179 protein-coding genes, 2 pseudogenes, 1 CRISPR repeat array and 1 riboswitch (1 of these 183 only partly in view) are annotated in these 200,942 nt (G+C 70.2%); of the genes and pseudogenes, 71 read left to right on the top strand and 110 right to left on the bottom strand.

Annotation, left to right across the window (positions count from 1 at the left end):
• Window positions 1–114: 114 nt before the first annotated feature.
• Window positions 115–4,172: direct repeats of the CRISPR family, unit length 28 nt; unit sequence GTGCTCCCCGCTCACGCGGGGATGATCC.
• Between the two features lie 575 nt (window positions 4,173–4,747).
• Both ABEA30_RS03110 and ABEA30_RS03105 read right to left on the bottom strand, forming a co-directional pair.
• A complete protein-coding gene (locus tag ABEA30_RS03110; RefSeq protein WP_345578817.1) occupies window positions 4,748–5,596 on the bottom strand; it encodes an alpha/beta hydrolase in 849 nt (282 codons plus the stop codon).
• A 110-nt stretch (window positions 5,597–5,706) separates the two neighbouring features.
• On the bottom strand, window positions 5,707–5,949 hold the full coding sequence (locus ABEA30_RS03105) for a DUF3073 domain-containing protein (protein ID WP_345578814.1): 243 nt from the start codon (window positions 5,947–5,949) through the stop codon (window positions 5,707–5,709).
• A gap of 196 nt (window positions 5,950–6,145) precedes the next feature.
• Between ABEA30_RS03105 and ABEA30_RS03100 the strand changes: the two genes are divergently transcribed.
• Entirely contained in the window at window positions 6,146–8,356 is a 2,211-nt protein-coding gene (locus ABEA30_RS03100; RefSeq protein ID WP_345578811.1) for an NADP-dependent isocitrate dehydrogenase, read from the top strand.
• 229 nt (window positions 8,357–8,585) lie between these two features.
• Window positions 8,586–10,205, top strand: a complete 1,620-nt coding sequence (locus ABEA30_RS03095) for an endo-1,4-beta-xylanase (protein ID WP_345578808.1) — start codon at window positions 8,586–8,588, stop codon at window positions 10,203–10,205.
• A 74-nt stretch (window positions 10,206–10,279) separates the two neighbouring features.
• Here ABEA30_RS03095 and ABEA30_RS03090 read toward each other — a convergent pair whose 3' ends face one another.
• Complete coding sequence (locus ABEA30_RS03090) at window positions 10,280–10,975, bottom strand: YceI family protein (protein WP_345578805.1); 696 nt, start codon at window positions 10,973–10,975, stop codon at window positions 10,280–10,282.
• 144 nt (window positions 10,976–11,119) lie between these two features.
• Here ABEA30_RS03090 and ABEA30_RS03085 point away from each other — a divergent pair, with 144 nt between their 5' ends.
• The 4 genes from ABEA30_RS03085 to ABEA30_RS03070 are packed head-to-tail and all read left to right on the top strand — an operon-like array spanning window position 11,120 to window position 18,757.
• On the top strand, window positions 11,120–14,470 hold the full coding sequence (locus tag ABEA30_RS03085) for an FtsX-like permease family protein (protein WP_345578802.1): 3,351 nt from the start codon (window positions 11,120–11,122) through the stop codon (window positions 14,468–14,470).
• A complete protein-coding gene (locus ABEA30_RS03080; protein WP_345578799.1) occupies window positions 14,467–17,157 on the top strand; it encodes an ABC transporter permease in 2,691 nt (896 codons plus the stop codon). The genes ABEA30_RS03085 and ABEA30_RS03080 overlap by 4 nt, the downstream gene beginning before the upstream one ends.
• The gene (locus ABEA30_RS03075) at window positions 17,154–18,080 is read left to right on the top strand and encodes an ABC transporter ATP-binding protein (protein WP_345578797.1); all 927 of its coding nucleotides are present in this window, start codon (window positions 17,154–17,156) and stop codon (window positions 18,078–18,080) included. The genes ABEA30_RS03080 and ABEA30_RS03075 overlap by 4 nt, the downstream gene beginning before the upstream one ends.
• Entirely contained in the window at window positions 18,077–18,757 is a 681-nt protein-coding gene (locus ABEA30_RS03070; protein WP_345578795.1) for an ABC transporter ATP-binding protein, read from the top strand. The genes ABEA30_RS03075 and ABEA30_RS03070 overlap by 4 nt, the downstream gene beginning before the upstream one ends.
• On the opposite strand, the gene ABEA30_RS03065 is transcribed toward ABEA30_RS03070, so the two are convergent.
• From ABEA30_RS03065 to modA, 7 genes are all read right to left on the bottom strand, one after another.
• On the bottom strand, window positions 18,750–19,703 hold the full coding sequence (locus ABEA30_RS03065; RefSeq protein WP_345578793.1) for an AEC family transporter: 954 nt from the start codon (window positions 19,701–19,703) through the stop codon (window positions 18,750–18,752). The genes ABEA30_RS03070 and ABEA30_RS03065 overlap by 8 nt on opposite strands.
• Before the next feature lie 67 nt (window positions 19,704–19,770).
• The gene (locus ABEA30_RS03060; RefSeq protein WP_345578790.1) at window positions 19,771–20,703 is read right to left on the bottom strand and encodes a hypothetical protein; all 933 of its coding nucleotides are present in this window, start codon (window positions 20,701–20,703) and stop codon (window positions 19,771–19,773) included.
• Window positions 20,696–21,739 carry a phosphoribosylformylglycinamidine cyclo-ligase gene (gene purM, locus ABEA30_RS03055; protein WP_345578838.1) on the bottom strand — a complete coding sequence of 348 codons (1,044 nt, stop codon included), beginning with the start codon at window positions 21,737–21,739 and terminating at the stop codon, window positions 20,696–20,698. The genes ABEA30_RS03060 and purM overlap by 8 nt, the downstream gene beginning before the upstream one ends.
• Window positions 21,733–23,181, bottom strand: coding sequence for an amidophosphoribosyltransferase (purF, locus tag ABEA30_RS03050; RefSeq protein ID WP_345578787.1), 1,449 nt, complete (start codon window positions 23,179–23,181; stop codon window positions 21,733–21,735). Before purF ends, purM begins: the two co-directional genes overlap by 7 nt.
• A gap of 44 nt (window positions 23,182–23,225) precedes the next feature.
• Window positions 23,226–24,278 carry a sulfate/molybdate ABC transporter ATP-binding protein gene (locus ABEA30_RS03045; protein WP_345578784.1) on the bottom strand — a complete coding sequence of 351 codons (1,053 nt, stop codon included), beginning with the start codon at window positions 24,276–24,278 and terminating at the stop codon, window positions 23,226–23,228.
• Window positions 24,271–25,044, bottom strand: a complete 774-nt coding sequence (locus ABEA30_RS03040) for an ABC transporter permease (protein WP_345578781.1) — start codon at window positions 25,042–25,044, stop codon at window positions 24,271–24,273. Before ABEA30_RS03040 ends, ABEA30_RS03045 begins: the two co-directional genes overlap by 8 nt.
• Window positions 25,041–25,745, bottom strand: coding sequence for a molybdate ABC transporter substrate-binding protein (gene modA / locus ABEA30_RS03035; RefSeq protein WP_345578778.1), 705 nt, complete (start codon window positions 25,743–25,745; stop codon window positions 25,041–25,043). The genes ABEA30_RS03040 and modA overlap by 4 nt, the downstream gene beginning before the upstream one ends.
• A 64-nt stretch (window positions 25,746–25,809) precedes the next feature.
• Here modA and ABEA30_RS03030 point away from each other — a divergent pair, with 64 nt between their 5' ends.
• On the top strand, window positions 25,810–26,328 hold the full coding sequence (locus tag ABEA30_RS03030) for a MogA/MoaB family molybdenum cofactor biosynthesis protein (RefSeq protein WP_345578775.1): 519 nt from the start codon (window positions 25,810–25,812) through the stop codon (window positions 26,326–26,328).
• Here the strand turns inward: ABEA30_RS03030 and ABEA30_RS03025 are convergent.
• The gene (locus tag ABEA30_RS03025) at window positions 26,325–26,972 is read right to left on the bottom strand and encodes a TetR/AcrR family transcriptional regulator (protein ID WP_345578772.1); all 648 of its coding nucleotides are present in this window, start codon (window positions 26,970–26,972) and stop codon (window positions 26,325–26,327) included. The genes ABEA30_RS03030 and ABEA30_RS03025 overlap by 4 nt on opposite strands.
• A gap of 56 nt (window positions 26,973–27,028) precedes the next feature.
• Between ABEA30_RS03025 and ABEA30_RS03020 the strand changes: the two genes are divergently transcribed.
• A complete protein-coding gene (locus ABEA30_RS03020) occupies window positions 27,029–27,643 on the top strand; it encodes a DUF4386 domain-containing protein (protein ID WP_345578769.1) in 615 nt (204 codons plus the stop codon).
• On the opposite strand, the gene moaC is transcribed toward ABEA30_RS03020, so the two are convergent.
• Entirely contained in the window at window positions 27,620–28,096 is a 477-nt protein-coding gene (gene moaC / locus ABEA30_RS03015) for a cyclic pyranopterin monophosphate synthase MoaC (protein WP_425584598.1), read from the bottom strand. The two genes, ABEA30_RS03020 and moaC, sit on opposite strands and share 24 nt — an antisense overlap.
• Window positions 28,097–28,187: 91 nt before the next feature.
• Here moaC and ABEA30_RS03010 point away from each other — a divergent pair, with 91 nt between their 5' ends.
• The 3 genes from ABEA30_RS03010 to ABEA30_RS03000 all read left to right on the top strand — a co-directional run bounded on the left by ABEA30_RS03010 (window position 28,188) and on the right by ABEA30_RS03000 (window position 30,155).
• On the top strand, window positions 28,188–29,381 hold the full coding sequence (locus ABEA30_RS03010; protein ID WP_345578763.1) for an HNH endonuclease signature motif containing protein: 1,194 nt from the start codon (window positions 28,188–28,190) through the stop codon (window positions 29,379–29,381).
• A 10-nt stretch (window positions 29,382–29,391) separates the two neighbouring features.
• Window positions 29,392–29,910: a DUF488 domain-containing protein gene (locus tag ABEA30_RS03005; RefSeq protein WP_345578760.1), complete on the top strand. Its 519-nt coding sequence runs from the start codon at window positions 29,392–29,394 to the stop codon at window positions 29,908–29,910.
• Window positions 29,911–29,981: 71 nt separating this feature from the next.
• A complete protein-coding gene (locus ABEA30_RS03000; RefSeq protein ID WP_345578757.1) occupies window positions 29,982–30,155 on the top strand; it encodes a Txe/YoeB family addiction module toxin in 174 nt (57 codons plus the stop codon).
• Window positions 30,156–30,255: 100 nt separating this feature from the next.
• Here the strand turns inward: ABEA30_RS03000 and ABEA30_RS02995 are convergent, their stop codons facing one another.
• A complete protein-coding gene (locus tag ABEA30_RS02995; protein WP_345578754.1) occupies window positions 30,256–30,879 on the bottom strand; it encodes a hypothetical protein in 624 nt (207 codons plus the stop codon).
• A 217-nt stretch (window positions 30,880–31,096) separates the two neighbouring features.
• Here ABEA30_RS02995 and ABEA30_RS02990 point away from each other — a divergent pair, with 217 nt between their 5' ends.
• Together ABEA30_RS02990 and ABEA30_RS02985 are read left to right on the top strand one after the other, a co-directional pair.
• Entirely contained in the window at window positions 31,097–31,300 is a 204-nt protein-coding gene (locus tag ABEA30_RS02990; RefSeq protein ID WP_227735400.1) for a CopG family transcriptional regulator, read from the top strand.
• Entirely contained in the window at window positions 31,297–31,659 is a 363-nt protein-coding gene (locus tag ABEA30_RS02985) for a type II toxin-antitoxin system death-on-curing family toxin (protein WP_345578749.1), read from the top strand. Before ABEA30_RS02990 ends, ABEA30_RS02985 begins: the two co-directional genes overlap by 4 nt.
• 196 nt (window positions 31,660–31,855) lie before the next feature.
• On the opposite strand, the gene ABEA30_RS15905 is transcribed toward ABEA30_RS02985, so the two are convergent.
• Window positions 31,856–32,032 carry an ATP-binding protein gene (locus ABEA30_RS15905; RefSeq protein WP_386085994.1) on the bottom strand — a complete coding sequence of 59 codons (177 nt, stop codon included), beginning with the start codon at window positions 32,030–32,032 and terminating at the stop codon, window positions 31,856–31,858.
• A 103-nt stretch (window positions 32,033–32,135) separates the two neighbouring features.
• Between ABEA30_RS15905 and ABEA30_RS02975 the strand changes: the two genes are divergently transcribed.
• Window positions 32,136–32,582: a restriction endonuclease gene (locus ABEA30_RS02975; protein ID WP_345578746.1), complete on the top strand. Its 447-nt coding sequence runs from the start codon at window positions 32,136–32,138 to the stop codon at window positions 32,580–32,582.
• A 129-nt stretch (window positions 32,583–32,711) separates the two neighbouring features.
• Here ABEA30_RS02975 and ABEA30_RS02970 read toward each other — a convergent pair whose 3' ends face one another.
• Genes ABEA30_RS02970 through moaA form a run of 12 tightly spaced genes read right to left on the bottom strand, consistent with a single transcriptional unit; the run spans window position 32,712 to window position 46,392 of the window.
• Window positions 32,712–33,914: a molybdopterin molybdotransferase MoeA gene (locus tag ABEA30_RS02970; RefSeq protein ID WP_345578743.1), complete on the bottom strand. Its 1,203-nt coding sequence runs from the start codon at window positions 33,912–33,914 to the stop codon at window positions 32,712–32,714.
• The gene (locus tag ABEA30_RS02965; protein ID WP_345578740.1) at window positions 33,914–34,657 is read right to left on the bottom strand and encodes a HesA/MoeB/ThiF family protein; all 744 of its coding nucleotides are present in this window, start codon (window positions 34,655–34,657) and stop codon (window positions 33,914–33,916) included. The genes ABEA30_RS02970 and ABEA30_RS02965 overlap by 1 nt, the downstream gene beginning before the upstream one ends.
• Window positions 34,654–35,070, bottom strand: coding sequence for a molybdenum cofactor biosynthesis protein MoaE (locus tag ABEA30_RS02960; protein WP_345578737.1), 417 nt, complete (start codon window positions 35,068–35,070; stop codon window positions 34,654–34,656). Before ABEA30_RS02960 ends, ABEA30_RS02965 begins: the two co-directional genes overlap by 4 nt.
• A gap of 10 nt (window positions 35,071–35,080) precedes the next feature.
• A complete protein-coding gene (locus ABEA30_RS02955) occupies window positions 35,081–36,472 on the bottom strand; it encodes an MFS transporter (protein ID WP_345578734.1) in 1,392 nt (463 codons plus the stop codon).
• Window positions 36,469–37,812 (bottom strand): MFS transporter, encoded by a 1,344-nt coding sequence (locus ABEA30_RS02950; protein WP_345578731.1) that lies wholly within the window; start codon window positions 37,810–37,812, stop codon window positions 36,469–36,471. The genes ABEA30_RS02955 and ABEA30_RS02950 overlap by 4 nt, the downstream gene beginning before the upstream one ends.
• 10 nt (window positions 37,813–37,822) lie before the next feature.
• On the bottom strand, window positions 37,823–38,581 hold the full coding sequence (gene narI, locus ABEA30_RS02945) for a respiratory nitrate reductase subunit gamma (protein ID WP_345578728.1): 759 nt from the start codon (window positions 38,579–38,581) through the stop codon (window positions 37,823–37,825).
• Window positions 38,578–39,189 carry a nitrate reductase molybdenum cofactor assembly chaperone gene (gene narJ / locus ABEA30_RS02940; RefSeq protein WP_345578725.1) on the bottom strand — a complete coding sequence of 204 codons (612 nt, stop codon included), beginning with the start codon at window positions 39,187–39,189 and terminating at the stop codon, window positions 38,578–38,580. Before narJ ends, narI begins: the two co-directional genes overlap by 4 nt.
• Entirely contained in the window at window positions 39,190–40,770 is a 1,581-nt protein-coding gene (gene narH / locus ABEA30_RS02935; RefSeq protein ID WP_345578722.1) for a nitrate reductase subunit beta, read from the bottom strand. It lies immediately after the preceding gene.
• Window positions 40,770–44,483, bottom strand: coding sequence for a nitrate reductase subunit alpha (locus tag ABEA30_RS02930; RefSeq protein WP_345578719.1), 3,714 nt, complete (start codon window positions 44,481–44,483; stop codon window positions 40,770–40,772). Before ABEA30_RS02930 ends, narH begins: the two co-directional genes overlap by 1 nt.
• A gap of 55 nt (window positions 44,484–44,538) precedes the next feature.
• Window positions 44,539–45,129, bottom strand: a complete 591-nt coding sequence (gene mobA, locus ABEA30_RS02925; RefSeq protein WP_345578716.1) for a molybdenum cofactor guanylyltransferase — start codon at window positions 45,127–45,129, stop codon at window positions 44,539–44,541.
• 3 nt (window positions 45,130–45,132) lie between these two features.
• Complete coding sequence (locus ABEA30_RS02920) at window positions 45,133–45,372, bottom strand: MoaD/ThiS family protein (RefSeq protein WP_345578713.1); 240 nt, start codon at window positions 45,370–45,372, stop codon at window positions 45,133–45,135.
• A gap of 21 nt (window positions 45,373–45,393) precedes the next feature.
• Window positions 45,394–46,392 carry a GTP 3',8-cyclase MoaA gene (moaA, locus tag ABEA30_RS02915; protein ID WP_345578711.1) on the bottom strand — a complete coding sequence of 333 codons (999 nt, stop codon included), beginning with the start codon at window positions 46,390–46,392 and terminating at the stop codon, window positions 45,394–45,396.
• Window positions 46,393–46,465: 73 nt separating this feature from the next.
• On the opposite strand from moaA, the gene ABEA30_RS02910 reads away from it, so the two are divergent.
• Window positions 46,466–47,071, top strand: a complete 606-nt coding sequence (locus ABEA30_RS02910) for a helix-turn-helix transcriptional regulator (RefSeq protein WP_345578709.1) — start codon at window positions 46,466–46,468, stop codon at window positions 47,069–47,071.
• Here ABEA30_RS02910 and ABEA30_RS02905 read toward each other — a convergent pair.
• The 4 genes from ABEA30_RS02905 to ABEA30_RS02890 form a co-directional block, all read right to left on the bottom strand.
• Window positions 47,052–47,465 carry a DoxX family protein gene (locus ABEA30_RS02905; RefSeq protein ID WP_345578706.1) on the bottom strand — a complete coding sequence of 138 codons (414 nt, stop codon included), beginning with the start codon at window positions 47,463–47,465 and terminating at the stop codon, window positions 47,052–47,054. The genes ABEA30_RS02910 and ABEA30_RS02905 overlap by 20 nt on opposite strands.
• 59 nt (window positions 47,466–47,524) lie before the next feature.
• Entirely contained in the window at window positions 47,525–48,412 is an 888-nt protein-coding gene (locus ABEA30_RS02900) for a sugar ABC transporter permease (RefSeq protein WP_345578704.1), read from the bottom strand.
• Window positions 48,412–49,983 carry an ABC transporter permease subunit gene (locus ABEA30_RS02895; RefSeq protein WP_345578701.1) on the bottom strand — a complete coding sequence of 524 codons (1,572 nt, stop codon included), beginning with the start codon at window positions 49,981–49,983 and terminating at the stop codon, window positions 48,412–48,414. Before ABEA30_RS02895 ends, ABEA30_RS02900 begins: the two co-directional genes overlap by 1 nt.
• Window positions 49,984–50,105: 122 nt before the next feature.
• Window positions 50,106–51,404, bottom strand: a complete 1,299-nt coding sequence (locus ABEA30_RS02890; RefSeq protein WP_345578698.1) for a sugar ABC transporter substrate-binding protein — start codon at window positions 51,402–51,404, stop codon at window positions 50,106–50,108.
• Between the two features lie 299 nt (window positions 51,405–51,703).
• Between ABEA30_RS02890 and ABEA30_RS02885 the strand changes: the two genes are divergently transcribed.
• Both ABEA30_RS02885 and ABEA30_RS02880 read left to right on the top strand, forming a co-directional pair.
• On the top strand, window positions 51,704–52,705 hold the full coding sequence (locus ABEA30_RS02885; protein WP_345578695.1) for a LacI family DNA-binding transcriptional regulator: 1,002 nt from the start codon (window positions 51,704–51,706) through the stop codon (window positions 52,703–52,705).
• Entirely contained in the window at window positions 52,695–54,320 is a 1,626-nt protein-coding gene (locus ABEA30_RS02880) for a glycoside hydrolase family 13 protein (protein WP_345578692.1), read from the top strand. Before ABEA30_RS02885 ends, ABEA30_RS02880 begins: the two co-directional genes overlap by 11 nt.
• A 13-nt stretch (window positions 54,321–54,333) precedes the next feature.
• Here ABEA30_RS02880 and ABEA30_RS02875 read toward each other — a convergent pair whose 3' ends face one another.
• Window positions 54,334–55,989, bottom strand: coding sequence for a phosphoenolpyruvate--protein phosphotransferase (locus ABEA30_RS02875; protein WP_345578689.1), 1,656 nt, complete (start codon window positions 55,987–55,989; stop codon window positions 54,334–54,336).
• A gap of 113 nt (window positions 55,990–56,102) precedes the next feature.
• Between ABEA30_RS02875 and ABEA30_RS02870 the strand changes: the two genes are divergently transcribed.
• Window positions 56,103–56,357 carry an HPr family phosphocarrier protein gene (locus tag ABEA30_RS02870; RefSeq protein WP_345578686.1) on the top strand — a complete coding sequence of 85 codons (255 nt, stop codon included), beginning with the start codon at window positions 56,103–56,105 and terminating at the stop codon, window positions 56,355–56,357.
• Here the strand turns inward: ABEA30_RS02870 and ABEA30_RS02865 are convergent, their stop codons facing one another.
• Together ABEA30_RS02865 and ABEA30_RS02860 are read right to left on the bottom strand one after the other, a co-directional pair.
• Entirely contained in the window at window positions 56,358–57,011 is a 654-nt protein-coding gene (locus ABEA30_RS02865) for a response regulator transcription factor (protein ID WP_345578683.1), read from the bottom strand.
• Window positions 57,008–58,948, bottom strand: coding sequence for a sensor histidine kinase (locus ABEA30_RS02860; RefSeq protein WP_345578680.1), 1,941 nt, complete (start codon window positions 58,946–58,948; stop codon window positions 57,008–57,010). The genes ABEA30_RS02865 and ABEA30_RS02860 overlap by 4 nt, the downstream gene beginning before the upstream one ends.
• A 476-nt stretch (window positions 58,949–59,424) precedes the next feature.
• Here ABEA30_RS02860 and ABEA30_RS02855 point away from each other — a divergent pair, with 476 nt between their 5' ends.
• Window positions 59,425–60,315, top strand: coding sequence for an NAD(P)H-dependent flavin oxidoreductase (locus ABEA30_RS02855; RefSeq protein ID WP_345578677.1), 891 nt, complete (start codon window positions 59,425–59,427; stop codon window positions 60,313–60,315).
• Here ABEA30_RS02855 and ABEA30_RS02850 read toward each other — a convergent pair.
• Complete coding sequence (locus tag ABEA30_RS02850; protein ID WP_345578675.1) at window positions 60,306–61,787, bottom strand: aspartate ammonia-lyase; 1,482 nt, start codon at window positions 61,785–61,787, stop codon at window positions 60,306–60,308. The two genes, ABEA30_RS02855 and ABEA30_RS02850, sit on opposite strands and share 10 nt — an antisense overlap.
• A 60-nt stretch (window positions 61,788–61,847) precedes the next feature.
• Here ABEA30_RS02850 and ABEA30_RS02845 point away from each other — a divergent pair, with 60 nt between their 5' ends.
• Window positions 61,848–62,252, top strand: coding sequence for an NUDIX domain-containing protein (locus tag ABEA30_RS02845; protein ID WP_345578672.1), 405 nt, complete (start codon window positions 61,848–61,850; stop codon window positions 62,250–62,252).
• Here ABEA30_RS02845 and ABEA30_RS02840 read toward each other — a convergent pair.
• Complete coding sequence (locus ABEA30_RS02840; RefSeq protein ID WP_345578669.1) at window positions 62,231–63,580, bottom strand: dipeptidase; 1,350 nt, start codon at window positions 63,578–63,580, stop codon at window positions 62,231–62,233. The two genes, ABEA30_RS02845 and ABEA30_RS02840, sit on opposite strands and share 22 nt — an antisense overlap.
• Before the next feature lie 47 nt (window positions 63,581–63,627).
• Here ABEA30_RS02840 and ABEA30_RS02835 point away from each other — a divergent pair, with 47 nt between their 5' ends.
• Together ABEA30_RS02835 and ABEA30_RS02830 are read left to right on the top strand one after the other, a co-directional pair.
• Window positions 63,628–64,209, top strand: a complete 582-nt coding sequence (locus tag ABEA30_RS02835; RefSeq protein WP_345578666.1) for an ArsR family transcriptional regulator — start codon at window positions 63,628–63,630, stop codon at window positions 64,207–64,209.
• Window positions 64,210–64,226: 17 nt separating this feature from the next.
• The gene (locus ABEA30_RS02830; protein ID WP_345578663.1) at window positions 64,227–64,709 is read left to right on the top strand and encodes a hypothetical protein; all 483 of its coding nucleotides are present in this window, start codon (window positions 64,227–64,229) and stop codon (window positions 64,707–64,709) included.
• On the opposite strand, the gene purL is transcribed toward ABEA30_RS02830, so the two are convergent.
• Window positions 64,645–66,900 (bottom strand): phosphoribosylformylglycinamidine synthase subunit PurL, encoded by a 2,256-nt coding sequence (gene purL, locus ABEA30_RS02825; protein WP_345578660.1) that lies wholly within the window; start codon window positions 66,898–66,900, stop codon window positions 64,645–64,647. The two genes, ABEA30_RS02830 and purL, sit on opposite strands and share 65 nt — an antisense overlap.
• 72 nt (window positions 66,901–66,972) lie before the next feature.
• On the opposite strand from purL, the gene ABEA30_RS02820 reads away from it, so the two are divergent.
• Complete coding sequence (locus tag ABEA30_RS02820; protein WP_345578657.1) at window positions 66,973–69,591, top strand: S8 family serine peptidase; 2,619 nt, start codon at window positions 66,973–66,975, stop codon at window positions 69,589–69,591.
• Here the strand turns inward: ABEA30_RS02820 and pepN are convergent, their stop codons facing one another.
• Entirely contained in the window at window positions 69,592–72,081 is a 2,490-nt protein-coding gene (gene pepN, locus ABEA30_RS02815) for an aminopeptidase N (RefSeq protein WP_345578654.1), read from the bottom strand.
• A gap of 325 nt (window positions 72,082–72,406) precedes the next feature.
• Window positions 72,407–73,159: an IclR family transcriptional regulator gene (locus ABEA30_RS02810; protein WP_345578651.1), complete on the bottom strand. Its 753-nt coding sequence runs from the start codon at window positions 73,157–73,159 to the stop codon at window positions 72,407–72,409.
• 314 nt (window positions 73,160–73,473) lie between these two features.
• Here ABEA30_RS02810 and ABEA30_RS02805 point away from each other — a divergent pair, with 314 nt between their 5' ends.
• The 8 genes and pseudogenes from ABEA30_RS02805 to ABEA30_RS02775 all read left to right on the top strand — a co-directional run bounded on the left by ABEA30_RS02805 (window position 73,474) and on the right by ABEA30_RS02775 (window position 79,506).
• Entirely contained in the window at window positions 73,474–73,623 is a 150-nt protein-coding gene (locus ABEA30_RS02805; protein ID WP_345578648.1) for a hypothetical protein, read from the top strand.
• A 180-nt stretch (window positions 73,624–73,803) separates the two neighbouring features.
• Entirely contained in the window at window positions 73,804–74,592 is a 789-nt protein-coding gene (locus ABEA30_RS02800; protein WP_345578645.1) for a hydroxypyruvate isomerase family protein, read from the top strand.
• 35 nt (window positions 74,593–74,627) lie between these two features.
• Window positions 74,628–75,509 (top strand): 2-hydroxy-3-oxopropionate reductase, encoded by an 882-nt coding sequence (locus ABEA30_RS02795; protein WP_345578642.1) that lies wholly within the window; start codon window positions 74,628–74,630, stop codon window positions 75,507–75,509.
• Between the two features lie 57 nt (window positions 75,510–75,566).
• Entirely contained in the window at window positions 75,567–77,288 is a 1,722-nt protein-coding gene (locus ABEA30_RS02790) for a glyoxylate carboligase (RefSeq protein ID WP_345578639.1), read from the top strand.
• A pseudogene (locus ABEA30_RS02785) lies at window positions 77,230–77,898 on the top strand (glycerate kinase); the annotation flags it as partial. The gene ABEA30_RS02790 and the pseudogene ABEA30_RS02785, both read left to right, overlap by 59 nt.
• Window positions 77,899–77,968: 70 nt before the next feature.
• Window positions 77,969–78,265: a glycerate kinase gene (locus ABEA30_RS15900; RefSeq protein ID WP_425584597.1), complete on the top strand. Its 297-nt coding sequence runs from the start codon at window positions 77,969–77,971 to the stop codon at window positions 78,263–78,265.
• Between the two features lie 48 nt (window positions 78,266–78,313).
• The gene (locus ABEA30_RS02780; RefSeq protein ID WP_345578633.1) at window positions 78,314–78,895 is read left to right on the top strand and encodes an amidohydrolase family protein; all 582 of its coding nucleotides are present in this window, start codon (window positions 78,314–78,316) and stop codon (window positions 78,893–78,895) included.
• Complete coding sequence (locus tag ABEA30_RS02775; RefSeq protein ID WP_345578630.1) at window positions 78,781–79,506, top strand: amidohydrolase family protein; 726 nt, start codon at window positions 78,781–78,783, stop codon at window positions 79,504–79,506. Before ABEA30_RS02780 ends, ABEA30_RS02775 begins: the two co-directional genes overlap by 115 nt.
• Before the next feature lie 60 nt (window positions 79,507–79,566).
• Here the strand turns inward: ABEA30_RS02775 and purQ are convergent, their stop codons facing one another.
• From purQ to ABEA30_RS02760, 3 genes are all read right to left on the bottom strand, one after another.
• Window positions 79,567–80,241: a phosphoribosylformylglycinamidine synthase subunit PurQ gene (purQ, locus tag ABEA30_RS02770; protein WP_345578627.1), complete on the bottom strand. Its 675-nt coding sequence runs from the start codon at window positions 80,239–80,241 to the stop codon at window positions 79,567–79,569.
• A complete protein-coding gene (purS, locus tag ABEA30_RS02765) occupies window positions 80,241–80,480 on the bottom strand; it encodes a phosphoribosylformylglycinamidine synthase subunit PurS (protein WP_345578624.1) in 240 nt (79 codons plus the stop codon). Before purS ends, purQ begins: the two co-directional genes overlap by 1 nt.
• 81 nt (window positions 80,481–80,561) lie before the next feature.
• A complete protein-coding gene (locus tag ABEA30_RS02760) occupies window positions 80,562–81,062 on the bottom strand; it encodes a hypothetical protein (RefSeq protein WP_345578621.1) in 501 nt (166 codons plus the stop codon).
• A gap of 85 nt (window positions 81,063–81,147) precedes the next feature.
• Between ABEA30_RS02760 and ABEA30_RS02755 the strand changes: the two genes are divergently transcribed.
• Entirely contained in the window at window positions 81,148–82,320 is a 1,173-nt protein-coding gene (locus ABEA30_RS02755) for a pyridoxal phosphate-dependent aminotransferase (protein WP_345578618.1), read from the top strand.
• A gap of 8 nt (window positions 82,321–82,328) precedes the next feature.
• Here ABEA30_RS02755 and ABEA30_RS02750 read toward each other — a convergent pair whose 3' ends face one another.
• Window positions 82,329–82,946 (bottom strand): DNA-3-methyladenine glycosylase, encoded by a 618-nt coding sequence (locus ABEA30_RS02750; RefSeq protein WP_345578615.1) that lies wholly within the window; start codon window positions 82,944–82,946, stop codon window positions 82,329–82,331.
• A gap of 62 nt (window positions 82,947–83,008) precedes the next feature.
• Between ABEA30_RS02750 and ABEA30_RS02745 the strand changes: the two genes are divergently transcribed.
• Window positions 83,009–83,524, top strand: coding sequence for a glutamine amidotransferase (locus ABEA30_RS02745; protein WP_345578612.1), 516 nt, complete (start codon window positions 83,009–83,011; stop codon window positions 83,522–83,524).
• On the opposite strand, the gene ABEA30_RS02740 is transcribed toward ABEA30_RS02745, so the two are convergent.
• The 15 genes and pseudogenes from ABEA30_RS02740 to ABEA30_RS02670 form a co-directional block, all read right to left on the bottom strand.
• Complete coding sequence (locus ABEA30_RS02740; RefSeq protein ID WP_345578609.1) at window positions 83,515–84,366, bottom strand: aminotransferase class IV; 852 nt, start codon at window positions 84,364–84,366, stop codon at window positions 83,515–83,517. The two genes, ABEA30_RS02745 and ABEA30_RS02740, sit on opposite strands and share 10 nt — an antisense overlap.
• A gap of 27 nt (window positions 84,367–84,393) precedes the next feature.
• Window positions 84,394–85,491: a PLP-dependent cysteine synthase family protein gene (locus ABEA30_RS02735; RefSeq protein ID WP_345578606.1), complete on the bottom strand. Its 1,098-nt coding sequence runs from the start codon at window positions 85,489–85,491 to the stop codon at window positions 84,394–84,396.
• 20 nt (window positions 85,492–85,511) lie between these two features.
• A pseudogene (locus ABEA30_RS02730) lies at window positions 85,512–86,354 on the bottom strand (phosphoribosylaminoimidazolesuccinocarboxamide synthase); the annotation flags it as partial.
• Window positions 86,355–86,371: 17 nt separating this feature from the next.
• The gene (locus ABEA30_RS02725) at window positions 86,372–87,088 is read right to left on the bottom strand and encodes an NAD(P)/FAD-dependent oxidoreductase (protein ID WP_345578603.1); all 717 of its coding nucleotides are present in this window, start codon (window positions 87,086–87,088) and stop codon (window positions 86,372–86,374) included.
• Complete coding sequence (locus ABEA30_RS02720) at window positions 86,992–87,264, bottom strand: FAD-binding protein (protein WP_345578600.1); 273 nt, start codon at window positions 87,262–87,264, stop codon at window positions 86,992–86,994. The genes ABEA30_RS02725 and ABEA30_RS02720 overlap by 97 nt, the downstream gene beginning before the upstream one ends.
• A 71-nt stretch (window positions 87,265–87,335) precedes the next feature.
• On the bottom strand, window positions 87,336–88,064 hold the full coding sequence (locus ABEA30_RS02715; protein WP_345578598.1) for a sirohydrochlorin chelatase: 729 nt from the start codon (window positions 88,062–88,064) through the stop codon (window positions 87,336–87,338).
• The gene (locus tag ABEA30_RS02710) at window positions 88,064–89,359 is read right to left on the bottom strand and encodes a sulfate adenylyltransferase subunit 1 (protein ID WP_345578595.1); all 1,296 of its coding nucleotides are present in this window, start codon (window positions 89,357–89,359) and stop codon (window positions 88,064–88,066) included. The genes ABEA30_RS02715 and ABEA30_RS02710 overlap by 1 nt, the downstream gene beginning before the upstream one ends.
• Window positions 89,359–90,258: a sulfate adenylyltransferase subunit CysD gene (gene cysD, locus ABEA30_RS02705; RefSeq protein WP_345578592.1), complete on the bottom strand. Its 900-nt coding sequence runs from the start codon at window positions 90,256–90,258 to the stop codon at window positions 89,359–89,361. The genes ABEA30_RS02710 and cysD overlap by 1 nt, the downstream gene beginning before the upstream one ends.
• Window positions 90,255–90,971, bottom strand: a complete 717-nt coding sequence (locus ABEA30_RS02700; protein ID WP_345578589.1) for a phosphoadenylyl-sulfate reductase — start codon at window positions 90,969–90,971, stop codon at window positions 90,255–90,257. Before ABEA30_RS02700 ends, cysD begins: the two co-directional genes overlap by 4 nt.
• Window positions 90,968–92,635: a nitrite/sulfite reductase gene (locus ABEA30_RS02695; RefSeq protein WP_345578586.1), complete on the bottom strand. Its 1,668-nt coding sequence runs from the start codon at window positions 92,633–92,635 to the stop codon at window positions 90,968–90,970. The genes ABEA30_RS02700 and ABEA30_RS02695 overlap by 4 nt, the downstream gene beginning before the upstream one ends.
• A 93-nt stretch (window positions 92,636–92,728) precedes the next feature.
• A complete protein-coding gene (locus ABEA30_RS02690) occupies window positions 92,729–93,130 on the bottom strand; it encodes a hypothetical protein (RefSeq protein WP_345578583.1) in 402 nt (133 codons plus the stop codon).
• A gap of 44 nt (window positions 93,131–93,174) precedes the next feature.
• Window positions 93,175–94,605, bottom strand: coding sequence for an adenylosuccinate lyase (gene purB / locus ABEA30_RS02685; protein ID WP_345578580.1), 1,431 nt, complete (start codon window positions 94,603–94,605; stop codon window positions 93,175–93,177).
• Window positions 94,606–94,635: 30 nt separating this feature from the next.
• Window positions 94,636–95,490: a MaoC family dehydratase gene (locus tag ABEA30_RS02680; protein ID WP_345578835.1), complete on the bottom strand. Its 855-nt coding sequence runs from the start codon at window positions 95,488–95,490 to the stop codon at window positions 94,636–94,638.
• A gap of 1 nt (window position 95,491) precedes the next feature.
• The gene (locus tag ABEA30_RS02675; RefSeq protein WP_345578577.1) at window positions 95,492–96,877 is read right to left on the bottom strand and encodes a 3-oxoacyl-ACP reductase; all 1,386 of its coding nucleotides are present in this window, start codon (window positions 96,875–96,877) and stop codon (window positions 95,492–95,494) included.
• 1 nt (window position 96,878) lies between these two features.
• Complete coding sequence (locus ABEA30_RS02670; RefSeq protein ID WP_345578574.1) at window positions 96,879–98,120, bottom strand: acetyl-CoA C-acetyltransferase; 1,242 nt, start codon at window positions 98,118–98,120, stop codon at window positions 96,879–96,881.
• Window positions 98,121–98,207: 87 nt separating this feature from the next.
• On the opposite strand from ABEA30_RS02670, the gene ABEA30_RS02665 reads away from it, so the two are divergent.
• The gene (locus ABEA30_RS02665; protein WP_345578571.1) at window positions 98,208–98,852 is read left to right on the top strand and encodes a TetR/AcrR family transcriptional regulator; all 645 of its coding nucleotides are present in this window, start codon (window positions 98,208–98,210) and stop codon (window positions 98,850–98,852) included.
• Window positions 98,849–100,813 carry an acyl-CoA dehydrogenase family protein gene (locus tag ABEA30_RS02660; protein WP_345578568.1) on the top strand — a complete coding sequence of 655 codons (1,965 nt, stop codon included), beginning with the start codon at window positions 98,849–98,851 and terminating at the stop codon, window positions 100,811–100,813. The genes ABEA30_RS02665 and ABEA30_RS02660 overlap by 4 nt, the downstream gene beginning before the upstream one ends.
• On the opposite strand, the gene ABEA30_RS02655 is transcribed toward ABEA30_RS02660, so the two are convergent.
• The 6 genes from ABEA30_RS02655 to ABEA30_RS02630 form a co-directional block, all read right to left on the bottom strand.
• Window positions 100,806–101,921 (bottom strand): DUF3048 domain-containing protein, encoded by a 1,116-nt coding sequence (locus tag ABEA30_RS02655; protein ID WP_345578565.1) that lies wholly within the window; start codon window positions 101,919–101,921, stop codon window positions 100,806–100,808. The two genes, ABEA30_RS02660 and ABEA30_RS02655, sit on opposite strands and share 8 nt — an antisense overlap.
• A 62-nt stretch (window positions 101,922–101,983) precedes the next feature.
• Window positions 101,984–103,210 (bottom strand): phosphoribosylamine--glycine ligase, encoded by a 1,227-nt coding sequence (purD, locus tag ABEA30_RS02650; RefSeq protein ID WP_345578562.1) that lies wholly within the window; start codon window positions 103,208–103,210, stop codon window positions 101,984–101,986.
• A gap of 20 nt (window positions 103,211–103,230) precedes the next feature.
• Window positions 103,231–103,461 (bottom strand): hypothetical protein, encoded by a 231-nt coding sequence (locus tag ABEA30_RS02645; RefSeq protein WP_345578559.1) that lies wholly within the window; start codon window positions 103,459–103,461, stop codon window positions 103,231–103,233.
• Window positions 103,462–103,504: 43 nt separating this feature from the next.
• Window positions 103,505–104,323: a sigma-70 family RNA polymerase sigma factor gene (locus ABEA30_RS02640; protein ID WP_345578556.1), complete on the bottom strand. Its 819-nt coding sequence runs from the start codon at window positions 104,321–104,323 to the stop codon at window positions 103,505–103,507.
• A gap of 70 nt (window positions 104,324–104,393) precedes the next feature.
• Window positions 104,394–104,633 (bottom strand): hypothetical protein, encoded by a 240-nt coding sequence (locus ABEA30_RS02635; protein WP_345578553.1) that lies wholly within the window; start codon window positions 104,631–104,633, stop codon window positions 104,394–104,396.
• Between the two features lies 1 nt (window position 104,634).
• Entirely contained in the window at window positions 104,635–105,918 is a 1,284-nt protein-coding gene (locus ABEA30_RS02630) for an adenylosuccinate synthase (protein ID WP_345578550.1), read from the bottom strand.
• Window positions 105,919–106,123: 205 nt separating this feature from the next.
• On the opposite strand from ABEA30_RS02630, the gene dhaK reads away from it, so the two are divergent.
• Genes dhaK through dhaM form a run of 3 tightly spaced genes read left to right on the top strand, consistent with a single transcriptional unit; the run spans window position 106,124 to window position 108,467 of the window.
• A complete protein-coding gene (gene dhaK / locus ABEA30_RS02625) occupies window positions 106,124–107,119 on the top strand; it encodes a dihydroxyacetone kinase subunit DhaK (protein ID WP_345578547.1) in 996 nt (331 codons plus the stop codon).
• Window positions 107,116–107,751 (top strand): dihydroxyacetone kinase subunit DhaL, encoded by a 636-nt coding sequence (gene dhaL / locus ABEA30_RS02620; protein WP_345578544.1) that lies wholly within the window; start codon window positions 107,116–107,118, stop codon window positions 107,749–107,751. Before dhaK ends, dhaL begins: the two co-directional genes overlap by 4 nt.
• Window positions 107,751–108,467 carry a dihydroxyacetone kinase phosphoryl donor subunit DhaM gene (gene dhaM, locus ABEA30_RS02615; RefSeq protein ID WP_345578541.1) on the top strand — a complete coding sequence of 239 codons (717 nt, stop codon included), beginning with the start codon at window positions 107,751–107,753 and terminating at the stop codon, window positions 108,465–108,467. Before dhaL ends, dhaM begins: the two co-directional genes overlap by 1 nt.
• On the opposite strand, the gene ABEA30_RS02610 is transcribed toward dhaM, so the two are convergent.
• Both ABEA30_RS02610 and ABEA30_RS02605 read right to left on the bottom strand, forming a co-directional pair.
• The gene (locus ABEA30_RS02610) at window positions 108,454–108,888 is read right to left on the bottom strand and encodes a DUF3151 domain-containing protein (protein ID WP_345578538.1); all 435 of its coding nucleotides are present in this window, start codon (window positions 108,886–108,888) and stop codon (window positions 108,454–108,456) included. The two genes, dhaM and ABEA30_RS02610, sit on opposite strands and share 14 nt — an antisense overlap.
• A 22-nt stretch (window positions 108,889–108,910) precedes the next feature.
• Window positions 108,911–112,240, bottom strand: a complete 3,330-nt coding sequence (locus tag ABEA30_RS02605) for a DUF499 domain-containing protein (RefSeq protein WP_345578535.1) — start codon at window positions 112,238–112,240, stop codon at window positions 108,911–108,913.
• A gap of 136 nt (window positions 112,241–112,376) precedes the next feature.
• On the opposite strand from ABEA30_RS02605, the gene ABEA30_RS02600 reads away from it, so the two are divergent.
• Window positions 112,377–113,474, top strand: a complete 1,098-nt coding sequence (locus ABEA30_RS02600; protein ID WP_345578532.1) for a Fic family protein — start codon at window positions 112,377–112,379, stop codon at window positions 113,472–113,474.
• 2 nt (window positions 113,475–113,476) lie between these two features.
• On the opposite strand, the gene ABEA30_RS02595 is transcribed toward ABEA30_RS02600, so the two are convergent.
• Complete coding sequence (locus ABEA30_RS02595) at window positions 113,477–116,266, bottom strand: DUF1156 domain-containing protein (protein ID WP_345578530.1); 2,790 nt, start codon at window positions 116,264–116,266, stop codon at window positions 113,477–113,479.
• A gap of 305 nt (window positions 116,267–116,571) precedes the next feature.
• On the opposite strand from ABEA30_RS02595, the gene ABEA30_RS02590 reads away from it, so the two are divergent.
• Both ABEA30_RS02590 and ABEA30_RS02585 read left to right on the top strand, forming a co-directional pair.
• On the top strand, window positions 116,572–118,908 hold the full coding sequence (locus ABEA30_RS02590) for a hypothetical protein (protein WP_345578527.1): 2,337 nt from the start codon (window positions 116,572–116,574) through the stop codon (window positions 118,906–118,908).
• A 50-nt stretch (window positions 118,909–118,958) separates the two neighbouring features.
• Window positions 118,959–120,149, top strand: coding sequence for an HNH endonuclease signature motif containing protein (locus ABEA30_RS02585; protein ID WP_345578524.1), 1,191 nt, complete (start codon window positions 118,959–118,961; stop codon window positions 120,147–120,149).
• Here the strand turns inward: ABEA30_RS02585 and ABEA30_RS02580 are convergent.
• The 3 genes from ABEA30_RS02580 to ABEA30_RS02570 form a co-directional block, all read right to left on the bottom strand.
• Window positions 120,133–123,528: a helicase-related protein gene (locus ABEA30_RS02580; protein WP_345578521.1), complete on the bottom strand. Its 3,396-nt coding sequence runs from the start codon at window positions 123,526–123,528 to the stop codon at window positions 120,133–120,135. The two genes, ABEA30_RS02585 and ABEA30_RS02580, sit on opposite strands and share 17 nt — an antisense overlap.
• 48 nt (window positions 123,529–123,576) lie before the next feature.
• The gene (locus ABEA30_RS02575; RefSeq protein ID WP_345578517.1) at window positions 123,577–123,792 is read right to left on the bottom strand and encodes a hypothetical protein; all 216 of its coding nucleotides are present in this window, start codon (window positions 123,790–123,792) and stop codon (window positions 123,577–123,579) included.
• 102 nt (window positions 123,793–123,894) lie between these two features.
• Window positions 123,895–124,338 carry a VOC family protein gene (locus tag ABEA30_RS02570; RefSeq protein WP_345578514.1) on the bottom strand — a complete coding sequence of 148 codons (444 nt, stop codon included), beginning with the start codon at window positions 124,336–124,338 and terminating at the stop codon, window positions 123,895–123,897.
• A 147-nt stretch (window positions 124,339–124,485) separates the two neighbouring features.
• On the opposite strand from ABEA30_RS02570, the gene typA reads away from it, so the two are divergent.
• Window positions 124,486–126,348 carry a translational GTPase TypA gene (gene typA, locus ABEA30_RS02565; RefSeq protein WP_345578511.1) on the top strand — a complete coding sequence of 621 codons (1,863 nt, stop codon included), beginning with the start codon at window positions 124,486–124,488 and terminating at the stop codon, window positions 126,346–126,348.
• A 148-nt stretch (window positions 126,349–126,496) separates the two neighbouring features.
• Here the strand turns inward: typA and ABEA30_RS02560 are convergent, their stop codons facing one another.
• Window positions 126,497–127,069: an HD domain-containing protein gene (locus ABEA30_RS02560; RefSeq protein WP_345578508.1), complete on the bottom strand. Its 573-nt coding sequence runs from the start codon at window positions 127,067–127,069 to the stop codon at window positions 126,497–126,499.
• Entirely contained in the window at window positions 127,063–127,488 is a 426-nt protein-coding gene (locus ABEA30_RS02555; RefSeq protein ID WP_345578505.1) for a hypothetical protein, read from the bottom strand. Before ABEA30_RS02555 ends, ABEA30_RS02560 begins: the two co-directional genes overlap by 7 nt.
• 98 nt (window positions 127,489–127,586) lie before the next feature.
• Here ABEA30_RS02555 and ABEA30_RS02550 point away from each other — a divergent pair, with 98 nt between their 5' ends.
• Window positions 127,587–128,405 carry a GDSL-type esterase/lipase family protein gene (locus ABEA30_RS02550; protein WP_345578502.1) on the top strand — a complete coding sequence of 273 codons (819 nt, stop codon included), beginning with the start codon at window positions 127,587–127,589 and terminating at the stop codon, window positions 128,403–128,405.
• Between the two features lie 25 nt (window positions 128,406–128,430).
• On the top strand, window positions 128,431–129,060 hold the full coding sequence (locus ABEA30_RS02545) for a SatD family protein (protein WP_345578499.1): 630 nt from the start codon (window positions 128,431–128,433) through the stop codon (window positions 129,058–129,060).
• Between the two features lie 5 nt (window positions 129,061–129,065).
• On the opposite strand, the gene ppk2 is transcribed toward ABEA30_RS02545, so the two are convergent.
• From ppk2 to ABEA30_RS02530, 3 genes are all read right to left on the bottom strand, one after another.
• The gene (gene ppk2, locus ABEA30_RS02540) at window positions 129,066–129,980 is read right to left on the bottom strand and encodes a polyphosphate kinase 2 (protein WP_345578496.1); all 915 of its coding nucleotides are present in this window, start codon (window positions 129,978–129,980) and stop codon (window positions 129,066–129,068) included.
• A 79-nt stretch (window positions 129,981–130,059) separates the two neighbouring features.
• The gene (ygfZ, locus tag ABEA30_RS02535) at window positions 130,060–130,995 is read right to left on the bottom strand and encodes a CAF17-like 4Fe-4S cluster assembly/insertion protein YgfZ (protein ID WP_345578832.1); all 936 of its coding nucleotides are present in this window, start codon (window positions 130,993–130,995) and stop codon (window positions 130,060–130,062) included.
• Window positions 130,992–131,546: a heme-binding beta-barrel domain-containing protein gene (locus ABEA30_RS02530; protein WP_345578493.1), complete on the bottom strand. Its 555-nt coding sequence runs from the start codon at window positions 131,544–131,546 to the stop codon at window positions 130,992–130,994. Before ABEA30_RS02530 ends, ygfZ begins: the two co-directional genes overlap by 4 nt.
• 35 nt (window positions 131,547–131,581) lie before the next feature.
• Between ABEA30_RS02530 and dtd the strand changes: the two genes are divergently transcribed.
• Complete coding sequence (gene dtd / locus ABEA30_RS02525; RefSeq protein ID WP_345578490.1) at window positions 131,582–132,019, top strand: D-aminoacyl-tRNA deacylase; 438 nt, start codon at window positions 131,582–131,584, stop codon at window positions 132,017–132,019.
• Between the two features lie 7 nt (window positions 132,020–132,026).
• Here dtd and ABEA30_RS02520 read toward each other — a convergent pair whose 3' ends face one another.
• Window positions 132,027–132,779 carry an NADase-type glycan-binding domain-containing protein gene (locus tag ABEA30_RS02520; RefSeq protein WP_345578487.1) on the bottom strand — a complete coding sequence of 251 codons (753 nt, stop codon included), beginning with the start codon at window positions 132,777–132,779 and terminating at the stop codon, window positions 132,027–132,029.
• A gap of 107 nt (window positions 132,780–132,886) precedes the next feature.
• Here ABEA30_RS02520 and ABEA30_RS02515 point away from each other — a divergent pair, with 107 nt between their 5' ends.
• The 8 genes from ABEA30_RS02515 (at window position 132,887) to pstB (ending at window position 141,720) form a co-directional block, all read left to right on the top strand.
• Window positions 132,887–133,540, top strand: a complete 654-nt coding sequence (locus ABEA30_RS02515; protein WP_345578484.1) for a response regulator transcription factor — start codon at window positions 132,887–132,889, stop codon at window positions 133,538–133,540.
• Entirely contained in the window at window positions 133,530–134,399 is an 870-nt protein-coding gene (gene mshD, locus ABEA30_RS02510; protein WP_345578481.1) for a mycothiol synthase, read from the top strand. Before ABEA30_RS02515 ends, mshD begins: the two co-directional genes overlap by 11 nt.
• Window positions 134,396–136,498: an RNA degradosome polyphosphate kinase gene (locus ABEA30_RS02505; protein ID WP_345578478.1), complete on the top strand. Its 2,103-nt coding sequence runs from the start codon at window positions 134,396–134,398 to the stop codon at window positions 136,496–136,498. Before mshD ends, ABEA30_RS02505 begins: the two co-directional genes overlap by 4 nt.
• Window positions 136,495–137,367, top strand: coding sequence for an NUDIX hydrolase (locus tag ABEA30_RS02500; protein WP_345578475.1), 873 nt, complete (start codon window positions 136,495–136,497; stop codon window positions 137,365–137,367). Before ABEA30_RS02505 ends, ABEA30_RS02500 begins: the two co-directional genes overlap by 4 nt.
• Before the next feature lie 219 nt (window positions 137,368–137,586).
• Window positions 137,587–138,726, top strand: coding sequence for a phosphate ABC transporter substrate-binding protein PstS (gene pstS / locus ABEA30_RS02495; protein ID WP_345578472.1), 1,140 nt, complete (start codon window positions 137,587–137,589; stop codon window positions 138,724–138,726).
• Window positions 138,727–138,844: 118 nt separating this feature from the next.
• Entirely contained in the window at window positions 138,845–139,834 is a 990-nt protein-coding gene (gene pstC / locus ABEA30_RS02490) for a phosphate ABC transporter permease subunit PstC (RefSeq protein ID WP_345578469.1), read from the top strand.
• Window positions 139,834–140,922, top strand: coding sequence for a phosphate ABC transporter permease PstA (gene pstA / locus ABEA30_RS02485; RefSeq protein ID WP_345578466.1), 1,089 nt, complete (start codon window positions 139,834–139,836; stop codon window positions 140,920–140,922). Before pstC ends, pstA begins: the two co-directional genes overlap by 1 nt.
• An 18-nt stretch (window positions 140,923–140,940) precedes the next feature.
• Window positions 140,941–141,720 carry a phosphate ABC transporter ATP-binding protein PstB gene (gene pstB / locus ABEA30_RS02480; protein ID WP_345578463.1) on the top strand — a complete coding sequence of 260 codons (780 nt, stop codon included), beginning with the start codon at window positions 140,941–140,943 and terminating at the stop codon, window positions 141,718–141,720.
• Here the strand turns inward: pstB and ABEA30_RS02475 are convergent.
• Together ABEA30_RS02475 and ABEA30_RS02470 are read right to left on the bottom strand one after the other, a co-directional pair.
• A complete protein-coding gene (locus ABEA30_RS02475) occupies window positions 141,696–142,973 on the bottom strand; it encodes an MFS transporter (protein WP_345578460.1) in 1,278 nt (425 codons plus the stop codon). The two genes, pstB and ABEA30_RS02475, sit on opposite strands and share 25 nt — an antisense overlap.
• A gap of 4 nt (window positions 142,974–142,977) precedes the next feature.
• Complete coding sequence (locus ABEA30_RS02470) at window positions 142,978–143,904, bottom strand: sucrase ferredoxin (protein ID WP_345578457.1); 927 nt, start codon at window positions 143,902–143,904, stop codon at window positions 142,978–142,980.
• A gap of 86 nt (window positions 143,905–143,990) precedes the next feature.
• Here ABEA30_RS02470 and ABEA30_RS02465 point away from each other — a divergent pair, with 86 nt between their 5' ends.
• Entirely contained in the window at window positions 143,991–145,892 is a 1,902-nt protein-coding gene (locus ABEA30_RS02465; RefSeq protein WP_345578454.1) for a heavy metal translocating P-type ATPase, read from the top strand.
• Here the strand turns inward: ABEA30_RS02465 and ABEA30_RS02460 are convergent.
• Both ABEA30_RS02460 and ABEA30_RS02455 read right to left on the bottom strand, forming a co-directional pair.
• Window positions 145,823–147,058: a glycoside hydrolase family 3 N-terminal domain-containing protein gene (locus ABEA30_RS02460; RefSeq protein ID WP_345578451.1), complete on the bottom strand. Its 1,236-nt coding sequence runs from the start codon at window positions 147,056–147,058 to the stop codon at window positions 145,823–145,825. The two genes, ABEA30_RS02465 and ABEA30_RS02460, sit on opposite strands and share 70 nt — an antisense overlap.
• Complete coding sequence (locus ABEA30_RS02455; RefSeq protein ID WP_345578448.1) at window positions 147,055–148,461, bottom strand: mycothione reductase; 1,407 nt, start codon at window positions 148,459–148,461, stop codon at window positions 147,055–147,057. The genes ABEA30_RS02460 and ABEA30_RS02455 overlap by 4 nt, the downstream gene beginning before the upstream one ends.
• A 33-nt stretch (window positions 148,462–148,494) precedes the next feature.
• Between ABEA30_RS02455 and ABEA30_RS02450 the strand changes: the two genes are divergently transcribed.
• Window positions 148,495–149,256 (top strand): SDR family NAD(P)-dependent oxidoreductase, encoded by a 762-nt coding sequence (locus ABEA30_RS02450; RefSeq protein WP_345578445.1) that lies wholly within the window; start codon window positions 148,495–148,497, stop codon window positions 149,254–149,256.
• A gap of 2 nt (window positions 149,257–149,258) precedes the next feature.
• On the opposite strand, the gene ABEA30_RS02445 is transcribed toward ABEA30_RS02450, so the two are convergent.
• The 15 genes from ABEA30_RS02445 to ABEA30_RS02375 form a co-directional block, all read right to left on the bottom strand.
• The gene (locus ABEA30_RS02445) at window positions 149,259–150,707 is read right to left on the bottom strand and encodes a hypothetical protein (protein ID WP_345578442.1); all 1,449 of its coding nucleotides are present in this window, start codon (window positions 150,705–150,707) and stop codon (window positions 149,259–149,261) included.
• 3 nt (window positions 150,708–150,710) lie between these two features.
• Window positions 150,711–151,622 (bottom strand): c-type cytochrome biogenesis protein CcsB, encoded by a 912-nt coding sequence (ccsB, locus tag ABEA30_RS02440; RefSeq protein WP_345578439.1) that lies wholly within the window; start codon window positions 151,620–151,622, stop codon window positions 150,711–150,713.
• Window positions 151,619–153,172, bottom strand: coding sequence for a cytochrome c biogenesis protein ResB (gene resB / locus ABEA30_RS02435; protein ID WP_345578436.1), 1,554 nt, complete (start codon window positions 153,170–153,172; stop codon window positions 151,619–151,621). Before resB ends, ccsB begins: the two co-directional genes overlap by 4 nt.
• Complete coding sequence (locus tag ABEA30_RS02430; RefSeq protein WP_345578829.1) at window positions 153,169–153,879, bottom strand: cytochrome c biogenesis CcdA family protein; 711 nt, start codon at window positions 153,877–153,879, stop codon at window positions 153,169–153,171. Before ABEA30_RS02430 ends, resB begins: the two co-directional genes overlap by 4 nt.
• 41 nt (window positions 153,880–153,920) lie before the next feature.
• Entirely contained in the window at window positions 153,921–154,478 is a 558-nt protein-coding gene (locus ABEA30_RS02425; protein WP_345578433.1) for a TlpA family protein disulfide reductase, read from the bottom strand.
• Entirely contained in the window at window positions 154,475–155,128 is a 654-nt protein-coding gene (locus tag ABEA30_RS02420; protein WP_345578430.1) for a histidine phosphatase family protein, read from the bottom strand. Before ABEA30_RS02420 ends, ABEA30_RS02425 begins: the two co-directional genes overlap by 4 nt.
• A gap of 9 nt (window positions 155,129–155,137) precedes the next feature.
• Window positions 155,138–156,736, bottom strand: a complete 1,599-nt coding sequence (locus tag ABEA30_RS02415; RefSeq protein WP_345578427.1) for a uroporphyrinogen-III synthase — start codon at window positions 156,734–156,736, stop codon at window positions 155,138–155,140.
• 25 nt (window positions 156,737–156,761) lie between these two features.
• Window positions 156,762–157,043 carry a glutaredoxin family protein gene (locus tag ABEA30_RS02410; protein WP_345578424.1) on the bottom strand — a complete coding sequence of 94 codons (282 nt, stop codon included), beginning with the start codon at window positions 157,041–157,043 and terminating at the stop codon, window positions 156,762–156,764.
• Window positions 157,043–157,144, bottom strand: coding sequence for a 30S ribosomal protein bS22 (locus tag ABEA30_RS02405; protein ID WP_074436903.1), 102 nt, complete (start codon window positions 157,142–157,144; stop codon window positions 157,043–157,045). The genes ABEA30_RS02410 and ABEA30_RS02405 overlap by 1 nt, the downstream gene beginning before the upstream one ends.
• 126 nt (window positions 157,145–157,270) lie before the next feature.
• On the bottom strand, window positions 157,271–158,065 hold the full coding sequence (proC, locus tag ABEA30_RS02400) for a pyrroline-5-carboxylate reductase (RefSeq protein ID WP_345578418.1): 795 nt from the start codon (window positions 158,063–158,065) through the stop codon (window positions 157,271–157,273).
• Window positions 158,062–159,081, bottom strand: a complete 1,020-nt coding sequence (locus tag ABEA30_RS02395) for an aspartate-semialdehyde dehydrogenase (protein ID WP_386085480.1) — start codon at window positions 159,079–159,081, stop codon at window positions 158,062–158,064. The genes proC and ABEA30_RS02395 overlap by 4 nt, the downstream gene beginning before the upstream one ends.
• Window positions 159,082–159,319: 238 nt before the next feature.
• On the bottom strand, window positions 159,320–165,727 hold the full coding sequence (locus ABEA30_RS02390; protein WP_345578413.1) for a glycoside hydrolase domain-containing protein: 6,408 nt from the start codon (window positions 165,725–165,727) through the stop codon (window positions 159,320–159,322).
• A gap of 199 nt (window positions 165,728–165,926) precedes the next feature.
• Window positions 165,927–166,712, bottom strand: coding sequence for a CPBP family intramembrane glutamic endopeptidase (locus ABEA30_RS02385; protein ID WP_345578410.1), 786 nt, complete (start codon window positions 166,710–166,712; stop codon window positions 165,927–165,929).
• A gap of 4 nt (window positions 166,713–166,716) precedes the next feature.
• Window positions 166,717–167,622 carry a proline dehydrogenase family protein gene (locus ABEA30_RS02380; RefSeq protein WP_345578408.1) on the bottom strand — a complete coding sequence of 302 codons (906 nt, stop codon included), beginning with the start codon at window positions 167,620–167,622 and terminating at the stop codon, window positions 166,717–166,719.
• Complete coding sequence (locus tag ABEA30_RS02375; RefSeq protein ID WP_345578406.1) at window positions 167,622–168,422, bottom strand: sugar phosphate isomerase/epimerase family protein; 801 nt, start codon at window positions 168,420–168,422, stop codon at window positions 167,622–167,624. Before ABEA30_RS02375 ends, ABEA30_RS02380 begins: the two co-directional genes overlap by 1 nt.
• Window positions 168,423–168,544: 122 nt before the next feature.
• On the opposite strand from ABEA30_RS02375, the gene ABEA30_RS02370 reads away from it, so the two are divergent.
• The 5 genes from ABEA30_RS02370 (at window position 168,545) to ABEA30_RS02350 (ending at window position 174,485) form a co-directional block, all read left to right on the top strand.
• Complete coding sequence (locus ABEA30_RS02370; protein ID WP_345578404.1) at window positions 168,545–169,183, top strand: VOC family protein; 639 nt, start codon at window positions 168,545–168,547, stop codon at window positions 169,181–169,183.
• A gap of 48 nt (window positions 169,184–169,231) precedes the next feature.
• A complete protein-coding gene (gene radA, locus ABEA30_RS02365) occupies window positions 169,232–170,620 on the top strand; it encodes a DNA repair protein RadA (RefSeq protein ID WP_345578402.1) in 1,389 nt (462 codons plus the stop codon).
• Between the two features lie 100 nt (window positions 170,621–170,720).
• On the top strand, window positions 170,721–171,467 hold the full coding sequence (locus ABEA30_RS02360) for an SGNH/GDSL hydrolase family protein (protein WP_345578400.1): 747 nt from the start codon (window positions 170,721–170,723) through the stop codon (window positions 171,465–171,467).
• Between the two features lie 2 nt (window positions 171,468–171,469).
• Entirely contained in the window at window positions 171,470–173,395 is a 1,926-nt protein-coding gene (locus ABEA30_RS02355) for a dTDP-4-dehydrorhamnose 3,5-epimerase family protein (protein ID WP_345578397.1), read from the top strand.
• Window positions 173,388–174,485, top strand: coding sequence for a HEAT repeat domain-containing protein (locus ABEA30_RS02350; protein WP_345578394.1), 1,098 nt, complete (start codon window positions 173,388–173,390; stop codon window positions 174,483–174,485). The genes ABEA30_RS02355 and ABEA30_RS02350 overlap by 8 nt, the downstream gene beginning before the upstream one ends.
• A 121-nt stretch (window positions 174,486–174,606) precedes the next feature.
• Here ABEA30_RS02350 and ABEA30_RS02345 read toward each other — a convergent pair whose 3' ends face one another.
• Complete coding sequence (locus ABEA30_RS02345; protein ID WP_345578391.1) at window positions 174,607–175,368, bottom strand: HEAT repeat domain-containing protein; 762 nt, start codon at window positions 175,366–175,368, stop codon at window positions 174,607–174,609.
• A gap of 93 nt (window positions 175,369–175,461) precedes the next feature.
• On the opposite strand from ABEA30_RS02345, the gene ABEA30_RS02340 reads away from it, so the two are divergent.
• The 7 genes from ABEA30_RS02340 (at window position 175,462) to ABEA30_RS02310 (ending at window position 184,582) form a co-directional block, all read left to right on the top strand.
• Window positions 175,462–177,141 carry an ABC1 kinase family protein gene (locus ABEA30_RS02340; RefSeq protein WP_345578388.1) on the top strand — a complete coding sequence of 560 codons (1,680 nt, stop codon included), beginning with the start codon at window positions 175,462–175,464 and terminating at the stop codon, window positions 177,139–177,141.
• A 23-nt stretch (window positions 177,142–177,164) separates the two neighbouring features.
• The gene (gene disA, locus ABEA30_RS02335; RefSeq protein ID WP_345578385.1) at window positions 177,165–178,211 is read left to right on the top strand and encodes a DNA integrity scanning diadenylate cyclase DisA; all 1,047 of its coding nucleotides are present in this window, start codon (window positions 177,165–177,167) and stop codon (window positions 178,209–178,211) included.
• A 24-nt stretch (window positions 178,212–178,235) separates the two neighbouring features.
• A riboswitch (TPP riboswitch) is annotated at window positions 178,236–178,341 on the top strand.
• Window positions 178,342–178,375: 34 nt separating this feature from the next.
• Window positions 178,376–179,422: a thiamine ABC transporter substrate-binding protein gene (locus ABEA30_RS02330; RefSeq protein WP_345578382.1), complete on the top strand. Its 1,047-nt coding sequence runs from the start codon at window positions 178,376–178,378 to the stop codon at window positions 179,420–179,422.
• Complete coding sequence (locus ABEA30_RS02325) at window positions 179,419–181,068, top strand: ABC transporter permease (protein WP_345578379.1); 1,650 nt, start codon at window positions 179,419–179,421, stop codon at window positions 181,066–181,068. The genes ABEA30_RS02330 and ABEA30_RS02325 overlap by 4 nt, the downstream gene beginning before the upstream one ends.
• Entirely contained in the window at window positions 181,062–182,036 is a 975-nt protein-coding gene (locus ABEA30_RS02320) for an ABC transporter ATP-binding protein (protein WP_345578376.1), read from the top strand. The genes ABEA30_RS02325 and ABEA30_RS02320 overlap by 7 nt, the downstream gene beginning before the upstream one ends.
• 12 nt (window positions 182,037–182,048) lie before the next feature.
• On the top strand, window positions 182,049–182,648 hold the full coding sequence (locus ABEA30_RS02315) for a TetR/AcrR family transcriptional regulator (protein WP_345578373.1): 600 nt from the start codon (window positions 182,049–182,051) through the stop codon (window positions 182,646–182,648).
• 86 nt (window positions 182,649–182,734) lie between these two features.
• Window positions 182,735–184,582 (top strand): helix-turn-helix transcriptional regulator, encoded by a 1,848-nt coding sequence (locus ABEA30_RS02310; RefSeq protein WP_345578370.1) that lies wholly within the window; start codon window positions 182,735–182,737, stop codon window positions 184,580–184,582.
• 63 nt (window positions 184,583–184,645) lie between these two features.
• Here the strand turns inward: ABEA30_RS02310 and ABEA30_RS02305 are convergent, their stop codons facing one another.
• The gene (locus ABEA30_RS02305) at window positions 184,646–187,141 is read right to left on the bottom strand and encodes an ATP-dependent Clp protease ATP-binding subunit (RefSeq protein WP_345578368.1); all 2,496 of its coding nucleotides are present in this window, start codon (window positions 187,139–187,141) and stop codon (window positions 184,646–184,648) included.
• A 129-nt stretch (window positions 187,142–187,270) separates the two neighbouring features.
• Entirely contained in the window at window positions 187,271–187,591 is a 321-nt protein-coding gene (locus ABEA30_RS02300) for a histone-like nucleoid-structuring protein Lsr2 (protein ID WP_345578365.1), read from the bottom strand.
• 87 nt (window positions 187,592–187,678) lie between these two features.
• Here ABEA30_RS02300 and ABEA30_RS02295 point away from each other — a divergent pair, with 87 nt between their 5' ends.
• Window positions 187,679–188,788 carry an NADH-quinone oxidoreductase subunit D-related protein gene (locus tag ABEA30_RS02295; protein ID WP_345578362.1) on the top strand — a complete coding sequence of 370 codons (1,110 nt, stop codon included), beginning with the start codon at window positions 187,679–187,681 and terminating at the stop codon, window positions 188,786–188,788.
• Window positions 188,789–188,801: 13 nt separating this feature from the next.
• Here ABEA30_RS02295 and ABEA30_RS02290 read toward each other — a convergent pair whose 3' ends face one another.
• The 11 genes from ABEA30_RS02290 to dacB form a co-directional block, all read right to left on the bottom strand.
• Window positions 188,802–189,431 (bottom strand): hypothetical protein, encoded by a 630-nt coding sequence (locus tag ABEA30_RS02290; protein WP_345578360.1) that lies wholly within the window; start codon window positions 189,429–189,431, stop codon window positions 188,802–188,804.
• A gap of 93 nt (window positions 189,432–189,524) precedes the next feature.
• Window positions 189,525–190,028, bottom strand: coding sequence for a DUF3180 domain-containing protein (locus ABEA30_RS02285; RefSeq protein ID WP_345578357.1), 504 nt, complete (start codon window positions 190,026–190,028; stop codon window positions 189,525–189,527).
• Window positions 190,025–190,588, bottom strand: a complete 564-nt coding sequence (gene folK / locus ABEA30_RS02280) for a 2-amino-4-hydroxy-6-hydroxymethyldihydropteridine diphosphokinase (RefSeq protein WP_345578354.1) — start codon at window positions 190,586–190,588, stop codon at window positions 190,025–190,027. Before folK ends, ABEA30_RS02285 begins: the two co-directional genes overlap by 4 nt.
• The gene (gene folB / locus ABEA30_RS02275; RefSeq protein ID WP_345578351.1) at window positions 190,581–190,961 is read right to left on the bottom strand and encodes a dihydroneopterin aldolase; all 381 of its coding nucleotides are present in this window, start codon (window positions 190,959–190,961) and stop codon (window positions 190,581–190,583) included. The genes folK and folB overlap by 8 nt, the downstream gene beginning before the upstream one ends.
• A gap of 10 nt (window positions 190,962–190,971) precedes the next feature.
• Entirely contained in the window at window positions 190,972–191,772 is an 801-nt protein-coding gene (gene folP / locus ABEA30_RS02270) for a dihydropteroate synthase (RefSeq protein ID WP_345578826.1), read from the bottom strand.
• A gap of 16 nt (window positions 191,773–191,788) precedes the next feature.
• Window positions 191,789–192,355, bottom strand: coding sequence for a GTP cyclohydrolase I FolE (folE, locus tag ABEA30_RS02265; protein WP_345578348.1), 567 nt, complete (start codon window positions 192,353–192,355; stop codon window positions 191,789–191,791).
• A 1-nt stretch (window position 192,356) separates the two neighbouring features.
• Window positions 192,357–194,360, bottom strand: coding sequence for an ATP-dependent zinc metalloprotease FtsH (gene ftsH, locus ABEA30_RS02260; RefSeq protein WP_345578823.1), 2,004 nt, complete (start codon window positions 194,358–194,360; stop codon window positions 192,357–192,359).
• Window positions 194,361–194,468: 108 nt separating this feature from the next.
• A complete protein-coding gene (gene hpt / locus ABEA30_RS02255; protein WP_345578346.1) occupies window positions 194,469–195,020 on the bottom strand; it encodes a hypoxanthine phosphoribosyltransferase in 552 nt (183 codons plus the stop codon).
• Window positions 195,021–195,030: 10 nt separating this feature from the next.
• Window positions 195,031–195,966 carry a tRNA lysidine(34) synthetase TilS gene (tilS, locus tag ABEA30_RS02250; RefSeq protein WP_345578343.1) on the bottom strand — a complete coding sequence of 312 codons (936 nt, stop codon included), beginning with the start codon at window positions 195,964–195,966 and terminating at the stop codon, window positions 195,031–195,033.
• The gene (locus ABEA30_RS02245) at window positions 195,953–196,942 is read right to left on the bottom strand and encodes a zinc-dependent metalloprotease (RefSeq protein ID WP_345578340.1); all 990 of its coding nucleotides are present in this window, start codon (window positions 196,940–196,942) and stop codon (window positions 195,953–195,955) included. Before ABEA30_RS02245 ends, tilS begins: the two co-directional genes overlap by 14 nt.
• The gene (gene dacB / locus ABEA30_RS02240; RefSeq protein WP_345578337.1) at window positions 196,930–198,393 is read right to left on the bottom strand and encodes a D-alanyl-D-alanine carboxypeptidase/D-alanyl-D-alanine endopeptidase; all 1,464 of its coding nucleotides are present in this window, start codon (window positions 198,391–198,393) and stop codon (window positions 196,930–196,932) included. The genes ABEA30_RS02245 and dacB overlap by 13 nt, the downstream gene beginning before the upstream one ends.
• A 103-nt stretch (window positions 198,394–198,496) precedes the next feature.
• Between dacB and ABEA30_RS02235 the strand changes: the two genes are divergently transcribed.
• On the top strand, window positions 198,497–199,036 hold the full coding sequence (locus ABEA30_RS02235) for an inorganic diphosphatase (protein WP_345578820.1): 540 nt from the start codon (window positions 198,497–198,499) through the stop codon (window positions 199,034–199,036).
• 7 nt (window positions 199,037–199,043) lie between these two features.
• On the opposite strand, the gene ABEA30_RS02230 is transcribed toward ABEA30_RS02235, so the two are convergent.
• Window positions 199,044–199,379, bottom strand: a complete 336-nt coding sequence (locus ABEA30_RS02230) for a fluoride efflux transporter FluC (protein ID WP_345578334.1) — start codon at window positions 199,377–199,379, stop codon at window positions 199,044–199,046.
• Window positions 199,376–199,738, bottom strand: a complete 363-nt coding sequence (locus ABEA30_RS02225; protein WP_345578331.1) for a CrcB family protein — start codon at window positions 199,736–199,738, stop codon at window positions 199,376–199,378. The genes ABEA30_RS02230 and ABEA30_RS02225 overlap by 4 nt, the downstream gene beginning before the upstream one ends.
• Before the next feature lie 43 nt (window positions 199,739–199,781).
• Between ABEA30_RS02225 and ABEA30_RS02220 the strand changes: the two genes are divergently transcribed.
• On the top strand, window positions 199,782–200,801 hold the full coding sequence (locus ABEA30_RS02220; protein ID WP_345578328.1) for a TRM11 family methyltransferase: 1,020 nt from the start codon (window positions 199,782–199,784) through the stop codon (window positions 200,799–200,801).
• A gap of 28 nt (window positions 200,802–200,829) precedes the next feature.
• Window positions 200,830–200,942, top strand: the 5' portion of a protein-coding gene (locus ABEA30_RS02215) for a SixA phosphatase family protein (protein ID WP_345578325.1). It continues 376 nt past the right edge of the window; the window shows 113 of its 489 coding nt (coding positions 1–113); the start codon lies at window positions 200,830–200,832; its stop codon lies off the right edge, out of view.

Here is a 200,942-nt window from a genome sequence, read left to right as displayed (position 1 = left end):
ACTACCGCCTCAGAATGCTCCTCATCGGCGGCGGTCTACGACTATGACCCCACGCTCAGGTACGAAGAGCCGGGATGATCCGGTGTCGACCGCTGAGGCCGGGGGGTGCATTGGGTGCTCCCCGCTCACGCGGGGATGATCCCGGCACGGAGTTCGAGCGGGCAGGAACCTCACGGTGCTCCCCGCTCACGCGGGGATGATCCTTTGTCGCCGCGCGCGACCGCGAGTTCGTTGAGAGTGCTCCCCGCTCACGCGGGGATGATCCCGGGGCCCGTGCTGCGCTCGCAGCTCTGTATGAGTGCTCCCCGCTCACGCGGGGATGATCCACCCCCAGCCCGGCGAGTGCATACAGGGCGACGGTGCTCCCCGCTCACGCGGGGATGATCCGCCGTAGTAGTACGGCGAGCCCGTCGATCCGGGGTGCTCCCCGCTCACGCGGGGATGATCCCCACAGCAACCCAGAGAGGGCCGCATCATGACCGTGCTCCCCGCTCACGCGGGGATGATCCGGCAGTCACCATCGACCTGACGTGGACGGCGGGGTGCTCCCCGCTCACGCGGGGATGATCCGTTGCCGTTCGTCGCCAGGTTGAGCCGGCGGCTGTGCTCCCCGCTCACGCGGGGATGATCCGTCCTCGACGTAGTGGTAGTCGCCGGGCCAGCGGTGCTCCCCGCTCACGCGGGGATGATCCCGGCAAAGCCATCACCAACCTCCGCATCGCCAGGTGCTCCCCGCTCACGCGGGGATGATCCGTCCGCGATCTTCCGTGTGCAGCCGATGCAGCGGTGCTCCCCGCTCACGCGGGGATGATCCGGTGCCGACGGTGATGATCGCGGCCCATGTGCCGTGCTCCCCGCTCACGCGGGGATGATCCGTTGAAGACGGGCCGGCGGGCGAGGGAGTCGGAGTGCTCCCCGCTCACGCGGGGATGATCCGGACCACCATGACCACCAACGAATCCATCACCCGTGCTCCCCGCTCACGCGGGGATGATCCTGGCGCCACCTATTTGAGGCTCGACTTTGAGGCGTGCTCCCCGCTCACGCGGGGATGATCCGTCCTCACCGTCCTCGACGGTCAGGAGACCAGCGTGCTCCCCGCTCACGCGGGGATGATCCCACGCCGCTGATCCGCTGCCGTGCATGCGGGCCGTGCTCCCCGCTCACGCGGGGATGATCCCGCGCCGATCATCGGCGGCAAGGGCGCGGCATGGTGCTCCCCGCTCACGCGGGGATGATCCGGGCGTCGTCGCGCTGCTGTCCGTCGCCGGGCTGTGCTCCCCGCTCACGCGGGGATGATCCGGTCGGCACCACTGCTCTCGTGCTCCTGGGGGTGTGCTCCCCGCTCACGCGGGGATGATCCTGCGGCGAACCAGAGGGCGCGTCTCATCGGTCGGTGCTCCCCGCTCACGCGGGGATGATCCCCCCCGGCATGGCTCTACGAGGAAGGCCCGCAGGTGCTCCCCGCTCACGCGGGGATGATCCCTGCATGAGGTCGCCGGGCGCCACACGGTGGCCGTGCTCCCCGCTCACGCGGGGATGATCCCTTCGACATCCCTGCCGCGCTGTGGCTGACCGCGTGCTCCCCGCTCACGCGGGGATGATCCGATTCTCCGCTACGGCGCCCGCATCCACGACCTGTGCTCCCCGCTCACGCGGGGATGATCCCCGCTCCGCCCTGCAAGCCGCGCTCGACGACCCGTGCTCCCCGCTCACGCGGGGATGATCCCGCCGCGCCAAAACCGGCGCGCAGGACAAGGGCGTGCTCCCCGCTCACGCGGGGATGATCCCCCACCACCGCGCAACAGGCGTCGAACGTGCTGGTGCTCCCCGCTCACGCGGGGATGATCCGACGGCATCCGCCCAGACGCGCGCTCCGGATTCGTGCTCCCCGCTCACGCGGGGATGATCCGTAATACCCGTAGTGATACGGGTAGCCAGTGCCGGTGCTCCCCGCTCACGCGGGGATGATCCGTGGTACGGGGCAGTGGCGCCGCCCTTGAACGTGTGCTCCCCGCTCACGCGGGGATGATCCCGATCCTGACCCTCCCTGCTGCGGCCCACCCGTGTGCTCCCCGCTCACGCGGGGATGATCCCTGAGCCTGACTCGGCTTAGCTGATAGCTTTACGTGCTCCCCGCTCACGCGGGGATGATCCTGGTTGATCGAGAAGGCATCGAGGGAGCGCAGGGTGCTCCCCGCTCACGCGGGGATGATCCCTCGTCGGTGCTGAAGTGCGCCGCTACGAGCTGGTGCTCCCCGCTCACGCGGGGATGATCCCTTCTAGAGTCCGCGCTCAAGGCCGAGCTGGCCGTGCTCCCCGCTCACGCGGGGATGATCCGTCGGTGTCCAACAGTGCCGCCGCCGCTGGCACGTGCTCCCCGCTCACGCGGGGATGATCCCTGGCCGACCTGTGGACCTGCGCCGACGTGCTCGTGCTCCCCGCTCACGCGGGGATGATCCGGAGACGCAGCGCACCCTCGACGCCACCACGACCGTGCTCCCCGCTCACGCGGGGATGATCCCACCGACGTGCTCGGCGCCGTAGCGCTCGGGCTGTGCTCCCCGCTCACGCGGGGATGATCCCGGAGACAAGTCAACCCCCTGAAGTGGGAATTGGTGCTCCCCGCTCACGCGGGGATGATCCGTCGGGGTTGGCGATGGACGTCAGCAGCGAGGCGTGCTCCCCGCTCACGCGGGGATGATCCCGGGCAACCACGGCATCACCTGGCTCATCGGCGGTGCTCCCCGCTCACGCGGGGATGATCCGTCCTCGGGCTGCGTCTCGGGTTCGGGTGCGCCGTGCTCCCCGCTCACGCGGGGATGATCCGGTGAAGGAGGCCGCTGACACCGGGCCGGTCGGGTGCTCCCCGCTCACGCGGGGATGATCCCTCATGGCCGACCGCGGCGACCAATGGCTCACCGTGCTCCCCGCTCACGCGGGGATGATCCCTGCTCGTGGGATGCGATGCCGTTCAGCAGCAGGTGCTCCCCGCTCACGCGGGGATGATCCCGGCCTCCTCGACGAGCTCGCCGAAATGCTGGAGTGCTCCCCGCTCACGCGGGGATGATCCGCCGTCCTCCGAGTAGTAGCCGACCTTCCCGTCGTGCTCCCCGCTCACGCGGGGATGATCCGTCGACGGCACCGAGACACGCCACCACTGGCAAGTGCTCCCCGCTCACGCGGGGATGATCCCAAAGAGACGCCACCACTTCGCGGCAGTCGGGTGGTGCTCCCCGCTCACGCGGGGATGATCCGGACCGCATCATGACCCGCCACTACCGCACCGGGTGCTCCCCGCTCACGCGGGGATGATCCGGGCTAGCCGATACCTCGCATGGAGGCGGCGCGGTGCTCCCCGCTCACGCGGGGATGATCCCACTCGCCGCCTCGCCGCCTCCGCGCGAGCTGCGTGCTCCCCGCTCACGCGGGGATGATCCGCGTGCCCAGGCGGCCATGACGATCCGCATGTAGTGCTCCCCGCTCACGCGGGGATGATCCCGCCACCTCGTCGACCTCAACGCCGCGCCACTTGTGCTCCCCGCTCACGCGGGGATGATCCTAATCCTCACATTTACGCCGATCAAGGTCCGTGGGTGCTCCCCGCTCACGCGGGGATGATCCCCAGGCGCGCAGGTTGTCGCGGGTGGTCATGTGGTGCTCCCCGCTCACGCGGGGATGATCCCTCAGGCCGTTCTTGGCGAGCAGCGGCAGGATCGTGCTCCCCGCTCACGCGGGGATGATCCGTGGGGCCAGTTTTCCGCAGCGGACCTCAAGAAGTGCTCCCCGCTCACGCGGGGATGATCCGTACCACCGCAGCGTGCGCCTCTCCTTCACTGAGTGCTCCCCGCTCACGCGGGGATGATCCCTGTACCGAATTCCCCCACTTCTGGCATCTCGGGTGCTCCCCGCTCACGCGGGGATGATCCGGCGATGCCATGTGCGCGTCCCACCAAAAGCCAGTGCTCCCCGCTCACGCGGGGATGATCCGGAACAGCCCCCGGCCTCAGATTGGCCGGGGGCGTGCTCCCCGCTCACGCGGGGATGATCCCACCTGTTTGGGCGACTTGCCAAGGCGGAGGAGGTGCTCCCCGCTCACGCGGGGATGATCCGTAGATCGCCCCGGGGATGCTGCGCTCGGGAGGTGCTCCCCGCTCACGCGGGGATGATCCTGCGGCGACCTGTCTATCGACGACGCTGAAAACTGAACACTTTCGACGGTGAAAAGTGGACACTCCCGTTGCAACCATCACTGGAATCCAAGGCGCCGCAACTGTCTACTTTTCGAGCGCCGTCGACAGGCGCCGTGCTCCCCGCTCACGCTGGGATGACCCTCCGGACGGCGCCGTCTGGGGGAAGTACGGATTCGTGCTCCCCGCTCACCCGGGGATGATCCGGCCACCATCGGGATCACGCCGCCCAGGTCTTGGTGCTCCCCGCTCACGCGGGGATGATCCGCCGACAGCCACAACACTCAAGGACGGGACGGTCGTGCTCCCCGCTCACGCGGGATTGATCCGATCGCCTCGGCTGGAAAGATCGGCTTCGAGGAGTGCTCTCCGCTCACACGGGGGTGATCCCGCGTGCCGTCGCCACCAGACCCGCGTCGAGGTGGAGCTCCCCGCTCACGCGGGATGAACCCTCACCACCAGTCATGATTCCTGGGTGAGATGGAGCTCTGCGCCCATGCAGACCCTAATCCTCCTGCGCTCAGCGTCTCATCTCGCGTTAACACTTCGCGTTGATGTCAACGCTGTGCGTAGCAGCGGATGAACCGGCCGAACTCCTCGAACACCACGGCGCGCACCGCCTCAGACGACAACGTCAGGTCGTGCATCGCATCGGGTACCCGCACGATGGTGACGTTGTCACCCAGCTTCGGCGCCCGGGCCGCGATGAGTTCGACGTCGAGGACGATGTCGGCCAGCTGCTGCTCCTCGCCCCACACCTTGCTGAACAGCGAACGCTTCGAGATGGCCACCAGCACGGGGCAGTCGATCTGCAGGCCCTCGGCGACGCGGGCGTGGCCGTTGCTGATGGCCGCCAGCCAGCCGAACCTGGCGCGGAACGCAGGGTCTCCCTTGAGGTTGAGGTTGTAGGTCCACTCCCCCTCCTCGGAGGAGGACAGCGAGCGGCGGTAGAAGCCCGTCTCGCCCAGCGGCAGCACCGTGGTGGGGGCGACGGCACCCGCCGCGCTCATGGCGGGCCGCAGCAGGGTGTTGCCGTGGGCCTCGAGCCACGGCGCGTTGAGGACCACGCCGGAGAAGGTGCCGGGGCGCTCGTGCGCGTAGAGGGCGGACGTGAGGCCCCCGGTGGAGTGCCCCATCAGCACCAGGTCTGCATGCCCCTCGCCCGTGATGATGTCGACGGCGGCGTCGAGCTCCACGAAGTAGTCGGCCAGGTCCGCGATGTAGCCGGCGAGCTGCCCCGGACGCAGCGAGCGACCGTAGCGGCGCAGGTCCAGCGCGTAGAAGTCGTAGCCCAGGGCGGCCATGGCGTCGGCGAGGTGCGTCTGGAAGAAGTAGTCGTTCCAGCCGTGGACGTACAGCACGGCGCGCCCAGAGCTGGGCGCGCCGCGACGCACGACAGTGGCCACCAGGGAACCTTCCGGCTCCAAACCGTAGGTGGGTTGATCAGGAAGATCGATCGAACACTGCTCGTAACCCGGCAACTCGGCGTCGGGCACCCAGTTGGCGGTCACGTCAGTCAGGAGGAGCGACGCTCGTCGTAGCCGTCGTAGCCCTCGTCGTCATCGTCGTAGGCCTCGTACTCGGCCGCCAACTCTGCATAGGGGTCGTCGGGTGCCTCGGTGTCGTCGTCCTCGTACACATCCTCGACGAAGTCGCCGCGCAACTCACGCTCGAGAGACGAAAAATCCGTCTCGACCGAACGGTACTTGAGCTCACGGGCAACCTTGGTCTGCTTTGCCTTTGCACGGCCGCGCCCCATATCGGGTCGACCCCCTTGCTTTGTTCATCGCGTGCTTGCCGCGGATCTGATCACTAACTCGTGGGTACAGGCTACCCAATCGATGGAATTACTCCAAAGGACCCACCGGCTCGCTCAACCGCTGTTCGCAGCCGACGAACACCAGCGCCGATGGCTAAGCTGAGGAGGCGCATCCCAACTCAAGGAGTTATCTCGCATGGGCAAGATCATCTACACCCTCACTGACGAGGCCCCGCTGCTCGCCACGTACTCGTTCCTCCCGATCATCCACGCCTTCGCCGGCCAGGCCGGCGTCGAGATCGAGACGCGCGACATCTCCCTGGCGGGCCGCATCCTCGCGCAGTTCCCCGAGCGCCTCGACGACGACGTCGACGACGCACTGACGGAGCTGGGAGAGTTGGCGAAGACACCCGACGCGAACATCATCAAGCTGCCCAACATCTCGGCCTCCGTGCCCCAGCTCAAGGCCGCCGTCGCGGAACTGCAGGGCCTGGGCTTCGCCATCCCGGACTACCCGGAGGACCCCCAGACCGACGGGGAGCGCGAGGTACGCGCCCGCTACGGAAAGGTGATGGGCTCCGCCGTCAACCCCGTGCTGCGCGAGGGCAACTCCGACCGCCGCGCGCCGGAGTCCGTGAAGAACTACGCCAAGAAGCACCCGCACCGCATGGGCGCCTGGACCGCAGACTCCAAGACGTCGGTGGCCACCATGGACGCCGGCGACTTCCGCCACAACGAGCAGTCGGTGATCCTCCCCTCCGACGACACGCTCACCATCCGGCACCGTGCCGCCGACGGCACCGAGACGGTCCTCAAGGACGGCCTCAAGGTGCTCGAGGGCGAGGTAGTCGACGCCACCGTGATGCGGGCAGCCGTGCTCGACGCCTTCCTGGCCGAGCAGGTGGCCGAGGCCAAGAGACAGGGCGTCCTGTTCTCCGTGCACCTCAAGGCGACCATGATGAAGGTCTCCGACCCGATCATCTTCGGCCACGTCATCAAGGCGTTCTTCCCTGATGTGTTCGCCACGTACGGCGACGACCTCGCCGCCGCCGGCCTCTCCGCCAACGACGGCCTCGGCGCCATCTTCGCCGGCTTGGACGAGCTGCCCAACGGCGACGAGATCAAGGCCGCCTTCGAGCAGGGCCTGGCCGACGGCCCCACCCTCGCCATGGTGAACTCCGACAAGGGCATCACCAACCTGCACGTCCCCTCCGACGTCATCGTCGATGCCTCCATGCCGGCCATGATCCGCACCTCCGGCCACATGTGGGGACCCGACGGCGGGGAGGCCGACACGCTCGCAGTGCTGCCCGACTCCTCCTACGCCGGCGTCTACCAGGCCGTGATCGAGGACTGCAAGGCCCACGGCGCCTTCGACCCCTCCACCATGGGCACCGTCCCCAACGTGGGCCTCATGGCGCAGAAGGCCGAGGAGTACGGCTCGCACGACAAGACCTTCGAGATCCAGTCCGACGGCGTCGTCGAGGTGGTCAACAGCGCCGGCGAGGTGCTGATGAGCCACGACGTGGCCGCCGGTGACATCTGGCGCGCCTGCCAGACCAAGGACGCCCCCATCCAGGACTGGGTCAAGCTGGCCGTCACCCGCGCCCGCGTCACCGGCTGGCCGGCAGTGTTCTGGCTCGACACCGAGCGCGCCCACGACCGCAACCTCATCGAGAAGGTCACCACCTACCTGGCAGACCACGACACCTCCGGCCTCACCATCGAGATCATGAGCCCCGTCGAGGCCACCACGTACACCGTCGAGCGCATCCGCAGGGGCGAGAACACCATCTCGGTGACCGGCAACGTGCTGCGCGACTACCTCACCGACCTGTTCCCCATCCTCGAGCTGGGCACCTCGGCCAAGATGCTCTCGGTCGTGCCGCTCATGGCGGGAGGCGGCCTGTTCGAGACGGGCGCCGGCGGCTCCGCGCCGAAGCACGTGCAGCAGTTGGTGGCGGAGGACTACCTGCGCTGGGACTCGCTGGGTGAATTCCTCGCGCTGGCTGCCTCCTTCGAGCACCTCGCCCAGACGGAGGACAACGCCCGGGCCGCCGTCCTGGCGTCCACGCTGGACCGCGCCAACGGCACCTTCCTCGACACGGACAAGTCGCCCACCCGTCGCCTCGGCGGCATCGACAACCGCGGCTCGCACTACTGGCTGGCCCGCTACTGGGCGGAGGAGTTGGCCGCGCAGACCGAGGACGCGGAGCTGGCCCAGACGTTCGCGCCGGTGGCCGAGGCCCTCGCGTCGAAGGAGCAGCAGATCATCGACGAACTGCTCGCGGTGCAGGGCAAGCCCGCCGACATCGGCGGCTACTACCGGCCCGACCAGGCCAAGACGTCGGCCGTTATGCGCCCCAGCGCCACCTTCAACGAGGTCATCGACTCCATCGCCGGCTGACCGCAGCAACCGAGAGAGCCCGCCGCCAGGCGGGCTCTCTCCGTTTGGGGGCACTGCGAAGGCCCTCGAAAAAACGTTATCGAAAACCCTCGGCACCCTTGACTGCCCCGTGACGGCAACTTAGGGTCTTATTAAGTTCGACTTCGAACCAAAACATGCGGGTCGCCAGCGCATCACGGACGATGCGCCATCGAGCGCGGCCCCATGACCAACCGAGAGGAAGAAAGTGTTGTCTCGTCATCGCCGCCGAGCCGCGGCCCGCTGGATCGGCGCTGGTCTCGCCGCAGCCCTTGCCACCGTCGGCTACGCAGTGCCCGCGCAGGGCGCCCCCGACGCCACCGAATCCCCCATCCCGTCACTGAAGGAGGTCTACGAGGACTACTTCAACGTCGGCAACATCTACTCCGGCCGCCAGACCTATGAGGAGGGCAGCCCCAACTGGGCCCAGGTCGAACGGCACTACAACGTCATGACGGCCGAGAACATCATGAAGCCCGACCAACTGCTGCCCAACGCCAACATCGACCTCGCCACGGGCGAGTGGGACTTCACGTTCGACGAGGCCGACTACTTCGTCGACGAGTCCCTCGAGCGCGGCATCAAGGTGCACGGGCACGTGCTGGTGTGGCACAGCCAGTCGCCGAGCAAGCTCTTCCAGGGCGGCCGCGACGCGGCCCGCGCCAACATGGAGCGCTACATCGAGGCCGTGCTGACGCACTTCAAGGGCCGCGTGGTGTCCTGGGACGTGGTCAACGAGGCCTTCGTCGACGGCCTCGACACCTTCGACCCCGAGACGCAGGACTGGGAGGACTTCCTCCGCGGCAACCCGAACGACTACGCCTACTCCGGCTGGTACAACGCCTACACCACGGACATGGACGTCGAGGCCGGCGAGTCGCCCGGCGACTTCATCTACGACGCCTTCGTCTTCGCACGCAAGTACGGGCCCGAGACCAAGCTCGAGTACAACGACTTCAACGTCTTCCAGTCCGAGGGCAAGGCCAAGGCCATCATCGCCATGGCCACCGAGCTCAACGAGCGCTACGCCGCCGAATACCCCGACGACCCGCGCCAGCTGATCGAGACCATCGGCCTGCAGTCACACAACTACATCAACCAGACCCCGGCGTTCGCCTGCTCCGACCTCACGCGACTCCCCGGCCTCGTCGACGAGGCTGCCGAGGAATGGCAGCCGGGCGCCTGCTCCGACCACGCCTCCGTCGAGCGTTCGCTCCAGCTGATCATCGAGGCCGGGTTCACCGCCAACGTCAGCGAGCTGGACCTGCAGGTCTGGGAGGCGTGGAACGCGGAGCCCGAGGGCTCCAACCGGGCAAACTACGCCGACCTCGACGACCCCACCGTCGCAGACCGCTTCCACAAGGAGGGCTTCACGTACTGGGTGGGCAAGATCGAGAGCCGCACGGAGCTCGAGGCCATCCAGGCGCAGCGCTACGCCGAGTACTTCGCGGTGTACAAGAAGTACTCGAAGGACATGGACCGCGTCACGTTCTGGGGCCTCACCGACTACCTGAACTGGCGCGCCACCCACAATCCGCAGCTCTTCAACCGGGACTGGTCGGAGAAGCTCTCGGCCCCCGCGGTCGCCGACCCCGAGGGGTGGCTGGGCCTGACCAAGCCCATCGTCGACGAGTCGCACCTGCTCGACGCCACGGCCTGGGCCGACGGCCTCGACCTGCGCGGCAAGACCTACACCGGCCAGAGCGTCGCCGCCGTGCGGAGCACCCAGGGCAAGGCGAACTCCCTGCTCCCGCGTGGCGCCAACCAGGGCGAGGTCGACGCCGCCACCGCGGCACTGATTGAGGCCATCACCGCCCTCGAACCGCGGTAGGACGCAGACGAGAGGGGCGGGCCCGCACGGGCCCGCCCCTCCCTCTTTGTTCACCACCCCAGTGGTGAAGTGGTTCAGCCGAAGACGCGCTTCAGCCAGCCCATGAAGCCGCCCTGCTGCGGGGCGACGGGGGCCTGCGCGGCGCGCACCGGCTCAGCAGCCTCGACGACGGGCTCGGCCTCGACGACGGGCTGGGCCTCCTCGGCCGACTCGACCGCGGCGGCCTCGTCGGCCTGCTTGATGGCGGAGACCTCGAAGACGAGGTTCACGTTCTCGGAGACCAGCACGCCGCCGGTCTCGAGGGCCGCGTTCCAGACGAGGCCGAAGTCCTTGCGGTTGACCTGCACGGCGCCGCTGAGGCCCACGCGCTCGTTGCCGAAGGGGTCGACGGCGACGCCGTCGTAGTCGAACGGGATGGTCACGGCGCGGGTGACGTCCTTGATGGTCAGGTTGCCCTCGACGTCCAGGCCCTCACCGGCCGCGGTCACCTTGGTGGAGGTGAAGCGGATCGTCGGGTAGGTGTCGACGTCGAAGAAGTCGCCGGAGCGGAGGTGGCCGTCGCGGTCGGCGTTGCCGGTGTCGATCGAGGTGGCCTGGATGACCACGTTGATCTTGGCATCCTCGAGGTTGGCGCCGGTGGAGGCGGTGCCCTCGAAGTCGGTGAAGGAGCCGCGCACCTTGGTGACCATGGCGTGGCGGGCGGTCCAGCCGATCTCGGTGTGGGTGTTGTCGAGGACGTAGTTGCCCGACAGGGCGGTGAGTGCAGTCATGGTGTTCTCCCTGGGTTGGGGGGCGAGCTCGTCACTCACCGGTTGAATGTGTAACTACTTTAACACCACTTACTTGAAAACTCAACTACAGCCGAATGGGGCTCCCTCACCGGCGCCGCGCCCGCTGCGGCTAGGCTCTCGACCATGACGACGTGGTGGGGGTGGGCCGTGCGCCGCGCCCGGGCGTCGCTCGCGTTGGTGCTCACGCTGCTGGCCCTGGTGACGGTCACCACCGCCATCCTTGCCTTCGTCGTCGGGCACGCCGGGGTGCTGTCCACCGATGCCGCCCGGGCGGCGCTGTCGACCGCCGAACCGGGCGCGGGCGCGGTGCAGGCACAGACGCGCATCGGCGACGACCCCGCAGCGCAGGACGCCACGGCGCGCGCCAAGCTCACGCAGGGCTTCTCCCCCGCGCCCGTGACCATCCACACCACCCGTGTCTCCGAGCCGCGCCGCGCCACCGTCGACGGCTCGGAGCTGCCGGAGCGGCTCACGCTCTGGGCGGGTGAGCACCTCCGGCCGGGCCTCATCACCGTCACCGGGGGCACATGGCCCACGGGGGCCACCGAGGCTGCCCTCCAGGCTGGTGCCGCAGCGGCAACGGGGCTCACGGTGGGCGACGTGGTCACCGTCGACGGGCACGACCTCGAGGTCACCGCGCTGTGGGAGCCGGCCGCGCCGTCGTCGCCCGTCTGGTTCGGCGACCCACTGGTTCTCGACGGCGTCGACGCCACCTCGTCGGGGCCCCTCGTCGTCGACGGCTCCGTCATCACGGGCGGTGACCCCTTCATCCGCTGGTCCGTCGTGCCGGACACGAACCGCATCACGCCCGAGGCCCTCAGCGTGCTGGCGGCGGGCGCGGAACGCGCCAAGGCGCTGGTGGCCGAGGCCGACATCACTGGCCGGGGCATCGTCGTCGACGGCGACCTGGCCTCGACTGCGGAGCGGGCCGCCCGCGACTGGGAGGTGGGCCGCGCGTTCGGCATCGTGCCGGTGAGCGTGTTGCTGCTGGTGGCCGCCGTCGGCCTCGTGCAGGTCTCGGGCCTGCTGGCCGGCACCCGTGAGCGCGAACACGCACTGCTCGCCGCGCGCGGCGCCGCCCGAACGCAACTGCTGGTCACCGGCCTGCTCGAGGCCGCCGTCGTGGCGGTGCTCGGTGCCGGCCTGGGCACAGCGTTGGCACTGGGCGCGATCTGGCTCACGTCGCGCACCACGGCGCAGTTCGGCATCGTGCTGCTGGGCGGGGCCGGCAGCCTCCTCCTGGCGCTGGCCGCGCTGGGTGCCATGACCATCCGGTCCACCGCCTCCCCCATCGGGCGCACGCGCGCGGACCGGGTGCGCACGGTGGCGGGCGCGGCGGCGCTGGTGGTCGTGTTCGCGGCAGCCGCCGTGACCACGTGGCAGTTGCGCGGCTCCGCCCGGCTCGAGCTCGTCCCGGCGCTCGCGCCCGCCCTCCTGCTCGCCGCCGCGGCGGTGCTGGGCCTGGCGGTCCTCGGCCCGCTGTCGCGGCTGGCCATGGCGCTGGCCCGGCTGGGCGGCACCCCGCTATGGCTGGCGGGCGCGCAGCTGGCCCGCGGGCTGCTGGTGCACGCGGTGCCCGTGACGCTGACGATCCTGGCCACCGGCACGGCCACCGTCGCCTCCCTCTACGCCGGTACGGCCGCCGCCACGCACCGCGACCAGACCATGCTCACCGTCGGCGCGCCGCTGCGCGCGACCCTCTCGAGCCTCGATGCCGACACGCAGACGCTCGCGCTACCAGAGCTCGCCGCCGTCGAGGGCGTCACCGAGGCCGTGCCGGTGTGGCTCGACGAGGCCGCCCGGGTGGGCGACCTCCCGGTCACCGTCCTCGCCGCCCCGCTCGACAAGCTCGACGACGTGGCGGCGTTGCCCGAGGGCCTGGCGCTGCCGAGCCTCCCGACGCCGAAGCGCGAGACCGAGCCCATGACCCTGCCGGCCGGCACCGCCACCCTCACCGTCGACCTGGCCGGCCGCCTCGTGCTCGACCCCTGGCAGCAGCTCTACCTGGACCGCCTCATGGAGTTCCACCGCGCCGCGATGGCCGGGTTGCCCGACAGCGAGATCCTCGCGCAGATGTGGACGGAGGACCACCTGCGCACGCTCTCGGCACCCCTGACCATCTCGTCCGAACTGACCCTGCGCGACCTCGTCACCGGCCTGAGCCGCACCATCCCGGGCCCGCGCCTGGAGGTGCCGCCACCCCAGGTGTCGTGGGCCGACGGCTTCGTCGACATCACGTTCAGCCCCTCGGAGGCAACCGCCTCACGTGACATCGCCCTGCCGGAACGGGGCTCCTTCGTGCTCGAGGCCGTGCAGGTGGAGGGCCCCGCCAACGACTACGCAGGCAACCGCACCCTCGAACTCGACGTGACGTTCCTCGCCGACGGCGAACCCGTCACCGGCGCGCAGGACTGGACGGCCGACAACGCGGTGCCCCATCGCTTCGCCGGCCCCTACCGCGATGCCGTCGCCGCAGTCGACCCGGCGTGGGAACTGGAGGAAGAGGCCGTGCCGGGCCCCGACGGTGGCGAGGTGACCATCAGCACGCCGACCTCGAACCGGCCGCCGCTGCCTGCGGCCATCATCGACACCAGCTCCGCCACCTGGCACCTGGTGGCCTCGCCCGTCCCTGCCCTGCTGACGGTGGGGCCGGCGGTGGCATTCGTGTCGGAGGACCCGCTCGGCGTCATGTCGGGGCGCGGGCTGACCACGCCCGAGCCGGTGCCGGTGGCCATCACGCAGGCGCTGGCCGAGACGTCCACGCTGGGCATCGGGAGCACCATCGACCTGGCGTCCTTCGGCCGGCGGGTCCCCGCAGTGGTCACGGCCGTCACGCCGGCGCTCCCCGGCCTCACCAACCCCTTCGGGGTGCTGGCGGAGTCGGGCACCGTCGCCGCCCAGCTTGCCACCACGTCGACGCCGCTGCGCTGGCCCTCCCAGCTGTGGGCCACCGTCGACGGCGACCCGGGCGAGGTGCGGGCCGCTGCGGCCCGCCTCCCCGGCGTCACGGCGGTGCGCAGCCCCGACGAGGCACCCGACCGCACGGCGACGGCGGCGCGCTCCCTGTGGATCGCGGCGGGCTGCGCGCTCCTGCTGTCGCTGACGGGCCTGGCGTCCGCGTCCGCGACGCAGTTGACGGCGCGCCGCTCCGAGGTCGCCGTCCTGCGGGCCCTGGGCATGACGCCCCGCGCGCAGGGCCGCAGCCGCATCCTGGAGACCGGAGGCACCCTGGTCATCGGCACGCTGGCCGGCATCGGCGCGGGCATCGCGGTGGCGTGGCTCGTCGTCGAGCCCCTGGTCAGCGCCGCTCAGGACGCCGGCCAACGCTTCCGCAGCCCCCTGACCCCCGACCTGTTGCCATGGGCACTGCTGCTGGCCGTCGGTGCTGCGGCGGTGGGCCTCATCCTGTGGCTGGTGGGCCGCGCCGTGCAGCGCCAGGCGCTGGACGCCGAGTACCGCGAGGAGGTCCGGTGAACGCCCTGACGATGGTGTGGCGCCAGTTCTCCGCTGAACGGTGGCCTGCGCTGTTGCTGGCCCTCAGCGTGGCCATCCTCGCTGCGCTGGCGACGGCGACCCCCCGGCTCATGGCCTCCCTCGACGACCGGCAACTGGCCCAGGAGCTCTCCGGCCTCTCGGCCATCCAAGGTGACGTGACGGGCTCATGGGCCGAGTCGACGTCGAGTTCGCCCGTCACGGGGCTGGCGGACCCGTGGGCGCCACACCGCGAGGCGCTGGGGGCGGTCCGCGGCGCGCAGCCCGAGCCGCTGCGCTCACTCCTGGGCGCCCCGCAGTTCGTGGCGGACGTCCCCACCGTCGTCGACATCACGCCCGAGGTGGGGACCGGTTACTACGAGGCGCGCTTCCTGTTCTTCGTGGACCCGGACCTCGGCGAGGTGGCCGAACTGGTCGAGGGCGCGTGGCCCGCACCCAGGCCGGTCGAGGAGGGGCGCATGGGGATCACCCCCACGGGGCCCCAGGAGGTGGCCGCGCTCGCGGAGGCGGCGGAGCGCCTCGGCTGGGAGATCGGCGAGCAGATCACCGAGACGCTCGTACTGAGCGGCACGTTCCGGCCCCTCGACCCCGACGACAACCGCTGGGAGCACGTTTCCTACGGCCGCACCATCGTGGAGGAACCACACCCGGACCGTGGCGTGCGACTCGTCACCGGGTTGTTCCTCCCGCCGTCGTACCTCGCCGCCGCGACACCGGTGGAGGAGTTGGGTCCCGGCGTGACGGAGACGCTGACGGTGCACGCCTGGTTCGGCGTCGAGACCTCGCACGTGGCGGACGTGCGGGTGCGGGAGCTGCGCGCCCAGCTGACGGGCCTGCTCGCCGAGCGGTACCCGGTCGTGCTGCCGGGTGCCGTGGAGGAGGGTCCCCCTCCCACGCAGGTCCGGCTCGCATCCGAGCTGGGAGACGCCCTTGAGAGGGTCGCCGCCCAGCAGGACGTGACCCGGGCAGCCGTGGCGGTGGCGGCCGTGGGCCCACTGGCGGTGAGCCTCGCGCTCCTCGTGCTGGCAGCGCAGCTGGTGGTCGAGCGGCGCCGCACCGCCGTCGAACTCGTCACCGCGCGGGGGTTGTCGTGGCACCAGCTGCGGTCGCTGCTGACGGTCGAGGCGCTGGTGCTGGGGGTGCCGGCCGCGGTGGCGGGACACCTGCTGGGCGCTGCGGTGACGCCGGGCGCCACGACCCCATGGGCGTGGCTGCCCACCATCCTCATCGGCTGCGCCACCGCGCTCGCGCTGGCGTGGGCCGCCCGCGGTGTGGCCACCTCCCGCGCCCGCTCGGACCTCCGGTCCCGCCCCGGACGCCGGCGGATCGCCGTCGAGGCCGTCATCGCGATCGCGACGGCGGCGGCCCTCTGGGCGCTGCTGACGAGGGAGGGCTCGGGCGCGGAGGGCATCGACGTGCTGGCCACTGCCACGCCCGTCCTGATCACCCTGGCCGCCTGCCTCGTGGCACTGCGCCTGTACCCGGTGCCGCTGAGGCTGGCCGGCCGGTGGTTGCGCCGACGCCGCGGGCTCCCGGCGTTCCTGGGCACGGTGCGCGCGCACCGCGACCCCGCAGGTGGCCTGACGCCGGTGTTCACCGTCGTGCTGGGGACCACCATCGCCGTGCTGAGCGCCACGCTGCTCGGTTCGGTCATCACGGGCACCGAGCGAGCCACCTGGGAGGCGACGGGTTCCTCCATGCACGTCAGTGGGCCCCGGGTCTCCGACGAGATGCTCACCGAGATCCGGTCGCTCGACGGCGTGCGCGCCATCGCCCGGATCCACGACGCCGGCTCCAACCACCGCCTCAGCCAGGACGGAGAGACCCGCGTGCGGCTCTGGCTGGCGGAGCCCGCCGTCGAGGAGGCCTACGCCGCCTCACCCTTCGGCTCGCCACTCCCGCCCGGGCTCTTCGGCGCCGACGGCGACCCGGGCGTGGTCCTGGGCAGCGCCGTGGGCGTGCAGACCGGCGCCGCCCAGCTCGAGGGCGTCGGCCCGGTGCGGGTCCTGGGGCACCTCGTGGCGCCGCCCGGCGTGCGCACCGGCTCCGCGTGGGCGATGCTGAGCACCGAACGGTGGCCGGCTGGTGTCGACCTGCCGCCCGCCACGTTGGCGCTCGTGTCGCTGGCGCCCGGCGCGGACCCGGCCGGGGTTTCCGAGGAGGTGGCCGCGATCATCGGCGAGGCCCGCATCACCACCGTCGATGCCGAGCTCCGGGCCGTGCGCGACACGCCCACGGTCTCCGGCCTCACCCGCACCTTCGCCGCCCTCACGCTCGCCACCGCCATACTGCTCACGCTGACGCTGCTCGGCGCGCAGCTCATGGCCACCCGGGCCCGCACGCATCTCGGCGCCATCCTGCGCACCCTCGGCATGGGCAGGCGGGAGCTGCGCACGCTGACGACGTGGGAGATCGCCCCCAGTGCGGTGCTGGGGCTCGTGGTGGGCACCGGCTTGGGCATCGGGCTCGCGGCGCTGTTGCTCGCGACGCTGGACTTCCGCAGCCTCACCGGCGGAGCCCAGGCGCCGCCCCTGCATCTCGACCCCGCGCTGCTCGGCGGGGTGGTGGGGGTGCTCGCCCTCACCGTCGTGCTGGCCATCGCGGCCACCGCGTGGCTCGCCGGCCGCGCTGATCTCGCCCAGGAACTCCGCATCGGGGAGGAACGATGACCACACCACCCATCAGCCGAGACCACCAGGGCCCCGACATCTGGTGCGAGGACCTCGTGCGCATCCACACCACCGAGGGCGTGGAGGTGCAGGCGCTCCAGGGGCTCAACCTCACCGTCGACCCCGGCGAGGTGGTGGCCGTCATCGGCGCCTCGGGCTCAGGGAAGTCGACGCTGCTGAACATCCTCTCCGGCCTCGACAGGCCCACCGGCGGCCGCGCCCGCGTGGCCGGGCACGACCTGACGGCGATGGGCACCCGCCAGCGCATCGACTTCCGGCGCCACAGCGTGGGCTTCGTGTTCCAGCAGACCTCGCGCAACCTGCTGCCGTTCCTGACGGCGGCGGAGAACGTGATGATGCCGATGGTGATCGCCGGGCGCGCCGAGCGGCGGGCCCGGGCCGGCCAGTTGCTGGAACTGCTGGGGGTCGCCGACCATTCGCACCGGAGGCCTACGCAGCTGTCCGGCGGCCAGCAGCAGCGCGTCGCCATCGCCACCGCGCTGGCCAACTCCCCCGACGTGCTGCTGGCCGACGAACCCACCGGCGAGCTGGACGAGGTCAACTCCGCAGAGGTGCTCGAGCTGATGCGGTCGGCCGCCACCGACCTGGGCACCACCGTGCTGATCGTGACGCACGACCCCATGGTCAGCGACCACGTGGCCCGCACCGTCCAGATCCGCGACGGCCGCACGTCCACCGAGGTGCTGCGGCGCACGGAGCTCGGGCCCGACGGGGTGGAGCGGGAGGTCGCCGAGGAGTACACCGTCATCGACCGCAACGGCCGGTTGCAGCTGCCGCCCGCCCACGTCCAGGACCTCGGGCTGCACGACCGGGTGCGCATCACCCGCGAGCCGGGCCACGTGGGCGTGTGGCCCAACGGCTCGGTGGCACGCCGCGCCGCCGTCGAGGAGGGGGACGCATGAGGACCGCACGCATCACAGGGGAGGACCTGCGCCGTACCTTCGGCTCCGGCGAGACGGAGGTGCACGCGCTCGACGGCGTCAGCATCGAGGTGCACGCCGGCGAGCTCACGGTGGTCACCGGGCCGTCCGGCTCGGGGAAGACCACGCTGCTCAACCTGCTGGGTGGGCTGGACCGGCCCACCAGCGGCCGCGTGCTGCTCGACGACGGCCGCGTCCTCTCAGCACTGCCCGAGGGGGAGGTGTTGGCCACCCGCCGCGAGCGGATCGGCTACGTGTTCCAGACCTTCGGGCTCATCCCGGTGCTGTCGGCCGCGGAGAACGTCGAGGTGCCGCTGCGGCTGGCGAAGATCGCCCCCGCGGAGCGCGACCAGAGGGTGGCCGCGATGCTCGAGCGCGTCGGCCTGGCCCGCCACGCGAAGCAGCGGCCCCACGAGCTGAGTGGTGGCCAGCAGCAGCGCGTCGGCGTCGCCCGCGCGTTGGTGGCAGGCCCAGACATCCTCATCGCCGACGAACCCACCGGCCAGCTCGACTCGGACACCGCCGCCACGATCATGGACCTCATCCTGGAACTGACACACGAGTTGGGCATCGCGACGGTGGTCTCCACCCACGACCCGATCCTGCGGGGCCGGGCCGACCGGGTCGTCGAACTCCTCGACGGCGTGCTCATCAGCTGAGGCTGGGCACCACTGCCACGTACGTGACGAAGGCCGCCACGCTCACCAGCGTGTAGAGGCTCAGCACGTTGTTGCTGTAGGCGACCTCGTCGGCGCGGTGCGCGGGCAGGAAGATGGGCACGATGAACGGCGGCGGCAGGATCAGCAGCATGAACACGGCAGCCTGCACGGCCGGCCCGAGGCCGAGCCACTGGCCGACGATGCCCCACGACACCAGCACGGCCAGCGCCAGGCACACCACGAACCGTGCCGCGACGAACGGTGCCGCCGTGCGCACCCCGTCGGCCGAGAGGCGTGAGCCGTGGCCCACGAGGATCAGGATGACCGGCACGATGATGGCTGCGAGGTAGGTGGCCGTCGTCAGCAGCGCGGCCGACAGCACGTTGGACTCCAGCGCCTCGCGCGCGCCGACCGCGTTGAGCAGCAGCCCCGCCAGGATCGCGATGATCACCGGAGACGTGATGAACGAACGCAGGGTCTGGCCGAGGCCGACCCCGCCGTCGCTCTGGCGCCGGAGCAGCGTGACGAACACGAACCAGATGAAGAACTCGTGGCCCAGGCCGACGATGGCGGCCACCGGCGTGAACTCCATGCCGTAGGCGGCGGTGAACAGGGCCAGGCCCACCATGCCGAACTCGAAGCCGGTGAACAGGAACGTGGCCACGGGCGGGGCCTTCAGCCAGCGGCGGGCGAGCCGTCCCACGCCGAGCAGCACCAGGCACAGCAGCGGCACCATGACCACCAGGGTGAGGTACTCCGGCTGGAACTCGAGGCCGAGGAAGGCGAGGAAGAGCACCGCAGGCAGCACGACGTTGACCACCAGGCGCTTGAGGCCCTCGGCCGTGCCGCCGTCGAGCACCCCGAGGTGGCGCAGCAGCACCCCGAGGCCGATCAACAGGAGGATGGGCACGATGCCCGCCAGGGTGGGTCCGAGTGCTGAGCTCATGTGCCGATCATGGCAGGGGCCCAGGGAGGGCCCGGACCCCGGTGGGGTTTGTTCGCCGGCGCGGGGTTCACCGGGGCAGGAGCGCCCCGAGGCCGAGCTGAGCGGCATTGGCCGCCACCTCGGCCGCCACCACGATGTCGCTGGCCGCGTTGCCCAGGTTCTGGCAGAGCAGCCGCCCCGACGGGCGGGGCCCACCAAGGTGGCGTCCGACCCACCCGGTGGCCGGCGGGTACCGCTCCCCCATCTTCACCGGCGCCACCGCGGCGAACTGGTCGACGTCGTCTGACCACACCGTGCAGGTGGCGGCCAGCTCGGGGCCCACCGAGCTGGCATAGTCGAGCGGCAGGAGCACCACGTCGTCGCGCAGGTTGCCACAGTCGAGTTGCGTGCCGTGCAGGCCGATGGGCAGCCCCGTGACGATGGCGCGGGCGCCCCGGAGCGCCTCCCGCGACTGCGTCACCCCGATCTCCATCCCGAGGCCACCGGCGAACTCCTGCAGCGGTGTCAGGGCCTCGGCGCGACGGCCCACGACGGTGACGTGGGCGTACCCGAGGGCCGCGAGCACTCGCAGGTGTGAGCGGGCCTGGGTGCCGGTGCCGACGAAGGCCACGGGCTCCGTCGTCGGGACGAAGGCCCTGAGGCATGCGCCGGTGACGGCTGCCGTTCGCAGCGCGGTGAGGGCGCCGGCCGCCATGACGCACACGGGCAGGCCGGTCTCTGCGTCGCAGACGACCATGAGCCCGGCGGCGGTCGGCAACCCGCGCTCGGCGTTGGCCGGCACCAGCGTGATCCACTTGCAGCCGAGCAGCCCGGGCGCGGCCACCGGCATGGCGTCGGCGAAGGCGTTGGCCCCGAAGGTCACCTGCGGCTTGGGCGGCACCTGCACAGCGCTGCCCGCACGCAGCCTCAGGGCCTGGGCCGCGAGCTCCACCGCGCGCAACGGGCCCGGTAGCGCCGCGGTGACGTCGGCGTCGGCCAGGTACCGCAGCTGGTCAGACAAGGACTGCGGCGCCGGGGCCCTCGACCGCCTGCACCCCGCCCAGCACCCACGACTGCACGCCGCGGCCGTTCAGCAGGCGCAGCGCGGCGTCGACCTCGGACTGCGGCACCATGGCCACCATGCCCACGCCCATGTTCAGCGTGGCGTCGATGTCGGGCTGCGACACCTCGCCCAGCTGCTGCACGAGCCGGAAGATCGACGGTGGGGTCCAGCTCGAGCGCTGCAGCACCGCGGTGTGGTCGTCGGGCATGACCCGCGCGAGGTTGTTGGCGAGGCCGCCGCCGGTGACGTGGCTCATGGCGTGCACCTCGACGTTGCGGATGAGGTCGAGCACGTCGAGCGCGTAGACCTTGGTGGGCTCGAGGAGTTCCTCGCCCAGCGTGCGGCCCAGGTCGTCGACGTGCCGGTCGAGGCTCCAACCGGCCTGCTGGAGGAGCACGTGGCGCACCAGCGAGTAGCCGTTGGAGTGCAGGCCGGAGGACGCCATGCCGATGACGGCGTCGCCGACGCGCACGCGGTGGGCGCCCAGGATCTTCGACTTCTCGACGACGCCGGTGGTGGCGCCGGCGATGTCGTACTCGTCGGGCCCGAGCAGGCCCGGGTGTTCGGCGGTCTCGCCGCCGATGAGGGAGCAGCCGGCGGCGACGCACGCGTTGGCGATGCCCTGCACGATGGCGGCGATGCGTTCGGGGACGACCTTGCCGCACGCGATGTAGTCGGTGACGAACAGCGGCTCGGCGCCGGCGACCACCAGGTCGTCGACCAGCATGCCGATGAGGTCGAAGCCGATGGTGTCGTGCTTGTCCATGGCCTGCGCGATGGCCACCTTGGTGCCCACGCCGTCGGTGGAGGTGGCCAGCACCGGGTGGTCGTAGTCCTTGAACGCGGCGGCGTCGAAGAACCCGGCGAACCCGCCGAGCCCACCCAGCACCTCGTGCCGGTTGGTCCTGGCCACGTGGGCCTTCATCAGTTCGACGGCGCGGTCTCCGGCCTCGATGTCGACGCCTGCGGTGGCGTAGGCACTCTGGTTCACGATACCTCCAGGTTCAGCAGCTTGGCCTGAGCGGGTGGGATGGCCACGGGGTACTTGCCGTCGAAGCAGGCGCGGCACATGTTGCCGGCCGGCACGGTGGTGGCCTCGGTGAGGCCGTCGAGCGAGATGTAGCCGAGCGAGTCGGCGCCGATCGAGCGGCAGATCTCGTCGACGGTGAGGCCGGGCGCGATCAGTTCGTTGCGGGTGGCGAAGTCGATGCCGAAGAAGCAGGGCCACTCGACCGGCGGCGAGGAGATCCGCACGTGCACCTCCGCGGCGCCCGCCTCGCGCAGCATCCGGACGAGGGCGCGCTGCGTGTTACCGCGGACGATGGAGTCGTCGACGACGACGAGGCGCTTGCCCGCGATGACGTCCTTGAGGGGGTTGAGCTTGAGCCGGATGCCGAGCTGGCGGATGGTCTGCGTGGGCTGGATGAACGTGCGGCCGACGTAGGCGTTCTTGACGAGGCCCTGTCCGTAGGGGATGCCAGAGCCCTGCGCGTAGCCGATGGCCGACGGCGTGCCGGAATCCGGCACCGGGATGACCAGGTCTGCCTCGACGGGATGTTCCTCAGCCAGCTTGCGGCCGATGTTGACCCGCACGGAGTGCACGTTGCGGCCGGCGATGGTGGTGTCGGGGCGCGCCAGGTACACGTACTCGAAGATGCAGCCCTTCGGGTCTGGCGCGGCGAAGCGCTGCGCGCGCAGGCCCCGCTCGTCGATGGAGATGAACTCCCCGGGCTCGACCTCGCGCACGAAGCTGGCACCGACGATGTCCAGTGCGGCGGTCTCGGAGGCCACGACCCAGCCGCTCTGCAGGCGGCCGATCACCAGCGGGCGCATGCCGTGCGGGTCCCGCGCGGCGTACAGCGTGGTCTCGTCCATGAACGTCAGGCAATAGGCGCCGGTGAGGCGCGGCAGCACCTTGAGCGCGGCCGCCTCGAGCGAGCCCTCGTCGAAGCTGGCGATCAGCGCCGAGATCAGCGCGGTGTCACTGGTGGAGTCCATCACGCGGTTCTTGTGCGGCACCGACTCGCTGGGCGCGAGCTCGTGGAGCCACCCCTCGAGTTCCTCGGTGTTGGTGATGTTGCCGTTGTGCGCCAGCGCCAGGCCGCCGTGCGGGGTGGCGCGGAAGGTGGGCTGCGCGTTGTTCCACTCGCTGGCGCCGTGCGTGGAGTAGCGCGTGTGGCCGATCGCGAGCCTGCCCGGCAGCGACTTCAGCGTGGACTCGTCGAAGACCTGCGAGACCAGCCCCATGTCCTTGAACACCATGATGCGGTTGCCGGTGCTGGCCGCGATGCCGGCCGACTCCTGCCCGCGGTGCTGGAGGGCGAACAGCCCGTAGAAGGTCAGCTGGGCGACATCCTCCTCGGGCGCGAACACGCCGAAGACGCCGCATTCTTCCTTGGGGCCCTCGTAATCCCTGGGATCGTCAGTGCTGATCACCCGCCAAGCCTACCGCCCACGCGCCGTGGAGCCCCCATCGTCGGTCAGCCCTGATACAGCGCCACCTGCGTGGCCTTCAGCACGGCGACGACGGGCTCGCCGGGCGCGAGGGCCAGTTCCCGCACCGCCTCAGGGGTCAGATCCGCCGCCATGCGCTGCCCCGCGACGGCCAGCGTGACCCGCTGCACCGGCCAGCGGTCCTCGACCAGTTCGACGACGGCGGGCAGCTCGTTGCGCGGGCTCCCGTGCGGCGCCGCCCGGAACACGGACACGGCGGTGGGTGGGAAGACGGCGCGCGCCTCGCCGTCGACCAGGCCCTCGTCCGCGAGCCCGGCCACCGAGATGCCCCCACCCAGCGCCAACGCTCCCCCGTGGGCCCTGCCGCGCAGCAGGTTGAGGCCGACGAAGTGGGCCAGGAACTCCGTCGCGGGCCGTTGCACGGTGTTCTCGACCGGGCCACCCCCCGCGAGGGAGCCGCCGTGCAGCTCGATCACGTGGTCGGCCAGCGCCACGACGTCGAGGAAGTCGTGCGTCACCAGCACCGTGGTGAGCCCGCGCAGGCGCACGCGGAGCAGTCGACGCAACTCGGGCGTCACGGTGGCGTCCAACGCGGCGAAGGGTTCGTCGAGGAGCATGACGTCGGGGTCGATGGCGAGCGCCCGCGCCAGCGCCACGCGCTGCGCCTGCCCGCCCGACAGTTGGGAGGGGCGCCGGGAGCCGAGGTCGGCGAGGCCCACCCCGGACAACTCCCGCGCGGCGCGCTCCAGCGCCGCCGCCCTGGTCGCACCCCGCGAGCGGGGCCCGAAGGCGACGTTGTCCAGCACGCTGAGGTGCGGGAACAGGAGGGCGCGTTGCCCGAGGTGACCGATGCGGCGCCGGTGCACCGGCACAATGCGCCCGGGGGCGGAGACGGTCTCGCCGAGGAGCGACACGGAACCGGCGTCCGGCGCCAGGCTGCCTGCGATGAGCTGGACCAGGCTGGACTTGCCCGCGCCGTTCGGCCCCACGACGGCGACGGTCACGCCTTCGGGGATGCCGACGGCCAGGTCGAGCCCGCGCGAGGCCACCGTCGCATCGATGCGCACCGCGTCAGTCATGCACGCTCCTCAGGCCGTGGGAGACGCCGACGATGGCGGCGGCCACCGCGAGGAGCACGACGGCGAGGGCGAGCGCGAGGTCGGTGTCGCCCTCGCGGAGCAGGTAGATCTCCAGCGGGAGGGTCCGCGTGACGCCCTGCAGAGATCCGGCGAAGGTCAGCGTGGCGCCGAACTCGCCCAGGGCCCGGGCGAACGCCAACGCAGTGCCCGAGCCCACGGCAGGGGCGAGCATCGGCAGCGTGACGGTGAAGAACGTGCGGGTGGGGCTGGCCCCGAGGTGCGCCGCGGCGCGTTCGTAGTCGTCGCCGGCCGCGCGCAGGGCGCCCTCCATCGACACCACGAGGAACGGCAGCGCCACGAACGTCTGCGCGGCGATGACCGCCGCCGTCGTGAACCCGATCTCGATCCCCAGCACCGAGAGCGGCTGGCCGATCAGCCCGCGGCGGCCCAGCGTGATCAACAGGGCGAGGCCGGCGACGACGGGCGGCAGCACCATCGGGACGGTCACGAGCGTGCGCACCCAGCGCGCCCAGCTGCCCCTCGCGCGGGCCAGCACCAGGGCAGTGGGCGCGCCGAGGGCCAGCACGATCAGCGTCGAGACCACGCACGTGCCGATGCTCAGCGTCAGCGCGTCCATGGCGCGCTCGGAGGCGAGCAGTTCGGGCAACCGGGCCCACGGGGCGCGGATCACCAACCCCAGCAGGGGGACGGCGAGCAGGGCGACGGCGGCACCGAACGGCAGCCACGCCCACCGTGGCACGTTCATGCGGGCGGCCCGAAGCCGAGGTCCTGCAACTGCGCGCCCCACTCGCCCGCGAGCCGGTCGACGAAGGCCCGCGCGGCGTCCGGGTGCGGTGCGCCGCGCACGACGGCCACCCAGTAGGTGTTGGGGTCCGCCTCGGCGCCCGGTACCGAGATGACCTCGACGGCGCCCGACGCCGCCGCGTCTGTGGCGTAGACGAGGCCGGCGTCGGCCTCTCCCGACTCGACCTTGCCGAGCACGTCGGTGACCTTGGTCTCCTCCGACACCGGGCGCAGCGTCAGCCGGTGGGCGCCGGCCAGGCGCTGCGCGGCGGCGCCGCAGGGCACCTCAGGCGCGCAGACGACCAGCTTGGCGCCGTCGAGCGACGCGTCGAACCCCGTCACGGCGGCGGGGTTGCCCGTCGGCACCACCAGCACCAGGTGGTTGGTGGCGAACATCCGGGGCTCGCCGTCGATGAGCCCTTCGCCGACGGCGCGGTCCATCGTGCGCCGGTCCGCCGAGGCGAACACATCTGCGGGGGCGCCGGCGGCGAGCTGGTCGACGAGCCCGGACGAGCCGTCGAAGGAGTACTGCGCCCGGGGCTCGATTCGCGGCAGGACCTCGGCCAACGAGGCGGCGGCGAACACGACCGGACCCTCGCCCGCAGGGGAGCCGCAGGCCGCCAGTGCCAGGGCGAGCGCCGCGACGGTGACTGCAGCCCGCATGGCACCTCCTCCGCTGGTCATGGCGCCGATCATCGCCTACAACCTATCGCCTAGGCTGAGGCCCATGAGCCATCCCGCCGCCGTGATCACCTGCTCCGACCGCGCGTCCGCCGACATCTACGAGGACCGCTCCGGACCCATCGCCGTGGCGGCGCTCCAGGAGCTCGGCTTCGACGTGTCGGGGCCGGTCATCGTGCCGGACGACCCTGAGCAGATCCGGCTCGCCATCGCCTCGGCGGTCGACGGCGGCGCGCGCATCGTCGTGACCACGGGCGGCACCGGGGTGAACCCTGCCGACGTGACCGTGGAGGTCACGCGCGACGTCATCGCCTACGAGGTGCCCGGGCTGATGGAGGAGGTCAGGCGCCGGGGCGCCGAGAAGCAGCCGCTGGCTCTGTTGAGCCGTGGTGTCGCGGGGGTGCTGGCGTTGCCTGACGCCAAGCGCGCGCTGATCATCAACGCGCCCGGGTCGAGGGGCGGCGTGCGTGACACTCTGACCGTGGTGGGGCCGCTGTTGCACCACGTGGTGGACCAATTGGACGGCGCAGACCACGACATGAGCGCCCCGCCGTCTGCGGGTTAGGAGCGCCAGCCCCTGTCGTGCAGCCGCGCCACGCCGTCGAGGATGAGGTCCAGCGCGAACTCGAACTCGAAGTCCTCGTCACACGGTGAGCCCGTCGCGATCGCGACGATCGCCGGGTATTCCTCAGCCATCCTCGACGCCAGCGCCGCGAGTTCGGCCGGGTCCTCCGGCGGCACGACGGCATCGGGGTCGTCGAACGCCTCGGGGCTGAAGCCCCAGATGCGGTGGCCGAGCGCGTGCATGGCGTGGTGCGTGAGGTCGGGCGAGATCCCGCCCCGGATGAAGGCGCCCGCCAGCGAATCCATGTGCCCGAGGACGGCCGGCGTCCGTGTCGCGCGAGACTCGATGGCACGCCGCGCCCAGGGGTGCTGGAGCAGGACCCGGCGCGCCGAGAGGACCCGGCCGCGGACCTCCGCCTGCCACTCCCCCTGCGAACCAGCAGGGTCGTAGCGGCCGATGAGTTCGTCGACCATGGCGCCGACGAGGTCCTCCTTGTTCCTCACGTGCCGGTACAGCGCCATCGGCACCACGCCCAGCCGTCCCGCGACCGAGCGCATGCTCACGGCGTCGAGGCCATCGGCGTCGGCCAGTTCGACGGCGGCCTCGACCACCCGCTCCCGCGTCACCCGCTCGCTCGTTGACATGTGTACACCGTACACATAGTCTCCGTGTGTACGCCGTACACACAAAGGATGGCCCCATGTACCGCACCGCCTCGCTCGCCACCGGGCTGCTCTACCTCTTGACCATCGTCACATCGATTCCCGCCTTGGCGCTCAAGGCCCCCGCGCTGGCGGATCCCGGCGCGGAGGGTGCGCGCACGGCACTTCAGTGGGCCGCGGTGCTGGAGATCGCCTTGGCGCTCGCCTGCATCGGCACGGCGGTGGCCATCTACCCCGCGCTGCGCTCGCTGCATCCCACGCGCGCCCTCGGCTTCGTGGCGGCTCGCACGTTGGAGGCCGGGCTGGTGATGCTGGGCGTGGTGGCCATGCTGTCGGTCACGGCGGCGCGCGAGGCCGCGCTGGTCGCGGTGCACGACTGGGCGTTCCTGCTGGGCCCCGGCCTGATCCCTGCGGTCAACGCGGCGCTGTTGGGCAGCGCGCTCCACCGGGCCCGCCTCGTGCCGCGGGCCATCCCCGTCGTCGGCCTGATCGGCGCCCCGTTGCTGGCCGTGTCTGCTGGGTTGACGCTGTTCGGGCTGGTGCCGCAGGTGTCGCCGGTGGCCGGGCTGCTGGCGCTGCCCATCGTGCTGTGGGAGCTCGGCCTGGGCCTGTGGCTGACATTCCGGGGGCTACGGGCGCACCCAGTCGCCTGAGCGGCCGCCGCTCTTGGCGGTGATCCTGGCCGAGACGATCTCCGCTGAGCGGTCGACGCCCTTGACCATGTCGACGACGGCCAGCGACGCCACAGTGACGGCCGTGAGCGCCTCCATCTCGACGCCGGTACGGTCCGCCGTGCGCACGGTGGCCGTGATGTCCACGCCGCCGTCGGTGATCTCGAGGTCCACCACGCAGCCGTGCACGCCGATGACGTGCGCCAGCGGCAGCAGGTCGGGCGTCTTCTTCGCCGCGGCGATGCCGGCGATGCGGGCCACGGCGAGCACGTCACCCTTGGGGACGGTGCCGGAGCGTAGCGCCTCGACGACCTCCGGCGAGGTGCGCACCGTTGCGACGGCCGTGGCGGAGCGGACCGTCGGCTGCTTGGCGGTGACGTCGACCATGCGGGCCTGGCCCTGGGCATCGAGATGCGTGAACTCCATGGGAGCAATCTAGCGAACGGCACGAGCCGTCAGCGGCCCATCTCCGACGGGGATTCGCACCTGTGGCGGAATTGTCGGAGGCCGGCTTTATCTTGGGTACATGGTTTCGGCAGCGGTGTTCCAAGCGCAGATCGAGGCTGCCGCCGTGCTCGCGGGGCAGCTGGCGCAGTTCCACGTCTCGGTCATCGACCACGCCGTCGGCCTGCTCACCGACGAGAACTGGGCCGGAGACGGCATCCGTTCGCCCGAGCACTGGCTCCAGGTCTACTTCTGCCTCTCACCCGCCCAGGCCACGGGAGTGGTGAAGATCGCGCAGCGGCGCACCGCCATGGAACCGGTACTGAGCATGATGGGCGAAGGGCGGCTCTCGCTTGACCAGGCCATGGTGATCGCGGTGCACACGCCAGACACGTACGTGGCGTCCGTGGCTCGCATGGCGGAGTTCACCACGGTGGTGCAGTTGCGCCGCACGCTGTCGAAGTACGTCTTCGACGACCATGACGTCAAGCGTCCCATCCAGCCCGAGAAGCCCACGCCCAGGCCGGTGGAGTTCCGCACCTATTCGACGGTGTACAACGGCAGGTACAGCCTGCGCCTCGAGACGGATCTGGCAGACGGCGAGCTCATCGAGACCGCCATCCGGGAGGCCAAGGACGCGCTGTTCAAGGCCGGAGACACCGACGCCACGCTCTATGACGGCTTCCTCGAGGTGTTCAACCGTTCCCTCACAGGCGTGGAGTCCACGTCGCGGCAGTCCAAGTACCGCGTGCTGCTCCACCTCGACACCTCGGGCAACGGCTGGCTCAACAAGAAGGGTGCCGTACCGGAGCACCTGTTGCGTCGCCTCACGTGCGACGGTGCCGTCGTGCCCGTGTGGGAGACGGAGGGCGAGCCCGTCAACGTGGGTCGCACCCAGCGGATCGTCCCGCTGCGCACCCGTCGGCTCATCGAAGACCGCGACAAGGGGTGCCGCTACCCTGGCTGCCCCGTCACCCGGTTCGTGGAGGCCCATCACGTCATCCACTGGATCGACGGCGGCCGCACGGATGCCAAGGAGTTGGTCTCGCTGTGCCCCAGGCACCATGACCTGCACCACCGGGGCCTGTACAGCATCACCCTGGGCCGGTCACCGGGCCAGTTCAACTTCTTCGGACGCGGTGGCCTGCCCATCGCACCGCCCCCACGCGGCAACCCGCCGCCCCGCCCCGAATACCCGCCGGGAAAGTGGCAACTGGCCCACCGGGGGCAGAGCATCGACCCGGTTTCCGTGTACTTCACCCCGCAACGCGAATAGCTTGGGGTCCATGCCCCTGTTCACCGTCGGTCACTCGGACAGAAGCCTCGAGGAATTCGTCGAACTGCTCACCGCCCACGGGGTCGGCGTGCTGGCCGACGTGCGCAGCCTGCCCGGATCCCGCAAGTTCCCGCACTTCAACAGTGACGTGCTCGCCGCAACGCTCCCGGCACAGGGCATCGAGTACCTACGGATCGAGGACCTGGGCGGGCGACGGAACAAGTCGAAGACCGTGGACCCGTCCGTCAACGGCATGTGGCGCAACCAGAGCTTCCACAACTACGCCGACTGGGCGCTGGGCGAGGAGTTCGAGCAGGGCCTCGCACGATTCCGCGCGCTGGAGGCCAGCCGCCCCACGGTCATGTGCTCAGAGGCCGTGTGGTGGCGGTGCCACCGTCGGATCATCGCCGACCACCTCCTGGCCCATGGTTGCGACGTGCGCCATATCATGTCGCCCACCAAGGCAGACCCGGCCACCCTCACACCGGGCGCCCAGGTGGCGGCCATGACCGTCACCTACCCGGGATAGCCATCGAGTCGGCGCTTGCCTGGCACGACGCGGGACGCTTAGCGGGCGCGGTGAAGTCTTGGAGAGGATCAATGCCCTCCTCCTCGACATTCAACGCAATGGCAACGAGGCATGGCAAACCCGAGGCGCTCCGGCACGACTTTGCGGGCTACTGGTCCCGCCGGATCACTGACGAACATCGTCTGATCTACAAGATCGTGCGCGATGAAGTCCGTATCGCCGCCTGCCGGTACCACTACGGATAGAGATCGCTTGCGCGGCAGATGCGCACCGAGAAATGCGTGTGTTGCCTGACTGCAGCGTCTGGCTGCACCAGAGTCTGAGATGCCGCCGCGGACGGAGCTTTCAGGGCCGCCGTGGCGCCGGATTGATGGCGTCCCCAGACCAGCTCATGTTGTCGTCCACATCAACCTCGAACGCTTCAAGAGCGGGATCGGCGAGAACGGCTTCCGCGACAGCGCGCTCGCAGCCGAGCAGCGTGAAGGCGAAGTCGATCTCGGTGGCCAGACACCACACGTGATCGTCCGGCCACACGAGGTTGGCCGACTGCGCGAGATCTTCGCCCTCGACCCACGTCTCGTGCGCGGCCAGGGGCGCCCGGAACAAGCGGTAGCGCCGGTGTGGCAGGGCCAACACCGGCTCGACGCCTCCGGGGATCCGGCTCGGCACCGGGATCTCGTGGGTCGTCAGGTCGGGGTGGTGCGCCTCGACAGCGCCACCTCCCCAGAACCCGTAGCCCTCCCACACCGCGTAGGTCACCTCCCCAGACGCCGGCAGGTGCGCGCGCAGCGCGTCGTGGTCGGGGCGCGGGAGATGACCCTCCGGCGGCCACGAGTCCGGGTCGTGCAGGGCGTCGCACATGTGCCGCCACTGCGCCAGTGGATGCAGGACGCGTCCGTCGGACGACGCGACCTCCTGCCAGCGGCGTCCGTCGTGTGGCGAGGCAGGGTCATATCGCAATGGTGGCATGTCCGTCGCCTGCCTGCTGAGGGGCGCGGATCGGACCACGTGAGCCGCGATGCCCTCGCCCAGTGAGAGTGAGGAACTCGTGGGCCGAAACCATGCGCAACTAGTCACGGCACGTCAGGGCGCATTGGCCGCGCCCATGTTCAGGCCCCGTCCGCAGCAAAGGCCACCTCACAGACTGCAGCATGAGCGTGAGATACCACACTGGTATCATGATGGCATGGCTATGACACTCCGGCTGGAACCTGAGGACGAGAAGGCCCTCGCGCTGCTCGCCGAGGCCGAAGGGGTGAGCAAACAGGAAGCCACCGTACGTGCTATCCGAGAAGCAGCCGCACGACGACTCCGCGAGGACAAGGTGCGGCTGCTGTCCACCGCGGCTCGGGCCCGCTACGCCGATCTGCTCGACCGGTTGGGCCAGTGATCGAGTACCTCACCCTTGAAGATGTCTTGTCGTTGGTGGAGGACCTTGGAGTTGGTCCCGTTCGCGACATCGGATTGCTCGACTCCGCGGTCCACCGTCCGCGGGTGAGCGTCTTCGGTCGGGATGCGTATCCCGGTCTCGATGACAAGGCAGCGGTGTTGCTGGAATCGTTGGTCGGCAACCATGCCCTGGTCGACGGGAACAAGCGTCTGGGCTGGCTGTCGCTGGTGGTGTTCTACGGACTCAATGGCATCGACTTGGATGCGCCTGACGACGAGGCGTACGACCTCGTGATCGCGGTCGCCAGCGGTACCGCGACGTACCAGGAGGTATCGACGCGCCTCGCGTCTTGGCACTGACCACCAGCGGCATGACCGGGCGTATCTGCGCCTCCTTGGCTGTCGCGCCGATCCACCAATCTGGCCCGACGTCACGACCCTCAAGCGTGTCCAGCCGCTCCCGCGCATGGCGAACAAGCTCGTCAGGAAGGCGCACCGCGTGTTCGTGGATGTCGCGCGAGAGACCCTCAGCCAAACGTACGTGCCGTCGGTGTACTCAACGGCACCTTTGTTCATGCCGCAGAAACGGCACGGCGAGCAGCCCATGAAGGTACGAAACAGTGTGCCGTTGGACGTCGGCGTGGTGGACGATCCGGTCGATCATCGCGGCGGCGACAACCTGGTCTCGGAACACTCCTCCCCAGCCGGAGAACGGGAGGTTCGAGGTGAGGATCAGGGAGGCGTGTTCGTAGCGGGATGAGACGAGTTGGAAGAACAGGTTCGAGCAGATCGAGCAGGGAATCAGGCGGGTAGAGAACGCAGTTTCGGCCGATCTCTTGGATCGGCTCCGCGAGGGTGCCCCAGAGTTCTTCGAACGGGCAGTAGTAAGGCTTCTGGTGGCAATGGGATACGGCGGAGCTGAGGGCCGTTCACAGGTGACCCGAACATCCGGTGACAAAGGGATCGACGGGATCATTGACTCCGACGCGCTCGGAATCAAGCGCGTCTACGTCCAAGCCAAGCGGTATGCCGCTGACAGCTCCATCGGCCGCCCCGCGCTTCAGGGGTTTGTGGGTGCCCTCAGCGGAAAGGGAGATGCTGGCGTCTTCATCACCACATCCCGATTCACGCGGGAGGCAATCGACTACGCCGACCGCACTCCGACGCGCCTCATCCTCATCGATGGGCACAGACTCGCTTCGCTGATGATCCGCTACGAGGTGGGCGTTCAAGTCACAAACACTTACCGATCAGTGGAACTGGACGAAGACTTCTTCGAGTAGCTGGCCGCCCAGCGCTCGCTCCGGCCTCACGCGTCCACTCTGACAGCGGCATGATCGCGCATCTGCTCGTTGCTCTGCTAATAGGGGGCCATTGCCACCTACGAAGTCGGGTTCGCGGCCGCGGATGCCCTAGCTTCGGGTGAGCAGCACCTCGACGGTCTCGCCCGGGGCGTCGAGGTCTTCCGGCACCACGGCAATCCCGTCGGCCAAGTGCAGCGACGCCACCAGGTGTGAGCCGGAGCCCCGCGCGTGCGACGGCGCCACGCCCCCGTCGACGATCCGCACCGGGATGTACTGCCGGCGCCCCGGCGCCTTTCGCCAGAGCTGGCGCACCGGCAGTGTGAGAAGCTCCGTCTGCCCCTCGGCGCCACCGAAGGCTCGTAGCAGCGGGCGCAGGAACAGCCACGCCGACACCCACGCGCTCACGGGGTTGCCGGGGAAGCCGAGGAACGCCACGGGGCGACCGTCGGGCGCGCGCAGCAGCCCGCTGGCCTGCGGCTTGCCGGGCTGCATGGCGACCTTCACGAAGTCGATGTCACCCTCCACCACCTGGCGGACCACCTCGAAGGCGCCCACGGACACGCCACCGGTGGTGACCACGACGTCGGCGGCCAGCGCCTCGTCGAGCGCCGCACGGAACTCGTCCGGATCGTCGCCGACGGCGCGCCGCAGCAGCACCTCACCCCCGAAGCGCGCGACCAGGCCGGCCAGCAGGTACGAATTCGAATCCGGAATCTGCCCGAAGCCCAACGCCTCGCCGGGCGCCATCAGCTCGTCGCCCGTCGCCAAGACCGCGACGCGTACCCGGCGCCGCAGGGGCACCGTCGCATACCCGATCGATGACGCGGCACCCGTCGCCTCCGGCCCCCACACGGAGCCCGCACGCAGCACGGCATCGCCCACGGCGACGTCCTCGCCCCGCCGCCGGACGTGGCGCCCGGCGGCCACGGCCTCGCGCGCCACCACCCACTGGGGCAGCGGCACGTCGCCCATCGGCTGGTCCGTCAGTTCCACCGGCACCACGGCGTCGGCTCCGGGCGGCATCGGGGCACCCGTCATGATCCGGGCGCACTCCCCCGCCCCCACCTCGGGCGCGGACGAGGCGCCGGCCGGGACATCGCCCACGACACGCAGCCGGGCCCCTGCGGCGGCATCAGCCGCGCGCACCGCGAAACCGTCCATCGCGGAGTTGTCGAACGGCGGCACGGCGAACCGCGCGGCCAGGTCCTCGGCCAACACGCGCCCCGCCCCCTCCGAGACGGACACGTCCTCGGCGGGCAGCACGGTGGCCAGCGCCAGCACCCGCTCGAGGTACTCCTCGACGCTCAGCATCACGCGGCCTTGCGCAACGGCAGTACCGACCAGCGGCCACGGGCCGCGTCGAGCACCATCACCCGCCCCACCAGGGGTTCGCCGTACCCGGCGAGCAGCTTGACCGCCTCGGTCGCCTGCAGCGACCCGATCTGGCCCACCATGGCCCCCAGCACGCCGATGTCGGTGGCCTTCGGGTACTGGCCGTCGGCGGGCTCGAACGGGATGAGGTCGCGCAGGTACAGGCGGTTTCCGTACGCGTCCGGCACCCCGAACACCGAGCACTGCCCCTGCATGCCGACGGCGGTGGCCCACACCAGCCGGGCCCCCACGGCCTCGGCCGCATCGGAGATGAGGAACTTCGCGCCGAACGTGTCGCAGCAGTCCATCACCAGGTCGTAGCCGGTGAACAGTTCCTTGGCCCGCTCCAGGTCCACGTACTCCGGGTACTCCTCGACGGTGACGTCGGGGTTCAACGCCCGCAACCGCTCGGCGCCGGAGACGGCCTTGTTGCGGCCCAACTCGGTGTGCAGCACCTGGCGCTGCATGTTCTTCAGCTCGACGTGGTCGCCGTCCACGACCCCGATCCGGCCGACGCCTGCCGCCGCCAGGTACGGCAGGGCAGCCGAGCCGAGGCCGCCGGCCCCGATCACGAGCACCGACGACGCGAGCAGCCGCTGCTGCCCCTCGACGCCCATGCCCACCACGTCGATGTTGCGGACGTAGCGCTCGAGCTGTGCCTCGGTCAGGTCCGGATGGTTCACGGGCACTCCGACCACTCGTGCGTGCCGTCGGCGAGGAACTGCTTCTTCCAGATGGGCAGCACCTCCTTGACCCTGTCGACGAGGTCCGAGGCGCAGGTGAACGCCTGCTTCCGGTGCGAGGCGGCGACCGCGACGAACAGCGCCACTCCCCCGATCCCGAGGTGCCCGACGCGGTGCTGCGCCGCGATCGCGTGCACGCCGTCGCGGCCCTCGAACTCGGCGATCACCCCAGCCATCACGTCGGAGGCCGACGGGTGGCCGACGTACTCGATGGCCGTGACGGCCTTGCCATGGTCGTGGTTGCGCACGACCCCGGCGAACGTCACGACGGCGCCGGCCCGGTCGTCGGAGACCGAGGCCAGGAGCGCGTCGGTGTCGATGTCGTTCGAGGTCACTGCGGCGAAGCTGGTCACGCCCGCCATGCTAACTGGGGCGCGGCGCGCCGGGGCGCGCGTACCGGACCCACGCGATCACGATGCACATCACTGCGAAGGCGGCACCGATGACGTAGAACACCGTCGGCGACATGATCGTCAGGCCCACGCCGAACAGGAACGGGCCGAAGGCCGCGATGGCCCCGGTCCAGCCGATCACGCCGCCTGCCTGACGCCGCTCGAAGATCATCGGCATCTGCTTGAAGGTCGACGCGTTGCCGATGCCGGAGAACAGGAAGATCGCGAGCATGCCCCACAGGAACAGGTTGAACGAGCCCTTCAGCGCCTCGGCGCTGCTGTAGTCCGGGGTCAGCGACGGGATGGTGATCAGGATGGACGCGAGGATGCCGATGCCCGAGATCAACGTCCAGATGGCGCCGCCCATGCGGTCGGTCAGCGGGGAGAACAGGATGCGGGCGCCGGCGCCGACGAGGGGGCCGAGGAAGACGAACTTCACCGGGTCGGGCAACGCATAGCCCTCGATCAGCACCCGTGCCGTCTCTCCAGAGCCCTCGACGATCATCGGGTTGTACGCGCCGTAGAGGTTGGCCATGAGGAGGCCGAACTGGGCCGACAGGCCCGAGAAGGTGCCGAACGTCATGATGTACAGCAGCGTCATCAGCCAGGTGTCAGGGTTGCCGAAGATGTCGAACTGCTGCTTGATGTTGGCCTTGACCGGCACCGACTTCAACGCGATGTAGGCCCAGATGGCGCCGGCGATGATGAACGGGATGTAGACCAGCGCCGAGTTCTGGTACCAGACGGTGACCGGGTCCTTGCCCGCGTTGACCATCTGCTGCGAACCCAGGAACGCGAACATGCCGAACGAGATCAGCCACGGCGTCAGCAGCTGCACCAGCGAGACACCGAAGTTGCCGATGCCGGCCTGCAGGCCCAGCGCGGTGCCCTGCATGCGCTTGGGGAAGAAGTAGGACGTCGACGGCATGAAGCCGGAGAACGCGCCACCACCGATGCCGGCGAGGAACGACAGGCCCATCAACCGCCAGTAGGGCACGTCCGGGTTGGTGACCTCGAAACCCCAGCCGAGCACGGGAAGGATCAGCAGGAGGGTGGTGAGCGTCACCATCTTGCGGGTGCCGATCTTCGGCGGCAGGACCATCCACACCAGGCGCAGCAGGCCACCGGACAGGCCGGGCATCGCGGCCATCCAGTACAGCTGCGGCCGGGTGAACGTGAAGCCCAGTGCGTTGAGCTTCGGGATGATGGCGCTGGGCAAGAACCACGCGACGAAGCACAGCGTCAGCGTGAACGTCGAGATCGTCAGCGTGTTCCACGCGAGCTTCTTGTCCCACTTGGACTCGTCCTCGGGATCCCACGAGACGAGCCAGTCGCCCTTCGTCTCCAGCTTCGTCGTACTCATTGCCTGGCCTCCTCCATGGGTCGTTCGATCGTGCCGGCGAGTTCCGGCGTCTTCTCGTGGAGCATCTGGACGATCGTGATGTGCATCCACGCGGCGCAGATCACCGTGAGGATGAAGATGACGAAGAACGTGCTGCTCGGGAAGCCCGACCACGTCTTCGAGTAGGCGAACAGCGGCGGCAGGATGAAGCCGCCCAGCCCGCCGAGCATGCCGACGAGACCGCCGACGGAACCGACGTTGTCGGGGAAGTATTCGGGGATGTGCTTGAACACCGCCGCCTTGCCGAAGCCCATCGCGCAGCCCAGCAGGAACACCAGCAGCACGAACCAGGGCAATTCCATGGCGTAGCGCAGGTGCTCGGTCTCCGAGCCGTCCGGGTGGACGATCGTGATGTGGCCGTTGGGCATCATGAGGATGCCGCTGGTCACCAGCATCAGCGCGAACGTCCAGTACATGACCTTGCGGGCGCCCCACCGGTCGCTCATCCACCCGCCGACGGGGCGCAGCAACGAGGCGGGGAAGATGAACGTCGCCGTCAGGAGGCCGGCCACGGCCAGGTCGATGTCGAAGTTGTCGACGTAGTACTTGGGCAGCCACGCCGACAGCGCCACGTACGCGCCGAACACGGCCACGTAGTAGAGGCTGAAGCGCCAGACGCGCACGTTGCGCAGCGGCTTGAGCATCTCGGAGACGGGCTTCGCGCTGCCCGGTGCCCGGTCGACGTGCGGCACGACCACCCAGGTCACGATGCCGGTGATGACCAGCAACACGGCGTAGATCACGGGGATCAGGCGCCACCCGCCCTGGATGCCCAGGAACAGCGTCGAGCCCGCCGTCGAGGCGATCAGCACCGGGCCGATGAACTTCGTCACCGACGCACCGACGTTGCCCGCGCCGAACACGCCGAGCGCCAGGCCCTGGCGCTGCTTGGAGTGCCAGGCGGAGTTCCATGCGGTGCCGACGGAGAACAGGTTGCCGGCGAAGCCCACGAGGAACGCCAGCACCAGCAGCATCGCGTAGTTCTGCGCCGTCGAGACCAGGTAGGCCGGGATGGCGCAGGCGAACAGGAGGAACAGGGTGACGCGACGGCCGCCGATGCGGTCGGCGAGGATGCCGGCGGGTAGCCGCCACATCGACCCGTTGAGGACGGCGAGGGCGGAGATCCAGCTCAGTTCCTCGTCGGAGAGCCCCAACTCCTTCTGGATGGGGATGCCGAGGATGCCGAACATCAGCCACACGGCGAACATGAGGGTGAAGGCGATGGTGGACATCGTCAACACCCGGCCGGCGCCCTTACCGGTGTCGTGGATGGGCGCGACCTCGATGAGGTGTTTGCTCACTCGCGTCTCTCTAGCGTCGGGTCTGCTCGTTGTCGCGGGTGCCGACCGGCTCCCAGCCGCGGCCCGTGCGCGTGGCGGAGGGGCGCGGCGACGTGTCGCGGGACCGGTACACGATGTAGGGGCGGAACAGGTAGTGGAACGGCGCCGAGAACGCGTGCACCAGGCGGGTGAAGGGCGTGATCGCGAACAGGAGCAGCCCGATCAGCACGTGCACCTGGAACTGCCACGTGGAGGCGCCCATCGCCTCGACCTCGGGCTGGAGGACGAACAGCGAGCGGAACCACACCGAGACGGTCTCGCGGTAGTTGTGCTCGGTGCCGTCGGCGTACATGCCGCCGGTCAGCGTGGCCGCCATGCCCATGCCGATCACGCCGGCGAGCACGAGGTACATGATCTTGTCGTTCCAGGTGGTGGCGTTGAACACCGACCCCGTCCGACGACGACGCCAGATCAGCATTGCGAGGCCGACGACGAGCGCCAGCCCGGCGAGCCCGCCACCGTAGTAGGCACCCAGGTGGTACATGTGCTGGTCGATGCCGACCCAGTCGGTCAACGCCTTCGGCACCAGTAGGCCGACGAGGTGCCCGATGAGCACCGCGATCAGCGCGTAGTGGAACAGCGGCGAGGCGACCTTGAGCAGCTTCGACTCGTACATCTGCGACGAGCGCGTCGTCCAGCCGAACTGGTCGAACTTGTAGCGCCAGATCAGGCCCCCCACCAGCACCAGGAGGACGACATAGGGCAGCACGCCCCAGAGAAGGAAATTCATCGGACGGCTCCCTGCATCGTCGGGTACGGCAGGAAGGTGTTCTCCACGCCGACTGTCTCGGTGGGCGGTCCGGCCAGCAGGTCACGGACCTCGGCGCGCGAGGAGGGCGAGGCACCGCCCAGCTCGCGGCAGATCGCTGTCAGCAGCCCCTCCTGGGGCAGCTTGTCCTCGGCAAGGCCGATGCGCAGCAGCTCGAGCGAGGCACGGAACTTGTTCAGCAGCGCCACGCCGAGTTCGGGGTGGCCGACGGCGGCGAACTCCAGCACCATCGGCAGGAAGTCCGGCAGTTCGCCGTCGAGGTCGACCAGCAGGCCGGAGTCGCGGTAGGTCTGCTTGATCGCCGCCAGCACCTCGCCGCGACGACGGGTGTCGCCGTCGGTCCAGTACGTCAGGTGCAGCGCGTGGCGGCGCGACAGGTCGAACTCCTGCACGTGCCACGACTGCAGCTCCATCAGCGGCTGCGACCGCAGGTGCGCGATCGTGGGTGCGAAGTCAGGCGCCGCGGCGGTGGTGGCCACGGCCTCCTCGATCAGGTCGAGCCGGTCGAGCAGCTGCTCGTCCGGGTAGGTCAGCAGCAGACCCGCGGCCTGGAAGACGACTGCGCTCATCTACGCCCCGCTCGGGTCGGTCTGGCGGGCCTTGGCGGCGGCGTAGCTCTCGATCGCCACGGGCACCGCGCGTCCGGAGGACGAACCGAACGGGCCGTCGCCGCCCGCCCCGGGGCCGCCCTCGAAGTCGAGCGAGCAGCCCATCTCCTCCAGGTTGTGGGCCTGTTCGCGGTGGGCCTTCGGGATGACGTAGCGGTCGTCGTACTTGGCGATGGCCAGGAGCCGGTACATCTGCTCCATCGCCTCCGGTTCCATCCCGACGGCGTGCGCCAGCTCCGGCTGCCGCTCGCGGCCGAGCGTCACGTCACGCATGTACGAGCGCATGGCGGCGAGCTTCTGCAACACGAGCCTGACCACCTCGACGTCGCCCGCGGTGAACAGCTCCGCGAGGTACTCCAAGGGGATGCGCAGCGTGTCGATGGCGCCGAACAGGTTGCCGCCGGCCTCCGAGTCGTGGCCCTGCTCCTTGAGCAGGTCGACCACCGGCGACAGCGGCGGCACGTACCAGACCATCGGCATCGTGCGGTACTCCGGGTGGAGCGGCAGCGCCACCTTGAAGTGCTTGATCAGCGCATACACCGGGGAGCGTTGCGCGGCCTCCAGCCAGTCGGACGGGATGCCGTTGGCCTTGGCGTCGCGGATGACGTCCGGGTCGTTCGGGTCCAGCATGAGGTCGAGTTGGGCCTCGTACAGGTCCTGGTCGTCGACGAGCGCGGCCTTGGTGACCATGTCGGGGTCGTACAGGATGATGCCGATGTAGCGCAGCCGTCCGACGCAGGTCTCGGAGCACACCGTCGGCAGGCCCACCTCGAGGCGGGGGTAGCAGAACGTGCACTTCTCGGCCTTGCCGGAGCGGTGGTTGAAGTAGATCTTCTTGTACGGGCAGCCGGTGATGCACTGGCGCCAGCCGCGGCACTTGTCCTGGTCCACCAGGACGATGCCGTCCTCGGCCCTCTTGTAGATGGCGCCCGACGGGCACGCGGCCATGCAGGAGGGGTTGAGGCAGTGCTCACAGATGCGCGGCACGAAGAACATGAAGGTCTTCTCGTACTCCGCCTTGATCTTGATGTTGGCCTCGTCGCGCAGCTTGCGCACGATCGGGTCCTCGTCGAGGGTCTCGTGGATGCCGCCCAGGGAGTCGTCCCAGTTGGCCGAGGCCGTGATCGCCATGTTGTCGCCCGTGATGAGCGACTTCGGGCGCGCCACCGGGAAGTCGTCGCCGAGCGGGGCCTGGATGAGGTTCTCGTAGTCGTAGGTCCACGGCTCGTAGTAGTCGGACAGTTCGGGCTGTACCGGCGAGGCGAAGATGCTCAGCAGCTTCTTGAACCTGCCGCCGGAGCGCAGCTTGAGCCGGCCCGACTTGGTGCGGACCCAGCCGCCCTGCCACTTCTCCTGGTCCTCGTAGGTGCGGGGGTAGCCGAGCCCCGGGCGGGTCTCGACGTTGTTGAACCAGACGTACTCGGTGCCGGCGCGGTTGGTCCACGCCTGCTTGCACGTCACGGAGCACGTGTGGCACCCGATGCACTTGTCCAGGTTCATCACCATGGCCACCTGGGCCATGACACGACGCTGCCTTGCCATCAGTACTGAACCTCCTGCGAGCGGCGGCGGACCGTCGACACGATGTCGCGCTGCACGCCGGTGGGGCCGATGTAGTTGAACGCGTACGCCTGGTGCGCGTAGCCACCGATGAGGTGGGTGGCCTTGAGCAGGATGCGCGTCACCGAGTTGTGGATGCCGCCGCGGCGGCCGGTGGCCTCCGACTTCGGCACGTCGATGGTGCGTTCCTGCGCGTGCTGCACGTAGCAGATGCCGTCGGGCAGCTTCGGGGTGACGACGGCCCGGGCCACGAACACGCCGTTGGCGTTGGTGAGCTCGATCCAGTCGTTGTCGCGCACCCCGATCGACGCGGCGTCGGCGACGCTGAGCCACGCCTGCGGGCCGCCGCGGCCCAGGCTGAGCATGAACAGGTTGTCCTGGTACTCGGAGTGGATGGACCACTTGTTGTGCACCGTCAGGTAGCGCAGCGTGATCTGCTTCGCCCCCGTGGGCCCGAGTTCGGGCTCGCCGTAGGCGGCCGACATGTCGAGCGGCGGCCGGAACGTCGGCAGGTTCTCGCCCGCGTCGGTCATCCAGTCGTGGTCGAGGAAGAAGTGCATGCGGCCCGACAGCGTGTGCCACGGCTTGAGCCGCTCCACGTTGATCGTGAACGCCGCGTAGCGGCGGCCGCCCGTCTCCGAGCCGGACCATTCCGGGGAGGTGATGACCGGCTGCGGCGCCTGCTGCGTCTGCGCGAACGTGATCTGCCGCTCCTCGCTGCCCTCGGCCAGATCTGCCAGCTTGCGGCCGGTCTTCTTCTCGAGGTTGCGGAAGCCCTGCGTGGCCAGTTCGCCGTTGGTGGTGCCCGAGAACATCAGGATGGCCTCGGCCAGGCGCTTGTCGGTGTTGATCGCCGCGCGACCCTCGGCGGGGCCGGACGGGTAGACACCGTGCATCTTGGCGAGCTTGTCCACCTGGTGCGACACGTCGTAGGTGATGTTCTTGACGGTGAAGCCCAGCTTCTCCGCCAGCGGCCCGACCGTCAGCAGCTTGTCGGCGATCGCGGTGTAGTCGCGCTCCACCACCTGCAGCACCGGCAGGTTCCTGCCCGGCACCGCCGGCAGGTCGGTACCGCGCCAGTCGGGGACGGTGCCGCCGGGTTGGGCCAGCTGGCCCGCCGTGTCATGCTGCATGGCCACGGCCACCAGGTCCTTGCGCGTGTCGAGGCGGCCCTTGGCCATCTCGGAGAACTTCGTCGCGAGGTCGGCGAACACGTCGAAGTCGGACTTCGTCTCCCACGGCGGGTCGATCGCCGGAGTGAACGCGTGGACGTACGGGTGCATGTCGGTGCTCGACAGGTCGTACTTCTCGTACCAGGTGGCGGCCGGGAAGACGATGTCGCTCAGCAGGGTGGAGCTGGTCATGCGGAAGTCCGCGGTGATCAGCAGGTCGAGCTTGCCCTCCGGCGCCTCGTCGTGCCACTGCACCACCTCAGGCCGCAGGTCTGCCCCGTGCTGATTCTCCATCACGTTGTTGTGCGTGCCGAGCAGGTGCTTGAGGAAGTACTCGTTGCCCTTGGCCGAGGAACCGAAGAGGTTCGAGCGCCACAGGATCATCGTGCGCGGCCAGTTCTGCGGCGCGTCGATGTCCTCCACCGCGCTCTTGAGTTCTCCCGACTTCAGCTTGGCCGCCACGTACTCCTGCGGCGTGGCGAAATCGCCCCGGTCGACGGCGGCCTGGGCCTCGTCGGCCAGGTCCAGCGGGTTCGCGTCGAACTGCGGGTAGAACGGCATCCAGCCCAGCCGGTGCGACAGGGCCACCGCGTCTGCGGTGTGCACGCCGTCGAGGCTGCCGGTCGACAACGGCGACTTGATCCTGTCCGCCGAGAAGCCGTCGGTGCGCCACTGGTCGGTGTGCATGTACCAGTAGGCGGTGCCGATCATGGTACGCGGCGGGCGCGACCAGTCCATGGCGTTGGCCATGTTGAACCAGCCCGTCATGGGGCGGCACTTCTCCTGGCCGACGTAGTGGGCCCAGCCGCCGCCGTTCTTGCCGATGCAGCCCGTAAGCATGAGCAGCGCCATGATCGAGCGGTAGGTGGTGTCGGCGTGGAACCAGTGGCAGATGCCGGCGCCGATGATGATCATCGTGCGGCCCTGGGACTCCTCCGAGTTCTGCGCGAACTCGCGGGCGGTGCGGATGCAGGCCTCGGCGGGCACGCTGGTGATCTCCGCCTGCCACGCGGGCGTGTACGGCGAGTCGACGTCGTCGTAGTCCTTCGCCCACACGCCGGGCAGGCCGTCGCGGCCCACGCCGTACTGCGCGAGCATGAGGTCGAAGACGGTGGTGACGAGGTGGTCGCCCACCCGCCTGGCCGGCACGCCGCGGCGGATGATCGAGCCGACGCCCTTCGGGTCCTCGAACACCGGCAGCGCCACCTCGACGCCCTGGGCATCCGCCTCGCCGAGCATCGTCATGGCGGGGTCGATCTCACCCAGTTCCAGGTTCCACTGGCCGGCGCCGTCCTCGTTGTAGCGGAAGCCCATCGAGCCGTTCGGCACGGCGGGTGCGCCCGCGGCCCGGTCCCACATGACGGTCTTGAACGCGGCGTCGGGCTTGTCGGCGTGCTCGGGCAGGTCAGCCGCGGTGAGGAACTTGCCGGCGGTCAGGCCGTGGCCGTTGGGGTGGTCGACCAGCGTGATCAGCATGCCGAGGTCGGTGTACTGCTTCACGTAGTCGCGGAAGTACGGCACCTCACGGTCGACGAAGTTCTCCTTGAGGATCACGTGGCCCATCGCCATGGCCAGCGCGGCGTCGGTGCCGGCCTGCGCGGGCAGCCACTCGTCGGCGAACTTCACGTTGTCGGCGTAGTCGGGCGAGACCGTGACCACCTTGGTGCCGCGATAGCGCACCTCGGCCATCCAGTGGGCATCGGGCGTGCGCGTCACCGGCACGTTGGAGCCCCACATCATGAGGTACGTGGCGTCCCACCAGTCGCCGGATTCCGGCACGTCGGTCTGGTCGCCGAAGACCTGGGGCGAGGCGACGGGGAGGTCGGCGTACCAGTCGTAGAAGCTGGTCATCGCGCCGCCGATGAGGTGCGTGAAACGGGTGCCGATGGCGTGGCTGACCTGGCTCATCGCCGGGATGGGCGAGAACGAGACGCAGCGGTCGGGTCCGTAGTGCTTGATGGTGTTGACGTAGCTGGCCGCGGCGATCTCGAGCGCCTCGTCCCAGCTGATCCGCACGAGGCCACCCTTGCCGCGGGCCTGCTGGTAGCGGCGCCGCTTGGCCGGGTCCGTGGAGATCTCGCGGAAGGCCTCGACAGGGTCACCCAGGCGCTTCTTCGCCTCGCGGTACATCTCGATGAGCACGCCGCGCCCGTACGGGTAGCGCACCCGCGTGGGCGAGTAGGTGTACCAGGAGAACGCCGCGCCGCGCGGGCAGCCGCGGGGCTCGTACTCCGGCCTGTCAGGGCCCGTCGTCGGGTAGTCCGTCTGCTGCGCCTCCCACGTGATGATGCCGTCCTTGACGTACACCTTCCACGAGCAGGAGCCGGTGCAGTTCACGCCGTGGGTCGAACGCACCACCTTGTCGTGGCTCCAACGGTCGCGGTAGAAGACGTCGCCCTCGCGGCCGCCCTCACGGAACACCGCCCGTTCGTCGTCCGTCGTCTCCCAATCGGTGAAGTACCGCCCCAGCTTCAACAGGGCGTTTGACGCAGGGCCGTCGAGGCGCGCGGAATCAGTGCTCATGCGCACAGTCTGCCTGCACCGGGGACCATTTGTATGACATTTTGGAAATTATGTCTTACGGCGTGTCGTAGAACAAGCAACGCGCTTGAGCGAACTCCTCCGGGGTGTCGAGATCAGCCGTGACCGACGGCGGGGCGGGCACCCTCGCAAGGTCGAGGCCGGCGAAGAACCGGCGCACCGACGTGTCCCGCGCACCACCCGCCGCGTCGAGGGCCCGGCGCAGTGCCGCCAGCCGGTAGCGCCCGGCGAGGAACTGGGGCCAGCCCTCGTCGTCGACCAGGACCACACCGTCGGGCCCGGGCTCCGCAGCCGCGAGCAGGTCGACGACGGCCCGGGGGTTGGCGAGGTCCCCGGCGAGGATGACCACCCAGTCCGAATCGCCACCGGAAGCGATGCGCGCAGGGATGTCGAGCGAGGCGGCCGCGGCGACGATGCCCGCGACCGGCCCACCGAACGGCGGGTCCTCCAGCACGAACTCCACGTCGAGCCCTGGCCGCTCGTGCCCGGCCACGACGACGCGGCCCGCGACGCGCGCGGCGGCCGCGCAGGTGCGGTCCAGCAGGGTGGCGCCGCCGAGCCTCAGCGCGAGCTTGTCCGTGCCCATCCGGGCCGAGCGGCCCCCGCCCAGCACGATGGCGGCGAGCACGGCCTATCCCCCGGCGAACGGCGGCAGCACGTCGAGCGACCTGACCTCGGACAGGTCGGAGCTGCGGTCGTTGATGCGGGTGCCGTCCGCCAGCAGGGCGCTGACCTCCAGCACCTTCGCCAGGCGCTCGTTGCCCTCGGCGAGCTGCTCCACGACCTGCGCGGCCGTCAGCCCCGCCGCGTCGATGTTTCGGCTGTCGGCGCCTGCCGCCTCGGCAGCGCCGGCGAAGAACCGGACCTCCACTGGCTCATCTCCTCATGTGTGTCAGCCGCCGATGGCGCTCATCGTGCGGTCTGGCTGGACGAAATCGACGTCGTCGATGCCGTGCGCCCGTGGCTTGGCGCGGTGGGCGCCGGTCCAGGCGGCAACCAGGTCCTCGTCGGAGCCGCCGCCGCGCAGGATGGCGCGCAGGTCGGTCTCGGTGCGGGAGAACAGGCAGGTGCGCACCTGGCCGTCCGAGGTGACGCGGGTGCGGTCACAGTCGCCGCAGAAGGGGTGCGTCACCGACGCGATGACGCCGACGCGGCCGCCGGGCTGGGTGGCGTCCGCCGCCACCCGCCACAGCTGGGCGGGCGCCGCGCCGCGGGGCTCCTCCGCCGCGCTGAGCGAGAACCTCTCCTGGAGCGCACCCAGGATCTCCTCCGCCGTGACCATCGCCTCGCGGTCCCACTCGCCCTTCGGCCCGAGCGGCATCTGCTCGATGAAGCGCAGTTCGTAGCCCCGCTCGAGGCAGAACTGGGCGAGCGGCACGATGTCGGGCTCATTGACGCCGCGCATGATGACCGCGTTGACCTTGACGGGCAACAGGCCCGCGCGGTGCGCGGCCTCTATGCCCTTGAGCACGTCCGGCAGCCGGTCGCGGCGCGCGAGGCGGGCGTAGCGCTCCCTGTCCAGGGAGTCGAGCGAGATGTTGACGCGATCGAGCCCCGCCGCAGCCAGGGCGTCGACCCGCTTGTCGAGGCCCAGGCCGTTGGTCGTCAGCGCCAGCTCGGGCCGCGGCGTCAGCGACGCGGCGGCGGCGACGATGCGCTCGAGCCCGGGGCGCAGCAGCGGTTCCCCGCCCGTGAAGCGGATGCGGGTCACGCCCAGCCGTTCCACCGCCACCTTGATGACGCGCGCCATCTCGTCGTCGGTGAGCGTCTGCTCGACGGGCTGCCACTGGAGGCCCTCCGCCGGCATGCAGTAGGTGCAGCGGAGGTTGCAACGGTCCGTGAGCGACACGCGGAGATCGCGTGCCGTGCGTCCGTACCCGTCAACCAGCATGCTGCGAATGGTACCCGGCATTTCACCAGACCCCTCGTGTTAATCCTCCACAAGGCTGTGTTTAAATGGCGTGATGCATGGTCTTGGCCCAACCCGCTCCCGGGTACTGTCTCTCCTGCAGTCGACCAGCGGCCCCCTCACGGTGGGCGCGGTGGCCAACCAGCTGGACCTGCACAAGAACTCGGCCCGCTTCCACCTCGACGCCCTGGTCGAGGCCGGCTTCGCCGAACGTGCCACCCAGTCCAGCGGCCGCACGGGCCGCCCCCCACTGCTGTACTCCGCCACCAGCGAGTCCCCCACCATCGGCAACCAGCACCTGCTCGAGCTCGCCAACGTGCTGCTGGGCGAGTTCGTCGCGCCGGAATCCGACGGCACGGAACGCGCCCGGCACGCCGGCCGCACGTGGGGCGCGAAGTCCCGCGAGCCGGAGCAACTCGACCTCGAAGGGCTGAAGACCCACTTGGGGCAGCGCGGCTTCGGCGTGGCGCAGACCAGCGACGGGCTGGCGTTCACGCGCTGCCCGTTCCGGGACGTCATCGACGCCGAGCAGCTCCCGCTGGTCTGCTCCGTCCACCAGGGCCTGCTCGACGGCATCACCGAGGGCTCAAGGTTCACCGTCGGCCGCCTCGAGGTGGGCCCCAGGGTGTGCCGGGCGACGCTCACCGTCGACGCGCAGTGACCTTCTTCGCCTTCCCGGGCGAGAGCAGCACGGACACCAGGCCGCCGATGATCGACAGGTTCTTGAAGAACTGGATCTTGTTCATGGACCGGGCCTGACCGGCCTCCATCTCCCAGAACGGGTGACCTGCCAGCGTGGTGGGCACCAGCGATGCGATGAGCGTGGCGGCCGAGAGGCGCGGGAAGATGCCCAGCGCCACCGTCGCCCCCGCCCCCACCATGGTGGCCCCGTTGAGCTTGACGACCGTGTCGGCCTCCGCCTCCGCCAGGTTCACGTTGAGCTTCTTGGCGGCGTTGATGACGGTGGCGCTGCGCGGCCCGGGGGCCTGGACGGCGCCGAGGCCGCCACTGATGAAGATCGAGCTGAGTAGGGACCGGGCGACGAAGCCTGCCATGGGACGTCCTCCTGTGACTGGTGGGTGATGGGTGCCACCTTACGCCCGGTCCCGGACAGTCAGCCCTTCACGCCGCCCGCCGTCAGGCCGGAGACGATGTACTTCTGCAGGTACATGAACAGCAGGATGATCGGGATGGCCGCGATCACCGCGCCCGCCGCGAAGAGGCCCCACGGCGCGTTGCGCTCGTCCGATCCCCACACGTACAGGCCGACGGCCAGCGTGTAGTTCTCGGGCCGGGCGAGGATGACCTTGGCCAGGATGAACTCGCCGTAGGAGCCGACGAAGCTCAGCAGGCCCACCACCGCGAGGATCGGCGTCACCAGCCGCATGATGATGCCCCAGAAGATCTGCGCGTGCGTGGCGCCGTCGATGCGGGCGGCCTCGTCGATGTCCATGGGGATGGTGTTGAAGAAGCCGTACATCAGGAAGGTGTTGGCGCCCAGCGCGCCGCCCAGGTAGACGGCGATCAGCTGCAGGTGTGATCCGATGCCGAGCGCCGGGAAGATCTCACCCAGCGTCAGCGCCAGCAGGAAGATGGCGATGAACGCCAACATCTGCGGGAACATCTGGATGATCAGCAGCGCGGTGAGCCCGCCGCGGCGGCCCTTGAACCGGAAGCGGCTGAACGCGTACGCGGCCGCGGCGCCCATCAGCACGGTGCCCACGGCGGTGACCGAACTGACGTAGAACGAGTTGATCATCCACTTCGTGAAGTCGGTGGTGAACAGGCGCTCGTAGTGCACGCTGCTGATGGCGCGGAAGAGCCTGTTCGACCCGGTCAGCGTGCCGCCGGGGTTGAGCGAGGCAGAGAGCACGTACAGGATCGGCAGCACGCAGTAGACGATCACCACGACTGCGAAGACGTGCTTCCAGCCCACCTGTGCCCACCAGCGCCCGCCGCGGAGGCGGGTGTCGTTGTCGCCGTTGGCTAGCTTCCTGGCCATCACATGATCTCCTCGAGCTTGCGGGTCTGGCGGAAGCCCAACCACGAGATGAGGCCGACCACCACGAAGATGAGGATCGACATCGCGCTGGCGAGGCCGAACATCCGGTTGCCACCCTCGAACGCGATGGCGTAGACCATCGAGATGAGGATGTCGGTCTCGCCGATGGGCCACGGTGCGCCCGGATAGTTCGGGCCGCCGCCGGTCAACATGAAGATCAGCGAGAAGTTGTTGAAGTTGAACGCGAAGCTGGCGATCAGCAACGGCGCCACGGAGACCAGCAACAGCGGCAGCGTGATGGACCAGAAGCGGCGCCACGGGCCGGCCCCGTCCATGACGCCCGCCTCGGTCAGCTCGCCGGGGATCGACTGGAGCGCGCCGGTGGCCACCAGGAACATGTAGGGGAAGCCCAACCACAGGTTCACGCCGAGGATGGCCAGCTTGGCGAGCAGGCCGTCGGTCAGCCAGGGCACCGACCAGCCACCGAGCAGCACCTCGTTGATGAAGCCGAACTCGCTGTTGAGCATGCCCCGCCACACCAGCGCTGCGAGGAAGCCGGGGAAGGCGTACGGGAGGATGAACAGGGCGCGGTAGAGCGTGCGGCCCTTGACCCGCGGGTCGTTGAACACCACTGCCAGCAGCAGGCCCAGCGCGAACGTGCTGAGCACCGACAGGATCGAGAACGCGAAGGTCCACCCCAGCGCCTTGAAGAACGGGCCGGCCAGCCTCCCGTCGGTGAACATGGTGGTGAAGTTCTCGAAGCCGACCGTGACGCGCCAGCCCGGCGTCAACGCCTGGCCGTCCTCGGCGACGAACAGGCCTCGCGACTCGTCGGCGGCGTAGACCTTGCCCTCGGGGTCGGTGAAGGTGTCGGTGGCCTCGTCGTAGGACAGCAGCGACTTCGCGACGTAGGCCATGGCGGCGTTGTCCGTGCGCAACCAGCCGTCGTCGGGGTTGTCGGTGACGGAGACCCGGAGGTCGAGCACCTCGCGCTGGCGCTGCTGGATCTCGGCGAGGCTGAGCACCTGGGCGCCGGGCACCTCGGTGACCTTGTCGCCGTCGACGGTGGCGTCGGCCATCTCTTCGAGCGGGGTGTCGGTGTCGCCGACCTTGGCCACGCCGTCCTGCACGACCGCGAACGCCACCTCGCCCTCGCGGTCCAGCACCGTGACGGGATAGGTCTGCGTCCCCTCGACGCGCCGGTCCGCCGTCTTCATGATCTGCGTGATCGCGGGGGCCTTGGCGTCGTTGTGGCCGTCGCCGTAGTTGGTGAACGCCACGAACGCGGTGTTGGCCATGACGTAGATCTGGAACACGATCAGGAACAGCAGGCCCGGGACGAGGTACTTCGCCGGCACGGCACGCTTCGAGAAGTACACGTAGTCGACGACGACGAGGGCCAGGATGAGGAAGATGAGGACTCCCCATTCCTGCTGGCCGTAGCTGGCCAGGATGCCGTAGAGGCCAAGCGCGTTGACCAGCATCATCAGGACGAGTTTCACGTAGAAACCCGGGCGCGAGATGTCGCGCGCATGGGAGAGCCGCGGCGAGGGGTCGGTCGAACTGCTCACAGTTGTGTTCCTTCGCTTCGTTGCGGGATGGACAGGACTCTAGGGGCTGCGCGGGGCGTGGGGGTGGAAAGGGGCCGCACCGCGCTGCGGTGCGGCCCCCGGTCCAGGTCGTCGGTCGTCGATCAGCCCTCGGTGGAGCTGAAGGCTTCCTTGATGTTGGCGTTCATGGCGTTCCAGGCGTCGGCCGGGGCGGCCTGGCCGTTGATGATGCTGACCTCGGCGCCGCCCCAGAACTGCCACACGGCACCCATCTCGGGGATGGCGGGCATGGGCTGGCCGTCCTTGCCTGCCTCACCGAAGCCGGCGAGGATCTCGTCGGAGACGGCGTCGGCGGACTCGGTCAGGGCCGGCAGGCGACCGCCGGTCTCGAACAGCTTGTCCTGGGCCTCCTTGGTGGCCATGTAGTCGATGAACTGGCCGGCGAGGATGGCGTTCTCGGACTGCGAGGAGAGGAACACGCCCTGCACGCCGACGAACGGGGCGGAGGGCTGGCCGCCCGCCGACGGAACCGGGAGGACCGAGATGTCCATGTCGGCGGCGGTGAACTCGGTGGTCCACCAGGGGCCGGTGATCATGTACGGGGTCTTGCCGTCCAGGAAGGCCTGCTTGGCCTGGTCGCCACCCATGGCGACGGAGACGACGCCCTCGTCGGCGAGCTTCTTGAGGTACTCGGCGAAGGCGAGGCCCTCGGGGCCCTCCATGCCCAGCTCGGCGGTGTAGTCGCCGTTGGCGTCGGTCTTGAAGACCGAGGCGCCGAACGAGGTCTGGATCGGGTAGAGGTGGTAGGCGTCGCCGTCGGGGCCCTGCTGGATGACGATCGGGAACTCGGCGCCCTCGGCGGCCTTGCCCTGGGCGATCAGCTCGTCGAACGTGGCCGGGGTGTCCTGCACCATGGCGTTGTTGCGCACGAGGGCGATGTTCTCGACGGCGTACGGCACGCCGTAGGCCTGGCCACCGTTGGTGAACGCGCGGAGCGAGACCTCGGAGAAGGCGTCGGCCTTGTCGCCGAGCTCGACCGGGGAGATGACGCCGTTCTTGACGAGGTCGCCGGTCCAGTCATGCGCGCCGACGATGAGGTCGGGGCCCTGGCCGGTGGGGGCCTGGGCGATGAAGTCGGTCTTGATGTCCTGCGAGGGCTTCTGGACGACGTCGAGCGTCACGCCGGTCGACGACTGGAACGCCTCGCCGAGGGCCTTGAAGCCGTCGATGCGGGTCTCGTCGACCCAGATGGTCAGGGTGCCGGTGGCCTCGGCGGGCGTCGACTCCGTCGACTCCTCCGCAGTGGGCGAGGTCTCGGCTGCCGTCGTGGTCTCATCGGTGGTCGGCTCGGTGGTGGTGCCCGTGTCGCCGGCATCGCCGCCACAGGCGACGAGCGTGAGCGAAAGCCCGGCCGCAGCAACGGCGAGGAGGTGCTTGCGCATGTGGTTTCTCCTTGGGTTTCTGGTGGGGCCGCGTCGGTGCTGACCCGCTTGGACACGATCGTAACGGTTTTTGCAAAGCTTGCAAGTCCCTTGCATAACACTTCCGTAACGAAGGGATTCACGGCCGGCGGCGCGCGAGCCGTCAGACATCCGACGACGGTGTTAACGCTCACCATCGACATTTCGGAAGTTGTGCGGGAGTTTCTGCAAAGCGCTTGCAAGCCATTGCAATATGTTGCAGGATGGCCCGTACTTGATCAGTTGCAGCGCACAGGTCTTTTCAACGGAGAGGAGGCAACGTGATCCCCCAGGGCGCCAAACTCGCCGACCTCGCACTAGCCGCGGGAGTCTCCACCGCCACCGTCTCCCGGGTGCTCAACGGCAAGCCGGGCGTGGCCGAGTCGACCCGGCAGACGGTGCTGGGCGCCATCGAGGCGCTCGGCTACAACGTCGAGGACCAGACCGGCGGCTCCGACGAGGGGTTCATCGCCGTCATGGTGCCCGAGCTGGGCAACCCCGGGTTCGCCGCCTTCGCCGCAGAGCTCTCGCTGCAGCTGTCCGCCTCGGGACGGCACATGATCCTGTGCACCGCGGGCCCCGGCGCGACGAGCGAGGTCGCCTACCTCGACGCGCTGCTGGGCGTGGAGATCGCAGGCATCCTCTCGGTCTCCGGCACCCTCGCCGACAAGCTGGTGGCGCACGACCACTACCAGCGGCTCATCGCCGCCGGCGTGCCCGCGGTGTTCATCAACGCCCACGACCCCGCGATCGACGGGTCGTTCTTCTCCACCTCCGACGCCGAGTCGGTGGCCATGTCGCTGGCGCACCTGCGCCAGTTCGGCCACGAGAAGATCGGGCTCGCCGTCGGCCAGCAGCGCTACCAGCCCGCGCAGCGCAAGATCGACGCGTTCCTGGCGCAGGGCATGTCCCGGGGCAGCATCGTGTCGACCATCTTCAGCGTCGAGGGTGGCCAGTCGGCAGCGGCCCGGCTCCTCGACGCCGGCCACACCGCCATCGTCTGCGGCTCCGACCTCATGGCGCTGGGCGTCATCCGCGAGGCCCACGCGCGTGGCCTCGACGTCCCGGGGGATGTCTCGGTCGTCGGCTACGATGACTCGGCAGTGATGGCTTTCACGTCTCCCGGGCTGACCACGGTCCGACAGCCGGTGGCCGCTCTCTGCCAGGCCGCCGTCGGTGCGCTGTTGAGCGCGATCCGGGGCCTACCCACTGATCCCACGGAGATGTTCTTCCATCCCGATCTCATCATTCGTCAATCCACAGGACCACACCATGGCAGCTGAATGGTGGCGTGACGCCGTCATCTACCAGATCTATCCCCGCTCGTTCGCAGACTCCACCGGTGACGGCTACGGAGACCTGCCGGGCATCATCGAGAGGCTCCCGTACCTGCGGGAACTGGGCGTCGACGCCGTGTGGCTGTCGCCGTTCTACACCTCCCCGATGTCCGACGGCGGCTACGACGTGGCCGACTACTTCAGCGTGGACCCACTCTTCGGCGACATCACCGACGCCGAGCGGCTCATCACCCGGGCCCACGAGCTCGACATCCGGGTGCTGGTGGACCTCGTGCCCAACCACACCTCCGACGAGCACAAGTGGTTCCGTCAGGCCCTCGCCAGCGAGCCCGGCTCGGTGGAGCGGGCGCGCTACCACTTCGTCGACGGCCTGGGCGAGCACGGCGAGCTGCCGCCCAACAACTGGAAGTCGGTCTTCGGCGGCCCGGCGTGGACCCGCGTCGACGACTCCGCCGGCAACGGCGAGCGCAGCCAGTGGTACCTCCACCTGTTCGACGTGAAGCAGCCAGACCTCAACTGGAGCAACAACGAGGTCCGCGAGGGCTTCGACGAGATCCTGCGGTTCTGGCTGGACAAGGGCGTCGACGGGTTCCGCGTCGACGTCGCGCACGCGCTGGTCAAGGAGGAGGGCCTGCCGGACTGGGACGAGGAGCAGGCCATGCTCGACGACCTCTCCGGCCCCATGTGGGACCAGGACGGCGTGCACGACATCTACCGCCGGTGGCGCAGCATCCTCGACGAGTACGACGGCGACCGCAGCCTCGTCGCCGAGGCCTGGGTCTCCGACCCGGAGCGCCTCGCGCTGTACCTGCGCCCGGACGAGATGCACACCGCGTTCAACTTCCAGTTCCTCGACAGCCGGTGGGACGCCGAGGAGTACCGCACCAAGATCTCCCGCACGCTGGCCGCCGACGGCGCCGTCGGTGCCCCCACCACCTGGGTGCTCAACAACCACGACGTGGTGCGCAGCGTCAGCCGCTTCGGCCTGTCTGACCCCGGCTCGAGCCACGAGGGCCTCGGCTCCGAGGACGAGCAGCCGGACAACGTGGTGGGCCTGCGCCGGGCCCGTGCCGCGGCGCTGCTGATGCTCGGCCTGCCAGGTTCCGCCTACCTGTACCAGGGCGAGGAACTGGGGCTGCCGGAGCACACCACGCTGCCCGACGAACTGCGTCAGGACCCCACGTGGTTCCGCTCGGAGTTCACCCGCGTCGGCCGCGACGGCTGCCGCATCCCGATGCCGTGGTCGGCCGGCGAGCCGGCGCTCGGCTTCTCCCCGAACGGTGCGCGGTGGCTGCCGCAGCCGGCCGAGTACGCGGACCTCGCCGTCGACCAGCAGGTCGGCGTCGAGGGGTCGACGTGGGAGCTGTACCACGATGCCCTGCGCCTCCGGGGCGAACTCGGCCTGGGGGCCGGCTCGCTCGACTGGGTGCAGGCCGGCGAGCACGTCGTCGCCTTCGACAACGGGCGGGTCCGCGTGATGACCAACGTGCTCGGCACCCCCGTGCCGCTGCCCGAGGGCTACTCGGTGGCCCTGTCCAGCACCGAGCTCGACGGCGGCACGCTGCCCACCGACGCCTCAGTCTGGCTGGTCGCGGAGTGACGCCCTAGACCAACTACAGTTCCGCGACCGCCGCTGACCGTGCGTCAGTGGCGGTCGCCGCCGTGAGGGCCGCCTCAGCGGCGCGCCGGCAGCGCTCGGTGGTGATCTTCGACAACTGCACGCCGACGGCGGGCACCGCCGCGGCCGCCATCGACAGGCTGGTGATGCCCATGCCCACCAGCACGCAGGCCATGGCCGGGTCGGCTGCGGCCTCGCCGCAGACCCCGACGGGCTTGCCGAGCTTCAGCCCCGCGTCGGCCGTCATCTTGACCAGTCGCAACAGTCCCGGTTGCCACGGCGTGGTGAGGTGGGCCAGGTCCGGCGCCAGCCGGTCGGCGGCCATCACGTACTGCGTGAGGTCGTTGGTGCCGATCGAGACGAAGTCGACCACCTTGAGGAACTCCTCCGCCAGGAGGGCGACGGCGGGCACCTCGACCATGACGCCCGCGAACAGGTCCCTCGCGCGGCACTCCTCGGCGAAGCGCGCGGCCTCGTCCACCGTCGAGATCATCGGGGCCATGACCCATGGCCGGGGGTCGCGGCCCATGGCGGCCATGGCGATCGCGTCCAGCTGCCGCCGGATGAGTCCGGGCCGGGTGATCGCCAGCCGCTGGCCACGGATGCCGAGCGCGGGGTTGGGTTCGTCCGCGAGCGACGCGAACGGCACCGGCTTGTCGGTGCCCGCGTCGAGCGTGCGGACCACGACCTTGCGGCCCGGGAACGCGTCGAGGACCTCGGCGTAGGTGTCGGCCTGGTGGTCGATGGTGGGCTCGGTCAACGAGTTCAGGAAGCCCAGTTCCGTGCGGTACAGGCCCACGCCCTCGACCGGCCCCACAGCAGCAGCGCGGGCGGCCGCACCGTCGGCGACATTGGCCAGCAACTGCACCGCCTTCCCGTCGGCCGTGACGCCCGGCCCTGCCCACCCGTCGATGGCGGCCCGACGGCGGGCGTCGGCCTGCACCAGCGCGTCGGCGTCGACCTCCGACAACCTCCTGGTGAGGGTGCCGGCGGCCCCGTCGAGCAGGACGACGTCACCGTCGCCGATCGTCTGGAGGTCCGGCACGCCCACCACGCAGGGCAGCCCGCGCTGGCGGGCGATGATCGCGGTGTGGCTGGTGGGGCCGCCGAGCTTGGTGGCGATCGCGATGATCAGGTCGAGGTCGAGGTCCGCGGTGTCCGCGGGAGAGAGGTCGTCGGCCAGGAGGATCGACGGCTGCTCGGGCATCGGCACGCCGGGCTCGGGTTCGCCGGAGAGCCGGGAGACCACGCGGTCGCGGATGTCGCCGAGGTCGGAGACCCGCTCCGCCATCACGCCACCCAGGCGGCGGAACGTGGCAGCGATCGACTCGATGGCGTTGATGGCGGCGGTGGCCGCCGGCACGCCGTCGGCGATCGCCTTCAGCGCGGGCCGCACCCAGCCGCGGTCGCTCGCCAGTTGGGCGGTGGCCATCAGCACCTTGGCGGCCGCCCCCTTGGCGCGGCGGGCCCGCTCCTCGTACCCGGCGGCCACGGTCTGCACCGCCTGCATGAACTCCTCGGCCTCGGCCTCGCGGTGGTCGGAGGGGAGGGCGTAGAGGGGCGTGGGGGGTGCCAGATGCGGCCGCTTCCACACCACCGGCGCCTTCACGACCCCGGCAACGACTCCAGTGCCGCGAACGACATCGGTCATGGCGTCCCCCTATCTTCGTCGACGGGAGTCAATGTACTTCCACTTTCGGGTGCTCGCTATGCTTGGGGCCGAGTCCGCGCAAAGTCGCGCTTGGGCCAGGAAAGGAGCCGCTCGTGCCGAGCAAGACCGTGACCGTCGGGTCGGCGGTGGGACTGCATGCCCGTCCCGCCGCCCTGATCGCCGCCGCCGCCGGGGAGTACGACGACGACATCACGCTCTCCATGGATGGGGAGTCGGTCGATGCAGCCTCGTCGCTGCTGATCATGACGCTGGGCGCCGAGAAGGGCCACGAGGTGACCGTCACCTCGGACAACGAGAGCGCGGTCGACGAGATCGCGGGCATGATCGAGCAGGACCTCGACGAGTAGCTAGACGTCGAACCAGCCGTCGCCGGCCGTCTCCAGCGCAGCATGCGTCGTGTTGACGACCTCCCGACCGACGGCGGCGTACTTCTCGTAGGCGCGGGCCAGGTAGGTCTTCACCGAGCTCAGTGAGATCGGCGGGTCGAACTGCCTGCCGATGGCCTTGACGGGCACGCCCTCCCCCGCCAGCCGCAGGCAGTGCAGCTCCTGGGGCGACAGGCTGGGCACGCTCTCGGCCTCCTGCAGCAAGGTCGCCGCCATGACGCTGCTCTGCGACCAGCCGCCGTCGGCCACGTCGCGGATGGCCTGCACCAGCGCGGCGACGGGGTCGGACTTGAGCACCAGGCCCCGCGCGCCCGCCTGCATGGCCAGCATGACGGGCACCCGCCGATGCTCGGCCGTGAACGCGATGCTCCAGATGCCCTTGGCGGCGAGCGCCTCGATGGTCTCGTGGCCGCAGATGCGCCCGTTGAGGAACAGGTCCACCACGGCGACGGACGGCCGCAGGCCGTCGACCTCGGCGAGCAGCCGGTCGGGGTCCGTGAACGAACCCACCATCTCCAGCTCGCCGTGCGCGAGCTGCGACAGCTCCCCCAGCGAACGCAGGATGAAATCGTGGTCGTCGAGCGCGACCACTCGGATGGGCGGATGGTGTGTCACGGCAGCGCTCCTCTGCTGGTCCTGAACTGGGTGAAGTCCTCGTCGTCGACGCTGAGCCAGCGCTGCAGCTGGGGGGCCACCGCGATGGCGGGGGTGGCGGTGACGGTGGCACCGCGGTCGTCGGCCGAGACCAGGAGTTGGGCCTCGGGTTCCGCTGGCGCGCCGAGCGTGCCGAGCAGCGCCGCCAGGTCGTCGGACACCGGGGTGGTGTCGCCCACCAGCAGCCGGGCGTCCCACCCCAGGCCGCGGAGCCGGTCCAACTCCGCCGCCAGGCCGAGAGGTCCGGGCCACAGCCGCAGTTCGTCGCGCATCCGGGCGCCCAGCCGGGATGCGAGCTCACGCGTCTCCGGCGTGAACGGGTCGCGGGCGCCGCTGGCGACCTCGCCCAGGAACGGCCCCGTGAGCTTCTCCGCCCTGGCGAGCCAGCCGTGCCAGACGCCGTCGCGCACCAGGGCGGCCTGCCTGCGCAGTTCCGCCGCCGCCGCGAGGCGACGCGTGACGTGGAGGTGCCGCGACACCGTCTGGGCAGCGTAGGTGACCACCAGGGTGACGACGGTGTAGAGCAGCACCGCGAGGATGCCGCCGAAGTGTGACCCGATGGTCGACTGCCACCCCAACGTCAGCCAGCTCGTCGTGACGGCGCCGACGAGCACCATGCCCGCGAGCGGCACCGCCACCCGCACCGGCTGCCCGGGCAGGCTGATGATGAGCAGCGCGGAGACCAGCGAGGGCGCCCAGAGGTCCCAGTCGGTGCTCGGGCCGCCCTGCACCGCCGAGTAGTTGACGACGAAGGTGAGCATGCCGACGGCGCAGAGGACGGCGGCCTGCCAGGGGTCCAGCCCCTCGCGGCGCATCCGCAGCGAGCCGACGCCGATCAGTGCGGCCACGATGATCGCCATCGCCAGCGGGAAGGCCGCGCCCGGCCATTCGAGCGTGAGGATGTGCAGCACGCTGGCCACGACCAGGGGCCACGGCATCCACGAGATCAGCCGGCGCGCCCTGGCCCCCAGGCCACCGGGCTGCGGCGGCGGCGCGGGCCACAGCAACTCCACCGTCGTGCCCTCCGAGCCGGAACGCACCACCGCCTCGCCACCGACGGCGGCCATGCGCTGCACGACGGAGCCCTCCAGGCCCAGCGAGCCGCGGCTGCGGGCGGCGGCCACGTCGAAGCCCGGCCCGTCGTCGCTGATGGTGACCTTGACGCTGCCGCCCCGCTGCACGAGCTGCACCTCGGGCACCGAGGAGGCGTGCTTGATCGCGTTGCGGACGGCCTCGCGCGTGGCGGCGACGACGGCCTGGGCCACCGAGCGGGGCACGATCAGCACCTCGGGATCGCAGGTGATGACCTGCCGCCTGGGCTTGAGCGAGCGGTGCAGCAGCTGGCAGACGTCGACGGGATGGTCCTCGCCCAGCGGCTCCGGCATCTGGGCCAGCCGGGAGCGGGCCTCCTCGCACGAGGCGCGGATCTCCTCGGCGCTGGCCGTGCTCCAGCTGGCGCCCATCCGCTGCAGCGCGTGCAGCAGGGAGTCGTGCATCTCGCGACGCAGCCCGGCGAGTGCCTCCGAGCGGGCGGCGGACTCGCCGGCCTGCTCCTCCTGCTCCACGCGCTGCTGGCGGCTGGCGAGGTACTCCTCGGTGATGGCGATCGTCACCAACCGGGCGACGACCAGCACGCCGAGCCCGCTCAGGGTGTACGCCAGGCTGCGAACCTGGGGGCCCCATTCGACCTCCTGCAGCGCGACGACGGTCAGCAGCCCGACGACGAACGTGCCCAGCAGCACCGCCAACTGCCGGCGGTTCCCGCGCAGCACGATGGCATAGGTCAACAACGTGCCGTACCAGGCGTCGGTGCGCCAGTGCCCGGCGCCTCCCGGGTCCTCGATCAGCTGGCCGACGACGATGACCACCGTGCCGACGACGGTGAGGCCGATGACCACCCAGGGCGAGCTTGCGGAACCACAGGCAGTCGACGGCCACCAGGACGTGCGCGGTGCCCAGGACGCCCAGCGCGATCAGGAGGTACGTGGGGTCCTCCGGGACGATGCCGCCGACGAGCTTGGGGATGCCCAGGATGGCGATGGCCGCCACGGCGATCTCGATGGGCCGCTCGATCGTGGCCTGGCCGGAACGCGGCCAAGGCCGCAGGACTTCCCGCGGCCTATGACGCCCACCCCATGTGTCTCTGGGCGCTGTTGTCTCCAGTGCCACAGGGTCACCCTAATGGCTGTGTGAGGGTGGTGGCCCTGGTCTCCCCCAAACGGCCAGGGACACCACCCTCGAAGAGTGGACCCCCCAGATGCGCCCGACTCTGCCCTTACTCCACCATCGATGCCCGGATCGGTACAGTCGTCCGTTCGGATGACAGCGCGAGAGGCTAGGGTGGGGCTCCCGGCAACGACGCTAGGAGACACCCGTGGCACTACCTGAACCCCTTGCCAGCAGGCTCAGGCTGCCCGTGGTGGCGGCACCGCTGTTCCTGGTGTCGGGGCCGGACCTCGTGATCGCCGCCTGCCGTGCCGGGGTCTTGGGCGCGTTTCCCGCCCTCAACCAGCGCAGCTCCGAGGGGCTGCGCGAGTGGCTCCACCGGATCGACGGCGAACTCACCGACTCCGACGCCCCCTACGCCGTCAACCTCATCGTGCACGCCAGCAACACGCGGCTGCACGCCGACCTCGACACCCTCGTCGAGCACCGCGTGCCGGTGGTCATCACCTCGCTGGGCGCCGTGCCGGACGTGGTCGAGGCGGTGCACTCCTACGGCGGGCTCGTGCTGCACGACGTGACGACCTTGCGGCACGCCCGCAAGGCCGCGGCCGCGGGCGTCGACGGGCTGATCCTGGTGGCGGCCGGGGCGGGCGGACACGCCGGCACCACCAACCCGTTCGCCCTGATGGCCTCGGTGCGCCCCTGGTTCGGGGGCGTCATCGCGCTGGCCGGTGGCATCACCAGCGGTGCTGACGTGCTGGCGGCGCGCGTGCTGGGCGCGGACCTCGCCTACATGGGCACCCGCTTCGTCGCGACGGCCGAATCGCTGGCCTCCGACGCCTACCGCGAGCAGATCGTCGCCGCTGGCGCCGCCGACATCGTCTACACGCCCGAGGTCAGTTCCATCCCGGCCAACTTCCTGGCGGCCAGCCTCGCCGCCGCCGGCGCAGCGTCACGCGACGAGTACACCGCGTGGCGCGACATCTGGTCCGCCGGGCACGGCGTCGCCGGGATCCACGACGTGCCCGCCGTCGGGGAACTCGTGGACCGGCTCGAGGCGGAGTACCACGAGGCGATGGCGCGGCTGGCTCAGGCCTGATCGCGGCGGTCCGCCGCGTCCAACTGCTCCTCCATCTGGGCGATGAGCTCCGGCGTCATCGCGGGCAGGCGCCCCGTGTCGAACAGCCCGCCGGACAGGTCTGCGGGGTCGAGCGCGTCGTCGATCTCCTGCTCTGTGAGCTTGCCCTCGGCGAGCACCAGATCCCGGATCGAGCGGCCGCTGCGCAGTGCCTCCTTGGCGATCTGGCTGGCGTGCAGGTAGCCCAGCCTCGGCATCAGCGCCGTCACCACCCCCACCGATGTCGACACCTGCTGTTCGAGGCGGTCGCCGTTGACGGTGATGCCGTCGACGCAGTTGATGCGCAGCGTGCGCACCGAGCGCCTCAGCCACGTCGAGTTCTGCAGCAGCACGTGGGCGATCACCGGCTCGAACGCGTTGAGCTGCAGCTGCCCGGCCTCCGCTGCGAAGGAGACGGTGAGGTCGGCACCCGCGATGACGAACGCCACCTGGTTGACCGCCTCCGGGATCACCGGGTTGACCTTGCCCGGCATGATCGAACTGCCCGCCTGCACGGCGGGGAGGTTGAGCTCCCCCAGGCCGGCCTGCGGGCCCGAACTCAGCAGGCGCAGGTCGTTGCAGATCTTGCTGAGCTTCATCGCGGCACGCTTCATCACCGACGACGCGGAGATGAACACGCCGGTGTCGCTGGTGGCCTCGATGAGGTCCGGCCCGTTGTGCAGGTCGGGGTGACCGGTGATGACCCGCAGGTGCCGGATGACGGAGCGCGCGTAGCCCTCCGGCGCCGTGATGCCGGTGCCGATGGCCGTGGCCCCCAGGTTCATCTCCTGCAGCAGGGGCAGCACGTCCTCGATGCGGTCGATGTCCTCGCCCAACGTGGTGGAGAAGCCCCGGAACTCCTGGCCCACCGTCATGGGCACGGCGTCCTGCAACTGGGTGCGGCCCACCTTCAGCACGTCCTTGAACTCGCGGCCCTTGGCCGCGAACGAGTTGCGCAGCAGCCGCATCTCCTGCGTCAGGCGGCCCATGGCGTAGACCAGGCTCAGCTTGACCGCCGTCGGGTAGGTGTCGTTGGTCGACTGCGACCTGTTCACGTGGTCGTTGGGCGAGATGTAGTCGTAGTCACCCAGCGGCCGGCCTGCGAGTTCGAGCGCGCGGTTGGCGATCACCTCGTTGAAGTTCATGTTGGTCGACGTCCCGGCCCCGCCCTGGATGACGCCGACGATGAACTGGTCGTGCAGTTCGCCGTCGATGATGTCCTGCGCGGCCCTGTCGATGAGGTCGGCCCGCTCCCGGTCGAGTACGCCGATGTCGCGGTTCGCGCGGGCCGCAGCCTGCTTGACCTGGGCGAACGCGACGATGAGGTCCGGGTACACGTTGATCTGGCGGCGGCTGATGTAGAAGTTCTCCACCGCCCGGGCAGTGTTGATGCCCCAGTAGACGTCGTCGGGGATCTCCCGCTCGCCCAATGAATCGCGCTCGATGCGGACCACGGCCCCTCCCTCACTGGAAAGCAACACTGTCACGCTACCCGACATGGTTGGCTGGGGGGCATGGAACTGATCGCCTGGGTGATCCTGCGCGACGGCGGGGGCCGAGTCCTGCTCGCCCGCCGCTGCGGAACTGCGCTGGCCGACGGGTTGTGGAACCTCCCGGGCGGGCACATCGAGGACGGTGAGCCCGCCGTCGTGGGGGCGGTGCGGGAGGCCGAGGAGGAGGTGGGCGCCGGGCTCGCCGTCGCCAACCTCGCCCACGTCGGCCTGCAACGCTGGGCGGGGGGCTTCAACTTCTTCTTCGAGTCGACGGCGTGGCAGGGCAGCCTGGCGCCGGGCGAGGCCACGTCGGAGCTGGCCTGGTTCGCGCTGGACGCGCTACCCGACGACTGCCTGCCCTGGCTCCCGGCTGCGCTGCACGCGCACCTCGTCGAGGGCCGCTTCTACGTCGAGACGCTGGGGTGACCGGCCGACAGGTTCTGCAGCAACAGCGTCTCGGCCAGCGCCGCCTTGGCGAAGTCGCCCAGGTCGAGTGACTCGTCGATGCCGTGCATGCGCGACGTCGGGTCCACCACCGCCGTGACGAGCACGAGCGCGCCGTCGTTGCGGCCCGCGAACTCGCCCACGATCGGGATCGAGCCGCCGATGCCCGTCTCCACCGGTGCCACGCCGAAGGCCTCCGTGATGGCGGCGACGGCGGCCTGGGCGCGCTCGTCGTCCAGCGTGGTGCGGCTGCCCGCTCCCCCACGCTCCGACTGGATGTCGATGTGCGCGCCCCACGGCGTGTGCCTGGCGAGGTGCTCGCGCAGCGCCCGCTCGGCCGCGACGGGGTCGTCGCCCGGGGCCAGCCGCACGCTGACCTTGGCGCGGGCCGAGGGGATGAGGGTGTTGGACGCGTCCTTGACCGGGGTCGCGTCGATGGCCAGCACCGAGCAGGCCGGCTTGGTCCACATGCGGGCCGACGCCTTGCCCTCGCCGATCCAGCGCACGCCGTCGAGGATGCCCGCCTCGGCGCGCAGCTGCGCGTCGTCGTCGTAGTCGACGGCGGGCTCGGGGTCGACGGCGAGCCCCTCGATCGCGACGTTGCCCTCGTCGTCGTGCAGGGTCGCCAGCACGCGGCACAGCGTGGTCAGCGCGTCGGGCGCGAGGCCGCCCCACTGGCCGGAGTGCACGCCCGACTCCAGCGTCGAGACGGTGACCACGGCGTCGATGAGGCCGCGCAGGGTGGTGGTGAGCGCCGGCTGGCCGACCGTCCAGTTCATCGAATCGGCGATGACGAAGACGTCGGCCGCGAGCTCCTCGGGGAACCGGTCGAGCAGCTGCTTCATCGACGGGGAGCCGATCTCCTCCTCGCCCTCGACGAAGACCTTCACGCCCACCGGCGGCCTGCCGTCGAAGGCGCGCAGGGCGGCGAGGTGGACGGCGAAGCCCGCCTTGTCGTCGGCGGAGCCGCGGGCATAGAGGCGGCCGTTGCGCTCGGTGGCGCTGAAGGCGGGGGTGGTCCAGGCGTCCGGGTCGCCGATGGGCTGCACGTCGTAGTGGGCGTACAGCAGGACCGTGGGCTGGCCCTCCGGCGCGGGGAAGTGGCCGTACACCGCGGGCTTGCCGCCGGCCTCGAGGAACTGGACGTCGGGGCAGCCGGCGCCGCGCAGCAACTCGGCGACTGCCTCCGCGGCGGTGAGCACGTCGTCGTCGTGCTCGGGCAGCGACGAGATCGACGGGATCGCGATCAGGCGCTCCAGGTCTGTGAGGACGGACGGCAGGACGTGGTTGACGCGGTCGTGCAGGCTCATGCGCCCAGCCTACTCCTTCCCGTTGACCGAAGAAGTATTCTGTTTCCATGAAACAACGGCCACCGGCGATCGCCCCGCTCCTGCGCACCGACCTGCAGGGCGAACTGCTCGCCGCCGTCTTCCTGCATCCCGACCGCGAGCACACGCTGACGGAGCTGGCCGGGCTGCTCGACGCCGGCCTGAGCACCGTGCACGCCGAGGTCGAGCGGCTGGCCACGGCTGGGCTCCTCCTGGAGCGGCGCATCGGGCGGGCTCGGCTGGTGCGGTGCAACCCCGCCCATCCGCTGACGCCCTCGCTGACCGAACTGCTCACGCTCACCTACGGGCCTCCCGCGGTGCTGCCCGAGCTGTTGTCGAGGCTCAAGGGGCTGGAGGCCGCCTACCTCTACGGCTCGTGGGCGGCGCGGCGCCTCGGCGAGCCGGGACCCTTCCCGGAGGACGTGGACGTGCTGGTGATCGGCGCCGTGACCCGGCGGGCGGCCGCCAAGGTGCAGGCGGAGGCGACGGCGGTGCTGCGCCGGGAGGTCAACCTCACCGTGCTCCCGCGGGACGAGTGGGACGATCCCACCACCGGCTTCACCCGGACCGTCCGCGACGGCGCGCTGGTCCCGCTCCCCCTGTCGCAGTAGCGCGTTAGGGTGGCGCCATGGCGCGACAGGAACTCGCAGACCTCATCAAGGACCGCCGCATCGAGACCGTGGTGCGCGACCCCGCGCAGGTCGCCCTGCTGCGGGAACAGTCCAAGGCACACCTGGCCAGTTCGCGGATGATCGGCCACACCGACGTCGCCGGTGCGTTCTCGCTGGCCTACGACTCCATCCGCAAGGAACTCACCGCGCTGCTGCTCGACCACGGCTTCCGCGCGAAATCAGCCGGCTCGCACGCCGCGACGGGGCTTGCCGCTGCCCGGTTGCTCAAGGGCTTCGACACGCAGACCTTCGAATGGCTGCGGCTGGTGCGCAACGCCACGGAGTACGGCTCGGACAAGCGCCCGGGCGCCACGCTGCAGGACGTGGAGGACGCCTGGGAGTTCGCCGCGGAACTACGGGAACTGATGGACCAGGTCACGCCATCGCAGCAGGGATCGGCGAGAGCCACACCTGCTTCGCCTCGTCCGCAGGAACGGTGAACTGCCCGACGAACTCGAGCTCGTCACCCTCGGTCACCTCGCCCAACCGCTGCACCGGCACGCCGTGCTCGGCGCACAGCGCCTCGAACTCCGGCAGCGCACCGCCCGGCAGCGACACGATGGCGCGTGCCGCCGACTCGGCGAACAGCTCGACGGTGGGGTCACCCTCCGGCAGCGTCACGGCGAAGCCGGTGCCGCCCTTGAACGCCGACTCGGCCAGCGCCACGGCGAGGCCGCCCTCGCTCAGGTCGTGCGCCGACGACAGCAGACCGCGCCGTGCCGCCTCGCCCATGACCTTGGCCAGCGCCAGCTCGGCGCCGAGCTTGACCACCGGCGGCAGGCCACCGAGGTGGCCGTCGTGCACGGCGGCCTCCCAGATGGAGCCGGACAGTTCCTCGGCCGTCTCGCCCAGCAGCAGGATCGAGTCGCCCGCGTGGGCGAAGGAGGCGCGGATGCGGGTGGCCACGTCGTCGATCACGCCGAGCACCCCGACGGTGGGAGTGGGCAGGATCGGCGCCTCGGCGGTCTGGTTGTACAGCGACACGTTGCCGCCGGTGACGGGGATGCCCAGGTCGCGGCATGCGTCGACCAGGCCGAGGATGGCCTCGGCGAACGTCCACATGACCTCCGGGTCCTCCGGCGAGCCGAAGTTCAGGCAGTCGGTGATGGCCACGGGCTCCGCACCGGTGACGGCGACGTTGCGGTAGGCCTCCGCCAGCGAGTGCTGGGCGCCCAGGTAGGGGTTGAGGTAGGTGAAGCGCGAATTGGCGTCGAGCGCGAGCGCGACGCCCAGCCCGGTCTCCTCGTCGATGCGCAGCATGCCGGAGTTCTCCGGCTGCGCCAGCACCGTGCTGCCGCGCACGTAGCGGTCGTACTGCTGGGTGACCCAGGACTTGTCCGCCACGTTGCCGTGCGCGAGCACCTTCAACAGCGCGGCGCGCAGGCCCTCGGCGCTGTTGTCGCGCGGGAGGTCCTCTGCCCGGTCGGCCTGCACGTCGTCGAGCCATTCGGGGCGGTGGTACGGGCGCTCGTAGACGGGGCCCTCGTGCGCGACCGTCTTGGGGTCGACGTCGACGATGGTCTCGCCGTTCCACTCGATCAGCAGCCTGTCGCCCTCGATGACCTCGCCCACCACGGTGGCCTGGACGTCCCACTTGCGGCAGATCTCCATGAACCGCTCGACGTTGCGGGGCTCGACCACGGCCATCATGCGCTCCTGCGACTCGCTCATGAGGATCTCCTCCGGGGCGAGGTTCGGGTCGCGCAGCGGCACCAGGTTGAGGTTGACGAACATGCCGCCGTCGCCGGCCGAGGCCAGTTCGGACGTGGCGCAGGAGATGCCGGCGGCGCCGAAGTCCTGGATGCCGTTGATGATGCCGGCCTGGAACAGCTCCAGCGTGCACTCGATCAGCAGCTTCTCCATGAAGGGGTCGCCCACCTGAACGCTGGGGCGCTTGGCCGGGCCGTCCTCGTCGAAGGTCTCGGAGGCCAGGATCGACGCCCCACCGATGCCGTCGCCGCCGGTGGCCGCACCGAACAGGATGACCTGGTTGCCCACGCCCGAGGCATGGGCCAGGTGCAGGTCCTCGTGGCGCAGCACGCCGACGCACAGTGCGTTGACCAGCGGGTTGCCGAGGTAGGACTTGTCGAACTGCACCTCGCCGCCGATGTTGGGCAGGCCCAGGCAGTTGCCGTAGCCGCCGACGCCCGAGACGACGCCGGGGAGGACGCGGCGGGTGTCGTCCTCGTCGAGGGGGCCGAAGCGCAGCGAGTCCATCACGCCGATGGGGCGCGCGCCCATGGCGAGGATGTCGCGGACGATGCCGCCGACGCCGGTCGCGGCGCCCTGGTACGGCTCGACGTAGGACGGGTGGTTGTGTGACTCAGCCTTGAACGTGACGGCGTAGCCCTGGCCGATGTCGACGACGCCGGCGTTCTCGCCGATGCCGGCCAGCAGCGGCCCGCGGGGGGTCTCCTGCGACAGGCTGCCGAACTTCTTCAGGTGCACCTTGGAGGACTTGTACGAGCAGTGCTCGGACCACATCACCGAGTACATCGCGAGCTCCGCCGACGTGGGGCGGCGGCCCAGGATGTCGCGGATCATCTGGTACTCGTCGTCCTTGACGCCGAGCGCGGCGTACGGCTGCTCGACGTCAGGGGTCTGGAAGGCAATCTCAACGGTGTCTACCACAGGGTCAATCTACCGTGCCTCGCCCCGGGTTGCCGCGCACGGTCCGTCGGCCTCACCGCCGCCGGCACTGCCATGGCCGCACCGTCGCAGGCACCCATCGCCACCACCCCCACCACCCCCGCACCCCCGATCGAGGAACAACTCGCCGCGCTCGGCGACGAGGTCGTGACGGGCCGCTGGTTCGTCGAGGTCGACGGCGCGCCCCAGATCGCCGGCGGCACCTCCCGTGCCGCCAAGCTCGCCCAGGACCAGGTGTTGGCCGCGGCCAAGGCCGAGGGCATCGCGCTGTCGCAGGCCAAGGGCTTCTCGGCCACGTGGAACGGCCTGGCCGTCACGGCCAGCGCAGCCGACGCCGGCAAGCTCGACGCCCTGGCCGGCGTGCGTGCCGTCTACGCCGTCGTCCAGGTCGACAAGCCCGTCCAGGACGCGGCGGCGACCCCCGACATCGACTACGCACGCACCATGACGGGCGCCGACGTCGCCAACCAGGAGTTGGGCCACACCGGCACCGGCATCAAGGTCGGCATCATCGACTCCGGCATCGACTACAACCACCCCGACTTCGGTGGCTCGGGCGCCGGCGACCAGACCAAGGACTTCCCCGGTGAGCGCGTGAAGTGGGGCTGGGACCTCGTCGGCGACGCCTACGACTCCAGCAGCGACGACCCGGCCGTCAACACCCCCGTCGCCGACCGGTGGCCCGACGACTGCGGCGGCCACGGCACGCACGTCGCCGGCATCGTCGGCGCCGACGGTGACGTCACCGGCGTCGCCCCCGACGTCGAGTTCGGCGCCTACCGCGTCTTCGGCTGCGACGGCTCCTCCAGCTCCGAGGTCATCATCGAGGCGATGGACCGCGCCTGGGCCGACGGCATGGACGTCGTCAACATGAGCCTCGGGGCCTCGCTGCAGACCTGGCCCAGCTACCCGACGGCGCAGGCGGCGGACCGCCTCGTCGACGCGGGCGTGGTCATGGTCATCTCGCAGGGCAACTCCGGCACTGCGGGCACGTTCTCCGGCGGCGCCCCGTCCGTGGCGCACAACGTCATCTCGGTCGGCTCCGTGGACAACGAGGAGTACATGGCCAACTACTTCACCACCACGAAGGGCACCGCGCTGCCCTACATGACGGCCACCGGCTCACCTGCACCCGAGGGCGGTTCGACGTTCGCGCTGCGCGCCGCCTCCCCGATCACCGGGTGCGTGGCCGCCGAGGTCGCCCCGGCCACCGCGGACGGCCAGGCCCTGCTGATCCAGCGCGGCGGCTGCACCTTCCACATCAAGGCGCTCAACGCGCAGGCCGCCGGCTACGACGCCGTGCTGATCTACAACAACACCACCGGCATCATCAACATGACGGTCGAGGGCGACACGCCCATCACCATCCCCGCCATCAGCCTCCTGCAGGCCGACGGCACCGCCCTGGCCGCCGAGGTGGCCGCCGGCGCCACCAGCATCACCTTCTCCGAGGACCAGAAGCGCTTCGACAACCCCACCGGCGGCTACCAGTCGGACTTCAGCTCCTACGGCCTGGCCGCGGACCTGACGCTCAAGCCCGACGTGTCGGCACCCGGCGGCAGCATCTACTCCACCTACCCGCTCGAGAAGGGTGGCCACGCCACGCTGGGCGGCACCTCCATGGCCGCGCCGCACGTCGCCGGCGCGGCGGCCCTGCTGCTCGAAGCCCGCCCGGGCCTGGACCCCTATGAGGTGCGCACGCTGCTCACCACCACCGCCGACCCGTTCGTCTGGGGCCGCGCGCCGCAGTACGGGCTGGCCGAACCGGTGCACCGCCAGGGCGGCGGCCTGGTCGACATCCCGCACGCGATCACGACGGCGACGCTCGTCCAGCCGCAGAAGATCTCGCTCGGCGAGAGCGCCGCCGGCCCGGTCACGACCACGATCAGCGTGACCAACACCTCCGCGCAGGCCGAGACCTTCCAGCTGGGCGTGGAGCACGGCGTCGCCACGTGGGGCGAGTCGACCGACGCGCTCGGCTTCTACATCCTCGATGCCGACGTGGCGTTCTCCGCCGACACCCTGACCGTGCCGGCCGGCCAGACCGCCACGGCCACGGTGACCATCGACGAGGGCTTCGACGCCGAGTTCGACGGCGCCATCTATGGCGGCTGGCTCACGCTCACGTCGGAGACCGAGGAGCTCGTGATCCCCTTCGCGGGCCTGGCCGGTGACTACCAGGCGTTGACCGCACTGGAGCTGGCGGTGCTCGCCTACCTCGACGGCGAGGGTGCCCTCGCCGTGGCGGAGCCGTGGCAGGAGTTCAGCCTGGCCGACGGCGACGTCCCGCGGATCGCGCTGTACCTGGCGTACCCGGTCTCGGGGCTGTACGTCGACGTCTACCGGGCCAACCCCGACGGGTCCCGTGGCGAGAAGGTGCACGCGAACTACCTCAACTACGCCACCGAGGTCGACCTCGGGCGCTTCGAGGGCCTGGCCACCATCGCCTGGGACGGCACCTACCAGGGCAACCAGAGCGGCAACGGCAAGCTGCGCACCGTCGCCGACGGCAGCTACGTCCTGCAGGTCAGGGTGCTCAAGGCGCTGGGTGATCCGTCGAACCCCGACCACTGGGAGACGTGGGACTCCGTCCCGCTGACGATCGACCGGGCCGACGCCATCGACGATCCGCGCGACTACAACGGCCCCAGCAGGGGCCGCGGCCAGCGGTAGTCAGTCCCTGACCCTGGCCGCGACCTCGTCCTCGTGGATCTCCTCACGGACGAGTCGCACCAGGGTCGCCGGGGCATCCGGGTGCGCGGCGAGCCAGTCATGGCCCGCCGCGTGCCCGCCCTCAGGGAACCCGCCGCGCACCAACCGCAGGGCGATCTCGATCGGGTGCTCGCGCCACACCTGCTCGAGCCGGGCGAAGTACCGCTCGGCGTACGGCTCCCGCAACTCTCGCTGGCCCGGTGCGTTGAAGCCTGCCAGCAGCGCATCGACGGCGTCGTTGGTCTCGCCGTCGACGGTGTGCGCCCGGCGCCACGCCTCCTCCTTCACCGCGGCCTCGGGCCGCGAGGCCCAGGCCCGCAGCCGTGCCGTGCGTCCGGCTGCGGTGTCGTCGGCCGCCAGCGCCCGGTCCAGGTCGGCGTCGCCGGCCGCCCCCTGCGCCGAGAGGCTCTGCCACACGAGCCAGGTGAGGTCCGGCGACAGTTCCAGGCCGGCGAGCCCGCCGTCGAGGACCCACCGCACGTCCTCCGGGGCCATCGCCGCCGCCCGTAGGTAGGCGCGGGTCCACAGCAGTTGCTGGGCGGAGCCGCCCTCGGCGGCCTCGGCAGCCAGCCGCGCGCCCTCCCGCCATCGCTGGGCCAGGGCGGCGTCGGTGCTGTAGCGCGACACGCACACCAGCGCCCTGTCCACCAGCGAGGCGAGCACGCCGGTCTGCGGCTCGCCCGCGGTGAGCACCGCCTCGACGAAGCGGCCGGGCGCCAGGTCGCCGCCGCGGACGTCATGCCACAGCGCCGTCCACGCAACCGCCCTCGGCAGGGGCGCCACGTCCGCCACGTGGCCCAACAGGAAGCCGCGCGACGTCTCGTCGAGCGCGACGCGGGCGAACGTGTGGTCCAGGTCGTTGAGCAGCACGACGTCGGGCAGCGGCCGGCCGACGGCGGCTGCCACGCGGGTCTCGCCGGCGGTGAGCACCACGTCGTGCCGGCTGTCGAGCTCCAGCCGCTGCCCCACCAGGCGGTAGAGCCCGACGGTGGTGGCGTGCGGCCGGTCGGCCCCGGTGTCGCCGGCGCCGAGGAAGTCGCGGTGCACCACCAGTTCGCGGATGCTGCCGTCGTCCGGCTCGGCCAGCACGGTGGCGGTGAGCGTGTCGTGCCCGGAGGACTGCAGCCAGGCGCGGATCCAGGTGCTGAGGTCGCGGTCGGTCTCGGCGGCCAGCGCGTCCATGAAGTCGGCGAGGGTGGCCGAGGAGAACTCGTGGGCGGCGAAGTAGCGCCGGGCACCGGCGAGGAACGCGGGCAACCCGACGAAGTGCACCAGCTGCGTCAGCGCCGACGCCCCCTTGGAGTAGGTGATGCGGTCGAAGTTGGTCTTGGCCGCCTCGAGGTCGGGGATGTCGGCGACCACGGGGTGCGTCGTCGGCATGGAGTCGGCGAGGTAGGCGCCCACCTTGCGCTGCGTCGCGAAGTTGACCCAGCCCTCCTCGAAGCCGGCGCTCTCGACGGAGACGTGGCTGCCCATGAACTCGGCGAAGGACTCCTTCAGCCACAGGTCGCCCCACCAGCGCGGGGTCACCAGGTCACCGAACCACATGTGGCTCATCTCGTGCAGCACGGTGTTGGCGCGGGCCTGCAGCTGGGCCGGCGTCGGCATGGACCGGAACAGGTACTGCTCGGTGAAGGTCACGAGGCCGGGGTTCTCCATGGCGCCGAGGTTGTACTCCGGCACGAAGATCTGGTCGTACTTGGTGCCCCAGGGGTACGGCCCGAAGTTGGCGGTGAACCACTCGAGGCCCGCCTCCGTGACGCGGAACAGCTCGTCGGCGTCCAGGTACTGGGCGAGGCTCCTGCGGCACAACAGCCCAAGTTCGAGGCCGGCGCGGTGCTCGGCGACCCGGTGGTAGGGGCCGGCGCACAGGCACGTGATGTACGTCGACAGCGTCAGCGTGGGCTCGAACTCAACCCGCACCACGCCGTCGGCCACCCGCGTGCGGGTGCGCTCCGGCTGGTTGGAGCCGAACCACCACTCCTCCGGCCCCGTGACGACGAAGGTGAACGGGGCCCTGAGGTCGGGCTGCTCCAGCGCGGGGAACACCCGGCGGGCGTCGGCCGGCTCGTACTGGGTGTAGAGGTAGGTCTCGCCGTCGACGGGGTCGACGAACCGGTGCAGGCCCTCTCCCGTGCGGGAGTAGCGGGCGCGGCCCTCGACGGTCACTCCGGTGCGCTTCGCCACCGGCAGCCCAGTCAACCGCAGGCGCGCGCCGTCGTGGTCCACGGGGCGCTCGGCGCCGTCGACGAGGACGCGGTCCACCGACCCGATGAAGTCGAGCCAGGTGTCGGGCTCCGAGAGCGTCAGCTCGAGCGTGGCCGTGACGGGGAACTCCGCCTGCTCCGCCACCACTGCGTCGCGCACGTCGACTTCGACGCGGTAGGAATGCACCTCCACGATGGCGGCTCGGTGGGCGGTTTCCAGCTGGGTCAGGTTCGCGGTGGACATGTCGCACGAGTCTAGACCTGCGCGGTGAACCACGGCCGGGCGGCCGGAGCCACCGTGCTAGCCTCGTTCCGTCACCAGAAAGCAAAGTTCCACCACGTGGAACGGATCAGCGGTACGAAGGAGTCCCCATGACCGACACCAAGCTCACCCCCGGCCGCGGACGGCAGGGCAGAGGTGCACGTGCCGGCTTGAGGCCGCCCGCCGCTACCGCCTCGACGAGATCGGGGCCGGGCACACAGGCGGCGGGGGCGGCGACGCCTGAGCCGGAACGCAAGACTCCTTGGACCTGTCGTACGGGCCCAGGGAGTCTTTTCCTTGGATGGCGTCAGTCGCGCACGGATTCCGAGATGCGGCGGGCCGACTCCTGCAACAGCGGCACCGCCGTCTTCGCGACGTCCATGGTGACGCGCGCATCGGGCCCCGAGATGGACACCGCAGCCGGGGTCGGGAAGTCCGGGACGGGCACCGCGAAGCAGCGCACGCCCAGCTCCTGCTCGCCGTCGTCGATCGAGTAGCCGCGCTCGCGGATGCGGTCGAGCTCGACGAGGAGGTCCTCGACGGTGCCGATCGAGTGCGACGTGGGTGTGGGCATGCCTGCCCGCTTCACGATGCCGCGCACGGTGTCGTCGTCGAGCTGGGACAAGATGGCCTTGCCCACGCCGGTGGCGTGCATGTGGGCGCGGCGCCCCACCTCGGTGAACATGCGCATCTGGTGCGGCGAGGGAGCCTGGGCGACGTAGAGCACGTAGTCGCCGTCGAGGACGGCCATGTTCGCCGTCTCCTCGGTGGCGCCGACCAGCCAGCTGAGCTCGCTGCGCGCGTTCGCCCCGAGCTGCGAGCCGGCCGCCTCGCCCAGGTGGATGAGCCGCGGGCCGAGTACGTACTTGCGGTTGGGCAGCTGCCGGGCGTAGCCCTTGGTGAGCAGCGTGCGGAGCAGGCGGTGGATGGTCGGCAGCGGCAGCTCGCTGCGGGCCGAGAGATCGCTCAGCGCGGCGGAGCCGCCGAGCTCGGCCATGATCTCGAGGAGGTCGAATACCCGTTCTACGGACTGCACTCCTCCGGCGGACTGCTGGGTCATCTGTGAACCTTTCGAACGTGGTGCTGGCGAAGCCTACTGCCCGTCATGTGGAAGGGGTTGCAATGGGATGGTGATCATCCTAGTGTATTTCACACAGAAGAAGTTTCAATCCGCAATACGGAAAACCCGGTTCGGAAGTCCGAGCGGGATGCCCGGCACCGACGACCGCTGGGCCACCAACCGCCTGATGGACCCGGACAACGTGGCGCACGACTTCCAGGTCAACGTGGTCACGTTCCAGCCGGGCGCCAAGATCCCGTTCCTCGAGACGCACGTCATGGAGCACGGCATCTACTGCCTCGAGGGGCAACGCCGTGTACCGCCTGAACCAGGACTGGATCGAGATGAAGGCGGGCGACTACTTCTCGCTGCGCGCCTTCTGCCCCCAGGCCTGCTACGCCGGTGGCCCCGGCCCGTTCCGTTACCTGCTGTACAAGGACGCGAACCGGCAGATCATGCTCTGAGCCTGCCCGAGCCGGTGTGACGACGTGGGAGCCCTTCGGGACTCCCACGTTGCGTTTCAGGACCATCGCAGGGCTTGATTCCACCGTGCGAAAGGAAAGTTCCAATTTTGAGTTGCTCAGGGGTTAGGCTTTCCACTGACAGAAAGCAAGATTCCAAATGGCGAAAGACGAGGAAGTCTCATGTCCTACACCGTGAACTGCTCGATCCTCCTGACCGAGCTCCCGCTGCTGGAGCGCGCCCAGGCTGCGCGCGACGCCGGGTTCGACGCGGTCGAGTTCTGGTGGCCGTTCGCCACCTCCACCCCCGATGCCGCCGAGCTCGAGGCGTTCGAGGCCTCGATCCGCAACGCCGGCGTCCAGCTGACCGGCCTCAACTTCAACGCCGGCGACATGCCGGGCGGTGAGCGTGGCCTCGTGTCGCTGCCCGATCGTGAGGACGAGTTCGTCGCCAACCTCGACGTGGTCGCCGGCATCGGCGAGCGCACCGGCTGCCGCGCCTTCAACGCGCTCTACGGCCTGCGCGACGACGCCTTCACGCCGGAGGAGCAGGACGCCCACGCCGTCGAGATGCTGCGCCGGGCCGCTGACGCCGTCGCCCCCATCGGCGGCACGGTGCTGGTCGAGCCCGTCTCGGGCGCGGAGGGCTACCCGCTGAAGACCGCCGCCGACGCGCTGGCCGTGATCGAGAAGGTGGGCCGCGACAACGTGAAGCTGCTGGCCGACTTCTACCACCTGGCCGCCAACGACGACGACGTCGCCGCCGTCGTCGAGAGCCAGGCCCAGCACTTCGGCCACATCCAGATCGCCGACTTCCCCGGCCGCGGCGCCCCCGGCACCGGCAGCCTCCCGCTCGCCTCGTGGATCGAGCGCTCGCAGGAGCTCGGCTACACCGGCCGCATCGGCCTCGAGTACAAGCAGGCCGCCCAGCCCTTCGCCTTCGCGGGCCAGGGCGTCCTCCCCGGCATCTGACCACCGTCGTCGCACATCCCCCGAAAGGCACAGACATGACCAACATCGCATTCATCGGCCTCGGCATCATGGGCCTCCCGATGGCCAAGAACCTCCTCAAGGCAGGCCACGACGTGGTCGCCACCAACCGCAGCCAGGGCAAGGTCGACCAGTTCGTCGCCGAGGGCGGCAAGGGCGCCGGGTCGGTGGCCGAGGCGGTCAAGGACGCCGACGTCATCATCACGATGGTGCCGGACTCGCCGGACGTGGAGGCCGTGGTGACCGGTGAGGGCGGCGTGTTCGCCCACGCGAAGCAGGGCGCCATCTGGATCGACGCCTCCACCATCCGCCCCGACGTGGCCCAGCGCCTCGCGGAGCAGGCGGCCGAGGCCGGCATCCGCGCCATCGACGCCCCCGTCTCGGGCGGCGAGGCCGGTGCCATCGAGGGCACCTTGTCGATCATGGTCGGCGGCGACGCCGACGTGGTCGAGGAGGCCCGCCCCGTGCTCGAGGGCGTCGGCACCACCATCGTGCACGTGGGCCCGGCCGGCAGCGGCCAGACCGTCAAGGCGGCCAACCAGCTCATCGTCGCCGGCACCATCCAGCTCGTGGCCGAGTCGCTCGTGTTCCTCGAGGCGCACGGCGTCGACCTCGAGGCCGCCGTACAGGTGCTCGCCGGCGGCCTCGCCGGCAACCGCATCCTCGACCGCAAGGCCGCGTCGATGATCAAGGGCGAGTTCGCCCCGGGCTTCCGCATCGACCTGCACCACAAGGACCTGGGCATCGTCACCTCGGCGGCCCGCGAGGCAGGGGTCATCCTCCCCGTCGGCGCCATCGTCGCCCAGCTCATGAACTCCGCCCGCCAGCGCGGCTACGGATCCCTCGACCACTCGGCGCTGCTGAAGCTCGCCCAGGACATCTCGGGCAAGACCAACTAGCCCTCCCCCACCCCACGGTCCGCGACGACGATGTCGCACCCCACCAAGGAGACCACCATGACCAAGATGCGAGCCGTTGACGCGGCCGTCCTGATCCTCGAGAAGGAGGGCGCCACCCAGGCCTTCGGCCTGCCGGGCGCCGCGATCAACCCGTTCTACTCCGCGATGCGCGCCCACGGCGGCATCCGCCACGTCCTCGCCCGCCACGTCGAGGCCGCCTCCCACATGGCCGAGGGCTACACCCGTACGGCGCCCGGCAACATCGGCATCTGCATCGGCACCTCGGGCCCGGCCGGCACCGACATGATCACCGGCCTGTACTCCGCGTCTGCCGACAGCATCCCGATCCTGTGCATCACGGGCCAGGCCCCCGTCGCGAAGCTCGACAAGGAGGACTTCCAGGCCGTCGACATCGCCTCGATCGCCAAGCCCGTCACGAAGATGGCCAAGACCGTCCTCGAGGCCGCGCAGGTCCCCGGCGTGTTCCAGGAGGCCTTCCGCCTCATGCGCGACGAGCCGTCGCCCGTCGTCAAGCCGCAGGCCACCCGCAAGCAACTGGAGCTGGCGCTGGACCTGATCGAGCGTTCGGAGCGCCCGCTGTTCGTCGCCGGTGGCGGCATCCTGAACGCGACCGCCGAGGCCGACTTCCTGGCGCTCGCCGAGGAGACCGGCATCCCGGTGGTCCCCACGCTGATGGGCTGGGGCATCATCCCCGACGACCACCCGCTGCACGCCGGCATGGTCGGCCTGCAGACGTCGCACCGCTACGGCAACGAGAGCCTGCTCGCCTCCGACCTGGTCTTCGGCATCGGCAACCGCTGGGCCAACCGGCACACCGGTGACATCAAGACCTACACCGAGGGCCGCAAGATTGTCCACGTCGACATCGCGCCGACGCAGATCGGCCGCGTCTTCGCGCCCGACCTGGGCATCGTCTCCGACGCCGGCTCGTTCATCCGCGGCCTGCTGGAACTGGTCCGCGAGCGCAAGGCGCAGCAGCGCGACTACAGCGACTGGGCGCGCGAGTGCCAGGACCGCAAGGGCCGCCTGCAGCGCAAGACGAACTTCGACAACATCCCGATCAAGCCGCAGCGCGTCTACCAGGAGATGAACCGCGCGTTCGGCCCGGAGACCCGCTACGTCACCACCATCGGCCTGTCGCAGATCGCCGGCGCGCAGATGCTGCACGTCTTCCGGCCCCGCCACTGGATCAACGCCGGCCAGGCCGGCCCGCTCGGCTGGACGCTGCCCGCAGCCATCGGTGTCGCCACGGCGGACCCGTCGACGCAGGTCGTCGCGCTGTCGGGCGACTACGACTTCCAGTTCCTCATCGAGGAACTCGCCGTCGGCGCCCAGTTCCGCATCCCGTTCGTCCACGTCGTCGTCAACAACTCGTACCTGGGCCTGATCCGTCAGTCGCAGCGCGGGTTCGAGATGGACTACCACGTCTCCCTCGGCTTCGACAACATCAACTCCGAGGACGACATGGGCTACGGCGTCGACCACGTCAAGGTCGCCGAGGGGCTGGGCTGCAAGGCCGTCCGCGTCACGGACCCGAACCAGCTGTTCGAGGCGTTCCAGGAGGCCAAGCGCCTCGCCGAGGAGCACCTGGTCCCCGTCGTCGTCGAGGTCATCCTGGAGAAGGTCACCAACATCTCCATGGGCGGCGCCTCGATCGCGCAGGTCAACGAGTTCGAGCCCATCGCCGAGACCGAGGAGGATGCGCCCACCGCGATCATCCCCATCGGCTCCCGCGAGGGCGCTCCGGTCGGCGTCTGAGGAGACTTTCGTGTTGGTCGTCATCGCCCCCGACAAGTTCAAGGGTTCGCTGGCTGCGAATGAGGTTGTCGAGGCCATCGCGTCGGGTATGCACGACGTGATGGGCGAAAGCGTGGAGATCGTGTCCCTCCCCGTCGCCGACGGCGGGGAGGGCACGGTCGAGGCGGCCGTGTCGGCCGGGTACGAGCGGCGCACCGCCACAGTGCGCGGCCCCCTCGGCCAGCCCGTGGAGGCCCACTGGGCCCTTCGTGGAACGGAGGCCGTCATCGAGATGGCGGCGGCCTCCGGCCTCGAACTCATCCCCGCCGCCGAGCGCGACGGCCTGCGGGCCTCGTCGTACGGCACTGGGGAACTCGTGCGCGCCGCGCTGGACGCCGGCGCCACCACCATCGTGCTCGGCGTGGGGGGATCCGCCTCGACCGACGGCGGCGCAGGGATGCTCGAAGCCCTTGGCCTGCGCCTCCACGGCGCGGGTGACGCCGCCGTCGGTCCGGGTGGCGGGGCGCTCGCCGACATCGTGCGGGTCGACGCCAGTGGGCTCGACGCCCGCCTGGCCGGAACGAGCTTCGTGTTGGCCAACGACGTCGACAACCCGCTGTGCGGGCCGCGCGGCGCGGCTGCGGTGTTCGGCCCCCAGAAGGGGCTCACCGCAGCCGACGTGCCGGTGATAGCCGGAGGCGCTGCGCGGCGCCGACCTCGCCATCACCGGCGAGGGCAGCCTCGACGAGCAGTCCCTCGGCGGCAAGGCCCCCATGGGCGTGCTCGCCGCCGCGAAGGCCGCGGGCGTGCCCACCGTGGTCGTGTGCGGCCGCAGCCTGCTGGAGGAGGGACAATGGCGGGCGGCAGGTTTCACCGCCCTCCACGCGCTGGCGGACCGTGCGTCCAGCGCTGAGGAGAGCATGCGCGATGCAGCACGGTTGCTGCGTGGCGTCGGACATGACATTGCCGCGTCGATGCTGACGCCGGCCAGCAACTGAAAGGACCGATCCATGGCCAAGGAACCGCAGAGCGGCGAGGGGACGGCTGTGCAGACAGCCATTGGGGAGGCCCCGGAGGCCGCCGTTGCGTTCGACCTCGTGGTGCGCGGGCAGCGCGTCCTCACCTCGGCTGGCATCCAGCCACGTGAGGTGGGCATCCGCGATGGCAAGGTGCACGCGCTGCGGCCCATGGGGGTCGACCTGGTGGGCGAGACCATCATCGAGCTGCCTGCCGACGAGGTCATGATCCCCGGCTTGGTGGACACGCACGTGCACGTCAACGAGCCTGGCCGCACCGAATGGGAGGGCTTCGCCTCTGCCACGCGTGCGGCGGCGGCCGGTGGCGTGACCACCATCATCGACATGCCGCTGAACTCCATCCCCTCGACGGTGACGGTGGATGCGCTGGAGCAGAAGCAGGCCGTGGCCGCGATCAGGCCTTCGTCGACGTCGGCTTCTGGGGCGGCGCCATCCCCGGCAACCTCGAGGACCTTCGTCCGCTGCACGACGCCGGCGTGTTCGGTTTCAAGTGCTTCCTGCTCCACTCGGGTGTCGACGAGTTCCCGCCGCTCGATGCCGACGAGATGGAGGAGGCGATGCGGGAGCTCAGCAAGTTCGACGCGATGCTGATCGTGCACGCCGAGGACTCCCGCGCGATCAGCCGGGCGCCCCAGCCGTGGGGCGACCAGTACGAACGCTTCCTGCACTCCCTCCCGCGCGGCGCGGAGAACCTGGCGATCGCCGAGGTCATCGAGCGGGCCCGTCACCGCGAGCTGCTGTGGGAGGGCCTGGTCGACGGCACCATCGACTGCGTCGTCAGCGACCACTCCCCCTCGACGCTGGACCTCAAGGACCTGGAGAACGGCGACTTCTCCGTCGCGTGGGGCGGCATCTCGTCGCTCCAGCTGGGGCTGTCGCTGATGTGGACGGAGGGTCGCCGCCGCGGCATCTCGTTGGAGCAGGTGCTGGGCTGGATGAGCGAGAAGCCGGCCCGCCTCGCGGGCCTCCTGCACAAGGGCCGGATCACCCAGGGCTACGACGCGACTTCGCGATCTTCGCCGACGACGACGCGTTCGTCGTCGACGTGGAGAAGCTGCACCACAAGAACCCGATCACGCCGTACGCGGGCCGCCCGCTGGCCGGCGTGGTGCGTCGCACGTTCCTGCGCGGCCAGGAGATCGACCGCGAGAACCCGCGCGGGCAGCTGCTCACCCGCGGCGAGCTCGGCTGACGCTGCGTGAAGACACAAAGATCCCGCCCGGTGATTCCGGGCGGGATCTGCGCGTTTCGGGGTGTTCGCGTCAGACGCGGGCGCCGAGGAAGCCGATGACCGACTCGAAGAACTTCGCGCCGTCGGTGGTCGGCGACGTGAGGGGCTCGACGTTGTGCTCCGGGTGCGGCATGAGGCCGACGACGTTGCCGCGCTCGTTGGTGATGCCGGCGATGTCGTTGGCGGAGCCGTTGGGGTTGTCCAGGTAGCGGAACACGACCTGGTCGTTGTCCTCCAGCTTGCGCAGCGTCTCGGGGCTGGCCTGGTAGTTGCCCTCACCGTTCTTCAGCACGATCGTGATCTCGTCGCCCTTGGCGAAGGCCGCGGTCCAGACGGTGTCGATGGTCTCGACGCGCAGCCGCTCGTCGCGGCAGATGAACTGCTGGCCGGCGTTGCGGATCATCGCACCCTCGAGCAGGTGGGCCTCGCACAGCAGCTGGAAGCCGTTGCAGATGCCGAGGACCGGCATGCCCTTGTGCGCGGCGTCGATGACGGTGTCCATGATGGGGCTGAAGCGCGCGATGGCACCGCAGCGCAGGTAGTCGCCGTAGGAGAAGCCGCCGGGCAGGATGATGGCGTCGACGCCGTCGATCGAATCGGAGCCGTGCCACAGCGGCACGGCCTCCGCGCCGGTCAGCTGCACCGCGCGGAGCGCGTCGTGGTCGTCGAGCGACCCCGGGAACGTGACGACGCCGATGCGGGTCATCAGTCGTTCACCACGTCGAAGGACTCGATGACGGTGTTGGCCAGCAGGGTCTCGGCCGCCTGCCCGATCTGCTCGAGGACCTCGGGCGTGACGTCCCCGTCCACCTCGATCTCGAAGCGCTTGCCCTGGCGCACTGACATCCCGTGGAAGCCAAGACGCTGCAGGGCACCGGTGACGGCCTTGCCCTGGGGATCGAGGATCTCGGGCTTGGGCATGACGTTGACAACGACGCGTGGCATAGGTGCAGCGTACCGGAAAGGCGCCGGGCGACCCCAAGGTCTCCGGTGCCGCCCGACATGTGGGCCGTCCCCGTGCGTGGATCAGGCGGCGAAGGCCGTCAGGAGTTCCTCGAGGCTCACCTGTGGCTCACCCTGGACGGTGCCGTCGGGGTTGACGTCGACCTGGTGCATCGCGTCGTCGGAGTGCCACGCCACGCTCCAGTCGACGTGTGCGCCCATCAGGCACTCGATGGTCTCGTCGAGCAGCACCGCGGCCTCGGCGACCGTGCACGTGTGCCCCAGGGTGTCGTCGGCCCCCACCCGGAACACCGCACAGGTGTCGCCGTGGCGGAACGCGAAGACCGTCCGGGCCGTCCCGCCTACCGGCGCGACGATCTGGAGGTGTTCGGTGGCCGCGGCCACCGTCGACGCAAGGCGATGCTCCGCCAGACGGGCACGCGAGGACGAGAACACCTGCGTCAGCGGGAGTTCCTCAGGCGTGATCCCCATCAGGCCCAGCACGAGCCGGCCCTCTTCCCCGGACGCCAACAACTCGAGGAATTGCGGCGGCGCCAATACGACGACGTCTTCAGGTGTGTTCATCTTGCCCCCCAAGAACGACACGAGGTGAAATCCACCAGTGGCTCACAATAACAGCCTAAGATGCGCGCGCGATACGCTCAGTTGCATGCCGTCCCTCCGCTCCGCCGTGCCGCCGTTCGAGGTCATGACCGTCCTGGACCAGGTGGCGACGATGCGGGCGGCCGGGCGCGACGTGATCTCGCTGTGCGCGGGCGAGCCCGCCGGTGGCGCACCCAGCGCCGTCAACGAGGCGGCCGCCGCCCTGCATGCGTCCGGGCGAGTGTTCGGCTACACGTCCGCCCTGGGCATCTGGCCGCTGCGGGAGGCACTCGCCGAGCACTACCGCCGCTGGTACGGGCTGTCCGTCGATCCCGCCCAGGTGGCGGTCACCACGGGTTCCTCCGGCGGCTTCCTGCTGGCGTTCCTCGCGGCCTTCGAGGCCGGCGACCGCGTGGCGTTGGCGCGCCCCGGCTACCCGGCGTACCGCAACATCCTCACCTCGCTGGGGTGCGAGGTGGTCGACGTCGAGTGCGGCCCCGACGTACGGTTCCAGCCGACGGTGGCACAGCTGGCTGAGGTGCACGGCCGGCGGCCGTTGCAGGGTGTGATCCTCGCCTCGCCCGCCAACCCGACGGGCACCATGGTGAGCCGCGCCGAGCTGGCGGCACTGGTGGCCTGGTGCGAGGCGGAGGGGGTGCGCCTGATCAGCGACGAGATCTACCACGGCGTCACCTACCCGGTGGGCGTGGATCGCGGCACCTCGGCGTGGGAGATGGGCACCAGTTCGGTCGTCGTGAGTTCGTTCTCGAAGTACTGGGGCATGACGGGGTGGCGGATCGGCTGGCTGCTGCTGCCCGCCGACCTGGCCGCCGCCGTCGATGCCTTGGCCGGCAACCTCGCCCTCTGCCCGCCGGCGCCTGCCCAGTACGCTGCGCTCGAGGCGTTCACCGACGAGTCCTACGCCGAGTGCGACGCGGCCGTCGCGGGGTTCGCCGAGGCACGCGATTTGCTGCTGGCAGCCGAGCCGCGTCTCGGCTGGGGTGTGACCGCGCCGGCCGACGGTGCCTTCTACTACTACGCCAACCTCGGGCCGCAGCTGGAACGCTGGGGCACCTCCGGCGCGTACGCGGCGGCCCTGCTCGACGGTGCCGGGGTGGCCGTCACCCCCGGGCGTGACTTCGACACCGTGCTGGGCGACCGCACGGTGCGGTTGTCGTTCGCCGCGGGCGCGCCGGCGATCAGTGCGGCGATCGAGCGCATCGTGGACTTCCAGCGCTGAGGCAGCGCTCAGCGTGACACCGTGGGGTCGTCTGCGATGGAGAAGCGCAACGGGTAGTCGGTCGCGACGCTGATGCCCACGCGCGGGCCCGACACCGTGACGGGGGCCGGCCCTTGCCGTGGGACGAGCAGCAGCCCGGTGGACCCGTCGAGCGGGGCACCGGTGTCGTCGAGGGTGATGCCCAGCGCGACCGTGAGCCTCGCGGGCCCCGCAGCCAGGTCATGGTCGGTGCGCGTGCGGCCCTTCGCGGCCCGGCGGGCGCGCGCGATCTCGACCCCCTCGACGACCTCGCCGGCCCGGACCAGGACGCCGGTGGCCGTGCCCGCCGGGCCGACCTTGACGTTGAAGCAGGTGTGCAGCCCCATGTGCCGGTAGACGTAGGCGTGCCAGGGCGGGCCGAACATCGCCGCGTTGCGGGTGTTGGGGCCGCGGTAGGCGTGCGATGCGGGGTCGTGCGGCCCGGCGTACGCCTCCACCTCCGTGATGCGCAGCGTCACAGCCCCCGGTTCGCGTTCGACGGTGAGGTGTGCGCCCAGCAGTCGCCGGGCCTCGGTGGCCACCAGGTCGAGCGCCGCCAGCGCGCCGGGGTCGAGTTGCGTGAAGGAGGTGTCGCGGGGAACCAGCACCCCTCCGACTCTACGTGGCTGGGCTAGCCTTGGTCGGGAGTTCAACGACGAGCGGAGGCAAGATGAGCAGGGTGCTGCTGGCAGGTGAGTCCTGGGTCAGCGCGGTGGACGACCACAAGGGGTACGACGTGTTTCCCCACACGCAGGTACTCATCGGCTGCGCCGAGCTCCTGGCGGCGCTGGCCGCCGAAGGACATGACGTCACGCACCTTCGCTCCCATGACGTCGCGGCCCACTTCCCCCTCACCCTCGAGGAACTCGACGCCTACGACGTGGTGATCCTCTCCGATGTGGGCGCCAACACGCTGCTGCTGCCGCCCGTCGTCTTCGAGGAGGGACGTCGCGCGCCCAACCGACTCAGGATCCCCTCCGACGTGGCCCTCGTCGGCTACGACGACGTGGACTTCGCGGCCAACTGGATCGTGCCCCTGACCTCGGTCCGCCAGCCGACCCGGGAGATGGGCGAGACGGCCGCACGGTTGCTGATCGACCACGTCACCAATCCGCAGCATGAGCACGAGCGGGTGGTGCTCGAACCGGTGCTCGTGATCCGACGCTCCTCCGGTTGCTACGAGTGAGCGGGCATCCCCAGTAGGCGGCACACGTCCCCGTCGAGCGGGGAGATCGGCAGCTCGCGGCCGTCGGCGTGCGTGATGCGCACGGCGAGGCGGCCGCTGGACAGCAGCCAGGCGCCACGGGCACGCCACAGGTCGTCGACGGTGATGGCCCGCATCTCCACCTCCAGCCCCGCCTCCGGGGCCTTCTCGAGCAGTTCGGCGATCGTGATGGAGCGCAGGATCCCGTCGAGCGGCGGGGTGACCAGCACGCCGTCGAGGTCCAGCACCACGCTGGAGGTGGGCCCCTCGAGGATGCCGCCGGACGGCGTCACGAAGATGACGTCGTCGGCGCCGTTGGCGATGGCGTAGCGGCGGGCGGCCATGTTGATGCCGTAGCTCAGCGACTTGGCCCCGGGCAGCAGCCACGGCAGGTCGACGATGCCGGACCCCTCGAAGCCACGGTCGAGCATCAGCACCCGGACGCCGTCGCGGCGCTCGCGCAGCGTGCGCTCGTCCATCGGGGCGGCCATGACCCAGCCGTTGGGCTCCTCGATGCCCTCCGCGCCCCGGGTCATGATGAGCCGCAGCACGGCCTCGCGGTCGGACTCCCAGTCCCAGGCGGCGAGCACTGCGTCGATCGCACGGCGGTAACCGTCGGCGTCCGGCTCCGGGAGGTGCAGGATCCTGGCGGACGTGGCCAGCCGGGCCAGGTGTTCGTCGACGTGCAGCGCGACGCCGTCGGCTGCGAGCAGGGCGTCGAACACGCCGTCGCCGCGGACGACGCCTTGGTCGTCGGCACGGACGATGGGCTGGGCGGGGTCGACGAGCGTGCCGTCGAGGAGTGCAACCATGCGGATAGCCATGGCTGGCACTCTACGCGCGCCCGGTGCTCAGGCGGGGCCGGTCTGGCCGAGGAGGTCCTCGGCCTGCTGCCGGTACGGCTGGGCGTCTATCCCGTGCTCGGCGAGCCAGTCGTCGTGGCCGTAGGTTGCGGCGTAGCGCTCGCCCGAGTCGCAGATCAGCGACACGATGCTGCCGCCCTCCCCCGCCTCGTGCATCTGGCGGGCGATCTGCAGGGTGCCCCACAGGTTGGTGCCCGTGGAGGGCCCGACGGTGCGGCCGAGGACGCCGGCGGCGGCGCGGGCCATCGCGACGGAGGCCCCGTCGGGCACGGCGATCATCCGGTCCACCACGCCGGGCACGAAGCTGGGCTCAACCCTGCTGCGGCCGATGCCCTCGATGCGGGAGCCGCGGTCCGTGTGGGTGTGGGGGTCGTGGTCGCGCCAGCCGGGCAGGAACGCGGAGAACTCCGGGTCCGCCACCGCGAGCCTGGTGTCGTGGCGGCGGTACCGCACGTAGCGGCCGATGGTGGCGGCCGTGCCGCCGGTGCCCGCGCTCACCACGATCCACGCAGGGACGGGGTGCCGCTCGAGGTGGAGCTGGGAGAAGATCGAGTCGGCGATGTTGTTGTTCCCGCGCCAGTCGGTGACCCGCTCGGCGTGCGTGAACTGGTCGAGGTAGTGGCCTCCGGTCTCCCGCGCCAGGCGGGCCGCCTCGTCCGAGATCGCCGTCGGGTCGTCGACGAGGTGGCAGGCGCCGCCCGCGCGCTCGATCAGCCCGATCTTCTCCTCGCTGGTGCCTCGGGGGATGACCGCGATGAACCTCAGCCCGAGCAGGCGCGCGAAGTACGCCTCGCTCACCGCCGTGGAACCGCTCGAGGACTCGATGACGGTGGTGTGCTCGTGGATCTCGCCGTTGCACAGCGCGAACAGGAACAGCGAACGCGCCAGCCGGTGCTTGAGCGAGCCGGTGGGGTGCGTCGACTCGTCCTTGAGGTAGATGTCGACGCCGGGATAGGCCCGCAACGGCAGCCTCAGCAGGTGCGTGTCGGCGGAGCGGTTGGCGTCGGCCTCCACCTTGCGGATGGCATCGTGCACCCAGGCGCGGTCCGCCGCGTCCGAGCGGTCGATGTCCTGGCCGCCGGTCATCAGCGGGCCTCGAACTCCGAGCCCGTCAGGCGGCGGTACGCCTCGAGGTAGCGGCTACGGGTGGCCTGGACGACCTCGTCGGGCAACGCCGGCGGAGGCGTGTCGGAGGCCTTGTCCCAGCCGGACTCCTTGGCCAGCCAGTCGCGCACGTACTGCTTGTCGAAGCTCGGCAGCGACTCCCCCGGCGCCCAGAGTCCCGCGTCCCAGAAGCGCGACGAATCAGGGGTGAGCACCTCGTCGGCCAGCACCAGGGTGCCGTCGGCGCGGCGGCCGAACTCGAACTTGGTGTCGGCCAGGATGATGCCCCGCCCAGCGGCGATCTCGGCGGCTCGGGCGTAGATCCTCAGCGTCAGGTCGCGGAGCTGCGAAGCGAGTTCCTCGCCGTGGATGCCGGCGATGGTGGCGTAGTCGACGTTCATGTCGTGCTCGCCCATGGGGGCCTTGATGGCCGGCGTGAAGATGGGCTCGGGCAGCTTGTCGCCGTCGCGCAGACCCTCGGGCAGCGGCACGCCGCACACCGTGCGCGACTCCTGGTACTCGCTCCAACCCGATCCGGTGAGGTAGCCGCGGGCGACGCACTCCACCTCGACCATGTCCAGGGATTCCACCAGGGTGGCGCGCCCGGCGACGGCCTCGGGCACGTCGGTGGAGACCACGTGGTTGTCGACGAGGTCCTCCAACTGGCCGAACCACCACAGCGACAACTGAGTCAGGATGGCGCCCTTGTCGGGGATGAGCGTGCTCAGCACGTGGTCGTAGGCCGAGATGTTGTCGGTGGCGACCATCAGGATGCTCGGCACGCCGTCGACCTCGACGTCGTACAACTCGCGGACCTTGCCCGCGTGCCGGAGGGGAAGGTTCAGGAGGTGCCCGTACTGACTCACCGGGTGAGCGTACCAATCCCGGGCCCGTCGGCCATCGCGTGATCGAAGTCCTCCTCCACGAGGGCCATGTTGACGGCGCCGCCGGTCATGGCGGCCGCGCCCATCGACATGGCGACGGTGGCGGCGGGATTGACCACGTTGCCGACGGCCCAGATCCGCCCGGAACTGGTGGCCCCCACGGCGTCGACCTTGAGGAAGCTCCCCATCGGCGACTCCGCGCGCTCCAGCCCCAGGTGCCGGACGAACCGGTCGTGCGGCACCGGCTCGCCACCGGTGAACAAGGCGTCGACCTCCACGACGCTGCCGTCCTCCAGCCGCACCCCACTCGTCGACGTGCCCTCCCCCAGTACCTCCGTCACCGGGCTGGTCACCAGTTCGACCCCGCGGGACCGGAGCCGGGCCGCGTCCCGATCGTCCACGCCGTGCGCGGCAGCGGCGAAGAACACGATGTGCTCACTCCATTGGCGGATCAGCGTGGCCCGGTGGGCGTCCATGGGGGAACTGGCCAGGACGCCCAGCCGTTGGCCGCGCACCTCCCAGCCATGGCAGTAGGGGCAGTGCAGGACGCTGCTGCCCCACCGCTCGGCAAGCCCCGGCACGTCGGGGAGCTTGTCCGTCATGCCTGAAGCGACGACGAGCGCCCGTGCCGAGAGTTCATCACCGTCGTCGAGGGTGACGCGGACGCCCGGGTCCGCCAGGTCTGCGCGGGCCACCGTCGCGCGGCGCACCTCGACGCCGTGCTGGGCGACCTCCTCCCGTGGGCCGCGAACCTGTTGCGCGGCTGCCCGCCGTCGATCACCAGGACGCGGCGCAGCGCGCGGCCCAGCATGAGGGATGTCTGCAGGCCGGCCACGCCGCCACCCGCCACGATCACGTCGAAGTCGCTCATGCGCCCAGTCCACTGGCAGGGCGTCGCCACCGCAAGGGTTTCCGGGCTACTTTCTGCGCGGCCCGGTGAGCCTAGGCCGCCACCCTCGAGGGCTCGGGCAACACCGTCACGTCGACGTCGCCCGCTGCGCGCGCCACCAGCAGGTCGACGAACGCCTCGGTGTCGCCCAGTGCGCCGGGCACCATGCCGACGCGGAGGTTGGCGCAGCGGTCCACCATGCGGTCGCGCAGCAGGCCCTCGGCCACCATGAAGCTGACGGCGACCACCCGCTCCGCGTCCGCCTGGAGCCGTGGCACCACCTCCTCGACGGCGTCGCCGCCGTCGAGCGCAGCCACGGCCCAGCGGCCCCAGCCCAGCCGGGGCGAGGCCGCGATGGTCTCGGCGACGGCGGTGACGGCGGGGCGGTCCGACGAGCCGGCCACGAACACCAGCACCGCGGTGTCGGGGTCGGGCAGCACGCCCGCCTGGGCGAGCACCTCCTCGCAGGCGTTCAGGAGCCGCGAATCGGGGCCCAGCGGCGGCGCGAGCGTGATCGCCGAGCCGTGGGCGCCGAGCGCCCGGGCGGCCGCCGGGATGTCCACGCGTGCGTGGTACGCCCTCGTCAGCAGCACGGGAGCGGCGACGGCGGGCCGGCCGGCGAGCGCGGCGGCCACGTCGTCGATGCTCGGTCCGTGGTGGTCCAGGTAGGCGGTGTGCACCGTTCGGCCCGGCTCTCGGAGGCGCACCGCCCCGGCGATCCGCTCCACCGCCGCCGCGTGGCGCGGGTCCGGCGAGCCGTGCGCGATGAGGACGATGTCCATCAGATCGACGCCCCGGCGTAGCGGTCGGGCGCGTCGGCCATCCCGGCGGCGAGGGTGGCGCCGTCGGCGTCGTCGATCAGCAGGAACGCCCCGGTGCGGCGCAGCTCGTGGTAGTCGTCGATGGGCAGGTCGTCGGCGAGGCGGATCCGCACGCGGCCGATGTCGTTGAGCTCGAGCTGCTGCGGGGCGCGCGCGTACTCGACGGCCTCGATGTCGAGCTGGTCCAGGATCTCCTCCACCAGGGCGCGGACGGTGCGGGTGCCGGCGCGCAGGAGCACGCGGTCACGGGGACGCACGGGCCGCTCCGACAGCACGCACACCATGCCGCTGACCGAACGGGTCACGTGGCCGGGCTCCTCCGCGGAGGCGAGCAGGTCACCACGGGAGATGTCGATGTCGTCGGCCAGGCGCACGGTGACCGACTGCGGCGCGAACGCCTCGGTCAGTTCCCGGACGGAACCGTCGGCCTGGCCCTGGTCGATGCCGATGACGCGCGAGCGGCGGCCCGAAGGCAGGACGGCGACCTCGTCACCGACCCGCACCACGCCGGCGGAGATGCGGCCGGCGTAGCCGCGGTAGTCGCGGTGGTCGTCGGACTGCGGGCGCAGCACGGCCTGCACCGGCAGCCGCAACGGCTGCGTGGCCGGATCAGTGCCCACCGGCACCGACTCGAGGTGCTCCAGCAGCGTCGGGCCCGAGTACCACGGCGTGTTGGCGGAGCGCTCGACGACGTTGTCGCCCAGCAGCGCCGACAGCGGCACCGCCAGCACGTCGTCGATGTCGAAGCGGGCGGCCACCTTGCGGGCGTCGGCGACGATGTCGTCGAAGCGCGCCTGGTCCCAGTCGACGAGATCCATCTTGTTGACGGCGATCGCGACGTGCCGCACGCCCAGCAGGCCCGTGACGGCCAGGTGGCGGCGGGTCTGCTCGACGACGCCGTGGCGCGCGTCGACGAGGATCAGCGCCAACTCCGCCGTCGAGGCACCCGTGACCATGTTGCGGGTGTACTGCACGTGACCGGGGGTGTCGGCCAGCACGTAGGAGCGGTTGGCCGTGGAGAAGTAGCGGTACGCCACGTCGATCGTGATGCCCTGCTCGCGTTCGGCGCGCAGGCCGTCGGTCAGCAGCGCCAGGTCCGGCCCCTCGAGGCCGCGCTCGCGGGAGACCCGGTCGACGGCCTCGAGCTGGTCCGCCAGCACCGACTTGGTGTCGTACAGCAGCCGGCCGACGAGGGTGGACTTGCCGTCGTCGACGGAGCCCGCCGTCGCCAGGCGGAGGAGGTCGTGCGTGCTCATCAGAAATACCCCTGCTTCTTGCGGTCTTCCATCGCGGCCTCGGAGAGCCGGTCGTCGGCGCGGGTGGCCCCGCGCTCGGTGATGCGGGAGGCGGCCACCTCGAGGATCACCTCGGCCACCTGCGCGGCCTCCGATTCCACCGCGCCGGTGCAGCTCATGTCGCCGACGGTGCGGTACCGCACCAGGCGGGTCTCGACCGTCTCGCCGTTCCTCGGGCCGCCCCAGTCGCCGGGGGCCAGCCACATGCCGTCGCGCTGGAACAGCTCGCGACGGTGGGCGTAGTACAGGCTGGGCAGCTCGATGTCCTCGCGCTCGATGTAGCGCCACACGTCCAGTTCGGTCCAGTTCGACAACGGGAACACGCGCACGTGCTCACCGGGCGCGTGGCGGCCGTTGTACAGGTCCCACAGCTCGGGGCGCTGGCGGCGCGGGTCCCAGGCGCCGAACGCGTCGCGCAGCGAGAAGACGCGCTCCTTGGCCCGGGCCTTCTCCTCGTCGCGCCGGCCGCCGCCGAACACCGCGTCGAACCGGCCCTTCTCGATCGCGTCGAGCAGCGGCACGGTCTGCAGCGGGTTGCGGGTGCCGTCGGCGCGTTCGCGCAGCCGGCCGTCGTCGATGTAGTCCTGCACCTTGGCCACGTGGAGGCGGGCACCGATGCGCTCGACGGTGCGGTCGCGGTAGTCGAGCACCTCGGGGAAGTTGTGCCCGGTGTCGACGTGCAGCAGCGCGAACGGCAACGGCGCCGGCGCGAAGGCCTTGAGCGCCAGGTGCAGCATGACGACGGAGTCCTTGCCGCCGCTGAACAGGATCACCGGGCGCTCGAATTCGCCCGCGACCTCGCGGAAGATGTGGATGGCCTCCGACTCGAGGTGGTCGAGGTGACTGAGGATGTAGCTCATGTGTGCAGTCCGCATTCCGTCTTGTTCTTGCCCGACCATCGGCCGGCCCTGGGGTCCTCACCGGCCGCGACCGGCCGGGTGCAGGGCTCACAACCGATCGACGGGTAGCCCTTCTGGCGCAGTGGGTTGAGGTGGACCTCCTCCTCGAACGCGAAGCGCTCCACGTCCTCGTCGGTCCAGGCGGCGATGGGGTTGATCTTGACCATCTGCCGCTTCGCGTCCCAGCCCACCAACGTGATGTCGGTGCGGGTGGGCGCGTCCACTCGGCGCATCCCCGTCACCCAGGCGCTGCGACCGCTGATGGCCCGCTCCAGCGGCTCCACCTTGCGGATGGCGCAGCACTGGTCGGGGTTGGTCGCGTAGAGCGCGGGCCCGTGCTGCGCGGCCTGCTCCGAGACCGACAGCAGCGGGAGCACCGTGCGCAGGCGCACGCGACCGGCGTAGTGGTCTCGGGTCTCCAGCGTCTCGCGGAAGTGGAAGCCGGTGTCGAGGAAGAACACGTCGAGCTGGGGTGCGCTCTGCGCGATCAGCTCGACGAGCACCTCGTCGCCCATCGACGACGCGGCGGTCACGTCGTCGCCGAAGGTCTCCGACGCCCAGATGAGCACCTCCCGGGTCAGCGCGACCCGGCCAAGGTGCCCCTGGAACCGCTCCTCGGCCTCGAGGGCGGCGAAGCGGGCCTGGGCCTCGGCGGCGGTGTCGAGGAGCGTCATCGCAGGTCGTCCTCGTCGGCCCGGTGCGCCCACTGGCGGAAGGATTCGCCGTCGACGCGCTGCGCGAGGAACGTGCGGGCGAGGCGCTCGATGTAGTCGGGCAGGTCCTCCGCCGCCACCTTCAGCGCGCGGGTCTTGCGGGCGAGCTGCGGCTCGAAGCCCAGGCCGCCGCCCAGGTGCACCTGGAAGATCTCGGTGAGGTTGCCGTCGGCGTCCTGCTGGACCATGCCCTTGAGGCCCACGTCTGCCACCTGCGTGCGGGCGCAGGCGTTGGGGCACCCGTTGACGTGGATGGTGAACGGCACGTCGAAGTCGGGCAGCCGGGCCTCGAGCTCCTCGACGACCAGCCGGGCGCGCGCCTTCGTCTCGACGAGGGCGAGCTTGCAGTACTCGATGCCGGTGCAGGCCATCACGCCGCGCCGGAACTCCGAGGGGCGGGCCTGCAGGTCGAGCGGGTTGAGCGCCGCGACGAGGGCCTCGGTGTTCTCCGCCGGCACGTCGAGGACCAGCAGCTTCTGGTGCGGGGTGAGGCGGACGCGACCCGAGCCGAACTGCTCTGCCAGGTCGGCGATGCGCTTGAGGCGGCTGCCGGAGACGCGGCCCGCGATGGGCGCCACGCCCACCCAGAACAGGCCGTCGTTCTGCGGGTGGACGCCGATGTGGTCGCGACGCGCCTCCGACGCGTCGGGCGCCGGCCCGTCGGCCAGCGTGCGGTGGAGGTACTCGTCCTCCAGGACCCTGCGGAACTTCTCAGGGCCCCAGTCCGACATGAGGAACTTGAGGCGTGCCTTGTTGCGGAGGCGGCGGTAGCCGTAGTCGCGGAAGATCGACGTGACGCCGGCCCACACCTCCGGGATCTCGTCGAGCGAGACCCACGCGCCGAGTCGCTGGGCGAAGATCGGGTTGACCGACAGGCCACCACCGACCCACAGGTCGAAGCCGGGGCCGTGCTCCGGGTGCACGACGCCGACGAACGAGATGTCGTTGGCCTCGTGCACGATGTCGAGCACCGGGTTGCCGGAGATGGCGGTCTTGTACTTGCGGGGAAGGTTCGAGAACTCGGGGTTGCCGATGTAGCGCTCGAGGATCTCGCGGACGGCCGGGGTGCCGTCGACCAGCTCGTTGGCGGCGATGCCGGCCACCGGCGAGCCGAGGATGACGCGCGGGACGTCGCCGCACGCCTCGGTGGTGGACAGCCCGACGGCCTCGAGGCGGCTCCAGATCTCCGGCACGTCCTCGATCCGGATCCAGTGCAGCTGGATGTTCTGGCGGTCCGAGATGTCGGCGGTGTCGCGGGCGAACTCGCTGGAGACACCGGCGATCACGCGGAGCTGCTCGTTGGACAGGGCGCCACCGTCGGAGCGCACCCGCATCATGAAGAACTCGGCGTCCAGCTCCTCCGGGGCGAGCGTGGCGGTCTGGCCACCGTCGATGCCCTCCTTGCGCTGCGTGTAGAGGCCCCACCAGCGCATGCGGCCCCTGAGGTCGTCGGCGGGGATCGACGCGAAGCCCTGCTTCGAGTACACGTCGATGATCCGCTGCCGGACGTTGAGGCCGTCGTCGGCCTGCTTGAACTCCTCGTTCGCGTTGAGCGGGGTCTTGTCGCCGTCCGCCCACGCGCCAGTCACCTGAACGCGCTTGGGCCGCGCTGCCACATCAGTCATGGGGGGTCCTTCTCTAGGGCCGTGTCACCCCGACACAACCGGGGGTCAGGACCAGATAGTCCCCACATCGCCTCCAGCGAACATGTCAATTCTTCAACTACGTGTCACCGGTAGGCCACGGGCGGTCCCCTCACCCTCGACGGGGATGCCGCGGATGCCGATGAGGCCGAGGAACGCCGTGGGGTGGGTGCCGCGGACCGTGACGGTCGCGCCCGTGGCTTGCGTGAGCCTGACGTCGGCGCTGTAACCGGCCGCCTCGGCGTAGCGCAGGGCGACGCGCCTGCCGGCTCCGACGTCGAGCATGGGGCCGGCGTCGGTGAGCGTCACCTGGTGCACGGCGGCACGGGCGGCCTGCGCGGCGATCTCCCGGGCCTCCTGCTCCGCGGCGGCGTGCCCGGCGAAGTCGACGCCGAGCCCGATGGTGACGATGAACGCGGGGAGGGCCACCGCCGTCCACACGGACAGCGACAGCCCTCTCTCGTTGCTGCGCAGCATGCCGCCATTGAACTAGGCGGCGGGGTCATCGGCCCGGAGCAGCCTCAGAGCACGGCGCCGGGGCGGTAGGCGGCGGCCTCGGGGTCTGCGGCGACGACCTCGTCGACCCGGGCGGCGATGCGGGCCACCTGTGCCTGCGCGGTGCCGGCCAGTTCCAGGGGGCTGACCACCAGGGAGCCCAGCTCCTCACGCGTCAGGCCGAGCCGCTCGTCGGAGGCGAGCCGGTCGAGGAGGTCGTTGCTGCGGGCGCCCTTGCGCAGGTCGAGCGCCACGGCCACGGCGTGTTCCTTGATGGCCTCGTGCGCCACCTCGCGGCCAACGCCCTTGCGCACCGCCGCCATCAGCACCTTGGTGGTGGTGAGGAACGGCAGGTAGCGCTCGAGTTCCGCCTCGATGACTGCGGGGAAGGCGCCGAAGTCTGCCAGCACCGTCAGGAAGGTCTCGAACAGCCCGTCGAGCGCGAAGAACGCATCCGGGAGCGCGACGCGGCGCACCACGGAGCAGGACACGTCGCCCTCGTTCCACTGGTCGCCGGCGAGCTCGCCCACCATCGAGACGTAGCCGCGCACGACCACTGCCAGGCCGTTGACGCGCTCGCACGAGCGGGTGTTCATCTTGTGCGGCATCGCCGACGAGCCCACCTGGCCCTCCTTGAAACCCTCGGTGACCAACTCGATGCCGGCCATGAGGCGGATGGTGGTGGCCACGTTCGACGGTGCCGCCGCGACCTGCGCGAGGGCGGTGACGGCGTCGTAGTCGAGCGAGCGGGGGTAGACCTGGCCCGTGGACGTGAACACGGCGCCGAAGCCCAGCTCGTCGGCGATGCGGCGTTCGAGCTCGGCCAGCTTGTCGGCGTCGCCGCCGAGGAGGTCCAGCATGTCCTGCGCCGTGCCCACCGGGCCCTTGATGCCGCGGGCCGGGTAGCGCGCGATGAGGTCGTCGAGGCGGTCCAGGGCGACGAGCAGCTCGTCGGCGGCGGTGGCGAAGCGCTTGCCGAGCGTGGTGAGCTGCGCGGCGACGTTGTGCGAGCGGCCGGTGAGCGGCTGGTCGGCGTACTGCGTGGCCAGGCGCGCCAGTTCGGCCAGGGACGCGACCACGCGCACGCGGACGAGGCGCAGCGAGTCGAGCACCTGCAGCTGCTCGATGTTCTCGGTGAGGTCACGCGACGTCATGCCCTTGTGGATGTGCTCGAAGCCCGCCAGCGCGTTGAACTCCTCGATGCGCGCCTTGACGTCGTGGCGCGTGACCCGCTCGCGCTCGTCGATCGAGGCGAGGTCCACCTGGTCGACGACACGCTCATAGGCGGCGATGACCTCGTCGGCGTCCGCTCCGCCGAAGTCGACGCCGAGGTCGCGCTGGGCGCGCAGCACGGCAAGCCACAGCTTCCGCTCGGCGACGATCTTGGCCTCCGGTGCCCAGATCTGACGCATCTGGGTGGACGCGTAACGGTTGGCCAGCACATTGGGGACGCTCATGGCGCGTAATCCTATCGTTGCGCGCACCCCTCAGCTGACCTCGCCGACCAGATGCGGCTTGCCCTCCCTGTTGACGACGGCGAACCGCCACGAGCCGTCCTGCCCGGCGGCGGCGAAGCCGACCTTGCCCGGCAGCAGGATGGGCTTGGCGAACTGCACCTGCACCTCGTAGGTCTCGGGGAGCCGACCCCCCAGCGCGGCCAACGCCCGGGCATGCGTCCACATGCCGTGGATGATGGGCCGCGGGAAGCCGAACAGCCTGGCCGTGAGCGGGTACAGGTGGATGGGGTTCGAGTCGCCGGACACCCTCGCGTACTGGCGCCCGAGGTCTGCAGGCAGCCGCCACTGCTGCGACGGCGCCTCCTGCGGCGCGGTCAGGCGCAGCGCGTCGGCCGGCTCGCCCTCGACGCGCGCGCCGGTGGCCAGGTAGGTGGAGCTGCCGCTCCAGGCCAGGTCGTCGCCGACGTGGATCTCGCCCACCATGTCGAACACCGCGCCCTTGGCGTGCGCGGCGAGGTGCTCGGTACGCACCGCCATGCGCAGCCCCTCCCCCACGCGGACCGGGCGGTGCAGGCGCATCCGGTTGCTGACGTGCACCAGCCCGGCCAGGGAGAACGGGAAGTCGTCCTGCGCCATCAGCGCCGCCTGCATGGGGAAGGTCTGCACGTGCAGCCACGTGGCCGGGACCGTGTCGCGCAGCGTGAAGCCGGTCACCTTGCAGTACTCGGCCAGCCCACGGAGGCTCTGCTCGTGCCCCATCACGAGCATGGACCTGTCGGGCAGCCTGGCGCGGCGGCCCTTCTTGGTGACGGCCCCGGCCAGCGCCTTGAGCAGCAGCTTGTTCACGTCTGGCAGCTCACGCAGTTCCACCACGTCGCGGCCCATGTCAGGCACCCACCAGGTTCTGGCCGCACACGCGCACCACCTGGCCGTCGACGCCGCCTGAGGCAGGCCCGCACAGGTAGGCGAGCGTCTCGGCCACGTCCACGGGCTGCCCGCCCTGGCCGAGCGAGTTCGTGCGTCGGAAGATCTCGCGCTGCACGAACGGGATGGCCGCCGTCATCTCGGTCTCGATGAAGCCGGGCGCCACCGCATTCGTCGTGATCGGCCGGTCCCGCAACTCGTCGCGCATCGCCCACACCAGCCCCATCACGCCGGCCTTGGAGGCGGCGTAGTTGGTCTGGCCCTTGTTGCCGGCCACGCCGGACGTGGACGCGATGCCGACGATGCGGGCCTCCTGGCCGAACCCGCCGGGCACGTCGTGGTGGAGGAGGTGGTCGTTGATGCGCATCTCGGCGGCGAGGTTGACGTCGAGCACGGAGCCCCACAGCTTCTCGTCGAGGTTGGCCAGCATGCGGTCGCGCGTGATGCCGGCGTTGTGCACGATGGCCCAGATGGTCTCGCCGGCAGCGCGCGAGGCGACGTGCTGCGCGATGCGCGCGCCCGCGTCGGGGGCCGTGATGTCGAGTTGCAGCGCCGAGCCCTTGATCTCGTTGGCCACCCGCGCCAGCGCGTCGCCCGCGGCCGGGATGTCGACGGCGACCACGTGCGCGCCGTCACGCGCGAACGTGCGGGCGATGGCGGCGCCGATGCCGCGGGCCGCGCCGGTCACCACCACGGTGCGCCCCTCGAACGGGCGGTCGCTCAGCTCGTGGGCGACCTTCGCCCGCCCGACGCGCCAGGCCTGGCCCGAGACGAACGCCGAGCGCCCCTCCAGCAGGAACGACAGCGTCGAGGCGAGGTCTGCGGCGCCGGCGCCGCTGCGCAGGAAGACGAGGTTGGACGTGGAGCCCGCGCGCAGTTCCTTGCCGACGGTGCGGTTGATGCCGTCGAGCGCCTGGGCCACCGCCTTGGCCTCCAGCCCCTCGACGTCAGCCGCATCCGTGGCGAGGATGATGACGCGGCCGGAGGCCTCGAGGCCCCGCATCACCGGGCGCAGCACCTGGCGCACCTTCTCGAGCTGGGTGATCTCCCGCACCGCGGTGGCGTCGATGACGAGCGCACCCGGCTTGGACTGGTAGCGCGGCGGCTGCTGCCTGCCCCTCTCGTCCGGCGTGCGGTTGGCCGCCACGTCGACGAGGGGCTGGCCGGGGGTCACGCCCAGCAGCGCGAGCGTCTCGCGGGCCACTCCCCCGCCGTCGAGTTCCGCCAGCACCACCGGCCCGGTGGGCATGGTGCGCCCGCGCCGCAGCCGGGGCGGGTCCGTCAGGCCGAGCTTGCGGGCGACGAACTTGCCTGCAGGGGTGCCGTAGATCATCTCCAGTGCGTCCATGTCATGCCTCCAGAATCGCGACGATGCCCTGGCCGCCGGCCGCGCAGATCGAGATGAGGCCGCGCGAGCCGGGCCCCTTCGCCGCCAGCATCTTCGCCAGCGACGCCGTGATGCGGCCGCCCGTGGCGGCGAACGGGTGTCCGGCCGCCAGCGAGGAGCCCTTCTCGTTGAGCTTGGCGCGGTCCACTGCGCCCAAGCCCTGTTCCTCGAGCGACGCGAGGGTGGCCAGCACCGTCGAGGCGAATGCCTCGTGGAACTCGTAGAAGTCGAAGTCCTGCAACGACAACCCGTTGCGCCGCAGCAGCTCGGGGATGGCGCGCGCCGGCGCCATCAGCAGGTCGTCGGTCCCGGTGACGTAGTCCGACGCCGCCACCTGCGCGTCGACCACCTTGGCCAGCACCGGCCAGCCCTTGGCCCGGGCATGTTCCTCCTCGGCCAGCAGCACCAGTGCGGCACCATCGGTGAGCGCCGTGGAGTTGCCCGCGGTCATGGTGGGGTCGTCCTTGCCGAAGACCGTGCGGAGCTTGCCGAGGGCCTCCATGGTGGTGTCGGCGCGCAGGATGCCGTCACGGGCCACCTTGAGGTAGGGGGTGACGAGGTCGTCGAAGAATCCCTCGTCCCAGGCCGCGGCCAGGCGCTGGTGGGAGTGGAGGGCCAGTTCGTCCTGTGCCTCGCGGCTGATGCCCCACTTCTTCGTGGTCAGCGCCTGGGACTCCCCCATGCTCAGCCCGGTGCGGGGCTCCACGACGGCGGGCGGCACCGGCACGAGGTCTGCAGGGCGGATGCCGGCGATGGCTGCGAGCTTCTGCGGCACGCTGCGCGCCCGGTTGAGGGCCAGCAGTGCCTTGCGCAGCGGTTCGGTCACGACGATGGGCGCGTCCGACGCGGAGTCCACGCCGCCCGCGATGGCGACGTCCGCCTGCCCCAGGCGGATCTTGTTGGAGGCGTAGACCACGGCCTCGAGGCCGGTGGCGCACGCCTGCTGCAGGTCACACGCCGGGGTCAACGGTGACAGCGCCGAGCCCAGCACGGCCTCGCGCGTCAGGTTGAAGTCGCGCGTGTGCTTGAGGACGGCGCCGGCCACCACCTCGTCGACCTTCTGCCCGGCCAGGCCGAAACGGGCGACGAGCCCGTCGAGCGCCGCCGTCAACAGATCCTGTGCGGAGGCCACGGCATACTTGCCGCCCGCCTTGACGAAGGGGGTGCGGTTGCCGCCGACCACCACCGCGGTACGTGGGTTCATGGGGAGATCCTCCGTTGAGCTCGACCAGGGAAAGTTATCTGTGACCGAGGGTAGCAGGTACGATGAGTTTCGGGTACTGTCAGTCACATGAACAAGGTGGAGCACGCCGTCGACGGCCGCGCGGCGCGCTGGGAGGAGCACAACGCCCAGCGACGGCGCGTGCTGGTCGAGGGCGCCGTGAAGGCCATCCGGGCGCACGGCCCGGGCGTCGGGATGGACGAGATCGCCGCCATGGCGGGCACCTCCAAGACCGTCCTCTACCGCCACTTCGGTGACAAGGCGGGCCTCTACCAGGCGGTGGTCGCCTCCGTCCACGCGTTCATCCTGCGCAAGCTGCCGCTCGCCGAGGGCGACCACCTCCACCCTGCGGACCTGGTCTCGCAGGTGGCCGACGCCTACCTCGCCGTCGTCGAACGGGACCGCAACCTCTACTTCTTCGTGACCTCCCGGCCCACCGGCGACACCCCCACCTCGGATCCGGTGGGGTCCATCACGGCCCGGATCGGTGACCAGGTGGCCGACTCCATGCGGGCCTGGCTTCGCCGCGAGGGGCTGAGTGAGGATCCCGCCAACATCTGGGCCCACGGCGCCGTCGGCTACATCTGGGCCGTCGCCGACCGGTGGATCGTCACCAACCTGCGCCGCCCCCGGGCCGACGTCGTGGCCTACATCGACCAGTTCTTCCGCCCCGCCTTCGAGGCACAACAAGCACAAAGGAGTGACACCCCATGACCATCACCCCCACCGGCGAAGGCCTGCGCCGCGCGCTGGACGGCCCCTTCCACACGCAGAAGCAGCGGTGGCGCGACGAGGTCGGCGCCGACGACGTGGTGCGCGCCACCGACCTGTCGATGGAGGAGGCCCGCGAGTGGGCGCTCGACAAGCTCACCGTCCTCGCCCGCCGCAACTTCGTCACCGCCGGCTTCCCGGCCGCCCAGGGCGGCACCGGCAACGCGGCCGAGTCCGTGGCGAACTTCGAGATGCTGGCGATGGGAGACCTCTCACTGGTCATCAAGTCCGGCGTCCAGCACGGCCTGTTCGGCGGCGCCATCACCAACCTCGGCACCCAGTGGCACCACGAGACGTTCCTCCCGGGTGCCATCGACGCGTCGCTGCCGGGCTGCTTCGCGATGACGGAGCTGGGCCACGGGTCCGACGTGCAGTCGATCGAGACCTCGATCACGTGGGACCCGGACGCCGGCGAGTTCGTCGTGCACTCCCCCACCCCGACGGCGGCGAAGGCCTACATCGGCAACGCCGCCAGCCACGGCCGCATGGCGGCCGTCTTCGGGCAGCTGTGGGTGGCCGGCGAACACCACGGCGTGCACGTGGCCCTCGTCCCGATCCGCGACGAGCAGGGCAAGGCCATGCCCGGGGTGACCATCGGCGACCACGGCCACAAGGGCGGCCTGCTCGGCGTCGACAACGGCACCCTCTCCTTCGAGCACGTGCGGGTGCCACGCGAGATGCTGCTGGACCGCTACGGCGGCGTCGACGAGGACGGCACCTACCACTCGGCCATCGAGTCCAAGAACGCCCGCTTCTTCACGATGCTGGGCACGCTGGTGCGTGGGCGCATCTGCGTGGGCGGCGGTGCGGCGTCGGCCGCCCGCAAGGCCCTGTCGATCGCGGTCCAGCACGCCAACCGTCGCCGCCAGTTCCGCCAGCCGGGGTTGGGCGAGGAGATCCCCCTGATGGACTATCTGCAGCACCAGCGCAGGCTGCTCCCCCACGTCGCCCGCGCCTACGCCTACGGATTCGCCCAGAACGAGATCGCACTGCAGCTGCAGCGGATCATGGACGACCAGGGCAGGGACGCGCAGGCCGCCCGCGAGTTGGAGACCCGCGCCGCGGGCATGAAGTCGGTGCTCACCCGCTGGGCCAACGACACCCTGCAGGAGTGCCGCGAGTCCTGCGGCGGCGCCGGCTACATGTCGGACAACGGCATCACGATGGCGCGGCAGGACGCCGACATCTTTGCCACGTTCGAGGGCGACAACACCGTCCTGCTGCAGTTGGTGGCCAAGGCCCTGCTGCTCGACTACAAGTCGACCTGGGGCGACATGGACCTGGCCGGCACCGCCCAGAAGACGGCCAAGCTGCTCGGCAGCCGCTTCCTGGAGCGCACCACCGCCCGCTCGGCGATCGACCGGCTGGTGGCCACGGCCAAGCGCAAGTCCGAATCCGAACAGCTCCGCGCCCGGGGCTGGCACGTCGAGATGTTCGAGTACCGGGAGCGCCACGTCGTCGAGGGCCTCGCGCAGCGCATGCGGGCCGCGGCCAGGGAGAAGTCGTTCGACGCCATCAACGCCTGCCAGCCGCACATGATCGAGGCGGCCAAGGCCCACGTCGACCGCGTGGTGCTGGAGGCGTTCGTCGAAGGCATCGACGAGTGCTCCGACGACTACGTCAAGGCGCTGCTGATCAAGGTGTGCGACCTGTATGCCCTGGCCACCATCGAGGCGAACCGGGCCTGGTTCCTCGAGCACGAGGCGTTCGACGCCAGGCGCAGCAAGGCCATCACGTCCGCCGTCGACGCGCTGTGCGGCGAACTGCGCCCGCAGTCGCTGGCGTTGGCCGAGGGCCTGGGCGTCCCGCAGGAGTGGCTGGTCCATCCCCGCCGGGCCGTGCCGCCGATCATCGAGTCCGCAGAGCCGGTCAGCGACGAGCGGGAGCTGCGCAGGGTCAGCTGATCGCGATCTCGGAGCGCGTGTGTGGCAACTCCACCCACGTGCGTCCGGGAGCCATGGCGAGGGGCTTGCCGCCCGCCAGCGTGAAGGTGAACTTCTCCGCCATGGCACCCTTGGTCCACGTGCCGGTGACCGCCTTGCCGCCCTGGAGGTAGAAGAACGGGCCGCTGCTGTCGATGATGTCGACGACGGGATCAGCCGCGCCGCCGCCCTTCCAGATCTTGTCCATCCACCACTTGGCCTGGATGACCAGCACGTTGTCGCAGACCAGCTGCGTGTCGCCCTCGACCACGTGCGGGCCCCACGGCTGGTGCCGGGCGTAGGTGTTGGTGCCCGGGTCGTACTCGTAGCTCATCGCGAAGTCCCTGCCGTACGGGACCGACACCTTCGAGCCGGCGCTGCCCACCGCCGTCGACGACCGCGCGGGGTCGGCCACGAACGGCAGGTAGTCGGCGGGCGGCGGCGCGGTCATCCGCTCGGCCAGCTTCGCCATCTCGGCGGGGTGGGCCATGATCGCGCGGTCGAACTGGCTCTTGCCGTTGGCCTTGTAGATGCGCGAGCGGTCGACGCTGAAGGCCCCCTTGTCACGCCACTCGAGGTAGGTCATGCGCTCGAGGTTCTCGTCGTGGGCCTTGACGTAGTTCATCACCCATTCGGCGGCGCCCGTGTTGCCCAGCACCGCCCCGAGGGGGCTGAGCAGGGGGACGTCGACCGGCCGCATCGACCGGATGGGCCCGACCGCGTCCGGGTACCGGCTGTGGAACACCGGGACGAGGCGCGTGTAGGAGTCGCCGTTGGGCTGGCAGAACCACAGGTCCGCGTCGGCGAACCCGGCGGTCTGCGGGTTCTCCTGCTTGAGGTTGGGCACCTTGAGCGCGACGGCGGGGCCGAGCAGCGTGGCGGCGTCGTCGACGGGCAGCCACGTCAGCGGCGCCCTCGTGACGGGGGTCGGCGACGGGCTGGGCGTGGGCGACGGCTTCCGCGAGGGCTTCCTCGACGGCGAGGGGCTCGGTGAGGGCGCCACGACGACGGGCTCCTCCCCCGCGCAACCCGCCAGGGCACCGGCGGTGCCGCCGAGCAGGCCGAGAAGTACGTGTCGTCGCGTCGTCATCGACTGTCCCCTTGGGTCTGATGCAAAGTCGCCCCATGGTAGCCCAGCGGCGACGGGCGGTTTCAGTGCGGGATGCCGATGTCGGTGCGGCTGAACCCATCGGCATAGTCGATGCGGGCCAGGAGCCCGTAGGCATTGGCCCGGGCAGCGTCGACGTCGGCTCCCCTGCCGACGACGCCGAGCACGCGGCCACCGGCTGCGACGAGCTGCCCGTCCTCGAGGCGCGTGCCCGCGTGCAGCACGTAGGCGTCGTCCTCGTCGGAGGGCAGCGTGATGGCACCGCCGGCTGCGGGCACCCCCGGGTAGCCGGCCGCGGCCCGGACGACGACGAGCGCGGCGCCGTCGCGCCACTCGAGTTCGCCGACGGTGTCGAGCTCACCGCGGGCGGCGGCGCGCAACACGCCGGCCAGCGGGGTCTTCAGCAGCGCCAGGACCGCCTGGGTCTCCGGGTCACCGAAGCGGACGTTGAACTCGACGATGCGCAGCCCCTTCGACGTCAGCGCCAACCCGGCGTAGAGGAGGCCCACGAACGGCGTGCCGCGGCGGCGCATCTCGGCGAGCGTGGGGTTGACCACCTCGTCCATCACCTGCCGCGTGAGGTCTGCCGGGGCCCAGGGCAGCGGGCAGTAGGCGCCCATGCCACCGGTGTTGGGTCCCTCGTCGTCGTCGCCCACCCGCTTGTAGTCCTGGGCGGGCAGCAGCGGGAGGGCGCGTTCGCCGTCGCAGATGGCGAACAGCGAGGCCTCGGGGCCGTCGAGGAAGTCCTCGATGACGACGCGTCCGCAGCTCTCGGCGTGCGCGATGGCCTCGTCACGATCGTTGGTCACCACGACGCCCTTGCCCGCGGCCAGACCGTCGTCCTTCACGACGTAGGGGGCGCCGAACTGGTCTAGTGCCGCCTCGACTTCCGCCCGGGTGGTGCACACGCGTGCCTCTGCGGTGGGCACGCAGGCTGCGGCCATGACCTCCTTCGCGAAGGCCTTGGAGCCTTCGAGGACGGCCGCGGCCCGGCCGGGCCCGAACGTGTCGATGCCGGCCTCGCGCAGCGCGTCGGCGACTCCCGCCACCAGCGGCGCCTCGGGCCCGATCACGACGAGGCCTGCCCCGAGGTGCTGCGCCAGCGCGACCATCTCCTCGGGCGAGGCGGGGTCTGCGGTGTGCAGCGTGGCGATGCGGGCCAGGCCCGGGTTGCCGGGCACGGCGTGCAGTTCGGTGACGGACGGATCGGCGACGAGGGCGCGGCCGAGCGCATGCTCTCGGCCGCCGGAGCCCAGGAGGAGGATCTTCACCCGGGACAGCCTAGTGGGCCTCAGAGCGCGGGCGGGGTCTCGTCGTCCCTGATGGGCTCGTGGTCGACGTCCTCCTCGATGTGCTTCTGCGTGCCCACGCGGAGCCCGAAATAGGCCACCAGCACCATGGCGCCGACCGGGATGACCCACCACCAGTTCCAGGGGATGCCGCCCTCGGCGAAGGCCGCGATGGCGAAGCCGACGGCGAACAGGACGGCGCCGACCGCCAGGGCGATGACGAGCCACTTCATTCTCGGTTGCACGGCCCCTCCTCGGGTAGGTGATGCCCCGACCCTACGCATCACGGGGCGCACCTTCATCACCCGCAAAGGTGCGCAACTGGCCGATGGCCTCCTTCTCCAGTTGGCGCACCCGCTGGCGGGTGAGCCCCAGGGACCCGGCGATCTGGTCGAGCGACTGCGGCTCCCCGGTGAAACCGAACCGCCTGCGCAGGACCTCCGCAGCCAGCGGGTCATGGAAGCGGACACCGCCCAGCAGGTGTCGGCACAGTGCCCGGGCCTCGACGGGGCCGGTCACCGAGCAGCCGTCGTCGGCCGCCTCCTGCGCGCAGTACTCGAGCCCGACGGGCGTCCGGAGCTCCGCCAGCCAGCGCACCATGTCGGGATGGGCACCCTCCTCCTCCAGCGCGGGCGAGTTGGCCCGCACGAAGCCGTGCCAGCCCTCGCCCTGGGCGGAGAACAGCGACGCGACCCGACGGTAGGCGGCGTCGACGTGGATGGGGATGCGGATCAGGTCTGCCTGGTCGGCCTCGGCCCGTTGCACGGCCTGCCGCAGCCACCACACCGCATAGGTGGCGAACCTGTTGCCCCTGCGGTGGTCGAACTTCTCCGCCGCGCGCACCAGCGCCGCCGCTGCCTCCTGGACCCGGTCCGCCAGCGGGAGCCGCGGGCTGGGCTGCGCCGCTGCCACCCGCAGCGCCAGCCCCAGGTGCCGTTGGATCAACTCCTCCATGGCCCGGGCGCCCGCGGCTGCGACCCGCTCCAGGTCCGTCCGGGGGCGGCGCGGGCACCCCTCGGCCAACAAATGTCTGGCGTAGACGCCCGCCTCGATGGCAGCGCACAGCTGCCCGTCGGCGTCGGTCCTGCGATGCATCCGTCGCTCCCCTCACTCGATGGGGACGACACTATTCGCACCGACTGACAATTGAGCGGCATGCGATTCGCTAACCCGAGCGCCCACGCTCCCGGGCGTCCAGCTCGGCGTCCGCCCGCTCGGCCGCCTCCGCGGAGCGCTGCACGAGAACGCGGAAGCCGACGATCGCCAGGATGAACGCACCGCCCAGCGGCACCGCCCACCACCAGCCCCAGCCGATCTGCTCCTGGGTCACCGCGATGACCACCGTGCCCACCATGAACACGGCGAGCAACGCCACCAGGGCGACCACGAGGGGCTTGAGTCGCACGTCAGATCAGGTCGTGGATGGCCACCGACTGCTCGCGGCCCGGGCCGACGCCGATGCCGCTGATGCGCACGCCGACGAGTTCCTCGAGGCGCCGCACGTAGGCCTGGCAGGTGGCGGGCAGGTCCTCGAACCTGCGGGCGCCCGAGATGTCCTCGTGCCAGCCGTCGAGGTACTCGTAGACCGGCTTCGCGTGGTGGAACTGCGACTGCGTCATCGGCATGACGTCGTGGCGCACGCCGTCGACCTCGTAGGCGACGCACACCGGGATCTTCTCCCAGCCGCTGAGGATGTCGAGCTTGGTCAGGAAGATGTCGGTGAAGCCGTTGACCTTGCAGGCCTGCTCCACCAGCAGCGCGTCGAACCAGCCACAGCGACGGGGGCGGCCCGTCGTCGCGCCGAACTCGCCGCCGATCTCCCGCAGCTTCTCGCCGTCCTCGTCGAACAGCTCCGTCGGGAACGGGCCCTCGCCCACGCGCGTGGTGTAGGCCTTCGCGATGCCGATCGTGCGGTCGATGCGCGTGGGGCCGACGCCGCCGCCGGTGGTGGCGCCGGCCGCCGTCGGGTTGGACGACGTCACGTACGGGTAGGTGCCCTGGTCGACGTCGAGGTGGTGCGCCTGCGCGCCCTCGAACAGCACGACCTTGCCCTCGTCGAGCGCGTCGTTGATGAAGCGGCCCGAGTCGATGATGTAGGGGCGGATGGTGTCGGCGTGCGCCAGCAGCGAGTCGACGATCTCGTCGGCGATGATCGGGCGGCGGTTGTACACCTTCACCAGCAGCTGGTTCTTCTGGTCGAGCGAGGCCTCCACCTTCTGGCGCAGGATCGACTCGTCGAGGATGTCCTGGATGCGGATGCCGAGGCGGTTGACCTTGTCGGAGTAGCAAGGGCCGACCCCGCGGCCGGTGGTGCCGATGCGGCGCTTCCCGAGGAACCGCTCCGTGACCTTGTCGAGCACCTTGTGGTACTCGGTGATGATGTGGGCGTTGGCCGACAGGTACGGGTGGGGCACCTCGACGCCGCGCTCCTTCAGGACCCGCAGCTCGCTGGCCAGCACGTCGAGGTCCACCACCACGCCGTTGCCGATCACCGTCGTCGTGCCGGGGTTCAGGATGCCCGACGGGAGCAGGTGCAGGATGAACTTCTCGCCGCCGACGACCAGCGTGTGACCGGCGTTGTTGCCGCCGGAATAGCGCACGCACAGATCCACGCGGTCACCGAGCTGGTCGGTCGCCTTGCCCTTGCCCTCGTCGCCCCATTGCGCTCCGACAACCACCACACTTGGCATTGGCATACACCCTTCGTACATAGAGATGGCCCCGCGCGTAGCTTGGGGCCGTGCCACCGCAGTCTACCCCGCAGGGGCCTGGAGCACCGGACGGCGCTGAAACGTCCCCCATGGTTCGCCCACAGACCGCCCACGGAGCCCCGCTCGATGGAACAATGGGGCTGACGCGCGCACGCGCGCCGCGCAAAGACGCAGGAGTAGCGTGATGAAGAAACTGATCAACTCCCCCGACGACGTCGTCAGGAATGCTCTGAAGGGCGTCGAGGCCTCAGACCCCGAAGTTCGTGTCGACCACGACAACCGCATCGTCTACCGCGCCCAGAAGAAGGACCAGGGCAAGGTGGCGCTCATCTCAGGCGGCGGCTCCGGCCACGAGCCGATGCACGGCGGGTACGTCGGCCTTGGCATGCTCGACGCGGCCTGCGCCGGCGAGGTGTTCACCTCCCCCACCCCCGACCAGATGCTCGAGGCCACCACCACCGTCGACGGTGGCGCGGGCGTGCTGCACATCGTCAAGAACTACACCGGCGACATCATGAACTTCGAGATGGCCGCGGAGATGGCCAGCGACGCCGGGGTCACCGTCGAGACGGTCATCGTGGCCGACGACGTGGCTGTGCAGGACTCCCTCTACACCGCGGGCCGGCGCGGCGTCGGCACGACGGTGCTGCTGGAGAAGGTCGTCGGCGCCGCGGCCGAGGAGGGCCAGGACCTGGCGAAGGTGAAGGAGCTCGCGCAGCGCGTCGCCGACAACGGCCGCTCGATGGGCATGGCGCTCACCTCGTGCACCGTCCCGGCGGCGGGCAAGCCCACCTTCGACCTGCCCGAGGACCAGATGGAGATCGGCATCGGCATCCACGGCGAGCCGGGCCGCCACCGCGAGCCCATCGCCGACGCCAAGTCGATCGCCAAGCAGCTCGTCGACCCCATCCTGCACGACCTCGACTTCACCGGCGCTCCGGTCATCGCGATGCTCAACGGCATGGGCGCGACCCCGCTGATCGAGCTGTACCTGATGTACGGCGAAGTCATCGAGCTCCTCAACGAGGCGGGCGTCCGCGTCGAGCGCAACCTGGTGGGCAACTACATCACCAGCCTCGACATGGCCGGGTGTTCGCTCACCCTGCTGCGTGCAGATGACGAAATCATCCGCCTGTGGGACGCACCCGTGCGTACTGCAGGGCTACGGTGGGGTCTGTGAGCGCCAACGAACTGACCCTGGACGACCTCGCGGAGTGGCTCCGCCGGTTCGCCACGATCATCGACGAGAACAAGCGGTACCTGACGGACCTGGACTCCGCCATCGGCGACGCGGACCACGGTGCCAACATGGCCCGTGGCACCGCGGCCGTGGTCACCACGCTGGACCAGGCCAACAGCATCGACGCCCTGCTGAAGAAGACGGGCATGACGCTGGTCAGCACGGTCGGCGGGACGGCCGGGCCGCTCTACGGCACGATGTTCATGAAGATGGGCATGGCGACCGGCCAGGTCATGACGCTCACCCCCGAGGAGTTCGGCAAGGCGCTGCGCGCCGGCATCGAGGGCCTCATCGCGCGCGGCAAGACCGAGCTCGAGGACAAGACGATGATCGACGCGCTCCTGCCGGCGATCGACGCGTTCGACGCGGCGATCGACGAGGGCGCCTCGCTGCACGACGCCGTCGAATCGGCGCAGGAGGCCTCCGCGGCCGGGCGTGACGCGACCATCCCGATGGTCGCCCGCAAGGGCCGCGCGAGCTACCTCGGCGAGCGCTCCGCAGGTCACCTCGATCCGGGCGCCGCCTCGGCGACCTACCTGTGGGACGCGCTCACCGACGTGGTGAAGGCCTGATGGCCGTCGGCATCGTCGTCGTGTCGCACTCGCGGCCCCTGGCTGAGGCCGCCGTCGACATGGCCCTGCAGATGGTCCACGACGACCCGCCGCCCATCGCGTTGGCGGCGGGCACCATCGACGGCGGCCTGGGCACCGACGCCACCGCCGTGTCGTCGGCGATCGCCGAGGTGGACCAGGGTGACGGCGTGGTGGTCTTCGTCGACATCGGCTCGGCCGTGATGAGCGCGGAGCTGGGCAGCGAGCTCTACGGCTGCGACACGACCGACGTGCGCGTCCTGGCCGCACCCTTCGTCGAGGGCATCATGGCGGGCGTGATCAAGGTGGCCAGCGGCGGCACCATCGATGAGGTGGAGGCCGAGTGCGTGGCCGCGATGCGGCCCAAGCTGGCGCACTTGGGCACCCCCGAGCAGGTCAGTGCGGCACCCGAATCCAACCGGAAGGCAGAGGCCCGGGCCGAGGTGCAGCTCCTGAACGACGCCGGGCTCCACGCCCGCCCCGCCGCGATGTTCGTGGCGAAGGCGCGCGAGTTCGACGCGCAGGTGTTGGTGAGCAAGGGTGTCATCGGGCCCGTCCCCGCGACGAGCAGCATCGGCTTGGCCACGCTGGATGCCCGGATGGGCGACACGCTGTTCATCGAGGCCACCGGGGCAGCGGCGCAGGCGGCCGTCGACGCGCTGGTGCGGCTGGTCGAGTCAGACTTCAGCGCTGGCTGAGCGCCTGGTACGCCTCCTCGGAGGAGTCCCGCAGGAACTGGGCGCAGCGGTCACGCTCCGCCTCTTCGCCGATCCGGCCCGCAGCCACGCTCAGCGCCCACAGCGCGCGCAGGAAGCCGCGGTTGGGTTCGTGCTCCCACGGGATCTGCCCGCTGCCCTTCCAACCGTTGCGCCGCAGGTTGTCGAGGCCCCGGTGGTAGCCCGTCCGGGCATACGCGTAGGCGGCCAGGTCGTTGCCCAGCCCGTCTTCCGCGAGGCAGGTCTCCGCGAGGAGCGCCCAGCACAGCGAGCTCTCCGGATGCGCCGCCACCACGTCGAGGAATCCGGCGTTGCCGCGCTCGACGATCGCTGCGAGAGCGGGGTCCTCGGGCAGGCGGACCACGACGTCGGATGCCATCAGGTTGGGGTGCGTCTCGCTCATGGCGACAGCCTACACAGAGCCACTATTGCTGCTCGAAACCCGAGTCATCGAACTTCAGCGCATTGGCATTCTCGCTCACGGTACGCACCGTCGTGTCGCCGAACCCCTCTGGCCTCTCGGCTTCGATCTCCACCCGGATGCGCACCTCCGTGCTGGTGTCGCCAACAAGGTGGGCCAGCACCTCCCGGCTCAGCGTCGCAAACTCCATGGCAGCGTTGGATCCGCTGAGGGTCTTGGCCCCGAAGTAACGGCGCAGCACCTTCTCCGGCACCGCTGCAGTGCCGCCAGATGTGTGGTCCGGACCCGGGCCGACCACCGGGCCCGGCCCGATCAGTTCGGGTGCCGGGCGTTGTTCGTTAGCTCGCTGCTCGAGTGCGAGCTGAGGCTTGACGATGAGGGTGTTCGACGTCACGGAGGCCGGGCGTGAATCCGTCGGGAGCACCAATCCGGAGTAGCGGCCATCCGAGTAGTCCGCTGCCAGCGCGAAGGCGTCGCTTTCCCACGTGAGCTCCGCGAGGTCCGTGAGACTGTCGAGGAACACCTGCTGGTCACGCAGCCTGTGGAGATATGGGTAGCGGGCGTAGAGATCCCAGAGCGCCCCGACCCTGACGTGCCCATCTGACCACAATTGGGGATAGCGGTCGAGCACCATCCGCACGGCGGTGGCAGACTGGCTGCCGCGCAGCAGGTCTTCGGTGCCAAGCTTCTTCACCAGCCGTTCGGTCAGCGAGGCCGCCGCCGCGCCGTCGATCCTGAGTTCGCTGATCGTGAAGGGGGCAGCGCCGTCCGCCTGCTCGGGGATGAGCCCCCAGGTGTAGGTGAGCCGGAGCCTGTCTGCCACCGTGGCATCTGCGGCGCGCCGCTTGTCGTCGGCCTGCTGCTTCTGGTTGTGGGTGAGATCGAGATCTGCTGCATGGTCGAGTACGTAGCTCCAGCCGAGGAAGTCCCGGACGCCAGCGTCAAGGTTCTCCATGCTGCCTGCATCAGCAGCCAGGTAGACCAACATGTTGCGATAGGTTCTCATGCCAGACCCGTGGCTGGTCGTGATCTTCTGAGCGGCCTCCATCGCGTCGGAGCCCTTGGAGTTCTTGGTGTGCGTCACCTTGGGGTGCAGGATCACGAGCCGAGCTTCGTCGGTATCCAGCACGTCTGAGGAGTCCTCGGGGCATACGTGGACGCGTGCCACGGCGCCCGTGGCCCGCTCGGTGAGGGTGAGCCTCCGGACGATCTCGGCCCACACGTCTTCGGGGTGAAGCCGCTCGGCTTGGTCTTTGGCACGCCGTGTGATGTTTGCTTGCAGGTCGTACCAATACCGGCCGTTGGCCGAGTAGAAGTAGGTGGCTCGGTCAGCCAGGTTGCACATCGCCGAGTGAAAGTTGCCCGGCGTGTCACCCGGGGTCGCCACACCGAGGAACACCCGCTGGGCCTCCAAGCCCTTCTGGGCAGTGCCATGCGTTGGGGCAGCACCGAAGAACACTGTTCGGGCGAGCCGTTTGGTGAGCTGGCGCTGGCCCAACAGCGGCTTCTCGGAGTCGATCTTCCACGGCTGGGAGCCCTCACCATCGACGTCGGCATCAATCACGGCTTTCCAGGAATCGGACAAGTATTGGGTCAGTTCGGAGTTGACGTTGTTGTCGTACAGCGGCACCGAGCCGGGAAGGATCATCGGTGACTGATCACCGCTGGCCCACAGGGCGTGGATGACGGCGTTCATGAGACGCAGCACGCCACGAGTGCGCTGGAACCGCTCGAGCGCCGACCAGTCCTCATAGAGCCTGTCGAAGACCTCAGGGTGGATGGGGTAGGTCTGCCGGATGCGCTCCTCGTAGCGCATGTCGCGGGCTTCCTTGGGGAACTCGGCTCCGTGCCGGGTGTAGAACTCGACGAAGGCCCGTGCCGTGGCGTTGATCGTGGCTTGGGAGTTGGCGTCGGGCTGTTCGAAGAGTCGCTGCCGCACGATGTGGTACGACTCCTCGGCCGAGGCGGGCCGCCACTGATCTGCCACTCGGCGCACCACGTTCTGGAGCCGCTTCAGCGCCTCCTGCCCGTGCCGGCCGCCCACTTCCTCGTTGTGGCCGGACTCACGGTCATCACCGTCGTGGGAGGCGGGGATGGAGATGGCAAGCATCACTCCGGGTGTTGACTTCGCCACCTCCGTGAGCTGCTGCGCGAAGGTGAACTGCGTGTCGAAGGTGCCGCCCACCAGGTCTTCCTTGCCGAAGAGCTGGCGCGCATACGCCACCCATTCGTCCACGAGGATCACGCACGGTGAGTACCGTGCCAACAGGGTGTGCAGCCCCTCCCCCGGGCTTGTACCTGAGGCATCCGCTGCGGCCACCAACTCGAAGGCCTCGCGCCCTCCCAGCTGCCAAGCCAGCTCTCCCCACAGCGTGTTGACTTGGGTCCCGTCTTCCTTGATGGACGGTTGCTGGGGTGCGATGTGCTGGCCCACCAGAGCGGCACGCCTCGCCTTGAGCACCTCACCGTCCTTGACGTATCCGGAGGACGTGAGGAGTTCCTGCAGCTCCTGCGGGAACACGTCGAGGCTCTCCCCAGCAGCCAGATGCCACAGCGCCAGCATCGAGTGGGTCTTGCCTCCGCCGAAGTTGGTCTGCAGGTTGATCACCGGCGAGGCGTTGGCGTCGCCTGAGAGCCGCCCGACTGCGCGCCCGATGAGGTCTCTGAGACCTTCGGTGAGGTAGGTGCGGGCGAAGAACTTCGCCGGATCTGAGTAATCCGGCACCGCAGCGGGTTCCTTGGCCACCTTGTACAGATCAGCGGCAAACTCCGAGGAACGGAAGCGCCCGGAGGCCACGTCCTCATGGGGGCGCAGCACCTCCCGCCAAGGCTTGAGACCCTGGGAGGCGGGGATGTTGGCCTCCTGGGCGAGCACCTTCTGATCTGCGCTCTGCACCGCGCGGCGGTTGAGATCGTCGTGGTAGCGGCGCACCCGCTCTGCCGCGGCCTTGGCTCCGATGTCGGCCAAGAGGCGAGCACCCGTGTCGAGCGCGCGCAGCGCGTTGGGCGTGCTGACCGAGTTCATGTGCGCCCAGTCATTGCGCACCGCACGCAGCTCGGAGGCATAGGAGACGACGCCGTGCCCGCTCTGGCGCGAGATCTCACGCTGCCGCATGCCGATCACTTTGAGCTGCTCCTGCGGATCGAGCGGGTTGTAGGCCTTGCCCGCGCCGCCAATCCCGGCTTGCACCTCGTTGGTGCGCACGATCTCGATCCAGCGCGGCCCCAGCACTGCGCTGAGATAATCGTTGAGAGGTTGCCCCAACTCCTCGATCAGCCGCCCGATCAGCTCACGATTGCTCAGCGCCACAGTGTCCTCTTTCTCACGCTGCACCGCACGCTACTAGACAGCTCTGACGGCGACCGGTCAACGACGGACCGAATGTTCATGGCGTAAACACTTCCCGGCGACATGTTCAATTTCGACAAAATCTTGAACATATCTGACTTCATCTGTCTACGCTGTGCACATGAACTACGATCCGGCCCTCCCCTACCAGCAGTTGCCCGACTTGCCGCCAGACACCGAGTTGGAAACGAAAGCTGTACTGAAAGCCGTGGTGGATGCCAGCCGTGAACTCGCGTCACTCAACATGGCCTGCCGGCGAATGCCTGATCCAACCCTACTGATCAACCTCACTCCGCTCATCGAAGCGCAGGCCTCCAGCCAGATCGAGAACATCGTCACAACCAATGATGAGCTGTTCCGAGCCGCGAGCGGGGCCCTGGAAGACGTGACTCCAGCCATCAAGGAAGCGCTGCGCTACCGGGAGGCGCTGCGAGTGGGCTTTGAGCTGGTGAAGGAGCGGCCGCTGACGACACAGACGGCGAAGGCAGTCTGCAGCATGCTCCACGGATCCGACGCTCAGATCCGCAACACATCCGGGACCTATATCGGAAACCCGATGACTCAACTGCGCGTCTACACCCCACCCGAAGGCCATGATCTCATCGCAGAGAAGCTCTTCTCCTGGGAGTCGTTCATCCACGACCACGGCGACCTCGACCCACTGATCGCGATGGCCTTGCAGCACTACCAGTTCGAGGCCATCCACCCCTTCTACGACGGTAATGGCCGCACTGGTCGCATCCTCAACCTGCTGTGCCTTCAACAGTACGGACTGCTGAGCTTGCCTGTGCTCTACATGTCCGGCTACCTCGTCCGCCACAAGGACGAGTACTACAGCCTGCTCAAGGCGGTGACGGCGGAGGGACGGTGGGAGGACTGGGTCATCTTTATCGCAACCGCTGTCGCCGAGTCGGCTCGCTCCGCCCTTCAGCTGATCGACAAGGTTCTCGAGCATCGTGACCTCTTGGAGCACACCATTCGAGCCACGCACCCCAAAATGCATGCTGCAGAGTTGGCGCGAATCCTCACTAGCCAGCCATACGCACGGATCGACGACGTGGTCAACGCAGGGCTGGCCCAGCGGGTGACTGCGTCCAAGTGGCTACAACTCTTGGCGGAAGACGGGCTCATCCGCAGGGAGAAGATGGGCCGCAGCGTTCTCTTCATCAACACCGCGCTCGTGCAGGACCTCTTCGGGCAGGGGCTGGTTGCCCAGTGAGGCTAGAAACCTAGCTGATCCTGGGCTGCGGCAGGCCACACCGGGCGGGCATCCCTGATATCGGCCCAACTGGTGGCCAGCTGGTTGAAGCCGAGCGCGTCCTTCGTCCAGCCGTTCTTCTCCGCGATGTTGAACAGTAGGAAGGCCAACTCCTTGACCGCGTCCTGCTCCACAGGCTCATGGGTGCGCCCTGCGGCCGCCTGCAAAAGCGCGTTGGTTGCGCCGGCACCTTCCGTGGTCAGCAGTCGGATGGCATGGTGCGCCACTTCCCAGACCGACACGCGCGGGTCAAGCGCCACGTCGTAGTCAGCCGATAGGTGCTGCGGCGAGAGGAGCTGGACTTTGTTCGCACGACTGGTCAGGATGCCCGCCCTGTCGAGAGTGTCGACGGCGACGTTGCGCGCCCGTGCGACGTTGTCGGCGTCGCCGTACTTCCCCACCGAGTAGCCATGCTGGCGGTACCAGACGAGCGCGAAACGGGTGGTCTTGTCGAAGTCGCCCTCCTGCTCGGCGAGCACTTCATCGAGGATCTCGTTGATCCGCGCCAGCGCGGCGCGCACGCTCATGCTGGAGCCGTCAGGTTCCAGGACCCTGGAGTAGCGAGAGAACACCGCCATGCCTGGCCCGATCGCAGCCTGCGGAAGATCAACGGGGGCGATGAGCCCCTGCTGCAGCTTGCGCAGCGCATCGGGCAGTTCGGACCTCAAGGCGCTCAGGAACCCGCGGCGATCCGTGGCGGGCGCGTCTTCTGGCCGGGGCCGCAGCGACAACACGATGGAGGACGCCAACGCATTGGTGCCTTGGCCAAGCATCCGGTTACTGAGTTCTGACCGTACAGGCCACGTAGCGGTGATCGACCAACCAGAGCCGATCATTCCTTCAAGGAGGGTCTCCCAGCCCGAAGACGACTCGCCCTCAACCGAAGACTCCGCCTGCTTGAATGCGTAGTAGACACTGATCGGGTACTCAGTCGAAGCCGCCCTCCGTGCGGTCGTGAACACGTCACGGAAGCCAGACTCAAAGAACTCCTTCGCCTGTTCTCTCCCGCCATGGCGGTACTGGTTAGCAACCAGCTCTTCGGCCTTCGGCACCAGCAAGGTCCTGAAGATCGAGGGGTGGATGGTCTGCAGGGTGCGCCGCTGCCATACGTAGAAGAAGTCTGAGAGGTCGGAATAGCCGATGTTGTCGTAGTAGGGAGGGTCCGTTGAGAGGACTCCATCGAACTCCGCATCTGTCGCTGAACTCTGAGCAGCCCTACCAACCGGCCCACCTGCATCGACAATCGCCTTGGCCAGATTGCCGAGACTCACCTCGTAAGATCCCGCCGCCTTGCCGAATGGGGTCGTCTCGGCATAGTCCCAGACCATGGGAATTGCCTGTCTAGCGAACAGGTTACGAATCTGCTCTCGCGTATTCTCCCACCGAGCCAACGAGCACGCGATATCAGCCAGCCGGCTCACCCCGAGCCCAAGATACGTCGCCACGGCATCGGCGTAGGCCTCGGCGCCAGCCACATCCCCGGGCTCCGCACCATCGAGCCGCTCCCCCGGCTCAAGCCCAGCGGCGAGTGCATCGGTGAGCACCTTCACCCGCGCCTCGGCCACAAGGTCGCTGAACGTGGTCAACGCCACCAACTGCCGATTCGTGAATGCATCCGCCCATGTGGGCATGCCGTACATGGGGAGGCGATCCACATCATGGTTCGGCGTGGGGACAAGTTGCACGGGCACATCCGTGGGCCTTGGGACTTCCGCTTTCACGGAGTGTTCCGGAATCGGGGCCAGATAAACCCTCTGCCGACTGCCCTCCGCAACAGTGGCCATGAGGACAGCCCCAAGACCTACCGACTGAGCAATCTTGCGCAAGTCTTTCGCTGCGAGGTATGCCCCACACGACACGCATGTGGCATTTCCCCCAGCCACAGTCCCGTCGCTTCCCTTGGCCGGCGCCACACTCACGTCGTGCCCGATGTCGAACTCCACCCGCTTGCCGCTGGGATGCGTCAGATCGTCAATGACCGATGGCACCACGTAGGCCTCTTTGCCCTTCTTCTTACCCAGCCACCAGCTCCGCACGAGCGGCATCTCGATCCCGCACGCGGGGTTGGGGCAGGTGACGGTGCGGGCCCAGATCCAGGCGATCACGTTGGCGGGGGTCCTATCGGGCAGCGTGGCCTTGGGATAGTGATGCCCGATGCGCTTGAAGGCCTCGTCGCGCATCCAGGCACCGTAACTGCGCACGTCGTCGGCGAGGCCCTCAGCCCCCTGCCACTGGCTCCGGGTGCTGGCCTGTCCGGGGAACACAGGGCTCCAGTCGCGGAACTTCGGTGGGATCTCGATGAGGGCCTTGTTGATGAGGACGGCCACTGGGTTGAGATCCGAGGCGTGGGCCTCAAGCCCAAGCCGCTGGGCTTCGAGCGGGATGGTGCCGCCACCTGCGAAGGGGTCGAGAATCGGCGGCGGGTTGCCATCGGTGCTGCGCAGGATCTCGGCCCGGGCACGGTTCATGACCTCCTCGTTGCGCACGTTCTCCCACACCACCATGTCTTCGATGATCTTGTGGAGCCGGGCGCGCTCCTCGGCCTGCGCTTCGTCGGTCGGGAATTGCTCAGGGTGGGCCGAGGGGTCGTCGACGAGTTGGGCGAACAGCACTGCCCTCGCGGTCGCCAAGGGCCGCCGGGCCCACCACAGATGCAGCGTAGACGGGTGACCGTGCCTGATGGACTTCTCCCGCGCAGATTCCGCATTGATCTTCTCCAGCGGCAGCGACACCTCGATGAGCTTGCGCTTCATTTTCGCCTCCTCGACAAACGAACTCAGCCTAGCCAGAACACGTCCGCGCGTCCCACTCTGGAGGATTCCCGTGCGACGGACATGCACGGGCCATCTGGCTTGCTCACCTCTCGGTCCCGCAGCACTCTGTCAGAGCCCTCCGCTAGCCTCCACCACATTGATCTTCGACAAGCCCTCCGGGAGTGATTCCAATGACAGATCCATGGCCTCAGTTCCCCCTGGGTGAAGCTCCCTGGGTGTCAGCTCCAGGAGATTGCACGCCATTCGAGTCCTTCCTGAACTCCACACGGCGCAAGCGCCCGGTCGTGCTCCTGCCTGTCGGATCAGGACTCACGCCCAAGATCACCGACCTACTTGAGGCAGTGGGTGAGCGCGCCCATCTGGTGAGGCTGGACCCCGTCTTGGCGCCACGCCTGTCGAACCTTCTCCAGATCGGCGTCAGCCGCACCACGTCAGTCATCTTCTGGCCGGTTGACCCCGAAGCGACGCAGAATCACAAGACGACACTGAGCTACCTTCCGAGGGGGCGGTTCATCCAGCGGCTCGTCCGGGAACTGGATGACTACGAGACGCCGAAGGACAGCGGCCTCCTCAATCCGGCAGGTCCAAAGACAACAACCGCTCTCGGCGCCTTGCATGAGGCAGCCCGACCGAAACCGAAGCCTCCGAGCGGTGGAATCCGCCTCAGAACGCCGCGACAACTGGCCGCACCCGTGCAGACCGAGGGTTACTCGGCCCGCAACAGCTACCGGGCGTTCTTCGAGGTCGAAGGGCCCCTGCTCACGGCGACGCTGAAGGAGTTGGGCGCGTGGTTGCTGGGCAAGGAGATCAAGGCCGACCTGACTACGTCCGGAGGCGGCACATGCGAGGCGAGGGGTCGCCGCGTCGAGTGGACCATCACCCTCGGCACGTCGGTCAGCTCCAACGCACTCCATTTCGAGATGACCGAGGCAACGGACGCGGGACCGATATTCACGACGGTACTCACCGCCGACGAGCGGCTGGACAACCAAGGTTCCTGGGCCTTCCTGCACGTCTACAACGATTCGAACCAGCGGTGCGGTACGCCCCGGATTGCCAGCGCGCTCCTCAAGCATCTGAAGGTCGTTGACGGCGAGCGCTCCCTCCGGAGCTCACCCACCACGGTGCGCCCGGAGGGCGTGCCGGACCTGCTTGACACGCTCCGCAACCGGGCCAGACGCCTGCCAGTCCAGGTGGTGGCCACTGACGAATGGTTGCCGGCTGGCTCCCGCGCGAATCTCCCGAAGCAAGTCCAGCAATGGACCAAGTCGCTCGCGGGTCAGTCCCACGTCGTGATCCTCGATCCGGAAGCCACGAGACTGTTCAACGAGGTGATGCCTCCCGAGTTCGCCGCGACCCCGTGGACGCTGCGCACGTATCGGCCGGGTATCGCGCTGATCGGGCTTCTCGAGGCCCGTCAACAACGCGTCGTGAGCACGGATCGCCTGGCCAAGAGCGTGGGCTGGCAGATCGACCGGCTCCTCGTTGGCGCCACCCGTGCCATCACACAACAGCACCCGGTGCCCAAGGAAGTGCGCCAAGTCCAGGCCCTCCTGGCACGCATGGACCGGGCCAGTCGCACCAGCCGCCAAAGTCTTCTGCCACCCGCGACGAGGGCAGACCAGCCCGAACTGCCATTCCTGGATGGTGACGCTGACACACCAGCCCTGGATGCAGCGGGGAGGGGGCACACCGCAGCCCCGACGCCGATCACTCCTCCCGCGCCCACCGGCGAGGACGAACTCGCTCCGGAGCCAGAGCCCGCACCGATTCCCGTTGGTCTCGCCACCGATTCCCGCTTGCGTCTCATCCACGACGCGCTATTGCAGACGTTCGACGTGACGGAGCTGACGGACGACGTAGTCGACGAGGTACTCGAACTCCTGACAGATCCCGGCGCCAACGCTGAGATGACGCAGGAGTTGGAGCGGCAGTTGCTGCAACTCCAGGATGATCATGAGATCCTCCTGGAAGTGGAGGCGGACCGACGGACGATCACGGAGTCCCTGGAGGCGCAGTTGGTCGATGTGCACCAGCAACTTCAGCAGAGGGACAGGGAGCTTCGCTACCTGCGCCAGGAGTTGAGCGCAACGGAGGCGGCGGCGGCCGCCTACGGCTATGTGGACGAGGACCCCCTTGCCGGGATCGACGACATCCTTTCCGTGCTGGACAAGGCCGCAAGCCTCACGTACGTGGTACCCACGTGGGACCAGGACTGTGCCTTGGACATCGCCGAATTCGATAATTTCGGAACTGTGCCGAAGATCGCGTGGAGCGCCCTCATCGAGATGGAGCGGTATTGCCGTGCAAAGGCCGAGGAGGGCTACGACAAGGGCTTCGACCACTTCGTGGCGGAGAGAGGTGAGAGCCTCACGCGAAGCCGGGTCGCCATGAGCGAAACCACCCAGACCATGAACCGGTGGGGCGAGGAGCGACGGTTCAAGGTCCCGGATGAGGTCGACCCCTCAGGCTCAGTCCTGATGGAGGCACACATCAAGCTCACCCAAGACGGCATCAACTCCCCTCGGATGCACTTCTACGACGCGACGCGTATCACTGGAAAGATATATGTGGGCTATCTGGGGCGGCACCTGACCAACACGAAGACCGCCAACATGTGACGCCACGCCACCGCGGGATAATTGTCTGAAGGTGCGTTTACATTGGGAACATGGTTTCCGCAGGCGTGTTCCAAGCGCAGATCGAAGCTGCCGCCACCCTGGCTGGGCAACTGGCCCAGTTCCAAGTGTCCTTGGTTGAGCATGCCGTCGGCCTCCTCACCGACGAGAACTGGGCCGCAGACGGTATCCGCTCCCCCGAACACTGGCTCCAAGTGTACTTCTGCCTCGCCCCGGCCCAAGCCAGCAGCGTGGTCAAGATCGCCCAGCGGTTCAGCGAGCTGCAGCCCACAGTTGAGATGATGCGGCAGGGCAGGCTCTCACTGGATCAGGCAGCCGTGATCGCCATCCACACCCCTGATGAGTACGTGGCGTCCGTGACCCGCATGGCCGAGTTCACCACGGTGATACAACTGCGCCGCACCCTGTCCAAGTACGTCTTCGATGATCAAGGGCGTAAGCGGCCGCGGCCCGAGCAGCAGCCCGCGCCAAGGAAACCTCGCTTCCGGTCCTACAGCACCACCTACAACGGCAAATACACGCTGCACGTGGAAACCAACCTCATCGACGGCGAATTAATTGAGACCGCCATCCGCGAGGCCAAGGATTCCCTGTTCGCCCGCGGAGACAAGGACGCCACCCTCTACGACGGGTTCTTGGAGGTGTGCAACCGCTCACTCACCAGCGTCGAATCCGAGTCGAGGCAGGACAGGTACCGCATCATGATGCACCTCGGCACCGATGGCAACGGATGGCTCGAGAAGAAGGGCGCGATCCCGCAACATCTCCTTGAGCAGTTCACCTGCGACGGCAAGGTGGTGCCTGTCTGGGAAACGGATGGCGCCCCTGTGAACGTGGGCCGCACCCAGCGGATCGTGCCGTTGCGAACGAGGCGTCTCATCGAGGACCGCGACAAGGGTTGCCGCTTTCCCGGCTGCCCCGTCACACGCTTCGTCGAGGTTCACCACGTCATCCACTGGCTCTTCGGCGGCGAAACCAATATCGATGAGCTGATCTCGCTGTGCCCCGGTCACCACGATGCGCACCACCGACACGAGTTCAGCATCGAACTAGGTGAACGCCCCGGCGAGTTCCGGTTCCTCAACCGCGGAGGTTGGGACATCCAACCCCCGGACCGGTCCAATCCCCCACCCGTGCCGGAGTATCCGCCTCCGCAGTGGCAACTCGCCCACCGCGGCCAGAGCATCGATCCCTACTCGGTGCACTTCACCCCAACCCATTAGGAGACGGGTCGTACCCCTTCGCCCAGGTGGCCTTCCACGGTAGTGACATCTTCCCTGTGTGGTAGGCCCCGAAGGCCATGCCCTGGAACGGGTCGTCCACGTAACGGATCTCATCCCCGGCCGGCCCATCCGGGTCGACAGACACCATTGCCAGCCGAAACCTCGGCTGGGTGTTCAGCGACGTCATCACCTCGTTGAAGGTGATGGTGAAGTCGGTCGCGCCCTTGATGCGGCCCTTCACCTCGATGCGCAGGGGCAACTCGCCCTCCTCTTGGCTGAGGATGTCGAACCCGGGGTTGAGCCGGTGCTGCTCCACGGGCTTGCGGCCCAACGCGCGCTCAGTGGCGAGCACCTTCTCCACAGCCCGGCGCTCCACGCGCTCCGTCTCCTTCGCATGCTCTGTTGACCATTCCTCGTCGGGCACCACGACGGCGAAGCTCACCGGCCGCGGCGCCGCGGGCACCAGCATCCGCTGCGCCGCGATCGTCGATTCCCGCTGCCGCAGCCTGGCTGCCAACTCCTCTGCCTTCTTCGTCAGCAACTCGGAGGATTCCTTGACATCCATCCCTTGGGCCTCGCGTGCGGTTGCCACCAGCGCCTCCTCGCCGAGCCGTCGGATCTCTTGGTTCAGCCGGTGGTACACCGCCTCCCACAGCTTGGTCATCTGCTCCTCGCGCTGCGGCGCCAACTGCGCCAACTGCTCGGGCAGCTGTGTCTCGACACAATGCTCGATTGCCCGGCTCTCGGCCTCTGCCAGCCAGCCGAGCCCTTGTGCGGCCACCAACTGCTCGGGCGTTGCGGGCGCGAGATCCAAGTACGGCGCCGGGCCAGCGTCGAACACCTCGCCCGCCTGATTGATCAGCAGGTGCGCGAAGCGAAGATCGATCACCTCGCCGGCACCGTCGGCGATCTCCTGCGCCACCCCCACCAGCAGGTGCGGCTCCACCAACAACTCGCTGCTGAAGACTGCGCCCTTCTCCAGCGCCGATCCCCACCGGATCAGCGCCTGCTCCAGCACGCCGTCGTGCAGCGCGTGGCCGGGCGCGAGCAGCTCAGCGCGGGGTTGGTGCGCGTCGCCCTCAACAGCCGCCGGTTCGAACGTGACCCGCTGATAGCGCGTCGCCACAGGGCGGCCATCCTGTCTGAAGACGGCCGGCACGTTGCCGATCTCAAACCGCTTCGCTTCCCTGCGCGCCCAGCGCCCGCCCTGACGGGTGAAGGCCTCTGCGAAGGCGGCCTCGATGAAGTGCGGGGCCAACCTGCGGGCGTAGGCCTCGTCCATCTGGCGCCGCAGTTCCTCCACATCGGAGGCGCTGATCGTGTCACCATCGAGGTCGTTGCGTTCGATCAGCTCCTTGAGCCCAGCACCGGCCTGATGGTCGATCACCTGCAGCATGCGGGCCCGGACAGCCGGGTCATCTCCCTTGCGGATGGCCTCCATGAGGAGGTCCTTGAGCGACTCGCCAGCGGAAAAGGCCTCACCCAGCACATCGAAGACCTTGCCCCCATAGGCGCGCCGCATCTCCTCGAGCTTGTTCAGCAGGGTGGCGTAGACATCACCCTCACGCGTGCTCGTGGCCACCAGGTTCCACAGTTGACACACCTCCTGCTGCCCGATCCGGTGGACGCGGCCGAAGCGCTGTTCGATCCGGTTGGGGTTCCATGGCAGGTCATAGTTGACCATGAGGTGCGCGGCCTGCAGGTTGAGTCCCTCGCCTGCCGCGTCCGTGGCGATCAGAAACTGCACCTCGTCGTTGTGCGTGAACTCGGCCGTGATCCTGCGGCGCTCCTTGCGGTTGACCCCGCCATGGATGGCCACCACGGATTCGGGGCGTGCAAGCAACGCGCTGATGCGGTGCCGCAGGTATTCCAAGGTGTCGCGGTGCTCCGTGAAGACGATGAGCTTGCGGGACCCGTCGGCCAGCACCTCTGCTTGGATCACACGGCTGAGTTCCTGCCACTTGATGTCGCGCCCGCTCATCCGCAGCTTGCGCGCGAGATCCGTCAGCTCGGCCAGCGAGGCGAGTTCGGCGTCAAGTTCGGCCACCGTGCGAGCACTCGTGGCCGAGTCCACCACCTCTTCAACGGCCTCCTCGTAGGCGTCGGAAGGGAATTCCTCCTCGTCGCCGTCGAGCCCTGTGGCGTCCGGTTCCACCAGCGCCACGCCATTGATGACGTCGTCGCGCCGCTTCGCCAGCCTCGCCGACCGCCGGGTCAAGGACTGGAGGATGGCCTCCGGGCTGGAGGCCAGCCTGCGCTGCAGCACTGTGAGAGCGAATCCGACGGTGTTCTTGCGCTTTCCGTCGAGCTTGTCCGCGCGGTTCATCTCCGTCCTCACGTAGTCGGACACCCGCTCGTACAGGTACTGCTCCTCGTGCGTGAGCTCGTAGTTGATCGTGGTGGCCACACGCGGCGGGAACAATGCCCGACCCTCCAACGTCAGCAGGTCTTCCTTGACCATCCGGCGCATGAACGCCTTCGGATTGGAACGAGTCACTCCCTCGCGGGGCCGGCCGGCGAAGGTGTCTCGGTCCAGCAGTGTGAGGAAGAGCTGGAAGTCCTCTTCCTTGCCTGCATGGGGGGTGGCGGTCATCAGCAGGAAGTGGCGGGTTCGGTCCCGCAGGGTCTCCCCCAATTGGAAGCGCTTGGTCTTCTTCGCTTCCTTGCCGAAGTAGTGCGCGCCCATGCGGTGCGCCTCGTCAACGACCACCAGGTCCCAGTGACTCTCCCCAAGCGTCCCCAGCAACTCCTCGTTGCGGGCCAGATGGTCCATCCGTGCGATGAGCCGAGGCTCCTTGTCGAAGATGGATCCCAGACTGGCCTGAATGGCTTCATTCGTGAGGATGGAGAACTCAAGGCCGAACTTGAACTGCAGCTCGTCTTGCCACTGCTCCACCAGGCCGCCCGGTGCCACGATGAGGCAACGTCGCACGTCATCGCGCAGCATGAGCTGCTTGATGTAGAGGCCGGCCATGATCGTCTTGCCCGCCCCAGGGTCGTCGGCCAGCAAGAACCGCAGCGGCACCCGCGGCAGCAACTCCTCATAGACGGCCTTGAGCTGGTGAGGCAGGGGCCGTACGTCGCTCGTCGAGACGGAAAGGAAGGGGTCATACTTCGCGGCATCGCGGATCCGCATGGCCTCGGCCGCAATCCTGAAGTCCGCTGGGTCTGCATCGAAAAGCCTGCGATCCGCACCCGCCAGCGCAAAGCCCTCTGCCTGCGCGGCCAACACGAGTTGTCCGCCGTACGCCCCACCCTGCGTCTGGTACGCAAGGTGCACAGCAGTCTCTCCCTGCGGAAGAGCGCCTAGTACCTTCACCCACTGGCCCGGCACGACGCCGTGAATCAGTTGCCCCTGCTTGATGTCGCCCAGGTCCATGGCCCCGATCGTGGCACATCCGGCCGGGTGGTGTCGCGATATCCGACCTCAGCGTTGTTCGGCCGAGAAGCGGGCGAACGCGTCGTCCAGCGCCGCTGCGATCGAGGCGCCCATCCCCAGCGGGTCATGCCAGCGGGCCCGCACACGCCGGGCGACGGCGGCCCCTGCCGCGCGCAGCGACTCGGCGACGGTGGTACCCACCTCGCCGGTGCGCAGTGCGCCTCCGCTGACGGTGGTCATGGCCGGCATGGTGTGAGTGGTCATCTCATTTCCCCTTACGGATGCGTTCCTCACTGACACCCCCAGCCTACCCCCGATGCGCGGCTCAGACCATGGGGCCAGGTCGCCTCCCGGCCACGACGGATGTCAGTCGAGGCAGAACTCGTTGCCCTCCGGGTCCTGCATGACGATCCAGCCGGCCTCACCGTTGTCGGGGGCGGGGTCCACCACCCGCAACTGCGTGGCACCGAGGCCCACGAGGCGCTCAGCCTCTTCCTTCAGGGCGGCCATCCGCTCGTCACCGGTCTTCCCGGGCGCGGCCCGCACGTCGAGGTGCAGGCGGTTCTTGGCCACCTTGCCCTCTGGCACCTGCTGGAAGAAGATGCGCGGCCGCCTGCCCTCCGGGTCGACGATCGCATTGCGGGAGTTCCACAGTTCCTCGGGCACGCGCCAGGCGACGAGCTGCTCCTCCCAGGTGTCGAAATCGGGCGGCTTCTCGCGCTCGTAGCCGAGCACCGCACACCAGAACTCCCCCAGCCCCTCGGGGTCGGCGCAGTCGAAGGTCACCTGGAAATCGAGTGGTCCGCTCATGCACCCAAGTCTGCGCCCGCGGGGGGCCACGCAGGGCCGGAACGGCGCCATCGACCCCGGTCCCGCGAGCGTGCGCACTTTTTCTGAGGCCCCCAGCGGCCGTACACTTCTCGGCGGCCCTCCGCCGTCCATCCCAGGGAGACTCCCATGCCCCAACGCTCCGACCTACGAAACGTGGCGATCATCGCCCACGTCGACCACGGAAAGACCACCCTCGTCGACGCCATGCTGTGGCAGTCGGGTGCCTTCCGGGAAGGCGCGGACGTCAACAACCGGGTCATGGACTCGATGGACCTCGAACGCGAGAAGGGCATCACCATCCTCGCGAAGAACACAGCGGTCCACCACCGTCGCCCCTCGGGCGAGGACACCGTCATCAACATCATCGACACCCCCGGCCACGCCGACTTCGGCGGCGAGGTCGAGCGCGGCCTCGAGATGGTCGACGGCGTGATCCTGCTCGTCGACGCCTCCGAGGGGCCGCTGCCCCAGACCCGCTTCGTGCTGCGCAAGGCGCTGGCCAAGAAGCTGCCGATCATCGTGGTGGTCAACAAGGTGGACCGCGCCGACGCGCGCATCTCCGCCGTCGTGGAGGAGACCTACGACCTCTTCATCGACCTGCTCGACGACGACGCCGCCGACGTGCTGGACTTCCCCATCGTCTACGCCTCCGCCAAGGCGGGCCGCGCTTCGACGACGCGGCCGGCCGACGGCACCATGCCCGACAGCGAGAACCTGCAGCCGCTGTTCGACACGCTGTTCGAGACCATCCCCGCGCCGGAGTACGAAGAGGGCGCCACGCTCCAGGCCCACGTCACCAACCTCGACGCCTCGCCGTACCTCGGCCGCCTCGCGCTGCTGCGCGTCGTCGCCGGCGAACTGAAGCGCGGGCAGCAGGTGGCGTGGTGCAAGACCGACGGCACCATCCAGAACGTGAAGCTCACCGAACTGCTGCGCACCGAGGCACTGGAGCGGGTGCCGGCTGAGAGCGCCGGCCCGGGCGACATCGTCGCGATCGCCGGCATCCCCGACATCATGATCGGCGAGACGCTGTCGGACCCGGAGAACCCGAAGCCGCTGCCGCTGATCGCCGTGGACGAGCCGTCGATCTCCATGACCATCGGCATCAACACCTCGCCGCTGGCCGGCAAGTCCGGCAAGAACCTCACCGCGCGCCTCCTCAAGGCCCGCCTCGAGCAGGAACTGGTGGGCAACGTCTCCATCCGGGTCCGGCCCACCGAGCGCCCCGACACCTGGGAGGTGCAGGGCCGAGGCGAGCTGCAGCTGGCCATCCTCGTGGAGATGATGCGCCGCGAGAGCTACGAGCTGACCGTCGGGAAGCCGCAGGTGGTCACGCGCACCATCGACGGGAAGCTGCACGAGCCCATCGAGCGCCTCACCATCGACGTGCCGGAGGAGTTCGTCGGCACCGTCACCCAGCTCATGGGCCTGCGCCGCGGCCGCATGGAGCAGCTGGTCAACCACGGCACAGGCTGGGTCCGCCTCGAGTTCATCGTCCCCGCGCGCGGCCTCATCGGCTTCCGTACCGAGTTCCTCACCGAGACCCGCGGCACCGGCATCATGAACCACGTCGCAGAGGGCTACGAGCCCTGGGCCGGCGACTTCCGCACCCGCCCGACCGGCTCGCTGGTCGCCGACCGCACCGGCGTGGTCACCTCCTACGCCCTGTTCAACCTGCAGGAGCGCGGCACGATGTTCGTCTCGCCGGGCGCCGAGGTGTACGAGGGCATGATCGTGGGCGAGAACCCCCGCCCCGAGGACATGGACGTCAACCCCACCAAGGAGAAGAAGCTCACCAACGTGCGCTCCTCCACCGCGGACGAACTGGAGCGGCTCATCCCCGCCAAGCAGATGTCGATGGAACAGCAGCTGGAGTTCTGCGCGGCCGACGAGTGCCTCGAGGTCACCCCCGCCGTCGTGCGTATCCGCAAGGTGATCCTGAACGGCAACGACCGGCAGAAGGAACGCAACCGGCAGAAGAAGGGCTGACCGGGCCCGGACATGTAGAACGCCGGGCGTGCCTTGGGGGGATCTGCACGCCCGGCGTCCATGTGCGGCCACGTTGCCGCGAGGGCAATGATTCTGTCCGCCCACGGTGTGAACCGTGTAGCTCTACGTTACGACGGCACCGGGGTCATTACAAGGATTCTCTGGCCACTTCGCGCTCAAGATTGTCCCTCGCGGTGACCTCCCAGCGCTGCCTGCCCACCTCCGTGGCGAAGATGTGGGGACGCTGGAGCATCCTGGCAGCGAAGGCCTGACGGCGCTCCCGCCACCCGGCGTCGCTGAGGCCGGGCAGTTCCGCCCTGATGGCTGCGAGGTTGGCCACGTACGCGTCCCACGGGAGCCCCAGGCCGTGCAGGTCCGCATCGGCGACGCGTGCCCCGCGCTCGTCCTCCGGCGCCGGCAGGTGCGAGACGGTGACCAGCACCAGGCGGCAGACCTCATCGACCTCCCCCGGCGTCAGGTGCGGCGCCAGCAGGGCGCGCGCCACCTCCGCCGAGGCCAGCTCATCCGTGGGGGACGAGTTGGTGTGCACCGCATCGTGGCACCAGTACGCGATCTTCTCGAGGTCACCGCCGCCCAACTGCTCCAGCACGGCCAGCCCGTCGTCGAGGTGCGTGACCCCGTGGTAGCGACGGTGGGGCTCCTGCCAGCGCGCGAGCAGCTCCGCCGCCACGCCGGCCGGCAACACCTCCTGCCTCACCACAGGCGCACCGCCCCCAGGGCGAGGCCGGCCCACAGCGCCGCCCACAGCACGCTGGCGAAGGTGCCGATGATGAACAGCTCGCCCTTGCGCGAGGTGCCGGAGGCCGACGTCGTCTTGAGGTCTGCATACCTGCCGAGGCCCTTGACGGCCAGCACGATGGCGATGCCCTCGGGGAATCCGGCCACGAGGCAGGCATAGATGGCGATGCGCTCCAGGATCCCGACCCACCGGCCGCCGGGCAGTTCCCGCTGTGCCGCCACGAGGCCCAGATTGCGGCGGGTCTGCTGCAGGTCGTCGTCAGATGGTGGGGCGGCCGCCTTGTCGATGCGCCGCAGCAGCCACCGGATGACCCCGTTGCCGAGCAGCGCGAACAGGCCGCCCACCACGAGGACGGCCCCCTTGAGCAACAGGTCCAGCACGCCCCCGACGCTACACGGCCACACCGACAGCCGTGCCCGCCGGAAGATAGGGCATTTGCCCGATGCGGCCCGTCGAGCGGCCTCCCTAGCCTCTGCGCATGAATACCATGCAACGGGTAAAACCCTGTGTCGCCACTGCTTTGGCGGCCGTTCTCGCCCTGGTCACGGCACTCCCCGCCCAGGCTGCCCCCACCCCCATCGCCTACGACGCGCTGGGTGACTCGTTCGCCGCCGGCACAGGCGCCGGCACCCCCCTCGACATGTGCGCCCGCACCGCCGCAGCGCACCCACAGCTCCTGAGCGGACGCATGCAACTGCAACTCGACGACCTCGCCGCGTGCGCGGGCGCCGACCTGGCCGACATCGCCGGCCAACTCACCGCCCTCGACGCCGACACCGCCCTGGTGAGCATCTCGATCGGCGGCAACGAACTGGACTGGATCACCGGCGTGCAGCTCTGCGCCTCGGGCATCCCCGGCCTCTGCGACGGCGTGGTGCAGGCCGGACAGGCGGGCGCCGCCGCGCTCACCGCACCGCTGGCCCAGCTGTTCGCCGCCGTGCGGCTGCATGCTCCCAACGCCCAGGTGGTGGTCACGGGCTACCCGCGCTTCTTCTCCCCGGAGTACGGCGACTTCTCCGGCACCTACCAGGGCGTCCCCTTCACCCTCACGACGGCGAGCCAGGCGGGCCTCAACAGCGTCACCGACGCGCTGAACGCCTCGCTCGCCACGGCCGCCGCCGCAGCAGGCGTCGACTTCGTGGGCGTGGCCGACCGGTTCGTCGACCACGGCGTCAACGCGCCGTCGCCGTGGATCACCGGTGCCGATTCGATGGCCCCGCTACACCCCACCAGCCAGGGGCAGCGCGCCTACGCGGCGGCCATCACCGCCGCGGTGACACCCGCATCGCTCCGCTGACGAGGTATTAAGCTAAAATCTTCATATGGTGAAGATTAAGCATCGGTCTAATGTCGCCGCCGCGCTGTTCGACGTGGTCGGATCGCGCGGCGCGTCCCGGGCCCGCCGCCACGCGGCGCTGGTGGCGGCGGTCCGGCAGACCAACGAGCGGGTCGAGGCGATCGACGCGGTGCGCTTCACGGTCGGCGACGAACTCCAGGGCATCTACCCCACCGTCGCGGAGGCGCTGCGTGCCGCGTACCACCTCCGCCTCGCCGTCGCGCCCGAGGTCGACCTGCGGGTGGGAATCGGCATCGGCGAGGTGGAGGTGATCGACCCCGAGCGCGGCATCCAGGACGGCTCGGGCTGGTGGCGCGCCCGGGAGGCCGTCGACACGGTCAAGGAACGCGCCAGCCAAGCCGGCTACCGGGGGCTGCGCACGGCCATCGTCGGCCACGACGACCCGGTCCTGGACGCGACGGTGGGGCTCATCGACGCGCACCTCTCGCGGCTGCGCGGGGGCACCGTCGGCACGGTCCGCGGGCTGCTGGAGGGCCAGAGCAACGCGGAGATCGCCGAGCGGCAGCAGATCTCGGAGTCGGCGAACTCGCAGCGCGTCGCCAACAACGACCTGCGGCCCCTCGCCGACGCCATCCGCGCCGTGACCGGGGGCTGAGCCGGTCAGTCCTCGTGCTCGTCGGCGTCCGCCATGCGGTTCTTGCGGCCCATGGTCACGATCAGCGGGTCCACCGGCTTGATGACGGCCGCGTCCTTGCCGTCGTAGTCGTGGAGCCCCAGGAACAGCCGCATGGCGTTGAGGCGGGCGCGCTTCTTGTCGTTGGACTTGATGCGGTACCACGGCGCCAGCTCCGTGTCGGTGTGGCGCAGCATGAGGTTCTTGGCCGCCGTGTAGTCGTCCCAACGACCCAGCGACTCCAGGTCCATCGGCGACAACTTCCACTGGCGCACCGGGTCGATCTGGCGGATCGCGAAGCGGGTGCGCTGCTCGCGCTGCGTGACGGAGAACCACAGCTTGGTCACCGTGGTGCCCGATTCGATCAGCATCTCCTCGAAGGCCGGCGCCTGGCGCACGAAGATGTCGTACTCCTCGTCGGTGCAGAACCCCATCACCCGTTCGACGCCGGCCCGGTTGTACCAGGAGCGGTCGAACATCACGATCTCACCCGCCGTCGGCAGGTGCTGGACGTAGCGCTGGAAGTACCACTGCCCCCGCTCCCGTTCGGTGGGCACGCCCAGCGCCACGGTGCGGGCGTAGCGCGGGTTGAGGTGTTCGGTGAAGCGCTTGATGGCGCCACCCTTGCCGGCGGCGTCGCGGCCCTCGAACAGGATGACGTGCTTGGTGCCGCGGTCCTGTGCCGAGTACTGGAACTTCAACAGCTCGATCTGCAGCTGCCGCTTCTCGACCTCGTACTCGCTGCGGCCCATGAGGGTGTCGTACGGGTAGCGGTCGCGCCACGTCTCGACGGCGTTGCCGAGCGGGTCGATGAGGTACGGGTCCTCACCGTGCACGTCGGTGACCGCATAGCCGTCCGCCACCAGGCGATCGATGTATTCGCGCAGGCTCGATTGGCTCATGGCAGGATCCAACCACTTCCCGGTGAACGGCGGGGAAACACCACGCCGAGTTGCGCATTGCTACGTGGGTGGCCGCCGCTCAGCCGAGCACCGGCCGGATGTGGAGGCCCACCTCCGGGTCCACCAGGACCTCCTGCGCCGCCGCGATGCCGCCGGCCAGGAGTTCCGCGTCGACGGGCACGTTGCGCTTCACCAGCGCCAGCGCGATGGGACCCAGCTCGTGGTGGCGGGCCGACGAGCCGACGAAGCCCACCGTTCGACCACCGAACTCGAGGGGGGCGCCCACCTCCGGCAACTGCGAGAGCGAGCCGTCGAGGTGCAGCTGCACGAGCCTGCGGGGAGGCCGGCCCAGCGTGTGCACGCGGGCCACGGTCTCCTGGCCCCGGTAACAGCCCTTCTCCAGGTGCGTGCCGAGCAGGCCGATCTCGTTGGGGATGGTCTTGTGGTCGGTGTCGACGAAGATGCGCGGCACGCCGGCCGCGACGCGCATCGCGTCGAACGCCCACGTGCCGACGGTGGCCTCCAGCGCGGCGTCCTCGGGGAGGAACACGTCGACCCCGCCGAGGTCGCCGTCGCGCACGCGCCACTGCGGGTCGAGCGGCACCTGGTGCCCGGCCCAGGCCAGGCGCAGGTCGCTGCGGCGGGCGACCTCGACGCGCATCGCGAAGCGCATCGACTCGAGGAACGCGATGAGGGCGTCGGCACGGCCCGGCTCGGTCCACGCCAGGAAGCTGTGGCCGTCGTCGGTGCCGTGCAGCACGTGCTCGATGTGGCCGGTGGGCGAGAGGATCAACGCGGTGGTCGACTGCCCCGCGGCCAGGCCGGAGAGGTGTTGCGTGGTGATCGAGTGCAGCCACGCGAGCCGGTCCGCGCCGGTGACCTCGACGACCTCCCTGTTGTGCAGGTCCACGACGCCTTGGCCGGACTCCAGGGACCGGGCCTCGGCGACGGGGTTGCCGAAGTGCCAGATGAGCCCCGCGTCGAGGCCCTCATCCATCCTCACCGCGGCCATCAGACGCGCTTCAGCCGGGCCCACATGTGGGGGCGCAGGTCGTGGCCGGTGGTGGAGCGGTCCAGCGCGTACATGAGGTCGCCCTCGACCTTGCCGTAGAGGCGCTGCCCCGACATGTGCTCGACGGAGGCGGACTCGCCACGCACCACCGCGTCGGTGGTCATGTCGATGCGGGTCACCTGGATCTTGCCCACGAGGATCTCCGTCCACCCGTCGGAGCTGGCCAGCTCCACCTCGACCGACGCGTCGGGCTTCGGGCGCCAGAAGCCGGTCTCCATCCCGAGCACCGTCGTGGCGCGGCCGATGTCGGCGCCGAGTTCGGCCTGCTCGTCGCCCTCCGTCTCCAGCAGGAACGTCTGCGAGACGTAGTACAGGTAGTCGGCCCCGTTGTGCTGGAACTCCATGCGCTGCTCGAACTGGAAGTCCTTGCCCTCATGGTCGGTGCCGTGGCCGGTGCCCTCCCAGCGACCGACCATCCAGCCCAGCGCGGTGAGCGCGGGGTTGAGGCCCTCGGGGACCTCGATGTCAATGTTCATCTGCGGTTCGGTCGACATGCGGGCCAGTATACGAAGCCGCCAGAATGGGCACCATGCGTGTCGTGGTGACGAGGGTGCTCGAGGCTTCAGTGCGGGTCGACGACGAGGTGGTGGCGGAGCTCGCACGCCCGGGCCTGCTGGTCCTGGCCGGCGTCGGGCACGACGACGGCGCCGAGGACGCCGCCGCGTTGGCGCGCAAGATCTGGTCATTGCGGATCCTCGAGGACGAACGGTCGGCCAGCGACGTCGACGCACCAGTGCTGGTGGTCAGCCAGTTCACGCTCCACGCGTCCACCCGCAAGGGCCGACGCCCATCGTGGAGCCGGGCGGCGGGCGGCGAGGTGGGTGAGCCGCTCATCGAGGAGCTGTGCAGGCAACTGGAGTTGCTGGGCGCGACGGTGGCACGGGGCCGGTTCGGCGCCCACATGCTGGTCGCGTCGGTCAACGACGGGCCGGTGACGATCACGATCGACACCAAGAACTGGGAGTGAGCCCGGGTCAGGCCGGGGTGAGGAACTCGACGGCGCTGAGCGAGACCGCGTCGGCGTTGGCCGCGCCGTCACCGGGCGCGGTGACCTCGAGCACCGTCATGGTCACGCCGGTGGCCTGGGTCGGCGGGAAGCGGACCTCCTGCAGGTTGCGGTTGTCGGCCGCCAGGCCCTGCACGAAGTAGGAGCCGTCGTCGAACTCCCAGCGCAGCGAGAGGATGCGCCGCTCCGCGAGGTAGCGCTCCGACCAGGCGGTGTTGCCGTTGACCACGCGCACCCCCACGAGCTGCCTGCGGCCTCCGAAGGTGAAGCGGACCTGCTCCCCGACCCCCTGCCCGTGGCACCGCCACAGGGTGCCCGCGTCGTCGTCGAGCAGCATGGCCGGGATGTCCCGGCTGTCCCCCTCGAGGCACTGCCCGTCGGCCGACTGGGGCGCCACGACCACCACCGGCCCCGAGTAGGCCAGGTCGGCGCTGCTCGGGCTGGACGACGGGGTGGCGGTGGCCGCCGGGGCGGGGCTCACCGTCACGACGGGGCTGCCGTCGCGGAACACGAAGAGCCTGCCGAGGGCGAACGCGGCGAGGAGGGCGATGACCAGGAGGCCCGCCAGGACACGGGGCGACATGCCGCGGGGTTCGAGCGGGACGGTCTTGACGGACGCACGCCTGTGCGCGAGGGGTTCCTTCGGCTCCTCGCGGCGCACCTCGTCGGAGCCATCGTCGGCCCCCTGCCGGAACAGGTCGTCCGGTAGGTCCTGCGTCATGGGCATCATGCTAGCGGGGGCCTCGCGGGCGCCCCGGACTTCTCGCAGGGAGGCGGCGCAACGCCCTAGGATGATGGAGTCCCGCAGAACGCGGAAGGAGGTCGGTCGTGAGCAACGTCGTTTTCGTCTCCTCCAAGGAAACTCCGCCCGAACTGGCCCTCCTGAGCCACCAGATCACCACCGTCACGTCGGCGGCCCAGGCGCTCATCGACGCCGAGGGCGCAGACGTCGTCGTGGTGGACGGCACCGTGGACCTCGCCGGAGCCCGCTCCACGTGCCAGGCCCTCTCCCGGGGCGGCAACACCCCGGTGCTGCTGATCGTCGCGCTGTCGGGCCTGGCGGTGCTCTCGCCCGACTGGGGCTTCAACGACTTCGTGGCCGCAGGGAGCGAGCCCGCCGAGATCGACGCCCGCATCCGCGTGCTGACGAGGTCCAGCGCTGATCCCGACCTGTTGGTGGCGGGCCCCATCCGGGTCGACGGCGCGGCCTACACGGCCAGCCTCGACGGCGCGCCGCTGGACCTCACCTACACCGAGTTCGAGCTCCTGCGCTACCTCATGCAGCACCCCGGGCGCGTCCTGTCGAGGGAGACCCTGGTCAGCCAGGTGTGGGGGTACGACTACTACGGTGGTACCCGTACCGTGGACGTCCACGTGCGCCGGCTTCGGGCTAAGCTCGGCCAATTCGACTACTACATCGGCACCGTGCGCAACGTGGGCTACCGCTTCGCCAGTGCCAGGGAGGCGCATCGTGCTGGTTAGCTTGACGACTCTGACGCCGACGATGCAGGACGCCCTGCGCCGTCTCGTCGCGGCGATCACGGAGCATGACGGCATCTCCCCCGTCAACGAATCCGGCTCGCTGGGCATCGACGGCGTGCGCGAGGCCGACTTCTTCTTCATGGGCAAGCGCTCGGACCCGTACGGCTTCGTCGTGTGCGACGAACGCGACGGCACGCTCCTGGTGGGCGTCCACCCGGACCACCGACGGCAGGGCGTGGGTACCGAACTGCTGCAGGAGGCGCTGCGCGCCCACCCCGGGTCGTCGGCGTGGGCCTTCGGTACGCTGCCGGGTTCGCGTGAGCTGGCCGCCCGCGTCGGCATGCGGCCGGTGCGCGAACTGCTGCGCATGGAACTGCCCGTCTCCGCCCGTCCCGCGCCGACTGCGGCCCCCGGCCTGCCCGCCGGCTACACCCTCGACACGTACGCACCCGCAGACCGTGAGCAGGTCGTCGCGGTCAACGCGGCGGCGTTCGCGCACCACCCGGAGCAGGGCCGCCTCACCGTGGCGGAGTTCGACGACCTCACGCGCCAGCCGTGGTTCGACCCCACGGGCCTGTTCGTCGCGCGCCACGACGGCGACGTCGTCGGCTTCCACTGGACGAAGCGCCACGGCGGCGGGCTGGGCGAGGTCTACGTGATCGCCGTCGCACCGGAGCACGAGGGACGGGGCCTCGGCCGGGTCCTGCTGGACGCCGGCCTCGACCACCTGACGCGCCAGGGCGACGACCGGATCCAGCTCTACGTCGAGGGCGACCAGAAGCGGGTGGTGGCCATGTACCTCAAGGCCGGCTTCGGGATCGCCCAGACCGACACCAGCTTCGAGAGGGCACAGGCATGAGTGAGACGGCCACCGAGAGGCACGACGAGGCCTCCCTCCCCGCAGATCGCTACCTCGACCGCGAACTGAGCTGGCTCGCGTTCAACGACCGCGTGCTCGACCAGGCCAAGGACAAGCTGCGCGTGCCGCTGATCGAGCGTGCCAAGTTCCTGGCGATCTTCTCCTCCAACCTCGACGAGTTCTTCATGGTGCGCGTCGCTGGCCTCAAGCGGCGCATCGCCGCGGGGGTGGCCGTGCCCACGGTGCTGGGCAAGATGCCGGGCGAGCTGCACGACGAGCTGCTCGAGCGGGTGGGCCGTCTCGTGCAGCAGCAGTCCCGCGTCTTCCAGGACGACGTGCGCCCCGCCCTGCGCGCCGAGGGCATCGAGATCCTCAAGTGGGACGAGCTCACGGCCACGGAGAAGGACTCGATGCGCGCGCTGTTCGCCGAACGCATCTTCCCCGTGCTGACGCCGCTCGCGGTGGACCCGTCACACCCGTTCCCCTACATCTCCGGCCTGTCGCTGAACCTCGCCGTGCTGCTGCGCAACCCCACCACCGGGGCGCGCCAGTTCGCGCGGGTCAAGGTGCCACCGGTGCTGTCGCGCTTCATCCGGCTGGCCGAGGGCCGCTACCTCCCGCTGGAGGAGATCATCTCGCGCCACCTGCGCCAGCTGTTCACCGGCATGCAGGTGCTGTCGCACACCACCTTCCGCGTCACCCGCAACGAGGACATCGAGGTGGAGGAGGACGACGCCGAGAACCTCCTGTTCGCGCTGGAGAAGGAACTGCTGCGCCGCAAGGTGGGACGCCCGCCGGTGCGGCTCGAGGTCGAGGAGGACATCGACCAGCAGATGCTCGACACCCTCATCAGCGAGCTCGACATCAAGGCCAACGAGGTCTACCGCCTCCCTGCGCCGCTGGACCTGACGGGCCTGTTCGCGCTGGGCGACTCCAGGCGCGAGGACCTCAAGTACCCCAACTTCCTCCCCATCACGCACCCCGACCTCGCGGAGGTCGAGAGCGCGAGCCCCGCGGACATGTTCAAGGCGCTGAAGCTGCGCGACGTGCTGGTGCAGCACCCGTACGACTCCTTCGCCACCTCGGTGCAGCGCTTCATCGAGCAGGCTGCGGCTGACCCGGCGGTGCTGGCCATCAAGCAGACGCTGTACCGCACCTCCGGCGACTCGCCCATCGTCGACGCGCTCATCGACGCGGCGGAGATGGGCAAGCAGGTGCTGGCCATCGTCGAGATCAAGGCCCGCTTCGACGAGCAGAACAACATCGGCTGGGCGCGCAAGCTGGAGAAGGCCGGCGTACACGTCGTCTACGGCATGCTCGGCCTCAAGACCCACTGCAAGCTGGCGCTCGTGGTCCGCGAGGAGGGCGACGGACTTCGCCGCTACGCCCACATCGGCACCGGCAACTACAACCCGAAGACCGCCCGCCAGTACGAGGACATGGGCCTGCTGACGTCCCACCCGATCATCACCGACGACGTGGCGCGCCTGTTCAACCACCTCTCGGGCATGACGCAGGAAACGCACTACCGGCGCCTGCTGGTGGCCCCCCACGGCATCCGCAAGGGGCTGCTGTCCTACATCGACGGCGAGATCGCCAACCACCGGCGCGGCCTGCCCTCGGGCATCAAGATCAAGGTCAACTCCATCGTCGACGAGGCCGTCATCGACGGCCTGTACCGCGCCTCGCAGGCCGGGGTTCCGGTCGACATGTGGGTGCGCGGCATCTGCACCATCCGCCCCGGCGTGCCCGGGTTGAGCGAGAACATCCGCGTGCGTTCGATCCTCGGGCGGTTCCTGGAGCACTCACGGATCTACTCGTTCGTCGGCGGCGGCCGGCCCATCGTCGGCATCGGCTCCGCAGACCTGATGCACCGCAACCTCGACCGCCGGGTCGAGGCCATCGTCGGGCTCACCAACCCCGCGCACCTTCTGCAGGTGGAGGAACTGTTCGACATGGCGTTCTCGCCCGACGTCGTGCACTGGGAACTCAACGACGACACGTGGACCGTGCACACCACCGACGCGGCGGGCAAGCCCCTGATCGACCTCCAGGAGTGGCTCATCCAGCTCACCGCGGCCCGGCGCGCCACCCGATGAGCCGCCGCGCCGAGATCCGCGCGGCGGGCGCCGTCGTGCTGCGCGGCGAGGGTGACCGCACGCAGGTGTTGATGATCCACCGCCCCGCCTACGACGACTGGTCTCTGCCGAAGGGCAAGGGCACCGTCGACGAGCTGCCGCCTCAGACGGCGGTGCGCGAGGTGTTCGAGGAGGCAGGTGTCGCCGTCCGGCTGGGCCTGCGCCTGCCGCCCATCCAGTACAAGCTGACCAAGGGCCTCAAGGCCGTGCAGTACTGGCGCGCGGAGGTGCTCGCGGAGCAGCCGTTCGAACCGAACCGCGAGGTGGACAAGATCCGGTGGGCCACCGTCGACAAGGCCATGCGCACCCTCACCTACGCCGACGAACGGCGCCTCCTGTCGACGGCGCTGCTGAAGCCGCGCACCACCCCGCTGTTGCTGGTGCGCCACGCCAAGGCCATGCTGCGCAAGGACTGGAGTGGCCCCGACCAGGAGCGCCGCCTCACGGGGCGGGGCCGTCGGCAGGCCAGGGAGTTGGCCCAACTGTTCGGCGCCTACGGCGTGGAGAGCCTGGTGAGTTCGTCGTCGACGCGGTGCGTGCAGACCCTGCGGCCGTACGCCGAGCAGCGCGGGCTGGAGATCGTCACGGAGGACGTGTTGACAGAGGAGGAGGGCACGGTGCACCCGCGCGAGGTGCGCAGGTACGTCTCCGACCTCTTCCAGGCCAGCCAGGTGCCGACCGCGCTGTGCGGCCACCGGCCGGTGCTGCCGTCGATGTACGAGGGCCTGGGCCTCAAGGCCAAGCCCATGGTGGTCGGCGAGGTGGTCGTCGTGCACCGCGACGACGAGGGGCAGCGGGTCGCCGTCGAGGTGCACAAGCCCACTGCCTGAGGAGCCCCTCGCCTCCGCGAAACGGGCCGAAATGCAACGATCTGGTCACGGCTAGCCCCAAAACAGCTGTTTGGGGACAAAACTCGTCGCTCGTTCACCATCTGTTAACCAAACTGCGGGTGTTCGGTTACTTGATCGTCCTACCTTCCCTGAGGGAACACACGTTCACCCCGGGCCGCAAGAGGCCCACACCGTCGTCTCGGAAGGTAAAATCCCGAAATGAAGATCCGCCTGACCGCCGCTCTCGGCCTGTCGGCCGCCCTCCTCCTGTCGGCCTGCGCCGCCAACGAGGGCACCACCAACAACTCCGGCACGGAGACCACCGCTGCCGTCGAGACCTCCGCTCCTGAGTCGACCGAAAGCGCGACCACCGAGGAGGCCGCCCCGGCCTCCGACCTCGAGGGCACCCTCTCCGGCATCGGCGCCTCCGCGCAGGAAGTGGCGCAGCAGACCTGGATCGTCGGTTTCCAAACCGCGAACGAGGGCGTCACCATCAACTACTCCCCCGAGGGCTCCGGCGCCGGCCGGGAGGCGTTCATCGGCGGCGGCGCTGACTTCGCCGGCTCGGACCGCGCGTTCAAGACCGAGGAGATCGGCGAGAACACCTTCTCGCAGTGCGTCGACAAGCCGATCAACCTGCCGGTCTACATCTCCCCGATCGCCGTCGTCTTCAACGTCGAGGGTGTCACCGACCTGAACCTCGACGCCGACACCCTGGCCGCCATCTTCAAGGGCGACATCACCAAGTGGAACGACGAGAAGATCGCCGCCCTCAACGAGGGCGTCGAACTGCCCGACCTGGACATCACCGCCGTCCACCGCTCCGACACCTCGGGCACCACCGAGAACTTCACCGACTACCTCGCCACCGCCGCCCCGAGCGTCTGGGACGCCGAGAAGTCCGGTGACTGGCCGTACGAGGGTGGCGAGGCCGCCGCCCAGACCCAGGGCGTCGTCGCCGCCGTCTCCGGCGGCGTGGGCACCATCGGCTACGTCGATGCCTCGCAGGCCGGCAACTTCTCCACCGCCAAGCTCGGCAAGGACGGCTCGTTCCACGGCCCGACCACCGAGGCCGCTGCCGCGATCGTCGAGAACTCGCCGATCGAGGAAGGCCGCGCCGAGAACGACATGGCCATCGCACTCGACCGTGAGGCCGAGGGCTACCCGATCGTCCTCGTGTCCTACCTGATCGTCTGCCAGGACTACCAGGACGACGCCAAGGCCGAGCTCGTGAAGGCCTACGCCAGCTACATCGCCTCGCAGGAGGGCCAGACCGCCGCCGCCGAGCGCGCCGGCTCCGCCCCGCTGTCGGCCTCGCTCACCGAGCAGGTCACCGCTGCGATCGATTCCATCGCCTGATCAAGTAACCTCTGATCGATGCAAAGTCGCGTCACCCCTTCCGGGTGACGCGACTTTGCACGATCATGGGCATGGACATCTGCCCACCCCCGTCCTCGTCCGATCCAGGAGCGCCTCCATGTCGGCAACAGATGCAGCCGAAGCCCCTCAGACCGACCCCACTCCCGAATCCGAATCGCACTCGCTGCAGCGCAGCAGGAAGCGGTTCGGTGACTCCTTCTTCCGGGGTCTGTCCACCGGATCGGGCATCCTGATCCTCCTCATCCTCGCGGCAGTGGCCGCGTTCCTCGTCGGCCTCGCGCTGCCCGCGCTGCTGGCCGACAAGGAGACACTCCAGTTCGGTCGCGGCCAGTCCTTCTGGTCCTACGTGTGGCCCTACGCGTTCGGCACCATGTGGTCGGCCATCCTCGCGATGGTCATGGCGGTGCCGGTCGCCGTCGGCATCGCGCTGTACCTGACGCACTACGCACCCAAGCGCGTGGCGTCCACCTTCGGCTACATCGTCGACCTCCTCGCCGCCGTGCCCTCCGTCGTGTTCGGCCTCTGGGGCATCGCGGTGCTCGCCCCGGCCATGCGCCCCCTGTTCCTGTGGCTCAACGAGTACTTCGCATGGATCCCGCTGTTCTCCGGCCAGGTCTCCGGCACCGGCCGCACGATCTTCACCGCCTCAGTGGTGCTCGCGGTCATGATCCTGCCGATCATCACTGCCATCTCCCGCGAGGTCTTCCTGCAGACGCCCAAGCTCCACGAGGAGGCCTCGCTGGCGCTGGGCGCCACCCGTTGGGAGATGATCCGCCAGGCCGTCATCCCGTTCGGCATGCCCGGGATCGTGTCGGCCTGCATGCTGGGCCTGGGCCGCGCGCTGGGCGAGACGATGGCGGTGGCCATGGTGCTGTCCGGCTCCGGCATCGTCAGCTGGAAGCTGCTCACCAGCCAGAACCCCAACACCATCGCGGCCAACATCGCGCAGTCCTTCCCCGAGGCGCACGACATCGGCCGCAACCAGCTCATCGCCACCGGCCTGGTGCTGTTCATCATCACGTTGGCCGTCAACATGACCGCGCGCTGGATCATCAACCGCCGCAAGGAATTCTCGGGAGCCAACTGATGAGCACGACACTGACCAAGCCGCCCGTGCAGTCCACCGACGTGAAGCTCAGCTCGCTCACCCACGGCCAGCTCCCCCGGTTCACCGGCCTGGCCACCCTCGTGGTGTCAGTGGCCGTCGCTGCCGGGCTCCTGTCGCTGCTGAGGTCCGCCAACGTCGCCAGCGTGATCGCCGTCGGCGCCCTGCTGTTCCTGGTGGCGATCTTCCTCCTGTCCGCCGCCGTCGAGGGCGTGCGCCGCGCGAAGGACCGCCTGGCCAAGTACATCGTGACCGGGTTCTTCCTCGTCGCGTTGACGCCGCTGGTCTCCGTCATCTGGGGCACGTTGGCCAACGGCCTGGCCCGTTTCGACGGCGTGTTCTTCTCCTGGTCGATGCGCAACATCCTCGGCGAGGGCGGCGGCGCCGTCCACGCCATCTGGGGCACGCTGATCATCACCGGCATCTCCACCCTCATCTCGGTGCCCGTCGGCCTCATGACCGCCATCTACCTGGTGGAATACGCAGGCAACGGCAAGCTGGGCGCCTCGATCCGCTTCTTCGTGGACGTCATGACCGGCATCCCGTCGATCGTCGCCGGCCTGTTCGCCTACACCATGTTCTCGATCATCTTCGGGGCCGGCCACAAGTCCGGCCTGTCCGGTGCCGTCGCGCTGTCGATCCTGATGATCCCGACGGTGGTGCGCTCCACGGAGGAGATGCTGCGGATCGTGCCCAACGAGCTGCGCGAGGCCTCCTACGCCCTGGGCGTGCCCAAGTGGCGCACGATCCTCAAGGTCGTGCTGCCCACCTCCATCGCCGGCATCATCACCGGCGTCGTGCTGTCCATCGCCCGCGTCATCGGCGAGACGGCGCCCCTGCTCGTGACCGCGTCGATCACGTCGTCGATGAACCTCGACCCGCTCGACAACCCGATGGCCACCCTGCCGGTGTTCGTCTACAACCAGTACATGTACGCCCCCGGCATCGACACCGCGGCCTACCATGCGCGTGCATGGGCAGGCGCCCTCACCCTCATTCTGATCGTCATGGGACTGAACGCCATCGGGCGCTTCATCGCCTGGAAGTTCGCCCCCAAGGCCGGACGCTGACCCGAAGGAACCTGGAAAATGTCCAAGCGCATTGAGATCAAGGATCTCGACATCTACTACGGCAAGTTCCATGCCGTGAAGTCGGTCGACATGACCATCGAGCCCCGTTCGGTGACGGCGTTCATCGGCTCATCCGGCTGCGGCAAGTCCACCGTGCTGCGCTCACTGAACCGCATGCACGAGGTCATCCCCGGCGCCTACGTCGACGGCCAGGTGCTGCTGGACGGCGTGGACCTCTACGCCCCCAACGTGGACCCGGTGCGCGTGCGCCGTCAGGTGGGCATGGTGTTCCAGCGCCCCAACCCGTTCCCGACGATGTCGATCAAGGAGAACATCCTGGCCGGCGTCCGGCTGAACAACGCGCGCATCTCCCGCAAGGACGCCGACGAACTGGTCGAGAAGTCGCTGCGTGGTGCCAACCTGTGGAACGAGGTCAAGGACCGCCTCGACCGCCCCGGTTCGGGTCTCTCCGGCGGCCAGCAACAGCGCCTCTGCATCGCCCGCGCGATCGCCGTCGAGCCCGACGTCCTGCTGATGGACGAGCCCTGCTCCGCGCTCGACCCGATCTCGACCTTGGCCATCGAGGACCTGATCAAGGACCTCAAGGAGGACTACACCGTCGTCATCGTGACGCACAACATGCAGCAGGCCGCCCGCGTGTCGGACCAGACGGCGTTCTTCAACCTGAAGGCCCACGGCCAGCCCGGTGAGCTCATCGAGATGGGCCCCACCGAGAAGATCTTCCACAACCCGGAGCAGAAGGCCACCGAGGACTACATCACCGGCCGCTTCGGCTGAGCACCACCCGCACGACGGCGTCGCCTTGTAGGCGGCGCCGTTTCGCGTCCCCGGGAGCCGCGCGCGGCCCAGCCCACGCCCCCGGCGGGCAGGATCAGCAGCGCGGCGACGACCGCCAGGCCGCCGTAGCCGAGCCAGGCCAGCACCGGGCCGCCGACCAAGGCCGCAGCCGCGCCGGCGTAGTTCATCAGGGCGTCGGTGGCGCCCTGGAGCGGCACGCGCATCTCACCTGAGTCCGTGCGCGCCAGCAGCGCCGAGCCCGAGATCATCGTGAAGGACCATCCCACGCCCAGCACCACGAGGGCCGCCGTCACCACCGGGTACGACGACGGCGCCACCAGGATGAGGCCGGCCGTCACCGACAGCAGCACCAACCCGACCAACGCCGTGCGCATGGCCCCGAAGCGGTCCGCCAGCCAGCCGACGACGGGGCTCAACGCGTACATGCCCATGATGTGCAGGCTGATCACCAGGCCGATCGACCCCAACCCGTGGCCCTCGTGGCCGAGGTGCACCGGCGTCATCGACATCACCCCCACCATGACGGCGTGCCCCACCACGATCAACAGGACGCCGAACCGTGCTACCGGGCGCGTCGCCGCCCACCTCAGGGCAGCGACGGCGCCCACCCTGGCCCCGGGCTCCGCGGCCTGCCCCGCGGGCGACTCCGGCGCAGCAGCGGCCGTGCCCCGGTACAGCCCGACGATGACCAGCCCGGCCAGCACGAAGCCGGCCACGCTGAACAGGTACGGCCCAGCCAGCTCGGGCAGCAGGACGCGCCGCCCCAGCCGCCCGCCGGGGCCGCTCAGGTTGGGGCCGACCACCGAGCCGATCGTGGTGGCCCACAGCACCACCGACATCACCGTGGCGCGCCGTCCGGGCGCTGCGAGGTCCGAGGCGGCGTAGCGCGACTGCAGGTTGGTGGCCTGCGCCGCGCCGAACGCGATCAGCCCGGCCAGCACCACCAGCAGCCAGCCGAACCACGCCCCGACCAGCACGGTCACCGCCCCGATCGCCGCGATGAGGTAGCCCAGGGCCAGCGCAGCGCGGCGGCCCCGACGAGCCGCGAGGTTGGCCAACGGCACGGCGAGCACGCCGGCGCCGAGGATGCTCAGCGCCTGCCCCGCGCCCGCCAGGTGGTCGCCGCCCATCGAGGCGACCAGCAGCGCGCCGACGGCGATGCCCGAGGCGACGCCCACGCCACCGAGGGAGTTGCCGAGGATCAGTGCGACGAGCGGCCTGCGCGGCGTCACCCGCTCAGCCCTGCCTGGGCGCGACGCGCCAGTAGTAGAGCGGCTCGGGCGGCTTGCCACAGCTCACCGGTGCCTCCCCGTCCGTGACGACCCGCTCGACGTCGACAGTGATCTCCCAGGCCCCCAGCCGGACCCGCACGCCGCCGTCGACCAGCGCGCTGCTGATGTCGACGGCGGGGACGGGCGCGAGCGAGATGCCCGCCGTGTCGGGGTGCGGTGTCTCGTCGCGACGGCCGAACTCGGCCAGCGCCCACGCCTCGGCGGCCTGCTGCTCCGGCGGCAGGTGGGACCGGCCCCTGTCCTTGCGGGCACCGCCGGGCCACAGCGCACGGTCCGCAGCAGCGCGGAAGGCGCTCACCGCCGCCACGGCGTTGAGCCGCCCGAGGACCTGGCCGGTGGGCAGCAGCAGCATGGTGGGCGCGAATCGGTGGCCACCCAGGTGTGAGGACTCCCAGATGGACTCGGCGCCCACCTCGCGGGTCAGCGCGGCGAGGATCGGGCGCCCGGCGAGGGCGCAGCACTGGTCGCGCCGCGCGTGGCTGCACACCAGCATGGCGGCGCCGCCGTCGTGGCCCGCGGGCACGCCCCGCCCACCCCACTCGCGCACCCAGGCGAGCAGCTCGGCGGGCTCGCCCACCTCGAAGCGCCTGAGCCAGCCCCCGTCGGCGAACCCACCGGAGACCAGCACCGCGAGCGGGTCGGCGCCGATCGTGCGGCGCTCGGGGTGCCGGATCAACACCAGGCGCCCGCCGAGGCCCTGCACGGTGGCCTCCAGTTCCGCGCCGACGGTGGGGTCGAGGAGGCGGGCCTCCGTCGCGGCCAGCGCCCCCCACGGGCCGGGGATCTCGAGACAGACGTAGAAGTCGGCGCGCGCGGCGGTGCCCCAGGCGGGGAGATCGGCGCGCGACCACTCCATCGAGCAACGCAGCATGGGGCCGACACTACTCGGTCGGCGCAGGTGGCTAGGCAAGCCTCACCTTGATTGAACCTGCGACGAAGAAGGCGAAGACTGAGGTGATGGCTGGACTTCTCAGGCGTTACCCCCTCGTGGCGGCGACTCTGACCGCCCTCGCCGCGGTGCTCGTGCTCCAGTTGACGGGGCAGGAGGTGGCCGCCCAATGGCTGGGCACGGCCTATGTCGTCCTCGTCGTGGCGCTGACCGCCGTCGACATGGCCCGCGACATCGCGCGCGGGCACTACGGCCTCGACATCCTCGCAGTCGTGGCCATGGTCGCCGCCGTCGCGGTGGGCGAACACCTGGCCGCGCTCATCGTCGTGCTGATGCTCACCGGTGGTGAGGCGCTCGAGGACTTCGCCTCGGCCCGCGCCGCCCGTGACCTGGACGCGCTGCTCAGGCGGGCCCCCGTCTCGGCGCACCGCCTCGACTCCGACGAGCCCGGTGCCGCCGTCACCGACATCCCCGTCGACGCGGTGCGGCCCGGGGACCTGCTGCTCGTGAAGCCCTCCCAGGTGGTGCCGGTCGACGGCGAACTGCTCACCGAGGAGGCGACGTTCGACGAGTCGTCGCTGACCGGCGAGTCGCTGCCGGTGACGCGCACCCACGGCGACTCCGTGCTCTCGGGCTCCCTCAACGGCGAACGCGCCATCCACATCCGCGCCACCGCGGACGCGGCCCACTCGCAGTACCAGCAGATCATCGCCCTGGTGCAGCAGGCGGAACAGTCGAAGGCGCCGACGGTGCGGGTGGCGGACCGTTACGCCATCCCGTTCACGCTGGTGTCGCTGCTCATCGCCGGGCTGGCGTGGTGGGTCTCCGGCGACCCGGTGCGCTTCGCCGCCGTCCTCGTGCTCGCGACGCCCTGCCCGCTGCTGATCGCCGCACCCGTGGCCTTCATGGGCGGCATGAGCGCCTCGGCCCGCTCCGGCATCATCGTCAAGGGCGGCGCGACGCTGGAGGCGCTCGCCCGCGCTCGCTCGGTCGCCTTCGACAAGACCGGCACCCTGTCGTACGGCGAGCCGGAGCTGGTCGACGTCGTCACCGCCAACGGCACGCCCTCCGACGAGTTGCTGCGGCTGGCCGCGTCGGCCGAGCAGTACTCGTCCCACGTGCTGGCCCGGGGCATCATCCGGGCGGCGGAGGCCCGTGGGCTGCAGCTGGGCAGCGCGCGGCACGCCGAGGAGGTCGCCACCAACGGCGTGGCGGCCGACATCGACGGGCGGCGCGTCGTCGTCGGGAAGTTCGCGTTCGTCCGGGGTGAGGACCCGGCCGCGCACCCCGTGCCGCTCGGCGCGGGCCAGACCTCCGTGGCGGTGGCGGTCGACGGGCGCTTCGCGGGCACCCTGCTGCTCGCGGACCGGCTCCGCGACAACGCCGCCGACACCGTCGCCCAGCTGAACCGGCTGGGCCTCACCGAGATCGTGATGCTCACCGGCGACAACGAGGACACCGCCCGCTCGCTCGCCGAGCAGGCGGGCATCACGCAGGTCCACGCCGACCTGCTCCCGGCCGAGAAGGTGGAGCGCGTCCACGCCCTGCCGGCCCCGGCGATCATGGTCGGCGACGGCGTCAACGACGCCCCCGTGCTGGCGACGGCGGGCGTGGGCATCGCGATGGGCGCCCGCGGCGCCACCGCGGCCAGCGAGTCAGCCGACGCGGTGATCGTGCGCGACGACGTGCACCGCGTCGTCCGGGCCGTGACCATCGGCCGGCACACCTACCGGGTGGCCCTGACGGCCATCTGGATCGGCATCGTGCTGTCGCTGGGGCTGATGGTCGTGGCGGCGTTCGGGCACATCCCGCCCGTCGCGGGCGCGCTGACGCAGGAAGCCGTCGACCTCGCCGCCATCCTCTACGCGCTGCGAGCGCTCACCGGCGGAGGGCGCGACCCTCAGCCGCAGTCGACCAGGCCGACGGAGGACTTGAGCCGCAACACGCGGCTGGTGGATTCCACCACCTGATCCGCGAACTCGGCGTCCTCGTCGGCCCGCTCCAGCGTCGCGGTGACCATCGGGCGCATCACCGACGGGTTGGCGTTGATCACCAGATCACCGCCCGCCTCGAAGAAGCGCAGTGCCCGCTCCCCGGGCGCCACCGACTTCACCGACGCGGCGGCGCCCAGGTCGTCGGCGATCACCACGCCGTCGAAGCCCAGTTCGTCGCGCAACATGTCGGTGATGACGGCACGGGAGAAGACGCCCTCGTTGTCCGGGTCGATCCGGGTGAACACGGCCGACGAGACCATGACGGAGTCCACGCCGGCCTCGATGGCCGCCCTGAACGGCGCCAGGTTGGCCGAGTCGGCCGTGGTGTCGGTGTCCTCGGCCGCGCCGAAGTCGGTGTTGGTGGTGACCTCGCCCAGGCCGGGGAAGTGCTTCACGGAGGTGGCGATCCCCGCCGACTGCATCGCCTCGACGAAGCCGACCACGGACTCCGACACCCGTTCCGGGTCCGAACCGTAGTCGCGCTGCAGTTTCCCGATGGGTTCGTTGCTGCTCCGCTTGGCTTCCGGGACCACGTCCGCGACGGGGGCAAGGTCGTAGCGCACGCCCGCGGCCCGCAGCTGCTCGGCCCACTCGGTGGCGGCCGCCCGCAGTTCCCCGGCCGGCAGCTCGCCCTGCTCGCGGGCCGGTGGGATGGCGTCGAAGCCCTCGCCCCCCAGGCGCTGGACGCTGCCGCCCTCCTGGTCGACCGCCACGAGCAGCGGCAGTTGCGCGGTGCCGAGGCTGCCGAGTTCGGCGGTGAGCCTGCGGATGGCTCCCGAGCCCGCCGTCGTGTTGCCGAGGAGCACCACGGAGCCGATGCGCGAATCGGTGATGGCCGACCGGGTGGCGGGGTCCAGCCCGCCGGTGTCGACGCCCACCATGAACAGCTGCCCCACCTGCTGCTCCGGCGTGAGCTCCTCGGCCAGCGCGCGACACTGGTCTCCCGCCCCCGCCGAGGCGGCGGCCTCGGAGGACGCGGTGGCGCCCGTGGAGGGGGCGGCGTCTCCCAGCGGGCTCGCCTCCGCCGAGGCCGTGTCGACGGCGGGCTCAGCAGTCCGGTACGGCGGCGGCACCAACGGCTCGACCGCACATCCGGTCAGCCCCAGCGCCACCACCCCAGCCACTGCCAGGGCCGGCCTCACTTGACGTGCTCCCGGTGCTGCTGTGCCGAGAGGAGGCCGAGCAGCGCGTTCTCCACGACCTCCGGCAGCGCCGGGTGGATCCAGTACTGGCCGCGCGCCATCTCGTCGACGCGCAGCCCGAAGCTCATGGCCTGGATGAGCGGCTGGATCAGGGTGGGGGCCTGCGGGCCGATGATGTGGGCACCGAGCAGCCGCCAGCTGCCCGGGTCCGCCAACAGCTTCACGAAGTGGCCCTCGTCCTCGAGCGCCCAGCCGTACGCCACGTCACCGAAGCGCTGACGTGCCGCGACGTACGGGGTGCCCCACTCCTTGAGCTGCTCCTCCGTGGCGCCGACGGCGGCGACCTGCGGATCACTGAAGACCGCGTACGGGACGTAGCGGTGGTCGGTCTCGACGGGCCGGTCGGGATGCAGCAGGTTGTGCTGCACGGTGCGCATCTCGGCGTTGGCGACGTGCTTGAGCAGGTAGTCGGACGACACGTCGCCGAGCGCCCACACGCATTCGGCGCTCGTGCGCTGCTGCGCATCGACACGGATCTGGCCGCGCGGCCGCACCTCGACGCCGCCCGCGGCCGGGGCGAGGCTGTCGGAGTTGCGCACCCGGCCGACGGCCACCAGGACGGCGTCGGCGTAGTACTCGTACTCGATGCCGTTGCGGTCCGTGGTCACGACGGTGACGCCGCCGTCGGCGCTGCGCTCGAACGACGCCAGCGTCTGGTTGAGGCGCAACTGCACCCGCTGGCCCAGCTTGTGCGCGAACTGCTCGGAGACCTCCCTGTCCGCCCCGCGCAGCATGACGTCGGAACGGTTGATCAGCGTCACCTCGGTGCCGAGCGACGCGAAGACGTGGGCGAACTCGGAGGCGATGAAACCGCCGCCGAGGATGACGAGGCGCTTGGGCCGCTCGTCGATGCGCATGATGGTGTCAGAGGTGTACAACCGGTCCGCGACGTCGTCCATCCCGGGCACGTCGACCATGCGCGGGCGCGAGCCGGCGGCCAGCACGATGCGGTCTGCGCTGATCTGGACGTCACCCACCTGCAGGGTGCGCTCGCCGATGAAGCGGGCCTCGTCGCGGAACACCGTCACGTTGGGCGAGCGGAGGCGCCAGTCGAGCCCACCGGCGGAGATGGGGTCGATGCGGCCGAAGATGCGGTCCCGGATGGCGGCCCAGTCCGAGCCCTTGTACTCGAGGTCGATCCCCAGCCGGGCGGCCTCCCGCGGCGAGGCCGCCAGGTCTGCGGGGAGGACGAACATCTTGGTGGGGATGCAGCCGCGGTTGAGGCAGGTGCCGCCGAAGGTCTCGTCCCTGTCGATCAGGGCGATGTTCCACTTCTCGAACCGTTCATCGATGAGGGAGTTTCCGGAGCCGGAGCCGATGACGACGAGATCGAAGTGCTGCATGGCGCCCATTCTTCCACGCGTAAGGTAAAGGCCATGAGCAACACGTGGTCAGTGGTAACCGGAGGGTCGACGGGGCTGGGCGTCGCCTTCGCAGAGCGGCTCGCGGCGGAGGGCAGCGACATCTGGCTGGCCGCGCGCAGCGAGGACCAGATGCAGGAGGTGGCTGCGCGCCTCGAGTCGCAGTACGGGGTGGCCACGCGCATCTCGACGGTGGACCTCACCCACCGGGAGGCCCGCGCCGCGTTCATCGCCGAGGTCACGGCGGCCAAGGTGGGCCACCTGGTCAACAACGCCGGCTTCGCGCAACTGGGCCACTTCGCCGACTCGGATCCCGAGGGCACCAGCGACATGCTCGAGCTCAACATCGTCGCGCTGACCGAAATGGTGCACGCCGTGCTGCCCGGCATGCTGGCGCGCGGGCGCGGCGCCATCGTGAACGTCGCCTCCACCGCCGCGTTCCAGCCCACCCCGAACATGGCTGCCTACGCGGCCAGCAAGGCCTACGTGCTGCGCTTGAGCGTGGCGCTGTGGCGCGAGCTGAAGCACACCGGCGTCCGCGTCATCGCCAGCTGCCCGGGCGCCACGGCCACCGGCTTCTGGGCCAACGGCGGCAACGACGACATGATGCGCAACCGCCGCTCCCCCGAGCAGGTCGCCGACGTGACGTTCGACGCGTTGCGCAAACACCGGCCGTTCGTCGTCGACGGCACGCTCAACCGCGCGATGGCGCTGGCCACCCGGGCCGTGCCCATGGGCCTCCAGACGCACGTCGCGCACTTCATCACGTCGCGCTGAGCTCAGGAGACCGTGACGGTCTTGTTCTCCTTGAGCTCGCCCTCGTTGTCGTCGGTCACCAGGACGGTGATGTCGAGGTTGCCCCGCGGCAGACTCGTCGTCACGCTCCACACGCGCCAGCCCTCCACGTTGACGCCGGCCGTGGTCTGCGCCGAGGTCTCGAGGATGACGGCGCCGGACTCCTGGTTGGTGATGCGGACGATGGGCACGCCCATGCCCTCCTTCACCGTGCCGATGATCGACGTCTTGCCCGCGGTGAGCTGCGCCTGGTTGCGCGGTGAGCTGATCCACACCGCGGGCATGGGGTCGAGCCCCGTGCGGCGATACCCGGCCGGGTCGTTGAAGCCCTCGGGCGCCGCCCCGCCGTCGGCGCGGAACACCACCGTGAGCTGGGGGTTGCCCACCAGCTCGGACGCCGTGTAGATCACCTGGTCACGGGCCCGGGCGATGGCGATCGGCGAGGTGAGGTCCTCGTAGGCATCCGTCGACAGGTCCACGACCAGTTCGTCGCCGTGGATCTCCGCGCTGATGAGCTTGCCCGCGCTCCACACCGTGCGGTAGTCGGGGTCCAGCGGGACGAGGCTCAGCAGCGAGCCGAGCGCCGAGCGCACGATGTTGCCGGTGGAGGGCAGGTCCCTCAGTTCGCGGTACAGCTTCCAGTCGTTGGCCACGTAGTAGAGCGGGGTGTTGCGCACCACGGCCGGCAGCGAGCGCGACTCGACCGCCGTCGGGGTGGTGACCTGTTCGGTGACGGGTGCGACGATGGGCCCGCTCCCGTCCCTGGTCATGGCCGCCAGCCCGATGCCCAGCACGACGGCGAGCGCGGTCAACGCGGCCACGGCGCGCGGGCGGAAGCGGGTGCCGCGCACCTCGGCGATCTGCCCCAGCTCGTCGCCGAGGAGGTCCGCCTCCGGCGCGGGCGTGAGGCGCGCCGCGGACCGCAGCGCCGCGGTCAGCTCCTGCGACAGCGACTCGATGACGCCCGGCTGGCTGCCCAGCGTCGGCGCGTCGATCGACGCCCGCAACTGCTCGAGGGCGGCCTCCAACTTGACGTTGGCGGCGCGCACCGAGAGCCGCATGATGCCGGCCAGGTCGGGCCCGAACACCGCCAGGTAGTGGCTGACGACCAGCAGTTCGCTGACGCGCGGCGCCATGGCGGAGACCGCCCGCAGGATCTCCTCCTGCCGGGGTTCCTCGACGTGCGGCAGCACCAGCTGCTGCGTGGCGGGCCGCAGTGCGCGGGCGAGGTGGACGACGTGCTCCTGCAGGAAGTAGACCCGCTCGACGGGGTCGATCAGCCGGTGTGATCGACGCTGGAGCGCCAGCAGCGCGCTGCGGACGATGCGCTCGGCCTGGTCCTCGACGCCCAGCAGCACGCAGAGCCGGTGCAGCGTGGCACCCTGCTCCTCGTACAGCCGCGCCAGCCAGTCCGACGCCTCGTCCCCCGACACGGATCAGATCCCTGCGTACGAGTGCAGCCCACTGAACAACAGGTTGACGCCGACGAAGTTGAACCAGAACGTGACGAGGCCGATGACCGCGATGATCGCCACCGGACGGCCGCGCCACCCCGCCGTCGCGCGGGCGTGGAGGTACGCGACGTAGACCACCCACGTGATGAAGGACCAGGTCTCCTTCGGGTCCCAGTTCCAGAACCGGCCCCAGGCGTACTGCGCCCAGATGGCGCCGGCGACGATCGTGAACGTCCACAGCGGCACCGCGAACGCGTGCAGGCGGTAGGAGATGAGGTCGAGCTTGGCCGAGGCGGGCACCTTCGCGAGGTAGCCGCGCACCTCGCCCCCACCTGCGGCCGCGCGGCGCTCCGCGCGTTCCCGCACCAGGTAGAGCACCGAGGCCAGCGCGCCAACGTTGAACGCCGCGCCCGCGATGGCGGCGGCGATGATGTGGATCACGAACCACACGCTGTGCAGCGCCGGCACCAGGGGCGCCACGGCGACGTACCACTGGGTGACGGCCAGGCCCACGCCGACGGTGAACAGCAGCGTCATGCCCAGGCCGAGCCAGCGCATGCCCCACTTGAGCGCCGCCACCAGGTACAGCAGGGCGGCGATGGCCAGCGTCGAGGTGATGAACTCGTACATGTTGCCCCACGGCGGGCGCGCCGCCGCGACGCCCCGGAAGACGATGGCGGTGACGTGCATCGCCGCGGCCACCACGGTGAACACCAGCGCCAGCCGGCCGAAGAGGTCCACCCGGGTGCGGGCCGCGTCCTCCATGCCGTCTTCCGGGCGCACCTCGGACTGGCCGCGCGCGGAGGCCCATTCGACGGCGTGCGCACCGAACGCGATGAGGTAGACCACGGCGGCGTAGACCATGAGGGTGTAGGACCACTCGGACAAGCTCATTCGGCGGGCTCCTCGGTGTCGGGGCGGGGCGCGGCCCCACCATTGTGCCCCGGTTCGCCGGTCACCGCCCCGAACAGGGCGGCCACCTCCTCGTCGAGGCCGGTTGCGGTGTCGGTGCGGTCGAGGCCGCCGACGGTGACCCCACCGTCGGCGACCCGGACGAACAGCCGCCGGGGGCGCACGTACAGGCTCAGGGTGAGCCCGATGACGCCCACGGAGATGGAGATCAGCGTCATGAGGTTGCCGGGCGTCTGGCTGACCTGGAGGCGCACCCAACGGTGGTAGCCGTCGAAGCTGATGGAGCCCAGGCCATCGGGCAGTGACATGTGGGCCCCGGGCAGCATGCGCGCGCTCAGCACCTGGCCGTCGTCCCCTGGCACCTGCGCCAGGCCGTCGGTGTTGAGCACGTAGACGTTCTCCGGCACCCCTGTCTCGACGGCGGGCTCGCCGGACCACGCGTTGATGAAGACCTCGGGGTTCAGGGCGTCGGGGAAGACCGAGTGCGGGCCCCGCTCGTCGAGGACCGCCGTGGGGAGGAACCACGCCTCGAACGCCAGGCGCTGGGGGCGGGCGTCGGGCACCTTGATGACGCCCATCGAGGAGAAGTTGCCGTCCTGCGGGAGGAACACGACGGGCCCGCTGAACGCGACGTCGCCGTTGCCGTCGGTGACCGTGAAGACGGGGGCGTAGCCGTGCGCCTGGAGGTTGACCTGCGTGCCGCCGGCGGTGAGCAGCGGCTGGTTGACCGTCATGGTGACGGGCCGGGTGCCGTCGGCGTCGGTGAGCGTGACGTCGGCGTCGAACACGCGGGCCGCGCCACGCTGCACCTCGCCGGTCTCGAACTCGGCGTGGAACTCGTCGATGGTCACGCTGAAGCGTTCGAGTGCGTCGGTCTCGAGGAGGCCGCCGGCGGTGAAGTCGTCGTAGCGGGTGATGACGTTGGCGAAGCCGCGGCCCTCGACGACGATCGCGCTGCCGGAGAAGCCCCACAGGTTGGACCAGGCCAGGCCCGCGAGGACCGCCACCAGCGACAGGTGGAACGTGAGGTTGCCGAACTCCCGCAGGTAGCCACGCTCGGCGCTCACGCCGTCGTCGCCGACGCGGGTGCGGTAGCGCTTCGCCCTGAGCCAGGCCTCCGCCCGCGCCATGGCGCCGTCGGCATCCGTCAGCGACCCCGACAGCGCCACCGGCAGTCGCTCGACGCGGGCAGGCAGCCTGGGCGGCGGCTTGCGCACCGCGCGCCAGTACTTGCCCACGCGCGGGATGATGCACCCGATCAGCGACGCGAACAGCAGAAGGTAGACGGCCGAGAACACCGCGGAGGTGTAGATGTCGTAGAAGCCGAGCGGCTCCAGGATGCGGTCGAGGCCGGGGTTGGCGGCCTTGAAGTCGATGACCTCGATGGGTTCGGTGTTGCGCTGGGGGATGATCGAGCCGGGGATCGACGCGATGGCCAGCAGGAACAGCAGCAGCAGCGCGGTGCGCATGCTGGTCAGTTGCCCCCATGCCCAGCGCAGCGTCTCGGCCACGGGGTTGCGGCGGGCGCTCACAGGATGGTCCCGAAGCTGGCGGCCCACTGGCGCAGCACGACCATGAGCATGTCCCACAGCCCGGTGACCATGGCGAGCCCGACGAGCATCATCGCGATGCCGCCGATGCGCTGCACGAGGCGCTGGTTGCGCTTGAGCCACGCCAGCCTGGGCGCCAGCGCGGTGAACGCCAGCGCGAACGCGATGAACGGCACGCCGAGGCCCAGCGCGTAGAAGAAGGCGAGGATGCCGCCGCGGCTTGCCGAGCCCTCGTTGAGCGCCATCGTGAGCACCACCGAGAGCGCCGGGCCGATGCAGGGCGTCCAGCCGAGCCCGAAGACCATCCCGAGCAGCGGGGAGGCCCAGACCCCCATCCGGGGGGTCACGTTGGGCGTCCACATGCGCGGCATCGGCAGGAAGCCGGCGAAGGCCGCCCCGAGCAGGGTGATGACCACGCCGAGCACCACCGTGATCGCCCTGGAATTGGTCAGGAGGGCGCCGCCGATGCCGCCGATCAGTGCGCCGGTGAGCACGAAGACGACCGAGAACCCGAGGATGAAGCCCAGCGTGCCCATCAGCAGCAGTCGCCTCTTGGCGGTGCCGTCGGCGATCTCGCTGGCGCCCAGCCCCGAGGCGTAGCTCAGGTAGCCGGGCAGCAGCGGCAGGACGCACGGCGAGGCGAAGGACACCAGCCCGGCGAGCACCGCCACCGGGATGGCGAGCAGCATGCTCGAACCGAGCGCGGTCTCCACCCAACCCTCCAGCAGGATCACGGGGCGGTCACGTCCTCGACGATGCCCTTCAACGTGGTGGCGTTGACCTCGCCCAGGACGCGGGCGGCGACCCGGCCCTCGGCGTCGATCACCACGGTGCTCGGGATGGCCTTCGGCGGCAGCTGGGCGAACTGGAGCAGCAGCACGCCGTCGGGATCCGACAACGACGGGTACTCGATGCCGAACGAGCGTTCGAACGCCTGGGCGGCCGCGACGGTGTCGCGGGTGTTGATGCCGAGGAAGCTGACGGAGTCGCCGAGTTCCTCGGCACTCTTCACCAGTTCCGGGGCCTCTGCCCGGCACGGGGCACACCACGAGCCCCAGACGTTGATGATCAGCGGCTTGCCCTGCAGGTCTGCGGTGGAGAGCTGGTCGCCGTCGAGGGTCTCGCCCTCGAGCACCGGCGCCTCGGCCCGGTGCTCGGCGGGGATGATGGTGACGCTGCCGTCGCCGGCGACGAAGCCGGCGGTGCCGCCGGAGCCGTCGGCGTCCCCGGCCGCACATCCGGTCAGCAGCGCCACGATCGCGGCCAGCGCTGCGCCCAGACGCGTCACGTACCCACCCTCCATCGGCGGCCGGCCTTGACGGGCAGCAGGTCCGCGGCGGGCTCCGCGTAGTCGACTGCGGTGACCCGCCCGTCGCGCAGCGTGAAACTGGTCACGGAACAGAGCGTGCACTGGCGCCGCCGCGGGTCGTGCGCGAAGCGGCGCCCCTCGGCCGCGAGCCGGGCGATCCAGATCGAGAGCTGGTGGCTCACCACGAGCGCCTGGCCGCCGTCGCCAGCGGCGACGGCGGCGTCCTGGATGGCGGCGGCCATGCGCTCGGCGATCTCGGTGTACGGCTCGCCCCAGCTGGGCAGCAGCGGATTGCGCATGTGCCAGAACATCTTGGGGTCACGCAGCGCGCGGTTGTCGCGGCCGAAGGTCTTGCCCTCGAACTTGTTGTCGGCCTCGATGACCCGGTCGTCCTCCACCACCTCGAGGTCGGGGAAGAGGGCCGCGGTGGGGGCGAGGGTCTCCTTGGCGCGCTGCAGCGGCGAGGTGCGCAGGTGGGTGAGCGGCACGTCGCGCCAGTGCTCCGCCATGCGGGCGGCCATGCGGTGGCCGAGTTCGGACAGCCCGAAGCCCGGGAGCCGGCCGTAGAGCACACCGTCGGGGTTGTGCACTTGGCCATGCCGCATCACGTGCACCGTAGCTGAGGTCATGGCATGAGCCTATGCAGTGGCTTCAACCGTCTTGCGACGGCGGCGCCGCTTGCGCTGCGACGGCTTCGTCAGGGGCAGCCCGGCGTCCACCTGGTCCTGCCGACGGCGGTCGGCGAACCGTGCGAGCGACTCGGCCAGGGATTCGAACGTGGGCGCATCCGCCGTGACGTCGACCCGCAGGCCGTGGATCTCGCAGGCCGCTGCGGTGGCGGGGCCGATGGCCGCCACGACGGTGGCGGCGTGCGGCTTGCCGGCGATGCCGATCATGTTGCGCACGGCGGTGGCGGAGGTGAACACGACGGCGTCGAAGTTGCCGGCCTTGATGTCCTCGCGCACCTCGGGCGGCGGCGGCGCGGCGCGCACGGTGCGGTAGGCCGTGACCTCCTCGACCTCCCAGCCCAGCTTGCTGAGGCCGACGAGCAGCGGCTCGACAGCCACGTCGGCGCTGGGCACCAGCACGCGGTCGAGCGGGTCGATGAGGTCGTCGTAGGCGGGGAACTCGTGCGCGAGGGCGCCGGTGGTGTTCTCCACGACGGGAACGAGGTCTGCCTTGATGCCCATGCGGGCCAGGGCCTCGACGGTGCCCCGGCCGACGGCGGCGAGGTTGATGCCCGACAGCGCCCGGGAGTCGAGCCCGTACTCGTCGAGCCTTTCGGCGATGGCGGCGACGGCGTGCGGGGAGGTGAACACCACCCAGAGGTAGCGCCCGTCGACGAGGCCGCGGACGGCCCGCTCCATCGCCTGCTCCGTGCGGGGCGGCTCGATGGTCATGGTGGCCACGATCTCGGTGGAGGCGCCGTAGTGCGCCAACTCCTCCACCAGCGGGTCGAGCGAGTCCTTCGTGCTGGGCGCCACCACGCGCCAGTCGAAGAGCGGCTTGCCCTCGAACCACGCGTAGCGTTGGCGGCGCGACTCCTCGATGCCGGGGCCGACGATGTAGAAGCACTCGTCGACGTCGGAGGCCTCGACCTCACCCCAGGTGAGCAGCTCGCTCACCTGGCCGGTGCTGCCCACGCCCGTCAGCGAGAGGCACGGGCCGTCCGCGCCGAAGCGCTGGGCGGCCTGCTCGGCGAGGCGGGCGGAGGCCTCCCCGGTGGCGCGCACGATGAGCGTCTCCGCAGCGGGCCAGCTGTCGATGGGCGGCACCTCGAGCGTCGCGTCGAGCGCCGCGAACGACGACGACGCGGCCACGGCGCCGAACGACAGCGCGGCACTCCACCGGTTGATGCCGGGCACCACGTTGACGCGCAGCCCGGCGGCCTGGAGGACCTCGGACAGGACGCCGCCGGCGTCTGCGTCGGTGAAGAAGTCTCCCCCGTGCAGCCGCACGACCTTGCGGCCCTTCGCCACCGCGCTGAGGATGGCGGTGACCTCGTCGTCGCCCCCCGCGAACCTGACCTCGGCGTGCGCCGGGGCCAGATGACTGACCTGCTCCTCGTCGGCAGCCTCGTCGATGATGACCAGGTCAGCCATCCGGAGGGCGCGTGAACCGCTCAGCGTCAGCAGCCCCAGGTCACCGGGGCCGGAGCCGACGAAGGTCACAGACCCTCCGGTCGGCTCGAACTCCGGCGGTGATGCCGGTGAGGTCGGTTCCAAGGAGTCGGTCACGTCGAGGATTTCCGTTCTTAGGCCGTCAGGGGTTCCAGTCAGCTGACGTGAACTGGGGCGCGCTGGCACCGAGCGCCGCGCGCAGCGCCGCCTCGTCGACGAACCAATAGCCGTGCAGCTCGCGGTCCACGAAGGTCACCGGCACATGGTCGGTGAACCTCGCCCGGAGGTGCTCGTCGGAGTCGACGTCGATGACGCGCCAGCCCACGCCCATGTCCTCACAGGTCCTGCGGACCGCGGATTCGGCTTCCACGCACAGGTGGCAGCCGTCACGGGTCAACAGCAGTACCCGGGAGGGAGGGGTCACTACTTGCCGGCGCGACGACGCTGAATGCGGGTGCGCTTCAGCAGCTTGCGGTGCTTCTTCTTGGACATGCGCTTGCGGCGCTTCTTGATGACAGAACCCACTGTGAGCCTTTCTAGCCGGGGTTGTACTCGGGACATGTTCGACTGCCCTGTGGACAGGTCAGACTCTCAATCTTAACCCGCGGTGGGCGGGTTCAACCAATCCGCTCGCCGCGCTGCGGGGCCCGGTCAGCCCTTGCCCATCTCCAGTCCGCGGTTGCGACACGCCTCGATGGCGTCGAGGAACGCCGCGCGCACCCCGTGATCGTCGAGGGCACGCAGCGCGGCCGCGGTGGTGCCGGCCGGGGAGGTGACCATCTCGCGCAGTTGCGTGGCCGACTTCCCCGTCTCCGCCAGCATCGCAGCGGAGCCGACCAGCGTCTGCGTGACCAGCTCGGTGGCCTCGGCGCGCGTGAGCCCCTGGTGCACGCCACCCTCGATCATCGCCTCCGCGACGTAGAAGACGTAGGCGGGCCCGGAGCCCGACAGGGCGGTGAGCGCGTCGAGGTGGCCCTCGTCGATCACCACGGCCTTGCCGACTGCGCCCATCAGGCCGCGCACCCGCGCCACGTGCTCATCGGTGGCGCGCTCGCCCCGCACGATGCCCGCCATCCCCTTGCCGACGAGGGCCGGGGTGTTGGGCATGACGCGGACGACGGCGCGGCCGGGGGCAGCCCCCTGCAACTGGGCGAGGGTCACCCCGGCGGCGATGGACACGACCAGGGACGACTCCCCCAGCGAGTCAGCCGCGGCCCGCAGGATGCCGTCGACCTGGTGCGGCTTGACCGCCAGCACGACGGTGTCGGCCTGCGCGGCCTCGTCGAGCGAGACGCCGGTGACGCCGTGGCGCTCCTCGATCTCACGCACGCGGGGTTCGTGGGCGTCGACGATCACGACGTCGGAACTGGGGATGCCGGAGGCGAGCCAGCCGGCGATGAGCGCCTCGCCCATCGCGCCGGCGCCGATGACCGCGAGGCGACTCATCTGACCAGCAGTTCCGCGATCTGGATGGTGTTGAGCGCGGCGCCCTTGCGCAGGTTGTCGTTGCTGATGAACAGCACCAGGCCCTTGTTGCCCTCGACGCTGCGGTCCTGACGGATCCGGCCCACCAGGGACGTGTCGCCGCCGGCGGCCGCCAGCGGCGTGGGCACGTCGGCGAGCTCGACGCCCTGGGCCCCGGCCAGGACCTCGCGGGCCTCATCCGGGGTGATGTCGCGGGAGAACCGGGCGTGCACGCTCAGCGAGTGGCCGGTGAACACCGGCACACGCACACAGGTGCCTGCGACGCGCAGCTCGGGCAGGTGGAGGATCTTTCGCGACTCGTTGCGCAGCTTCTTCTCCTCGTCGGTCTCGCCCTCGCCGTCGTCGACCAGGTTGCCGGCCAGCGCCACCACGTTGAACGCGATGGGAGCCACGTACGGGCCGGTGCTGGTGGGCTCGAACTGAGATCCGTCGTGCGTGAGCACGGTGGGGTCCTCGATCTGGCCGAGCTGGCTGGCCAGCGTCTCGACGCCCGCGAGCCCCGAGCCGGAGACGGCCTGGAACGTGGTGACCTGCAAGGACTCCAGCCCGGCCGCGTCGTGGAGCGCCTTGAGGACCGGCATGGCCGCCATCGTGGTGCAGTTGGGGTTGGCGATGATGCCGAGCTCTGCCTTGTCGACGTCCTCGGGGTTGACCTCGGAGACGATCAGCGGCACCCGCTCGTCGAGGCGCCAGGCGCTGGAATTGTCCACGACGGTGGCGCCGGCAGCGGCGACCTTCTCCGCGAACTCCTTCGACGTGGACCCGCCGGCGGAGAACAGGGCGACATCGAGCCCGGCGAAATCCGCCTTGGCCATGTCCTCCACCACGATCTCCTGGTCCTTCCACGGCAGCGTCCGGCCAGCGGACCGCTCCGAAGCGAAGTAACGGATCTCATCGACGGGATAGTTGCGCTCATCGAGCAGGGTACGAAGAACTCCGCCGACCTGCCCGGTGGCACCAAAGACTCCAACACGCATGCGGCGCATTCTACCGTCGCGGGCCAAGGTCGCCCCATCGGTGGGCGTCGGTGGACGCTTCGCGGCCCCGGGCTGCCGGAACGCGGAGGCCCCGGCCGCCGGCACACGTGGTGCCGACGACCGGGGCCCTGCGGGGGACGCCAGCGCCCCCGTTCAGTGGTCGCTCAGCTCTGGAACATCACGATGTTGTTGACACACGGGGGCTCCGCCCCCGTGAACCCCCGTGCGTCCCTCGAGCTCAGTTCCCGAACATCACGATGCTGTTGAACACCCACTGGTTGGACTGGCTGAAGGCGTAACCACCCTCAGGCTTCGCGGTGGCGGCGTACACCGTCGTCATCGTGTAGCTCCGGCAGGCGCCGCGGCCCGTCGCAGCGGTGTCACACTCGGTCTTCCACTGCCGACCACCCGAGGTGAACGTGCCGGCCTGGCCCAGCGGGTTGCCCTTCCACGCCTCGCGCGTCATGAACGGCAGGTAGGTGAGGTTGTTGAACGCCCAACCCGACTCCCGGACGAACTGGCCGTCCTCGACCTTGACCACGGTGGCCCAGATCTCCGTGCGGCACCGCTCGGTCTGCGAGTACGCCTCACAGGTCGTCATCCAATCCCGCCCATTGAGCCTGTGCTTGCCCGGCTCGGTGTACGGCGCGGTGCGCACGAATCCGGGCTTCGTCGGCTTCGTGGTGGGAGCCGTCGGCTTCGCGCTCGGCGACTTCGACGGGCTCGGCGACGGCGACGCCGAAGGGCTCGGCGACTGCGACGGCTCAGGCGAAGGCGAAGGCGAAGGCGACTCCGAAGGCTCCGGCGACGGCGACACCGACGGCTCCGGGGACGGCGACACAGAGGGCTCGGGCGACGGCGAGACGACCGCCTTCACCGTCACGTCGACGCTGCCGGTGGACGTGCCGTCGGTGGCGAGGATCGTCACGGTCCCGGCCGCCTGGTCATCAGCCACCGTCACCGCGGCACTGATCGTACCGTCCTGCCCCGCCGTCGTGGTGACGACGGTGGCGCCCAGCGTGACGGTGACCTCCGAGCCGGCCGCGAATCCCGCTCCGGTGACGGTCACCTCCCCACCCTGGTCGACGGTGCCGGGCGTGACGAGCAGCTTCGGCTGCAGCGCGACGTCCGCCAGTTCGGCCGGCTGGACGGGGGCTGCGACCTGCAGCTCCGCCGCATGCGTCCATGGCTGCCCGTCCGGGTAGGTGGTGGCACCGCCTGCGTTGTCGGCCACCGCGGAGGTGGAGACGAACTTGAGGTAGCGCGTCGTCACCGGTGCGTCGAACGTGATGGTCTTCGGGTCGGTGTTGGTCGCAGCGAAGTTGCCCTTGCGGAGGAGCGAGTACGCGGCGTCGGCGGGCTCGGCGAACGAGACGCCGGCCAGCTCCGTGGCCGTGCGGGTACCGAAGCTGCCGGTTCCGGAGTACAGCTCGAAGCCAACGACCTGGCCGTTGCAGGCCGCGCTGTTGCGCGACTGCGTACACACCGACTTCGGTCGCGGCACGTAGGTGAACGACGAGATCGTCTTCTCGGCGCCCAGGTCGAGCACGATCGAGTGCGGCTGCGCGTCGTCCCCGCCCTCCCACGCCGTGTGCCAGAAGGTCGACGTGTCACCGTCGACGGCGGCGGACACGTAGCCGCTGCCCGGCCACCACTGGTCCTCGGCCGGCTCGGCCGAGTCCCACGCGACCACGCCGGCCACGTCGATCTGACCCACGGACGTGAGCTGAATCGTGCGCGACACCGTGGCCTTGCGGCCGTCGGGCGTGGTGAGCGTCGCCGTGATGCTGCCGGAGCTGCCGGAGCCCGGGGCGCGGAGGGTCACCGACGAGGTGCCCTCCCCCTCGGGAGCCCACTGCTTCGACGGGGACACCTGCCACCCGGCCGGCGCCGTGACCTCGATGGTCGAGAACTGCGGCACATTGGTGGTGGCGAAGCTCACCTGCGCGTCACTCGCCCACGCCATGGCGGCGGGGGCATCCGCGACGGCGATCGTCGGGCCGTCGGCCACGACGGGCGCGGCGCACCGCACCCAGGCGTTGGCCCAGTCGAAGTGGTCCTGGCCGTTGCCGCCGTTGGGATCGAGCACGAGCTGGATGCGGGTCACGCCCGTGACGTCGACGGCGGCACGCTTCGTGCCCGACGCCGCGGTCACCACGCCCGAGGTCCACAGCTGCGCCCCGCTGCCGTCCTCGACCTTGGCGATGACGTTGGCGGTGGTGCCGCCGCGCATGCGGTCGTCGATGCCGTAGTCGAACTCCAGGACGGTGCAATCGGCCGGCAGGTCGATCACGATCCGCGAGGCGGCGTGCGCCCCGATGCCCTTGGCGTAGGTACGGCCGGACAGCAGGATCGGCCCGCCGTCGCCGGCCGCGTTCTCGCCGTTGGCCGTGTCACGCTCGGCGGGGCCCCACCCGTTGGTGGAGGAGGCCCATTCCATGTCGGAGAGGAAGGTGCCACCGGCGACCAGGTCGAAGGACCGGGAGGCGAGCACCACCCCGCCGGACGTCAGCTTGGCGGTGAACTCGTCCCAGCCCGTGCGCTCCCCGGCGCCCAGCGGCAGCTGCACCGTGATGGTGCCGCCTGCGGGGACGGAGACGGTGACCGGGGCGCCGAGGAAGATCTCGTTGCCCTCGGTGCCCAGCGTGACGTCGTGGGCGACGTCGGTGCGGTTGCGCACCTCCACGCTGAGCGTGGCGGTGTCCCCGGCATGCTGCACCGACAACTTGTCGGCGGTGATGGGCGTGGCGGCCACCACCTCGGCGTTGACCAGGGCGTCGATGACGGCGTCGCGCTTGGCGACCAAGCCGACCCGGGCCGTCTGCGTGTCCGCCGAGTTGAGGGGCTGGGTCAGCGCGGCCGCCACCGCGGCATGCTGCGTGCCCAGTTCCACCTTGGCGATGTCGAGCAGCTCGGCATCCTCCTGGCCGTCCTTGAACAGTTCCCAACGGATCGAGGTGACGGGACCGTCGGCGCCGGGGTAGACGAGGTACTCGTCGCCCTGGGCGTAGCGGAACTTCGGGTTCTCGTAGACGTTGGTCGGCCACGAGTTGTAGGTCCAGCGCAGGTAGCCGTCGAGGTCACGCTGCTCGACGACCCACGGCAGCACGCGCACGTTCACCGGCCGGGTGGCCGTGATCGTGTTCGGATTGGTCGGCTCGGCCCAGGTGTAGAACAGGGTCGGCTCGCCGTTGGCGCGTCGGGAGTCGATCAGGTCCTGCGACACCGAACCGAGGAAGGACAGGTTGAACGAGATGTAGTCGGCGATGTCGGCCTCGGCCAGCGTGTTGGCCGCGAGGGCGATCTTGCCGCTCCACTCGGGGTTGACCGACTCGAGCACGGCGAACATGGCGTTCATCCGCGTGAGGGTCTGCTCGTCGAACGCGAGCGAGGTGTCGTCCCACCAGCCCCGCTCCTTGAGGTGACTCTCGAAGGCACTCAGGAACTGGCCCCACGCCTGGTTGTAGCGGGCGCTGCCGACGGTGACCGGCTCGTTGACCCACTGGTTGGTGGTGGTGTCGAGGTAGTAGAGCCGGTCGCGGCTCTGGAACTGCAGCATCGTGAAGGCGTGGATCCGCTTGGCGATGCCGGCGGCCTTGGCGTCCGTGACCAGGCGGTCGAAGACCGAGAAGTCGAACGAGAATGCGTTGCCGTCATAGCGCCACTCGACGGTGGAGCGGTAGTTCGAGGCGGTCTGCGGGCGGATGGTGCCCTGGTGGTCGACCAGCCACGGGTCCTCGGTGATGACGAGGTTCAGCACGTCCTGGCCTGCCTCTGCCATGTCCTCCCAGTACGGGACGAGGGCGTCGAAGTGCGCCTCGCTCCAGTGCTCGAGGCCGAGGTGGTCGGCGACCGTGTCGGGGTGCTGCCACAGGTCGAGGACGAACGGGCGCTCGGGCACGTCACGGAACTGGAGGTCGGGGACCTCCACCTCGATCGGGTAGGTGCCGATCTCGCCGGCCGACGAGCTGACGGTCACCGAGGTGGTGTAGGTGCCGGCTGCGGTGCCGGCGGGCACCTTGACCGTCAGCCAGATCGGCTGGTTCCTGCTGGTGGGGACGTCGACGGACTCCTTGACCTCCAGCGGGTCGGCGATGAACGTGCCCGGCTGGTCCGTGTTGGGGATGTAGCGGGCGTAGCGCACCTCGACGGAGCCGGCCGGCAGGGTGCCGCCGGAGACGGTGGCCTTGACGCCGCTGAGGTCGAGGCCGGCGGTGACGGCGAGTTGGGCGCTCGCGCGGCTGTTGGCCGGCACCTGCAGGGTGAGAGGACCCGACGCGGGGTCGCCGACGGCACCCACGCGCGGGACGCGGGTCAGCGAGGAGGTGGCGAACTCGCCGGTCGGCACCCACACCTGGGCATCGAGGCCGGCGCGCATCTCGCGCAGGTCCACCGGGAACAGGTCTGCGGTGGCGCTGACGGTCTGGCCCGCCCCGGTGGCGGTTGCCGTGTAGGTGGTGGACCACACGCCCGCCAGCAGGTCCGACTCGGTGACGATCCGGTTCGGGCTGTTGTTCTTGCAGGCGTGGCTGGCGCCCGGCGCGAGCGACGAGACGTTGCACACGCTGGCGCCGGATGGGGCGCTGAACGAGATGCCGGTCAGCGGCACGTTGCCGGTGTTGTGGACCTCGACCCAGGGCTGGATCCGGTCGCCGAGCAGGCCGTCGGGCGCGTTGGAGTAGATGGCGTCCAGCACCGGGCGAATCTCGAACCTGGGCTGGGCCGTGAAATCCGCTCCCTGGGTCACCTGGATGCCGACGGTGACGGCGCTGGTGCCCTCAGGGTTGGTGTAGCTGAGCTTGACCGGGTGGTTGCGGGTGTCCGCGGTGGCCGGGGCGGTCAGCTGGAGGGTGACTTGGGCCGACGCGCCGGCGGCAAGCGCCGGGACGGCGACCGACGGTGCCGTCCACCCAGCGGTGGCGGGCTGGAGGGTGCCGGCCTCGAGGGCGGCGCCGCCCTGGTTGGTGACCGTGACGTCGACCGCAGAGGTGGCCCCGCCGACCATCGCCGGCGCGGTGGCCGCCAGCTTGGCGGAGGTGCCGCCGAGCCAGTCGAGGTCGAACTTGGTGAACGAGATGTGGCGGTAGCCGTCACGCTCGTAGAAGAGCCCGAAGCCCCCGGCGCCCAGCTCCCCCGTCTCGTCGGGCAGTGGGGTGAGGGTCGAGTAGGCCGAGGCGCCGGACTGGATCACCTTGGAAACGGGCCAGGTGTCTCCGGAGTCGTAGGAGACGCGCACCGTGAGGTTGCGGCGAACGTTGGCGTTGGCGGTGTTGGAGAACAGCAGGATCTGGGCCTTCGGGTCCGACGGCGCGGCGTCGGGGTACGCGCGGATGATGGAGCCGTTGTTGGCCGGGTCCGGCAGCTCGGGGTCGTTGGTCCACGGGCCGTAGGTCTCGCCCTGGTCGGTGGAGACGGCGTAGGCGCGCTGCGGGGCGCGGCGGGTGTTGACCATCACGTCGCCGTTGGCGAGCTCGACCGACTTGTTCTCGTCGGCGCCGGCGCCGGGCACCGGGGCCGAGGCGTGCCAGGTGGCACCGTGGTCGTCGGAGTAGACGGACACGGCGTGGTTACCGCCGTCGGCGCGGACGGTGTACTGCTGGATGAGGCGGCCGGCGTGCTCGCCCTGGCGCAGCTGGATGCCCTCGCCGGAGGCGGCGAACATGCCCGCCCAGGTGGTCTTGCCTGCCTTGATCTGGTCGGTGATGCGGTGGTTGGTCCAGGTGAGGCCGTTGTCGCTGGAGACGGAGTAGTCGGCGTGCAGCACGTTCGGGTCGTCGTGGCTCGCGCCGGTGCCGGAGCCCGCGAAGCCCTGGTTGATCGACGCGGCGTAGAACAGGAAGACCTTGTCGGCCTCGCGGTCGACGATCACGGAGGCGTCACCGAAGCCGTTGGGGGCCGCCTCCTGGCGCACGATGGTCTGGGGTCCCCAGGTCTCGCCCCCGTCGGTGGAGCGGCGCATCAGCATGGTGATGTTGCTGGGCAGGTCCGCCATGGACGGGCGGCCGTCGTAGAAGGCGAGGATGTCGCCGTTGGGGGCGACGGAGAGGGCGGGGATGCGGTAGCGCAGCCAGCCGCTCTCGCCGCGGTTGGCGAGGTCGTGCAGTTCGAGCCCGGCCGCCAGGCCGTCGGCGGGCGCCCACGTGACGTCGGCCGGCACAACGGGCTCCTGGGGCGCGGCCGGCTTCGTGACGGGGAGGGTGCCGTTGAGCGTCGTGACGATCGGGTCACCGCTGCGCACGCCACCCACGAGCGGGTACTGCGTCCACGTGAGGTCGAAGGCGGCCTGGCCGGCGGTCGCGTCGGCCTGGGTCACGGTGTAGGTGATCTGCGGCGCGGTTGACGCAGCGCAGGTGTACTTGCCCCCCGTACCGGCGGGGAGATTCGTCCAGTTGCACTGGTTGGCGTTGGTCAGGGTGGTGGAGCTGCCCACGATGTCGCGCTGGGGCGCCGAGGCGTTGGACTCCATCCGGAACTGCAGCGCGACGACGTCACCGACGTCGTAGCTGGCCTTGTCAGGGGTGACGGTCTCGATCTTCACCTGGCCGATGTTGACGGGGATCCACTGCCCCACCGCAGGGGTGGTGGCCGCAGTGGCGGGAGTCGGGGCGAGGGAGAGTCCCCCCAGCGCCAGGGCGGCGCTGAGCAACCCTGTCAGTATCGTTCGGAAGGAGCGCCCGGCGCTCTTCGGAGCAGGATTCATCATTGGCCTTTCGCACGTGGGCGGCGTCGCCCAGTCGTCTCGCGAGGCCAGACTCTAGATTCACAGGACAAACATCCCTAGGCTCGAGCGCAAAGCGCTCACTTTTGTTGTCCGACGTCCGCCGCCCTCCGCGAAAAAGGCGTGGTCAGAGGCCGAACCACCCCATGACGACTGGGAGCAGGCCGATGCCCAGGAACGCGACGACGTCCAACAGCGAGTGCACGATCACCAGCGGCATCACGCGCTTGATCCGCAGGTAGAGCCACCCGAACACCAGCCCCATCACGAGGTTGCCGAGGAACCCGCCGAACCCCTGGTACAGGTGGTACGCGGCCCGGACCAGGGCGCTGCCCACGACCACCACCCACATCCGGCCGCCCCGCTGCGCCCACCGGGTGAAGAGGTAGCCCACCATGACCACTTCCTCGAGCACGCCGTTCATCACGGCCCGGCCCAACAACACCGGGACGGTCCACCAGTTGTCGGCCAGGTTGGCCGGCTGGACCTGCGTGTTGATGCCGGCCGCCAGTGTGCACAGGTAGAACGCCAGGCCGCCCACTCCGATGACGACGAACACCCCGAAGCCCCACGCGAGGTCGAAGGCGGGCCTGCGCAGGTCGAAGCCCATCACGCGCCACGGGCCCTCTTCGGGCCGGTGGTGCACCGCGAGGAGGAACAGCACGAGCACCACCGGCATGAGGGGGAACACCAACCCCGCGACCTGGTAGGCGAGGTCCAGCCACGGCCGGTCCGGCGTCGTCGACACGTTCATCCGGGTCACCTGCTGCGCCAGCGGCTCGGGCCGGGTGAGCTTGTTGATGATCGAGAGGATGGAGTAGACGGCGGACTGCCCGAGCGAGATCAGCAGCACCACGGCGATCTCGGTGCGCAGGCGGGCCGGCCCCGGGTGGGGCGACAGCGTTTCGGTCATGGACTCAGCTCTTGTCGGCGACCGCGCGCAGGTAGCTGAACGCGGTGCGGGGGCGGGCGGCGATGCGCGTGGAGAGGTATTCGAACCACGCCGGGCCGAACGGGACGTAGGTCCGCGAGCGGAACCCGATGTCCGCCAGCCTGCGCTGCTCCAGTGGCCGCACGCCGTAGAACATCTGGAACTCGAAACCGTCGCGCGGGATGGCGTTGTGGCGGGCGAGGTCCTGGGCGATGGCGATCAGCGTGGGGTCGTGCGAGGCGAGCATGGCATAGGCACCCGATTCCATCGCGACGCGCAGGCAGCGCACCAGGGCGAGCTGCTTGTCGCGCTCCCTGCGGTAGCCCATCGACGGCGGCACGGGGTAGGACCCCACGCACAGCCGCACGCGGGCCCCACCGGCGGCGACCTGGGCGACGTCGCGCTCCGCCATGCGGATGTCGGCCGGCAGCGTGATGCCCAGGTGCGGGTGCTCGTCGCGCGCCCGCCGCCACAGGTCGAGCGTGGGCTGGTACTCGTGGGCGCCCTGCATCTCCAACGTGACCACCGCGCCCGCCTCGCCGGCGGCGCGGCACAGCTCGTCGAGCACCGTGGTGGCCGATGCCCCGTCCGTCCGGAGGCCGAGCGACGACGGCTTGACCGAGAGCTCAGCGCCCTGCGCCAACTCCCCCAGGTCGGAGAGCGTCTGCAGGATCATCGCCGGCGACTCCGACTCGTCGTCGCTGGCCGGCAGGTAGGACAGCGAGACCTCCAGGCCCTGCTTGCGCAGCGTCCGGGCGGCGGAGATGGCGTCGGCCTCCTCCGGCACGACGTAGGCCCGGGCGAACTCCTCGGCCACTCCGCTGCTGAGCGCCGCGCCCTGCGCCCACCGCGAACGGATCAGGGAGCGCACCACGCTGTTCAACCGCGACATCAGCGCGCCTCCGCCTGCACCTTGGCGAGGGTGTCGCGCATGGTTTGCAGCGCGCCGCCCAGGAGGTCCTCGCGTTCGTGCCGCGAGCGGGCCCTACGGGTCGACACCTCGAGCACGATGTGCCCCGAATAACCGGTGCGGGCGATCTCGGCCAACACCTGCCACGCGTTCTGGTCCCCCTCGCCGGGCAGCAGGTGTTCGTCCTTGAAGGAGCCGCGGCCGTCGGTGAAGTGCACGTTGGCGAGCCTGTCGCCCCACGCGTGCACGAAGTCCATCGACTGGCGCTGCGAGGTGGACGCGTGCGACAGGTCGAGGGTGAGGTGGTCGTAGTCGTACGGGGTGGGGTCCCAGCCGGGGAGGTAGGTCTGCATCGACCCGGCCGGCGTGCGCCACGGGAACATGTTTTCAACGCAGAACTTCACGTCGCCCTCGGCGTTGAGCCGCTTGATCCCGTCGACGAAGCCGGCCCCGTACTCGCGCTGCCAACGAAACGGCGGGTGCACCACCACGATGTCGCCGCCCAGGTGCTGGACGGCCTCACCGGAGCGCTTCAGCTTGCCCCACGCGTCCGACCCCCAGGTGCCCTGCGTGACCAGCAGCGTGGGCGCGTGCACCGACAGGACCGGCACCCCGTGGTAGTTGGCAAGCTTCTCGACGGCGGCGATGTCCGTCGACAGCGAGTCCACCCCGACCATCAGTTCGATGCCGTCATAGCCCAGTGCCGCCGCCAACTCGAACGCGCTGGCGGACGCCTCCGGATACACGGAAGTGGTCGACAAGAGAACCTTCGACTGGGTCACATCGCCACCCTACCGCGCCCTCCGGCGCGTGGCCCGTGCGCGGACCGATGGGCGGGCGCCGCCAATGCGGCTCCGCAAGCCCCGATTAGTCGTTTCGCCCTGCTGGGGGGAACAATGTGAACATGCACGTCGACCATCTGATCTTCGCGACCGGTCCAGACGGCCTCAAGGCTGAGGCTGAGCGGCTGGCTGATGCGCTGGGCACTGACTACAAGGACGGCGGTTTCCATCCGCGGTTCGGTACCCGCAACCACATCATCCCCCTCGCGGACGCCCGCTACATCGAGGTCGTCGAGGTCCTCGACCACCCCGCGGCGGACAAGGCCGCCTTCGGCCAGGCCGTGCGCGCCCGCTCCGAGATGGGCGGCGGCTGGCTGGGCTGGGTGTTGAGCGTCGCCGACATCTCGCCCTATGAGCAGCGCCTCGAGCGCTCCGCCGTGCCCGGCTCGCGCCAGTTCCCCGACGGACGCCGCCTCGAGTGGGTGCAGATCGGCATTCGCGGCCTCATCGCGGACCCGCAGCTGCCCTACTTCCTCGAGTGGAAGTCCGACGACTCACTGCGTCCCGCCGCCCTGCACGGCGACTGCACGCTGAAGCAGTTGCAGATCTCCGGCTCCGCCGACCGCCTCTCCGAGTGGCTGGGCGTCGAGGTGGCAGGCCAGATCGATGGCATCGACCTGGACCTGGTCGCCCCGCACGGCACCCCGGGCATCAACTCGGTCACCTTCGACACCCCCGCCAAGGGCACCGTCACCATCTGACGCCCCGGGTCCACGGGTGTGTCGGTGGTCCGGTCTAGTCTCTGACGCGTGGCGAAGAAACAGGACACCTACACCTGCACGGAGTGCGGGTGGTCGTCCGTGCGCTGGGTCGGCCGCTGCGGCGAATGCCAGGCCTGGGGCACGGTGGTCGAACGCGGCGCACCGAAGCTGCGCAGCGTCGCCGCGTCGGTCCCCACCGAGCAGGCGGTGCCCATCACCCAGGTGCCCGCTGATTCGGCCAGGCGCCGACTGACCACCATCAAGGAGCTCGACCGCGTCCTCGGCAACGGCGTGGTCCCCGGCGCCGTCGTCCTGCTCGCCGGCGAGCCGGGGGTCGGCAAGTCCACCCTCCTGCTCGACGTGGCGGCCAAGTGGGCCCGCTCGGGCGAGAAGACGCTCTACATCTCCGGCGAGGAATCGGCCTCGCAGGTGCGGCTGCGCGCCGAGCGCACCGGCACCGTCGACGACCGGCTCTACCTCGCCGCCGAGACTGACCTCGGCACGGTGCTGGGCCACATCGAACAGGTCCGCCCGTCGCTGCTGGTGCTCGACTCGGTGCAGACCATCTCCACCGCGGAGGCCGACGGCGCCCCCGGCGGCCCCTCCCAGGTCCGTGAGATCACCGGCGCGATCGCGCGCGTGGCCAAGCGCCAGCACATGGCGGCCGTCATCGTCGGCCACGTCACCAAGGACGGCGGCATCGCCGGCCCCCGCACGCTGGAGCACCTCGTCGACGTCGTGCTGACGTTCGAGGGGGACCGCCACTCCGGCTTCCGCATGGTCCGGGCCACCAAGAACCGCTTCGGCCCCGCAGACGAGGTGGGCTGCTTCGAGATGAGCGAGTCCGGCATCGTCGAGGTGCCGGACCCGTCGGGGCTGTTCACCTCCGAGCACAAGGAGCCGGTGCCCGGCACGTGCGTCACGGTCACGCTCGAGGGCAGGCGCCCGCTGCTCGCCGAGATCCAGGCGCTGGTGGCGGCCCCGTCGTCCTCGCCGCGCCGCACCACGCACGGCCTCGACTCGTCGCGCCTCGCCATGGTCCTGGCGGTCATCGAGCGGAAGGCCGGCCACCAGCTCGCCGCGCAGGACGTCTACGCCTCGACGGTGGGTGGAGCCAGGGTGACGGACCCCTCCGTCGACCTCGCGTTGGCGGTCGCGATCGCCTCCGCGGCCCTGGACAAGCCGCTCGCCAAGCGGACCCTTGCCCTGGGCGAGGTCGGGCTGGCCGGCGACCTGCGCCGCGTGCCGGCGGCCGAGCGGCGGCTGGCCGAGGCCGCCAGGCTCGGGTTCGAGCTGGCGATCATCCCGAAGGGGTCACGCGACGTGACCACCAGGGTTCCCAGGCTGGGCGCCATGAAGGTGACGGAGGTCGCGTCGCTGGCCGACGCGCTGGCCGAACTCGGGCTCACGCGCCCCATACCTGCGTCCGGCGGCTGACGGTATTGTTCTGAGCGCCGGGTCGAGGATTCAGAGAGGGCGATCGCAGTTGCGGATTCCGCGGAGCAGCAGTCTCACCGTCAGTGTCATCGTTCTGGGCGTGCTCGCCCTGCTCGCGGGCGGTCTCAGCGTCGCAGCCGTGCTGCACTTCAGGGGCGGCCCCGCCCCGGTGCAGGCCGTGCCGGCCAGCCCCACCCCGGCCGCCGCCGACACCCCCACCCCCGTGGCGCCCAGCACCCAGGCCAGCCCCGTGCCCACGCAGACCGCGCCGGCCGCGCCGCCCACTGAGACGACGGAGGCCGCCACGGTGGCGGGGGTGGTCACGACGCCCGAGACCACCAAGGTGGTGGTGATCGGCGACAGCAACTCGACGGGCGCCCTGGAGGAAACCTGGATCGGCGAGGTGGCGGCCCAGCTCGGCTGGACGGAGGTGGTCAACCTGTCGTCGCCCGGCCGCGGCTTCGTCGCCAAGCCCCGATCCTGTGACTTCAGCCCCTGCTCGAACTTCGCCGGCTCCCTCGACCTGATCGTCGCCGAGGCCCCAGACCTCGTCGTGACATTCGGCGGCACGGCAGACGGCGACTGGGCGCTCGGCGATGCCACCACCGGCTACTTCGAGGCCTTGCGCAGCGCGCTGCCCGACGCCCAACTGGTGGCCATCTCACCGCTCACCGGGGCCGACGAGTGGCCCCACTACATGACGCTGCACCAGCGTTCGGTGAGGGCCGCGGCCGAGGCCGTCGGCGCGACGATGGTCGACGCCGGCCGCATCGGCCTGGGTGAGGGCACCCTGTCCGCGGAGTCCCAGCACCAGATCGCCCAAGCGGTGGTGGAGGAACTCGGCTGACGATGGCACCGCTCCGCATCGAGAGGACACCGATCCCCGGCCTGCTCCTGCTGCACCTGGGGGTGCAGTACAACGACGACGGCTGGTTCAAGGAGAACTGGCACCGGGCCGCGTTCAACGCGGCGGGGCTGCCGGATTTCGACGCCGTGCAGCACAACGTCACGCACACCGTGGACCGGGGCGTGACGCGGGGTTTCCACGCAGAGCCGTGGGACCGCCTCATCACGCTCACCGCCGGCCGGGCCATGGGCGCCTGGGTCGACCTCAGGGCAGGCGGCTCGTTCGGCCGCACGTTCTCGACGGACCTCGACACCGCCGTCGGGCTGTTCGTCCCCCGCGGGGTCGGCAATGCCCACCAGGTGCTCGAGGACGGCACCACGTTCAACTACCTCTTGAGCCACCACTGGCACCCCGACGCCCGCAGCCGCTCCACCGGGGTGAACCTCTTCGACCCCGCGCTCGACATCCCGTGGGCCATCAGCCGCGACCGCGCCCACGTCGCACAACGCGACCTGTCCCTGCCCCTGCTCAGTGACGCGACGCCCATGCCCCCGCGCCGCACGCTGGTGGTGGGCACCGAGACGCCGCTCGGGCGGGCGGTCGCCGGCCGGGTGCCGGGCGCCACCGGGCTGCCGAGCGACGCCTTCGCCGACGGGGCGGCCCCGGTGGACCTCTCCGCCTTCGACACGGTCGTGCACGCCGTGGGGCAACTCGCCAGTGGATTCACCGACCGCCCTGAACAGGGCACCTCCTGGGTGTCCGCCGCCGCCCGCGCCACCACCCTTGCCGACCTCGCACGCCGCCATCGGTTGCGATACGTGCACGTCTCCGCGGATTGCGTCTTCGAGGGCGGGGCTCCGGAGCACGGCGAGGACGCTTCGCTCGACCTGACGACTCCGCAGGGCCGGGTGCTGGCGGCGGGGGAACTCATTGCGGGCACCGTGCCGCGCCACCTCATCATCCGCACGGGCTGGGTGGTGGATCCCGACGAGGGGTTCATCCGCGAGTTGGCCGCCAAGGCCCGGCACGGCCAGCCGGTGACGCTGGCCGAGGGCCAGTACGGGCGCCTGACGTTCCTCGACCACCTCGTGCTCGCCACGCGGCACCTGCTCGACTCCGGCGCCGAACCCGGCACCTACAACGTGACCGGCGACGGGCGCGCCGTCAGCTGGGAGCAGGTGGCCCAGCGGGTGTTCCAGATCGTCGGTGCCAATCCCGCGCTGGTGCGCACCGCGCCGGCCGCCGGGCCGGCCCCTGCCCTGCTTCGCCTCGAGAAGCTGAAGGCCACTGGCCACAAGGTGCCCAACGCCTGGCTGGACCTGATCGACATCGTGCCGGGCGCGAAGCCCGCAGCGGAAGCCGCACCGGCGCCCACTGCGGACCGGCCCCCGGCGAGGGGCAGGCAGCCCTTCCGCGTGCTGTTCGTCTGCACAGCCAACATCTGCCGCTCCGCCTACGCCGACGTCGCGGCGCGGGCCCGTGGCGTGGACGGGTTGGAGTTCTCCTCGGCCGGCATCCAGGCGCTGGTCGACCAGGGCATCGACCCACCGATGGCCGCACTGGTCACGGCTGGCGACGCCACCGCGCACCGCGCCCGGCAGCTCACCAGGGACATGCTGGAGGAGACGGACCTGGTCATCGCGATGGCATCGGACCACCGTCGCTACATCCTCGACAGCTGGCCGGCACTCGGCCGCAAGGTTTTCGTCATCGGGCACGTCGCGCGGGAGCTGGCCAGCCTGCCCCCCGGGACGCCGTTGAACGGCGTGACCGAGCACCTCTGGCGCCACCGCACGGCGGACTTCGCCGATGACGTGGCTGATCCGTACGGCCGGGGCCCCGCCGCGGCCAAGGAGGCCGCCGACGCGATCGACGGGCACCTCGACACCATCCTCGGTGCCCTGACGGAACTGGCCCGCCGTGCCTGAGTGGCTGCGCATCGGGGAGGTGTCGCGCCTCACCGGCCTGACGCACCGCACGCTGCGCCACTACGACGACCTCGGCCTGCTGGTGCCGAGCGGCCGCTCGTACTCCGACTACCGCCTGTACTCCGCCGCCGACATGGAGCGGCTGCTGGCGATCCAGCACCTCAAGTCGCTGGGGCTCAGCCTCGACGAGGTGCGCCAGGTGCTCGACGAGCCCGGCACCGACGCGGCCGACCTGATCGACCGGCACATCGCCGCCGTCGAGGAGACGCTCGCGCAGGAGGGCGAACGCCGGGCCAGGCTGCAACGGTTGCGGGCCGCGGCCCAGATCGGCTGGGACGACGTGCTGGACGTGCTCTCGCTCGGCCAGCAGCTGCAGCACGCCGACCCCAACGTGCGCTTCCGTGCCGCCCTGACCGAGCAGGGCTCGGCGGCCGTCGAGGACCTCGTGGAGCGGCTGCGTTCGGACCCGGAGCCGGAGGTGCGCGAGGCCGCCACCTGGGCCCTGGTCCACCGTGGTGCCGTCGTGATGAACGCCATCGACTCACTGCGCGACGGCGACGAACGGGCGCGCCACTCGCTGGCGCACCTGCTGGGCAAGCTGCGCGACCCGGCGGGCGTGGCCACGCTCGCGGACCTGGCGGGCGATGCCTCGGAGGCCGTGGCCGTGAAGGCCGTCTTCGGGCTGGGCCAGGTCGGCGGTGACACTGCTGCCCGTCGGCTGGTGGAGGCACTGCACGACGAACGGCGAGCGGTGCGCGACGAGGCCACGGCCAGCCTGTCCCGCCTGCCCGAGGCGCGCTGGCTGCTGCGCGACGCGGCGGCCTCGCCGTCGGCGGTCGTGCGCCTGCACGCCGTCGAGGCGCTGGCAGACCACACCGACCCGGCAGACCTCCAGGTGCTGGCCGCAGCGCTGCAGGATGCCGACGCCGAGGTGCGCTACGCGGCCCTCCTCTCGCTCGGCCAGCGGCCGGAGCCGGGCACGGTCAGCGCCATCGAGGCAGCGGCCTCCTCAGGCGATGACCGCACCCGGGCCGTGGCCCGGAGGCTGCTGTCCGACAGGGGGGCGGCTTCGCCCGACCATCAGGGGTAGGCGATGTCGACCCCGCTGTTGGGCAGGGTGACATGAGTCGTCAGACTGCGGGGGCGAGGTGGAAGGGCCCCATGGCGCACGAACGCCCCCGGTCGACGACCGGGGGCGTTCACGTCCTCCCTCAGGACGGGTTGTGCACGCGCTCCGCGAGGAAGCGCCGGGCGACGGCGGCCAGCGCCGCGTCGTCACCCTCGGCCACCCGGGCCAAGGCCTCGTCGGAGGCATAGCCCAGCTGGCCGAGCGCCGACACCGCGGCGAGGCGCACGTCGGCGTCCTCGTCGGCCGCGGCCCTCTCCAGGGCCTCGGCAGCGCCGTCGGCCTCCGGGCCACCGACGTAGCCGAGGGCCTCGGCGGCGTGCTCGCGGACCGCGGTCGAGGCGTCGCTCAGGCGCGCCACCAGGGCCTCGACGCCGCCCTGGCCCAGCTTGCGGAACGCGTCGCTGAGCGCGTCGCGCTGCCAGTCGTCGCCGTCGCCGAGGCGAGCGGCGAGGTCCTCGGCCGCCAAGTGGCCACCGGTGTTGGCGGCAGCACGGTAGGCCTTGAGCGCGACGTCCTTGTGCGGATCCGCCACGAGCCCGCGGACGTGCTCGAAGTGCTCGGGGTTGCCCACCTTGCTGACGACGTGCGCTCCGGTGAAGCGGACGTGCTCGGAGTCGCTGCGCAGCATGGCGAGGATCTCGTCGTTCGCCTCGTCGGCGTGCTGCACCACCGCCCAGGTGAGGTCCTCCTTCACCCGGCCATCGGTCTCGGTCTTGAGGTGCTCGAGGAGCGCAGGGACGATCGCGGGGTCCTTGAGGGACCCCAGGGCCAGCGCGGCCATCCGGCGGTCGGTCCCGACGGTCGAGTCGAGTTGCTTGATCAGGGTCTCCACGTTTCGTGTCATGTCATCGACGGTAAAGCCTCACGCCGCGTGAAGGTCAAGCCCCGCGAGCCGGCTGCCACTACGCTGTGGGCAAACCCGAGGACAGGGGACGCAATGCCGGACATGGCCATGATCACCCGGTTGGGCACGCTGCTGGTGCGCCACCTGGGCGCCTTCAGCACGCAGGGCTCCGAGATCCCGGGCGACGCCCCCGAAGCCCAGCGGACGGAGGAGGACGCCCGCAGCTTCACCCGGTCGCTCGAGGAGATGGGCCCCACGTTCATCAAGTTCGGCCAACTGCTCTCCACCCGCCAGGACCTCCTCCCCGCCGTCTACACCGAAGCGCTCAGCCGGCTGCAGGACGACGTCGAGCCCGTGCCCGTCGAAGAGGTCCGCGCGCGCATCGAGGAGTCGCTGGGCGCGCCGGTCAATGCGATGTTCGCCGAGTTCGACGACCGGCCGCTGGCCGCCGCATCGTTGGCACAGGTGCACCGCGCAGTGACGAAGTCGGGGCGCGACGTCGTGGTCAAGGTGCTGCGGCCCGGCGTGCGTGACAAGGTCCGCAGCGACCTCGACTCCCTGGCCGGGCTGGCGGACTTCGTCGACCGCAACACCCCCGTCGGCCCGCGGCTGGGGGCCGCGCGGATGCTGGCCCAGTTCCGGCGTTCGATGGCCGACGAACTCGACTACCGCAAGGAGGCCGCCAACCTGCGCCTGTTCGCCGAACTCGCCGAGGACGAGCGCGACATCGTGGTGCCCTCCCCCATCGCCGACTACTCCACCGACGACGTGCTCACGCTCGAGTTCATGCCGGGCAGGAAGATCACCGACCTGGGCAAGCTCGAGCTGCTCGACGTCGACGGCCCCGGCCTGGCCGGCTCGCTGTTCCACTTCATGCTGCGGGCGATGCTGGTGGACGGCATCCTGCACGCCGACCCGCATCCCGGCAACCTGTTCCTGACGCCCGAGCACCAGATCGCCATCCTCGACGTCGGCATGGTCGTGCGGCTCCCGTCGCGCGTGCGCACCTCACTCGTGAAGCTGCTGGTGGCCATCGGTGACGCCGACGGCGAGGGCGCAGCAACGGTGCTGGCCAGCATGGGGCACCCGCTGGAGGACTACGATGCCTCCGCCTTCCGTGACTCGGTCACCCACCTGGTCTCCGCCACCCTCTCGATGGGTTCGGAGCTGCAGGCGGGCAGCGTGCTGATGGAGTTGGCTCGACTCTCCGGCGAACACGGCCTCCGGCCCCCGGCCGAGATGACGCTGGTGGGCAAGGCGCTGCTCAACCTCGACCAGACCACCCAGCACCTCGACCCGGACTTCACGCCGATCGAGGCCATCCGCGCCAACATCCCCACCATCCTGCGCGCCTGGTTCACCCCCAGCGCGGCGCAGGCGCTGCTGGGCGGGCTCGAGGGCAAGCAGTTCATCGAGCGCCTCCCCCGCCGCGCCAACCGCATCCTCGACTCGCTGGCGGAGGGCGAGCTCGCCTTCACGGTCAAGGCGATCGACGAGGACCGCCTCCACATGGTGCTGCACCAACTGGCCAACCGCCTCTCGACGGCGCTGGTCCTCGCCGCGATCACCGTCGCGGCGGCGCTGCTGATGGTCGCCGACGTCGGCCCCGGCCTGTTCGGGTACCCGGCGCTGGGCGCGATCTTCTTCATCGTCGCCGCCGTCGGCGGGCTCGTCATGGTGCTGGGGATCCTCCTGGAGGACCGCCCGTCGCGCCGCCGCGTGAAGCGCAACGACCGCCGACGCAAACTCGACGACGACGCCCCCGTAGACTGACGTCCCGACGACAAGGAGATCAGGTGCCAAGGTCAGCCATCCGCCGCTACCTGCGGCTGCTCGCGCCGGGCACCCAGCTGCGCGGCGGCCTCGACCGCATCCTGCTCGGGCGCACGGGCGCGCTGATCGTGCTCGGCAACAACGCGCGGGTGCAGCAGGTCTGCTCCGGCGGGTTCCAGCTGGGCGTCGACTGCACCGAGCAGAACCTGCGCGAACTGGCCAAGCTCGACGGCGCGATCATCCTGTCCAACGACCTCACCCGGATCGTCGCGGCGGGCGTGCACCTCGTGCCCGAGGGGGACCTGCCGACGGCGGAGACGGGCACGCGGCACCGCTCGGCGGACCGCACCGCCCAGTCGGCCGGCGTGCCGGTGGTGACGGTGTCGGCGTCGATGAGCACCGTGTCGCTGTTCCTGGGCGGCCGACGCCACCCCGTCGAGACCGTGCCCCAGGTGATCAGCCGCGCCAACCAGACGCTCGCGACGCTCTCGCGGGTGGTCACGCGCCTCACCGACCAGCTCGAGCAGTTCTCGCAGCTGGAGATCGCCGACCAGGTCACGCTGCGCGACCTCACGCACGTCGCGCACCGGCTCGAACTCACCCGGCGGCTGTCCACCGAGATGCAGTTCCACGTCGACATCCTGGGCGTCGAGGGCCGGTTGGTGTCGCTGCAGCACGCCGAACTGGCCAGCAGCTTCGAGGGCGTGGCGGACCTGCTGACGGAGGACTACGCGCACAACCTGGCGGACCCGTCGGACTTCGACCTGCTCGCGCTGCACAACTTCACGCCCGAGGAACTGTTCAGCAGCGGCTTGGTCGCCGAGCGCCTCGGCTTCGGCTCCACCGCCAACCTCGAGCAGAGCCTCGGTACCCGCGGTGTGCGGCTCCTGTCCCGGGTCGGCCGGCTCCCCGCCCCCATGGTCACCAAGCTCGTCGGCCGGTACTCGCTGCAGGAGATGTTCGGGGCGTCGGTGTCGCAGCTGATGGAGATCGACGGCATCGGGCCCCGCCGCGCCCGCCTGATCCGCGACGCGCTGCTGCGGGTCACCGAATCGAACGGCGGTTCCTGAGCGGAGCGGCTGCGCTATGGTGGACGCCGAACACAGGGGAGCGCCACCGGGGCGCTGAGAGTGCGGGAGGCCGCAGACCCTCAAACCTGATCCGGCTAGCACCGGCGTAGGGAGTTGGGAATTCTCCTCGGCGTTGGCCGAGCCCTCCTGATGAAGGAGCGGACATGAAGTTCATCGCGCAATCGGCCGTGGCGGGCGTCGCCGTGCTGGCCCTCGCCGCCTGTGGCGGCGCCACCCCGGCCACGGAGTCCTCGGCCGAGGACACCACGCCCACCTCGTCGTCGACGCTGACCGTGGTGACCCACGAGTCCTTCAGCCTGCCGGACGAGCTCAAGGCCAAGTTCGCCGCGGACTCCGGCCTGGAGGTGACCTACGTGCAGCCGGGTGACGCGGGCACGCTGGTCAACCAGCTCGTCCTGACGAAGGACTCGCCGCTGGGCGACGTGGTCTTCGGCATCGACAACACCTACGCGTCCCGCGCGGCGAAGGAGGGCGTGCTCGTGGACTACGACCCTGAGCTGCCCGAGGACGCCGCGCAGTACGACGCCGAGGGCCTCACCCCCATCGACTTCGGCGACGTGTGCATCAACGCCGACAAGAAGTGGTTCGCCGAGCAGGGCGTGGCGGTACCCACCACGCTGGACGACCTGGTCAAGCCGGAGTACGCGGACCTCCTCGTGGTGACCAACCCGGCGTCCTCGTCGCCTGGCCTCGCGTTCCTGCTCGCCACCATCGGCGAGAAGGGCGACGGCTGGCTCGACTACTGGGCCCAGCTGAAGGCCAACGGCGTCAAGGTCGCCTCCGGTTGGACCGAGGCGTACTACACCGACTTCTCCGGGGCCGACGGTGCCGGCCCGCGGCCGCTGGTGCTCAGCTACGCCACGTCGCCCGCCTACACCGTCGACGGCGACGAGTCCACCACGGAGGCGCTGCTGGAGACCTGCTTCCGCCAGGTGGAGTACGCCGGCGTCCTGGCGGGCGCCCAGAACGAGGAGGGTGCCCGCGCCTTCATCGACTTCCTCCTCAGCCCCGAGGTGCAGGAGGTATTCCCCACCGAGATGTACATGTACCCCGCCCTGACCGAGACCACCCTGCCCGAGGAATGGGCGAAGTTCGCCCCGCTGGCCCCCTCCCCCGTCGAGGTGGCGCCTGACGAGATCGACGCCAACCGCGAAGAGTGGATCCGTGACTGGACCGAGGCCATGGGGTGAGATCCACCCTCGGCTGGCGGCTGGGATGGGCGCTGGCGGCGCTCGTCCCGGCCGCCTTCCTCGTCGTGTTCTTCGCGTGGCCGGCGGCCGCGCTGGTGCTGCGCGGCTTCCATGACGGCACCTCCTGGACGCTCGAGGGCTTCACCACGGTCTTCGGCTCGCGCCGCACGTGGGGTGCCATCGGGTTCACGCTCGGCTCGGCCGCCGTCTCGACGGCGGCCTGCCTCCTGCTGGGGCTGCCGGGCGCCTACCTCCTGTACCGCTGCAGCTTCCCGGGGCGCGACCCCCTGCGCGCCGTGATCACCATCCCGTTCGTGCTGCCGACGGTGGTCGTCGGCGTCGCGTTCGGCTCGCTGCTGCGCCCCGACGGCATCTTCGGCGGGCTCGACCTGGCTGGTACCCCCACCGCGATCCTGGCTGCCATGGTCTTCTTCAACTATTCGGTGGTGGTGCGCACGGTCGGCACGATGTGGTCGCGGCTCGACCCCCGCCTGGCCCAGGCCGCGGGCACGCTCGGCGCCTCGCCCCTGCGGACCCTGCGCACCGTGACGCTGCCGGCGCTGAGCCCGGCCATCGTGTCGGGGGCCTCGCTGGTGTTCCTGTTCAGCGCCTCGTCCTACGGCATCGTGATGGTGCTCGGCCAGACGCGCCACCGCACGATCGAGACCGAGATCTGGTTCCTCACCACCCAACTGCTCGACCTCCCGTCGGCCGCGGCCCTGTCCATCACCCAGCTGGTGATCGTGTCGGCCGCGCTGTGGTTGAGCGGCCGCGCGCAGGCCCGGATGACCCGCGCGCTGAAGCTCCAGGCGGCGGCCGACGAGGAGCAGGGCCTCTCGCTTGCCCGCGACGGCGCCGCGCTGGCCGTCACGCTCGCGGTCGCCGTCGTGCTCTTGGGGCTGCCGTTGGCAGACTTGGCGTGGCGGTCACTGCACCGCGGGGGCGACTTCACGACGGTGAACTACCTGCAGCTGGCGGCCGAGGGCGGGGCGGGCGTCAGCGTGTGGGAGGCGCTGCGCACCTCCCTGGTGACCGCGCTGGCCGCCACCGCCATCGCCGTCACCCTCGGGCTGTTCGTCGCGCTGGTGGCCTCCCGGCGCCCCCGGCGCCGGGTCGCGCGCTCGGGCCTGGCCGCGCTGGAGTCGCTGTTCCTGCTGCCGCTGGGGGTGTCTGCCGTCACGGTGGGCTTCGGCTACCTCATCACGCTCAACCGGCCACCGCTGGACCTGCGCTCGAGCATCGCGCTGATCCCGATCGCGCAGGCCGTAGTCGCCCTGCCGCTGGTGGTGCGCACCCTGCTGCCCACCCTGCGCGCCATCGATCCCCGGCAACTGGAGGCGGCCGCCACCCTCGGCTCCACCCCCTGGCAGGTGGTGCGCCGCATCGAGCTGCCCCACCTGGGCCGCGCGCTCGGCTTGGCGGTCGGCTTCGCGTTCGCCACCTCCCTGGGCGAGTTCGGTGCCACCAGCTTCCTCGCCCGGCCGGACAATCCCACGCTGCCGGTGCTGATCTTCCGGCTCTTCGGCCGGCCCGGCGCCGAGAACTACGGCGTCGCGCTGGCCGCGTCGGTGGTGCTGGCAGGATTGGCAGGAGTCACGATGGCCGCGGCCGAACGCCTGCGGCCGAAGGAGGTCGCCGCGTGGTAACCGGTCTGGAAGTACGGGGCGTCACCGTCCGCTACGGCGACACCGTCGCCGTCGACGACGTCAGCCTGCACGTGGAGCCCGGCACGGTCGTGGCGCTGCTCGGCGCGTCAGGCTCGGGCAAGTCCACCCTGCTGCGCGCCGTCGCCGGCCTCCAGCCGCTCACCTCAGGCGCCATCGCGTGGGACGGCGAGGACCTGGCGCCGGTGAAGGTGCACAAGCGCAACTTCGGGCTCGTCTTCCAGGACGGCCAACTGTTCCCGACGATGGACGTGGCCCGCAACATCGCCTACGGCCTCGGCAAGCTGCCCAAGGACCAGCAGCGGGCGCGGGTCGCGGAGATGCTGGAGCTCGTCGGCCTCGCCGGCTACGGCGACCGCAAGCCCACCGAACTGTCCGGCGGACAGGCGCAGCGCGTCGCGCTCGCGCGCTCCCTGGCCCCGTCACCACGGGCCATCCTGCTCGACGAACCGCTCTCCGCGCTGGACACCGGCCTGCGCCGCCGACTCGCCGACGACCTGGCGCGCATCCTCCGAGAGACGGGCACCACCGCCGTCCACGTGACGCACGACCACCAGGAGGCCTACACCGTCGCCGATCGCGTGGCCGTCCTCCACGAGGGCCGGCTCCTGCAGGTCGACGCGCCCGAGGCGCTGCGCGAGCGGCCGCACAACCGTCAGGTGGCGGCCTTCCTCGGCTACCGGGCGTTCGTCGTCGAGGCCGAGGCGCACCGGCTGGGCTGGACCGGGCGGCTCGCCACCGGCGAGGTGCTCGGCATCGGGCCGGCCTCGCTGCAGCTCGACCCCGCCGGCGTGGAACTTCCCATCCTCGACCAGACGCTCACGCTCGACGACGTCGAGCTCAAGGTGGCGTTGCCCGACGGCCAGACGGCGACGGTGGCCTCACCGTCGAAACTCGACGCCACGTCGGTGAGAGTCACCCTGATGGGTGGCGCCGTGGTGCCCGCGTGACACAATGTCGCCATGCCGAAGATCGCCGCTGCGTCCGTCGCTGAGCACAGGGCGCAGATCGAGGTCAAACTCCTCGACGCCGCCGAGGCCCTGCTGCGGGCCGGCCTGCCGCTGACCGCGGGCAAGGTCACCCAGGACGCCGGGATCGCCCGCAACAGCATCTACCGCTACGTCGACAGCATCGACGACCTGCGCGGCATGGTCGTCGCCCGACACCTCCCGACGTGGTCCAAGGCCGTCGGCGACGCGGTGGCCGGCGTCGAACACCCCGGGGACCGGGTGGTCGCCTGGGTGCGGGCCAACCTGGAAGAGGCGGCCGACACCGGCCACGGCTGGCTCATGCAGATGGCGCAACAGCCGGGGGCCTCGCGCGTCACCTCCGCCATCGCCGACCAGGCCCACAACGTGCTGCGCGCCTCGCTCATCGGTGCCTGGCGCGCACTGCTGCCAGATCCCGAGCTGGCCCGCCTCAACGTGGCCCTCACCCGGGGCATCCTCCAGGCCGCCTTCGTCCAACTGGACCGCGGCTTCCCGCCCGAGAAGCTCATCCCGGCGGTGGTCGCCGCGACACAGGCGCTCGTCGACGCCGCTTCGGGCCGCCCGGGCGTGTAAATTCCTTTCGGCCGCCCCGCCGCCCCAGTGAATTGCGGAACTAGACTGGCCCCACACTGAGCCACAGGGCGGAAGGTTGTTGGGGGATGTCTTCGCAGGAGTTGGTCGACCGTCTCGTCGCCATGGTGACGAGAGCACACTCCGGGGTCGTGAACGTCTCCGGAGGGTCAGCCGCGGACCGCGCCGCACTCGTCACCGAGTCACTGGCCCAACTCCCCCAGCCGCGGCCAGAGGCCTCCTTCATCGACCTGGACCACCTGGACGCCAACCAGGGGTTGGCCCGGCTGCTCACCGCCATGCGACGGCTCCCCGCCCGGCGCACGTTGGCGACGGACCGCCACTCCACGTGGGAACCAGAGGTGCTGGTGGTGGACCATGCCGAGGTGCTCTCCGGTCGGGAGGCCCACGTCACGGCGGCCGCCGAGCGCGAGGCGGTCATGGTGATCGCCCTCTCTCCCCACCGTCTCGCGGGCGCGCTCATCGCCTCGCTCTCCCTGGGGCCGACCGACCACCGCCCCGGGTCCACCTCCCTCGACGGCGCCCCCCTCGGGCCGGAGGAGTACGCCGCCATCGCCAGGCGGGCCGCGCTGCACAGGGCCGCCGGCGACGACCGCTCCGCCATCGCACTGCTGGCCACCACGTACGACGCGGCCCGTCGCGCCATCTACGAACTCGAGCGCGTCAACGCCCCCATGGCGGCGCGGCTGGCCATCGACCTGCTGCCCGAGGCGGACCGCCGCGGCGACGAGGACGTCATCGGCGACGTCATCGAACGCATGCTGGCCAGGTCCGACACCCCGCTCGAGGTCAAGCGCGACGGGTTCACGTGGCTGGCGCTCATCGAGTCGTTCGCGCCTGATGCCGTCCAGCGGGTCCCCCGGATCCAGAAGAACCTCGACACCGGCGTGGCGATCGCCGAGGCGCTGGGTCGCGAGGACGAACTGCTTCTCCCCCGCCTGGCCGAGGTGCTGACGCTGGGCGTGCTGCGCGACTACGACAGGGCAGGCAGGTCGGCCGACGACGGGCTGGCGATCGCCAGGGCCCTGGGGCTCGAGGGTTGGGAGGCCCGCTTCGAGTTCGGCGTCGCCACCATCCGCCACGTGCTGGGCGACAACAGGGACGCCACCGACATGGCGATGAGCGCCTGGCAGCGGGCCCAACGCGCCGGCGACCAGAAGGCCACCATCTACAGCGCGCTGCTGCTGGGCAGGCTGCCGTCGACCAGGCCCGACTCCCCGGGTGGCCTCGCCGCGCTGCGCGACGCGCTGGACCTGTCCCGCGAGCTGAGCGACCGGCGCCTCGAGTCCTTCACCCTGGTGCTGCTCGCGCTGCAGGCCCTGCAGTCCGAGCACCCGCTGGGTGCCGCGCAGTGGTTGATGGAGCGGTACCGCCTGGTGGCCCGCAACCGCAATGGCAACGCGCTCGTGCCGCACGTGCTGCTCACGCTGGGGTTGAGCGCCCGCATGGGCCACCCGGCGGTGACGGCCAGGCTGCACGGGTCGCTGCTGCAGTGGACGGAACTCATCCTGGCCGCGCTGCCGGCGGTGCTGCAGGCCCGGTACTACGAGGCCGTCGCCGTGGCCCGCGCTGCGCTGGGCGACGCCGACTTCGACCGCTGCGCGGAGGACGGCGCCCACCTCTCGCTGGAGAGCGCGGCGGTGGAGGCCATGGACTACGCGTTGAGGCTGGCCAATCCCGGCCAGGCCGGGGCGCTCGCCGCGCCTCCCGCTGCGGAGGAACTCACTGCCCGCGAACGCGACGTGCTGCGCCTGCTGGTGAGCGGGCACCGCAACAAGGAGATCGCCGAGCGGCTCGTGCTGTCGCCGAAGACCGTGATGCACCACACCAGCGCCATCTACCGCAAGCTCGGCGTGCGCGGTCGGGCGGAGGCCGCCGTCGCCGCCATGCGGGTGGGCATCATCCCGCCCGCGTGATGCGAAACGCGCTGCGGGGTGGGCCCTGGTCGGACCCACCCGCAGCGCGTGTGTGGCGATGGACTAGTCGGCGGTCTTGGCCGGCTCCAGCTCCTGGACGCCGCTCTTGGCGACACCGGTGAACTTGAACGGCATTTCCGCGCCCTCCTCGGCGACGTCGACCTGGACGATCTGCCCGGCGGTCAGTTCCCCGAACAGGATCTTCTCGGCCAGGATGTCCTCGATGTCGCGCTGCAGCGCTCGCCGCAGCGGGCGGGCGCCGAGCACGGGGTCGAAGCCGCGCTTGGCGATGAGGGTCTTGGCGGCGGGCGTGAGCTCGATGCCCATGTCCTTGTCCTTCAGGCGACCCTCGATCTGGGCCACCATGAGGTCCACGATCTGCTCGATGTTGTCCTGCGTGAGCTGGTGGAACACGACGATCTCGTCGACGCGGTTGAGGAACTCGGGGCGGAAGTGCTGCTTCAGCTCGTCCGAGACCTTGGCCTTCATCTTCTCGTAGCTCGACCCGTGGTCATCGGCCCGGGAGAAGCCCAGGTTGACCGACTTCGAGATGTCGCGCGAACCGAGGTTCGTCGTCATCACGATGACGGTGTTCTTGAAGTCGACGACGCGACCCTGGGCGTCCGTGAGGCGGCCCTCGTCGAGGATCTGCAGCAGCGAGTTGAAGATGTCCGGGTGGGCCTTCTCGATCTCGTCGAACAGGACCACCGAGAAGGGCTTGCGGCGCACCTTCTCAGTGAGCTGGCCGCCCTCTTCGTAGCCGACATAGCCGGGGGGCGAGCCGAACATCCGCGACGCGGTGTGCTTCTCGGAGTACTCCGACATGTCGAGCGTGATGAGCGCGTCCTCGTCACCGAACAGGAACTCGGTGAGCGCCTTGGTGAGTTCGGTCTTGCCGACGCCCGAGGGGCCGGCGAAGATGAACGAGCCGCTGGGGCGCTTCGGGTCCTTGAGCCCGGCCCGGGTGCGGCGGATGGAGCGCGACAGGGCGTGCACCGCGTCGGTCTGGCCGATGATGCGCTTGCCGACCTCTTCCTCCATGCGGAGCAGCCGCTGGGACTCCTCCTCCGTCAGCTTGAACACCGGGATGCCGGTGGAGCCCGACAGCACGACCGCGATCTCCTCCTCGCCGACGACGGCGGGGATGTCGGAGTCGCCCTGCTTCCAGGCCTCCTCCTTCTCGGCACGCTGCGCGCGCAGCTTCTGCTCCTCGTCGCGGAGGCGGGCTGCCTTCTCGAAGTCCTGCGCGTCGATCGCGGCGTCCTTCTCCATCTTGTTGGCCGCGATCATCTCGTCGAACTCGCGCAGGTCCGGCGGCGCCGTCATGCGCTGGATGCGCAGGCGCGCACCCGCCTCGTCGATCAGGTCGATGGCCTTGTCCGGCAGGAACCGGTCCTGGATGTAGCGGTCCGCCATGGTGGCGGCGGCGGCCAGGGCCTCGTCGGTGATGGTGATGCGGTGGTGCGCCTCGTAGCGGTCCCGCAGGCCCTTGAGGATGTCGATGGTGAGCGCCACGGAGGGCTCGGCCACCTGGATGGGCTGGAAGCGGCGCTCCAGCGCGGCGTCCTTCTCGATGTGCTTGCGGTACTCGTCGAGCGTGGTGGCGCCGATGGTCTGCAGTTCACCGCGGGCGAGCATGGGCTTCAGGATCGACGCGGCGTCGATGGCACCCTCGGCCGCACCGGCACCGACGAGCGTGTGGATCTCGTCGATGAACAGCATGATGTCGCCGCGGGTCTTGATCTCCTTGAGCACCTTCTTGAGGCGTTCCTCGAAGTCACCGCGGTAGCGGGAGCCGGCAACCAGCGCACCGAGGTCCAGCGTGTAGATCTGCTTGTCGCGCAGCGTCTCCGGCACGTCGCCGCGGACGATGGCCTGCGCGAGGCCCTCCACGACGGCGGTCTTGCCGACGCCGGGCTCGCCGATCAGCACCGGGTTGTTCTTGGTGCGGCGGCTGAGCACCGTCATCACGCGCTCGATCTCGTGGACGCGGCCGATGACCGGGTCCAGCTGGTTCTCGCGCGCGGCCTGCGTGAGGTTGCGGCCGAACTGGTCCAGCACCTGCGAGCTGGTCTTCTCCGGGCCACCCTCGGGCGCGCCGGACATCGAGGCCTCGCGGCCCTGGTAGCCGGTGATGAGCTGCAGCACGGTGTTGCGCACGCGACTGAGGTCCGCACCCAGCTTGATCAGCACCTGCGCCGCCACGCCCTCGCCCTCGCGGATGAGGCCGAGCAGGATGTGCTCGGTGCCGATGTAGTTGTGGTTCATCTGCAGTGCCTCGCGCAGCGAGAGCTCGAGCACCTTCTTCGCGCGCGGCGTGAACGGGATGTGCCCGGTGGGCACCTGCTGTCCCTGGCCGATGATCTCCTCGACCTGATCGCGCACGGCCTCCAGGGCGATGCCCAGCGACTCGAGCGCCTTGGCGGCCACGCCCTCGCCCTCGTGGATGAGGCCGAGCAGGATGTGCTCAGTGCCGATGAAGTTGTGGTTGAGCAGCTTAGCCTCGTCCTGCGCCAGCACAATCACGCGGCGGGCTCGGTCCGTGAACCGTTCGAACATAGAAACTTCTTCCCTTCCCGTCACCCCGCGACTGCGCGCGAAGCAACTTGAGTCTCAAGCTTACTAACGCTTGGAGGGGAACAAAGGTCCTGCGCTTCTCCCGCGGCGAACAGATACCAGGTCGTTACCTCAGTTGGCCGCTTCGTAGGCCGCCACGATCTCCGCGGAGATGCGGCCGCGGTCAGAGACCTTGTAGCCGTTGGCGCGGGCCCAGTCCCGCACGTCGGTGTTGCTCACCTTCCGCGCGGCACCCCGCCCCGAGGTGTTGCGTCGGCGAGCGACCTTGTCGGCCTTGGCGATGTAGGGTGCGAGCAGTTCGCGCAGCGCCTCTTCGTTCTCACGGGTGAGGTCGATGGTATAGGCGTCGCCGCCGATCGAGAATTCCACCGGTTGCGCCCCTTCGCTGCCGTCGAAGTCGTCGATGTGAACCACTCGGACGAGTCGGGCCATTGAAATCTCCTCAAAAGTTGTATCCCGTGACAGTTAGGATTACAGCAGATTAGCGGCCGCCAAGGTCGATGAATAGGGGTATCTGTCGTGAATACGGTGAAATACTGCATCGGTGGGTTGACCCTGCCGCAGCACGAGGGCATCAGCCTCGGCCCGCGCCACCCCAGCAGCGCCGGGCTCATTGCCCTCGCCGTGGACGTCGACGGTGACCACATCGTGCGCGCCGACGTCACCAGCGGCTATGGGCACCGGGGGGCCGAGAAGCTCTTCGAAGTACGCGATTACCGCTCGATGATCATGCTGGGAGACAGGCATGATTGGCTCTCGGCATTCAGCGGGGAATTGTCCCTCACGCTGACACTGGAGAATTCGATGCGCCTCCAGGCGCCACCCCGCGCCGTCATTCTTCGCACGCTGCTGGCCGAAATGGCACGCATTCACTCGCACCTTTCCTTCCTGGGATATCTGGCACCCACGGGAGGCGTGCATGAAAGGCTCTGGGGCGTCATCGAGCGCATCCGCAACCGGTTCCTCGCCTGGACGGGAAACCGGGTCCATCCGATGCTGAACCGGGTCGGTGGCCTCGCCACCGACGCGCCCACCGGCTGGCTGGACACGCTCGACGAGCTCCTCGACGACGTGGCCAGGCTCTCGGCAGACCTGCGCGCCGTCCTCGACCGCACCACCCGGTTCACCGGCCTGGCCCTGCTCGACCGGGCCGACTGCCTCGGCCACGGCCTGACCGGCCCCGTGGCACGCGCCGCCGGATTCGACCCCGATCGCAGGGCCGACGGGTACCTCGCCTACGGCGCAGTCTTCCGTCCGGTGCACGCCCGCACCTCTGGCGACGCCGCCGCGCGCCTGGGCGTCCTCGTCGACGAGGTGGGCACCTCCGTCGACATGGTGCGGGTGGCGATGTCGCTGGCCGCGCACACGCCCGGTGAGGTCAACATCAAGCTCTCGCGCCGCCTGCGGGTGCCCGAGGGCGAACACGCCACCGACATCGAGGCGCCGTGGGGCCTCGCGTCATGCCTGATGAACTCCAGGGGTGGCCAGACGCCGTGGCGGGTGGCGCTGCGCACCCCGTCGTTCGCCAACGTGTCGGCGCTGGGCAAGGCGCTCGAGGGCGCCCACACGGCACAGATCCCCGACGTCGTGGCCTCGCTGGGCTACTCGATCGGGGATCTGGACAAATAGGGGCGTTGGCGCCTCAGGCGTGCAGGCGCAGGTCCGGCAGGACGTCGAGGTCCAGCTTCGCCAGGTCGACGATCGTGGGGTGCTCGTCCTCGCCCCAGATCTCGTCGATGGTGGGGCGCAGCGCGCGGCCCGGCAGTTCCACGATGTTGACGGTCTCCTCGGCCTCGCGGGCCTCGTTCTCGGCCTCCAGCTCGGCGATCCGCTTCTCCAGCGCCACGATGCGGGCCTGGCGCTCGGCCACCTCCGCCCGCAGCCACGCGCTGTTGCCGCGCATGGAGCTCAGCTCCGACTTGGCGGCGCCCAACTGGCCGCGGAGCTTCGCGATGACTGCCTTGAGGTTCTCCGCGCGGGCGTTGTAGCGCTCGATCATCGCGACGGACTCGGCGTGGTGCCGGTCAGCCTGCTGGGAGCGCAGGTCCACCTCATGCTTGAGCTCCTCGGCGTGCAGCGTGCGCTCGAACGCGAGCTGACGCCACACCACCCACGTGGAGGCCACGGCCATGAGGATCGCGACGACCACGCCGGCGCGCACCAACCAGACGTTGCCCGCCAGCGAGGCGAGCGAAACGACGGTGCCGACGGCAAGAATCGTGAGAGCAACAGTGCGCTCGGAGGACTTGTGAGCTGCGCGACGACCAACCATGGGCCCAAGTGTAGGTACGGTCCAACGGGCGCCCGTGTATTGAAACGGGCATGTTGCGCGATTTCTCAGCGCGTCGCGTGCAGCGGTGGTACGTCAGGCCGGCGACGGTGAGGCACCGTCGGGGTGCTCGTCGTCATCGTCGTCATCGTGCACGACGCAGGCCCGCTCCAGCAGCGCGCCGGCGCCGGCCAGCAACAGCGCGGCGACGATGGTGGCGGTGCCCTGCACCACGCGTGCCGAGGGCAGCGCCGCCTCGAGCTGCGACAGGTACCGCATGACGTAGACGATGTGGCCGCCCGCGAACAGGGCGCCGGTCATGATCATCGACTTGCCGACGGCCAACGCGGCCAACCCCTCCTGTGGGGCCAGTCGCTTCTCCTCGATCCGCTTGGGCAGGGCCCGGCTGTAGATGGCGACGGCCACCGCCAGCACGATGAGCGTGATCGGCACCGACCACGGCACGACCGGGGGGAAGGCACCCACGGCCTCGAAGCCCAGGATGACCAACGCGAAGACGACCGCTCCCGCCAGGACCGACACGACGGCCTGCCGGGGCGTGGTCAGCCCGAGCTTGGGCCGGGGCTCCTGCGTGCTCAAAACCCAGTGTTGGCTTGGATCGAGATGTCGCGGCGGGGGGTGAGCACGCTGGCGTCGATGTCATCGAGCAGCTCGGCGATGGGCCCATGCCCGGCGATCTCACCGTTGGGGTCGACGTCGTGCCACGGCACCAGCACGAACGCGCGCTCGTGGGCGCGGGGGTGCGGCAGTTCGATGTCGCCCTCGGAGATGCGCTTGCCCACCATGATGATGTCGATGTCGAGCGTGCGCGGGCCGTTGCGGACCTCGCGGCTGCGGCCGAAGTTCTCCTCGATGGCGAGGCACCGGTCGAGGATCGTCAACGGCTCCAGCGTCGACTCCGCCACGACGACCATGTTGAGGAAGTCGCCCTGCTCCGGGCCCTCCCCCACCAGCGAGCTCTCGTAGACGGGGGACACGTCGACGATCATCAGGTCAGGCGTCTCCGCGAGGAAGTCGACGGCTTCCTGGAGGATGGCGGCCGAGTCACCGAGGTTCGAACCCAGGCTGAGCACCACCTTGGAGATGGGGCGCAGGTTGCCCAGGGTGTCGACGTCGATTTCGAAGGGGCCGTTAGACATGTCTGCTCCTGCTGATCGTGACCGATACATCCGAAAAGGTCTGCGTGAGGGGGGCTCGGGGCTTGTGCACCGTCACCGTCACGCGGTCCACTCTGCCATGGCCGAGGCACCGGTCCGCAATCTCACCGGCGACGGTCTCGATGAGGTCGCGCGGTTCCCCGGTGATGACCGCCTCGACGTCTGCTGCGACGTCTGCGTAGTTGACGGTGTTGGCCAACTCGTCGCTGACGGTGTCCAGGTCGAGTTCCAGGGTGACGTCCACGACGAAGGGCTGCCCTTCGCGGCGCTCCTGCGGGAAGACGCCGTGAAAGCCCGTGGCCGTGAGGCCGGAGAGCGTGATGCGGTCGATGGTGGGAACCCCCTTAGCTTCCAAGGGCACCTTACTAGACGCCCCTCGCGAAGGGTGCCTCGCGGTCCAGACGACGGGCCACGGCGATCGCGTCGGCCTGGCCGCTGACGTCGTGGGTGCGCACCGCCCACACGCCGTGCAGCGCCGACCAGAACGACACCGCGGCGGTGGCGCCGTCGCGGCCCAGCGGCTCGCGGCCGCCGAGCAGTTCGCCGAGGAAGGCTTTGCGGGAGGCCCCGACGAGCACGCGGTGGCCGATGCCCTGGAAGCGGTCGAGGTGGCGCAGCAGCGTCCAGTTGTGGTCCCACGTCTTCGAGAAGCCCAGCCCGGGGTCGAGGATGATCCGTTCCCCGGGGATGCCGGCCCCCAGGGCCTTGTCCCGCTGGGCAAGGAGTTCACGCAGCACGTCGGCGACCACGTCGTCGTACTGCGCGGTGGACTGGAAGCGCGCCGAGTGGTCGCGCCAGTGCATGAGGACGAAATCTGCCGACGACTGCGCCACCACGCCGAGCATGTCGGGGTCTGCGAGCCCACCGGAGACGTCGTTGATGATCCGCGCGCCCGCGTCGATGGCGGCGGCGGCGACGGTGGCGCGCATGGTGTCGACCGACACCGTGATGCCGTCGGCCGACAGCGCGCTGACGATCGGGACCACGCGCCGCAGTTCCTCCTCGAGGCCGACCCGCGCGGAACCGGGGCGGGTGGATTCGCCACCGACGTCGATCATCGAGGCGCCGGCGGACAGCATGCGGCGGGCATGTCCGATGGCGACCTCCGCGTCCACGTACGAGCCCCCGTCGGAGAAGGAGTCGGGCGTCACGTTGAGGATGCCCATCACCAGCGTCACCGGGTCACCGCCCCAGGATCAGGCTCATGGCCTCCGCCCTGGTGGCAGGGTCGCGCAACTGGCCCCGCACCGCGGACGTCACCGTGCGCGAACCGGGCTTGCGCACCCCCCGCATGGTCATGCAGGTGTGTTCCGCCTCGATCACGACGATGACCCCCCGCACGTGGAGGTGCTCGACGAGGGCCTCGGCGATCTGCGAGGTGAGGCGCTCCTGCACCTGGAGCCTGCGGCCGTACATCTCGACGAGCCGGGCGATCTTCGACAGGCCGGTGACCCTGCCGTCGAGTGACGGGATGTAGCCCACGTGCGCCACGCCGGTGAACGGCAGCAGGTGGTGCTCGCACAGGCTGACCAGTTCGATGTCCTTGACCAGGATCATCTCCTCGTGGGAGATGTCGAACGTGGTGCCGAGGATCTCCTCGACGTCTGCCCGGTAGCCCGCGCTCAGCTCGGTCCAGGCCCGGGCGACGCGATCGGGCGTCTCCTGGAGGCCCTCGCGTTCCGGGTCCTCCCCGAGCGCGATGAGCAGTTCACGGATGGCGGCAGCGGCGCGCTGCTGGTCGACGCCCATGTCAGTGGCTCGGCGGGGCGGTCGGCGGGCCCCACGGGGAGGGACCGGTCTCGGGCAGGGGCAGCTGGGTGGGTTGTCCGGGCAGCGGCTCGGGGGCGGGCGGCACCTCGACCGGCGGCTCACTCGACGGCACCCTCAGGTCCGAACCCGTCCAGGCGGGGCGCTTCCCGCGGCGACGCAGCGGCTTGAACACCTCGTCGACCTCGTGCCGGTTCAGCGTCTCCTTCGCGAACAGTTGGCGCACCAGTTCGTCGAGCACCTCGCGGTTCTCCACGAGCACGTCGAAGGCCTCCTGGTGGGCGGTGTGGATGAGGTTGGCGACCTCCTCGTCCACGATGGCGGCCATGTGCTGCGAGAACTCCTGCGTCGAGTCGGTGCCGCGCATGCCCATGAACGGCTCCGAGTCGCCGCCGCCGAGCTTGACGGAACCGACGCGCTCGCTCATGCCGTACTGCATGACCATCGCGCGGGCCACCTTCGTGGCCTTCTCGATGTCGTTGGCGGCGCCCGTCGTCGGGTCGTGGAAGACCAGTTCCTCGGCCGCGCGGCCACCCATCATGTAGGCCATCTGGTCCAGCAGTTCGCCGCGGGTGCGGGAGTACTTGTCCTCATCCGGCATCACCATGGTGTACCCCAGCGCGCGGCCGCGCGGCAGGATCGTGACCTTCTGCACGGGGTCGTTGCCCGGCATGGCCGCGGCGACGAGGGCGTGGCCGCCCTCGTGGTAGGCGGTGATGAGGCGCTCGCGGTCGTCCATCAGGCGGGTGCGCTTCTGCGGCCCGGCGATCACGCGGTCGATGGCCTCGTCCAGCATCGGCTGGCGGATCATGTCCTGGTTCATGCGGGCGGCCAGCAGGGCGGCCTCGTTGAGGACGTTGGCCAGGTCCGCGCCCGAGAAGCCGGGCGTGCGCCGGGCGATGGCGACCAGGTCGACGTCGCTGGCGAGCGGCTTGCCCTTGGCGTGCACCTGCAGGATCTTGGCGCGGCCGTCTGCGTCCGGCGCGTCGACGCCGATCTGGCGGTCGAAGCGGCCGGGGCGCAGCAGCGCGGGGTCCAGCACGTCCGGCCGGTTGGTGGCGGCGATCAGGATGACGCCGCCGCGCACGTCGAAGCCGTCCATCTCGACCAGGAGCTGGTTGAGCGTCTGCTCGCGCTCGTCGTGCCCACCGCCCATGCCGGCGCCGCGGTGGCGGCCGACGGCGTCGATCTCGTCGATGAAGATGATGGCCGGGGCGTTCTCCTTGGCCTGCGTGAACAGGTCGCGCACGCGGGAGGCACCCACGCCGACGAACATCTCGACGAAGTCGGAACCGGAGATGGAGAAGAACGGTACGTTCGCCTCGCCCGCCACGGCGCGCGCCAGCAGCGTCTTGCCGGTGCCGGGAGGGCCGTACAGCAGCACGCCCTTGGGGATCTTGGCGCCCAGCTTCTGGAACTTCGCGGGCTCCGCCAGGAACTCCTTGATCTCCTCGAGTTCCTCGACGGCCTCGTCGGCACCCGCGACGTCACCGAAGGTGGTCTTCGGGGTGTCCTTCGACACCAGCTTGGCCTTCGACTTGCCGAACGAGAGCGGGCCGCCGGCTCCGCCGCCGGACATGGAGCGCATCAGCCAGAAGAACACGAGGATGATGATGAGGAACGGCAGGCCCGTGTACAGGAACATCTGCAACAGCCCGGGCTGCGGGTTGCGACCGGTCCACTCCTCGATGGTGCCGGCGTCCTCACGCTTCTCCAGCAGCGGCACCACGTCGTCGACCTGGTTGCCCACCCACTGCGACTGGGTCTTCTTGCCCGTGTGGTCGGTCACCTGGATCTGCTGCTCGCCGTCGACGAGGATGACTTCCTTCAGCTTGGTGTCGCTGGCAAGCAGCTTCAGGGTCTCCGACGTGGGGACCGTCTGGTAGCCGGTGACCGAACTGATCATCTGCATCCCGAGCATGAGGAACACGATGCTGATGAGAATCCAGGCGAACGGACTCTTGAAAAATCTCTGCAACTTACAAATCAGCTCTCTGGCGGCGTCAACGGTGCGCCGTGGGTTGACACGGGCGCACCGTCACATTACCAGCGGGCGCAACTCCCCTGCGGTGCTCCGCGCACCGCCAGCCGGCGCTCAGGCGTAGACGTGGCGCGCGAGCGTGCCGACGTCGCGCAGGTTGCGGTACCGGCCGGCGTAGTCGAGGCCGTAGCCGACGACGAATTCGTTGGGGATCTCGAAGCCCACGTACTTGACCGGGACCTCCATCTGGGCGGCGTCCGGCTTGCGGAACATCGTCATGATCTCGAGGCTGGCCGGCTGGCGCGAGGCGAGGTTGCTCATGAGGTAGCTGAGCGTGAGGCCGGTGTCGATGATGTCCTCGACGACGATGACGTGCCGGCCCTCGAGGTCGACGTTGAGGTCCTTGAGGATGCGCACCACGCCGGACGACTGCGTGCCCGCGCCGTAGCTCGACACTGCCATCCAGTCCATCTCCACGTGGCTGCGCATGGCGCGCTGCAGGTCGCTCATGACCATCACCGCGCCGTTGAGGACGCCGACGAGCAGCAGTTCGCGCCCCTCGTAGTCGGCGTCGATCCGCGCGGCGATCTCAGCCACGCGGGCCTGGATCTCGTCGTTGGTGAACAGGACCTTCTCGAGGTCGCCGGAAACGTCTGCAGCATCCACGGAGGCGAGCCTATCGCACGGTGAGGTGGGAACCGGTCCGGACTACCTGGCCGCCCGGGACGGCGACGGGGCCCTGGCCGTGCCACGCCGTGACCAGGGCGTCGACGGCGAGCACGTGCCGGAACTCCGCAGCCGGCGAGAGGCGGCCGAGCCAGCGGTGCACCACCCGCCAGCGCAGGGCGTCGGGCAGGCCACGCAGGTCGTCGACGGCGAGCTCGGCGGCCACGGGCAGCGCCTGGCCCGCGAGCTGGTCGAGGAGGTCGGCGTCCGCCCTGGCCAGTTGCGCCGTGCGGGCCAGCGCGGGCGCCAGGTCACGTCCGAGGGCGGCGCTGAGCCCCGCGAGTTGCTGGCGGACGGCGACCCTGGCGAAGCGTGGGTCGGCGTTCATCGGGTCCTCCCACGGCTCCACGCCCCAGTCGCGGCAGGCCGCCTCGGTGGCCGCCCTGCGCAGCCCCAGCAACGGCCGGATGAGGCTGGCGCCGTCGGGGCCCAGCGAGACCGTCCCGGCCATGCCGGCCAGCGAGCGGGTGCCCGAACCGCGCAGCAGGCCCAGCAGCACCGTCTCGGCCTGGTCGTCGAGCGTGTGGCCCAGCAGCACGGGACGGCCGTAGGAGGCCAGCGCCGCCAGCCGGGCCGTGCGGGCCGCGGCCTCGAGCCCGCCGTCGGAGGCGGCCACCTCGACCCGCACCACCTCCGCCGTCATGCCGCGCCCGGCCAGCAGCCCCGCCGTCCGCGCGGCCACCCGCGCCGAGCCGTCCTGGAGGCCGTGGTCCACCACGACTGCGGTGACCGCGCTGCCCCGCCGTCGGGCCGCCCACTGGGCGCCGAGCGCCAGCGCGAGGGAGTCTGCGCCGCCGGAGCAGCCCACGACGGCGGCGTCGGGCAGCAGTGCCAGCACCGCCTGCGCGACGCCCAGCGCCGCCGGGCCGAGCTCACGCCTGGCCACGGACCCTCTCCAGCCAGCGGGAGGGATCGGAGATCTCCTCGGCGGTGGGCAGGTTCGCGGGCTCGGCGAAGGCACGGCGGAGCGCGTCACGGTTCTTCAGCCGCTGCACGCGGCGGCAGAATTCGAGCCCGTCGCGGTACTGCGCGTTCTTGTCGAGCGTGCGCGACAACCGGGCAAGGAGGCCGGTGCTCTCGGACCGGGCGAAGGCGCGGCGCATGCCCGGGATGGTGGGCGCGTGCCTGCGTCCGGCGTAGTCGGAGGTGTAGTCGGCGTGGCCCTCCAGGAACGTCATGGCTGCGGTGAGTTCCGCCATCGCTCGGCCGGCCTCCCGCGAGGTGAGCAGCGCGGCGACGTCGCGGGTGCGGGCCCAGCCCAGCAGCCCCTCGCCCAGCGGCACCTCGTCGTGGACCACCAGCCGCAACCGTTCGGTGAGGTAGTCGTGGAGCCAGGGCGCGAGGCGGAACTGCAGCGCGTGCGTCTGCTCGTGCAGCGCCACCCACATGCGGAAGTGCGGCGGCGTGAACCGGTGCGCGCGCTCGTGGGCCACGATCGTGGGCGCCACCAAGTAGAGGGTGTCGGCGCCGGTGAAGGCGTCGTACTGGCCCAGCAGTCGGCGGCTGACGGCCCGCATCCCGGCGCCCACCAGCAGGCCGTTGCGGGCCCCCGCGAGCCTGGCCCCCAGCCCCGTGCCCGCCGGCTCCAGGCCGAGCTGGTCGACCACGCCGTCGGCCATGTGCTGCACGGCGCGGCCCCAGCCGGACCAGTCGACGACGCGGATGCGGGTGGCGCCGACGGCCTCGACGCCGAGGTGCCCGGCCGCGATCTCACCGGCCCGGCGGGCGGTCACGCGCAGGTCGGCCACCAGCCTCGTGAGTTCATGGCGGGTGAGGTCCGGCAGGTGGTCGGGGCCCACCGCGGCCACGCGGTGGGCCAGGCGCCAGTCGACGCTGGGTGCGTGCTCCATCAGCACCCACACGCCGTCACGGTGCCGGTGGCCTGGTCCACCCACACCCGGGCTGCCCCGCCGTCGGGCACCCCGTTGACGAAGAACGCGAAGGCCAGGAGTCGGTCGTCGGCCGTCAGCGTGGTGCCGCCGAGCGTGGCCACCAGCGAGAGCGAGCCCGTCTTGGCGCGGGCGATCCCGCGCGCCGGGCGGGCGATGGCGTCACCGAAGCGGTCCGCGAGGGTGCCCGTCACGCCTGCGGTGGGGAGGCCGTCGAGGATGACGGAGAGCCGGGGCTCCGAGGCGAGCTCGGCGAGCGCCGCGGCCAGCATGTTGGGGGTGAAGCGGTTGCTGCGCGACAGGCCGGAGGCGTCGTGCAGCACCGTCCCCTCGTCCCAGATGCCGAGCGCCGTCAGCTGTTCCCGGATCGCGGCCACCGAGCCGGCGAACGTCGTGGGATGCCCCGTCCTGGCGGCGAGCTGGAAGCCCATCACCTCGGTGAACGAGTTGTTCGAGCGTTGCATGAACTGCTCGACCAGCACGTGCACCGGCAGCGACTCGACCCGCGCGACCTCCTCCGCCCCGCCGGAGCCCGGTGCGGCGACCGGCGCGCCGGTGACCGTGATCCCCCGGGCGGTCAACTGCGTGGCGAAGGTGGTGGCCGCGGCCAGGGCCGGGGTCTGGCTGCGGGCGCCTCCGCGCGGGCCGCGCCCCTCGTCGGTCCAGAGCGCGGAGATGGTGGTGACCTGGTCCCGGTAGTTGGCCGGCCACGTCTCGTTCCACCCGGGGCCGGTGAAGTGCGACTCGTCGTACCCGAGGCTGACGGACGTGACGCCGGCCTCGCGGAGCGCCTCGACGGTGAGCTCCGCCAGTTCGTCGGTGGTGGCGGGCTGGGGGTAGGCCGTCTCCGGCGACGGGATGCTGCGGAGCAGGGGGTCGCCGCCGCCCACCAGCACCAGGTGGCCGGGCTCGGGCTGGACCACGCGGGTGGCGAAGGTCTCGGAGCCGTCGAACGCGTTCATCACCGCCAGCGCGGTGAGCGTCTTGGTGTTCGACGCGGGGATGAGCGGGGCCTTCTCGTTGGAGGCTGCGACCACCTCGCCGGTGGCGACGTCGATGACCTCGTAGCCGATCGCCACGGGTTCGCCGCCGTCGGCAGGGAGCAGCTTCGACCGGTCGAGCGCGCCGAGTTCGGCCTCCAGCGCGGCGCGCTCCGGGAGGACGCCCGGGGCCGGCAACTCCGCCGGGCCGACGAGCCCGGTGCCGGCAGGGGGCGGGTTGTCGGCACCCGTCTCGGCCGCCGTCGGGGTGGGTGGCGGGGCGAAGAGTTCGGGCGCGACGGTGGTGGGCGCCCCGCTCCGAGTCAGGCCCGTGACGGCCAGGGCCTCGCGGTGAAACACAGACAGCAGGAAGCCGCCGGCGAGGAGCACGCCGACCACCAACCAGGTGATGACCCACTCCACCGCGCGTCCACGGCTCCGCACACCGGCCTCCAAAGGGGTATTCTGCAGGGGACCCGCAACGTTGCGCGGGGCTTTAGACACCAATCATAGGAGTGCCCAAGTGAGCGAAGACGCGCCTGTTGGCCTGCGGCCGATCGATCCGGGTCGACGCATCCTGTTCGACGTCACGGTGGAGATCCCGAAGGGCACCAAGAACAAGTACGAGATGGACCACAACACCGGCCGGCTCCGCCTGGACCGCGTGCTGTTCACCTCCACGCAGTACCCGTACGACTACGGCTTCGTCGAGGGCACCCTCGGCCTCGACGGCGACCCGCTCGACGCGATGGTCATCGGCGCAGACCCGACGTTCCCCGGCTGCCTCATCGAGTGCTACGCCGTGGCGATGTTCCGGATGACCGACGAGATGGGCGGCGACGACAAGGTGCTGTGCGTGGCCACGGCGGACACCCGCCGCGCCCACATCACCGACCTCGCGTCGGTGCCGGAGCACATGCTGCTCGAGATCGAGCACTTCTTCTCGGTCTACAAGGACCTCGAGCCGGGCAAGTCGGTCGAGGGCGCCACGTGGACCGGGCGCGCCGAGGCCGAGGCCGAGGTGCAGGCATCGTTCGAGCGTGCGAAGGGCACGCCGTACGAGCACCACCACGTCAACCTGGCCTGACCCGGGGTCAGCCGGTGAGCGTGCCCATCCACGCCGCCACCAGGCAGCCGACGATGGTGACCAGCGAGTAGCCGACGGCGAACCGGGCCCTCCTGCGGCCCAGTTCGCGGGCTGCCTGCCAGCAGGCCGACGAGAAGGTGGTGAAGGCGCCGCAGAACCCGGCCCCCACCACCGACAGCCACCCCCCGGTGAGGTGCACCGATGCGGCACCGAGGATGAACGAGCCCACCACGTTGACCGTCAGGGTCGCCTTCCAGGGCGCCCAGCGGCGGGCGATCACCAGGTCGACGCCGGCGCGGGCCACCGCCCCGATGCCGCCGGCCAGGCAGACGAGCCAGATCATGCGGCGTCCCCGCCGCGCACCTTCCAGCCCGCCAGGTGCCCCAGCCCCGCCGCCAGGACGCCGAACGTGGTCTCCATCACCGCGACCAGCACGCCGGCCAACGACAGCGACTGCAACGCAAGGGTCGACCAGGACGTGAACGACGCCAACCCGCCGACGGCGAGGAACAGCCGCAGGGGCGTCACGCGAGGCCCGTAGAGCCCCGACACCAGCCCCAGCAGCAGGCAGCCGGCCAGGTTGATGGCCGCGAGCGCGATGACCTCGTGCCCGACGAGGTGCAGCAGCCCCACCCGGAGACCAGTTCCCACGGCACCCCCGACGAAGACCACCGCCGCCCTGGCCCACCACTTCTCGCTCACGCGGCCACATCTTACTGGCGCCCCCTGTGGGAAACTTGACCCCATGCCCCGATACCTGATGCTGCGCACCCCGTCGGCCAACCGCGTCTACGCCGGCGAGTCCGGCCCCCTCACCGCCGCGGAGTTGGAGATCACGGCGCCGTTCGCCACGGTGATCGCCGAGGAGACGCTGGCCGGCGTCGGGTACCTGTCGTTCGACGCGCCCGAACTGAACGAGGGCCAGTTGCACGCCGTCGCCCGCCAGTCGGCGGCCTTCGCGCTGTTCGCCGACGAGTCCCAGCCGGAGGGCAGCGCCATGCTGCGGCCCGTCGCGCTCCCGCAGCCCTTCCTGCTCGACGACGACCTGGTCACCATGCCGAAGTACCAGGGCAAGACCAACGAACAGTTCACCCACCTCCTGCTGGGCGTCACGCTGGCCGCGGTCACGCGGGAGCCCACCGGGCCCCGGCAGGTGCTCGACCCGCTCGCAGGGCGCGGCACCACGCTGTCGACGGCGCTGATGCTCGGGCACGACGCCTACGGTGTCGAGGGCGACGCGAAGGCCTTCGAGTTGATGGCCTCGTTCTACAAGACGTACCTGCGCAGGGGGCGCATCAAGCACACCGCCGACGTCAAGCCGGTCCGCCGCGAGGGCAAGACCGTGGGCAAGCGGTTCGACGCGGAGATCACCACGGCGGAGGGCAAGCGGGTCATCACGGCCTTCACCGGCGACACCCGCGACTCGGCGGCGCTCTTCGGCAAGAAGCGGTTCGACGCGATCGTGGCCGACGCCCCCTACGGCGTCGCGCACGGCGCGGCCACCGACGTGCGCGGCGTCTCCGGCAAGCGCGACCGCTCCCCCGCCGGGCTGCTCAAGGAGGCCATCCCCGTGTGGGCCGGACAGCTCATGCACGGCGGCGCCCTCGGGCTGTCCTGGAACACCTTCGGCCTCGCCCGCGAGGACCTCGCCGCGCTGCTGGCCGCCAACGGCCTCACGGTGCAGGAGGGCGGCCCGTGGGAACGGTTCGCGCACCGGGTCGACTCCGCCATCAAGCGCGACCTCATCGTCGCGGTCATGCCCTGACGGCAGGCGCGAAACGTAGGCTGGCCGCATGCGACGACTCGTCCTCATGCGCCACGCCCACACCGAGCCCCACCACCTCCACGGCGACAAGGCCCGCAACCTGACCCCGCGCGGCGTGCAACAGGCCCAGGAGGCCGGCGT

Source organism: Tessaracoccus lubricantis, assembly GCF_039544535.1.
GTDB lineage: Bacteria > Actinomycetota > Actinomycetes > Propionibacteriales > Propionibacteriaceae > Arachnia > Arachnia lubricantis.
This window is presented reverse-complemented; position numbering and strand designations above follow the sequence as displayed.

Excerpts from the sequence above, each read along its gene's own strand:
- ppk2 (WP_345578496.1), bottom strand. The coding sequence starts at position 129,980 with ATGAGCCAATCGAGCCTGCGCGAATACATCGATCGCCTGGTGGCGGAC.
- ABEA30_RS03100 (WP_345578811.1), top strand. The coding sequence starts at position 6,146 with ATGGGCAAGATCATCTACACCCTCACTGACGAGGCCCCGCTGCTCGCC.
- ccsB (WP_345578439.1), bottom strand. The coding sequence starts at position 151,622 with ATGAGCTTGTCCGAGTGGTCCTACACCCTCATGGTCTACGCCGCCGTG.
- pstS (WP_345578472.1), top strand. The coding sequence starts at position 137,587 with ATGAAGATCCGCCTGACCGCCGCTCTCGGCCTGTCGGCCGCCCTCCTC.
- ABEA30_RS03010 (WP_345578763.1), top strand. The coding sequence starts at position 28,188 with ATGGTTTCGGCAGCGGTGTTCCAAGCGCAGATCGAGGCTGCCGCCGTG.
- ABEA30_RS02905 (WP_345578706.1), bottom strand. The coding sequence starts at position 47,465 with ATGGCAGGCTTCGTCGCCCGGTCCCTACTCAGCTCGATCTTCATCAGT.
- ABEA30_RS02595 (WP_345578530.1), bottom strand. The coding sequence starts at position 116,266 with ATGAAGCGCAAGCTCATCGAGGTGTCGCTGCCGCTGGAGAAGATCAAT.
- ABEA30_RS02575 (WP_345578517.1), bottom strand. The coding sequence starts at position 123,792 with ATGACCACTCACACCATGCCGGCCATGACCACCGTCAGCGGAGGCGCA.
- ABEA30_RS02585 (WP_345578524.1), top strand. The coding sequence starts at position 118,959 with ATGGTTTCCGCAGGCGTGTTCCAAGCGCAGATCGAAGCTGCCGCCACC.
- ABEA30_RS02800 (WP_345578645.1), top strand. The coding sequence starts at position 73,804 with ATGTCCTACACCGTGAACTGCTCGATCCTCCTGACCGAGCTCCCGCTG.
- ABEA30_RS02315 (WP_345578373.1), top strand. The coding sequence starts at position 182,049 with ATGCCGAAGATCGCCGCTGCGTCCGTCGCTGAGCACAGGGCGCAGATC.
- ABEA30_RS02760 (WP_345578621.1), bottom strand. The coding sequence starts at position 81,062 with ATGAACACACCTGAAGACGTCGTCGTATTGGCGCCGCCGCAATTCCTC.
- dhaK (WP_345578547.1), top strand. The coding sequence starts at position 106,124 with ATGAAGAAACTGATCAACTCCCCCGACGACGTCGTCAGGAATGCTCTG.
- ABEA30_RS02900 (WP_345578704.1), bottom strand. The coding sequence starts at position 48,412 with ATGGCCAGGAAGCTAGCCAACGGCGACAACGACACCCGCCTCCGCGGC.
- ABEA30_RS02345 (WP_345578391.1), bottom strand. The coding sequence starts at position 175,368 with ATGACACGAAACGTGGAGACCCTGATCAAGCAACTCGACTCGACCGTC.
- ABEA30_RS02655 (WP_345578565.1), bottom strand. The coding sequence starts at position 101,921 with ATGACGACGCGACGACACGTACTTCTCGGCCTGCTCGGCGGCACCGCC.
- proC (WP_345578418.1), bottom strand. The coding sequence starts at position 158,065 with ATGAGTCGCCTCGCGGTCATCGGCGCCGGCGCGATGGGCGAGGCGCTC.
- ABEA30_RS02735 (WP_345578606.1), bottom strand. The coding sequence starts at position 85,491 with ATGACCGGCGGCCAGGACATCGACCGCTCGGACGCGGCGGACCGCGCC.
- ABEA30_RS02720 (WP_345578600.1), bottom strand. The coding sequence starts at position 87,264 with ATGAGCGACTTCGACGTGATCGTGGCGGGTGGCGGCGTGGCCGGCCTG.
- ABEA30_RS03000 (WP_345578757.1), top strand. The coding sequence starts at position 29,982 with ATGCCCTCCTCCTCGACATTCAACGCAATGGCAACGAGGCATGGCAAA.
- ABEA30_RS02520 (WP_345578487.1), bottom strand. The coding sequence starts at position 132,779 with ATGACGCAGGACCTACCGGACGACCTGTTCCGGCAGGGGGCCGACGAT.
- ABEA30_RS02230 (WP_345578334.1), bottom strand. The coding sequence starts at position 199,379 with ATGATCTGGCTCGTCTGCCTGGCCGGCGGCATCGGGGCGGTGGCCCGC.
- ABEA30_RS03070 (WP_345578795.1), top strand. The coding sequence starts at position 18,077 with ATGAGGACCGCACGCATCACAGGGGAGGACCTGCGCCGTACCTTCGGC.
- ABEA30_RS02420 (WP_345578430.1), bottom strand. The coding sequence starts at position 155,128 with ATGACCTCAGCTACGGTGCACGTGATGCGGCATGGCCAAGTGCACAAC.
- ABEA30_RS02745 (WP_345578612.1), top strand. The coding sequence starts at position 83,009 with ATGAGCAGGGTGCTGCTGGCAGGTGAGTCCTGGGTCAGCGCGGTGGAC.
- ABEA30_RS02955 (WP_345578734.1), bottom strand. The coding sequence starts at position 36,472 with ATGAGTACGACGAAGCTGGAGACGAAGGGCGACTGGCTCGTCTCGTGG.
- ABEA30_RS02310 (WP_345578370.1), top strand. The coding sequence starts at position 182,735 with ATGTCTTCGCAGGAGTTGGTCGACCGTCTCGTCGCCATGGTGACGAGA.
- ABEA30_RS02545 (WP_345578499.1), top strand. The coding sequence starts at position 128,431 with ATGGTGAAGATTAAGCATCGGTCTAATGTCGCCGCCGCGCTGTTCGAC.
- ABEA30_RS02795 (WP_345578642.1), top strand. The coding sequence starts at position 74,628 with ATGACCAACATCGCATTCATCGGCCTCGGCATCATGGGCCTCCCGATG.
- ABEA30_RS02930 (WP_345578719.1), bottom strand. The coding sequence starts at position 44,483 with ATGAGCACTGATTCCGCGCGCCTCGACGGCCCTGCGTCAAACGCCCTG.
- ABEA30_RS02450 (WP_345578445.1), top strand. The coding sequence starts at position 148,495 with ATGAGCAACACGTGGTCAGTGGTAACCGGAGGGTCGACGGGGCTGGGC.
- ABEA30_RS02755 (WP_345578618.1), top strand. The coding sequence starts at position 81,148 with ATGCCGTCCCTCCGCTCCGCCGTGCCGCCGTTCGAGGTCATGACCGTC.
- ABEA30_RS02600 (WP_345578532.1), top strand. The coding sequence starts at position 112,377 with ATGAACTACGATCCGGCCCTCCCCTACCAGCAGTTGCCCGACTTGCCG.
- ABEA30_RS02740 (WP_345578609.1), bottom strand. The coding sequence starts at position 84,366 with ATGGCTATCCGCATGGTTGCACTCCTCGACGGCACGCTCGTCGACCCC.
- ABEA30_RS02835 (WP_345578666.1), top strand. The coding sequence starts at position 63,628 with ATGAAACAACGGCCACCGGCGATCGCCCCGCTCCTGCGCACCGACCTG.
- dtd (WP_345578490.1), top strand. The coding sequence starts at position 131,582 with ATGCGTGTCGTGGTGACGAGGGTGCTCGAGGCTTCAGTGCGGGTCGAC.
- ABEA30_RS02715 (WP_345578598.1), bottom strand. The coding sequence starts at position 88,064 with ATGGACATCGTCCTCATCGCGCACGGCTCGCCGGACCCGCGCCACGCG.
- ABEA30_RS02810 (WP_345578651.1), bottom strand. The coding sequence starts at position 73,159 with ATGACCCAGCAGTCCGCCGGAGGAGTGCAGTCCGTAGAACGGGTATTC.
- ABEA30_RS03085 (WP_345578802.1), top strand. The coding sequence starts at position 11,120 with ATGACGACGTGGTGGGGGTGGGCCGTGCGCCGCGCCCGGGCGTCGCTC.
- ABEA30_RS02330 (WP_345578382.1), top strand. The coding sequence starts at position 178,376 with ATGAAGTTCATCGCGCAATCGGCCGTGGCGGGCGTCGCCGTGCTGGCC.
- purB (WP_345578580.1), bottom strand. The coding sequence starts at position 94,605 with ATGAGCGTCCCCAATGTGCTGGCCAACCGTTACGCGTCCACCCAGATG.
- ABEA30_RS02470 (WP_345578457.1), bottom strand. The coding sequence starts at position 143,904 with ATGCTGCGTTGCTCGATGGAGTGGTCGCGCGCCGATCTCCCCGCCTGG.
- folK (WP_345578354.1), bottom strand. The coding sequence starts at position 190,588 with ATGTCTAACGGCCCCTTCGAAATCGACGTCGACACCCTGGGCAACCTG.
- narH (WP_345578722.1), bottom strand. The coding sequence starts at position 40,770 with ATGGCAAGGCAGCGTCGTGTCATGGCCCAGGTGGCCATGGTGATGAAC.
- ABEA30_RS02830 (WP_345578663.1), top strand. The coding sequence starts at position 64,227 with ATGGCGCGACAGGAACTCGCAGACCTCATCAAGGACCGCCGCATCGAG.
- ABEA30_RS02385 (WP_345578410.1), bottom strand. The coding sequence starts at position 166,712 with ATGACCGAAACGCTGTCGCCCCACCCGGGGCCGGCCCGCCTGCGCACC.
- ABEA30_RS02305 (WP_345578368.1), bottom strand. The coding sequence starts at position 187,141 with ATGTTCGAACGGTTCACGGACCGAGCCCGCCGCGTGATTGTGCTGGCG.
- ABEA30_RS02710 (WP_345578595.1), bottom strand. The coding sequence starts at position 89,359 with ATGAGCACGCACGACCTCCTCCGCCTGGCGACGGCGGGCTCCGTCGAC.
- ABEA30_RS02880 (WP_345578692.1), top strand. The coding sequence starts at position 52,695 with ATGGCAGCTGAATGGTGGCGTGACGCCGTCATCTACCAGATCTATCCC.
- ABEA30_RS03020 (WP_345578769.1), top strand. The coding sequence starts at position 27,029 with ATGTACCGCACCGCCTCGCTCGCCACCGGGCTGCTCTACCTCTTGACC.
- narJ (WP_345578725.1), bottom strand. The coding sequence starts at position 39,189 with ATGAGCGCAGTCGTCTTCCAGGCCGCGGGTCTGCTGCTGACCTACCCG.
- purS (WP_345578624.1), bottom strand. The coding sequence starts at position 80,480 with ATGCCACGCGTCGTTGTCAACGTCATGCCCAAGCCCGAGATCCTCGAT.
- ABEA30_RS02340 (WP_345578388.1), top strand. The coding sequence starts at position 175,462 with ATGCCGGACATGGCCATGATCACCCGGTTGGGCACGCTGCTGGTGCGC.
- pstC (WP_345578469.1), top strand. The coding sequence starts at position 138,845 with ATGTCGGCAACAGATGCAGCCGAAGCCCCTCAGACCGACCCCACTCCC.
- ABEA30_RS02300 (WP_345578365.1), bottom strand. The coding sequence starts at position 187,591 with ATGGCCCGACTCGTCCGAGTGGTTCACATCGACGACTTCGACGGCAGC.
- ABEA30_RS02790 (WP_345578639.1), top strand. The coding sequence starts at position 75,567 with ATGACCAAGATGCGAGCCGTTGACGCGGCCGTCCTGATCCTCGAGAAG.
- modA (WP_345578778.1), bottom strand. The coding sequence starts at position 25,745 with ATGCGGGCTGCAGTCACCGTCGCGGCGCTCGCCCTGGCACTGGCGGCC.
- ABEA30_RS02675 (WP_345578577.1), bottom strand. The coding sequence starts at position 96,877 with ATGGACGCACTGGAGATGATCTACGGCACCCCTGCAGGCAAGTTCGTC.
- ABEA30_RS02680 (WP_345578835.1), bottom strand. The coding sequence starts at position 95,490 with ATGGGCCGCGACGTGGTGGAACTGCGTGAGCTGCCAGACGTGAACAAG.
- ABEA30_RS02645 (WP_345578559.1), bottom strand. The coding sequence starts at position 103,461 with ATGAAGTGGCTCGTCATCGCCCTGGCGGTCGGCGCCGTCCTGTTCGCC.
- ABEA30_RS02500 (WP_345578475.1), top strand. The coding sequence starts at position 136,495 with ATGAGCCGCCGCGCCGAGATCCGCGCGGCGGGCGCCGTCGTGCTGCGC.
- ABEA30_RS02550 (WP_345578502.1), top strand. The coding sequence starts at position 127,587 with ATGAATACCATGCAACGGGTAAAACCCTGTGTCGCCACTGCTTTGGCG.
- ABEA30_RS02700 (WP_345578589.1), bottom strand. The coding sequence starts at position 90,971 with ATGACGCTCCTCGACACCGCCGCCGAGGCCCAGGCCCGCTTCGCCGCC.
- ABEA30_RS03005 (WP_345578760.1), top strand. The coding sequence starts at position 29,392 with ATGCCCCTGTTCACCGTCGGTCACTCGGACAGAAGCCTCGAGGAATTC.
- ABEA30_RS02630 (WP_345578550.1), bottom strand. The coding sequence starts at position 105,918 with ATGCCAAGTGTGGTGGTTGTCGGAGCGCAATGGGGCGACGAGGGCAAG.
- ABEA30_RS02290 (WP_345578360.1), bottom strand. The coding sequence starts at position 189,431 with ATGGTTGGTCGTCGCGCAGCTCACAAGTCCTCCGAGCGCACTGTTGCT.
- ABEA30_RS02840 (WP_345578669.1), bottom strand. The coding sequence starts at position 63,580 with ATGAGCCTGCACGACCGCGTCAACCACGTCCTGCCGTCCGTCCTCACA.
- ABEA30_RS02910 (WP_345578709.1), top strand. The coding sequence starts at position 46,466 with ATGCATGGTCTTGGCCCAACCCGCTCCCGGGTACTGTCTCTCCTGCAG.
- ABEA30_RS03040 (WP_345578781.1), bottom strand. The coding sequence starts at position 25,044 with ATGAACGTGCCACGGTGGGCGTGGCTGCCGTTCGGTGCCGCCGTCGCC.
- ABEA30_RS02690 (WP_345578583.1), bottom strand. The coding sequence starts at position 93,130 with ATGCTGCGCAGCAACGAGAGAGGGCTGTCGCTGTCCGTGTGGACGGCG.
- ABEA30_RS02395 (WP_386085480.1), bottom strand. The coding sequence starts at position 159,081 with ATGCGTGTTGGAGTCTTTGGTGCCACCGGGCAGGTCGGCGGAGTTCTT.
- ABEA30_RS02670 (WP_345578574.1), bottom strand. The coding sequence starts at position 98,120 with ATGAACCCACGTACCGCGGTGGTGGTCGGCGGCAACCGCACCCCCTTC.
- ABEA30_RS02220 (WP_345578328.1), top strand. The coding sequence starts at position 199,782 with ATGCCCCGATACCTGATGCTGCGCACCCCGTCGGCCAACCGCGTCTAC.
- ABEA30_RS02610 (WP_345578538.1), bottom strand. The coding sequence starts at position 108,888 with ATGAGCGAGACGCACCCCAACCTGATGGCATCCGACGTCGTGGTCCGC.
- ABEA30_RS03105 (WP_345578814.1), bottom strand. The coding sequence starts at position 5,949 with ATGGGGCGCGGCCGTGCAAAGGCAAAGCAGACCAAGGTTGCCCGTGAG.
- ABEA30_RS02660 (WP_345578568.1), top strand. The coding sequence starts at position 98,849 with ATGACCATCACCCCCACCGGCGAAGGCCTGCGCCGCGCGCTGGACGGC.
- ABEA30_RS02370 (WP_345578404.1), top strand. The coding sequence starts at position 168,545 with ATGCACGTCGACCATCTGATCTTCGCGACCGGTCCAGACGGCCTCAAG.
- ABEA30_RS02430 (WP_345578829.1), bottom strand. The coding sequence starts at position 153,879 with ATGCTGCTCGCCATCCCGGTGGCGGTGCTCGCCGGGCTGGTGTCCTTC.
- ABEA30_RS02995 (WP_345578754.1), bottom strand. The coding sequence starts at position 30,879 with ATGCCACCATTGCGATATGACCCTGCCTCGCCACACGACGGACGCCGC.
- moaA (WP_345578711.1), bottom strand. The coding sequence starts at position 46,392 with ATGCTGGTTGACGGGTACGGACGCACGGCACGCGATCTCCGCGTGTCG.
- ABEA30_RS02455 (WP_345578448.1), bottom strand. The coding sequence starts at position 148,461 with ATGCAGCACTTCGATCTCGTCGTCATCGGCTCCGGCTCCGGAAACTCC.
- pstA (WP_345578466.1), top strand. The coding sequence starts at position 139,834 with ATGAGCACGACACTGACCAAGCCGCCCGTGCAGTCCACCGACGTGAAG.
- ABEA30_RS02970 (WP_345578743.1), bottom strand. The coding sequence starts at position 33,914 with ATGCTGAGCGTCGAGGAGTACCTCGAGCGGGTGCTGGCGCTGGCCACC.
- ABEA30_RS02820 (WP_345578657.1), top strand. The coding sequence starts at position 66,973 with ATGGCCGCACCGTCGCAGGCACCCATCGCCACCACCCCCACCACCCCC.
- ABEA30_RS02875 (WP_345578689.1), bottom strand. The coding sequence starts at position 55,989 with ATGACCGATGTCGTTCGCGGCACTGGAGTCGTTGCCGGGGTCGTGAAG.
- ABEA30_RS02355 (WP_345578397.1), top strand. The coding sequence starts at position 171,470 with ATGGCACCGCTCCGCATCGAGAGGACACCGATCCCCGGCCTGCTCCTG.
- purQ (WP_345578627.1), bottom strand. The coding sequence starts at position 80,241 with ATGACCCGCATCGGCGTCGTCACGTTCCCGGGGTCGCTCGACGACCAC.
- ABEA30_RS02890 (WP_345578698.1), bottom strand. The coding sequence starts at position 51,404 with ATGCGCAAGCACCTCCTCGCCGTTGCTGCGGCCGGGCTTTCGCTCACG.
- ABEA30_RS02380 (WP_345578408.1), bottom strand. The coding sequence starts at position 167,622 with ATGTCGCGGTTGAACAGCGTGGTGCGCTCCCTGATCCGTTCGCGGTGG.
- cysD (WP_345578592.1), bottom strand. The coding sequence starts at position 90,258 with ATGAGCTACATCCTCAGTCACCTCGACCACCTCGAGTCGGAGGCCATC.
- ABEA30_RS03075 (WP_345578797.1), top strand. The coding sequence starts at position 17,154 with ATGACCACACCACCCATCAGCCGAGACCACCAGGGCCCCGACATCTGG.
- ABEA30_RS03090 (WP_345578805.1), bottom strand. The coding sequence starts at position 10,975 with ATGACTGCACTCACCGCCCTGTCGGGCAACTACGTCCTCGACAACACC.
- narI (WP_345578728.1), bottom strand. The coding sequence starts at position 38,581 with ATGAATTTCCTTCTCTGGGGCGTGCTGCCCTATGTCGTCCTCCTGGTG.
- ABEA30_RS02505 (WP_345578478.1), top strand. The coding sequence starts at position 134,396 with ATGAGTGAGACGGCCACCGAGAGGCACGACGAGGCCTCCCTCCCCGCA.
- dhaM (WP_345578541.1), top strand. The coding sequence starts at position 107,751 with ATGGCCGTCGGCATCGTCGTCGTGTCGCACTCGCGGCCCCTGGCTGAG.
- pepN (WP_345578654.1), bottom strand. The coding sequence starts at position 72,081 with ATGTCCACCGCGAACCTGACCCAGCTGGAAACCGCCCACCGAGCCGCC.
- ABEA30_RS02640 (WP_345578556.1), bottom strand. The coding sequence starts at position 104,323 with ATGCATCGCAGGACCGACGCCGACGGGCAGCTGTGCGCTGCCATCGAG.
- ABEA30_RS02665 (WP_345578571.1), top strand. The coding sequence starts at position 98,208 with ATGAACAAGGTGGAGCACGCCGTCGACGGCCGCGCGGCGCGCTGGGAG.
- ABEA30_RS02580 (WP_345578521.1), bottom strand. The coding sequence starts at position 123,528 with ATGGACCTGGGCGACATCAAGCAGGGGCAACTGATTCACGGCGTCGTG.
- folP (WP_345578826.1), bottom strand. The coding sequence starts at position 191,772 with ATGGGCATCCTCAACGTGACGCCCGACTCCTTCTCCGACGGGGGCTCG.
- ABEA30_RS02570 (WP_345578514.1), bottom strand. The coding sequence starts at position 124,338 with ATGAGCGGACCACTCGATTTCCAGGTGACCTTCGACTGCGCCGACCCC.
- ABEA30_RS03065 (WP_345578793.1), bottom strand. The coding sequence starts at position 19,703 with ATGAGCTCAGCACTCGGACCCACCCTGGCGGGCATCGTGCCCATCCTC.
- pstB (WP_345578463.1), top strand. The coding sequence starts at position 140,941 with ATGTCCAAGCGCATTGAGATCAAGGATCTCGACATCTACTACGGCAAG.
- ABEA30_RS03025 (WP_345578772.1), bottom strand. The coding sequence starts at position 26,972 with ATGTCAACGAGCGAGCGGGTGACGCGGGAGCGGGTGGTCGAGGCCGCC.
- folE (WP_345578348.1), bottom strand. The coding sequence starts at position 192,355 with ATGGGCGTCGACCAGCAGCGCGCCGCTGCCGCCATCCGTGAACTGCTC.
- ABEA30_RS02845 (WP_345578672.1), top strand. The coding sequence starts at position 61,848 with ATGGAACTGATCGCCTGGGTGATCCTGCGCGACGGCGGGGGCCGAGTC.
- ABEA30_RS02530 (WP_345578493.1), bottom strand. The coding sequence starts at position 131,546 with ATGTCGACCGAACCGCAGATGAACATTGACATCGAGGTCCCCGAGGGC.
- ABEA30_RS03045 (WP_345578784.1), bottom strand. The coding sequence starts at position 24,278 with ATGACTGACGCGGTGCGCATCGATGCGACGGTGGCCTCGCGCGGGCTC.
- ABEA30_RS02465 (WP_345578454.1), top strand. The coding sequence starts at position 143,991 with ATGGCTGGACTTCTCAGGCGTTACCCCCTCGTGGCGGCGACTCTGACC.
- ABEA30_RS02695 (WP_345578586.1), bottom strand. The coding sequence starts at position 92,635 with ATGACTGATGTGGCAGCGCGGCCCAAGCGCGTTCAGGTGACTGGCGCG.
- ABEA30_RS02990 (WP_227735400.1), top strand. The coding sequence starts at position 31,097 with ATGGCTATGACACTCCGGCTGGAACCTGAGGACGAGAAGGCCCTCGCG.
- typA (WP_345578511.1), top strand. The coding sequence starts at position 124,486 with ATGCCCCAACGCTCCGACCTACGAAACGTGGCGATCATCGCCCACGTC.
- ABEA30_RS03030 (WP_345578775.1), top strand. The coding sequence starts at position 25,810 with ATGAGCCATCCCGCCGCCGTGATCACCTGCTCCGACCGCGCGTCCGCC.